General features: G+C 73.4%; 221 protein-coding genes and 4 pseudogenes (2 of these 225 running past the window's edge). 119 read left to right on the forward strand and 106 right to left on the reverse strand.

Features of this window, described 5'->3' with window-relative positions; translation table 11 throughout:
• Nucleotides 1-114 carry the end of an alanine--tRNA ligase-related protein gene (locus V6U79_RS04075; RefSeq protein WP_334613538.1) on the forward strand. It extends 1059 nt beyond the left edge of the window, so only the last 114 of its 1173 coding nucleotides appear in the window; its start codon lies beyond the left edge, outside the window; its stop codon occupies nt 112-114.
• 112 nt (nt 115-226) lie between these two features.
• Here the strand turns inward: V6U79_RS04075 and V6U79_RS04080 are convergent, their stop codons facing one another.
• The 5 genes from V6U79_RS04080 to V6U79_RS04100 are packed head-to-tail and all read right to left on the reverse strand — an operon-like array spanning nt 227 to nt 3626.
• Nucleotides 227-841 carry a phosphatase PAP2 family protein gene (locus tag V6U79_RS04080; protein WP_334524173.1) on the reverse strand — a complete coding sequence of 205 codons (615 nt, stop codon included), beginning with the start codon at nt 839-841 and terminating at the stop codon, nt 227-229.
• Nucleotides 828-2126: an MAB_1171c family putative transporter gene (locus V6U79_RS04085; protein WP_334613539.1), complete on the reverse strand. Its 1299-nt coding sequence runs from the start codon at nt 2124-2126 to the stop codon at nt 828-830. Before V6U79_RS04085 ends, V6U79_RS04080 begins: the two co-directional genes overlap by 14 nt.
• Nucleotides 2123-2662 (reverse strand): M78 family metallopeptidase domain-containing protein, encoded by a 540-nt coding sequence (locus V6U79_RS04090; RefSeq protein ID WP_334524178.1) that lies wholly within the window; start codon nt 2660-2662, stop codon nt 2123-2125. Before V6U79_RS04090 ends, V6U79_RS04085 begins: the two co-directional genes overlap by 4 nt.
• A complete protein-coding gene (locus V6U79_RS04095) occupies nt 2659-3189 on the reverse strand; it encodes a hypothetical protein (protein ID WP_334613540.1) in 531 nt (176 codons plus the stop codon). Before V6U79_RS04095 ends, V6U79_RS04090 begins: the two co-directional genes overlap by 4 nt.
• A complete protein-coding gene (locus tag V6U79_RS04100) occupies nt 3186-3626 on the reverse strand; it encodes a hypothetical protein (RefSeq protein WP_334524183.1) in 441 nt (146 codons plus the stop codon). The genes V6U79_RS04095 and V6U79_RS04100 overlap by 4 nt, the downstream gene beginning before the upstream one ends.
• Before the next feature lie 375 nt (nt 3627-4001).
• Here V6U79_RS04100 and V6U79_RS04105 point away from each other — a divergent pair, with 375 nt between their 5' ends.
• Genes V6U79_RS04105 through V6U79_RS04115 form a run of 3 tightly spaced genes read left to right on the forward strand, consistent with a single transcriptional unit; the run spans nt 4002 to nt 7732 of the window.
• Nucleotides 4002-5504, forward strand: a complete 1503-nt coding sequence (locus tag V6U79_RS04105; protein WP_334613541.1) for an ATP-binding protein — start codon at nt 4002-4004, stop codon at nt 5502-5504.
• Nucleotides 5505-5525: 21 nt separating this feature from the next.
• Entirely contained in the window at nt 5526-7334 is a 1809-nt protein-coding gene (locus V6U79_RS04110) for an acyl-CoA dehydrogenase (protein ID WP_334613542.1), read from the forward strand.
• A 47-nt stretch (nt 7335-7381) separates the two neighbouring features.
• On the forward strand, nt 7382-7732 hold the full coding sequence (locus tag V6U79_RS04115) for a hypothetical protein (RefSeq protein ID WP_334524189.1): 351 nt from the start codon (nt 7382-7384) through the stop codon (nt 7730-7732).
• A gap of 6 nt (nt 7733-7738) precedes the next feature.
• Here V6U79_RS04115 and V6U79_RS04120 read toward each other — a convergent pair whose 3' ends face one another.
• The 4 genes from V6U79_RS04120 to V6U79_RS04135 form a co-directional block, all read right to left on the reverse strand.
• Nucleotides 7739-9418, reverse strand: a complete 1680-nt coding sequence (locus V6U79_RS04120) for a long-chain-fatty-acid--CoA ligase (RefSeq protein ID WP_334613543.1) — start codon at nt 9416-9418, stop codon at nt 7739-7741.
• A gap of 172 nt (nt 9419-9590) precedes the next feature.
• Entirely contained in the window at nt 9591-9770 is a 180-nt protein-coding gene (locus V6U79_RS04125; RefSeq protein WP_334613544.1) for a hypothetical protein, read from the reverse strand.
• 81 nt (nt 9771-9851) lie between these two features.
• Nucleotides 9852-10562 carry a polyamine aminopropyltransferase gene (locus V6U79_RS04130; protein WP_334524193.1) on the reverse strand — a complete coding sequence of 237 codons (711 nt, stop codon included), beginning with the start codon at nt 10560-10562 and terminating at the stop codon, nt 9852-9854.
• Nucleotides 10563-10670: 108 nt separating this feature from the next.
• Nucleotides 10671-11273: a class I SAM-dependent methyltransferase gene (locus tag V6U79_RS04135; protein ID WP_334524195.1), complete on the reverse strand. Its 603-nt coding sequence runs from the start codon at nt 11271-11273 to the stop codon at nt 10671-10673.
• Between the two features lie 155 nt (nt 11274-11428).
• Here V6U79_RS04135 and eccB point away from each other — a divergent pair, with 155 nt between their 5' ends.
• The gene (gene eccB, locus V6U79_RS04140; RefSeq protein WP_334613546.1) at nt 11429-12820 is read left to right on the forward strand and encodes a type VII secretion protein EccB; all 1392 of its coding nucleotides are present in this window, start codon (nt 11429-11431) and stop codon (nt 12818-12820) included.
• Between the two features lie 53 nt (nt 12821-12873).
• Here the strand turns inward: eccB and V6U79_RS04145 are convergent, their stop codons facing one another.
• From V6U79_RS04145 to V6U79_RS04160, 4 genes are all read right to left on the reverse strand, one after another.
• Nucleotides 12874-13479: a class I SAM-dependent methyltransferase gene (locus V6U79_RS04145; RefSeq protein WP_334524200.1), complete on the reverse strand. Its 606-nt coding sequence runs from the start codon at nt 13477-13479 to the stop codon at nt 12874-12876.
• 100 nt (nt 13480-13579) lie between these two features.
• Nucleotides 13580-14446 (reverse strand): carbohydrate ABC transporter permease, encoded by an 867-nt coding sequence (locus V6U79_RS04150; protein WP_334613548.1) that lies wholly within the window; start codon nt 14444-14446, stop codon nt 13580-13582.
• A complete protein-coding gene (locus V6U79_RS04155; protein WP_334613550.1) occupies nt 14446-15405 on the reverse strand; it encodes a carbohydrate ABC transporter permease in 960 nt (319 codons plus the stop codon). The genes V6U79_RS04150 and V6U79_RS04155 overlap by 1 nt, the downstream gene beginning before the upstream one ends.
• Nucleotides 15402-16796 carry an ABC transporter substrate-binding protein gene (locus V6U79_RS04160; RefSeq protein WP_334613551.1) on the reverse strand — a complete coding sequence of 465 codons (1395 nt, stop codon included), beginning with the start codon at nt 16794-16796 and terminating at the stop codon, nt 15402-15404. Before V6U79_RS04160 ends, V6U79_RS04155 begins: the two co-directional genes overlap by 4 nt.
• Before the next feature lie 117 nt (nt 16797-16913).
• Here V6U79_RS04160 and V6U79_RS04165 point away from each other — a divergent pair, with 117 nt between their 5' ends.
• The 3 genes from V6U79_RS04165 to V6U79_RS04175 are packed head-to-tail and all read left to right on the forward strand — an operon-like array spanning nt 16914 to nt 20145.
• Nucleotides 16914-17951 (forward strand): zinc-binding dehydrogenase, encoded by a 1038-nt coding sequence (locus V6U79_RS04165; RefSeq protein WP_334524210.1) that lies wholly within the window; start codon nt 16914-16916, stop codon nt 17949-17951.
• Entirely contained in the window at nt 17951-18769 is an 819-nt protein-coding gene (locus V6U79_RS04170) for a sugar phosphate isomerase/epimerase family protein (protein ID WP_334524213.1), read from the forward strand. Before V6U79_RS04165 ends, V6U79_RS04170 begins: the two co-directional genes overlap by 1 nt.
• A gap of 38 nt (nt 18770-18807) precedes the next feature.
• The gene (locus V6U79_RS04175; RefSeq protein WP_334613834.1) at nt 18808-20145 is read left to right on the forward strand and encodes an MGH1-like glycoside hydrolase domain-containing protein; all 1338 of its coding nucleotides are present in this window, start codon (nt 18808-18810) and stop codon (nt 20143-20145) included.
• 43 nt (nt 20146-20188) lie between these two features.
• On the opposite strand, the gene V6U79_RS04180 is transcribed toward V6U79_RS04175, so the two are convergent.
• The 4 genes from V6U79_RS04180 to V6U79_RS04195 form a co-directional block, all read right to left on the reverse strand.
• Nucleotides 20189-20593 (reverse strand): arsenate reductase ArsC, encoded by a 405-nt coding sequence (locus tag V6U79_RS04180; RefSeq protein WP_334613552.1) that lies wholly within the window; start codon nt 20591-20593, stop codon nt 20189-20191.
• Nucleotides 20594-20626: 33 nt separating this feature from the next.
• Nucleotides 20627-21370, reverse strand: a complete 744-nt coding sequence (locus V6U79_RS04185; RefSeq protein WP_334524219.1) for an aquaporin — start codon at nt 21368-21370, stop codon at nt 20627-20629.
• A 77-nt stretch (nt 21371-21447) separates the two neighbouring features.
• Entirely contained in the window at nt 21448-22131 is a 684-nt protein-coding gene (locus V6U79_RS04190; RefSeq protein ID WP_334613554.1) for an arsenate reductase/protein-tyrosine-phosphatase family protein, read from the reverse strand.
• Between the two features lie 33 nt (nt 22132-22164).
• The gene (locus V6U79_RS04195; protein ID WP_334524224.1) at nt 22165-22548 is read right to left on the reverse strand and encodes an ArsR/SmtB family transcription factor; all 384 of its coding nucleotides are present in this window, start codon (nt 22546-22548) and stop codon (nt 22165-22167) included.
• A 115-nt stretch (nt 22549-22663) separates the two neighbouring features.
• On the opposite strand from V6U79_RS04195, the gene V6U79_RS04200 reads away from it, so the two are divergent.
• From V6U79_RS04200 to V6U79_RS04220, 5 genes and pseudogenes are all read left to right on the forward strand, one after another.
• The gene (locus V6U79_RS04200) at nt 22664-23161 is read left to right on the forward strand and encodes a GNAT family N-acetyltransferase (protein WP_334524226.1); all 498 of its coding nucleotides are present in this window, start codon (nt 22664-22666) and stop codon (nt 23159-23161) included.
• Nucleotides 23162-23235: 74 nt separating this feature from the next.
• Nucleotides 23236-24654 (forward strand): FAD-dependent oxidoreductase, encoded by a 1419-nt coding sequence (locus tag V6U79_RS04205; RefSeq protein WP_334524228.1) that lies wholly within the window; start codon nt 23236-23238, stop codon nt 24652-24654.
• Nucleotides 24655-24800: 146 nt separating this feature from the next.
• Nucleotides 24801-25673 (forward strand): annotated as a pseudogene (locus tag V6U79_RS04210) (MFS transporter); the annotation flags it as partial.
• Nucleotides 25674-25991: 318 nt separating this feature from the next.
• The gene (locus tag V6U79_RS04215; protein WP_334524231.1) at nt 25992-26390 is read left to right on the forward strand and encodes an NUDIX hydrolase; all 399 of its coding nucleotides are present in this window, start codon (nt 25992-25994) and stop codon (nt 26388-26390) included.
• A gap of 168 nt (nt 26391-26558) precedes the next feature.
• Nucleotides 26559-26981, forward strand: coding sequence for a DUF2267 domain-containing protein (locus V6U79_RS04220; RefSeq protein WP_334524234.1), 423 nt, complete (start codon nt 26559-26561; stop codon nt 26979-26981).
• A 1-nt stretch (nt 26982) separates the two neighbouring features.
• Here V6U79_RS04220 and V6U79_RS04225 read toward each other — a convergent pair whose 3' ends face one another.
• The 3 genes from V6U79_RS04225 to V6U79_RS04235 form a co-directional block, all read right to left on the reverse strand.
• Entirely contained in the window at nt 26983-28224 is a 1242-nt protein-coding gene (locus V6U79_RS04225; RefSeq protein WP_334613555.1) for a hypothetical protein, read from the reverse strand.
• A gap of 41 nt (nt 28225-28265) precedes the next feature.
• The gene (locus V6U79_RS04230) at nt 28266-28781 is read right to left on the reverse strand and encodes an NUDIX hydrolase (RefSeq protein WP_334524240.1); all 516 of its coding nucleotides are present in this window, start codon (nt 28779-28781) and stop codon (nt 28266-28268) included.
• Between the two features lie 231 nt (nt 28782-29012).
• The gene (locus V6U79_RS04235; RefSeq protein ID WP_334613556.1) at nt 29013-29615 is read right to left on the reverse strand and encodes a DUF4291 domain-containing protein; all 603 of its coding nucleotides are present in this window, start codon (nt 29613-29615) and stop codon (nt 29013-29015) included.
• Nucleotides 29616-29708: 93 nt separating this feature from the next.
• Between V6U79_RS04235 and V6U79_RS04240 the strand changes: the two genes are divergently transcribed.
• A complete protein-coding gene (locus V6U79_RS04240; protein WP_334613557.1) occupies nt 29709-30203 on the forward strand; it encodes a type II toxin-antitoxin system PemK/MazF family toxin in 495 nt (164 codons plus the stop codon).
• A gap of 25 nt (nt 30204-30228) precedes the next feature.
• Here V6U79_RS04240 and V6U79_RS04245 read toward each other — a convergent pair whose 3' ends face one another.
• Entirely contained in the window at nt 30229-30879 is a 651-nt protein-coding gene (locus V6U79_RS04245; protein ID WP_334524249.1) for a GGDEF domain-containing protein, read from the reverse strand.
• Nucleotides 30880-31146: 267 nt separating this feature from the next.
• Between V6U79_RS04245 and V6U79_RS04250 the strand changes: the two genes are divergently transcribed.
• The 6 genes from V6U79_RS04250 (at nt 31147) to V6U79_RS04275 (ending at nt 36412) form a co-directional block, all read left to right on the forward strand.
• A complete protein-coding gene (locus tag V6U79_RS04250) occupies nt 31147-31386 on the forward strand; it encodes a DUF397 domain-containing protein (RefSeq protein ID WP_334524252.1) in 240 nt (79 codons plus the stop codon).
• A 135-nt stretch (nt 31387-31521) separates the two neighbouring features.
• Nucleotides 31522-32403, forward strand: coding sequence for a Sco1979 family transcriptional regulator (locus V6U79_RS04255; protein ID WP_503629757.1), 882 nt, complete (start codon nt 31522-31524; stop codon nt 32401-32403).
• Nucleotides 32404-32500: 97 nt separating this feature from the next.
• The gene (locus tag V6U79_RS04260) at nt 32501-33361 is read left to right on the forward strand and encodes an SAM-dependent methyltransferase (RefSeq protein ID WP_334613558.1); all 861 of its coding nucleotides are present in this window, start codon (nt 32501-32503) and stop codon (nt 33359-33361) included.
• 173 nt (nt 33362-33534) lie between these two features.
• Nucleotides 33535-34590 (forward strand): LacI family DNA-binding transcriptional regulator, encoded by a 1056-nt coding sequence (locus tag V6U79_RS04265; RefSeq protein ID WP_334613559.1) that lies wholly within the window; start codon nt 33535-33537, stop codon nt 34588-34590.
• 2 nt (nt 34591-34592) lie between these two features.
• Nucleotides 34593-34796 (forward strand): hypothetical protein, encoded by a 204-nt coding sequence (locus V6U79_RS04270; RefSeq protein WP_334613561.1) that lies wholly within the window; start codon nt 34593-34595, stop codon nt 34794-34796.
• 125 nt (nt 34797-34921) lie between these two features.
• Nucleotides 34922-36412, forward strand: coding sequence for a protein kinase domain-containing protein (locus tag V6U79_RS04275; RefSeq protein ID WP_334613562.1), 1491 nt, complete (start codon nt 34922-34924; stop codon nt 36410-36412).
• A gap of 59 nt (nt 36413-36471) precedes the next feature.
• Here the strand turns inward: V6U79_RS04275 and V6U79_RS04280 are convergent, their stop codons facing one another.
• Nucleotides 36472-37116: a phosphotransferase gene (locus V6U79_RS04280; RefSeq protein ID WP_334613563.1), complete on the reverse strand. Its 645-nt coding sequence runs from the start codon at nt 37114-37116 to the stop codon at nt 36472-36474.
• 129 nt (nt 37117-37245) lie between these two features.
• Nucleotides 37246-37950 (reverse strand): carbon-nitrogen hydrolase family protein, encoded by a 705-nt coding sequence (locus tag V6U79_RS04285; RefSeq protein ID WP_334613564.1) that lies wholly within the window; start codon nt 37948-37950, stop codon nt 37246-37248.
• A gap of 90 nt (nt 37951-38040) precedes the next feature.
• Here V6U79_RS04285 and V6U79_RS04290 point away from each other — a divergent pair, with 90 nt between their 5' ends.
• The 5 genes from V6U79_RS04290 to V6U79_RS04310 all read left to right on the forward strand — a co-directional run bounded on the left by V6U79_RS04290 (nt 38041) and on the right by V6U79_RS04310 (nt 42836).
• Nucleotides 38041-38826: a DedA family protein gene (locus V6U79_RS04290; protein ID WP_334613565.1), complete on the forward strand. Its 786-nt coding sequence runs from the start codon at nt 38041-38043 to the stop codon at nt 38824-38826.
• 522 nt (nt 38827-39348) lie between these two features.
• Complete coding sequence (locus V6U79_RS04295; protein ID WP_334613566.1) at nt 39349-39954, forward strand: hypothetical protein; 606 nt, start codon at nt 39349-39351, stop codon at nt 39952-39954.
• 263 nt (nt 39955-40217) lie between these two features.
• Entirely contained in the window at nt 40218-41132 is a 915-nt protein-coding gene (locus V6U79_RS04300) for a hypothetical protein (protein ID WP_334613567.1), read from the forward strand.
• A gap of 25 nt (nt 41133-41157) precedes the next feature.
• Nucleotides 41158-42129 carry a pirin family protein gene (locus V6U79_RS04305; RefSeq protein WP_334613568.1) on the forward strand — a complete coding sequence of 324 codons (972 nt, stop codon included), beginning with the start codon at nt 41158-41160 and terminating at the stop codon, nt 42127-42129.
• 41 nt (nt 42130-42170) lie between these two features.
• Nucleotides 42171-42836: a hypothetical protein gene (locus V6U79_RS04310; protein ID WP_334525848.1), complete on the forward strand. Its 666-nt coding sequence runs from the start codon at nt 42171-42173 to the stop codon at nt 42834-42836.
• Nucleotides 42837-43157: 321 nt separating this feature from the next.
• Here V6U79_RS04310 and V6U79_RS04315 read toward each other — a convergent pair whose 3' ends face one another.
• Nucleotides 43158-43427, reverse strand: coding sequence for a DUF2795 domain-containing protein (locus V6U79_RS04315; protein WP_334613569.1), 270 nt, complete (start codon nt 43425-43427; stop codon nt 43158-43160).
• A gap of 153 nt (nt 43428-43580) precedes the next feature.
• On the opposite strand from V6U79_RS04315, the gene V6U79_RS04320 reads away from it, so the two are divergent.
• Nucleotides 43581-43994 carry a DUF2267 domain-containing protein gene (locus V6U79_RS04320; protein WP_334525852.1) on the forward strand — a complete coding sequence of 138 codons (414 nt, stop codon included), beginning with the start codon at nt 43581-43583 and terminating at the stop codon, nt 43992-43994.
• Nucleotides 43995-44004: 10 nt separating this feature from the next.
• Here the strand turns inward: V6U79_RS04320 and V6U79_RS04325 are convergent, their stop codons facing one another.
• Nucleotides 44005-45174, reverse strand: a complete 1170-nt coding sequence (locus tag V6U79_RS04325) for a CaiB/BaiF CoA transferase family protein (RefSeq protein WP_334525854.1) — start codon at nt 45172-45174, stop codon at nt 44005-44007.
• A 273-nt stretch (nt 45175-45447) separates the two neighbouring features.
• Here V6U79_RS04325 and V6U79_RS04330 point away from each other — a divergent pair, with 273 nt between their 5' ends.
• The 4 genes from V6U79_RS04330 to V6U79_RS04345 all read left to right on the forward strand — a co-directional run bounded on the left by V6U79_RS04330 (nt 45448) and on the right by V6U79_RS04345 (nt 48247).
• Nucleotides 45448-46464 (forward strand): TerC/Alx family metal homeostasis membrane protein, encoded by a 1017-nt coding sequence (locus V6U79_RS04330; protein WP_334613572.1) that lies wholly within the window; start codon nt 45448-45450, stop codon nt 46462-46464.
• Nucleotides 46465-46589: 125 nt separating this feature from the next.
• Entirely contained in the window at nt 46590-47180 is a 591-nt protein-coding gene (locus tag V6U79_RS04335; protein WP_334525859.1) for a sulfite oxidase-like oxidoreductase, read from the forward strand.
• Nucleotides 47181-47193: 13 nt separating this feature from the next.
• The gene (locus tag V6U79_RS04340; protein WP_334525862.1) at nt 47194-47943 is read left to right on the forward strand and encodes a ferredoxin reductase; all 750 of its coding nucleotides are present in this window, start codon (nt 47194-47196) and stop codon (nt 47941-47943) included.
• 16 nt (nt 47944-47959) lie between these two features.
• Nucleotides 47960-48247 (forward strand): DUF6510 family protein, encoded by a 288-nt coding sequence (locus V6U79_RS04345; RefSeq protein ID WP_334525865.1) that lies wholly within the window; start codon nt 47960-47962, stop codon nt 48245-48247.
• Between the two features lie 166 nt (nt 48248-48413).
• Here the strand turns inward: V6U79_RS04345 and V6U79_RS04350 are convergent, their stop codons facing one another.
• Together V6U79_RS04350 and V6U79_RS04355 are read right to left on the reverse strand one after the other, a co-directional pair.
• Nucleotides 48414-48575, reverse strand: a complete 162-nt coding sequence (locus V6U79_RS04350) for a hypothetical protein (protein ID WP_334525867.1) — start codon at nt 48573-48575, stop codon at nt 48414-48416.
• 99 nt (nt 48576-48674) lie between these two features.
• Nucleotides 48675-50117: a M20/M25/M40 family metallo-hydrolase gene (locus V6U79_RS04355; protein WP_334525870.1), complete on the reverse strand. Its 1443-nt coding sequence runs from the start codon at nt 50115-50117 to the stop codon at nt 48675-48677.
• A gap of 114 nt (nt 50118-50231) precedes the next feature.
• Between V6U79_RS04355 and V6U79_RS04360 the strand changes: the two genes are divergently transcribed.
• Entirely contained in the window at nt 50232-52385 is a 2154-nt protein-coding gene (locus tag V6U79_RS04360; protein ID WP_334525872.1) for an amylo-alpha-1,6-glucosidase, read from the forward strand.
• A 69-nt stretch (nt 52386-52454) separates the two neighbouring features.
• Nucleotides 52455-53756 (forward strand): NAD(P)/FAD-dependent oxidoreductase, encoded by a 1302-nt coding sequence (locus tag V6U79_RS04365; protein ID WP_334525874.1) that lies wholly within the window; start codon nt 52455-52457, stop codon nt 53754-53756.
• 65 nt (nt 53757-53821) lie between these two features.
• On the opposite strand, the gene V6U79_RS04370 is transcribed toward V6U79_RS04365, so the two are convergent.
• Nucleotides 53822-54610, reverse strand: coding sequence for a spermidine synthase (locus V6U79_RS04370; RefSeq protein ID WP_334613573.1), 789 nt, complete (start codon nt 54608-54610; stop codon nt 53822-53824).
• A 73-nt stretch (nt 54611-54683) separates the two neighbouring features.
• A complete protein-coding gene (locus V6U79_RS04375) occupies nt 54684-55661 on the reverse strand; it encodes a DUF2267 domain-containing protein (RefSeq protein WP_334525880.1) in 978 nt (325 codons plus the stop codon).
• A gap of 187 nt (nt 55662-55848) precedes the next feature.
• Here V6U79_RS04375 and V6U79_RS04380 point away from each other — a divergent pair, with 187 nt between their 5' ends.
• The gene (locus V6U79_RS04380) at nt 55849-56163 is read left to right on the forward strand and encodes a hypothetical protein (protein WP_334525883.1); all 315 of its coding nucleotides are present in this window, start codon (nt 55849-55851) and stop codon (nt 56161-56163) included.
• 98 nt (nt 56164-56261) lie between these two features.
• Here the strand turns inward: V6U79_RS04380 and V6U79_RS04385 are convergent, their stop codons facing one another.
• Nucleotides 56262-56606: an STAS domain-containing protein gene (locus V6U79_RS04385; protein ID WP_334525886.1), complete on the reverse strand. Its 345-nt coding sequence runs from the start codon at nt 56604-56606 to the stop codon at nt 56262-56264.
• A gap of 43 nt (nt 56607-56649) precedes the next feature.
• Entirely contained in the window at nt 56650-57009 is a 360-nt protein-coding gene (locus tag V6U79_RS04390) for an STAS domain-containing protein (RefSeq protein ID WP_334613574.1), read from the reverse strand.
• A gap of 235 nt (nt 57010-57244) precedes the next feature.
• Between V6U79_RS04390 and V6U79_RS04395 the strand changes: the two genes are divergently transcribed.
• The 5 genes from V6U79_RS04395 (at nt 57245) to V6U79_RS04415 (ending at nt 61689) form a co-directional block, all read left to right on the forward strand.
• Nucleotides 57245-59035 carry a PP2C family protein-serine/threonine phosphatase gene (locus tag V6U79_RS04395; protein ID WP_442933742.1) on the forward strand — a complete coding sequence of 597 codons (1791 nt, stop codon included), beginning with the start codon at nt 57245-57247 and terminating at the stop codon, nt 59033-59035.
• A complete protein-coding gene (locus V6U79_RS04400) occupies nt 59032-60081 on the forward strand; it encodes a cobalamin B12-binding domain-containing protein (RefSeq protein ID WP_334613575.1) in 1050 nt (349 codons plus the stop codon). Before V6U79_RS04395 ends, V6U79_RS04400 begins: the two co-directional genes overlap by 4 nt.
• 87 nt (nt 60082-60168) lie before the next feature.
• Nucleotides 60169-60516 carry an STAS domain-containing protein gene (locus V6U79_RS04405; RefSeq protein ID WP_334525898.1) on the forward strand — a complete coding sequence of 116 codons (348 nt, stop codon included), beginning with the start codon at nt 60169-60171 and terminating at the stop codon, nt 60514-60516.
• 72 nt (nt 60517-60588) lie between these two features.
• The gene (locus V6U79_RS04410) at nt 60589-61035 is read left to right on the forward strand and encodes a response regulator (protein WP_334525901.1); all 447 of its coding nucleotides are present in this window, start codon (nt 60589-60591) and stop codon (nt 61033-61035) included.
• Between the two features lie 108 nt (nt 61036-61143).
• Nucleotides 61144-61689 (forward strand): ATPase, encoded by a 546-nt coding sequence (locus V6U79_RS04415; RefSeq protein ID WP_334525904.1) that lies wholly within the window; start codon nt 61144-61146, stop codon nt 61687-61689.
• A gap of 13 nt (nt 61690-61702) precedes the next feature.
• Here V6U79_RS04415 and V6U79_RS04420 read toward each other — a convergent pair whose 3' ends face one another.
• Complete coding sequence (locus V6U79_RS04420) at nt 61703-62539, reverse strand: hypothetical protein (RefSeq protein ID WP_334613576.1); 837 nt, start codon at nt 62537-62539, stop codon at nt 61703-61705.
• A gap of 323 nt (nt 62540-62862) precedes the next feature.
• On the opposite strand from V6U79_RS04420, the gene V6U79_RS04425 reads away from it, so the two are divergent.
• The gene (locus V6U79_RS04425; RefSeq protein ID WP_334613578.1) at nt 62863-63813 is read left to right on the forward strand and encodes an endonuclease/exonuclease/phosphatase family protein; all 951 of its coding nucleotides are present in this window, start codon (nt 62863-62865) and stop codon (nt 63811-63813) included.
• Nucleotides 63814-63822: 9 nt separating this feature from the next.
• On the opposite strand, the gene V6U79_RS04430 is transcribed toward V6U79_RS04425, so the two are convergent.
• Together V6U79_RS04430 and V6U79_RS04435 are read right to left on the reverse strand one after the other, a co-directional pair.
• On the reverse strand, nt 63823-64248 hold the full coding sequence (locus V6U79_RS04430; protein WP_334525912.1) for an OsmC family protein: 426 nt from the start codon (nt 64246-64248) through the stop codon (nt 63823-63825).
• 59 nt (nt 64249-64307) lie between these two features.
• Nucleotides 64308-65258, reverse strand: a complete 951-nt coding sequence (locus V6U79_RS04435; RefSeq protein ID WP_334525915.1) for a serine/threonine-protein kinase — start codon at nt 65256-65258, stop codon at nt 64308-64310.
• A gap of 188 nt (nt 65259-65446) precedes the next feature.
• Here V6U79_RS04435 and V6U79_RS04440 point away from each other — a divergent pair, with 188 nt between their 5' ends.
• From V6U79_RS04440 to V6U79_RS04455, 4 genes are all read left to right on the forward strand, one after another.
• On the forward strand, nt 65447-65680 hold the full coding sequence (locus tag V6U79_RS04440; RefSeq protein ID WP_334525918.1) for a DUF8847 domain-containing protein: 234 nt from the start codon (nt 65447-65449) through the stop codon (nt 65678-65680).
• Nucleotides 65681-65762: 82 nt separating this feature from the next.
• On the forward strand, nt 65763-66509 hold the full coding sequence (locus V6U79_RS04445) for a response regulator transcription factor (protein ID WP_334525921.1): 747 nt from the start codon (nt 65763-65765) through the stop codon (nt 66507-66509).
• The gene (locus V6U79_RS04450; RefSeq protein ID WP_334613580.1) at nt 66487-67992 is read left to right on the forward strand and encodes a sensor histidine kinase; all 1506 of its coding nucleotides are present in this window, start codon (nt 66487-66489) and stop codon (nt 67990-67992) included. The genes V6U79_RS04445 and V6U79_RS04450 overlap by 23 nt, the downstream gene beginning before the upstream one ends.
• A gap of 36 nt (nt 67993-68028) precedes the next feature.
• Entirely contained in the window at nt 68029-68709 is a 681-nt protein-coding gene (locus tag V6U79_RS04455; RefSeq protein WP_334525928.1) for a helix-turn-helix domain-containing protein, read from the forward strand.
• A gap of 550 nt (nt 68710-69259) precedes the next feature.
• On the opposite strand, the gene V6U79_RS04460 is transcribed toward V6U79_RS04455, so the two are convergent.
• Complete coding sequence (locus V6U79_RS04460; protein ID WP_334613581.1) at nt 69260-69658, reverse strand: VOC family protein; 399 nt, start codon at nt 69656-69658, stop codon at nt 69260-69262.
• Nucleotides 69659-69851: 193 nt separating this feature from the next.
• Between V6U79_RS04460 and V6U79_RS04465 the strand changes: the two genes are divergently transcribed.
• From V6U79_RS04465 to V6U79_RS04480, 4 genes are all read left to right on the forward strand, one after another.
• The gene (locus V6U79_RS04465) at nt 69852-70046 is read left to right on the forward strand and encodes a hypothetical protein (RefSeq protein ID WP_334613858.1); all 195 of its coding nucleotides are present in this window, start codon (nt 69852-69854) and stop codon (nt 70044-70046) included.
• Nucleotides 70047-70063: 17 nt separating this feature from the next.
• Nucleotides 70064-71485 carry a class I SAM-dependent methyltransferase gene (locus V6U79_RS04470; RefSeq protein WP_334613582.1) on the forward strand — a complete coding sequence of 474 codons (1422 nt, stop codon included), beginning with the start codon at nt 70064-70066 and terminating at the stop codon, nt 71483-71485.
• Nucleotides 71478-73523 (forward strand): sulfatase-like hydrolase/transferase, encoded by a 2046-nt coding sequence (locus V6U79_RS04475; RefSeq protein ID WP_442933743.1) that lies wholly within the window; start codon nt 71478-71480, stop codon nt 73521-73523. The genes V6U79_RS04470 and V6U79_RS04475 overlap by 8 nt, the downstream gene beginning before the upstream one ends.
• A gap of 230 nt (nt 73524-73753) precedes the next feature.
• Nucleotides 73754-75037, forward strand: a complete 1284-nt coding sequence (locus V6U79_RS04480; RefSeq protein ID WP_334525938.1) for a citrate synthase — start codon at nt 73754-73756, stop codon at nt 75035-75037.
• Nucleotides 75038-75193: 156 nt separating this feature from the next.
• On the opposite strand, the gene V6U79_RS04485 is transcribed toward V6U79_RS04480, so the two are convergent.
• The gene (locus V6U79_RS04485) at nt 75194-76600 is read right to left on the reverse strand and encodes a glycosyltransferase family 4 protein (protein WP_334613583.1); all 1407 of its coding nucleotides are present in this window, start codon (nt 76598-76600) and stop codon (nt 75194-75196) included.
• Nucleotides 76601-76916: 316 nt separating this feature from the next.
• Here V6U79_RS04485 and glgX point away from each other — a divergent pair, with 316 nt between their 5' ends.
• Genes glgX through treZ form a run of 3 tightly spaced genes read left to right on the forward strand, consistent with a single transcriptional unit; the run spans nt 76917 to nt 83103 of the window.
• A complete protein-coding gene (glgX, locus tag V6U79_RS04490) occupies nt 76917-79034 on the forward strand; it encodes a glycogen debranching protein GlgX (RefSeq protein ID WP_334525944.1) in 2118 nt (705 codons plus the stop codon).
• Nucleotides 79035-79036: 2 nt separating this feature from the next.
• Nucleotides 79037-81373, forward strand: a complete 2337-nt coding sequence (gene treY / locus V6U79_RS04495; RefSeq protein WP_334613584.1) for a malto-oligosyltrehalose synthase — start codon at nt 79037-79039, stop codon at nt 81371-81373.
• The gene (treZ, locus tag V6U79_RS04500) at nt 81370-83103 is read left to right on the forward strand and encodes a malto-oligosyltrehalose trehalohydrolase (RefSeq protein ID WP_334613586.1); all 1734 of its coding nucleotides are present in this window, start codon (nt 81370-81372) and stop codon (nt 83101-83103) included. Before treY ends, treZ begins: the two co-directional genes overlap by 4 nt.
• Nucleotides 83104-83206: 103 nt before the next feature.
• Here the strand turns inward: treZ and V6U79_RS04505 are convergent, their stop codons facing one another.
• Nucleotides 83207-83710: an NUDIX domain-containing protein gene (locus V6U79_RS04505; RefSeq protein ID WP_334525953.1), complete on the reverse strand. Its 504-nt coding sequence runs from the start codon at nt 83708-83710 to the stop codon at nt 83207-83209.
• Nucleotides 83711-83750: 40 nt separating this feature from the next.
• On the reverse strand, nt 83751-85109 hold the full coding sequence (locus V6U79_RS04510) for an NsdA family TPR-like regulatory protein (RefSeq protein ID WP_334525956.1): 1359 nt from the start codon (nt 85107-85109) through the stop codon (nt 83751-83753).
• A 206-nt stretch (nt 85110-85315) separates the two neighbouring features.
• Between V6U79_RS04510 and V6U79_RS04515 the strand changes: the two genes are divergently transcribed.
• Together V6U79_RS04515 and V6U79_RS04520 are read left to right on the forward strand one after the other, a co-directional pair.
• Nucleotides 85316-85480: a hypothetical protein gene (locus V6U79_RS04515; protein WP_334525959.1), complete on the forward strand. Its 165-nt coding sequence runs from the start codon at nt 85316-85318 to the stop codon at nt 85478-85480.
• A complete protein-coding gene (locus V6U79_RS04520) occupies nt 85470-86624 on the forward strand; it encodes a helix-turn-helix domain-containing protein (RefSeq protein WP_334525962.1) in 1155 nt (384 codons plus the stop codon). Before V6U79_RS04515 ends, V6U79_RS04520 begins: the two co-directional genes overlap by 11 nt.
• An 88-nt stretch (nt 86625-86712) precedes the next feature.
• Here the strand turns inward: V6U79_RS04520 and V6U79_RS04525 are convergent, their stop codons facing one another.
• From V6U79_RS04525 to V6U79_RS04545, 5 genes are all read right to left on the reverse strand, one after another.
• A complete protein-coding gene (locus tag V6U79_RS04525) occupies nt 86713-87465 on the reverse strand; it encodes a hypothetical protein (protein ID WP_334613587.1) in 753 nt (250 codons plus the stop codon).
• 197 nt (nt 87466-87662) lie between these two features.
• Complete coding sequence (locus V6U79_RS04530) at nt 87663-88130, reverse strand: peptidase inhibitor family I36 protein (protein ID WP_334613588.1); 468 nt, start codon at nt 88128-88130, stop codon at nt 87663-87665.
• A gap of 281 nt (nt 88131-88411) precedes the next feature.
• Nucleotides 88412-89392: an ArsR/SmtB family transcription factor gene (locus V6U79_RS04535; RefSeq protein ID WP_334525968.1), complete on the reverse strand. Its 981-nt coding sequence runs from the start codon at nt 89390-89392 to the stop codon at nt 88412-88414.
• Nucleotides 89393-89654: 262 nt separating this feature from the next.
• Entirely contained in the window at nt 89655-90029 is a 375-nt protein-coding gene (locus V6U79_RS04540) for a VOC family protein (protein WP_334613589.1), read from the reverse strand.
• A 377-nt stretch (nt 90030-90406) separates the two neighbouring features.
• Nucleotides 90407-91471, reverse strand: a complete 1065-nt coding sequence (locus V6U79_RS04545) for a saccharopine dehydrogenase family protein (protein ID WP_334525974.1) — start codon at nt 91469-91471, stop codon at nt 90407-90409.
• 96 nt (nt 91472-91567) lie between these two features.
• Here V6U79_RS04545 and V6U79_RS04550 point away from each other — a divergent pair, with 96 nt between their 5' ends.
• The 5 genes from V6U79_RS04550 (at nt 91568) to V6U79_RS04570 (ending at nt 94077) form a co-directional block, all read left to right on the forward strand.
• Nucleotides 91568-92524, forward strand: a complete 957-nt coding sequence (locus tag V6U79_RS04550; RefSeq protein WP_334525977.1) for a helix-turn-helix domain-containing protein — start codon at nt 91568-91570, stop codon at nt 92522-92524.
• Nucleotides 92525-92567: 43 nt separating this feature from the next.
• Complete coding sequence (locus tag V6U79_RS04555; RefSeq protein ID WP_334525980.1) at nt 92568-92708, forward strand: hypothetical protein; 141 nt, start codon at nt 92568-92570, stop codon at nt 92706-92708.
• Between the two features lie 28 nt (nt 92709-92736).
• Nucleotides 92737-93186, forward strand: coding sequence for a helix-turn-helix transcriptional regulator (locus tag V6U79_RS04560; protein WP_334525983.1), 450 nt, complete (start codon nt 92737-92739; stop codon nt 93184-93186).
• A 5-nt stretch (nt 93187-93191) separates the two neighbouring features.
• Nucleotides 93192-93602 (forward strand): VOC family protein, encoded by a 411-nt coding sequence (locus V6U79_RS04565; protein ID WP_334525986.1) that lies wholly within the window; start codon nt 93192-93194, stop codon nt 93600-93602.
• Between the two features lie 250 nt (nt 93603-93852).
• Nucleotides 93853-94077 (forward strand): hypothetical protein, encoded by a 225-nt coding sequence (locus V6U79_RS04570; protein WP_334525989.1) that lies wholly within the window; start codon nt 93853-93855, stop codon nt 94075-94077.
• 214 nt (nt 94078-94291) lie between these two features.
• Here V6U79_RS04570 and V6U79_RS04575 read toward each other — a convergent pair whose 3' ends face one another.
• Nucleotides 94292-94930 (reverse strand): SAM-dependent methyltransferase, encoded by a 639-nt coding sequence (locus tag V6U79_RS04575; protein WP_334613838.1) that lies wholly within the window; start codon nt 94928-94930, stop codon nt 94292-94294.
• A gap of 159 nt (nt 94931-95089) precedes the next feature.
• Nucleotides 95090-95253, reverse strand: a pseudogene (locus V6U79_RS04580) (ABC transporter ATP-binding protein); the annotation flags it as partial.
• Nucleotides 95254-95619: 366 nt separating this feature from the next.
• Here V6U79_RS04580 and V6U79_RS04585 point away from each other — a divergent pair.
• From V6U79_RS04585 to V6U79_RS04595, 3 genes are read left to right on the forward strand one after another with little or no spacing between them, the layout of a single operon-like run.
• Nucleotides 95620-96015: a GntR family transcriptional regulator gene (locus V6U79_RS04585; RefSeq protein ID WP_334613590.1), complete on the forward strand. Its 396-nt coding sequence runs from the start codon at nt 95620-95622 to the stop codon at nt 96013-96015.
• Nucleotides 96012-96911 carry an ABC transporter ATP-binding protein gene (locus V6U79_RS04590; RefSeq protein ID WP_334613592.1) on the forward strand — a complete coding sequence of 300 codons (900 nt, stop codon included), beginning with the start codon at nt 96012-96014 and terminating at the stop codon, nt 96909-96911. Before V6U79_RS04585 ends, V6U79_RS04590 begins: the two co-directional genes overlap by 4 nt.
• On the forward strand, nt 96908-97885 hold the full coding sequence (locus V6U79_RS04595; RefSeq protein ID WP_334613594.1) for an ABC-2 membrane transporter-related protein: 978 nt from the start codon (nt 96908-96910) through the stop codon (nt 97883-97885). Before V6U79_RS04590 ends, V6U79_RS04595 begins: the two co-directional genes overlap by 4 nt.
• Nucleotides 97886-98011: 126 nt before the next feature.
• Here the strand turns inward: V6U79_RS04595 and V6U79_RS04600 are convergent, their stop codons facing one another.
• From V6U79_RS04600 to V6U79_RS04610, 3 genes are all read right to left on the reverse strand, one after another.
• Nucleotides 98012-98392: an integrase core domain-containing protein gene (locus tag V6U79_RS04600; protein ID WP_334526002.1), complete on the reverse strand. Its 381-nt coding sequence runs from the start codon at nt 98390-98392 to the stop codon at nt 98012-98014.
• Nucleotides 98353-99027 (reverse strand): hypothetical protein, encoded by a 675-nt coding sequence (locus V6U79_RS04605; protein ID WP_334526005.1) that lies wholly within the window; start codon nt 99025-99027, stop codon nt 98353-98355. The genes V6U79_RS04600 and V6U79_RS04605 overlap by 40 nt, the downstream gene beginning before the upstream one ends.
• A gap of 211 nt (nt 99028-99238) precedes the next feature.
• Nucleotides 99239-102427: a S8 family peptidase gene (locus V6U79_RS04610; RefSeq protein WP_334526008.1), complete on the reverse strand. Its 3189-nt coding sequence runs from the start codon at nt 102425-102427 to the stop codon at nt 99239-99241.
• Between the two features lie 217 nt (nt 102428-102644).
• Between V6U79_RS04610 and V6U79_RS04615 the strand changes: the two genes are divergently transcribed.
• Nucleotides 102645-103148, forward strand: a complete 504-nt coding sequence (locus V6U79_RS04615; protein ID WP_334526011.1) for a SigE family RNA polymerase sigma factor — start codon at nt 102645-102647, stop codon at nt 103146-103148.
• Nucleotides 103141-103848, forward strand: a complete 708-nt coding sequence (locus V6U79_RS04620) for a hypothetical protein (protein ID WP_334526014.1) — start codon at nt 103141-103143, stop codon at nt 103846-103848. The genes V6U79_RS04615 and V6U79_RS04620 overlap by 8 nt, the downstream gene beginning before the upstream one ends.
• Here the strand turns inward: V6U79_RS04620 and V6U79_RS04625 are convergent.
• From V6U79_RS04625 to V6U79_RS04640, 4 genes are all read right to left on the reverse strand, one after another.
• On the reverse strand, nt 103845-104021 hold the full coding sequence (locus tag V6U79_RS04625) for a hypothetical protein (RefSeq protein WP_334526016.1): 177 nt from the start codon (nt 104019-104021) through the stop codon (nt 103845-103847). The genes V6U79_RS04620 and V6U79_RS04625 overlap by 4 nt on opposite strands.
• Nucleotides 104018-104239: a helix-turn-helix domain-containing protein gene (locus V6U79_RS04630; protein WP_334526018.1), complete on the reverse strand. Its 222-nt coding sequence runs from the start codon at nt 104237-104239 to the stop codon at nt 104018-104020. Before V6U79_RS04630 ends, V6U79_RS04625 begins: the two co-directional genes overlap by 4 nt.
• Nucleotides 104239-104673, reverse strand: coding sequence for a DUF2975 domain-containing protein (locus tag V6U79_RS04635; protein ID WP_334526020.1), 435 nt, complete (start codon nt 104671-104673; stop codon nt 104239-104241). The genes V6U79_RS04630 and V6U79_RS04635 overlap by 1 nt, the downstream gene beginning before the upstream one ends.
• Before the next feature lie 244 nt (nt 104674-104917).
• Entirely contained in the window at nt 104918-105193 is a 276-nt protein-coding gene (locus V6U79_RS04640) for an ArsR/SmtB family transcription factor (protein ID WP_334526022.1), read from the reverse strand.
• Between the two features lie 239 nt (nt 105194-105432).
• Here V6U79_RS04640 and V6U79_RS04645 point away from each other — a divergent pair, with 239 nt between their 5' ends.
• On the forward strand, nt 105433-105687 hold the full coding sequence (locus V6U79_RS04645) for a hypothetical protein (protein ID WP_334526024.1): 255 nt from the start codon (nt 105433-105435) through the stop codon (nt 105685-105687).
• Between the two features lie 70 nt (nt 105688-105757).
• On the opposite strand, the gene wrbA is transcribed toward V6U79_RS04645, so the two are convergent.
• Together wrbA and V6U79_RS04655 are read right to left on the reverse strand one after the other, a co-directional pair.
• Entirely contained in the window at nt 105758-106357 is a 600-nt protein-coding gene (gene wrbA / locus V6U79_RS04650) for an NAD(P)H:quinone oxidoreductase (protein ID WP_334526026.1), read from the reverse strand.
• A gap of 478 nt (nt 106358-106835) precedes the next feature.
• The gene (locus V6U79_RS04655; RefSeq protein WP_334526028.1) at nt 106836-108314 is read right to left on the reverse strand and encodes a glutamate-cysteine ligase family protein; all 1479 of its coding nucleotides are present in this window, start codon (nt 108312-108314) and stop codon (nt 106836-106838) included.
• Nucleotides 108315-108475: 161 nt separating this feature from the next.
• On the opposite strand from V6U79_RS04655, the gene V6U79_RS04660 reads away from it, so the two are divergent.
• Nucleotides 108476-108814, forward strand: a complete 339-nt coding sequence (locus tag V6U79_RS04660) for a DUF3817 domain-containing protein (RefSeq protein WP_334526030.1) — start codon at nt 108476-108478, stop codon at nt 108812-108814.
• 19 nt (nt 108815-108833) lie between these two features.
• On the opposite strand, the gene V6U79_RS04665 is transcribed toward V6U79_RS04660, so the two are convergent.
• Together V6U79_RS04665 and V6U79_RS04670 are read right to left on the reverse strand one after the other, a co-directional pair.
• Nucleotides 108834-109694 carry an alpha/beta fold hydrolase gene (locus V6U79_RS04665; protein WP_334613595.1) on the reverse strand — a complete coding sequence of 287 codons (861 nt, stop codon included), beginning with the start codon at nt 109692-109694 and terminating at the stop codon, nt 108834-108836.
• A 37-nt stretch (nt 109695-109731) separates the two neighbouring features.
• Nucleotides 109732-110280, reverse strand: coding sequence for a hypothetical protein (locus V6U79_RS04670; protein ID WP_334613839.1), 549 nt, complete (start codon nt 110278-110280; stop codon nt 109732-109734).
• 145 nt (nt 110281-110425) lie between these two features.
• Between V6U79_RS04670 and V6U79_RS04675 the strand changes: the two genes are divergently transcribed.
• From V6U79_RS04675 to V6U79_RS04685, 3 genes are read left to right on the forward strand one after another with little or no spacing between them, the layout of a single operon-like run.
• Nucleotides 110426-111544 carry a baeRF2 domain-containing protein gene (locus tag V6U79_RS04675; protein ID WP_334526037.1) on the forward strand — a complete coding sequence of 373 codons (1119 nt, stop codon included), beginning with the start codon at nt 110426-110428 and terminating at the stop codon, nt 111542-111544.
• On the forward strand, nt 111537-113300 hold the full coding sequence (locus V6U79_RS04680) for a thiamine pyrophosphate-binding protein (RefSeq protein WP_334526040.1): 1764 nt from the start codon (nt 111537-111539) through the stop codon (nt 113298-113300). The genes V6U79_RS04675 and V6U79_RS04680 overlap by 8 nt, the downstream gene beginning before the upstream one ends.
• A 51-nt stretch (nt 113301-113351) precedes the next feature.
• Nucleotides 113352-114404 (forward strand): iron-containing redox enzyme family protein, encoded by a 1053-nt coding sequence (locus tag V6U79_RS04685; RefSeq protein ID WP_334526042.1) that lies wholly within the window; start codon nt 113352-113354, stop codon nt 114402-114404.
• Between the two features lie 171 nt (nt 114405-114575).
• On the opposite strand, the gene V6U79_RS04690 is transcribed toward V6U79_RS04685, so the two are convergent.
• Nucleotides 114576-114806, reverse strand: coding sequence for a CDGSH iron-sulfur domain-containing protein (locus V6U79_RS04690; protein ID WP_334526045.1), 231 nt, complete (start codon nt 114804-114806; stop codon nt 114576-114578).
• Between the two features lie 205 nt (nt 114807-115011).
• Between V6U79_RS04690 and V6U79_RS04695 the strand changes: the two genes are divergently transcribed.
• Nucleotides 115012-116424 carry a hypothetical protein gene (locus tag V6U79_RS04695; protein WP_442933321.1) on the forward strand — a complete coding sequence of 471 codons (1413 nt, stop codon included), beginning with the start codon at nt 115012-115014 and terminating at the stop codon, nt 116422-116424.
• A 277-nt stretch (nt 116425-116701) separates the two neighbouring features.
• The gene (locus V6U79_RS04700) at nt 116702-117841 is read left to right on the forward strand and encodes a SigB/SigF/SigG family RNA polymerase sigma factor (RefSeq protein WP_334526048.1); all 1140 of its coding nucleotides are present in this window, start codon (nt 116702-116704) and stop codon (nt 117839-117841) included.
• A 202-nt stretch (nt 117842-118043) separates the two neighbouring features.
• On the opposite strand, the gene V6U79_RS04705 is transcribed toward V6U79_RS04700, so the two are convergent.
• From V6U79_RS04705 to V6U79_RS04720, 4 genes are all read right to left on the reverse strand, one after another.
• Nucleotides 118044-118787, reverse strand: a complete 744-nt coding sequence (locus tag V6U79_RS04705; protein WP_334526050.1) for an ATP-binding protein — start codon at nt 118785-118787, stop codon at nt 118044-118046.
• Between the two features lie 91 nt (nt 118788-118878).
• A complete protein-coding gene (locus V6U79_RS04710; RefSeq protein ID WP_334526052.1) occupies nt 118879-119343 on the reverse strand; it encodes a DUF4383 domain-containing protein in 465 nt (154 codons plus the stop codon).
• A gap of 100 nt (nt 119344-119443) precedes the next feature.
• Nucleotides 119444-120601, reverse strand: coding sequence for a glycosyltransferase (locus V6U79_RS04715; RefSeq protein WP_334526054.1), 1158 nt, complete (start codon nt 120599-120601; stop codon nt 119444-119446).
• A 106-nt stretch (nt 120602-120707) separates the two neighbouring features.
• Nucleotides 120708-121721, reverse strand: coding sequence for a glucosyl-3-phosphoglycerate synthase (locus tag V6U79_RS04720; RefSeq protein WP_334526057.1), 1014 nt, complete (start codon nt 121719-121721; stop codon nt 120708-120710).
• Between the two features lie 218 nt (nt 121722-121939).
• On the opposite strand from V6U79_RS04720, the gene V6U79_RS04725 reads away from it, so the two are divergent.
• The 7 genes from V6U79_RS04725 (at nt 121940) to V6U79_RS04755 (ending at nt 130649) form a co-directional block, all read left to right on the forward strand.
• Nucleotides 121940-122953: a Gfo/Idh/MocA family protein gene (locus tag V6U79_RS04725; RefSeq protein WP_334526059.1), complete on the forward strand. Its 1014-nt coding sequence runs from the start codon at nt 121940-121942 to the stop codon at nt 122951-122953.
• Entirely contained in the window at nt 122946-124034 is a 1089-nt protein-coding gene (locus V6U79_RS04730; RefSeq protein ID WP_334526061.1) for a zinc-dependent alcohol dehydrogenase, read from the forward strand. The genes V6U79_RS04725 and V6U79_RS04730 overlap by 8 nt, the downstream gene beginning before the upstream one ends.
• 65 nt (nt 124035-124099) lie before the next feature.
• Entirely contained in the window at nt 124100-125929 is a 1830-nt protein-coding gene (locus V6U79_RS04735; RefSeq protein WP_334613596.1) for an ABC transporter ATP-binding protein, read from the forward strand.
• A gap of 108 nt (nt 125930-126037) precedes the next feature.
• Nucleotides 126038-128329 carry an accessory Sec system translocase SecA2 gene (gene secA2 / locus V6U79_RS04740; RefSeq protein ID WP_334613598.1) on the forward strand — a complete coding sequence of 764 codons (2292 nt, stop codon included), beginning with the start codon at nt 126038-126040 and terminating at the stop codon, nt 128327-128329.
• 178 nt (nt 128330-128507) lie between these two features.
• Nucleotides 128508-129248: a GAF and ANTAR domain-containing protein gene (locus tag V6U79_RS04745; RefSeq protein WP_334526070.1), complete on the forward strand. Its 741-nt coding sequence runs from the start codon at nt 128508-128510 to the stop codon at nt 129246-129248.
• A 73-nt stretch (nt 129249-129321) separates the two neighbouring features.
• Nucleotides 129322-129828: a DUF2231 domain-containing protein gene (locus V6U79_RS04750; RefSeq protein ID WP_334526073.1), complete on the forward strand. Its 507-nt coding sequence runs from the start codon at nt 129322-129324 to the stop codon at nt 129826-129828.
• Nucleotides 129829-129890: 62 nt separating this feature from the next.
• Nucleotides 129891-130649 carry a class I SAM-dependent methyltransferase gene (locus tag V6U79_RS04755; protein ID WP_334613600.1) on the forward strand — a complete coding sequence of 253 codons (759 nt, stop codon included), beginning with the start codon at nt 129891-129893 and terminating at the stop codon, nt 130647-130649.
• A 210-nt stretch (nt 130650-130859) separates the two neighbouring features.
• Here V6U79_RS04755 and V6U79_RS04760 read toward each other — a convergent pair whose 3' ends face one another.
• On the reverse strand, nt 130860-131789 hold the full coding sequence (locus V6U79_RS04760; protein ID WP_442933746.1) for a DUF3500 domain-containing protein: 930 nt from the start codon (nt 131787-131789) through the stop codon (nt 130860-130862).
• A gap of 235 nt (nt 131790-132024) precedes the next feature.
• Between V6U79_RS04760 and V6U79_RS04765 the strand changes: the two genes are divergently transcribed.
• From V6U79_RS04765 to V6U79_RS04800, 8 genes are all read left to right on the forward strand, one after another.
• Complete coding sequence (locus V6U79_RS04765; protein ID WP_334526122.1) at nt 132025-132402, forward strand: cupin domain-containing protein; 378 nt, start codon at nt 132025-132027, stop codon at nt 132400-132402.
• 261 nt (nt 132403-132663) lie between these two features.
• Nucleotides 132664-133155 (forward strand): rhodanese-like domain-containing protein, encoded by a 492-nt coding sequence (locus V6U79_RS04770; protein WP_334613602.1) that lies wholly within the window; start codon nt 132664-132666, stop codon nt 133153-133155.
• Nucleotides 133156-133294: 139 nt separating this feature from the next.
• A complete protein-coding gene (locus V6U79_RS04775; protein ID WP_334613840.1) occupies nt 133295-133777 on the forward strand; it encodes a winged helix-turn-helix domain-containing protein in 483 nt (160 codons plus the stop codon).
• Nucleotides 133778-134055: 278 nt separating this feature from the next.
• The gene (locus tag V6U79_RS04780; protein ID WP_334613604.1) at nt 134056-134664 is read left to right on the forward strand and encodes a winged helix-turn-helix domain-containing protein; all 609 of its coding nucleotides are present in this window, start codon (nt 134056-134058) and stop codon (nt 134662-134664) included.
• Between the two features lie 68 nt (nt 134665-134732).
• The gene (locus tag V6U79_RS04785) at nt 134733-135452 is read left to right on the forward strand and encodes a nucleoside/nucleotide kinase family protein (protein WP_334613606.1); all 720 of its coding nucleotides are present in this window, start codon (nt 134733-134735) and stop codon (nt 135450-135452) included.
• A 117-nt stretch (nt 135453-135569) separates the two neighbouring features.
• On the forward strand, nt 135570-135968 hold the full coding sequence (locus V6U79_RS04790; RefSeq protein WP_334526090.1) for a TraR/DksA family transcriptional regulator: 399 nt from the start codon (nt 135570-135572) through the stop codon (nt 135966-135968).
• A 51-nt stretch (nt 135969-136019) separates the two neighbouring features.
• On the forward strand, nt 136020-136889 hold the full coding sequence (locus V6U79_RS04795; RefSeq protein ID WP_334526093.1) for a DUF72 domain-containing protein: 870 nt from the start codon (nt 136020-136022) through the stop codon (nt 136887-136889).
• A 302-nt stretch (nt 136890-137191) separates the two neighbouring features.
• On the forward strand, nt 137192-137620 hold the full coding sequence (locus tag V6U79_RS04800; protein ID WP_334526096.1) for a DUF2267 domain-containing protein: 429 nt from the start codon (nt 137192-137194) through the stop codon (nt 137618-137620).
• Between the two features lie 94 nt (nt 137621-137714).
• On the opposite strand, the gene V6U79_RS04805 is transcribed toward V6U79_RS04800, so the two are convergent.
• Together V6U79_RS04805 and V6U79_RS04810 are read right to left on the reverse strand one after the other, a co-directional pair.
• Nucleotides 137715-138464 (reverse strand): DUF72 domain-containing protein, encoded by a 750-nt coding sequence (locus V6U79_RS04805; RefSeq protein WP_334613608.1) that lies wholly within the window; start codon nt 138462-138464, stop codon nt 137715-137717.
• Nucleotides 138465-138474: 10 nt separating this feature from the next.
• Nucleotides 138475-139218, reverse strand: a complete 744-nt coding sequence (locus V6U79_RS04810; protein ID WP_334526102.1) for a PIG-L deacetylase family protein — start codon at nt 139216-139218, stop codon at nt 138475-138477.
• Nucleotides 139219-139405: 187 nt separating this feature from the next.
• Between V6U79_RS04810 and V6U79_RS04815 the strand changes: the two genes are divergently transcribed.
• The 3 genes from V6U79_RS04815 (at nt 139406) to V6U79_RS04825 (ending at nt 142543) form a co-directional block, all read left to right on the forward strand.
• The gene (locus tag V6U79_RS04815) at nt 139406-140827 is read left to right on the forward strand and encodes an endo-1,4-beta-xylanase (RefSeq protein ID WP_334526105.1); all 1422 of its coding nucleotides are present in this window, start codon (nt 139406-139408) and stop codon (nt 140825-140827) included.
• 138 nt (nt 140828-140965) lie between these two features.
• Nucleotides 140966-141268, forward strand: a complete 303-nt coding sequence (locus tag V6U79_RS04820) for a hypothetical protein (protein WP_334526108.1) — start codon at nt 140966-140968, stop codon at nt 141266-141268.
• 9 nt (nt 141269-141277) lie between these two features.
• A complete protein-coding gene (locus V6U79_RS04825) occupies nt 141278-142543 on the forward strand; it encodes a cupin domain-containing protein (protein ID WP_334613609.1) in 1266 nt (421 codons plus the stop codon).
• Nucleotides 142544-142580: 37 nt separating this feature from the next.
• On the opposite strand, the gene V6U79_RS04830 is transcribed toward V6U79_RS04825, so the two are convergent.
• From V6U79_RS04830 to V6U79_RS04850, 5 genes are all read right to left on the reverse strand, one after another.
• Nucleotides 142581-143240, reverse strand: coding sequence for a hypothetical protein (locus tag V6U79_RS04830; protein ID WP_334530278.1), 660 nt, complete (start codon nt 143238-143240; stop codon nt 142581-142583).
• Nucleotides 143237-145921 (reverse strand): FtsK/SpoIIIE domain-containing protein, encoded by a 2685-nt coding sequence (locus V6U79_RS04835; RefSeq protein WP_334530281.1) that lies wholly within the window; start codon nt 145919-145921, stop codon nt 143237-143239. Before V6U79_RS04835 ends, V6U79_RS04830 begins: the two co-directional genes overlap by 4 nt.
• On the reverse strand, nt 145914-146831 hold the full coding sequence (locus V6U79_RS04840; RefSeq protein ID WP_334613611.1) for a hypothetical protein: 918 nt from the start codon (nt 146829-146831) through the stop codon (nt 145914-145916). The genes V6U79_RS04835 and V6U79_RS04840 overlap by 8 nt, the downstream gene beginning before the upstream one ends.
• 9 nt (nt 146832-146840) lie before the next feature.
• Nucleotides 146841-147101, reverse strand: a complete 261-nt coding sequence (locus V6U79_RS04845; RefSeq protein ID WP_334530286.1) for a hypothetical protein — start codon at nt 147099-147101, stop codon at nt 146841-146843.
• Nucleotides 147102-147301: 200 nt separating this feature from the next.
• The gene (locus V6U79_RS04850; protein ID WP_334530289.1) at nt 147302-147697 is read right to left on the reverse strand and encodes a PIN domain-containing protein; all 396 of its coding nucleotides are present in this window, start codon (nt 147695-147697) and stop codon (nt 147302-147304) included.
• Between the two features lie 121 nt (nt 147698-147818).
• On the opposite strand from V6U79_RS04850, the gene V6U79_RS04855 reads away from it, so the two are divergent.
• From V6U79_RS04855 to V6U79_RS04865, 3 genes are read left to right on the forward strand one after another with little or no spacing between them, the layout of a single operon-like run.
• Nucleotides 147819-150371 (forward strand): ATP-dependent Clp protease ATP-binding subunit, encoded by a 2553-nt coding sequence (locus tag V6U79_RS04855; RefSeq protein ID WP_334530292.1) that lies wholly within the window; start codon nt 147819-147821, stop codon nt 150369-150371.
• Between the two features lie 14 nt (nt 150372-150385).
• Nucleotides 150386-150550, forward strand: coding sequence for a hypothetical protein (locus tag V6U79_RS04860; protein WP_334530295.1), 165 nt, complete (start codon nt 150386-150388; stop codon nt 150548-150550).
• On the forward strand, nt 150550-150900 hold the full coding sequence (locus tag V6U79_RS04865) for a DUF3140 domain-containing protein (protein ID WP_334530297.1): 351 nt from the start codon (nt 150550-150552) through the stop codon (nt 150898-150900). The genes V6U79_RS04860 and V6U79_RS04865 overlap by 1 nt, the downstream gene beginning before the upstream one ends.
• A gap of 67 nt (nt 150901-150967) precedes the next feature.
• Here the strand turns inward: V6U79_RS04865 and V6U79_RS04870 are convergent, their stop codons facing one another.
• From V6U79_RS04870 to V6U79_RS04910, 9 genes are all read right to left on the reverse strand, one after another.
• Nucleotides 150968-151213, reverse strand: a complete 246-nt coding sequence (locus V6U79_RS04870; protein WP_334530299.1) for a hypothetical protein — start codon at nt 151211-151213, stop codon at nt 150968-150970.
• A gap of 67 nt (nt 151214-151280) precedes the next feature.
• A complete protein-coding gene (locus V6U79_RS04875; protein WP_334613612.1) occupies nt 151281-154838 on the reverse strand; it encodes a ThuA domain-containing protein in 3558 nt (1185 codons plus the stop codon).
• Between the two features lie 286 nt (nt 154839-155124).
• Nucleotides 155125-155994 carry a sugar phosphate isomerase/epimerase family protein gene (locus tag V6U79_RS04880; protein ID WP_334530305.1) on the reverse strand — a complete coding sequence of 290 codons (870 nt, stop codon included), beginning with the start codon at nt 155992-155994 and terminating at the stop codon, nt 155125-155127.
• Between the two features lie 98 nt (nt 155995-156092).
• Nucleotides 156093-157283: an ABC transporter substrate-binding protein gene (locus V6U79_RS04885; protein WP_334530307.1), complete on the reverse strand. Its 1191-nt coding sequence runs from the start codon at nt 157281-157283 to the stop codon at nt 156093-156095.
• Between the two features lie 34 nt (nt 157284-157317).
• Nucleotides 157318-158322: an ABC transporter permease gene (locus tag V6U79_RS04890; protein ID WP_334530309.1), complete on the reverse strand. Its 1005-nt coding sequence runs from the start codon at nt 158320-158322 to the stop codon at nt 157318-157320.
• Nucleotides 158322-159329, reverse strand: coding sequence for an ABC transporter permease (locus V6U79_RS04895; protein WP_334530311.1), 1008 nt, complete (start codon nt 159327-159329; stop codon nt 158322-158324). Before V6U79_RS04895 ends, V6U79_RS04890 begins: the two co-directional genes overlap by 1 nt.
• Nucleotides 159326-160867: a sugar ABC transporter ATP-binding protein gene (locus tag V6U79_RS04900; RefSeq protein WP_334613614.1), complete on the reverse strand. Its 1542-nt coding sequence runs from the start codon at nt 160865-160867 to the stop codon at nt 159326-159328. Before V6U79_RS04900 ends, V6U79_RS04895 begins: the two co-directional genes overlap by 4 nt.
• 234 nt (nt 160868-161101) lie before the next feature.
• Nucleotides 161102-162073 carry a LysR family transcriptional regulator gene (locus V6U79_RS04905; RefSeq protein WP_334530317.1) on the reverse strand — a complete coding sequence of 324 codons (972 nt, stop codon included), beginning with the start codon at nt 162071-162073 and terminating at the stop codon, nt 161102-161104.
• Between the two features lie 75 nt (nt 162074-162148).
• A complete protein-coding gene (locus tag V6U79_RS04910; RefSeq protein WP_334613615.1) occupies nt 162149-162766 on the reverse strand; it encodes a hemerythrin domain-containing protein in 618 nt (205 codons plus the stop codon).
• Nucleotides 162767-162957: 191 nt separating this feature from the next.
• On the opposite strand from V6U79_RS04910, the gene V6U79_RS04915 reads away from it, so the two are divergent.
• The gene (locus V6U79_RS04915; RefSeq protein ID WP_334613616.1) at nt 162958-164286 is read left to right on the forward strand and encodes a M20/M25/M40 family metallo-hydrolase; all 1329 of its coding nucleotides are present in this window, start codon (nt 162958-162960) and stop codon (nt 164284-164286) included.
• A 47-nt stretch (nt 164287-164333) separates the two neighbouring features.
• Nucleotides 164334-164996 (forward strand): hypothetical protein, encoded by a 663-nt coding sequence (locus V6U79_RS04920; RefSeq protein ID WP_334613617.1) that lies wholly within the window; start codon nt 164334-164336, stop codon nt 164994-164996.
• Nucleotides 164997-165085: 89 nt separating this feature from the next.
• On the opposite strand, the gene V6U79_RS04925 is transcribed toward V6U79_RS04920, so the two are convergent.
• Entirely contained in the window at nt 165086-165277 is a 192-nt protein-coding gene (locus V6U79_RS04925) for a DUF5703 family protein (RefSeq protein WP_088646215.1), read from the reverse strand.
• A 174-nt stretch (nt 165278-165451) separates the two neighbouring features.
• Between V6U79_RS04925 and V6U79_RS04930 the strand changes: the two genes are divergently transcribed.
• The gene (locus V6U79_RS04930; RefSeq protein ID WP_334613618.1) at nt 165452-166375 is read left to right on the forward strand and encodes a hypothetical protein; all 924 of its coding nucleotides are present in this window, start codon (nt 165452-165454) and stop codon (nt 166373-166375) included.
• A 31-nt stretch (nt 166376-166406) separates the two neighbouring features.
• Here V6U79_RS04930 and V6U79_RS04935 read toward each other — a convergent pair whose 3' ends face one another.
• Nucleotides 166407-167378: an aldo/keto reductase gene (locus V6U79_RS04935; protein WP_334530336.1), complete on the reverse strand. Its 972-nt coding sequence runs from the start codon at nt 167376-167378 to the stop codon at nt 166407-166409.
• Nucleotides 167379-167541: 163 nt separating this feature from the next.
• On the opposite strand from V6U79_RS04935, the gene V6U79_RS04940 reads away from it, so the two are divergent.
• The 6 genes from V6U79_RS04940 (at nt 167542) to mshC (ending at nt 173017) form a co-directional block, all read left to right on the forward strand.
• The gene (locus V6U79_RS04940; protein ID WP_334530339.1) at nt 167542-168594 is read left to right on the forward strand and encodes an LLM class F420-dependent oxidoreductase; all 1053 of its coding nucleotides are present in this window, start codon (nt 167542-167544) and stop codon (nt 168592-168594) included.
• Nucleotides 168591-169427: an undecaprenyl-diphosphate phosphatase gene (locus tag V6U79_RS04945; protein WP_334530341.1), complete on the forward strand. Its 837-nt coding sequence runs from the start codon at nt 168591-168593 to the stop codon at nt 169425-169427. Before V6U79_RS04940 ends, V6U79_RS04945 begins: the two co-directional genes overlap by 4 nt.
• Nucleotides 169428-169497: 70 nt before the next feature.
• On the forward strand, nt 169498-170211 hold the full coding sequence (locus tag V6U79_RS04950) for a histidine phosphatase family protein (protein WP_334530344.1): 714 nt from the start codon (nt 169498-169500) through the stop codon (nt 170209-170211).
• Between the two features lie 112 nt (nt 170212-170323).
• Nucleotides 170324-170899, forward strand: coding sequence for a DUF3090 domain-containing protein (locus V6U79_RS04955; RefSeq protein WP_334530347.1), 576 nt, complete (start codon nt 170324-170326; stop codon nt 170897-170899).
• The gene (locus V6U79_RS04960) at nt 170896-171711 is read left to right on the forward strand and encodes an SCO1664 family protein (RefSeq protein WP_334613619.1); all 816 of its coding nucleotides are present in this window, start codon (nt 170896-170898) and stop codon (nt 171709-171711) included. The genes V6U79_RS04955 and V6U79_RS04960 overlap by 4 nt, the downstream gene beginning before the upstream one ends.
• Nucleotides 171712-171778: 67 nt before the next feature.
• Complete coding sequence (gene mshC / locus V6U79_RS04965; RefSeq protein WP_334530353.1) at nt 171779-173017, forward strand: cysteine--1-D-myo-inosityl 2-amino-2-deoxy-alpha-D-glucopyranoside ligase; 1239 nt, start codon at nt 171779-171781, stop codon at nt 173015-173017.
• A gap of 242 nt (nt 173018-173259) precedes the next feature.
• On the opposite strand, the gene V6U79_RS04970 is transcribed toward mshC, so the two are convergent.
• Nucleotides 173260-174051 carry a GntR family transcriptional regulator gene (locus V6U79_RS04970; protein ID WP_334530356.1) on the reverse strand — a complete coding sequence of 264 codons (792 nt, stop codon included), beginning with the start codon at nt 174049-174051 and terminating at the stop codon, nt 173260-173262.
• A 396-nt stretch (nt 174052-174447) separates the two neighbouring features.
• A complete protein-coding gene (locus tag V6U79_RS04975) occupies nt 174448-175317 on the reverse strand; it encodes a PAC2 family protein (RefSeq protein ID WP_334530359.1) in 870 nt (289 codons plus the stop codon).
• Between the two features lie 261 nt (nt 175318-175578).
• Here V6U79_RS04975 and metH point away from each other — a divergent pair, with 261 nt between their 5' ends.
• Entirely contained in the window at nt 175579-179094 is a 3516-nt protein-coding gene (gene metH, locus V6U79_RS04980) for a methionine synthase (protein WP_334530362.1), read from the forward strand.
• A 43-nt stretch (nt 179095-179137) separates the two neighbouring features.
• Here the strand turns inward: metH and V6U79_RS04985 are convergent, their stop codons facing one another.
• A complete protein-coding gene (locus tag V6U79_RS04985; RefSeq protein WP_334530365.1) occupies nt 179138-179473 on the reverse strand; it encodes a tyrosine-type recombinase/integrase in 336 nt (111 codons plus the stop codon).
• Nucleotides 179474-179644: 171 nt separating this feature from the next.
• On the opposite strand from V6U79_RS04985, the gene V6U79_RS04990 reads away from it, so the two are divergent.
• A complete protein-coding gene (locus tag V6U79_RS04990) occupies nt 179645-180112 on the forward strand; it encodes a hypothetical protein (protein ID WP_334530368.1) in 468 nt (155 codons plus the stop codon).
• Nucleotides 180113-180120: 8 nt separating this feature from the next.
• Here V6U79_RS04990 and V6U79_RS04995 read toward each other — a convergent pair whose 3' ends face one another.
• The 4 genes from V6U79_RS04995 to V6U79_RS05005 form a co-directional block, all read right to left on the reverse strand.
• Complete coding sequence (locus V6U79_RS04995) at nt 180121-180624, reverse strand: hypothetical protein (RefSeq protein ID WP_334530370.1); 504 nt, start codon at nt 180622-180624, stop codon at nt 180121-180123.
• Nucleotides 180621-180953, reverse strand: coding sequence for a PadR family transcriptional regulator (locus V6U79_RS05000; RefSeq protein WP_334530373.1), 333 nt, complete (start codon nt 180951-180953; stop codon nt 180621-180623). The genes V6U79_RS04995 and V6U79_RS05000 overlap by 4 nt, the downstream gene beginning before the upstream one ends.
• Before the next feature lie 1234 nt (nt 180954-182187).
• Nucleotides 182188-182832, reverse strand: a complete 645-nt coding sequence (locus tag V6U79_RS29750; protein WP_442933363.1) for an SMI1/KNR4 family protein — start codon at nt 182830-182832, stop codon at nt 182188-182190.
• A 798-nt stretch (nt 182833-183630) separates the two neighbouring features.
• Nucleotides 183631-184953 carry an ankyrin repeat domain-containing protein gene (locus V6U79_RS05005; RefSeq protein ID WP_334530376.1) on the reverse strand — a complete coding sequence of 441 codons (1323 nt, stop codon included), beginning with the start codon at nt 184951-184953 and terminating at the stop codon, nt 183631-183633.
• A 297-nt stretch (nt 184954-185250) separates the two neighbouring features.
• Between V6U79_RS05005 and V6U79_RS05010 the strand changes: the two genes are divergently transcribed.
• On the forward strand, nt 185251-185421 hold the full coding sequence (locus V6U79_RS05010; protein WP_334530379.1) for a hypothetical protein: 171 nt from the start codon (nt 185251-185253) through the stop codon (nt 185419-185421).
• A gap of 130 nt (nt 185422-185551) precedes the next feature.
• Here V6U79_RS05010 and V6U79_RS29755 read toward each other — a convergent pair whose 3' ends face one another.
• Nucleotides 185552-185908 carry a barstar family protein gene (locus tag V6U79_RS29755; RefSeq protein WP_442933364.1) on the reverse strand — a complete coding sequence of 119 codons (357 nt, stop codon included), beginning with the start codon at nt 185906-185908 and terminating at the stop codon, nt 185552-185554.
• A gap of 248 nt (nt 185909-186156) precedes the next feature.
• Between V6U79_RS29755 and V6U79_RS05015 the strand changes: the two genes are divergently transcribed.
• From V6U79_RS05015 to V6U79_RS05025, 3 genes are all read left to right on the forward strand, one after another.
• The gene (locus V6U79_RS05015) at nt 186157-186489 is read left to right on the forward strand and encodes a hypothetical protein (protein ID WP_334530381.1); all 333 of its coding nucleotides are present in this window, start codon (nt 186157-186159) and stop codon (nt 186487-186489) included.
• Between the two features lie 196 nt (nt 186490-186685).
• Nucleotides 186686-186937 carry a hypothetical protein gene (locus V6U79_RS05020; RefSeq protein ID WP_334530384.1) on the forward strand — a complete coding sequence of 84 codons (252 nt, stop codon included), beginning with the start codon at nt 186686-186688 and terminating at the stop codon, nt 186935-186937.
• 505 nt (nt 186938-187442) lie between these two features.
• Nucleotides 187443-188540, forward strand: a complete 1098-nt coding sequence (locus tag V6U79_RS05025) for a glycosyltransferase (RefSeq protein WP_334530387.1) — start codon at nt 187443-187445, stop codon at nt 188538-188540.
• 40 nt (nt 188541-188580) lie between these two features.
• Here V6U79_RS05025 and V6U79_RS05030 read toward each other — a convergent pair whose 3' ends face one another.
• A complete protein-coding gene (locus V6U79_RS05030) occupies nt 188581-189285 on the reverse strand; it encodes a hypothetical protein (RefSeq protein WP_334530390.1) in 705 nt (234 codons plus the stop codon).
• A 135-nt stretch (nt 189286-189420) separates the two neighbouring features.
• Nucleotides 189421-189825 (reverse strand): RidA family protein, encoded by a 405-nt coding sequence (locus tag V6U79_RS05035; protein WP_334530393.1) that lies wholly within the window; start codon nt 189823-189825, stop codon nt 189421-189423.
• A 258-nt stretch (nt 189826-190083) separates the two neighbouring features.
• Here V6U79_RS05035 and V6U79_RS05040 point away from each other — a divergent pair, with 258 nt between their 5' ends.
• Complete coding sequence (locus tag V6U79_RS05040; RefSeq protein WP_334613620.1) at nt 190084-190446, forward strand: hypothetical protein; 363 nt, start codon at nt 190084-190086, stop codon at nt 190444-190446.
• On the opposite strand, the pseudogene V6U79_RS05045 reads toward V6U79_RS05040, so the two are convergent.
• The 3 genes and pseudogenes from V6U79_RS05045 to V6U79_RS05055 form a co-directional block, all read right to left on the reverse strand.
• Nucleotides 190384-190605 (reverse strand): annotated as a pseudogene (locus tag V6U79_RS05045) (transposase); the annotation flags it as partial. The gene V6U79_RS05040 and the pseudogene V6U79_RS05045 sit on opposite strands and share 63 nt — an antisense overlap.
• A gap of 20 nt (nt 190606-190625) precedes the next feature.
• Nucleotides 190626-191882 (reverse strand): MFS transporter, encoded by a 1257-nt coding sequence (locus V6U79_RS05050; protein ID WP_334530399.1) that lies wholly within the window; start codon nt 191880-191882, stop codon nt 190626-190628.
• Between the two features lies 1 nt (nt 191883).
• Nucleotides 191884-192468, reverse strand: a complete 585-nt coding sequence (locus V6U79_RS05055; RefSeq protein ID WP_334613621.1) for a winged helix-turn-helix domain-containing protein — start codon at nt 192466-192468, stop codon at nt 191884-191886.
• A 274-nt stretch (nt 192469-192742) separates the two neighbouring features.
• Here V6U79_RS05055 and V6U79_RS05060 point away from each other — a divergent pair.
• Nucleotides 192743-193374 (forward strand): annotated as a pseudogene (locus tag V6U79_RS05060) (ISL3 family transposase); the annotation flags it as partial.
• Nucleotides 193375-193508: 134 nt separating this feature from the next.
• On the opposite strand, the gene V6U79_RS05070 reads toward V6U79_RS05060, so the two are convergent.
• Nucleotides 193509-193982, reverse strand: coding sequence for a hypothetical protein (locus tag V6U79_RS05070; RefSeq protein WP_334530406.1), 474 nt, complete (start codon nt 193980-193982; stop codon nt 193509-193511).
• A gap of 492 nt (nt 193983-194474) precedes the next feature.
• Here V6U79_RS05070 and V6U79_RS05075 point away from each other — a divergent pair, with 492 nt between their 5' ends.
• Both V6U79_RS05075 and V6U79_RS05080 read left to right on the forward strand, forming a co-directional pair.
• The gene (locus V6U79_RS05075) at nt 194475-195473 is read left to right on the forward strand and encodes an RNA polymerase subunit sigma-70 (RefSeq protein WP_334613623.1); all 999 of its coding nucleotides are present in this window, start codon (nt 194475-194477) and stop codon (nt 195471-195473) included.
• A gap of 295 nt (nt 195474-195768) precedes the next feature.
• A complete protein-coding gene (locus V6U79_RS05080) occupies nt 195769-196227 on the forward strand; it encodes a DUF6069 family protein (protein ID WP_334613624.1) in 459 nt (152 codons plus the stop codon).
• A 240-nt stretch (nt 196228-196467) separates the two neighbouring features.
• On the opposite strand, the gene V6U79_RS05085 is transcribed toward V6U79_RS05080, so the two are convergent.
• Together V6U79_RS05085 and V6U79_RS05090 are read right to left on the reverse strand one after the other, a co-directional pair.
• Entirely contained in the window at nt 196468-199023 is a 2556-nt protein-coding gene (locus V6U79_RS05085; RefSeq protein WP_334613625.1) for a helix-turn-helix transcriptional regulator, read from the reverse strand.
• A gap of 5 nt (nt 199024-199028) precedes the next feature.
• Nucleotides 199029-200303 (reverse strand): Hsp70 family protein, encoded by a 1275-nt coding sequence (locus tag V6U79_RS05090; RefSeq protein WP_334613626.1) that lies wholly within the window; start codon nt 200301-200303, stop codon nt 199029-199031.
• A gap of 298 nt (nt 200304-200601) precedes the next feature.
• Between V6U79_RS05090 and V6U79_RS05095 the strand changes: the two genes are divergently transcribed.
• From V6U79_RS05095 to V6U79_RS05105, 3 genes are all read left to right on the forward strand, one after another.
• Nucleotides 200602-201504 (forward strand): IniB N-terminal domain-containing protein, encoded by a 903-nt coding sequence (locus V6U79_RS05095; protein WP_334613628.1) that lies wholly within the window; start codon nt 200602-200604, stop codon nt 201502-201504.
• 110 nt (nt 201505-201614) lie between these two features.
• A complete protein-coding gene (locus V6U79_RS05100) occupies nt 201615-203468 on the forward strand; it encodes a dynamin family protein (RefSeq protein ID WP_334613630.1) in 1854 nt (617 codons plus the stop codon).
• Nucleotides 203465-204934 carry a dynamin family protein gene (locus V6U79_RS05105; RefSeq protein ID WP_334613632.1) on the forward strand — a complete coding sequence of 490 codons (1470 nt, stop codon included), beginning with the start codon at nt 203465-203467 and terminating at the stop codon, nt 204932-204934. The genes V6U79_RS05100 and V6U79_RS05105 overlap by 4 nt, the downstream gene beginning before the upstream one ends.
• 94 nt (nt 204935-205028) lie before the next feature.
• Here the strand turns inward: V6U79_RS05105 and V6U79_RS05110 are convergent, their stop codons facing one another.
• Nucleotides 205029-205793, reverse strand: coding sequence for an inositol monophosphatase family protein (locus tag V6U79_RS05110; RefSeq protein ID WP_334613635.1), 765 nt, complete (start codon nt 205791-205793; stop codon nt 205029-205031).
• Between the two features lie 572 nt (nt 205794-206365).
• Here V6U79_RS05110 and V6U79_RS05115 point away from each other — a divergent pair.
• On the forward strand, nt 206366-207607 hold the full coding sequence (locus V6U79_RS05115; RefSeq protein ID WP_334613637.1) for a glycosyltransferase: 1242 nt from the start codon (nt 206366-206368) through the stop codon (nt 207605-207607).
• 46 nt (nt 207608-207653) lie between these two features.
• The gene (gene helR, locus V6U79_RS05120; protein WP_334613638.1) at nt 207654-209807 is read left to right on the forward strand and encodes an RNA polymerase recycling motor ATPase HelR; all 2154 of its coding nucleotides are present in this window, start codon (nt 207654-207656) and stop codon (nt 209805-209807) included.
• Between the two features lie 130 nt (nt 209808-209937).
• On the opposite strand, the gene V6U79_RS05125 is transcribed toward helR, so the two are convergent.
• The 3 genes from V6U79_RS05125 to V6U79_RS05135 are packed head-to-tail and all read right to left on the reverse strand — an operon-like array spanning nt 209938 to nt 212172.
• Nucleotides 209938-210684 carry an XRE family transcriptional regulator gene (locus tag V6U79_RS05125; protein ID WP_334613640.1) on the reverse strand — a complete coding sequence of 249 codons (747 nt, stop codon included), beginning with the start codon at nt 210682-210684 and terminating at the stop codon, nt 209938-209940.
• Between the two features lie 34 nt (nt 210685-210718).
• On the reverse strand, nt 210719-211102 hold the full coding sequence (locus V6U79_RS05130; protein WP_334613642.1) for a VOC family protein: 384 nt from the start codon (nt 211100-211102) through the stop codon (nt 210719-210721).
• A gap of 59 nt (nt 211103-211161) precedes the next feature.
• Complete coding sequence (locus V6U79_RS05135) at nt 211162-212172, reverse strand: sigma-70 family RNA polymerase sigma factor (RefSeq protein WP_442933747.1); 1011 nt, start codon at nt 212170-212172, stop codon at nt 211162-211164.
• Between the two features lie 130 nt (nt 212173-212302).
• On the opposite strand from V6U79_RS05135, the gene V6U79_RS05140 reads away from it, so the two are divergent.
• Both V6U79_RS05140 and V6U79_RS05145 read left to right on the forward strand, forming a co-directional pair.
• Nucleotides 212303-213136 (forward strand): alpha/beta fold hydrolase, encoded by an 834-nt coding sequence (locus tag V6U79_RS05140; RefSeq protein WP_334613646.1) that lies wholly within the window; start codon nt 212303-212305, stop codon nt 213134-213136.
• A 231-nt stretch (nt 213137-213367) separates the two neighbouring features.
• Nucleotides 213368-214540, forward strand: coding sequence for a hypothetical protein (locus V6U79_RS05145; RefSeq protein WP_334613648.1), 1173 nt, complete (start codon nt 213368-213370; stop codon nt 214538-214540).
• A gap of 7 nt (nt 214541-214547) precedes the next feature.
• Here the strand turns inward: V6U79_RS05145 and V6U79_RS05150 are convergent, their stop codons facing one another.
• Both V6U79_RS05150 and V6U79_RS05155 read right to left on the reverse strand, forming a co-directional pair.
• Nucleotides 214548-215774, reverse strand: a complete 1227-nt coding sequence (locus V6U79_RS05150; RefSeq protein WP_334613650.1) for an RNA polymerase sigma factor — start codon at nt 215772-215774, stop codon at nt 214548-214550.
• Nucleotides 215775-215785: 11 nt separating this feature from the next.
• On the reverse strand, nt 215786-216178 hold the full coding sequence (locus V6U79_RS05155; protein ID WP_334613842.1) for a YciI family protein: 393 nt from the start codon (nt 216176-216178) through the stop codon (nt 215786-215788).
• Nucleotides 216179-216404: 226 nt separating this feature from the next.
• On the opposite strand from V6U79_RS05155, the gene V6U79_RS05160 reads away from it, so the two are divergent.
• The 3 genes from V6U79_RS05160 to V6U79_RS05170 all read left to right on the forward strand — a co-directional run bounded on the left by V6U79_RS05160 (nt 216405) and on the right by V6U79_RS05170 (nt 218331).
• Nucleotides 216405-216617, forward strand: coding sequence for a hypothetical protein (locus V6U79_RS05160; RefSeq protein ID WP_334613652.1), 213 nt, complete (start codon nt 216405-216407; stop codon nt 216615-216617).
• Between the two features lie 181 nt (nt 216618-216798).
• Complete coding sequence (locus V6U79_RS05165; protein WP_334532439.1) at nt 216799-217554, forward strand: neutral zinc metallopeptidase; 756 nt, start codon at nt 216799-216801, stop codon at nt 217552-217554.
• 129 nt (nt 217555-217683) lie between these two features.
• On the forward strand, nt 217684-218331 hold the full coding sequence (locus tag V6U79_RS05170; RefSeq protein ID WP_334613843.1) for an HAD family hydrolase: 648 nt from the start codon (nt 217684-217686) through the stop codon (nt 218329-218331).
• 57 nt (nt 218332-218388) lie between these two features.
• Here the strand turns inward: V6U79_RS05170 and V6U79_RS05175 are convergent, their stop codons facing one another.
• From V6U79_RS05175 to V6U79_RS05190, 4 genes are all read right to left on the reverse strand, one after another.
• Nucleotides 218389-220938, reverse strand: coding sequence for an ABC transporter permease (locus V6U79_RS05175; protein ID WP_334613654.1), 2550 nt, complete (start codon nt 220936-220938; stop codon nt 218389-218391).
• On the reverse strand, nt 220938-221708 hold the full coding sequence (locus V6U79_RS05180; RefSeq protein ID WP_334532420.1) for an ABC transporter ATP-binding protein: 771 nt from the start codon (nt 221706-221708) through the stop codon (nt 220938-220940). The genes V6U79_RS05175 and V6U79_RS05180 overlap by 1 nt, the downstream gene beginning before the upstream one ends.
• A 345-nt stretch (nt 221709-222053) precedes the next feature.
• Nucleotides 222054-222749 carry a response regulator gene (locus V6U79_RS05185; RefSeq protein ID WP_334532417.1) on the reverse strand — a complete coding sequence of 232 codons (696 nt, stop codon included), beginning with the start codon at nt 222747-222749 and terminating at the stop codon, nt 222054-222056.
• A 288-nt stretch (nt 222750-223037) separates the two neighbouring features.
• A protein-coding gene (locus V6U79_RS05190; RefSeq protein ID WP_334613656.1) for a LysR family transcriptional regulator crosses the window boundary here: on the reverse strand, nt 223038-223583 show its 3' portion. It continues 345 nt past the right edge of the window; only the last 546 of its 891 coding nucleotides appear in the window; the start codon falls outside the window, past its right edge — the gene reads right to left on this strand; it ends in the stop codon at nt 223038-223040.

Consider the following 223583-nt stretch of genomic DNA (forward strand, 5'->3'; position numbering starts at 1 on the left):
GTGGACCGGCTCCGGTCCCGGGGGCCGTTGACCGGGGAGGACTACCGGTGGCTGCACGACACCCACGGGCTGCCCCGCGACCTCGTCGACGGCCCGCTGGCGGAGCGGGGGTGAGCCGCGGGCCGGCCGAGCCGACCGGCTCGGCCGGCCCGGGCGGTCCAGCCAGTCATGTCGACACCTCCGACGGCCGCAAGTCTGTCTCGCGCCAGGATCGGCAGGGCACGGCTCAGACCAGCAGCAAATACGTGGGCACCGCCACCAGCACCCCGGCGACGGCCCCGGCGAGCACCTGGCCGGTGCTGTGGTCGCCCAGCCGTACCCGGGACCAGCCGATCAGCGCCACCAGTCCGAAGGCCGGCAGCAGGGCCGGGCCGAAGAGGACCACCAGCACGGCGGTGGCCCCGGCCGAGACGGCGGCGTGCGCGCTGAGCTTCCAGATCTGGTTGACCGCGGTGACCACGAGCAGCACCGCGAACATCACCACCACCATCGCCACCAGTGGCCGGGGCGCCCCGAGCAGCACCAGCGCGGCGAGACCCGCCAGCACCGACAGCAGCCCGCCGATCAGCGGGCCACGCCGCTGTTCGCGTACCCCGATGTGGTGGTCGGTGAGCCGCCCGCGCCGCACCCCCCACCAGATGATCCCGTACGGCACGGCGGCGCTGAACAGCAGCGCCAGCAGCCCCCAGCCGAGGCCGGCCGCCCAGCGCGGCGCGGTGGCGTGCACCGCGACGACCAGCGGCATCATCGCCGCCCACACCGCCGGCGCGAACACCTCGGTCACCGTCCGCGCCACACTCGGGGTCGCCGGCGCGACCGCCTCGGTATCACCGGACACCATGCTGTTCCTCCACGTTCCGCTCTTCCGTCACGTCCCGCCCCGCGATCCCCTCGGGCGACGACGCGCGCGCCCGCTGCCGGGTGACCTGCCGGTGGGCGCGGGCCACCGCGATGAGCCAGGCGACCTGCCCGGCGGCCTCCTCACCGGAACCGTCGGCGGGGCCGGCGGGCAGGTCGGGCAGTTCGTCGTGGTCCCCCGTCGGGGGCGCCCCGGCGGCGCGTGCGTCCAAAGCGGCGGCCAGCACCGTCGCCTCCACCGTGGCGGCCAGTCGGTCACCGGTCAACCCGGCCCGCCGGCCGGCGTCGCGCGCCGCGGTGAGGACCGCGGCCGACATCCAGGGACGCAGGGTGGCGTACCCGTCGAGGATCTCCACGGTGGCCCGGACGCGGCGCAGGTACGGATCGCGCAGCACCGCCACCAGCCCGGCGAGGCCGCGTGGCTCGGGCAGTAGGGCGATCTCCGGCAGCACCCGGTGCACGGCGACCTGCAACGGGCGCAGCCGGTGGTGGTCGGCGACCGCCCGGGCCCGACCCCAGACCCGGTCCAGCCGCAGCAGCGGCCCCCACGAGGGCAACGTCGACCCGATCAGGATCAGCAGGATGGAGACGGTGAAGGTGAACACCACCACCGCGTCGGAGATCAGCCCGGAGTCGGGCCAGAGCGCGCCGGCGGCGATCGCGGCCAGCTTCGCCACCACGTAGAGCAGGCCCCAGGCGGCGCCGGCCATGATCATCCGCAGACCGGCCCGGAGCAGCGGCCGGCCGGCCTCCCGGGCGTAACGGCCGGCCAGCACCGCCACCTGCGTCACCGACCAGCCGAGATGGCCGAGATAGACGAAGAGGAACGGGGCGTCGAACGGTTCGCCGTAGTAGCGGCCGCTGACCACCCGCGGGTCGTCCAGGTCGGCCCCGGCCGGGGTCAGCGCGAAGAGCACCGCGATGGCGGCGACGCACACCGTCAGCGCGACCGTCCGCCGGCGCATCTGCCGCCGGACGCGCTCGTCGTTTCCGGTCATGTGCAGCAGGAACGCCTGCGCGGCGGTGGCGGAGACCAGGGTCAGGCAGTTGGCGAGCGCCCGACCCAGGTCCAGCACCCCGATCGCCCGGTCCAGAGCCGGCATGAACGGCTGGATGGTCAGCGACACTGTGACGCCGACCAGCGCCAGGCACAGCGCGCGCAGCGGCCGGTAGTGCGGTGCCCGGGCCAGGTCGCGCAGCTTGTAGAGGCTCATCAGCCAGCAGACCAGCGTCACGCCGATCATCAGGTTGCGGACGATGCTGATCATCGGTGGCGGCGTCGTTCGAGGGTGGCGGCGAGACGGGCGGCGATCGCGGGGTCGCCGGTGTCGCTGACCGGGATCTCCGACCAGCCCTCCGCCCGCTGCACGGCGAGGGTGCCGAACAGCTCCGCCCGCCGCTCCTGCGGCAGCGCGTACGAGCTGCGGGCCAGCCCGGTCGGGGTGGGGCCGCCGGTCAGCGCGGTGGCCACCTGTTCCAGCTCCGACGGCGCGGAGGCGTCGTCGAAGAGGGCGTGCCCGTACTCGTGGCCGATGATGAGGCGCTGCCGCACCGGGCTGGCGTTGGCGGCGTAGAAGATGTAGTCGGCGAACTCACCGGCCACCCAGAGCCCGTGCGGGGCCAGGGCCGGCAGGTCCCGCGGGATCAGGTGCACCGGCCGGCCCCGGCGACGCTCGACCCGCTCGTGCAGTTGGGCGAAGGTGAAGGCCTCCGGCAGGCCCAGCGCGTCCAGGGCCTGCTCGGACTGCAGGCGCAGCTGCCGCAGCTGATCGTCGCCGCCGGCCGGTCGTCGTCGGCCGATCATCGGGCCGACGCCGGACGGGAGGCCGGCAGCCCGCGCGCGGCGAGCGACTGGACGCGGGTGGCGAAGAGCTCGGCCTGGCGTTCCTGCTCGACCGTGCAGGTCAGCCGGGTGAGCTGGCCGCGCAGCCGGTCGAGCGTCCCGGGGCCGAGGAAGTCGGCGAGCGGGCCGGCCACCGTGGGCAGCCCCTGGTGGCCCAGCAGCATGTGGCCGACGCCGTGCAGGACGAGGTGGTCGCGGTGCGCACCGGACCGGGTGCGGCCCACCACGATGTGGTCGGCGTCCGCGCCCCGGCACCAGATCGCGCGTGGCTCCGGCAGTCGGGTCGGCGCGACGGTGACCACCAGCCGGCGTCCGCGCGAGCGGGCCAGCTGCGCCACGAACCGGCGCAGGTCGAACGGGCGCGGCAGGGCGATCCCGTCCAGCAGGTGGTCGTGCGCGTCGGCCCGGCCCGCCGGGTCCGGCGGCAGCCACCAGCGGCGCAGCCGCGCGCAGGCGCCGGTGACCGGCCGGTCCGCGACGACGCTCACCGGTGCTCCACCCGGCGGCGGGCCCGGGCGGCGGCCTCCAGGCGCTCCACCTGCTCGATCATCGCCACCACGGCGGCGTGCCCCTCGGGGGAGAGCCGGGCGTCGGCCAGCCGCATCGCCACCTGCTTGATGTGCGGATTGGCCAGGGCGTGCGCCAGGTCCCGCCCACCCTCGGCGTCGTCCTGGCCGGAGGCGAAGTAGCTGGACGGCTGGCCGAAGAACGCGGCGATGGCGTCCACCACGGACTGTCTGGGGTCCGGCGCCCGCCCCTGACGCAGGTTGCTCAGGTGGGTGTGCGAGATGCGACAGCCACGCCGGGTCAACTCCTGGGCGACGTGGCGGACGCTGTAGGGCCGTCCCCGCCCGTCGGTGACGGTGCGGAACAGCTGGTCGAGACGGGCGGCGAAGGAGTCGGGCGGAACGCTCGCCTGAGGCATGGACTCCTCCGCAGATGGTTGGCCGTGACCGGCGTCCAGCGGTGCGACCGTTTGTTGACGCCGCTACCGCGAGTATGTATAGCATTACGAGCCCTGGCATTGGGAGTGGACACTCCAGTCCACATGTGGCATCGCCGAATGCCAGGTGGTGTCCTCGGAAGGTTCGACGGGAGTGCGCAGCGATGCGCCATCGGGGGTCCGTCGGAATCGCGGCGAGGACGCGTACGGGCCGGCGCGAGCCGACCCGCTGGGGGTGCGGCACGCCGACCGATCGGCGTGCCGCACCCCTTTTCCGCAGCTCGCGGGCGCTGGCAGCGGGCGCGTACGGGTGTCAGACTTGCCACCGGGCACCGAAGCGGCGAGGGACGTGGGCGCATGACGGGACACGGGAACGCACTCCGGCCGGACACCGACACCGCGGACCTCCTCGGTGCCCGGGTCACCCTGGTCGACCCGGCCGGGCTGCTGGCGGCCGCCGCCGCCGGACCGGTGGAGCTGCTGGCCGGCGCGGCCTTCCCCACGCCGGTACGCCGGGTCCGCTTCACCGTCCGCACCGAGACCCGCGACGGTCGGGCGGTGCACCGCTTCGACGCGTGCCTGCGGGCCGGGCTGCCCAGCACCGCCGTCGGGTTGCTCGCCCTCGGCCTCGGCGGGCCGGCCGGGCTGCTGCTGGCCCACCGGCTCGCCGCCGGTGACCCGGTGGCCGGCCGGGTGGTCGCCGGCGTCGGACGGGTCGCCACCGAGGCGTCCCGACGGCTCGGGCTGCGCCCGTCCGGCACCCCGCCGGCCGAGCCGCCCCGGGACGCGGCCGGCGCGGCGGCGCTGCACGCCGCGGAGGCGCTGGGGCTGCACCCCCGCATCGAGCACGAGGCCACCTCCGGCGGTCGGACGGCCACCGTACGCGGGGTCGTGTCCAGTGCGGACGTCACGCCGGCACACCTGCGGGCGATGGTCGCGGTCGTCCTGCAGGCCGTCCGCGAGCTGGCCGGCGACACCCCCGAACCCCGGGTGCTGGCCGGGCGGGCGTACACCGTGGGGCGTCGGCCGGAGACGGTCGCGCCGCCGCCGGTCGCCGCGGCGGTGACCCTCGACCAGGTCGGGGGCCTCGACGAGGTGGTGGCCCGGTTCCGGGAGATCGCGGTGTCGTTCCGGCACCCGCAGGTGATGGCCCGCTGGGGCGCCCGCCGCCCGCAGGGCATCCTGATGTACGGCCCGCCGGGCACCGGCAAGACCATGCTCGCCCGGGCCCTGGCCAACGAGATCGGCGCCGACTTCCGGGAGATCCGCACCCCGGAGATCCTCGACAAGTACCTCGGCGGCTCCGAACGCAACATCAAGCAGATCTTCCGCGAGGCCCGGGGCTACCGGCGGCCCACCGTCATGCTCTTCGACGAGTTCGACAGCATCATCAGCTACGTCGGCGCCGGCGGGGACGCCGCCAGCCAGGCGGTCAACGCCGTCGCCGGCATCTTCAAGCAGGAGATGAACACCCTCATCGAGGCCAACCCGGACGTCATCGTGGTGGCCACCACCAACTTCCCGCAGCGGGTCGACGCCTCACTGACCCGGTCCGGGCGCTTCGACGTCAAGCTGGCCATCCCGCTGCCCGACGAGACCGGACGCGCCGAGATCATCACCAAGATGGTCCGTGAGCTGATCGACCGGCACGAGCGGCCCGGCTTCCGGATGTTCGCCGACGACGTCGACCCGGGTGGTCTGGCCGCCCTGACCCCGGGGCTGTCCGGCGCGGACATCCGTGAGGTGCTGCGCCGGGTGCAACTCGCCAAGGCGATGCGCGAGGCGTCGGAGGGTGCGCCGGCCGGCCCGATCAGCCAGGATGACCTCCGGGAGGCCGTCGCCGGGCTGCGCCGCGGCTGACGGCCCGTCGGAAGGAGACCCGTGTCGCCCACCCTGCTGTCCCGCCGTGACCTGAAGTTCCTGCTCTACGAGTGGCTGGACGCGCCCCGGCTGACCGAACGATCCCGCTACGCCGAGCACTCCCGGGAAACCTTCGACGACGTGCTCGACCTCGCCGAGCGGGTCGCGACCGACCACTTCGCCCCGCACAACCGGGCCGCCGACACCAGCGAGCCCACCGTCTCCGGCGGCCGGGTACGGATGATTCCGCAGGTCAAGGCCGCGCTGGACGTCTTCGCCGACACCGGGCTGCTCGCCGCCAGCCTGGACGCCTCCGTCGGCGGGATGCAGCTGCCGCACGTCGTCTCCGCCGCCGCCTTCGCCCACTTCCAGGCGGCCAACGTCGGGACGTCGGCGTACCCGTTCCTCACCCTCGGCAACGCCAACCTGCTGCTCGCCCACGGCAGCGCCGCGCAGATCGACACCTTCGTCCGGCCCATGGTGCAGGGCCGGTTCTTCGGCACGATGTGCCTGTCCGAGCCGCAGGCCGGCAGCTCGCTGGCCGACATCACCACCCGGGCCGAGCCGCAGGACGACGGGACCTACCGGCTCTTCGGCACCAAGATGTGGATCTCCGGTGGGGACCACGAGCTGGCCGAGAACATCGTCCACCTGGTGCTGGCCCGGATCCCCGACGGCCCCGCCGGAGTGAAGGGCATCTCGCTGTTCATCGTGCCGAAGCTGCTGGTCGAGGCCGACGGCGCGCTCGGCGCCCGCAACGACGTCGTGCTGGTCGGCCTCAACCACAAGATGGGCTACCGGGGCACCACCAACACCCTGCTCAACTTCGGCGAGGGGGTGCACCGGCCGGACGGCCGGGCCGGCGCGGTCGGCTACCTGGTGGGCGAGCCGCACCAGGGGCTGGCGCAGATGTTCCACATGATGAACGAGGCGCGCATCGGCGTGGGGGCCGGCGCCACCGCGCTCGGTTACACCGGCTACCTGAAGTCCCTGGCGTACGCGCGGCAGCGCCCGCAGGGCCGGCCGGTCGCCGACAAGGACCCGACGGCGCCGCAGGTGCCGATCGTGACCCACCCCGACGTACGCCGGATGCTGTTGGCCCAGAAGAGCTACGTGGAAGGCGCCCTGGCCCTGGTGCTCTACTGCGGACGCCTCCTCGACGAGGAGCGGACCGCCCCGGACCCGGCGGACCGGGAACGGGCGCACCTGCTGCTGGACATGCTCACCCCGATCGCGAAGAGCTGGCCGTCGCAGTGGTGTCTGGCCGCCAACGACCTGGCCATCCAGGTGCACGGCGGCTACGGCTACACCCGCGACTACGACGTCGAGCAGCACTGGCGGGACAACCGGCTCAACCCCATCCACGAGGGCACCCACGGCATCCAGGCGCTCGACCTGCTGGGCCGCAAGGTCACCATGAGCGGCGGGGCCGGGCTGGCGCTGCTGTTGGAGACGATCGGCGCGACGGTCAGCCGCGGCTGGAAGGCCGACGGCGAAGCCGCCGCGCTGGCCGCGCAGCTGCGCGGGGCGACGGACCGGATCGCCGCCACCACCCGCCGGCTCTGGGCCACCGGCGACCCGTCGCTGGCCCTGGCCAACGCCAGCGCCTACCTGGAGGCGGTCGGCCACGTGGTGATCGCCTGGATGTGGCTGGAGCAGCTGCTGGTCGTCGAGGCGGCGACCGGTGACGCCGACGCCGCCTTCTACGCCGGCAAGCGGCAGGCCGCGCGCTACTTCTTCCGGTACGAGCTGCCGCGCACCACGGCGTGGTTCGACCTGCTGGACAGCCTGGACCGGACCACCCTGGAGATGCGCGACGACTGGTTCTGAGCAGCGTGGGCCGAGCCGGTTGCGCCGGCCACCTATCGTTGTCGGGCATGGAAGCGGGCGAAGCGGCGCACCCGGTCGCCGACGAGCGGCTGGCGACGTTGCGCCGGTGGTGGCGGTTGCCGGCCCCGGTCCGCCGGGAGGTCGTCACGCTGAGCCGGGCCCGGCGGCACCACCCGGACGACGAGGTCGCCTGGGTCGCGTGGCGGTGGGCGCAGGTGGTGCTGCCGCCGGGCGCCCCGGAACCGGGTCGGGCCCGCAACGTCGCCAGCGCGTTCGGCTTCTGGATCGCGCTGCTGGTCGGGCTCCTGGGCGACGACCCGACGGACCCGCCCGCGCCGCACTGGCTGGACCGCCGTCGGGCCCGGCGGCTCCTGCGGGTGGGACCCCCGGTCCGCTGACGACGCTCAGCCCTCGGCGAGCAGCCGGTCGCGGACCTGGCGACGCAGCACCTTCCCGATCGGCGAGCGGGGCAGTTCGTCGACCACGACCACCCGCCGCGGCACCTTGTAGCCGGTGAGGTGGTGGCGGCAGCTGCTCCGGATGTCGTCGGGCTCGGCGTCGGCCCCTTCGTCCAGCTCGACCGCGGCGACGACGTCCTCACCGCCGTGCTCGCCGGGCAGACCGACCGCGGCGGCCTCCCGCACCCCGGGGACCCGGCGCAGCGCCTCCTCCACCTCCGACGGGTAGACGTTGAACCCGCCGGCGATGATCATCTCCTTGATCCGGTCGACCACGGTGACGAAACCGTCGGAGTCCATCACCACCACGTCCCCGCTGCGCACCCAGCCGTCCGGCAGCAGGGTCGCCGCGGTCTCCTTCGGACGGTTCCAGTAACCGGAGAAGACCTGCGGCCCCCGCACCAGCAACTCGCCGGGCTCACCCGTCGGGCGGACCCGGGCCGGGTCCTCGGGGTCGACGACCCGGACCTCGGTGGAGGGGAAGGGCAGCCCGACCGTGCCCGGCCGGCGGGCGGGAGAGATCGGGTTGGCGAGCGCCACCGGGGAGGTCTCGGTCATGCCGTACCCCTCGACCAGCAGGCCGCCGGTGACCGACTCCCACAGCTCGACCGTGGCCGGCGGCAGGGCCATCGCGCCGGACAGGGCGTACCGGATGGGGCTGAGGTCCACGCCGCGTTCGCGGGCGGCGGTGGCGAGCTTCTCGTAGATGGGTGGCACCGCCGGCAGGAACGTCGGCGGGCGGCGGCCGATCGCGGCGAGGACCTTGTCGAGGTCGAACTTGGGGAAGAGCACCAGGGTGGCGCCGACGCTCACCGAGAAGGTCAGGCAGAGCGTCAGGCCGTAGGCGTGGAACAGCGGCAGGACGGCGTAGAAGGTCTCCTCGCCGTCGCGCAGCCAGGGCACCCAGGCGCGACCCTGCGCGGCGTTGGCCCGCAGGTTGCGGTGGGTCAGGATCGCGCCCTTCGGGGCGCCGGTGGTGCCGCCGGTGTACTGCAGCAGCGCGGTGTCGTCCGGGCCGGGCGCCGGGTGGTCGGCGGCGAGCGGGCCGGCCGCCAGCAGCGAGTCCCAGCTCATCGCCCCCGGTGCCGGTCCGGTCATCGCCGCGCGGTGGGCGCGCGCCTTCGGCGTGGGCAGCCGCAGCGCCCAGCGCTTGAGCCGGGGCAGCGCCCGGGTGAGGTCCACCGCCACCACGGTCTCCACCGCGCCGGCCTCCCGGACCTGCGACGCCATCTTGTCCCACGCCACCGCCAGCCGGGCGCCGTGGTCGGTGAGCTGGCGGGAGAGCTCGTCCGGGGTGTAGCGCGGGTTGTGCTCGACCACCACCGCGCCGAGGCGCAGCGCGGCGTAGAAGGCGACCACGTGCTGCGGGCAGTTCGGCAGCACCAGCGCCACCCGCTCGCCCGCGCCCACGCCGAGGCGGCGCAGCCCCTCCGCCACCCGCGCCACCTGGGCGTCCAGTTCGGCGTACGTGGTGGTCGCGCCGAAGAAGTCCAGCGCGACCCGGGGGCCGAACCGGCGGGCCGCCTCGCGGAGCAGGTCGACCAGCGAGTCGTCGGGGACGGTGATGGTGGCCGGCACGTCCGGCGGGTAGCTGCGCAGCCAGGGCCGCTCGGCGGTCAGGTCCATCGGGTCCCTCCTCGCTGGTCACGCTGGCGCGGCGGGCGCACGCGACGCCGGCGCAGCCCGTGACCAGCCTAATTACAGGTCGGTAACCTACGGGCCCGTACGCGGTGTCCGCACCCGGTCCAGCGCACCGCGGTGTTGTCCGGGGCCGGACGGGCCGGACTTCGAGGCCGGCCTAGCGGCGGCTGGGGGGCTGGCGCCGGGCCGCCCGGCGGCCCTGAAGGAAGCCCAGGACGGCGACCGCGACCAGCGCGATCCCCCCGATGATCACCAGCCAGCGGGCCGCTTCGAGGAGCAGGCCGAGCAGGAGGAGCGCGCCGCCGGCGATGCCGACGATCCAGAGCACCGCCCGCATGTTCGCCTCCCCGACGTCGGTTCCCGCCCGGGTCTTCCCGCTCCGGCCGGGGCCATGCCCACCGGGGTGGGGCGTCCGGCCTCAGCGGTGCGCGACGTAGACGGTGTTGGCCGACTCGCCCCCGGTGAACGGGTTGGCGAAGCGCACCACGTGCGCCTCGGACGTCGGAAACACCTCGGCGAGCGCCGCGCCGAAGTCGGCGTCCGGCGGGTCGTCCGACCAGAGCGCGAAGACCCCTTCCGGGTGCAGCAGGCCGGCGAGCCGGCGCAGGCCGTCCGGGGTGTAGAAGGGGGCGTGGCTCGGGTGCAGCACGTTGCGCGGGGAGTGGTCGACGTCCAGCAGCACCGCGTGGAAGCGGCGGTCGGGCCGCTCCGGGTCGAGGTCACCGGCGGCGACGGCGGCGAAGAAGTCGGCCCGGACGAACCGGGTACGCGGGTCGGCGGCCAGCCCGGCGGCGAAGGGGAGCAGTTGCCGACGGTGCCAGTCGATCACGTCCTCGATCGCCTCGACGACCACCAGCGAACCGACCCGGGCGTCCTCCAGCGCCGTCCGGGCGGTGTAGCCGAGGCCGAGACCGCCGACCACCACGTCGAGGTCGTCGCCGGTCAGCGGCGCCAGGCCCAACCGGGCCAGCTCGATCTCCGCGACCGGGAAGAGGCTGGACATCAGGAACTCGTCGTCGAGCTTGACCTCGTACACGTCGACGTCGAGCGCCGGGTCGCGGCGCCGGCGCAGGCTGATGGCGCCGATCGGGGTCTCCCGCCAGGCCAGTTCCTCGAATCGCAAGCCCATCCGGCCGCCTCTCTGCCGTCGCCGTCCGTGCGGATGCTACCGGCCGGGCCGACCGGGGCCACCGCCGCGACCGGCCCGGGGCCAGGTCATCGCCGTCGGGCCACCGGCTCACCCGGGTCGACGGGCGACCACCACCGTGTCCAGGGCGTCGACCGTGCCGCCCGCCACGGCCACCGGCCGGCGGGCCGTCTCCGCCCGGTCCACCCGCAGCCCGGTGAGGCCGGCGACCACCGCCTCCGGGGTGAGCAGGATCGCCGGGTCGCGGGGGCCGCCCGTCCCGGCGTCGAGGTTGGCCCGGTCGTGTCCGACGACCACCGCCGTGCCGCCCGGCCGCAGCGCCCGGCGGGTGCCGGCCAGCACCGTGGCCAGGTCGGCCGGGGGCAGGTGCAGGTAGGCGACGACCACCAGGTCGTAGCGGTCGGGCTCGGGGGCGGTCGCGGTGACGTCGGCGACCTGCCAGCGCACTGGTACGCCCCGCCGCCCCGCCAGCTGCCGCCCGCGTTCCACCGCGACCGGCGAGAAGTCCACGGCGGTGACCCGCCAGCCCCGTTCGGCCAGCCACACCGCGTTGCGCCCCTCGCCCGCGGCGAGGTCCAGCGCGTCGCCCGGGGACAGATCGGCGGCCGCCGCCACCACGAAACGGTTCGGCTCCGCCGTCCACACCAGCTCGGCCGAGCCGGCGTAGCGGGCGTCCCAGTCGTCGCTGTCCACCGACCGGTTATACGCGACGGGGCCGGTGGTGGGGGAGCCGATGGCGGCGGTGGCAGGGAGCCGCGTCCCGCCGCCCGTGGGCACGGCGACGCTGGGTCAACGAGACATCGACGGAACGCATATCCTGTGCCCGGGAAATCGCCGGAAGGGACACCATGCCGTCGCGGCAGGACCAGCTCCACTCGTACCAGTTCACCGTCCAACGGGCGGTCGCCGCCCTGGTGATGCGGGAGACCGACCCGGCGCAGTCGCCGTTCCGCCGGCTCGCCGGCGCCGGCCTGGCCAGCGTCCTGGTGGCGGCGATCGGGCTCGGCGGCTTCGCCCTCTACGGGCTCTTCGCCGGCGGCGGCACGAAATGGCGCGACACCGGCGCGGTGATCGTGGAGAAGGAGTCCGGCGCCCGGTTCGTCTACCGGGACGACAAGCTGCACCCGGTGCTCAACTACGCCTCGGCGCTGCTCATCGTCGGGGCGGACAGCGCCCGGACGGTGCTGGTGTCCCGCCGTTCCATCGAGGGGGTGCCGCGGGGCCTGCCGCTGGGCATCGCCGACGCGCCGGATTCGCTGCCCGCGCCGGGCCGGCTCTCCACCGCGCCGTGGACGGTCTGCTCGGTGACGGCGACCGAGGCCGACCGCCCGGCACCCCGCTCGGCGCTGCTCATCGGCCGGGACGCCGGCGGCGGGCGGCCGCTCGGCGCGGAGGGGATGCTGGTCCGGTCTCCGGACGGCACCCTGCACCTGCTCTGGCAGCAGCGGCGCTACCTGCTGCGCGACACCAGCCGGGTGCTGGCGGCGCTGGCCGCGACCCGCGAGCGGGCCGTGCCGGTGGCGCCGGCCCTGCTGAACACCCTGCCCGCCGGCGCCGATCTGAGCCCGCCCGCCCTGGCCGGCCTGGGGGAGCCCTCGGCGCAGGTCTCCGGCGCCAGGGTCGGCGACGTGCACCTGGTCCGCAACTCCGGCGGCGGCCGGCAGTACGCGGTCGCCGCCCGCGACGGCCTCGCCGGCATCACCGAGTTGCAGGCGGCCCTGCTGATGGCCCGGACCGGGCAGGGCGAGCCGACGCCGATCACCCTGGGTCGGTTCGCCGCGCTGCCGAAGCTGCCGGACCTGGTGCCGAGCGGTCCGACCGCCCCACCGCCCTCCCCGCCCCGGCTGGCCGCGTTCGACGGCGGCGGGCTCTGCACCCGGGTCGGCGACGACGGTGCGGTGCGGGACGTCCGGGTCGGCGCCGCGGTGCCGGATCTGACCGCCGCCGGCCGCACCGTCGCCTCCGCCGGCCGGGGCGGGGTGCTCGCCGACCACGTGGTGGTCGAACCGGGCCGGGGCGTGGTGGTCGAGTCCGTCGCCTCACCCGGGGCCACCGGCGGCGCCGTCTCCGTCGTCACCGACCTGGGTCGGCGGTACGTCCTGGCCGGCGGCGACGTGCTCGGCATGCTCGGCTACCGGAACGTGCGGCCGATGCGGCTTCCCGCCGCCCTGGTGAGCCTGGTGCCCGCCGGCAGCGCCCTCGACCCGGCCGCCGCCCGGGCCGTCGCCGCCCCGGCCTGACCAGCGGGCGGCCACCGCGGCGAGCCGGTCCGGGGCCGCCCGGCGCGGTGCGGTCAGTCGGCCGGGCGGCGCAGCACGGTGACCGCGAAGTCCGCGTTCTCCCGCCAGGGCCGCAGGTCCCAGGTGGCGAAGCGGTGCTCGCGGCGCAGGCCGGCGGCGACGGCGTCGCCGTCGAAGTCCTCGATCCGGTAGCCTCGGTCGAGGCCGAAGCCGACCAGCACCACGCCGTCGGGGCGCAGGTGGGCGGCGACCTGGGCGAGCACGGCGGCTTCGGTGCCGGGGGCGACGAAGGCCATCACGTTGCCGGCCACCACGGCCGCGTCGAAGGGTTCCGGCTCGCCCGCCGCGGCCAGGTCCAGCTCGGCGAGGTCGCCGACCAGCCAGCGTGGCCCGGGATGGTCGGCCCGGGCGGCCTCGACCAGCGCCGGATCGGCGTCGACTCCGACCACCTGGTGGCCGCGGGCGGCGAGCGCCGCCCCGACCCGGCCGGTGCCGCAGCCCGCGTCGAGGATCCGTGAGCCCGGCGGCACCATGGCGTCGACCAGCCGGGCCTCGCCGGCGAGGTCCACCCCCTCGGCGGCGAGTGTGCGGAAGCGGTCGATGTACCACTGCGAGTGCCCGGGACCGGTCTCGGTCGCCCAGCGGGTCGGGTTGGCCATGCCGCCACGGTAACCGGCCCGCCGGCGCCCCACGCGCCGCTGGGGGCATGGGGGACCGCCGTCACGGTCCGGGGCGGCGGTGACCGCCGCCCCGGACCGGTCAGCCCTTCTCGGCGCCCGCGGTGAGGCCCTCGGTGAGCAGCCGTTCGCTGGCGAAGAAGAGCAGCACGATGGGCAGGGTGAGGATCACCGAGCCGGCCATCAGCACGGTCTTGGGCACCTCCACCCCGTCGGCGAGCAGCGACAGCCCCAGCGAGACGGTCCACCGGTTGGGCTTGTCGACCAGGAAGAGCAGGGCGAAGAGGAACTCGTTCCAGGCGATCATGAAGTCGTAGAGCGCGACCGCCATGATCGACGGGGCGGCCAGGGGGAGGCTGACCCGGCGGATGATGCCGAGCCGGCCGGCCCCGTCGATGGCCGCGGACTCCTCCAGGCTGATCGGGATGGTCTCGAAGTAGTTCCTCAGCATGTAGACCGAGACCGGCAGGGTCTGCGAGATGTAGACCAGCACCAGTCCGAACAGCGACCCGCGCAGTCCGGCCCGGGTGAAGACCACGAAGAGCGGGATCGCGATGACGATCGACGGGAACAGGTAGACCGCCAGGAACAGCACGTTGACCTGCCGGCGGCCGAAGAACCGCAGCCGGGAGACCGCGTACGCGCCGGGGATGGCGACGATCAGCGTCAGCGCCGTGGCCGCCACCGCGACCAGGCCGCTGTTGCGGATGAAGGTGAGGAAACCCTGGCCGCCGTCGTCGACGGACCTGAGGACCTCGGTGTACGTGTCGACGGTGAACTCGCTCAGCGGCACCCAGAGCGAGCCCGGGTCGAGGAGCAGCCGCTCGATCGGGCGCACCGATAGCACCAGCATGTACCAGAAGGGCAGCACGGTGACGAGCAGGAACGCCGCGACCACCAGCCGGCGCACCCATCGCAGCGAGACGGTTTCGATCTGGTCGCGGTCCATCACCCCTCCTGCCGCGCGGTGAAGAAGCGCAGGTAGATCGCGACGAAGACGATCAGCACCACGGCCAGCACGACCGCCTGCGCCGACGCCGCGCCGATGTCGGTCCGGGCGGTGAGGAACTGGTATACCCGGACGCTGACCACCTCCGTCCCGGCCGAACCGCCGGTGAGCAGATAGACGTCGTCGAACTTGTTGAAGGTCATGATGAACCGCAGCACCGCGAGCAGGGCGATCACCGGGAGCAGTTGGGGCAGCAGGATGTGCCGGAACCGTTGGGTCGGGGTGGCGCCGTCCACCCGGGCCGCCTCCTCCAACTCCCCGGGAACGGCCTGGAGCCGGGCGAGCAGGAACAGGAAGGCGAACGGGAAGTACCGCCACGCCTCGAACGCGATCACCGTGGTCAGCGCGGTCGAGTCCTGGGTAAGGAACGGGATCGGCGCGTCCCAGCCGAGGAACCGCTGGCCCCAGTCGTTGACGATGCCCAACTGCGGGTCGAGCATCACCTGCCAGACGAACGCCACCGCCACCACCGGCGCCACGTACGGCAGCAGCATCGACGCGCGGACCAGGGTGCGGCCCTTGAACGGCCGGCGGACGGCCAACGCCGCCGCCAGGCCCAGCGCGATCGAGCCGCCGGTGCCGCCCAGGCTGTAGAGGACGGTGGTCCAGAGCGTGTCGGCGAAGCCGGGAGTGTTCAGCACCCGCTCGAAGTTGTCCAGCGTCAGCTCACCGAAGAGCCCGGTCTTGCGCAGGGTGGCCAGGCGTACCCGTTGGAAGGCCAGCACCACGGTCCAGACGATCGGGATGCCGATCACCGCGACCACGACGAGCAGCGTCGGCGCGACCAGCGCGAGCCCGGCGCGGGACTCCCGCCGGCGCAGGGTGAGCGGGCGTCGGCGGCCGGGGCCGGACCGCTCCCGGGTGGGGGAGCGGCCGGCCTCCGGCGGTGCCGTGGTCAATTGACGCCCGCCTTGATGGCCTCCACGTCCTTCTTGGCCCGGGCGGCGGCCGCGCCCGCGTCGGTCTTGCCACCGACGACGTCCGCGAGGGCCTTGGGTACGGGCAGTTCGCCGAGGATCGCGCCGACCAGCTTGCCCTGGCCCTGGGTCAGGCCCCAGCGCTGGAAGGTGTCCGGGCTCTTGCGCAGGTTGGCCAGCACCTCGTCGCCGTACACCTCGGAGAGTGGCTTCTTCGCGTCCACCCCGGCCTGGCTGGTGTTCCAGGCGGTGAGGAACTTCTCCTTCTCCTCGGCGGTGCCCTTGCGGACCGGGAAGCGCCCCTCGGGGGACATCCCGAACCAGCGGGGGTAGCCGTCGGAGAGCATGAACTCGACGAAGGAGCGCGCCGGGTCGGTGACGGCGCCGTCGAGCACCGCCCAGGAGCTGATCTCGCCGTACTGGGCGGGCTCGGCGCCGTTCGGGCCCTTGATGGCGGTGACGAAGCCGCTGTGCTCCTCGAGGAAGCTGGGGTCCCGCTGGCACTGCGGGCAGGTCGGCTTGGCATCGTTACGCAGCCCGGCCAGCTCGTCGAGGATGAACGGCGACCAGATCAGCATGGCCGCCTTGCCGGCGAAGTAGGTGGCCCGCGTGGTGTCCACGTCCTGCGCGCCCTTGACCGAGTAGTTCCTCATCAGGTCGCCATAGAAGCGGAACGCCTCGACGCACTCGGGGGAGTCGAGCTTGACGGCGCCGGAGTCGTCCGTGAGCTGGCAGTTGTTGGCCAGGGCCAGGTGCTCGAAGGTCTGCTGGGTGAATACGTCGCCGGGAGCCGTGGCGGCCGTGATGCCGGCGACGCCGTTGCGGTTGAGGGTCCGCGCGGCGTTGGTGATCTTTTCGTACGTGTCCGGAACCGGCAGGCCGGCGGCGTCGAAGAGATCCTTGCGGTAGACCAGCAGCTGCCCCCACCCGTCGCTGGGGACGGAGAGCTGCTTGCCGTTGTCGGAGGTGAGTTCGAGAGCGCGCGGCGAGAAGGTGTCCCGTCCCAGCTTGTCGACGATCTCCTTGTTGGCGTCGGGGTGCAGCAGCTCGTTGCCGGCGAGGGTGCGGATGCCGGCGAGCGACACCGACCCGACCACGTCGGGCAGCTCCCCGGCAGCGGCGCTGGAGGCGATCAGGGAGGGGAACTGGTCCTCGTTGACGGTGACCAGGTTGACCTTGACCCCGGTCTTGGCGGTGTAGTCGGCGACGATCGCCTTGGTGGCGGCGACCCGGTCGGCCACATCCTCCAAGCTCCACACGGTTATCTCTGAACTGTCGCTTTTCGAACCGTCGTCGCTGCAGGCCAGCAGGCTCGCCCCGGTTACTGCCATGATCAGGGTGGCGGCCAGCATCCGCATCGGAGGGGATGACATCGGTGGCACTCCTCTCGAAGAGGTACATGAGGGATTCAACGTGCTGGATTGATCAATTACAAGACATATAACGATTTTTTGTTAAGATTGAGCCCGGTACGCCCCGGGAGTGACGTCATGGGCAACTGGGTTGTCTCTCTGGCCGGGCCGCGGCGCGTCAGCCTCGAGCCCTGCCCCTCCGATCCGCTCGGCCCCGGGCAGGTCCGCGTCCGCACCTGCTACTCCGGCATCTCCGCCGGCACCGAGCTCACCCTCTACCGGGGCAGCAATCCCCGGCTCAGCAAGGACTGGGACGACGTCACCCGGATGTTCGTCCCCCGCCACACCCCCGTGCCGTACCCGCTGGTCGGCTTCGGCTACGAGGAGGTCGGCGAGATCGTCGAGGTCGCCCCGGACGTCGCCGACCGACATCCCGGCCAGCTCGTCTGGGGCATCTGGGGCCACCGCGCCGAAGCGGTCGTGCCCGCCGCCGGGGTCACCCCGCTCGCCCCCGGCCTCGACCCGCTCGCCGGCGTCTTCGCCCGCCCCGGGGCCATCGCGCTGACCGCCGTCCTCTCCGGCGACCTGCACCTCGGCGACTGGGTCGGGATCTTCGGACAGGGCGTCATCGGCCTGCTCGCCACCCGGCTCGCGGTCCTCTCCGGGGCCCGGGTGGTCGCCGTCGACCGGGTGCCCACCCGGCTGGAGACGGCCGCGCGGCTCGGCGCCCGGCTCACCGTCGACGCCGGCGTCGAGTCCGCCGCCACCGTGCTGCGCGAGGTCACCGACGGCCGGGGCGCCGACGTCTGCCTGGAGCTGTCCGGGGCCTACCCGGCGCTGCACGAGGCGATCCGGGCCACCACCCACGCCGGGCGCGTCGTGGCGGCCGGCTTCTACCAGGGCCAGGCCGACGCGCTCGGCCTCGGCGAGGAGTTCCACCACAACCGGATCCAACTGGTGGCGGCCCAGGTCTCCGGGCCCGCCCCGGCACCCGGCCTGGCCGGCCGGTGGTCCGGTGCCCGTATCGCCCACACCTTCATGGACCTGGTGGCCGAGGGCAGCGTCGACCCGCTGCCGCTGGTGAGCCACGTCGTGGACGCCCGCGCGGTGGCCGACGCGCTTGCGTTGCTCGACCGCGGTGCCGATGACGTTCTCCAAGTCGTGCTGAGGTTCTGATGTCGATCCCGATCGCCTGCCAGGAGCAGCTGCTCCCCGGCACCAACCTGTCCCAGAAGTTCGCCCTCGCCCGCTCGCTGGGCTTCGACGGCATCGAGCTGCGCGGCCGGGGTGACCTGGCCTTCGCCCGGCGGCTGCCGGAGCTGCGCCGGGCCCGCGCCGAGGGGGTGGTCATGCCGACGGTCTGCGTGGAGATGGACCACTTCATCGGCGACTTCGATCCGGAACGCTCCCGCGACGCGGTGGCGAACCTGCGGTGCCAGTTGTCGGTGATCGCCGAGCTCGGCGGGATCGGCGCGATGACCCCGGCGGCGTGGGGGATGTTCTCCCGCCGGCTGCCGCCGTTCGAGCCACCCCGGTCGCCCGCGGGTGACCGGCAGGTGCTCGTCGACGCCCTGGGCGCCCTCGGCGAGCACGCCCGGGCCGAGGGCGTCACCCTCTATCTGGAGCCGCTCAACCGGTACGAGGACCACATGGTCAACCGGCTCGACGACGCGGTGGCGCTCTGCGCGGCGGTGGGCCTGCCCTCCGTCCGGGTGGTCGCCGACACCTTCCACATGAACATCGAGGAGGACGACGTGCACGGCGCGCTGCGCGCCGCCGCGCCGTACCTGGGGCACGTGCAGGTCAGCGACTCCAACCGGTGCCAGCCGGGAGCCGGGCACCTGGACTGGCCCGCGCTGCTGCGTACCCTGCTCGACCTCCGCTATCGGGGCTGGCTGGCCCTGGAGTGCCGGCTGCGGGGCGACCCGGTCCGCGCGCTCCAGCAGGCGGCCACCGTGCTGCGGCACGCCCAGCCCCGGCGGGCGGCGGCGTGAGCGCCGGAACGGCCGGAGCCCCCGGTGCCGGGCCGGGCGTGGCCGCCTCCGCCGGGTCCGGACCCGCCGCCCCGACCCACGCCGAGCTGCGCCGGCTCGCCGTCGCCACCCTCGACGGCAACTGGGAGCACGACCACACGGTGCCGTCGCGCACCCTCTACCCGCACCAGTGGAGCTGGGACTCCGCGTTCATCGCCGTGGGGCTGGTCCACGTCCGCCCCGACCGTGCCTGGCGGGAGCTGCGGACCCTCTTCGCCGCGCAGTGGACCGACGGGCGGGTGCCGCACATCGTGTTCAACCCGGCGCTGCGGGTCGGCTCGTACTTCCCGGGGCCGGAGTTCTGGAACTCGGCCGCCGCCGACGGCGCCCCCGCCGCCGCCACCTCCGGCCTCGTCCAGCCGCCGGTGCACGCTCTCGCGGCCTGGCTGGCGCACCGGCGCGCCCCCTCCGAGGAGTCGGCGCGGGCGTTGCGCCGGCTCTATCCGCGGCTGGTCGCCCAGCAGCGTTACCTGACCGTCCATCGGGACGTGGGCGGCGCCGGGCTCGCCTGCATCGTGCACCCGTGGGAGTCGGGCGTCGACAACAGCCCCGCCTGGGACGCGCCGATGGCCGCCGTGCCCGCCGACGTGGCCGTGATGCGCGCGTACCGTCGGCACGACACCACGTACGCGGACGCCGCGCACCGCCCCACGGACCTGGACTACGCGCGGTACGTGGCGATCGTCGCCGCCTACCGGGAGGCCGGCTACCGCGACGACGGCCTGGCCGGTCGGCACCCGTTCCTGGTGGAGTGCCCGCTGGTGAGCGCGGCGCTGGGCGCCGCCGAGCACGCCCTCGCCCGGATCGCCCCGGTGGTCGGCGCGGACCCGGGCCCGCACCGGGACCGGGCCGCCCGGATCACCGAGGCCCTGGTCGAGCGGCTGTACGACCCGGTCACCGGCACCTTCCACCCGCGTGACCTGCGCACCGACCGGTTGATCCCGGCGCGGACGGCGCTCGGGCTGATGCCCCTGATCCTGCCCGACCTGCCCGCCCGGCAGGTGGCGGCGGTGGTGACCGAGGCGTGCTCGGCGCGGTTCGGGCTGTCGGCGCGGATGGACCGGCCGCTGCCCAGCCACGACCGGACCGCCCCGGACTTCGAGCCGCTGCGGTACTGGCGCGGCCCGAGCTGGATGAACCTGAACTGGCTGCTCTGGCGTGGGCTGCGCAGCCACGGCCGACCCGACCTGGCGGCCGGGCTGCGCCAGTCCATGCTGGACCTGGTGGCCACCGCCGGCTGCCACGAGTACTTCCACCCCGACACCCGGGCCGGGCTCGGCTCACCGGCCTTCAGTTGGACCGCCTCGTTGCTCCTGGACGTCCTCGCCGAGAGCTGACCCCGGCCCCGTGCCGCACCGCCGCGACTCCCGGTGCGGCCGGTCAGGCCGGGCGCAGTTCGCGCAGCAGGCGTTCCACCCGGGCGCGGATGTCGTCCCGGATCGGTCGGACCGCCTCGACGCCCTTGCCGGCCGGGTCTTCAAGCTTCCAGTCCTCGTAGCGCTTGCCGGGGAAGACCGGGCAGGCGTCGCCGCAGCCCATCGTGACGATGACGTCGGAGGACTCGGCGGTGGCGTACTCCAGCAGCTTCGGGGTCTGGTCGCTGATGTCGATGCCGACCTCGCGCATGGCGGCCACGGCGGCCGGGTTGACCGTCTCGGCGGGCGCGGAGCCGGCGGAGCGGACCTCGACGGTGTCGCCGGCGAGGTGGCGCAGCCAGCCGGCGGCCATCTGGGACCGGCCCGCGTTGTGCACGCAGACGAACAGGACGCTGGGCTTGTCGCTCATGAGGTGCCTCTCGGGTACGGGTCGGTGGTGCGGTCAGGATCGGGGATCACGGGCCAGGTCGTCGTCGGCGGGGACCACGACCTGGCCCGCGGCGTCGCCGGCGTCGGGGTAGAGCGCGGCCAGCAGGCCGACGCCGACGACCAGCCCGATCACCTGGGCGACGACGAAGCCCGCGACGGAGCCGGGCGCGATGCCGGCGAAGGTGTCGGTGAACGCCCGGCCGACCGTCACCGCGGGATTCGCGAACGACGTCGACGAGGTGAACCAGTACGCGGCGCCGATGTAGGCGCCGACGGCGGCGGGCGCGACCGAGGCGCGACCGGACCGGGCGAGGGCGAAGATCAGCAGGATCAGGCCGGCGGTGGCGACGACCTCACCGAGCCAGAGGTGCCCTCCCGCGCGCTCCCTGCCGGAGAACTCCACGGCCGGCAGGTCGAACATCAGGTTCGCCAGGACCGCCCCGGCGATCGCCCCGGCGACCTGCGCCAGCGTGTAGCCGCCCAAATCCCGGCCGGTCAGGCCGGTGCCCGAGCGGCGGCCGAGGAACCAGTCCGCCGCGGAGACGACCGGGTTGAAGTGGGCGCCGGAGACCGGACCGAAGATCAGGATGAGGGCACCGAGAGCGAACGCGGTGGCGACCGAGTTCTCCAGCAGTTGGAGCCCGACGTCGTCGGGGGAGAGGGTGGCGGCCATGACGCCGGAGCCCACCACGGCGGTGACCAGCAGGGCGGTGCCGGTGAACTCGGCCAGCAGGCGCCGCCGGAGTGCGATGGTCATCGGTCTGTTCTCTCCCATGGGTGTGCCGTCCCGGGCCGGGTGTGCGCCGGGGTGTGGGGTGACGTGGTCTTGCGGAGCTACGGGCGGGCGTCGATGACGGCGGGGGCGAGCCGGTCGATCCGGTCGGCGAGGTCGGCGTAGGCCGCCTCGAACGCCGCGTCGGTGTCGGCCCGCACCGGGTCGGGCACCGACCAGTGCAGCCGGGGTCGCACCGGACCGGTGAGGTCCTCGTGGGCGTTGTCGCAGACGGCGATGACCAGGTCCTCGTCGCGAACCACGGCGGAGACGTGGGCGGTGCCGGCGGGGTCGAGGGCCAGGCCGTGCCGGTGGGCCACCGCCACCGCGCGGGGGTGCACCCGGGCGGCCGGCTTGGTGCCGGCGGAGGCGGCGGCGCTGCGGGTGCGGCGCTTCCACAGCGCCGCGGCGAGCTGGGAGCGGGCGGAGTTGTGGGTGCAGACGAAGACCACCCGGCCCACTCCGGGCAGCGGTGGCGGGGTCAGCGCGGCGAGGGCCTCCGGTCGCAGCCGCAGGTAGGTGCGCCGCCGGTCGCCCTCCGAGCGGCCGCGGACGACGAGACCGGCCTCGGTGAGCACCTTGACGTGGTGGGCGACCAGGTTGGTCGGCAGGTCGAGAGTGCGTGCGATCTCCCCGGGGGAGGCGTCGCCGAGGATGAGCGCGTCCACGATCGCCAGCCGCGCGGGGTCGCCCAGGGCGGCGTGGATCCGGGCGCGCCCGGCCAGGGAACCAGACTCAGCGTTCATTGAGTCAACTATCGTTGAGTGAAACCCGGAACGTCAAGTGCGCAGGTCAGCGGGGGGTTCGACCGTGAGCAGCGCGGCGAGCCGGCGCAGGAGGGCGGGCCGCGCGCGGTAGTAGACCCAGGTCCCGCGCCGCTCCGCGTCCACCAGGCCGGCCTCCCGCAGCGTCCTGAGGTGGTGGGAGATGGTCGGCCCGGTGAGGTCGAAGGCGGGGGTCAGGTCGCAGACGCACACCTCGCCGCCCTCGGCGGAGGCGATCATCGACATCAGCTGCAAGCGGACGGGATCCCCCAGCGCCTTGAGTGCGGGTGCGAGCACGGCCGCGGTCTCGGCCGGCACCCGGCGCTGCGTCAGTGGAGCGCAGCAGGGCACGTCGGCGGTGAGCGCGACGAGGGGGGCGGGCGTCGCCTGCTTCGACATGTCTCTAGGTTGACATCCATCTAATCAATGTGCAAACGTCTGATTCGATGGACGTCGAGACAACCGCCTCGTCGTCGCCCCGGGCGCGCCGCCCCCCGACCGAACGGAGTGGCTGATGGTCGAATTCACCGTCCGCCCGATGGTCCCCGACGACGCCGAACAGGTGCTGGCGATCTACCAGGCCGGGCTCGACGGGGGCGACGCGAGCTTCGAGACCACCGCGCCCACCTGGGCGGCGTTCGACGCCGGCCGGCTTCCCGCACACCGCCTCGTGGCCGTCGAAGGCGACCACACCGTGCGCGGCTGGGCGGCGGTCTCGCCGACCTCCGCCCGGGCGGTCTACGCCGGCGTGGTGGAGCACTCCGTCTACGTCGACCCGGCCGCCCGGGGACGCGGCGTGGCGGGACTGCTGCTCGACGCGCTGATCGCCTCCACCGAGGCGGCCGGGATCTGGACCATCCAGTCCGGCGTCTTCCCGGAGAACACCGCCAGCCTCACGCTGCACCGGCGGGCCGGATTCCGGGTCATCGGCGTACGCGAGCGGATCGGCCGCCACCACGGCCGCTGGCGCGACGTGGTGCTGCTGGAGCGCCGCAGTCCCGTCGTCTCCTGACCCGCCCCGGTCCCGCCGGCCGGGCCGATTCCGCCCCGTTGATTCGATCGTTGTCAAGACAAAGGAGTTCCGGAATGACCGTCCTGGACGAACTGCCCGTCGTGGTGATCGGCGCCGGCCCCGTGGGGCTGGCCGCCGCCGCGCACCTGCACGAGCGCGGCCTGCCCTTCACCGTCCTCGAATCCGGCGACACCGCCGGCGCCGCGGTCCGGCAGTGGGGGCACGTACGGGTCTTCTCACCGTGGCGGTACGACATCGACCCCGCCGCCCGCCGGCTGCTCGACCAGGCCGGCTGGGCGGCCCCCGACCTCGACGCGCTGCCCACCGGCGCCGAGCTCGCCGCCGACTACCTCCAGCCCCTGGCCGAGCTGCCGCAGCTCAAGCCGCACCTGCGCTACGGCGCCCGGGTGATCGCCATCAGCCGCCTCGGCCTCGACCGGCTGCGCACCGCCGGACGCGACCGCACCCCGTTCCTGATCCGGCTCGCCGACGGCGACGAACTGCTCGCCCGGGCCGTCGTCGACGCCTCCGGCACCTGGGGCCGCCCCAACGTGCTCGGCGCCGCCGGACTGCCCGCCCACGGCGAGAGCGACGCCGCCGCGTACCTCGAGCACGCGCTGCCGGACGTGCTCGGCGCCGACCGGGACCGCTTCGCCGGCCGGCACACCCTGGTGGTGGGCGCCGGTCACTCCGCCGCCAACACCCTGCTCTCGCTGGCCGAACTGGCCGCCGCCGCCCCCGGCACCGAGGTGACCTGGGCGATCAGGTCCGCCTCGCCGACCCGTACCTACGGCGGCGGTGAGGCCGACGCCCTGCCGGCCCGCGGCGCCCTCGGTTCCCGGCTCCGCGCGCACGTGGACACGGGTCGGATCCGGCTGCTCACCGGCTTCTCCGTGCACGCCCTCACCCCCGTCGACGGTCGGGTCGCCGTCGTCGTCCGGCACGCCGACGGCAGCCAGGAGTCGGTCACGGCGGACCGCGTCGTCGCCGCCACCGGTTTCCGGCCGGACCACTCGATCGCCGCGGAGCTGCGCCTCGACCTGGACCCGGTGCTGGGGGCGACCCGCGCCCTCGCCCCGTTGATCGACCCGAACGAGCACTCCTGCGGCACCGTCCCCCCGCACGGGGTGGACGAGCTCGCCCACCCGGAGGTCGGCTACTACGCGGTCGGGATGAAGAGCTACGGCCGGGCGCCGACGTTCCTCATGGCCACCGGCTACGAGCAGGTCCGCTCCGTGGTCGCCGCCCTGGCCGGCGACTGGGAGGCCGCCCGCGACGTCCGGCTCGAACTGCCCGAGACCGGCGTGTGCAACAGCGACCCCGACGACTCGGCCACCGGGGAGAGCTGCTGCGGGACCGCCCCGGCCACCGCGCCGGCCGCCCGGGGGCTGGCCACCGGCGTCGCCGGCGGGCTGCTGTCCGCGCCGCTGAACCTGGTCAGCCTCGACGCCGCCCCCGCAGACGGTCAGGCCGGTGGCTGCTGCGGCAGCTGATGCCGACCAGCGCCGGCACGGTGCCCGCCGACCCCCGGGCCGGCGGGCACCACGCCCGCGGCCGGCGCCTCGTCGCCGCCCTCGCCGTCACCCAGACCGTCGGCTACGGCACCCTCTACTACGCCTACGCCGTACTGCTGCAGCCGATGGCCGCGACGCTCGACGCCTCCACCACCGCCGTCACCGGCGCGCTCACCGCCTCCGTCCTGGCCGGCGCGCTCATGGCCGTACCCGTCGGGCGGTGGCTCGACCGCCACGGCGGCCGTCTTCTGATGACCACCGGTTCGCTCGCCGCCACGGGTCTGCTGCTCGCCTGGTCCCGGGTCGACACCGTTGGGCAGCTGTACGCGGTGATGGTCGGCCTCGGTGTCACCGGCGCGATGGTCCTCTACGAACCCGCCTTCGCCGTGATCGTCACCTGGTTCAGCCCCGAACGGCGGGCCCGCGCCCTGCTCGTGGTCACCATCGTCGCCGGCTTCGCCAGCACGATCTTCCTGCCGCTGACCGGCCTGCTGGTGGAGCGGCTCGACTGGCGCGCCGCCCTGGTCGTCCTCGCCGCCGTCCACGGCCTGGTCACCGTCCCCCTGCACGCCCTGCTCGTCCGCCGGCCACCGACGCCGCCGGCGGCCCCGGCCCGGCTGCGGCCGGACCGCGACCGGCGGAAGGCCGCCGCCCGGGCCGCCGCCCGCGACGCCCGGTTCTGGCTGCTCACCCTCACCTTCGTCGCCCACGGCGCGGCCACCAGCACCATGACCGTGCACCTGGTCGGCTATCTCACCAGCCGGGGCCACCCCGGCACCTTCGCCGCCACGGCCGCCGGGCTGCTCGGCGTGCTCTCGGTGACCGGCCGGCTGGTCCTCACCGGGGCTCGCCGCCGGTGGGCGGTGACTACGATCGTGGCGGTCATCTTCGCCGTCCAGGCCACCGCCGTCCTCGCCCTGCCCTGGCTGGCCGGTTCCCGTGTCGGGGCGGTCGTCGGCGTCGTCGGCTTCGGACTCGGGTTCGGCGTCGCCAGCCTCGCCACCCCCGCACTCCTCATCGAGCGGTACGGCACCACCGCGTACGGCCGCATCGCCGGCCGCCTCGCCGCTCCCGTCACCGCCGTCAAGGCCGGCGCGCCCCTGGCCGCCGCGACCGTCCTGCACTCCGGCGGCGGCTACCCGCTGCTGCTGGCGGCCGTCGCCGGGTGCTGCGCCCTCGCCGCCGGTGGGATGCTCCTCCGGACCGGACCCGTGCCCGCCCCCGCCCGGCTGACGCCGCAGCCCCGCCGTCGGCCCGTGCCGTCGGCCGCCCCCGTACGCCCTACAGTGAAGGCCCCTCCGAGCCCGAGGAGCACCGTGGCCACCATCGACAAGATCGCGTGGATCCGGATCGAGGGCGGGCGGATCCTCAGCACCCGCTCGCGGGGCCGGGACGTCTGGTACCTCCCCGGAGGCAAGCGGGAGCCCGGCGAGAGCGACCTGGACACGCTCGCCCGGGAGATCGCCGAGGAGCTGCGGGTGGTGATCGCGCCGGAGACGGCCGTCCACGTCGGGACCTTCGCGGCGCAGGCGCACGGCCACCCGGACGGCGTGCTGGTGCGGATGACCTGCTACACCGCCGACCATCGGGGCGTGCCCCGACCCGACCACGAGATCGAGGAGGTGGCCTGGCTCGGCTACGCCGACCGGGACCGGGTCTCCCCGGTCGACCAGATCATCTTCGACCACCTGCGGCGACGGTCCCTGCTGACCTGAGCCGGTGCGACGCGGACGGCCGGCGCCCGCCGGCCCCGGTCGGCCGCCCGCCGGTCAAGAGCGGCCGGCGCCCGCCGGTGGTCGCCCGTGCCGGTCGTTTGTGCCCGCGCGGAGCGGGTAACCGCGCGGCGGCGTCCGGCCGGGGTGGCCGGGGCCGGAGGAGGACCGGTGCGCTTTCCGCTCTTCGTCGACGCCGTCGCCCGCCGGGCGGAGCTGCCGCGGGACACGGCCGCCTCGATCGCCCGGGCCGTGCTGGTGACGGTGGCGGAACGGGTCAACGCCGACGAGGCCGACCACCTCTCCGCCCAGCTCCCCGACGAACTGGGCGCCTACCTGACCGGCCCGCCGGCCCCGCCGCCGGACGCCCGCCCGGCCGGTCCCGGCACCGCCGCGGCGTACGGGCCGGTGGAGTTCGTGCACCGCGTGGCCGCCCGGGCCGGCGTCGATCCGGCCGTCGCCCAGGTCGGCGTACGGGCGGTCTTCGCCACCCTCCGGGAGGCGGTCACCGTCGGCGAGTTCGAGGACCTGGTGGCGCAGCTGCCGGGTCGGCTCGGCAGCGACCTCGACCCGCCGCCCGGCACGGTCTACTGAGTCACCACGTCTCGGGCGGGTCGGCCAGGTCGGCCGCCGACGGCTCCTCCGGTTCGGCCACCCAGGCGGAGAAGACGGGCACCCCGTGCCACGGCCCGATCCGGTCGCCCCGGCGGTCGGTCGCCAGCGCGACCACCGCGTACGGGTGACCGAAGCGCAGCTCGGCGGTCCGGGCGACCCCCATCGGCGGCAGGCTGGTCAGCGCGAACGCGCCGGTCACCGCGGCCGCCTCGAAGCCGTACCGGCCGTACCGGGCCGCCGCCGCCTGGCGGGCCTCGACGCCCAGCTCCCGCCCGAGCAGGCCGGCCACCGTCCGAGCCACCGCCGGGAAGCCGAGCGCGGGTGCGCTCAGGTCGTGTTCGTCCCGCGCCGACCAGCAGGGCAGCACCGCACTGTGCCGTTCCTCCCGGCCGTCCGGGGCGTTGGTGCGGACCGGCTCCTCGCGCAGCGACCAGAGCGGGCCGTCGCCGAGCGGCAGGTCGAACAGGCTACGCCGGCCGGCCGGCGCCCCGTCGACCGCCGTCGCGCCCACCTCGTACGCGGCGGTGAGCACGTCGACCGGCGGCACCCCCGGGTCGGCGGCGACCGACACCACCACCAGTCCCGCGCCACCGGATTCGAGCGGCCGGGCGCCCGCGCGGTGCACCGCGACGTCGCCCGCCGCGCCCGTCGTGGCGATCCAGGCCCGGTGACCGGCCGCCGGGGTACGCAGCACCCGGCCCAGCCCGGCCCAGGCGCTCCCCGCGCCCAGCGCCGCACCGGGCACCAGGTCGAAGGGCTCGGCCCAGGAGATCCGGGTGGCCAGGGCGCTGGCCAGCGCCAGCACCACCTGCGGCGTCAGGGTCAACGGGAACCGCTCGACCAGCCCCAGGGTGTGCTCGCGGGCCCAGGCGTCCAGCCCCGCCTGGTCCGGCAGCGGGCCGGTCCGCGTCGACCGGGGCAGGCCCCGCCGCCAGTCGTCCAGCTGGCCGGTCTCCTGACCGGGCCGGTGCCAGACGGCGGTGGCGGACGGCACCAGCGGGTGCGGCTGCTCCAGCAGCGCGGCCGCCGTCGCCGCGGCCGAGTCGGCGTCCATGCCGAGAGCGTCGTCGAGTTCCTTCCGGACGGGACCGGTGGCGGCCGGCGCGGTAAGCGCCAGCAGCAGCCAGGCCCCGAGCGGGGAGGCGACGTGGTGCCGGTCGCCGATGTCGGCGTGCAGCCGGGCGGCGTAGCGGGCCAGCGGGGCGGACGGGATCGTGGTCATGCTCTCCACTGTGCCCACCGCGGACCCGCTCGGCACCCCGGTCAGGACCAGAGTTCGAATTCCTCGTCGATCTCCTCGCCGGCCAGGAAGCGGGTCAGCAGCGCCGGCAACCGACCCGGGTAGAAGCGCTCGGCGCTCGTCACCACCTCCTCGACCGGCCACCAGCGGAACCCGAAGTAGTCCTCCACCTCGTAGTCCAGCCGCTCGGCGCCGTCGACGTCCGGGCCGGGGACGTCGAGCCGTACCGTCATCACCACCTCGTCCTGGAGGTGGCGCAGCTGCCGGTGGACGAAGCTGGCCCGCCGCCGCCAGGACGGCGGGCCGAGCCGGGCGGCGGTGACCGCGATGCCGGTCTCCTCGCGCAGCTCCCGCACCGCCGTCTCGGCGTAGCTCTCCCCGGGGTCCATCCCGCCGCCCGGCAGCTCCCACCAGGTGCCCAGCCGAGGGTGGTCGGGGTCGCGGGTGTGGAACAGCAGGATCCGGCCGTCCCGGTCGCGCACCACCAGCCGGACGGCGGTGCGCTCGATGAGCGGCAGGTCCCTCGGCAGCTCGATCACGTGTCTCCTTCGGGTGGCCCACCGCGCCGTCGGTGGTGGGCGGGCTCGGCGATGCCGGCCGGGCTGCCCGGCGGAGACCGCCGGGGCCATTCTCGCGCGTCCGGTGGGCCGTCGTCCCGGCTCGCCCGGACGCGGACGCCGACCCCCTGATCGGCCGAGCCGCCGTGGACGGGCCCGGGCTGATCTGCGCACCACGTCCGGCGCGGCCACCGGTGGCGGCGACGCGTGCGGTCAGTCCGTGTCGGCGCCGACCGCGGCGGCCAGGGCGGGTGACAGCGGGTAGGGCCGCTCCGGCGGCAGCGCCGCCGCCGCGCCGTCATCGTCCCCGGCGTCGAGCAGGGCGCGGATCTCCCGCGCCCTGGCGGTGACGTCGGTCAGGCCCACCAGCCACTCGTCGACGTACCGGTCGGCCGCCGCGCCGGAGAGGCCGAGCTGCAGCGACCGGTACGGCAGCGGAGCCAGCCGCAGTGACCGCTCGGGGTCCCACTGCACCCGCACGTCGCTGCCCCGCAGACGGCGGGCCCAGTCGGCGCGGTCGGTGTGCCACCGGGGCTCGTAACCGCTCAGGCAGGCCCGGCCGAGCGCCCACTCCAGGCCGGGCCGGGTCATCTCGACCGCCAGCACCCGCTCCTGGCCGGGCTTGGTGGCCCAGCCGCTGCGGTACATCATCCACCGGAAGGACGGCTTGATCCAGGTCATCCGCCCCCGGCGGAACGGCGGCACGAAGCGGCCGGCGGCCACCGCGGCCTCCGCGATCTCCGGCGGGTACGCCTGGTACACGGTGACGGTCCCGGCGGTGTAGTGGGCCCAGACCTGCCGTGGGGGAACGCTCACCCCGGGATCTTCACCGTGCCGGCCGGGCGGCGTCCACCGGATTCGGTCCACCGCGCGGGGCGTCGTGGCACCCGGTGCGGCTAGGCTGCCGCCGTGGCAGGTCTGTTGAGAAACGTCGCCGCCCGGCTCGGCCGGGTCACCGGGACGGTGGCCGCGCCGGCCCGCACCGGCGGCCCGATCCCGGCCCAGGTGGCCCGGCGGCGCCAGGTCGGCGCGCTGCAGCGCCGGGAGTTGACCTACGCCCCGGAGCTGGACGGCCAGGCCGACCCGGGCGAGATCGTGTGGACCTGGGTGCCGTACGAGGACGACCCCCGGCAGGGCAAGGACCGGCCGGTGCTGGTGGTCGGCCGGCACAGCCGGACCCTGTTCGGCCTGATGCTCTCCAGCCAGAGCGAGCGCGACGGGCAGCGGCACTGGTTGGCGCTCGGGCCGGGGGAGTGGGACCGGGACAACCGTCCCAGCTGGGTGCGGCTCGACCGGGTGCTCACGATGCGGGAGGACAGCATCCGGCGCGAGGGCGCGGTGCTGGACCGGGGTCGCTTCGACCGGATCGGCCGGGCGCTGCGCGCCGGCTACGGCTGGCGCTGACCCGGCCCGGCGACGGCCGGCGTGGTCAGCACTCGGCGAGGTGCGCCGAGTCGCGCAGTTGACGGGGTGACCGGCGGGCGGTGACGCCCTTCGCCCGGTACATCGCCGCGTCCGCCCGGCACAGCGCCTCGGTGAGCTGGGTCGGCCCGGTGACCGGGGCGAGCCCGACGGAGGCGGTGACCCGGATGCTGCGCCCACCCAGCGGGATCGGTGCGGCCATCGACTCGCAGAGCCGCCGGGTGGCGTGCTCGATCCAGCGCCGGTCGACCGCCGGGCTGGCGAGCAGACCGGCGAACTCGTCGCCGCCGAGGCGGGCGACCGGGTTGTCCCCGGCGAACGCGGCCAGCCGCTGGGCGACGCTGATCAGCACCTGGTCGCCGGCGGCGTGCCCGTAGCGGTCGTTGACCTGCTTGAAGTCGTTGAGGTCGAGCACCACGGCGATCAGCGGCCGGCCGCCCGGGTCGGTGAGCAGGGCGGCGGCCAGCCGGTAGAAGGCCCGGCGGTTGGGCAGCCCGGTGAGCGGGTCGTGGCTGGCGGCGTGCCGCTCGGCGGCCAGCTCGGCCTGCAGCTGCTCGATCTCCGCCTCGGCGCGCAGGGCGCGCTGGCGCAGCTGCCACACCGAGACGAGCGCCCCCGCCGCGGAGAGGCCGGATGCGACGGTCAACGGATCCGGCACGAGCCCTCCCTCGCGGCGTCGGTGGACGGCCGGAGCGGTGGTCGGCCGATGCGCGCGGTGCCGTGCCGTCGTTTCCACAGGTGGCCGGCCCGGGCAGGGTCACCCACAGTGAACGGATGGGCACCGCGCACGTGGGCTATCATGCTCGCTGTCCGATGCAGATGCAATAGCAGATGCACGTGCAGACGGCCCGTGCGGACGTCGCGACCACCCCGCCACACCCCTCCCTCACGCGACACCCGGACGGCTCTTCACAGAAAGACGCCCATGCGACAGCCTCAGAACGGCGTTCCCGCCACCCAGCTGCCCCCGTTGCGGTGGCAGAAGAGCCGGCGGAGCAATCCCAGCGGCAACTGCGTCGAGCTGGCGGAACTCCCCGGCGGGGCCGGCATCGCGGTACGCAACTCGCGCCACCCGGAGGGGCCGGCGCTGATCTACACGGTGGACGAGATCGCGGCCTTCGTCCTCGGCGCCCGGGACGGGGACTTCGACCACCTGATCAACTGACCTCGATCCCGTCGGCGGGACTCCCCGTCCGTCCGGATGAGTTCTTCTCACCGTCGGTCCATGGCATGCTTACACGTTGGTCGAGGTGGGGCGCCCGACCAGGGGCGAGTGGCACGCGGAGGGCGGCACGTGACGATGGTTTCCGCCGAGGGCGGTCCGGCCACCGGGCCGACCGTCCTGCGCATGCTGCTCGGCTCCCAGCTGCGCCGGCTCCGGGAGGCCAGCGGGGTCAGCCGCGAGGGCGCCGGCTGGGAGATCCGCGCCTCCGAGTCGAAGATCAGCCGGATGGAGCTGGGCCGGGTCGGCTTCAAGGAGCGCGACGTCGCCGACCTGCTCACCCTCTACGGCGTCACCGCCGCCGACGAGCGGGAGGCGCTGCTCAAGCTGGCCCGGGACGCCAACAGCCCGGGCTGGTGGCACCGCTACGGCGACGTGCTGCCCAGCTGGTTCCAGTCCTACCTGGGCCTGGAGGCCGCCGCCGCGCTCATCCGCACCTACGAGGTGCAGTTCGTCCCCGGCCTGCTGCAGACCCCCGGGTACGCCCGCGCGGTCGTCCTGCTGGGCCACCGCAACGCCCCGACCGAGGAGGTCGATCGCCGGGTCGAGCTGCGGATGCACCGCCAGCAGCTGCTGCGCCGCGCGGAGCCGCCGCAGCTGTGGGCGGTGGTCGACGAGGCCGCCCTGCGCCGACCGATCGGCGGAGCCGAGGTGATGCGTGGCCAGCTCGACGCCCTGGTGGAGGCGACCCGCTCGCCGCACGTGCGGCTGCAGATCATCCCGTTCGACGCCGGTGGCCACGCCGCTGCCGGCGGCGCCTTCACGATCCTGCGTTTCGGCGACGACGACCTGCCGGACATCGTCTACATCGAACAGCTCACCAGCGCGCTCTACCTCGACAAGCGGGAGGACCTCGACTACTACGCGGTGGCGATGGAACGCCTCTGCGTCGAGGCCGCTCCGCCGGAGCGTACGCCCGAGATCCTCACCCGGTTGCGCGACGAGCTCTACCCGGGGTGACCGGTCGCCGGGGCGACGGACGGGCCCCGACTGCCTCTACGATGGTCCGCGATCGGTGAAAGTGGACGGACGCCATCGCGGCGATGGCGCGGACGTCATGGAGGCGACTGTGACCAGCGATGCCCCGGGCACCACGACGGGAACCGCCCACCCCAGCGACCGGATCGACACCTCGGTCGCCCACCCGGCCCGGCGGTACAACTACTGGCTCGGCGGCAAGGACAACTTCCAGGCCGACCGGGATTCCGGCGACGAGATGGCCGCGCACTTCCCGACCATCCGCACGAGCGCCCTGGAGAACCGTCGCTTCCTCCAGCGCGCGGTCGGCTACCTGGCCCGCGAGGCGGGCATCCGGCAGTTCCTCGACATCGGCACCGGCATCCCGACGGCGAACAACACCCACGAGGTGGCCCAGTCGATCGCCCCCGAGGCCCGGGTGGTCTATGTCGACAACGATCCGATCGTGCTCGCCCACGCCCGGGCGCTGCTGACCAGCTCCGCCGAGGGCGCCACCGCCTACATCGACGCCGACCTGCGCGAGCCGGAGAAGATCCTCAACCACCCCGACCTGCTGCGCACCATCGACCTGTCCCGGCCGGTGGCGCTGATGCTGGTGGCGATCCTGCACTTCGTCCCCGACGGCGACGACCCGTACGCGGTGGTGCGCCGGTTGCTGGAGGCGCTGCCGCCGGGCAGCTACCTGGCCGCCTCGCACGCCACCCACGACTACCTGCCCCCGGAGGTCGCCGAGGCGGCCAGGGCGGCGGCCCGGGGCGGCGGCCCGCACGGGGTCATCAACCTGCGCAGCCTGGACGAGTTCACCCGGTTCTTCGACGGCCTGGAGCTGGTCGAGCCGGGGATCGGCTCGGTCGCCGAGTGGCGGGCCGAGCAGGAGCCGCAGCCGCGTCCCTCGGTGGTCGAGGTGAGCATGTACGGCGGGGTGGCCCGCAAGTCCTGACGCGCGGATCCCGGGACGATCCCGGGCCACCGCCTCGTCCTTTGTGAAGCAGCGGCGTCGGCCGAAGGCCGACGCCGCTGCGCGCTGTGGGTCCATTGTCGATTGACTGTCGCCGACCGGTCGGGGTAGTCTCTGGATCGATCCAGACTGAATCGATCCAGAAGGGCCGCCGGGTGACCTCGAAGCCGACCTTGCAGGACGTCGCGACCGCGGCGGGCGTCTCCCGCAGCACCGTCTCCAACGCGTACAGCCGCCCCGACCAGCTCTCCGCAGCCCTGCGCACCCGCATCCTCGACACCGCCCGGCAGCTCGGCTACCCCGGCCCCAACCCGACCGCCCGGTCACTGCGCCGCGGCGTCGCCGGCGCGATCGGGGTGCTCTTCACCTCCCAGCTGTCGTACGCCTTCACCGACCCGTTCGCCGTCCGCTTCCTGGCCGGCGCCGCCGGCGCGGCCGAACGGCGCGGCACCAGCCTGCTGCTCGTGCCGCTGCCCACCGACACGACGCAGGCCCGGGCGGCCGTGGAGAACGCCGCGGTCGACGGCTTCTGCGTCTACTGCGCCGCCGACGAGAGCTGGGCCCTGGACGTCCTCCGCGCCCGGGGGCTGCCGTTCGTCACCACCGCGCCCCGCGACGACGCCGGCGCCGACCCGTACGTCGGCATCGACGAGCGGGCCGCCGCCCGCTCCGTCGCCGACCACGTGGCGGCCCTCGGCCACCGGCGGGTGGCGCTGCTCGCCGAGAGCATCCTGCCCGGCGCGCCGCCGGGTCCGCTGCGGCTCGCCGAGGTCGGCGACGTGCCGCACCCCACCACCCGGGGCCGCCTCGCCGGTTTCGCCGACGCGCTGGCCGCCGTCGGGGTCGCCTGGACCGACCTCACCCTGCTCAACGCCACCGACAACAGCCGCGCCGCCGGCGCGACCGCGGTCGCCGGCACGAGCACCGGTGACGACCCGCCGACGGCGCTGCTGGCCTGCTCCGACGTGCTGGCGCTCGGCGTCCTCGACGCGCTCGGCGAACGGGCAGCGACGGTCTCGGTCACCGGCTTCGACGACGTCGCCGACGCCGCCGCGGCCGGCCTCACCACCGTCCGGCAGCCCGCCGAGGAGAAGGGCCGGATCGCCACCGAACTGCTGCTCGACCCGCCCCCCGAGCCCGCCGCCAGGCACGTCCTGCTCCCCACCGAGCTCGTCGTCCGCACCTCCACCCGCCCCGTCCCGAGGAGTTGACCATGGAACAGCCCACCGGCCTCACCCTCGCCCTCGACGCGGTCAACCGCCACGTCAACTCGGCCCGCCCGGACGCGCCCGTACGGCCCGAACGGCCCCAACGACGCCGGCTCGCCCCCGCCCGGCTGGCCGCCGCCGGGGCGCTGCGCCGGCTGGCCGACCTGATGGAGCCCGCGCCCGTACCCGCGCCGCCCTGCCGCCCCTGAACACCCGCCCGGGTGGTCGGCGCCACCCGGGCGGGTGACCCGTACCGGGCGTCGCGCACCAGCGGGGACGCAACCGGACACCGCGGTTGGTGCCCGGCCGGCCCGACCAGGCAGACTGAACCACCATGTCGTCGTTCACGCCCACGCTACGGCTGCACGATCGGTACGTCCTGCGCGCGCGCATCGGCCTCGGCGGGATGTCCGAGGTGTGGCGCGCCGACGACGAGGTGCTGCACCGCTCCGTCGCGATCAAGGCGCTCGCGGGGCAGCTCGCCACCGACCCGGAGCTGCGCGCCACCATCCAGCGCGAGGCGCGAGCCGCGGCGCGGCTCACCCACCCGCACGTCACCCAGGTGTACGACTACGGCGAGGCGGCCCTGCCCGGCGGCGCCGTCGTGCCGTACCTGGTGATGGAGCTGGTCGAGGGGCACAGCCTCGCCGACCGGCTCACCGCGGGTCCGCTGCCGTGGCCGGAGGCGGTCCGTACCGCCGGCCAGATCGCGGCCGCCCTGGCCGCCGCGCACCGCATCGGCGTGGTCCACCGCGACATCAAGCCCGGCAACGTCATGCTCACCGAGACCGGCGCCAAGGTGCTCGACTTCGGCATCGCCGCCCTCGCCGGGCCGCGCGCCGCGGGGACCGCCGAGCCGCTGATGGGCACCCCCGCCTACTTCGCGCCCGAACGGATGACCCCCGGCCCGCCCCACCCGGCCAGCGACGTGTACGCCCTCGGCGCGCTGCTCTACCGCGCCCTCACCGGGCGGGCGCCGCTGCCCGTGCAGACCTGGGAGGACGCGCTGGAGGTGCATGCCCGGCGTACCCCGGTGCCGCCGCTGCGGATCACCGGACTGCCCGCCGACGTCGCCGACCTCACCATGGCCTGCCTCGCCACCGACCCCGACCGCCGGCCCACCGCCGCGCAGCTCGCCGACCGGTTCGGCGCCGGTCGCCCCGCCGAACCGCCCACCAGCCTGCTGCCCACGGTGTCGGCGCCGGCGCACCCGCCCACCCTGATCGACCGCGCCCCGGCCACCGCCCGCGCGGCCGTCGGCGTCGCCGGGCCGGGTCATCCGCCCATCGACCGGACCCCGGCGCCGGCCCGTCCGGGCCGCCCGGAACCCCGCCGGGCGCTGGGTGTCCTCGTCGCCGCCGGCCTGGCGCTGCTGGCCGGACTGGTCGGCGTGCTCGTCCTCGACGACGACCCGGACCGGCGCACCCCGGCCGCCCCGGTCACCGCCGCGCCCCCGCAGGACGAGCCGGTCGCCACCGAGCCCACCCCGGCGGCGGAGCCGACCACGGCCGCACCGCCGTCCCGGGACGACCGCCCGCAGCCCCGGACCGCGCGGGAACTCGCCGCGGAGTTCGCGGCCGTGCTGGACCGGGCCGAGGCGTCCGGCGACGCCGACCCGAAGACCGTCGAGGAGCTGCGGAAGAAGCTGGCGGAGCTGGCCGAGGCGAAGCCCAAGGACCGGGGCAAACGCCTACGGGACCTGGCCGGCAAGATCCAGGAGGCGGTCGAACGGGACCGGATCAGCGACGAGACCGTCATCGAGCTGGGACGCCTGCTCGCCACCTGGCCGCGGCAACGCGGCGGCGGCGGCGATGACGACGACTGACCCGCTCGGCGAAGCTCGACCGGGCACCCGTTAGCGTCACAGCCGGACCGGCCGGCCGGTCACCGGCCGGCCGACACGACCAGGGCCGCGGCCCGCGCCAACAGGTCGGCGTCCAGCATCCCGCTCGCGGCGCGCCGGGCCACCGCCTCGTCCAGCAGCAGCGGTGGACCGCTCTCGGCGAGGAACGCCCCCAGCAGTTGCCCGGCCGGGCCGGCCAGCGGCAGGTCCGGGTCCACGGCGGTCTCCGCGATGATCAGCGCGGTCGTGGTCCGGTCCAGCTCCGGCGGACCTTCCGTGGTGTTGCGCCAGTCGACGACGTACGGGCCGTCGGCGGTCAGCATGACGTTGTCGCAGTGCAGGTCCAGGTGCAGGATGCCGACGGCCGGGTCGGCGGAGCGCCGCGTCGGCAGGGCGTGCAGCCGGCGGTGCAGCTCGGCGAGGGTCCGCGCGACGGACCGGAGGTCGACCAGGCCGGCGACGAACGCCGCCGTCAGCGTCGGCCCGGACAACCGGGCCATCTCCAGCTCGGGTCCGTCGGCCCGGAACACCTCGGGCACCGGGTAGCCCTGCCCGCGCAGGTACGTCATGACCTCCGCCTCGACCCGGACGTCACCGCCCTCGCGGTACCGGCGCAACACCCGGTCGGCGTCAATGGCGTACACGTCGGCCTCGCGACCGGAAGCGAGCGGGACGGTGGCGGTCACCCGCCCCACCGTAGCGGCCGGCCGCCCGAGCGGTGGCCCCACCGACCCCGGCCGCCCGGATCGCCTGTGACCGCCCCCCAGGGTGGGCGTCGCTGCCAGTTCTCCGCCGGGGTCGTCGGCGCGCCCCCGTCAGCGGAGCGTGGCGCGGCCGACCTCGCCGGGGCCGGCGCCGGTCCGCAGCACCGGCGTGCCGTCCGGCCGCCACACGCCGGAGCCGCCCGCCGTCTGCGGGTACCGGCTGCCCGACGGCCCGGCGAAGCTCGCCGTGGCCACCCAGACGCCGTGGTCGGCGGCGACCCGGCGGGCCCGCGCCTCCGGCACCGCCGCGTCCGTCGGCGCCTCCAGCACCCCGGCCGCGTACACGTCGACGCCGAGCGCCATGGTGCGCCTCGCGTGCTCCCGCACGCCGGTGTCCCTGCAGACCGCCAGGCCCAGCCGCCAGCCGTCGACCGCCACCACGGCCGGACCACCGCCCGCCACGAACCGCCGCGGCTCCACCCCACCCAGGAACATCTTCCGGTACGCCACCCGCACGCCGGCGCCGTCGACCGCCAGCACCCCGATGTACGCCGATCCCGCGCCGTCGCCGACCGGCGCACCCGCCAGCGCCAGCGCGCCGGTGTCCGCGCACGCCTCGACCAGCGGCGCGAGCCGCGCGTCGGCGACGTCGAGGCTCGGGGCGTCCAGGTCGTACCCGGTCAGCGACAGCTCGGGAAAGAGCACCACCCGGGCGTCGGCGGCGCGGACGGCCGCCGCGTGCGCCGCCACGTTGGCCGCCACCTCGTGCGGGACGCAGAGCGGCTGGGCGACGGCGAGCGTCAGCGGCGTACGCACAAGGGGCCTTCCTTCCTCCCGGCTGCCGGTGCTCGGAAGCATATGGGCGGATCCGTGGTCGATCCGCCCGACGCCTCGTAGTTTTGTCGCATGATCAGAAGCTCTCTGGCCGCCGATCTCCCCACCCTGGTGTCCGCTGCCGAACCCTCCGCGGAGGGCCCGGTCGGGTACGTCACCGGGCTGGTGGAGCGGCTCGGCGGCCCCGGCGCCGGGCTGGCCGTGGCGCTGGAGAACCTCTTCCCGCCGATCCCCAGCGAGGTGATCCTGCCGCTGGCCGGCTTCACCGCGGCCCAGGGCCGGATCAGCCTGATCGGGGCGATCCTCTGGACCACGCTGGGCTCGGTGGTCGGCGCCTGGCTGCTCTACGGCATCGGCGCCGCCCTCGGCCGCGACCGGATGCGCGCCATCGTGGCCCGGTTGCCGCTGGTGAAGCTCGACGACGTCGACCGGACCGAGGCGTGGTTCCTCAAGCACGGCGTCAAGGCGGTGTTCTTCGGCCGGATGATCCCGATCTTCCGCAGCCTGATCTCCATCCCCGCCGGCGTGGAACGGATGCCGGTCGGCACGTTCCTGCTGTACACCACGCTGGGGAGCCTGATCTGGAACACCACGTTCGTGATGGCCGGTTATCTGCTGGGCGAGAACTGGCACGTCGTCGAGGCGTACGTGGGGTCGTTCCAGAAGGTCGTCATCGCCGCCTGCGTGGCCGCCGCCGGCTGGTTCCTGTTCTCCCGGGTTCGCCGCGCCCGCCAGGCCCGCGCCACCGCCGCCTCCGACGATCTGGAGCCGGCGGCGGTTTCCACCGGGTACGACGAGAACCGGGTGTACCGGGGGACGGTCTACCGCGGGGGCTCCTGGGGCCGCGACACCGACTAGCGCCAGTGGTGGGCGCGGTTCGGCCGCGGTGTCCGATTCCGGGGCGTGACGGTTGTGCCCTGGTGTCGGGATCAGCCCCTACCGAGTGGTGTGCGGTGGCCGACGGCAAGCCTCAGGCTGGAATCGTGGCGGGGCCGGGGTCGTTACATCTCCTGTACGACCGCAGCAGCGGTGACTTGCGCTGCCGCCCGATGGACCCGCCCCTGGCGGAATGACCCTGGGCACCTCGTCGTTACATCCCCTGGACGATCGCACGAGCAGCCCCGCCCCTTGGCGGAATGACGGCAGGCCGGTGGTCGTTACATCCCCCGGCCCGGTCTCACGAGCGAGAGCCTCCGCCGCCTCGGCGGAATGATGGCCGGCCGGTAGTCGTTACACACAGTCCCGGCGACGCAAGCCCCGCTTGTGAAGCCGCCGATCGAAGACTTTTCCTTTGGATTCCTTGAGCGCCTGATCGTGGTGCTTGCGCGTGTCCCGACCCCCATTGGGACACGTCGCCAACCCCCGGATGGAGCTTCTCTGATGAACACGAACATTCTGCGTAAGAGCATGCTGAGCATCGCTGGTCTGGCCTTCGCCGGTGGCGTGTTCGCCGGCCCGGCGACCGAGGCTCACGCCGCCCCGACGGTGGAGGCGAAGGCTGTCGCGGTGGCCGTGCAGGCCGACAAGGCCGACAGGGCCGACAAGGGCAGCAAGCTGATCCCGCACGGTGTGCAGGGCAAGCAGTCGCGCATCGACCTGAACGCCGAGCAGACCAAGAATGTCAAGGCCATCATCGCCGCGACGAAGAAGGCCGACATGGACGAGCGCGCCGCCGTGGTGGCGATCGCGACCGCGCTGCAGGAGTCGAAGCTGGAGAACCTGGGTCACCTGGGTGAGCGCAACGACCACGACTCGCAGGGCCTGTTCCAGCAGCGCCCCTCCAGCGGTTGGGGCACGGTCGAGCAGATCACCGACCCCGAGTACTCGACCCTCGCCTTCCTCAAGGGCCTCAAGCAGGTCGACGGGTGGCAGGACATGCCGCTGACCGAGGCCGCCCAGACCGTCCAGGTCTCGGCCTACCCCTTCCACTACGCACAGTGGGAGCAGCAGGCCGCCGACCTCGTCGCCAAGCACTGGAACAACTGACCCACGAACCACCGACCGCTGGCCGGCACCCCTCGGGGTGCCGGCCAGCGGCATTTCCACCCACAGCGTGAAGAGTTGTCGTCGCCAGGGCGACAACACCTCTTCACAACCCCCGAACCCCCCCCGGTGATCATGAAGTTGTTGGCAGAAACGGAGATCCATACCGCCGACAACTTCATGATCACCGAGGTGAGGAGGGGGCGGGTGATCCGTTCGGGGGGCGGGTCCGTACTGCTTCCCGGGGACCGTGGGAGGGGAGCGTCATGGCCGGGGTGGAGCCGACGGTGCGGGAGAACGGCGACGGGAAACGACCCGCGCCGGTGGTCGAGGTGACGGGGGAGCCCTCGGTGACCGGCCGGACGGCGGCGTACCCGTCGTCCCGGCGGCGGACGATCCGGCTGCTCGTCGCGGCCGCCGTCCTGGTGGTGGCCCTCGGCGCGGTGGCCGTGGTCGTCACGCTGGCCAACCCGGACCGGCTCGGGGTGGCGTTCTCCGGCGGACGGGAAGCGGCGCCGCCGGTGACGGTCGCCGCCGAGCCGGGCGACGCCGGCGCCACCGAGGCAGCCGCCGAGCGGACCCGGACGGCCCCGGTGCAGGGCCGCCGCCGGGCCACCTTCGAACTGGCCGACGGGCTGGCCGCCTTCCGGCTGCGGACCGAGGACCTGGGCGATGAGCTGTACCGGATCGGCAGCCCGGCCGGCGCCGGTGTCGTCCCCCGGCCGGAGGTGCTCGGCGACCGGGTGCGGTTGCGCGTCGAGGAGAGCGGCCGGGGCGGGCCCGGCGCGGTCGACGTGGTGCTCAATTCGCGGCTCGTCTGGCGGCTCCGCCTGGTCGGCGGGGTCAGCGAACACCAGCTCGACCTGACCGGCGCCCGGCTGGCCGGGGTGGAACTGCTCGGGGGCGCCGCCCGGGTCGACCTCCGGCTGCCGGAGGTGGCCGGCGCGCTGACCGTCCGGATGTCCGGCGGGGTCAACCAGTTCACCGTGCGGGTGCCCGGCGCCGCGCCCGTGCGGATCCGCGCCGCGTCCGGCGCCGGCACCGTCACGCTGTACGGCGATCGGCGTGCCGGGGTCGCCGCGGGCGAGACGATCAGCTCGCCCGGCTGGGACCGGTCCCCCGAACGGGTCTACGTCGACCTGGTCGCGGGAGTGAACACGATCACGGTGGGTGAGGACTGAGAGAGTCCGGCATAGAGTCGGGACCGTGGAGCGTACCGAATCATTGCCCGCGCAGACCCGACCACCCGGCGTGGCGCCGGTCGACCCGGGCAGCGTGCTGCTGCTCGGACACGACGTGCCGTTGGGTCGCTACACCACCGTGCGCCGGCTGCTGCCGCAGCGCCAGCGGCGGATGGTGGGCGCGTGGTGCTTCGTGGACCACTTCGGCCCGGACGACGTCGCGGCGCGTCCGGGCATGGAGGTGCCGCCGCATCCGCACAGCGGCCTGCAGACGGTCACCTGGCTGATCGAGGGTGAGATCGTGCACCGGGACAGCCTCGGCAACGTCCAGCCGATCCGCCCCGGCCAGCTCAACGTGATGACCTCCGGGCAGGGCATCGCGCACTCCGAGCGGTCGCCCGCCACGCACCCGCCGGTGATGCACGGCGTGCAGCTCTGGGTGGCGCTGCCGGACCCGGCGCGGGCCGGCGCGGCCGACTTCGCCCACCACGCCGAGCTGCCCCGCTGGACTGACGGCGACTGGGATCTCACCCTGCTCGTCGGTGAGCTGGCCGGCGAGCGCTCGCCGGCCGTCGTGCACACCCCGCTGCTCGGCGCGCAGCTGGAGGCCCGCGGGTCCGCGCCGGCGACCCTGTCCCTGCGGCCGGACTTCGAGTACGGACTGCTGGCCATGTCCGGCGCCGCGCAGGTCGACGGCCTGGCGTTGAACCCCGGCGCGCTGCTCTACCTGGGCGTCGGCCGGGACCGGCTGGAGGTGACCGCCGAACCGGGGAGCCGGTTGCTGCTGCTGGGCGGCGCGCCCTTCGAGGAGCCCCTGGTCATGTGGTGGAACTTCGTCGGCCGCTCGCACGAGGAGGTGGCCACCGCCCGGGAGGACTGGATGGCCGGGCGCCGGTTCGGCGTGGTCGCCGACGACGCCGCCCCGCCGCTGCCCGCTCCGGAGATGCCCACCACCCGGTTGAAGGCCCGCGACCGGCGCGGTGACGTGCGCGGCTGAGGAGCAGGCGTGTCCGCCGTGCGGGCGGGTAGACGCGCGGCATGACGCGCAGTGTGATCTCCCGTACCGAGGACCGGAAACGTCTGGTGCGCCGGCTCGCCGGCGACGGCCGTGGCTTCGCCGAGCAGTACGGCTTCCGGGTGACCAACAACCCGTCCAGCCTGTTCCAGCTGCTCTGCCTCGCGGTGCTGCTGAACCGCCGCGGTGACTTCCGGCGCGCCCTGGACAGCGCGCACGCCCTGCCCGACAACGGTTGGGACAGCGCCGCGCGGCTGGCCCGTTCGCTGCACGCCGACCGGGTGCGGGTGCTGCGCGAGGCCGGCCAGCGCGGGGACGTCGACGCGCTGGCCAACCAGCTGGGCGACCTGGCCCGCACCGTGGTGGAGCGGTACCGGGGCGACCTGCGGCGGCTGCGCGCGTCGGCCGGCCACGACGCGGGCCGCGAGCGGGCGCTGCTCACCGAGCTGCCCGCGGTGGACGACCAGGTGGTGGACCTGTTCCTGCGGGAGGCCCAGGCGTTGTGGCGGGAGGTCGCGCCGGTGGCCGACCGGCGGGCGTTGACCGCGGCGCGGCGGCTCGGCCTGGGGCGCTCCGCGACGGACCTGGCCGAGCTGGCCGGCAGCGGCGAGTCGGAGCGGCTGGCCTGGCTGGTCGGGGCGCTCGCCCGGGTCGACCTGGAGCAGCGGTACGCCGAAGTGACAACCTGACCAGAGGTGCCCTGCCCCACAGTCCGGCGAAAATCAGCCGTACGGATGATGTCGTGTCGTAGGATCTTCGTGGAAGCGATGCCCACCCGGTTCGGGTGGACATCCACCCTCCTGGCGGTCGCGACCCGGTTCGGGCGTGCACTCCCGCCAGTTTCAGGTACGCGTGGCGTCCCCGGTCGCGGTTCGTGACTTGGGGCGCCACGCCTGTTTCCGGCCGTCCTGCGATGGGTGCCCCGAAATAGGCGGCCCACGGCCCGCCACGCGCTGATGCCGGCCCCGCGGTGGCGGGACCGGCATCGGGCTGACGCCTCGCCGGCGCGCTCAGATGCGGCGCAGGTGCTGCGAGACCCGCCGGTGCGGCTCCCGGGCCTGCGCGGCCCGCTGGGACGGCCCGACCTCCGGGGCAGCCTCGATGGCGGCGGAGCGGGCCACCTGGTTGCCGTTGGCGTAGTCGACCGGCGGCAGCGCGCGCAACGCCCGGAGCACGTCCGGCGGAGCGCCCTCCCGTTCGGCCTCCCGTACCACGTCGTCCTTCTCCGCCGGGTAGTCCAGGCTGGACAGGTACTGCAGGACGTCGGTGTAACTCGCCATGGCGTGGGCTCCCTACCGCCTCGATCCGGACACGACCGGCGGCGGTTACCCGTCCCCCCGGCGCTCACGCGCCGCCCCGGACGGATTTCCGCACCGTTTCCGCCGCCCGAGCGCGGGTACCCGAGCCGTCCGACGTCGATGGGGGGAACGCCGATGAACTACGACACCTTCGTCGACCAGGTCGCCCGGCGGACCCAGGTCGACTCCGAGCGCGCGGTGCAGCTGACCCACGCGATCCTGGAGACCCTCGCGGAGCGGCTGACCGGGGGCGAGGCGCTGGACCTCGCCGCCCAACTGCCCGCCCCGCTGCAGATGGTGCTCAAGCCCAGCCCGCGCACCGAGTCGGCGGACCGGTTCGGTTCGGCCGAGTTCCTCGCCCGGGTCGGCCGGCGGGCCGGCGTGGACGAGCCGGCCGCGCGCGAGGCGGTACGGGCGGTCTTCACCACGCTGCGCGAGGCGCTCACCGGCGGCGAGTTCGACGACATGGCGACCCAGCTGCCCCGCGACTACCGGAAACTGGTGGAACCGGCCCTCGCCCCCGGCGCGGCGGTGCTGCGTCGCGGCTGACCGGCGCCGCTCACGCCACCGCGCCCCCGGCGCGCAGCTCGGCGATCCGGTCGGCGTCGAAGCCCGCCTCGGCCAGCAGCTCGTCGGTGTGCGCGCCGGGCTGCGGCGGCGGTCGGCGCACCGACGTCGGCGTCGCCGAGAAGCGGGGCGCCGGCGCGGGCTGGACCACTCCGTCGGGGCTGACGAAGGTGCCGCGGGCCGCCAGGTGCGGGTGCTCCGGGGCCTCCCGCCAGTCGAGCACCGGCGCCACGCAGGCGTCCGAGGTCGCGAGCAGGTCCGCCCACTCGTCCCGGGTGCGGGTACGGAACAGCCGGGCCCACGCCTCGCGCAGCGCCGGCCAGTTCCCCGGGTCGGTCCGGTCGAGCGCCTCGTCGCCGGCGAGCGGGAAACCGGTGAGCCGGACCAGTTCGTCGTAGAAGCGGGGTTCCAGCGCGCCGACGGCGAGGTGTCGCCCGTCGGCGCACTCGTAGGTGTCGTAGAACGGCGCGCCCCCGTCGAGCAGGTTGACCCCGCGCGGGTCCTGCCACATGCCGAGCCGGCGCAGCGCGTGGATCTGGGTGCTGAGCACCGACACACCGTCCACGATGGCCGCGTCGACGACCTGGCCGGGCGCGCCGGCGCGGACGGCGTACAGGGCGGCGACGACGCCGAGGGCCAGCATCATCCCGCCGCCGCCGAAGTCGCCCAGCAGGTTCATCGGCGGCACGGGACGCTCACCGGGCCGGCCGATGCCGTGCAGCGCCCCGGTCAACGCCAGGTAGTCGATGTCGTGACCGGCGGTCGCCGCCAGCGGCCCCTCCTGCCCCCAGCCGGTCATCCGCCCGTACACCAGCCGTGGGTTGACCGCCAGGCAGTCCTCCGGGCCGAGACCGAGCCGTTCGGTGACCCCGGGCCGGTAGCCCTCGATGAGCGCGTCGGCGTCCCGGACCAGCGCCCGCACCACCTCCCGGCCGGCGGCCGACTTCAGGTCCACGGCGACCGACCGGCGGTTGCGGTTGAGCAGGTCCTCCGGCGGACTGCCGAAGGCGGCCGGCGTGGTGCGATCCACCCGGACCACGTCGGCGCCCAGGTCGGCCAGCATCATCGCGGCGAACGGCCCCGGACCGATGCCGGCCAGCTCGATCACCCGGACGCCGGTGAGGGGGCCGACCCCGGCGGGGACGGGTGCGTCTTCGGTCATCGGGCCACGATAGGCGCAGCACCTCCACCGCGTCGCCCCCCGCCGACCGTCGGGGACCCGTACGCAGCTGTTGACCAGGGCAACCAGCTGACCAGGGGCCGGTGTGGCCCACTTGGCGGGGGACTGCGCCTGGCCTAACCTTGACCCGCGAGGGGAGTACTTCCCACGAACCATTCCGGTCAGTACGGCGTGCCCCGGGCGCGCCTCGGGTGGTTGCCCACCGATCGTGGGTGAAGGAGACCTCGAACATGGCACTGTGTTCGAGGAGGCTCCATGAACGATCTGTCGTACCTGGCTGCCGATCTCCAGTCGGTGGGCACGCCCGCCCTGTGGACGGTCACCATCGCCGGTGTGCTCGCCCTGCTGGTGCTGGACTTCCTGGTCACCCGCCGCCCGCACGAGGTCTCGCTCCGGGAGGCCCTGGGCTGGTCGGCGTTCTACATCGCACTTCCGCTGGCCTTCGGCGCCTGGATCTGGTCCCGCTTCAGCTCCCAGCAGGGCGTGGAGTACCTCACCGGTTACCTGGTCGAGAAGTCGCTCTCGGTCGACAACCTCTTCGTCTTCATGCTGCTGCTGGCCGCCTTCGCGGTGCCCGCCGCGCTCGCCCAGCGGGTGCTGCTCTACGGCATCGCCGGCGCGCTGGTGCTGCGCGCGGTCTTCATCGCCCTCGGCGCCGCGGCCCTGGAAACCCTCGACTTCGCCTTCCTGCTCTTCGCCGTCATCCTGATCGTCACCGCGGTCAAGCTGCTGCGCGACGCCCTCTCCGGGCACGAGCAGGAGGTCGACATCAACAAGATGCGGTCGGTGCGGCTGCTGCGCAGGTTCATGCCGGTCGTGGACGACTACCACGGCACCCGGATGACCGTCCGGCAGGACGGCCGCCGCGCGCTCACCCCGTTCGCCCTGGTCGTGGTCGCGGTGCTCGCCACCGACGTCGTCTTCGCCGTCGACTCGGTGCCCGCCGTCTACGGCATCACCGAGGACCCGTACCTGGTCTTCGCCACCAACGCGTTCGCGCTGCTGGGCCTGCGCGCGCTCTACTTCGTGCTGCACGCCGCGCTCAGCCGGCTGGTGCACCTCAGCTACGGCCTCGCCGCCATCCTCGCCTTCATCGGCGTCAAGCTGGGGCTGCACTGGGCGCACGGCATCTGGAAGGGCGTGCCGGAGATCCCCACCCTGGCCTCGCTGGGCGTCATCATCGGTGTCCTGGTGGTCGTCACCATCACCAGCCTGCGCGCCACCCGGGACCGCACTCCCGGCGAGCACGAAATGGTCGCCGACCACCGCTGACCGCGTACGGAAGGGCCCCCGGCGAACCGGGGGCCCTTCCCCGCACTCCGACCCCTCCCGCGCCCGCTGCGGGCGAACCGCGTCGCGCCCCCACCCGGAGGTGGTACGACTGACGGGTGGGAATCGTGTCACCAGGTTTTCAGGGCCGCCGCCGCGCGACCGACTCGGCGCTGCCGCCGGGTCAGTACCTGGCCGAGGACTTCCCGGTGCTCTCCGCCGGGCCGACGCCGAGGGTTCCGCTGGACACCTGGGAGTTCGTCCTCGCCACCGAGACCGGCACCGAGTACCGCTGGACCTGGGACGAGCTGCAGGGCCTGCCGCAGGAGACGCCGACCGTGGACATCCACTGCGTCACCCACTGGTCCAAGCTCGGCACCAACTGGGCCGGCGTCTCGCTGGACGTCCTGCTCGACGGCATCGACACCGCGGCGGACTACGCGCTGGTCCACTCGTACGGCGGTTACACCACGAACCTGCCCCTGGACGACCTGCGCGGCGGTCGTGCCTGGGTGGCGCACACCTACGACGACGAGCCGCTGGCCGCTGAACACGGCGGACCGGCCCGGCTGCTCGTACCGCACCTGTACTTCTGGAAGTCGGCGAAGTGGGTGCGCGGCATCCGGCTGAACGTGGTCGACGAGCCCGGTTTCTGGGAGACCGCCGGCTATCACGACTACGGCGACCCGTGGCGCGAGCAGCGCTACGCGGGCGACTGAGGTGGCCAGGCCGGTGACCGCCGCCCGGGTGGGCGCGCCGCTGACGTGGCGGCTGGCCCGGCTGGTGGAACGCCGGGTGGAGACCCCGTCCGCGCAGACGCTGGTCCTCGACGTGCCGGGATGGCCGGGGCACCTTCCGGGGCAGCACCTCGACGTCCGGCTCACTGCCGAGGACGGCTACCAGGCCGTCCGGTCGTACTCACTGGCCGAGCCGGCCGACGGGGAGCGCGTCGCGCTCACCGTGCAGCGGGTGGCCGACGGGGAGGTGTCGCCGTATCTCCTCGACGGCTACGGCGAGGGCGACCCGGTGGAGGTGCGCGGCCCGGCCGGCGGCTGGTTCGTCTGGCGGCCGGAGCAGGCCGATCCGGTGCTGCTGATCGGCGGCGGGTCCGGGGTGGTGCCGCTGATGGCCATGATCCGCGCCCGCCGGAAGGCCGGCAGCCGGACGCCGTTCCGGCTGATCTACTCCGTCCGGACCCCGACCGACGTCATCTACGCCGACGAGCTGCGTCGTCGCACCCGCGACGACTTCGGTCTGGACGTCGCGTACGTCTACACCCGCCAGGCCCCCGACGGGTGGCGGGGCGAGCCGCACCGGCTTGGCCTGGCCGACGTCAACACCCACGGCTGGCCGCCCGACCTGGAACCGCTCTGCTACGTCTGCGGCCCCACCGGTTTCGTGGAGACGGTGGCGGACCTGCTGGTGGGCCTGGGCCACCAGCCCCGACGGGTGCGAACCGAACGGTTCGGCCCCACCGGTTGACCCGCGAGGAGACCCGATGACCGACATGTCCTACCTGGACGGAAACATGCTCGACGGCCCGTTGCGCGAGTTGTTCGCCGTCGACCTGAGCCCCGCCACCGGCCGCTGCGAGTCCTGCGGGCGGGTGGGCCCGGTGGCCGGGCTGCACGTCTTCTCCCACGCGCCGGGGCTGGTGGGCCGCTGCCCGTCCTGCGAACAGGTGATGCTGCGGTTGGTCCGCGCGCCCGACCGGGCCTGGCTGGACCTGCGCGGCTCCACCTTCCTCCAGGTGCCGATGCCGCTGGACGAGCCGTACGCCCGCTGAGCCGTCCCGGCGGGTGGCCCGCAAGCTGGGCTTCCGGCAGGAGGGGTACTCCCCGGACTACCTGTTCATCGACGGCGCCTGGCGCGACCACGAACGCTGGGCGATCGTGGCACCCGCGCCGGAGTGAGGACGGTGGCGGTCGGACGTGGCCGCCACCGTCGCCCGCTCATCGTCCGGGACGGCGCGTCTCGGCACGTTGCACGCCCAGCCGCTCGAAGCGTCCCTGCTTCTGTTCGACGCGCCGGCGCTGCCGGGGCGTGAGCTGCTTACGGCCACTCTGCCGCAGGTAGATCGGCTGCCGCTGGTCGTTGGACATCGGCATGCTCATCCCGTCGCTCCCCTCGGGCTGGATGGCGGTGGACACCACGCTGCCCCGGCGTCGGGTGAGGCGGCCCCACCCGGGGCGGGTGACCCGGGTCGGCGCGGGTCAACTGCCCGGCCTCGGGAACGCGACGGGGGAGCGGTGACCGTCCCGGTCGACCGCCCGGACGCCGAAGAAGACGTTGTCCTTGGACAGGTCGACGGTCGCCTCGGTGACGTCGCCGACCGGGATCACCCGCTGCCACTCGGCGGCGGTGGTCTCCCGCCACAGCACCTCGTAGCCGGCCAGGTCCGGCTCGTCGCCGCGCTGCCAGCGCAGCGTGGTGTCGTTGGTGAGGTTGGTGGTCACGATGGTCGCGCCCTTCGGGGTGCCCGGGCCCTGGGCCAGCGACCAGAGCACCGCGCCGTTGACCCGGGTCACCCGGGCGATGTAGGCGAAGTCGCAGAACTCCGGCAGGTCGCCGTACTGGACCCCGTCGACCACCCGGACGTCCTGGTGCTGGTGGGCGAAGTCCTCGTTCGGTTCGGTGAACCGCCCGGCCGGCCAGCCCTCGCGCAGGAACGGGATGTGGTCGCTGCCGCGCAGGTAGCGGTCCCGCCGGTAGACGACCCGCACCCGCATCCCGGTGGCGCCGTTCTCGGCCACGTCGGTGACGAACCGGGCCAGCTGTCGGGACGGGGAGTCGTTCTCGCCGCCCACCGACTGCCGGGTGGTCGCCTCGGCGGGGGTCTCGGCCGTCGGCACCCCCTCGGCGAAGAGCCGCACGCGGTACGGGTCGCGCGTGCCGTCGTCGGCGGTGCTGGAGCCGATGATGTCGTCGCTGAACATGCCCTGCACGTCGACCCCGGCGGCCTTGAGCTGCCTGGCCAGGTACGTCGAGCCGTACAGGCCCTGCTCCTCGCCGGCGACGGCGGCCAGGACGACCGTCGCCTCGCTGCGCCGGGTGGCCAGCACCCGGGCCAGCTCCATCACCAGCGCCACCCCGGAGGCGTCGTCGTCCGCCCCGGGCGCGTCGCTGACCGCGTCCAGCACGTCGGTGGCGCGGGAGTCGTAGTGGCCGGTCACCACGTACACCCGGTTCGGGGCGACGTCGCCACGGAGGGTGGCCACCACGTTGGTGATCCGGGTGGCGACCGGGATCCGGGGCGCCGGCTCCTGCACGTACGACTGGAGCTCGACGGTCATCCGGCCGCCGGAGGCGGCGGCGTACCCGGAGAGCTGCGCGAAGATCCAGTCCCGGGCGGCGCCGATGCCCCGCACCGGGTCGTCCTGGCTGGACAGGGTGTGCCGGGTGCCGAACGCGGCGAGCCGGCGCACGGTGGCCTCGATCCGGGCGGCGTCGACCTCCCGCAGCAGCGTGCGCAGCTCGCGGTCCGGGGCCTGGGGTCGGGCGGGCCGGCCCGGCCCGGGCGGGCCGGCGTCTGCGTCCGCGGCGGCCGGTCCCGGGGCCAGGGGTACGGCCACGGTGGCGGCGGTCGCGACGGCGGAGGCGGACAGGAAGGTGCGGCGGGTGGACCTGGTGGGTCGGTCGCTCTCGTGTTCTCCCATGACGGCATCCTCACCACCTTCAACGTCGGTTGTCCATATCCATGATGATGGATCGGGTTGTTCACCCGCGGCGGGTGATGCCCGGACCGCCCGGGCGTGCCTACGGTGGGTGACATGGCTTCCGCCCGCCCGACGCCTGCCGATCCCATGCCCGATCTGCGCGTCTCGCGGCAGAGCGGTGACCAGCGGGCGGTTCCGCCCGAACTCGGCCCGAACTCGCTCGCGGTGCTCAGCGGCCCCACCTTCATGTACTCCGACCAGGCCGGGAACGTGCCGGCCGGCGGCATCGGCGGCCTGGTCCACCTGGACACCCGGCTGCTCAGCGGGTGGGAGCTCACGCTCAACGGGGGCCGGCTGCTGGTGCTGCGCTCGGAGACCCTGGACCACTTCTCGGCGCAGTTCGTGCTCACCAACCCCGCCCTGCCCGGGCTGCCGGCGGACAACGTGACCGTGCGGCGGCTGCGCTACGTCGGCGACGCCTTCCGGGAGCGGGTGGAGCTGTTCTCGTTCCGCAGCGACGAACCGGTCCGGTTCGAGCTGCGGCTGGCCGTCGCCGCCGACTTCGCCGACCTGTTCGAGGTGAAGTCCGGCGTGCGTGACCGGTCGGCGCAGATCGTCCGTCGGCACGCGCCGGACGGCAGCGAGCTGCACTTCTCCTACCGGCCGGAGGGGTTCTCCGCCGAGACGCAGGTGCGCTGCTCGGTCCCGGCGGACCGGATCGAGGGCGACGACCTGGTCTGGGAGGTGGAGCTCGCGCCCCGCGAGGGATGGCAGGTCGACCTCGAGGTGCCGCTGCCGCCGGGGCCGGGCGTGGTCGAGCCGGTCCGGGGCGACATCGCCCAGGTGATCCACGGCGGCCTGGACGACCCGAGCCGCCGCTGGATCGCCGACCGGGCCCGACTGCACAGCGAGAACCCGATCCTGGAACGGGCCACCGACCGGTCCCGCCTCGACCTGGCGGCGCTCCGGCTGGAGATGGAGGTCCGGGGGCAGCGGGTCACCCTGCCCGGCGCCGGGCTGCCCTGGTTCCTCACCATCTTCGGCCGGGACACCCTGATCACCGCCTACCAGACCCTGGTGGCCGGGCCGGCCCTGGCCCGCGGCACGCTGCTCGCCCTGGCCCGGTTGCAGGGCCGCCGGTGCGACGACTTCACCGACGAGGAGCCCGGCAAGATCCTGCACGAGGTCCGCAGCGGTGAACTCACCCGGACCGGACAGAAGCCGTACAACCCGAACTACGGCACCGCCGACGCCACCCAGCTCTGGCTGATCCTGCTCTCCGAGTACTGGCGGTGGACGCGCGACGACGACACGGTGCGGCTGCTGCGCGACAACGCGCTGGCCGCGCTGGGGTGGATGGACGACTACGGCGACCGGGACGGCGACGGCTACGTCGAGTACGCCACCCGCTCGCCGGAGGGGCTCGGCAACCAGTGCTGGCGGGACTCACCCGACGGCGTCTGCTTCGCCGACGGGCGGATACCGGTGCTGCCGATCGCCACCAGCGAGATCCAGGGCTACACCTACGACGCGAAACTGCGGCTCGCCGAACTCGCCGACGGACCGCTGGACGACCCGGCCCTGGCCGAGCGGCTGCGCGCGGACGCCGCCCGGCTGTACGAGCGGTTCAACCGCGACTACTGGCTCGACGAGCGCGGCGGATTCTACGTGGTCGGCCTGGACGGCGACAAGAACCCGATCGACTCCAAGACCTCCAACATGGGACACCTGCTGTGGAGCGGCATCGTCCCGCCCGAGCGGGCCGAGCGGGTGGCGCGCCAACTGCTGCACCCGGACATGTTCTCCGGCTGGGGCATCCGGACCCTGTCCCGGGAGGAGCGGCCCTACAACGCCCTCGGCTACCACCTGGGCACGGTCTGGCCGCACGACAGCTCCCTGGCCGTGCTCGGGCTGGTCCGCTACGGCTACCGCGCCGAGGCCAACCGGGTCACCCTGGGGCTGCTCGACGCCGCCGCGCAGTTCGGTCACCGGCTGCCCGAGGCGCTCGGCGGATACGACCGGAGCCGGACCCGGTTCGCGGTGCCCTACCCGACCGCGTGCAGCCCCCAGGCCTGGGCCAGCGGCGCCCCGCTCGCCCTGACCCGGGCCCTGCTGAACCTGAACCCCGGTGACACCGAACTGGTCATCGACCCGGACATCCCGCCCGAGATCGGCCGGATCACCGCCGAGCGGGTCCGCGCCTTCGGCCGTCGCTGGAAGCTGGAGGCGGTGGGGCGCAGCGGGCACGTCCGGCTCGAAGAGGACTGACCGGACGAGCCGGCGGCGGGCGGCGGGCCGGCACGTTTGTCGGGCGGGTCGACGGGAACGGCAGCGGGCATGACGAAACCTCGGGTGGTGATCGTGGGAGCCGGGTTCGCCGGTTACCACGCGGCGAAGACGTTGAGCCGGTTGGCCCGCGACCGGGCCGAGATCGTGGTGCTGAACTCCACCGACTACTTCCTCTACCTGCCGCTGCTGCCCGAGGTGGCCGCCGGCGTGGTGGAACCGACCCGGCTCTCGGTGCCGCTGACCGGCACCCTCGACGGGGTGCGGGTGATCGTCGGCGAGGCCGACCGGGTCGACCTGCAGAACCGCTGGGTCGGCTTCACCCAACCGGAGGGCGACCGGGGCAAGCTCGCCTACGACCGGCTGGTCCTCAGCGTCGGCAGCGTCAACAAGCTGCTGCCCATCCCCGGGGTGACCGAGTACGCGCACGGCTTCCGCGGCCTGCCCGAGGCCGTCTACCTGCACGACCACGTGATCCGCCAGATCGAGCTGGCCGAGCAGGCCGAGGACCCGGCCGAGCAGCAGGCCCGGTCCACCTTCGTGGTGGTGGGCGCCGGCTACACCGGCACCGAGGTCGCCGCCATCGGGCAGCTCTTCACCGACGCCCTGCACGCCCAGCGGCCCCGGCTGAACATCCGCCCGCGCTGGCTGCTGCTGGACGTGGCCTCCCGCGTCCTGCCGGAGATGGACCGGCGGATGTCGCAGACCGCCGACCGGGTGCTGCGTCGGCGCGGCGTCGACGTGCGGTTGGGCACCTCGGTCGCCGAGGCCACCGCCGACGGGGTGCGGCTCACCGACGGCGACTACGTCCCCACCTGCACCCTGGTCTGGTGCGTGGGGGTACGCCCCGACCCGTTCGTCGCCGAGCTGGGCCTGCGTACCGAGCGGGGCCGTCTGGTGGTCGACGAGTACCTCACCGTTCCCGGCTTCCCCGAGGTGTACGCCTGCGGCGACGCCGCCGCCGTGCCGGACCTGACCCGGCCCGGGGAGATCTGCGCGATGACCGCGCAGCACGCGCAGCGGCAGGGCAAGCTCGCCGCGCAGAACATCGCCGCCTCCTACGGGCAGGGGCGGCGCAAGCCGTACAAGCACCACGACCTGGGCTGGGTGGTCGACCTGGGTGGCAAGGACGCCGCCGCGAACCCGCTGAAGGTGCCGCTGGCCGGGCTGCCGGCCAAGGCCGTCACCCGCGGCTACCACCTGCTGGCGATGCCCGGCAACCGGGCCCGGGTGGGCGCCGACTGGATTCTCGACGCCGCGCTGCCCCGCTCGGCGACCCAGCTCGGGCTGGTCCCCGCCAACGCGGTGCCGCTGGAGAGCAAGTCGCCGGAGGTGCCGATCCGCCGGTCGTGACGGGACCCCCACGCCGCTGCCCGCCCTTGCGGGCAGCGGCGGCGGCCCCGTGCCGAGGCGGACGGTCAGCCGAGGGTGGCGTCGGTGGCCGGTCGCGCCCCACCCACGAAGGCGTCCAGCGCCGGGCCGTGCAGCACGCCGCCCGGCGTCGGGTCGGCGGCCACCCGGGCGACCAGCCGGCGCACCGGCAGCCGCCCCGGCCGGAGCGCGGCGGCCAGCACCACGTTGCCGTAGCGGCGGCCCCGCAGCATCCGACGGTCGGCCACCAGGCAGACGTCGGCGAAGACGGCCCGGAGCGTGGCCACCTGCACCCGGGTGAAGACCAACGGCGGCAGGTCGGTGACGTTGACCAGGTACAGGCCGTCCGGGCGCAGGGTCCGGGCCACCTCGGTGACGAACTCCACGCCCGCCACGTGCCCCGGCATCCGGGCCGCCCGGTAGACGTCGGCGAGCACCAGGTCGTACCCGCCGGAGGGCGCGGCGGTCACCGCGTCCCGCGCGTCGGCGACCTCGACCCGCACCTGCGCGGGGAGGGGCGGCAGCTCCCGGGCCACCAGATCGACCACCGCGGCGTCCCGCTCGATGACCCGCTGCCCGGAACCGGGGCGGGTCGCCGCGACGTACCGGGGCAGGGTCAGCGCGCCTCCGCCCAGGTGCAGCAGCTCGCACGGCCGCCCCGTCGGCGCCGCCAGGTCGACCAGGGCCGCCATCCGGCGGACGTACTCGAAGTGCAGGTACCGGGGGTCGGCGACGTCCACGTACGACTGGGCGACGCCGCCCGCGAGCAGCGTCCGACCGCTCCGCCGGGCCGGGTCGACGACCAGTTCCAGCCGGTCGTCGGCGGCGCTGTCCATGCCGGCACGCTAACCGACGCCCCGACCACGCCGGGTCGGCGGGCGCACCGCCCGCCGACCCGACCGGTACGGCTCAGCCGCCGGCCATCCCCGCGCCGGCCTCCTCGATCGCGTCGTCGACCCGGTGGGCCAGGTCCACGTCGACCGCGGTGACCGCGTCGGCCCGCCGGCTGCGCACGGTCAGCACCGCGCTGTCCGGGTCGGGGCGACCGATCTGCGGCCCCCGACCGACCTCCTCGCGGAGCAGGTCGAGCCGGTCGAGCACCCGGTTCAGGTTGCTCGGGGGCAGCTCGATGGTCCGCACCAGTGACCGTCGGTCGCTGGACCAGTACGGCAGGTCGTCCAGCGCGTCCCGCAGCTCCTGCTCGGTCAGCGGAGCGGTCGCGCTGCGCGGCCCTACCAGGCCGCCGCCGGGCGCCGACGGCACGAGCAGGTCGCGCAACCCGTCCGGCACGTCCAGCGACTCGATCAGCTCGCCGTCGTGGTCGGCCAGCGCGGCGAGGGTCGCCTCGGCCTGGTAGCGGGCCTGTTCCGGGGTGAGGTTGCTGATCCGGCCGACCTCGGCGAGGAAGCCCGGCAGATCCCGGTGCCGTTCGATGCCGTCGACCGGGACCACGTCGTGCAGCTTCACCGGCACCGCCTCGAGCAGCCGTTGGCGCTCTCCCTCGTCCAGCGCCCAGGCCAGCGCGAGGACGGTCGCCTCCGCGGCCACCTTGGCCGTGGAGAAGTCGACCCCGGCCCGGCGGCCGACGTCGTCGACCAGGGCGCGGTAGCTCATGCGCTGCCCGGTCGGCGCCTCCGGACCCGGATCCGGCAGGGGCCGGGGGGCGGTGGCCACGGCCCTCGACGGCGGCGCCGGGCCGCCCATCGCCGGGTCCGGCTTGTGCCGCCCGGCGGCCGGGGGACCGGCGCGGCGTCCCCGGTCCAGGCTGCTGAGCTGCTTGGAGGCGCTCAGCGAGAGGCCCGCCTCGCTCGGCCGCGTTCCCTGCTCGCGAGCCTGGCGGGCCAGGGTCCGCCGGCGCTGGTTGTCGCCCTCCATCTGCTTGCGCATGGTGCGCACCTCGCTCCCTCGTCGTGGGCACCTCTTCGGCGGTCGCGTTCCCGCCCCCCGTGGGGAGGTAACCGGCCGGAGCCGGCCGCCGAGATCACTCCCGGCGGGTGAGGACCGCTCACCCGAACGCGCCGCACGATCGGGTCGGACCGGAATTCTTCCGAGGCACGCGGAAGGGAAGGTCGTCATGAAGAGGATCGTCGAGATCGTCCCGGCCCGTCCGGGCTGGTACGCCCGGTGGCAGGTCGCCCCGCAGGAGACCCGGTGCTACCCGGTGAGCCTCTGGGCGCTGGTCGAGGAGGCCGACGGCGCGAGCCGCGAGGTGGTCGGGGTGGACTGCGCCGGACAGTGGCCGGGAGCGGACGACAACGAGGCGGGTGGGGAGTTCGTCCGCTACCTGTTCCAGACGCCCGATTCCGGCGCCCCGGACGACGCCGAACCGCCGTCACCGGCCGACCTGCGCGCGACCGGGCCCCGGCTGCAACCGGTCGTGGCCACCTAGACCCTCCTCCCGGCCCCCGACCCCTGGTCCCAGGGTCGGGGGCCACCCCGTCGGGTGGCTCAGGCCGGCCGCGTTGGCGTCGGCGCCAGCGGGGTGGCTCAGCCGGTGGCGCGAGCGTCCTCGGCGCCGGCGCGGCCGACGGCGAGCAGTTCGGCCAGCCCGGTGCGGTCCAGCATCTGTTGCAGGTGCGGGTTGACGCCGGTCAACCGGACCGGGCCGATCCCGGCCCGGCTGATCACCACGAAGGCGCTCAGCCCGGACGAGTCGCACAGCCCGACGCCGCCCAGGTCGATCTCCAGCTCCTGGTAGCCGTCCGCCCGGGCCTGCACGGCGGCCGCGACCAGCTCCGGCGCGGTGTCGAAGTCGAGCTCACCGGTCAGCCGAAGCCGGGCGCGCCCGGCGTCGAGCCGGGTCACCTCGATGATCAGCAGCTGGGAGGGCATGGGTACATGTTTCCAGCCCGGCGCGGCGGGGACACCTCGGGGTTCAGGCGGAGGCGGCCGGCCGGACGGCATCCGCCCCGGGGTGACCGGAGTGCCGGCGGGGCGGCGGACGGTCGAGCAGACCGATGACCCCGGTCATGTCGAGGATGGTGTCCAGGAACCGCGGCGTGGAGCGCAGCCGGATGGCGGTGCCGGTCTGCTGCCCCTCACGCCAGGCGTGCACGATCACGGACAGGCCGGTGCTGTCGATGAAGAGCAGCTCGGCGAAGTCCAGCACGATGACCGGGGGACGCTCGGCCAGCGCCCGGTCGACCTCGTCGCGCAGCGGACCCGAGGTGGTGAACGCGAGGTCGCCGCCGACGAAGATGACCGGCGTCGCCGGGTCCGACCGATCGACGGCCATGCTCAGCGGATTCAGCTCCGGCTTCCTCCCGTGAGGCACCACGATCACGCCTTTCCGCAGGGCTGCCGGTCGGGCAGGGACTTTTCGGGATCGTAACAACCCCCACCGCAACCCGCTCGGGGCGCGAGGACGGTCACCGGTCCGGGCGTGGGGTGGCGGTACCGGCACACCGGCGTAGGGTGGGGCGAAGGGATTGGAACACAGCGACCGTTTCCGCCGCAGCGCGGGTGTCGACATGAGGAGTGGGGCTCAGCTGGTGACTGCCGCCGACGTCAGGGGATCGGACCCGGGCGACGGACGGATCTCCACCCCGAGTGCCGCACGAGTTCCGGCGTGGTCGTCCGACGCCGCCGGCCGGCCCTCCGCCGCGCTGCCGCCACTGGCCCCCGACCAAGGTCGCCCCGAGCCCGACTGGTCGGAGGTCGTCGAACACTTCCGTGAGGGCCTGGTCGTCTGCGACGCCGACGGCGTCGTACGTCACCTCAGCCCGGTCGCCGAGCGGCTGCTACCCGAGGTGGTGCCCGGCCGGCCCCTCGCCGCGGCGGGCATCGGCGAGCTGGCCGCCGACGGCGACTCCGCCGGGTTCAGCCACCGCGGCCGCCGGCTGCGGGTCCGCCGCGTCCCGCTCTCCGGCGCCCGCAGCTGCCGCTACGTCGAGGACGTCACCGACAGCGTCAGCGGCGCCGACGCGCTGCTCGCCGAGCGGGCCCGCTCGGCCTTCCTCGCGGTCGTCGGCGAGAAGCTCGGCAACCCGCTGCACCCCGACCGGGCCGCCGCCGCGGTGGTCCGCCTGGCCGTCCCCACCCTGGCCGAGGTCGCGGTCCTGGTGCTCGCCCCCCGTTCCGGCCGGGCCCGCTGGTGGCGGGCCACCCGCGCCGACGACGATGCGCCCGCGGTGGACAGCGGGATGCTCTCCGCGACGGCGCTGCCCTCGGCGATCGCCGAGGGGCTCTCCGGCGCCGAGCCGCACGCGGTGGACTGGCTGGTCGAGCAGGCCGTGGAGGCCGGCTGGCTGCCCGGGCTGGGGAGCCACGAGATCACCGCCCGGGTGGTGCCGCTGCCCGGCCGGGACACCCCGGCCGGTGTGCTGCTGGTCGCCCGGCGCTCCACCCGCTGGTACGACTCCCACGACGTCGACCTGGTGCGGGCCTTCGCCGCCCGGGCCGGCGCGGCGCTCACCACCGCCATGCTCTACCGGGACCAGGCCGAGGTGGCCGACACCCTCCAGGCGAGCCTGCTGCCGGTCGAGCCGGTGACGGTCTCCGGCGTCCAGTGGGGTACGGCGTACCGGCCGGCGCAGGCGAGCCTGCGCATCGGCGGCGACTTCTACGGCTCGCACCGGCTGCCCGACGGCGGATCGGTGTTCTTCCTCGGTGACGTCTCCGGCAAGGGCGTGGAGGCGGCGGTCTTCACCGGGCAGTTGCGCCAGTGCCTGCAGGCGCTGCACCGGGTGGAGTCGCACCCCGCGCGCCTGCTCAAGCTCCTCAACGACGCCCTGTTGGAGACCACCCAGGCGCACGGCCAGGGCCGCTTCGCCACCATGGTGCTCGGCGTGGTGCGCCCGCAGCGCGACGGCGGCCTGACCCTGACCATGGCCGGCGGCGGTCACCTGCCGCCGCTGGTGCTGCGCAACTCCGGCGAGGTCGAGACGGTGCCGCTGAGCGGCATGCTGATCGGCGTGGTGCCGGACCCGCGGATCGGCGAGGCGACGGTACGCCTCGCACCGGGCGAGACCTGCCTGCTCTACAGCGACGGGGTGACCGAGGCGCGGGGCGGCCGGCGCGGCGACGAGCAGTTCGGCCCCGAACGGCTGGTCCACGCGGTCACCGATTGCCACCGGGTGCCAGCGCCGGCCCTGGCCGAGCGGGTCGAGCAGGTCACCTGCGACTGGCTCGCCCAGGGCGACCACGACGACATCGCGGTGCTCGCCTTGCGGGCCACCGGCCACGGCGGTCGTCCGCCGCGACACCTGCACGCCGTGCCCACCCCGGGTCGGCCGGCTGAGGAGACGGAGATCCGATCGTGACCGCCCCGACCACCGAGACCGACGCGGCCCAGGCGTACCACGCCTTCCTGGCGGCCCTGGCCGACGCCGACGAGTACGCGGCCGTCGACGTCGCCGTCCGGCTGCTCGACGCCGGTGTGCCGGCGGAGCGGGTGCTGCTCGACCTGGTGGCGCCGGCGCAGACCGAGGTGGGCGAGCGGTGGGCGCGCAACGAGTGGAGCGTCGCCCAGGAGCACGCCGCGACGCACATCAGCGAGCGGGTGGTGGCGGCCGTCGCCGCGCACGTCAACCCGCGGCCCACCCGCGGGCGGGTGGTGGTGGCCTGCATGGACGGCGAGTGGCACGCCCTGCCGCCCCGACTGGTGGCCGAGGTGCTGCGGCTGCGCGGGTGGCAGGTGACCTTCCTCGGGGCGAGCGTGCCCGCCGCCCATCTGGTGTCGTACCTGCACCGGCACGACGCGCACGCGGTCGCGCTGGCCTGCGCGCTGCCGATGCGGCTGCCGCACGCGCACCGCATGATCGAGGCCTGCCGCCGCTCCGACGTACCCGTGGTCGTGGGGGGTCGCGGGTTCGGCGTCGACGGCCGGTGGGCGCGCCGGCTCGGGGTGGCCTGGGCGCCGAACGCCCCCGCCGCAGCCGACCTGGTCGCCGACGAGCGGGCGTTGCGCCGGGTCCGGCCGGCGGACCTGCCGCACCTGGCCGACGACGAGTACGCCAGCCTGGTCAAGCGGCGCGGCGAGCTGATCGACTCCGCCCTGGCGGACCTGCGGGAGCGGGTGCCGGCGGTCAACGACTACACCCCGGCGCAGCTCGACTCCACCGTCAGCGACCTCGGTTACATCGTGGATTTCCTCGCCGCCGCGCTCTACGTCGACGACAGCTCCCTGTTCACCGAGTTCGTCGGGTGGCTGGCGGCCATCCTGACCAGTCGTGGGGTGCCCGCGGTCGCGGTCGGCCGGAGCCTGGGCCACTATCATCAGGTGCTGCGCGACTTTCCCCGCGCGGCGCGGTTCCTGGCGGACGGCGAAGCTGAGGTCGCGGGCCTGCGCCGCGACGTCCACCGCTGATCCCCGGGGCGCGCTCCCCGATCCACCCCCTGCGTATACTTGCACCACTGCAAGGATCGGCCCTGCGGTGGAGCGGGAGGGACGACGTTGACGTTCACCGTCACGCAGGCCGAGCGGGCCGACGGCGGGGTGTGCCTGCTGCTCGCCGGCGAGTTGGACCTGAACACCGCCGGGCGGCTCAACGACGAGATCGACCGGCTCGCCGCCGATGGTGTGCGACGCCTGCTGCTGGACCTCAGCGACCTGACCTTCTGCGACTCGACCGGCATCGCGGCGTTCGTCCGCGGGGACAACCGGGCCGCCGCCGATGGCGGGTGGCTGCGGGTGACCGGCGCGACCGGTCGGGTGGACCGGGTCCTCCAGGTCACCGGGCTGGCCGACGTGCTGATCTACCAACCGGACCACGCCGACCCGGCATCGTCGTCCGGTCGTTGATCGACTAGATTTCCCCGCCAACGGGTGACCGCGCGGTCCACCCTTCGCCGACACGAGGCAGGATTAATCCCCATGGGTCAAGGCACGCCGAACCCCGTCCGCATCCTGGTGGTGGACGACGACCCGGGCGACGTCCTGATGATCGAGGAGGCGCTCGCGGACTCCGAGATCGACAAGGTCATCGACGTGGTCAGCGACGGCCAGGAGGCGATGGAGTTCCTGCGCCGGGTGGGCCGGCACACCGAGGCCCGGCGACCCGACGTGATCCTGCTCGACCTGAACATGCCCCGGATGGACGGCCGTCAGGTGCTCGGCGAGGTCAAGCAGGACGAGGACCTGCGTACGATCCCGATCGTCGTGCTGACCACCTCGAACGCCGACACCGACATCGTCGGCAGCTACACCCTCCAGGCCAACGCGTACGTGACCAAGCCGATCGACCTGGACGACTTCAACGACGTGGTGCGCCGCATCGACGAGTTCTTCGGCCGCGTGGTGGTGCTGCCCAAGCGCACCTGAGCCGTCGCCTCAGTTGCTGAACATTTTTCCCGAAGCTCCTCGACGGCGGTCGGCAGCCGCGAGGATCGAGTTGGGGAAAGACGTACCAGCTGCCTGGGGGGCGACAGTATGAGGTTCTCCGTCGTTGAAACCGGCTACGACCAGCGGCAGGTGGATTCCTGCCTCGACGAGCTCGGTGTCCGACTGACCCGGTTGGCGCGGCGCGCGGAGATCGCCGCCGGCGCCGGCCGGGACTGGGACCAGATCCGGCAGGAGGCCAGCGTGCTCCGCGGCCTGGTGGACCGGCAGGGCGCGCCGGTCGACGGTGACGACGCCGCCGCCCGGGCGGCGCAGACCGAACGGGAGGCGGCGAAACTCCTCGCCCAGGCCCGCGGTGAGCTGGAAGCGGCGCGCGAGGAGGCCCGCCTGGTCCGTGAGCGGGTGTACGCGGAGGCCGTCCGCGCCCGCCGTGAGTTCGAGGCGACGCTGCACGAGCGGCGGCGCCGGGAGGCCCGGGTGGACCAGATCCTCGCCGGGGCGGCCGACGGGGCGGTGGCGGTGGACACCCCCACCGCGGCGGCCGCGGCGCCCGGCGGGGTCCCGGCGACGCGGGTCGCGGCCGGCGCCGACGAGGTGGCGGTCGAGCGGCCGGAGCCGGGCACCCGGGTGGCCTGAGCCGGCGGCCGGCTCAGCGCAACGCCTCGACCACCCGGGTGGCGCGCGCCTCGTGCTTGGCGTACGCGCCGGGGTAGGCGGAGATCTGCACCGCCTGGGCGGCTTCGGTGACGCTGAGTCGCTGCCAGCCGGGGATCTCGGCGAGCGCGGCGTAGAACACCCGGGCGGCGTACGCCGGGCGCATCAGCTGCGCCACCGTGCCCCAACCGCTGCTCGGCCGCTGCTGGAACAGTCCGAGCGAGTCGTGGTCGGCGCCGCTGCCCTGGTGCGGGTGGTCGGACGACTCGGGCAGCACGTCGCTGGCGAGGTTGTGCAGGTTGCTCTCCTGCATCGCGGTGGCCACGGCGACCACCAGGCCGCGCTTCGGCATGCCCAGGTCGCCACCGACGTCGACGATCACCTTGGCGTTGTCCATCTGGGTCTGGGTGAGGCCGGCGACCGGTCGGGGCCGCGCCGGCCGGCGGGGCGGCTTCCGGGTGGCGGACGGGCTCGGGCTGGCGGTGGGTACGGGGGACACCGGCACGGCCAGCGGCGACGCGCCCCGGTCCAGGGCACGCGAGGCGCGCTGCTCCGCCGTGGCCCGGTCGGCCAGGGCCTCGCCGACCGGCTCGGCGCGCTGTCCCACCCCCGCCTGCGCGCCGGCGACCGCCACCAGGCCCAGGCAGCAGCTCACGCCGCAGGCCAGGGCGACCCGCGCCGGGGTCGAGGCCAGCCGGGCGCGGCGGGCGCGCCGGGGTGGCTCCGGGGCGCGGTGCCGGCCGATCCGCCGTTCGCCCGATGCCGCATCGGCCGGACGGGCGGCCGCGTGGGCGGGGGTCAGCTGCTGTTCGGGGGAGTTGTCGGGATGCACCCGCCGAGGCTAGAAAGCTTCCCGCTCGTTGCCATCGGGGTGATTGGTGGCATGCGCCACAATCTGCCCGGATCGGCGCGGCCATATCCCCCCGACATATGATCAAAGGGATTGTCCTCGCTATTACTTTTTTTGCCTTTATATCCTTTTTGGTGGAACGAATGAGACGGGGCGCCGCGCTTCGTTGGGAGAGGTGGCACCTCCACCGATCGGTGGAGCGCCGGTGGCCGTACCGCCGAGGGGTTCCCCGTCCGGGCGGCGGACGACCATGGTGGATCGCGCCCCGGGCGCCCACCACCCAGCGGCTCGGTACGATGCGGACGGTGACCGAGATCATGACCGACGAGCCCGCCCGCGCCGACGCGGGCCGCTCCGGTGACCGGCGCGGACTGGTCGTCGTCCTGCTCGCCGTGCTCCTCGCGCTGCTGCTGGTCGGTCACCGCGTCATACCGAACGTGCACGGCCTGGGCAGCCTCGTGGACAGCGCCAGCCCGCTGCTCGGCCTCGGCGTGCCGCTGCTCGCCCTCGCCGCGCTGCTGCGCCGCTCCCGGCGCGCGCTGCTGGCCGTCCTGCTGCCTACCATCGCGTGGGGCCTGCTCCACGGCGGCGCCTGGCTCCCCCCGGCCACCGGCGGGGGCCCCACCGGAATCCGCGTGGCCAGCCAGAACCTGCGCGCCGGCAACCCCGACCCGGGCGCCACCCTGACCCCCCTGGTGGAAGCCGGCGCCGACCTCATCGGCTTGCAGGAGGTCGACGGTGGCGGTCCCGCCGCCCCCGGGCTGCGCGAGCGCTACCCGCACCGCGCCGCGGTCTCCACCGTCGCGCTCTGGAGCCGGTACCCGATCCGGGACTCCACCGGTGTGGACACCGGTCTCGGCTGGACCAGGGCGCTGCGGGCCGTCGTCGCCACCCCGCGCGGAGACCTGGTGGTCTACGTCGCCCACCTCGGCTCGGCCCGGGCGGGGGACACCGCCACCCGCGACGACAGCCTGCGCTCGCTGGCCCGCACGGTCCGCGCCGACCGCGCCGACCGGCTGGTGGTCCTCGGCGACCTCAACACCGCCACCACCGACCGGGTCTTCCGCCCGCTCACCGACCTGCTGCGTGACGCGCAGGCCGATGCCGGCCAGGGCTTCGGTTTCACCTGGCCCTCCCCGGTGCCGCTGACCCGGCCGGACCACGTCCTCTACCGGGGGCTCACCCCGACCACCGCCGGGGTGCTGCGCACCCCGGACAGCGACCACCGTGCGGTGACCGCCGGTTTCCGCTGGTAGGCGGCAAGGTCAGCGCCGACCGTTCTCCGCCGGGGTGACCGTCAGCCGGTGCCGGCTGGCGTCGCCGCTGGAGAAGGGCCAGAGCCGGTCGGCGTGCTCCACCAGGTCGGCCAGCTGTTCCCGGCTCAGCCCCGCGGAGGAGATGGACGCGTGCACGTCGGCCCGGTAGCGGCCGTCCTCGTCCCGGCCCAACCTCGCCTCGGCGGTCACCTGCACCGTGTGCGCCTCATCGGTGATCTCCCCGGCCGCCTCGACCGCCGCGTGGTGCAGGCAGGAGGCGAAGGCGGCGGCGAGCAGTTGCTCCGGCCTGAGCCCGGTGCAGTGTGGCGCCAACGGAGACGCCAGCGCGGTGGACAGGCCACCGTCCTTGGTGCGTACGTGACCGCCGGCAGCGGTCGCGGTGGCCTCTTTCAGCCAGGAACTCGGATCCGGCATCGCGTTCCTCCCGTCACTCACCGGCTGGCGTTCCCGACCTCGACCGGGTGAAACGCCGGTCAGGCCGGGCCGGCGCGGGACCAGTCGTCCAGGGCGACCGCCTCCGTCACCTCGGTGGCGGCCCGTTCGGTCCACAGCGAGGTTGGTGCGCTGCGCTGCCGGGGCACCGACGCCAGCATCGGGACGTACACCCGGGCGTCGACCGCCTCGGCGAGCAGCAGCGCGGCCATCAGGCTGGTCGGCCGGCGCAGCGGGTCCTCGTCCAGGCAGCGGTGGCACAGGTCGGCCACCTCCGGCGGCAGCCCGTCGACCGGCGGCAGCGGCTCCGGGGTCACCCGCCGGCGGGCACCCACCAGCTGGGTGGCGGTGGTCCCGGCCGCGTACGGCAGCCGCCCGGTGAGGCAGTAGTAGAGGAGCACGCCGAGGGCGTACATGTCGGCGGCCGGGGTGGCCGGCTGCCGGTCGAACTGCTCCGGGGCCAGGTACGCCGGGGTGCCCAGCACCATCCCCTCGGGGCTGTGGTCGGGCGCGCCGGCCGGAGTCGCGATGCCGAAGTCCAGCACCTTCACCCCGGACGGGGTCAGCATGACGTTGGCCGGCTTGACGTCGCGATGCACGATGCCGTGCGCGTGGGCGGCGGCCAGCGCCGCCGCCACCTCGGCGCAGACCCGTACCCCGATCCGCCAGTCGAGCGGCCCGGCCCGCAGGTGCTCGGCGAGCGTCTCGCCCTCGGCCAGCTCCATCACGATGTACGGCGCCTCGCGTCCGGGCAACGTGGACGCGGTGCCGAAGTCGTGCACGCTGGCCACGTTGGGGTGCACCAGCCGGGCGGCGGAGCGCGCCTCGGTGCGGATCCGCTCCACCGAGGTCTCCTCGCCCTGGTTCCCCGGGGACATCAGCTTCACCGCGACCGGCCGGTCCAGCACCACGTCGTGCGCGCGCCACACCTCCGACATGCCGCCCATGCCGATGCGCTGCTCGAGCTCGTACCGCCCGGCCAGCGTCCTCATCGACCCGCTCCCGTCCATGTCGTCGGCGTCGCCCGGTGTGCCACGGGCGCCTTCGACGCGGTACCCGGCCTCCGATCAGGGCAAACCGGAGCGGTCGACGCGGGGCGGGCCCGAGGTGCGGTAACTTGCCAGCCAGGACGTCCGGTCGGCCCCGCACCGGCGGGACAGCGGCGAGGAGGGGCACGGGGATGGCCGAGGTGACCGTACGCTTCGTCGGCGGGCCCGCCGACGACCTGGTCCGGGCGGTGCCGGCCGACCCCGACGGCGACCCGCCCGCGCACTGGGTGATGCGCCATCCCGACGGCGGCGCGCCGCCCGGTGGGGCCGGGCCGGACCACCTCTACGCCCGGGACCGCCGGGACGGCACCGGGGTGTGGACCATGCGCTTCGTGCGCACCTACCCGCTGGGAGCCGGCGAGTAGCCCGACCGGTCCCTCCGTCGCCCACAGCTGGTACACAGGAGGCGCACAGACAGGCGACAGTGAGCAGGCCCACGATGGGGGCATGGTGACCGACGGGCAGACCATGCAGAACCGGATCGAGCTGCGCCGTCCGGACGGCGGGCCCGTCCGGGTGCTCGTGGTCGACGACGAGCCGACGCTGACCGACCTGCTCTCCATGGCGCTGCGCTACGAGGGCTGGCAGGTGCGCAGCGCGGGCAGCGGGATGGCGGCGCTGAGCGCCGCCCGGCAGCTCCAGCCGGACGTGGTGGTGCTCGACGTGATGCTGCCCGACCTGGACGGCTTCCAGGTGCTGCGCCGGCTGCGCGAGCAGGCCCCGACGGTGCCGGTGCTCTTCCTGACCGCCCGGGACGCCGTCGAGGAGCGCATCGCCGGGCTGACCGTCGGCGGCGACGACTACGTCACCAAGCCGTTCAGCCTGGAGGAGGTCATCGCCCGGCTGCGCGCCCTGCTGCGCCGCTCCGGCTTCGCGGTGGCCACCCGGGAGGACGCGGTGCTCACCGTCGGCGACCTCAGCCTGGACGAGGAGAGCCACGAGGTGCGCCGCGGCAGCGAGCTGATCACCCTCACCGCGACCGAGTTCGAGCTGCTGCGTTACCTGATGCGCAACCCGCGCCGGGTGCTGAGCAAGGCGCAGATCCTCGACCGGGTCTGGAACTACGACTTCGGCGGGCAGGCCAACGTGGTCGAGCTCTACATCTCGTACCTGCGCAAGAAGATCGACGCGGGACGGGCGCCGATGATCCACACGCTGCGTGGGGCCGGCTATGTCCTCAAGCCGGCGGACTGACGCCGGCCGGCTGCGGTCCTGGCTGGCCCGCCGGTCGCTGCGCACCCGGCTGGTCGCCGCGGTGGTGGCGCTGCTCGCCCTGGTCAGCATCGCCATCGGCGGCCTGACCACGGTGGCGCTGCGCCACTTCCTCATCGCCCAGATCGACAACCAGCTCACCCTCGGCGGTCGCCGGCAGGGCGACCCGCCGCCCTGGTACCGGCAGTTCGCCGAGCGGCAGTGGACCGACGACCGGTGGGCGCCGGAACCCCCGCCCGGCTTCCCGCCGGACTCGATCGCCGCGATGACTGCCGACGGCGAGGTCGTCTCCGCGCGGATCCGCAGCACCACCGGCCCCGCGGAGGCGCTGCCGGTGGGCGACCTGGCCGAACTGACCCGGCTGCCCACCGACGGCCGGCCGCGCGGCGTCGACCTCGGCGACCGGGGCGACTACCGCGCGGTGGCCCGGCAGATGGGCGACGGACAGGTCCTCGTCGTCGCGATCCCTCTCGCCGGGGTGCAGCAGACGGTCTGGTGGATGATCGCCGCCCAGGCCGGCGTCGCCACCGCCGGCCTGCTCGTCGCCGGCGGCCTGGGCGCGCTGATCGTCCGGGCCACCCTGCGCCCGCTGAACCGGGTCGCCGCCACCGCCGTCCGGGTCGCCGAGCTCCCGCTGGACCGGGGCGAGGTGGCCCTGTCGGTGCGGGTGCCGGCGGGGGACACCGACCCCCGCACCGAGGTCGGCCAGGTGGGGGCGGCGCTCAACCGGATGCTGGGCCACGTCGCCGCCGCGCTCGCCGCCCGGCAGGCCAGCGAGACCCGGGTACGCCAGTTCGTCGCCGACGCCAGCCACGAGCTGCGCACCCCGCTGGCGGCGATCCGCGGCTACGCCGAGGTGGCCCGACGCGGCCGGGACCGGGTGCCGCCGGACGTGGCGCACGCGCTGCGCCGGGTCGAGGCGGCGAGCACCCGGATGACCAGCCTCGTCGACGACCTGCTGCTGCTCGCCCGGCTCGACTCCGGCCGGCCGCTCGTGGCAGAGCCGGTCGACCTCACCGCGTTGGTCATCGACGCGGTCAGCGACGCCCACGTCGCCGGCCCCGAGCACCGGTGGCAGCTCGACCTGCCCGACGAGGCGCTCGACGTGCCCGGCGACGCCGTCCGGCTGCACCAGGTGGTGGCGAACCTGCTGACCAACGCGCGGGTGCACACCCCGCCCGGCACGACGGTGACCACCCGCCTGGCCCGGGCGCCCGGCGGGGTGGAGATCAGCGTGACCGACGACGGCCCTGGCGTCCCACCGGAGTTGCAGGGCGAGGTCTTCGAACGGTTCGCCCGGGGGGACAGCTCGCGCTCGCGGGAACACGGCAGCACCGGCCTCGGCCTGGCCATCGTCGCGGCGGTGGTGGAGGCCCACCACGGCGCCGTGCGGGTGGAGAGCCGGCCCGGCCGCACCGTGTTCACCGTGCGGCTGCCGGATCCCCCAGCGCAGGCACGGCCGTGAGGGGTGAAGGTCGCCGGGCGTGGCAGGCTGGGCGGCGTGTACCGGGAACGTCGCGCCGCCCTGCCGGGCGCCGTGCTCTGGACCAGCGTCAGCACCGGCGGGCCGGTCCGGGTGCTTCCCGACGGCTGCCTGGACCTGCTCTGGTCCAGCCGGTCCGGGCTGCTGGTGGCCGGACCGGACCGCACCGCCCACGTGAGCGCCGGCACGCCGGGGGAGCGGTGGCTGGGGCTGCGGCTGCCGCCGGGGACCGGCCCGGCGGTCTTCGGGGTACCCGCCGGGGAGCTGCGGGACCGCCGGATCCCGCTGGACGCGCTCTGGGGCCGGGCCGCCGACGAGGTCGCCGAGCGACTGGGTGACCGCCCGACCGCCGGGGCGTTGGAGGCGGTCGCCGCCGCCCGGCTCAGCGCCGCCGGCGGCCCCGACCCGCTCGGGTCGCGGGTCGCCGCGCTCCTCGACGCCGGCGTCTCCGTCACCGCGACCGCCGCCGAGGTCGGCCTCGGCCCGCGCGCCCTGCACCGGCGCAGCCTGGCCCTCTTCGGGTACGGCCCGAAGACCCTCGCCCGGATCCTGCGGATGCGGCGCGCGGTCGCCCTCGCCCGGGCCGGGGTCCCGCTGGCCGAGGCGGCCGCCCGCAGCGGCTACGCCGACCAGGCGCACCTGACCCGTGACGTCCGCGAGCTGGCCGGGGTGCCGCCGAGCAAACTGCTGGCCGGCTGACCCCCCGGCGGTGCGGGCCGGCCGATCCGCTGGCGGGGTGGTGCGGGCCGGCCGATCCGCTGGCTGGGTGCCGGCCGGCTGACCCGTCGGCGGGGTGCCTGCCTGCCGGCCCTGGCGTCACCGGTCGTCCCGGCGATCTGATCCACGGTGCTGCGCTCCGGGGCGGATACCTGTTGTGGACGCTTTAGAGCTGATGACGTAGACGAATCACGGGCCTGCCGGACCGTCGGCAAGGCGGGCCCACCCCAACCGGGGCGCGGAGACCGACGGATGAGTCATCTACGTCATCAGCTCTAAAGGCCGAACACCGGACGACCGCACCCTCCGCCCGCGCTGCCCGGCGGAGACCGCACCGGCGTCCTGCAGCGTCCATTCGGCGCCCCTGCCCGGCCGCGCCCGTCCGGGTGCCGCCTGCCTGGCAACGCCTGCCTGGCAGGCCCGCTTGGGGCTGCAGGCCGGACACCGCCTGTCCGGTGCGGGGCGGGCAGGGTCGGCCGCAGGCGACCCCGCCGCCGCGCCGCGCCGCGCCCCCGGCCACCGTGACCGGCCGTCACCCGGCGTCGAGGGGGGCGTACAGGTCGACGCCGTTGCCGTCGGGGTCGTGCAGCACCGCGTAGCGCTGCCCCCAGAAGGCGTCCCACGGCGGCAGCTCGCCGTGGAAGCCGGCCCCGGTCAGCTCGGCCCAGGTCCGGTCCACCTCGGCCGGGTCCGCGCAGCGGAAGGCGAGACCGGTCCGGGGGCTGCCGGTCGGTGCCGTCCAGTGCGGGTGGAAGGTGCGGATCATCGCCACGTCGTCCCAGGCCAGCCGGAGGCCCCCGGGCAGGGTGACCTCCACGTGGGCCTCGGAGTCGGCCTCGGCCGGGATGTCCAGCCCGAGGCGGCGGTAGAAGTCGAGGCTGCGGGCCATGTCGGTGACCGCGATGCCGATGAGGTCGAAGCGAGGTGCCATGGCGTCACGGTAGGCGGCCCGGGCGGACCGGTCTTGAACGGAACGGACGTAGGCCGCAGTCGCCGTGTGGGCCGCACGGTCAGCCCCGGCGGCGTACGGTGTCAAAGGAACAAGTCCGGCTTAACGGGTCGAAAGCCGCATAAGGGTCCCCGTTTCACGGCCGGTCGACGACGGCGAGGGAAGGGAGCGGTCGGTGATGCACCTGGCCTACCTGGACGCGGGATCCGGCAGCCTGATCGTGCAGGCGGTGGTCGGTGGGGCCGCGGGAGCGGCGGTCGCCGCCAAGCTCTACTGGCGTCGCCTCGTCACCCGGTTCCGCCGGCAGCCCAGCGACCCGGTCGGGGCCGCGCCGGGCGGCCAGCAGCAGCGCCAGTCCGCCGACACCTGATCCGGCGCAGACCGCCGATGACGACCTCCGACGCCCGGCTCCGGGCCGAGCCCGGCTCCTTCCGTGACCCGGCCAACCGGGTCTTCCACGCTGGCGACCAGGTGTTGCGCGGGCTCGGCCGGCAGGCCGCCGCCGACTGGCGGGCCCTGTCCGCCGCCGACTTCTTCACCGCCCTGCTGGCCGAGGGAAAGGTCTGCGGCACCACGCCGGTCGACCCGGCCACGCTGCCCGACACCGGCTGGACCACCGTGCTGCGCCACGAACGCATCCCGTTCGTCTCCCACCCGTACGAGTGGTCCTTCACCATGCTGCAAGACGCGGCGCTGCTGCACCTGGAGATCCTGCGCCGGGCGCTGCCCGCCGGCTTCACCCTGAAGGACGGTTCGGCGTACAACCTCCAGTGGCGGGGCGCCGGCCCGGTCTTCATCGACGTCGGCTCCTTCGAGCCGGCGCGCGACGGCGAACCCTGGGCCGGGTACCGCCAGTTCTGCCAGACCCTGCTCTATCCGCTGCTCCTCCAGGCCCACCTGGGCCTGGACTTCCAGCCCTGGCTGCGGGCCCGGGTCGACGGCATCGAGCCCGACCAGATGCGCCGGCTCTTCGGCGGTACCCGCCGGCTGCTGCCCGGAGTCCTCACCCACGTGCACCTGCACGGCGCCATGCAGGCCCGCAACGCCCGGTCCAGCACGGCCGACGTGCGGGCCCAACTGCGGGCCGCCGGCTACTCCCGGGACCTGGCCCTGGCCACCGTACGGGGCATCGAGAAGCTGGTGCGGCGGCTGGACCGGCGCGCCGACGGCAGCCACTGGGTGGACTACCAGCGCACCTGCGGCTACACCGCGCAGGACCGGGCGGAGAAGGAACGGTTCGTCGAGGCGGCGCTGGCCGTCGCCGGGACGCCCCGGCTCGTGCTCGACCTCGGCGCCAACGACGGCCGGTACGCCCGCATCGCCGCCCGGCACGCCGCGCAGGTGGTCGCCGTCGAGCAGGACCCGGCCGTGGTGGACACCCTCTACCGGGCGCTGCGCGACGCCGGGGAACGGCGGATCCTGCCGCTGGTGATGGACCTCGCCGACCCGTCGCCCGGCGGCGGCTGGCGGGGCGTCGAACGGGCCAGCTTCGCCGCCCGGGCCCGGGCCGACGTGGTGCTCGCCCTCGCCGTGGTGCACCACCTGGCCATCGGGTGCAACGTGCCGCTGCCGGCGGTGCTCGACCAGCTCGTCGCGTACGCCCGGCCGGGCGGGCGGCTGGTGGTGGAGTTCGTCCACCCGGAGGACGCCATGGCGCGGCGGCTGCTGGCGAACAAGCCGGACGGGCTCTTCCCCCGCTACCGCCGAGAGGAGTTCGAGCGGCTGCTGGCGGCGCGCTGCCGGATCGACCGTCGCACCGACCTGCCGTCGGGCACCCGCACGCTGTACGAGGCGGTGGTGGGTGGCTGAACGCACCCGCACACCCCCACCGCAGCTGCGTCAGCAGGCCCCGGCCCCCGTACCGCGCGCCGAGCGCCACGCCGAGCTGCGCCGGCTGCTGGAGGTGGCCGCGCTGGTCGGACTGGTGGTCACCCAACCGCTGCTCGACGTGCTCGGACGCAGCCCGGACTTCTTCCTCTTCCACCGGGCCGGCGCCGGGGAGATCCTGCTGCTGGTGGCGATGATCGCGGTCCTGCCCACGCTGGCCGTCACCCTGCTCGGCCTGGCCACCCGGCTGGCCGGCCCCCGGGTCCGGGCGGCGACGCACACCGCCCTGCTCGGGCTGCTGCTGGCCGCGCTGGCCGTCCAGGTCGGCCGGCACACCACGCCGCTGCGGGGCGTACCCCTGCTGCTGGTCGCGGTCGTGGCGGGCGCGGCCGGTGCCGCCGCGCACCGGCGCTGGCCGGCCCTCGGCCGGGTGCTGCGGGTCGCCGCCGTCGGGCCGCCGGTCTTCGTCGTCCTCTTCCTGGTCGCCTCGCCCGCCTCGGCGGTGGTGCTGCCCCGCGCGGCCGGGGGCGCCGCCGGCGTGGCCGGGCCGGGGTCGCACCCGCCGGTGGTCATGGTCGTCCTGGACGAGCTGCCGCTGGTCTCCCTGCTCGGCCCGGACGGCCGGATCGACGCCACCCGCTACCCGCACTTCGCCGAGCTGGCCGCCGGCTCCACCTGGTACCGCAACGCCACCGGGGTGAGCGGCTGGACCCCGTACGCGCTGCCGGCGATGCTCACCGGCCGCTACCCGGCCAAGGCGTCCGCCCCGCACTACTCGCAGCATCCGGACAACCTCTTCACCGCCCTCGGCGGCCTGTACGACATCCGCGCCCAGGAGAGCATCACCCGGCTCTGCCCACCCAGCCGCTGCGACCAGCCGACCAGCCCGGAGCAGGGGCTCGGGGTGCTGGTGCGGGAGAGCGGCCGGCTGCTCGGCCAGCTGGCGGCCCCGGTGGAGAGCCGGATCGACCCGCAGCAGACGTACCGGGAGCGCACCCGCGCCGAGGTGGGCCTGGACGCCGCCGAGCCGGTCCCGGTCGACCCGAAGTTCCGCTGGGACAACCTCGAGGAGAACCAACCGGCCCGGTTCACCAGCTTCCTCGCCGGCCTGCGCCCGTCGGACCGACCCACGCTGCACTTCCTGCACCTGCTGATGCCGCACGCGCCCTGGGTCCACCTGCCCTCGGGCGCCCGCTACGTCGCGCCGGCCGACCTGCCCAACGACGGCCCCGGCTGGGTCGAGCTGGCCCGTGCCCGGCACCTCGCCCAACTGCGGTACACCGACCGGCTGGTCGGTGAGATGCTGCGGACCCTGCGCGCCACCGGCCTGTACGACGAATCCCTGATCCTGCTCACCGCCGACCACGGGGTCAGCTTCACCCGGGACTGGCAGGGCCGGGGCCGGGACGCGCTCACCCACGCCGCCGGCGAGGTGGCCTGGGTGCCGATGTTCGTCAAGGAGCCCGGGCAGCGCGCCGGCCGCACCGACGACCGCAACTGGGAGCACGTCGACCTGCTGCCCACCATCGCCGACGCGGTGCACGTCCGGATCCCCTGGGCGACCGACGGCCGCTCCGCCGCGCAGGCTCCCCGGCAACGGGCCGAGAAGACCTTCTTCGACCGGCCGGGCCAGCCACTGACCCTGCGCGGCGGGGTGCCGGCCCGCCCGCCGGATCCCGTCCCGCATCCGCTGGTCGGCACCGCCGTCGGCGACGTCCCCACCGGCGGCACCGCCCGGGTGGCGAACCTGGCCGCGTTCCGGGCCGTCGACCCGGCCACCGGCGACCTGCCGGCCCTGGTCTGGGGCACGGTGCCGGCGGAGGTGCCGGACGGCACCACGCTGGCGGTCGCGGTCAACGGCACGGTCGGCGCGGTCGTGCCGGTGGTGCCCCGGGACCGCGGGGGGCGCCGCTTCGCCGCCCTGCTCGCCGACGACCACCTGTTCCGCGCCGGCGCGAACCGGCTGGACCTCTACCGGGTCGCCACCGACGGCTCGCTGCGCCGCCTCGCGCTCGACTGACCCGGCGGCGGCCCCGCCGCCCCCTGCGGATGGGCGCGCTCCCAGCCCAAGCCCGGTATCGCGGCGTCGCCGGACGACCCTTCGCCGGACAGGGTTTCCGAGCCCTCGGGTCGGGAATCGGGTGACGCATACCTCACCGCCGAACCATGGGCGGCGGTATCCCCGACATCGCGATTACGGTAAAAGCGAAGGCAATTCAACGAAGATTCGCCGGCGAAGCGAGGAACCACATGACGGAAGTCAAGCTCGATCACCCCGGTGGGCAGCTTTCGATGCCGGTGCACGACGCGGTCGAAGGCCCCGCGGGCATCGGGGTGAGCAAGCTGCTGAAGGAAACCGGGATGACCACCTACGATCCCGGGTTCGTCAACACCGCGTCCTGTTCGTCCGAGATCACCTACATCGACGGCGACGCCGGCATCCTGCGGTACCGCGGCTACCCGATCGAGCAGCTGGCCGAGAAGTCCTCCTTCCTGGAGGTCTCCTACCTGCTCATCTACGGCGAGCTGCCCACCCAGCAGCAGCTGACCGAGTTCAGCGACCGGATCCGGCGGCACTCGCTGCTGCACGAGGAGATGCGTCGGTTCTTCGACGGCTTCCCGCGCGACGCGCACCCGATGGCGGTGCTCTCCTCGGCGGTCAGCGCCATCTCCACCTTCTACCAGGACAGCCTGGACCCGTTCGACTCCGACCACGTGGAGATGTCGACGATCCGGCTGATGGCGAAGGTCCCCACCATCGCCTCGTACGCCTACAAGAAGTCCATCGGGCAGCCGCTGCTGTACCCGGACAACTCGCTGGGGTACGTGGACAACTTCCTGCGGATGACCTTCGGCGTCCCGGCGGAGCCGTACGAGGTCGACCCGGTGATGTCGAAGGTGCTGGACATGCTCTTCGTCCTGCACGCCGACCACGAGCAGAACTGCTCGACCTCCACGGTGCGGCTGGTCGGCTCCAGCAACGCCAACCTCTTCGCCTCGGTCTCGGCCGGCGTGAACGCCCTCTTCGGTCCGCTGCACGGCGGCGCCAACCAGGCCGTGCTGGAGATGCTGGAGAAGATCAAGGCCGACGGCGGTGACGTCCGCTCCTTCGTCCGCAAGGTGAAGGACAAGCAGGACGGCGTGAAGCTGATGGGCTTCGGCCACCGGGTCTACAAGAACTACGACCCGCGCGCCGCCATCGTGAAGAAGGCCGCCCAGGACGTGCTCGGCCGGATGGCCAAGCCGGACCCGATGCTGGACATCGCGATGCAGCTGGAGGAGATCGCCCTCGCCGACGACTTCTTCGTCTCCCGCCGGCTCTACCCGAACGTGGACTTCTACACCGGCCTGATCTACAAGGCCATGGGCTTCCCGACCAAGATGTTCACGGTGCTCTTCGCGCTGGGTCGGCTCCCCGGCTGGATCGCCCAGTGGCGCGAGATGATCAACGACCCGGAGACCAAGATCGGCCGGCCGCGGCAGATCTACACCGGCGCCGCCGAGCGGGACTACCTCCCCGCCGACCAGCGCTGACCTCCCGGTCACCCCGCACGACGAAGGCCGCCGGCCCCCAGGAGGGGTCGGCGGCCTTTCCGCATCCCAGGCCCTTGCCGATCACGCAGTGGTGGTCCCGACGTGTCGGACGCGAAGGGACGAACCGCAGCTTCAAGGGGTGGTGAGCGGAGGGAGTCAGCGGAGGCCGACGGCGGCCAGGAGGTTGCCGGAGGGCAGGGCGGGAAGGGCCCGGCCCCGGGTCATCCGCTCCTCGGCTCGGGCGGCGGTGAAGGTGGCGTCACCGGCGATGGCGGCGGCGTACGCGGCGGCGGTGCGGGAGGCGATCGCCGCCCAGCCGTACCGCTCGTGGACCATGGTGCGGGCCCGGCGGGCGAGTGCCCGGGCGCGGTCCCGGTCCGACAGCAGGGCGTGCACCGCCTCGGTGAGGCCGTCCGGGTCCTGCGGGGCGAAGGTCATCCCGGTGACGCCCGGCTCCACGATCTCGGCGAGTCCGCCGGTGCGGGCCACGGCGAGCGGCGCGCCGGCCGCGGCGCCCTCCAGCGCCACCATGCCGAACGGCTCGTAGATGCTGGGCACCGCGAAGCAGTCGGAGGCGGCCATGACCGCCGGCAGGTCGGTGCCGCCGAGGAAGCCGGGCATGCTCACCGAGCCGCCCAGTCCGAGCCGGTGCACCTCGGCCTCCAGCGCCGACCGGTACGGCCCGTCGCCGACGATCACCGCGCGCAGCCCGGGGTGCCGCTCGCGCAGTCGGGGCAGGCCGGCGAGCAGGTGCTGCACGCCCTTCTCGTAGACCAGCCGGCCGGCGAACGTGACCAGCGGGCCGTCCCCGGCGAACCGGGCGCGGGCCGAGGCCACCACCGCGGCGGGCACCTTCCAGCGGTGCGGCTCGACGCCGTTGGGCACCACGTCGACCCGCGCGGCGGGCACCCCGAACAGCGCGCCCACCTCGTCGCGCATGTAGCCGGAGCAGACGATGACCCGGCCGGACTCGCCGGCGAGCCACTGCTCGACGCCGTGGATGGTCCGGTTCATCTCCTCGGGCAGCCAGCCCTGGTGGCGGCCGGCCTCGGTGGCGTGGATGGTGCTGACCAGCGGCACGTCCAGGTGCTCGCGCAGGGTCATCGCGGTGTGCGCGACCAGCCAGTCGTGGGCGTGGATGACGTCGTACGAGCCGGACTCGGCGGCGCGCAGGGCGGCCCGGGTCAGGGTGTGGTTGAAGGCCATCGTCCAGGCCAGCAACGAGTCGGTGGCCAGCGGGAAGGCGACCGGGTCCTCGGCGGCGCGGACGACGCGCACCCCGTCGGCGTACTCCTCCAGCGGGGCGCCCTCGGTGTGCCGGGTGACCACGGTGACCTCGTGGCCGGCGGCGGCGAGGGCGACGGACAGCGCGTGCACGTGCCGGCCGAGTCCGCCGACGAGCACCGGCGGGTACTCCCAGGAGAGCATCAGGATGCGGCGGGTCTGCGGGGGCACCCCGGCGCCGCCGCCCTGCTGCGGGACGTGGGGTCGGGAGGTGGGGGTGGGCCGGCAGTTCCGGTCCACGGCGCTCGGGATCTGCTCGCCGACCCGCAGGGTGGTCACATCTATCTCCGTCCATGCACGATGGGTCGCGCCGGCAGCGGTGGCGGCGAAAAGGTGGTGGTAGGGGCCGAGTGGCCGAGTGGACGCGCCCGCGCGGGTGCGTCCGCATCAAGGAAAGGGCATCGCGCGGCCCGGCGCATCTCGAAAACGCCTATCGTGACGGAGGACACCCAAAGGTTCACCCAAACTCAGTTGGGTGGATATCGGGTGTGGCCCGAACGGGTGGATTGGCCGCTGCGGGGACGGGGCATTAGCGGCGTGCGCATCGGCGGTCCGCCCGTCCGGTGCGCTCACGATCATGGGCCGAAGGAGCGACATGCAGGTCTGGCCGGGCGAGCGCTACCCCCTCGGCGCCACCTACGACGGGATGGGCACCAACTTCGCGATCTTCTCCGAGGTGGCCGAGAAGATCGAGCTCTGCCTCTTCGACGAGTGGGACACCGGCGCCGAGCGGCGCGTCGAGCTGCGCGAGGTGGACGCCTACGTCTGGCACGCCTACCTCCCCGGGATCGAGCCCGGCCAGCGGTACGGCTACCGGGTGCACGGCCCGTTCGACCCGGCCGGCGGGGTGCGCTGCAACCCGCACAAGCTGCTGCTCGACCCGTACGCCAAGGCGATCGACGGGGAGATCACCTGGGATCCGGCGGTCTACGACTACGTGCTGGGCGAGCCGGACCGGATGAGCGAGGCCGACTCGGCGCCGTTCATGCCCAAGTCGGTGGTGGTGAACCCGTACTTCGACTGGGGCAACGACCGGCCGCCGCGCACCCCCTACCACCACTCGGTGATCTACGAGGCGCACGTGCGCGGGTTGACCATGCGGCACCCGGACATCCCGGAGGAGCTGCGCGGCACCTACGCGGCCATCGCCTCCCCGGTGATGATCGACTACTTCAAGCGGCTGGGGATCACCGCGGTCGAGCTGATGCCGGTGCACGAGTTCGTGCACGACCACCGCCTGACCGACCTGGGGCTGCGCAACTACTGGGGCTACAACACCATCGGCTTCTTCGCCCCGCACCACGGCTACTCCGCGCTGGGCCGGCTCGGCCAGCAGGTGCAGGAGTTCCGCGGCATGGTCAAGGCGCTGCACGCCGCCGGCATCGAGGTCATCCTGGACGTGGTCTACAACCACACCGCCGAGGGCAACCACCTCGGGCCCTCGCTGAGCTTCAAGGGCGTCGACACCGCCAGCTACTACCGGCTCAGCGAGGACGACCGGCGCTACTTCGTCGACTACACCGGCACCGGCAACAGCCTCAACGTGCGCAGCCCGCACTCCCTGCAACTGATCATGGATTCGCTGCGGTACTGGGTCACCGAGATGCACGTCGACGGCTTCCGCTTCGACCTGGCCGCCACCCTGGCCCGGGAGTTCTACGAGGTCGACCGCCTCTCCACCTTCTTCGAGGTGGTCCAGCAGGACCCGGTGGTCAGCCAGGTCAAGCTGATCGCCGAGCCGTGGGACGTCGGCCCGGGCGGCTACCAGGTCGGCAACTTCCCGCCCCAGTGGACCGAGTGGAACGGCAAGTACCGCGACACCGTGCGGGACTTCTGGCGCGGTGAGCCGGCCACCCTGGCCGAGTTCGCCTCCCGGATCTCCGGCTCCGCCGACCTCTACCAGGACGACGGCCGCCGCCCCTTCCACAGCATCAACTTCGTCACCTGCCACGACGGGTTCACCCTCAACGACCTGGTGTCGTACAACGACAAGCACAACGAGGCCAACGGCGAGGAGAACCGGGACGGCGAGAACCACAACCGGTCCTGGAACTGCGGCGTGGAGGGGGAGAGCGACGACCCCGCGGTGCTGGCGCTGCGCGCCCGGCAGCGACGCAACTTCCTGGCCACCCTGGTGCTCTCCCAGGGCGTGCCGATGATCGGCCACGGCGACGAGCTGGGCCGCACCCAGCGGGGCAACAACAACGCCTACTGCCAGGACAACGAGGTGGCCTGGGTCGACTGGGAGCGGGCCGACCCCGAGCTGCTGGCCTTCGTCCAGCGGCTCACCGAGTTCCGCACCAACCACCAGGTGTTCCGGCGGCGGCGGTTCTTCACCGGCCTGCCGGTGGGCGGGCGCAGCGCCGAGGCGGGCCTGCCCGACCTGGCCTGGTACACCCCGGACGGCCGGGAGATGACCGGCGAGGACTGGGGCAACGACTTCGGTCGCTCGGTCGCGCTCTTCGTCAACGGCGACGGCATCCGCGAGCGCGGCCAGTACGGCCAGCGCCACCAGGACAGCTCCTTCCTGCTCTGCTTCAACGCCCACGACGCCCCGTTGGACTTCACCATGCCGGGCGAGGAGTTCGGGCAGCGTTGGGAGCTGGTCATCAGCACCGCGGAACCGGAACCGGAGAAGACCACCGTGGTCGAGGCGGGCAACGCCATCTGCGTGCCCGACCGCTCCCTGGTGGTCCTGGAGAGGACGGTCTGACCATGCCCGACACCCCTCGCCCCGACCCGCCGACGGCACCGACGACGCGGGTGGGCTCGACCTACCGCGTGCAGGTCCGCCCCGGCTTCGACCTCGACGCCACCGCCGACCTCGCCGGCTGGCTCGCCGACCTCGGCGTCACCCACCTCTACAGCGCGCCCCTGCTCACCGCCGCCCCCGGCTCCGCGCACGGCTACGACGTGGTCGACCACCGCGCGGTCAACCCGGAGCTGGGCGGCGAGGCGGGCCGGCAGCGGCTGGTCCGGGCGCTGCGCGCGGCCGGGCTCGGCCTGGTCGTGGACATCGTGCCCAACCACGCCGGGGTGGCCCAGCCGGCGGCGAACCCGGCCTGGTGGGACGTGCTGCGCCGGGGCCGCTCCTCGGCGTACGCCGACTGGTTCGACATCGACTGGGACCGCGGCCGGCTGCTGCTGCCGGTGCTCGCCGACAGCCCGGACGCCCTGGACGACCTGAAGCTGGTCGACGGGGAGCTGCGCTACCACGAGCACCGCTTCCCGATCGCCGACGGCACCGGCGACGGCGGTCCGCGCGAGGTGCACGACCGGCAGCACTACGAGCTGATCTCCTGGCGGCGCGGGGACAGCGAACTGACGTACCGCCGGTTCTTTGCCGTCTCCGACCTGGCCGGACTGCGGGTGGAGGACCCGGCGGTCTTCGACGCCACCCACGCGGAGGTCCTGCGATGGGTGGCGGCCGGCGAGGTCGACGGCATCCGGGTCGACCACCCCGACGGCCTGCGCGACCCGGCCGGCTACCTGGCCCGGTTGCGCGCCGCCGCTCCAGACGCCTGGCTGGTGGTGGAGAAGATCCTGGAGTACGGGGAGGAGCTGCCGGACTGGCCGGTCGACGGCACCACCGGCTACGAGGCCCTCGCCACGGTCTGCGGGCTCTTCGTCGACGGCCGCGCCGAGGGCGACTTCACCGCCCTGGACGCCCGACTGGTCGGGCGGCACACCTCGTGGGAGGACCTCACCCACGACACCAAGCTCGAAGCCGCCACCCGGCTGCTCGCCGCCGAGCTGACCCGGCTCGCCGCGCTCGTGCCGGAGCTGGACCAGCGAGCCACCCGGGAGGCGCTGGCCGAGCTGGCCGCCTGCTTCCCGGTCTACCGGGGCTACCCGCCGCACGGCGCCCGGCACCTCGCCGCCGCCCGCTCCGAGGCGGGCCGGCGCCGCCCCGACCTGACGGCCACCCTCGACGCGGTCACCGCCCGGCTGCGCGACCCGGAACACGAGCTGGCCCGGCGCTTCCCGCAGCTCTCCGGCGCGGTGATGGCCAAGGGGGTGGAGGACACCGCCTACTACCGGTGGAGCCGCTTCATCGGGTTGAACGAGGTCGGCGGCTCGCCCGCCCACTTCGGGGTGCCGCCGGCGGAGTTCCACCGCGCCGCCGCCGCCCGGCAGGTCCGCTGGCCGGCCGGCATGACCACCCTCTCCACCCACGACACCAAGCGCGGAGAGGACGTCCGCGCCCGGCTGGCCGTGCTCTCCGAGCTGCCCGACCGGTGGGCCGAGCGGGTGACGGACTGGATGGCCCGGGCACCGCTGGCCGACCCCGCCTTCGCCCACCTGCTATGGCAGACCGCCGTCGGCGCCTGGCCGATCGAGCGGGACCGGCTGCACGCGTACGTGGAGAAGGCGTCCCGGGAGGCGTCCGTCTCCACCAGCTGGGCCGACCCCGACCGGGGTTTCGAACGCGAGCTGCACGCCCTGGTCGACCGGATGTACGACGACTCCGACCTGCACGCCGAGATCACCGGGTTCGCCGAGGAGATCACCCCGGCCGGCTGGTCCAACTCGCTCGGGCAGAAGCTGGTCCAGCTCGCCATGCCCGGCGTGCCGGACACCTACCAGGGCACCGAGCTGTGGGAGAACAGCCTGGTCGACCCGGACAACCGCCGCCCGGTCGACTTCGCCGTACGCCGGGAACTGCTGGCCCGCCTCGACGGCGGCCACCGGCCGGCGGTCGCCGCCGACGGCGCGGCGAAGCTGCTGGTCGTCTCCCGGACGCTGCGGCTGCGCCGGGACCACCCGGAGCTTTTCACCACCTACCGGCCGGTGCCGGCGCACGGGCCCGCCGGGGCGCACGCGGTCGCCTTCGACCGGGGCGGCGCCGTCGCGGTGGCCACCCGGCTCCCGCTGCGGCTGGCCCGCGACGGAGGCTGGCGGCGGACGACTCTCTCGATTTCCGGCAACAGTGTTACGGACGTGTTCACCGGTCGGGTCTACAGTGGGTCTGAGCTGCTCCTTGATGATCTGTTGAGCACCTATCCCGTCGCCCTGCTGGCTCCCACCGACTCCGTGGAGGCTGCCGCATGACCGAGTTCACGGTGTGGGCGCCCGACGTCGCCCGGGTACGGCTGCGCCTGTCCGGCGCCGCCGACCACGAGATGCGGGCCGCCCCGGACGGCTGGTGGCGGGTCGAGGTCCCCGCCGCCGGCCCGGGCACCGACTACGCCTTCCTGCTCGACGACGACGACCGGGCGCTGCCCGACCCGCGGTCGGCCTGGCAACCTGCCGGGGTGCACGGCCCCAGCCGGGTCTACGACCACAGCGCCTACCGCTGGACCGACCAGGACTGGACCGGCCGGCAGCTGCCCGGCGGCGTCCTGTACGAGCTGCACATCGGCACGTTCACCCCGGAGGGCACCTTCGACGCGGCGATCGACCGCCTCGACCACCTGGTCGCCCTCGGTGTCGACTTCATCGAGCTGTTGCCGGTCAACGCCTTCAACGGCGAGTACAACTGGGGCTACGACGGCGTCTGCTGGTACGCCCCGCACCAGCCGTACGGGGGACCGGACGGCCTGAAACGCCTGGTGGACGCCGCCCACGCCAAGGGCCTGGGGGTGATCCTCGACGTCGTCTACAACCATTTCGGGCCCTCCGGGGCCTACGCGCCGATGTTCGCGCCGTATCTCAACGAGCAGAGCAACACCTGGGGCCGGACGGTCAACCTGGACGGCCCGCACTCCGACGGGGTGCGCCGCTACATCATCGACAGCGTGCTGATGTGGCTGCGCGACTACCACGTCGACGGGCTGCGGCTGGACGCCGTGCACGCGATGCCCGATTCCCGGGCCACCCACCTGCTGGAGCAGGTCGCGGAGGAGGTTGAGGCGCTCGCCACCCACCTCGGCCGGCCGCTGTCGCTGATCGCCGAGTCCGACCTCAACGACCCCAGGCTGATCACCCCCAGGGAGGCTGGCGGCTACGGGCTGCACGCCCAGTGGAACGACGACGCCCACCACGCGCTGCACACCCTGCTCACCGGGGAACGGCAGGGCTACTACGGCGACTTCGGTTCCCTCGAATGCCTGACCGACGTGCTGACCGGCGCGTTCTTCCACACCGGCACCTGGTCCAGCTTCCGTAACCGCAGCCACGGCCGGCCGGTGGACCGGCAGCGCACCTCGGGGCACCGGTTCGTGGCGTACCTGCAGAACCACGACCAGATCGGCAACCGGGCCACCGGGGACCGGATCTCCGCGTCGTTGTCGCCTTCGCTGCTCCGGGTGGGGGCGACGTTGCTGATGACCGCGCCGTTCACGCCGATGCTGTTCATGGGGGAGGAGTGGGCGGCCAGCACGCCGTGGCAGTTCTTCACCAGCCACCCCGAGCCCGAGCTGGCCACCGCCGTGGCCACCGGCCGCAAGCGGGAGTTCGCCGCCCACGGCTGGCCGGAGGGGGACGTCCCCGACCCGCAGGACCCGCAGACCTTCCTGCGCTCCCGGCTGGACTGGGCGGAGCTGGACAAACCCGAACACCGCGAGATGTACGAGTTCCACCGGCGGCTGATCGCGCTGCGAAAGTCGCGTCCTGACCTGTCGGACCCGCGGCTGCACGCGGTGAACGTGCAGCACGGGGACCAGTTCCTGGTGATGCGGCGGGGGGAGACCCTTGTGGTGGCGAACCTGGCCGGCAAGGGGCAGACGATCACGTTGCCGGGGGTGGTGCGCACCGTGCTGCTGGCCACCGGGCAGGGGGTCACGGTGATGCGGGACCGGGTGGAGCTCCCAGCGGAGACGGCGGCGGTCGTGGCGCTCTGAGTGTCGCGGTCGGTCTCTGCGAGCTATGGCCTGCGCATCCGGTATCAAGATCTAGGCCTGTCCCGCGTTCAAACTCTGCACTAGTTGAGCGAGCCGAACATCCCTACCGAGGCAGTGGGCTGTGCGTGGTAGCAGCGGACCCGCTGGCGAGGTAAATCGGGGTTCGTTGAGCGCGAGCGTGGATGGCCGAGTGGACGCGGGGAGCCACGTTGCCGGGAAGGCGTTCCTCGGCCTCCTTCGCCGAGAAGAAGGCGGCACTGTCCAGCTCCTGCTGAGTCAGGTTGAGGCCATCAAGGTCAACCATAGTCCCGCAGTCGAACGTGAAGCTGATGATTGCGCGAGGCCGCTGCCCGGAAGGCGGCGCCCAGTCCACGATGAGCAGGTCGCCCACCGTCACATAGACCCCCAGCTCCTCCCGGATCTCGCGGGCGCAGGCCTCATGCGGGTACTCGCCCTCGTCCACGTAGCCGCCGGGGAACGCCCAGTGGTCGCGGTATGTGGGCTTCACGAGCAGCACATTGCCGGCTGGGTCGGTGATGAAGGCCGCTGCGGCGGCGTAGAAGGATGACAGGTTGGCGTACCAGATGGCGGGCTCCGTCCAGGTCACCCAGGTGACGCTATCGGATGGGCCTCGATGCACCCTCGCGCTACGTGGCTGCTGGCACGGTCGAGAGGGCATACAGGACTTCGCTGACCTGCGGTAATGCCTGCTGTGGGCTGAGCATGGCGGTGAGTTCGCGGACGCGCTGTTCAACACGCGCAGAGTGAACGCCTACGGCGTGCCGCGCGAGCTTCCGGCCCCAGTCACAAGCGGCGTCGGTGTCCCCGGCGCGGGCATGGATCGTGGCGATCAGGGCGGTGTGAAGCGCACGCGTGCGGGCGTTTTGGCTGCTCAAAGTGATCGCGTCAGGAGCGTGGCGTAGGGCCTGCGTGTAGAGGTGCAGGTCGCCTAGGCACCTGAGTGCAGCCCCGGCGAGGTGGGCGGGACCGAAGTAGTTGACCCAGCGAGGGCCGACGCTCAAACCGGTCCGGTCGAGAGCCCGCTCAGCCTTGGCGAGTGCCACCTGGCAGGCACGTCGTTCGCCCGACTGTCCGTACGCGGTGGCGGCGGTGGTGTACAGCCGAGCGAGGACAGCGGCGGGTGCGCGGCCGGCGCCGTCGATGGCGGCCTCGGCAAGCCGGGCGGCATCCCGAGCGTGCCCCAGGTGCACAGCCTGCGCGGCGAGGTTGGCCAGCAGGTGGGCGCCGTGCAGGCGGTCGTCGGCGGCCTTGGCGAGCCGTAGGGCGACGGTCGTGTGGTGTTGGGCGGTGGCATGGTCACCTGCGTCGTAGGACATAAAGGCGAGCTGACCGGAGAGTGTCGCGGCTGCGCGCAAGAGGTCGCGCCCGACGACGTCGGTGTAGTTGCCGCGCAGCATGAGGGCGACCTGACGCACGAGGAAGTCGGCCATGAGCGCCCGGGTGTGTGGCGAACCACCGCCGTGACGTCGGTCGAGATCGGTGAAGTGGTCCGCGAGCGCGTACAGCGATTGGATGTCGCCGGTGGTGACAGGTTGCCGGCCGTTTCGGCTGACCGTCTTGTCGGGCAGGTCGTACCGCCAGCCGAGCGCCGCCTGTAGAGCCTTGCCGCTGTCGAACGTCCCGCTGACCGGTGGCCTGATGTGCTTGGCCAGCGTCGTCCAAAGTCGCTCGGCGGCGTCGATCGCCTGGCCAGCGGAGGCCGGGTAAATGCTTGTTCCGGTGCCCTCGCCTGCGCCGAATCCCAGCTCCAAGACGGCGACTGAGCGACCGAGCTTGCGGGCGAGTGTCTCGGCCATGGTGGCTTGGACATGCTCGGCGGGTCGGCGACCGCGCAGCCACCAGTAGACGCTGGCCGCGTCGTATCGCCAGGTGCCGTAGTTGCGGCCGGCGTGATTGAGCTGCCGGGCAAAGGCAGCGTGGGCGTTGCCGTAGCCGGCGGCGTGCAGCAGTGCTTCGAATGCCGCGTTCGTGACCGGCCGCGCCATGGTTATGCCTCCAGGCATCGATCGACTACCAACAGTCACGAGCCTATGGGTTCCGGGGGCGCTATGGGGACCCGCGCAACCCTGCGCAACCCGGGTCTGCGGCAGCGCAATCGGGCGCATCGCTCGCCATCTGGTCCGTCGATGGGCGGCCGGCTTCGCTGGTCTCAGGAGTCCTTGAGGCGGGGAAGACCGCACGGTTGACGGAGGTGAGGGTGCAAGGCGAGAAGTCGGAGAGCCGTGGCGAGCAGGTCGAGGCAGCCGAGCGGGAGGCGGCCAAACAGCGGCTGCTCGCGCAGGCCGAGGCGGAGCGCGTACCGGTGGAGGACACGACCCGCGCGGTCCCGGACCGGCGGTGGCGGCGTGACCGCTGACGAACCGATCGGGCGCACGCTGGCCCGCTGGCGGGTCCGGCGGCGGATGACCCAACAGGTACTCGCCGCCCGGCTCGGCAAGTCGAAGAGCTGGGTGGACAAGGTCGAGCGGGGCGTCCGCACGCTGGACCGGTACTCGGTCATCCAGGAGATCGCCGAGGTACTGCGGGTCGATCCGGCGGTGCTGCTCGGTCAGCGTGGCCCGTCACCGTCCCCGGCCGCCGGCACGCTGGACGGGGTGGACGAGATCCGCGCCGCCCTCGCCCGCTACGACACCCCGCAAGCCCCAGCTCAGGGGGCGGAGGCGCTGCGCCGGCACGTCGGGCACGCCTGGCTGACCTTCCAGCACGCGCACTACGCGCAGGTGGTGCGGGTGCTGCCCGGCCTGCTCGACGCCGTCCGGGCCACGGAGGCACCGGAGCTGCTGGTGCAGGCGTACCGGATCACCTCGTCGGTGCTCGTGAAGCTCGGCGAGGCCGACCTCGGATGGCTGGCCGCCGACCGGGCGATGGCCGTGGCGGGCGACGATCCGGTGCTGGCCGCGACGGCGGCCGTGTCGGTCGGGCAGGCGCTGCGCGCGTCGGGCCGGGACCGGCTGGCCCTCGCCGCGACGCTCGCCGCCGCGAGCCGGCTTGCGCCCACGGGGACGCCGGGGGAGTGGGCCGTCCGCGGGACGCTGCTGCTCCAGGCCGCCCTGGCCGCCGCCGGCTGCGGCGACACCGGCCGCGCCGAGGAGCTGACCGACCGGGCCGCCCGGATCGCCGCGCAGATCAGGGGGTACGACGACACGCACCGGACCGGTTTCGGGCCGGTCGCCGTGGACCTGGCTCGGGTGGTGGTGGCGGTCGAGTCAGGTGAGGCCGGCGAGGCGGTGCAGCGGCACGCGGCGGTGATTCGGCGGGAGGCGTGGCGACGGCTGTCGGCCGAGTATCGGGGCGCGTACCTGGTGGATGCCGCGCGGGCGTACCTCATGGTTGGTGACCTGCGCGGCGCCGCGCGGGCCCTGGTCGACGCGGACAGCATCGCGCCGGCGGAGGTCCGGTGCCGGCCGGCCGCCCGTACCGTGATCGCCGAGGTGGCCCGGGGGCATCCGGCGCCGGCCGGCGTGGCGCGACTGGCGACGCTGGTCGGCCTCACCCGCTGACCGGCCGGCCTTCACCCGGACGCGCGACCAACCCCGGCGTCGGCTCACCTTCTCGGGCATTCAACAGCGGCCGACAGCTGGCTGGCCCTCACATTGTCGCCAGAATTTGTCGGCCGTTGGCGAGCCGGGCGCTCTTGGCCTGCTCGTAGCGTTCGATGTCGGCGGAGCGGCTCGCGATGGTGCGTCGCTGGTGCTCCACCATCGCCGCCTGCCAGATCGTCACGAGACCCGTGCTGTCCTTGCACGCGACGTCGGCCACCGCGGTCCGGCGCTCCACGCCGCTGGGACGGTCGGTGCTCCACCGGGGATCGTCGTTGGCCTGCCAGGGGTCGGCGTAGGCGAACCCCTTGCCGGCCATGCACGTCGACCAGGCCCGGAACCCGGCCTGAACGCGCGGGTCCCGCTCTGCCTGATGGCCGGCCTGCAGGGCCATGTCGTACAGGAGCGTCTCGCCGATCGGTGGCGCGCCCTCGGCCAGGCGCCGGTTCGCCTCGCCGAGGCAGCCGCCCTCAGGGATTCGGCCGCCGGCCGGCTCCGGTCCGCCGGCCTCGAACCGGGTGCCGGTAAGCGCCACCGCCGTCTCTTCCGGAGGCGGTGGACCCTTGTCCTCAGCCGGGTCACCGCCGGGTGCGGCGTGGTAACCGAGGCGCTGCGCCTGGTCGTGCTCCACCAGTCCGTACAACCCGTCCCGCGCGGCAGCCGGGTCGGTGTGGTGCGGTTCCGGCGGCCGGTAGGTGATGCCGAGCCGGCGCATGCAGGCCACGACCAGCTTCGCCTCGGCCCGCTGGAGAAGCAGGTCCTCGTCCCCGGACGGAAACAGCCGGTCCAACGGAAGGCTCATGGTCGACACCGGCGATGGCCCAGCGGGCCGCGGCGCAGGACCGCTCGTGTCGCAGGCGGTCCCGGCGCCGGCAGTCAGGCAGGCCAGCACGAGGGCCGCGAATTGCCTACGCATCGTGGGCATGGAAACCTCGCTCAGGGTGGAGGGGCCCGCGTTGCCTACTACCTCACGGCCGACGCGAGCCCCTCGACGCGGTCCTACGGCCGGCAACGGGTTTGCGGTTGGCCGGCCCAGACGAAGCAGAACGAGCTGAACCGGTCGTTCCAGTTGTTCCCGTTCTGGTCCCGGTCCAGCGTGAGATTCAGGGCCTCGTCCGACTGACCGCTGTTGGCCTTCTGACGCCAGAAGTAGAGGCCCCGGAAGTTCTCGTGCTCGAAGAGGCGGACGGCATTCACCGGATCGTAGTTACGCAGCGAGCTGACGTTGTCCTGCAGCGAGCAGTCCGACGTACAGGCAGCCACGAACGACCATTGCCTGAAGTCCGCAGTGGTCGCGGCGGTGTCGTAGCGACCGCCGCGTAGGTCGTTGTTCTGCCACATGCACAGTTCGCCGCTCTCGCACACGCCGTTGCGCGACGTCGCCGCCTGGGCCGGGCCGGCTACGACCAGGAGCCCGCCGGCCGCCAGCGCCAACGCACCGAAGAACGCCAGGATTTGTCGCTTCATGAGTCTCCTTAGCCTAGGGATCTTTCTGCCGGAGCTGAGTGATGAGGTGTTGGTGACACCGGTGTGGATGAGGTCAGTCAATCCTGGTGCGAAGATTCAGCGAAACTATTCGAACCAGTTCGAATCGACCCGATACCTGTCCCGAACGAAGTCGCTTACGGCACGCACGGCGACGTCCACGATCCGCACACGGCGAGGCCCGTGCGGCAGGGCAGGCGGTGGCGGATCGAACTGCGTGGCGGATCTGCTCGGGTACGGCTGGTGGAGCGCGTTCAGTGGATCTACGATCCGGCGGTGTCCGCCAGCGTGGTGCCTCGCGTTGTGCGTTGGTACAGAACGTGGCGGCCGTCCCGGTGCCTGCTGACGAGCCGGGCGCGGTGCAACGCACCGAGATGGTAGGAGACCGTGCTGGCCGCCACGCCGTGCCGGGTCGCCAACTCTGCGGTCGAGCGGGCGACCGCGAGGTCCGTGAGCAGTGCGGCGCGCACGGCGCCGACCACTTCGGTGAGTGCCACCGGACCACGGCGGCGGCGGTTCCCGACCCGGCTGGGCGGGTAGTAGATGGTGGCGGGCAGCGCATCGTCGACCTGGAACATGAGAGTTGGCCAGGTCAGGACGGTGGCCGCGAGCACGAGGTCGTGATCGGTGAGGTCGACCACGCGGTCATGAGGTGTGTCGATGATCAGCGAATCGCCGGTCCAGTCGAGCCGTGGATGGAGCCGGCTGAGTACCTTGCCGATGCCGTTCCCGGCGATGGCCGTGGATCGTGTGCCGATCTCGGTGTCAATGACTGCCTGAAGCGCTGGCCAGTCGTCGTGCAATGTCTCCCGCCAGAAATGTGCGACACCGGCGGCGAGCCGCTGCTGCAGTCGCCCCGCTTCGGCGAGCCTTCGGATACGGTCAGGCACCGGTCGGCCCCGATGTGACTCCGTGGTGGACAACACCTGGGTGTCGACGGCGTCCTGTGCAGCCGATTCGATCTCGGCGAGCTGGGCGTCCATGATCTCCTGCCACGAACCGAGCCGCGGTTTCGGCGTCAGGAGATCGGGGATGTACCCGGTTCCCTCAGGTGACAGCAGATCGGCGACCAACGACACGTCGGGATGTCGCAGAGCCCCTCGTGCGGCCGGGCCCGGATCACCGAACACCGCGTGTCGGCGGGTCTTCGCGGCGAGGGCCAGCCACGCCATGGCCTCCATGGCCGGTGAAGCCGACCATCGGGTTCTGGCCAGCGTCTGCACGCCGAGTCGCAGAGTGATCATTCGACACTTCACCCGGTCCTCAGTGGATTCAAACTCTCTGGAGTCGTTTCATCACAGCATGGCAGCGGCGCGCATGGGTCCTGGTGGACGCGAACAAGTCACGCCGGCCGAGGTCCGGTGCCGGCTGGAGACCCGTACCGTGATCGTCGAGGTCGCCCGGGACACCCGGCGCCGGCCGGTGATCGGTCGGCAGGGCCGGTCCCGGCGAGGCGTTCCCCGCCGAGAGCGGCCCCGCCCCGCGCGTCGTCGGCGCTCGGTCCGGCTACAGGTACGGCCGCGTGATGATCTCGATGGCGTGCCCCGCCGGGTCGAAGAAGTAGAACCCGCGCCCGCCGTGCTCGGTGTTGGTCTCCCCGGGGCGCTTCATCTGCGGGTCGGCCCAGTAGGTGATGCCTCGCTCCTCGATACGCGCCAGGCACCGCGCGAACAGCTCATCGTCGACGAGGAACGCGTAGTGCTGCATCTGGATGTCCACCGGCGGCTCGGCGAACTGGAGCAGCACACCTTCGTCGAGCAGGACGTTGGCGAACGGCCCCCACGATGGTGCCGCCGGCAACTCGAACAGCTCCCGGTAGAACGCGGCCGACGCGCTCCTGTCCTTCGTGGCGATGATCGTGTGGTTGAACGTGACTGCCATGCGTACCGTCTCTCGGTGGATCCGAAGACCCGACCGGAAGCCCGCGGCGTCCACCAGCCGCACCGATGACAAAGCCCCGGAGGCGCCGACGCCCCGGACTCCGCGCGAGACACACGTACGTCGTGTTGATCTCGGCGTGGCGGCTGAAGTAGCCACAACCTCCGGGGGGGTAGGCCCATCTGGGGCGTGACGAGATGCTAACACGGCAGGTGTTCTCATCGATGCCTGACCAAGCTGGTCGGTGTCGGCCCCTGGGACGCGCGGGTCATTCGAAGAACTTGATGCTGAATCCAAGGTCGGGCGGCGGGTGGCCGCCCGACTGCTCATGTCATCGATCAATGTCGAAGCTCTGCGCAGGGCTCGGATGAGAAAAACTGTCAATGGGCCGGTGCCGGCGGGTTGACGGCGGTCGCCACGCCGGACGGGGACCTGGTGTTCAGGTGTGCGGAAAGTGCGCGGAGGAAGTCGGGTGCGTCGAACATCTTGCCGGCGGAGGCGACCCCGCTCGTCCTCGTCCGGCCGGCGAGAATGCGACGGACCGCCTCGACCGCCAGAGGCGCGCTGACGGCGTAGATGTCCTGGCCGCTGGCGACGACGCGCCGTCGCGTGTCGCCGCAGCGCACGACGACGTCGACGGTGAACGTCTGCGCCGACCGACCGAGCGCGTCGACCGCGGTCGGTGCGCCCGCAGCGGCCAGGTCCGTGGCCGCGTCGGTGGTCATGTACGTGCGTACCTCGGGGATGGACAGGTGGCTGGGGACGGTGACGACGTCAGCCATGGTGAACTCGCCGAGGACCCTGCGGCGGCCCACCGGGGCGGGAAAGTCCCAGTCCAGGGTCGGCAGGTCGCCCTCGGCGACGTAGTACTCCAGTCGGCCACCGGTGTAGCGGACCCGGCGACCGTCGCGCCGCTCGCGGGAAACGGTCCCCGACGCGAGGGTCCCGGCCGTGGGGTGCCAGCTGCTCAATCCGTACGCGACGTGCGCCTCGTCGGCCGCCGTCCAGTCGCCCATCGCCGTCGTGACCAGCAGGTCGCCGAGCCCGCCGAAGAACGCCATCGCCGGGACGACCGCGACGCCCGCGGCCTCGGCGCGGTCGGCGAAGTGGGTGAACGTGTCGAGGTTGGCCTCGATTTCGGCGGCCACGTCGACGTACGGGATCCCGGCGCGCAGGGCGGCCTCGATGATCGGGGCTGCGGTGGAGGCGAACGGGCCGGCGCTGTTGACGACCGCGGCGGCGCCCTGCAACGCCTGGTCGAGCGAGGCCGGATCGTCGACCGATGTCACCAGGTGTTCGAGCCCCGGATGCGACGCCGCCAGCGCCCGGAGCTTCTCCGCGTCGCGACCGAGCAGCAGCGGGACGAACCCGCGAGCGCGTAGCTCCGTCACCACGAACCGTCCGGTGTGTCCGTACGCACCGAACACCGCCACACTCTGACCCATCTGCGTACTCCCTCGAAAGATCGACTACGAGGAGCTTCCACCAGCGGCCGGCACCGGACCAGTGTCGGGAACGCCATGCCCCGTACAGTTTCGGACATGGCCACCGTCGCGATCGCCGCCACCGACGGCATGCTGCACTTCGAACTGGCCATGGCGTGCGAGATCTTCGTCCGCGACCCCTCCGGCCTGGCGGACCCGTGGTACGACGTCGCGGTCCACGGACCGGGCCCGGTCCGGATCGGCAGGTTCCGGATGGAGCCGGACGGCGGGTTGGACCGGCTCGCCCACGCCGACACCGTGATCGTCCCTGCCGTCGAGGACATCGACGCGGAGCTGCCGCCCGACCTGCTCGACGCCGTCCGAGCGGCCCACCAGGCGGGCGCTCGGCTGGTCTCGCTGTGCACCGGTGCGTTCGTGCTGGCCGCCGCCGGGGTGCTGGACGGGCTGCGCGCGACCACCCACTGGGCCCACACCGAGGCGCTGGCCGACCGCTATCCCCGGGTGCGGGTCGACGCGGACGTGCTCTACGTCGACAACGGCACCGTGCTCGCCTCCGCCGGCAAGGCCGCCGCGATCGACCTGTGCCTGCACCTGATCCGCCGCGACCACGGCTCGACGGTCGCCAACGCCGTCGCCCGCCGCCTGGTGGTGCCACCGCACCGCGCCGGCGGCCAGGCCCAGTACGTCACCACCCCGGTGCCCGCCCGCGACGACCATCCCCTCGCCGACCTGTTTCCCTGGGTGATGGAACGGCTGGACCGGCCGCTGACCGTCGAGGATCTGGCCCGGCAGGCGAACATGAGCTCGCGCAACCTGGCCCGCCACTTCCGGTCGGCCACCGGCACCACTCCGTTGCAGTGGCTGTCGACGCAGCGGATCCGCCGGGCCCAGGAGCTGCTGGAGAAGACCGACGACAGCGTCGACGTCATCGCCGAGGCGGCGGGCATGGGCACGGCCACGACGTTGCGGCGACACTTCAACCGCACCGTCGGCGTACCTCCGGACGCCTACCGTCGCACCTTCCGCAGCGCCTGGCCCTCGTCGCAACGGTGATCACCATCGATGGCGCGGTTCACCGCGGCACCCGACCATGCGGGTGGCGAACCTTGCCGGCAAGGGGCAGACGATCATCGTCGGGGTGGTGCGGAACGTACTGCTGGCCACCGCGCAGGGAATCACCGTGATGCGGGACCGGGTGGAGCTGCCGGGGGAGACCGCGGCGATCGTGGCGCTCTGAGCGCTCGCTCCCGACGTACGATGCGCGGGTGAGCAGCAGACCCGCCGCGGCGCAGCACCTGCGCGACCTCGCGCGGCTGCGCCGCGTCCGGGACCGGATCGACCGGGAGTACGCGCAGCCGCTGGACGTCGAGGCGCTGGCCCGCGGCGCGAACATGTCGGCCGGGCACCTCAGCCGGGAGTTCCGGCGCGCCTACGGCGAGTCGCCGTACTCCTATCTGATGACGCGGCGCATCGAGCGCGCGATGACGCTGCTGCGGCGGGGCGACCTCGGCGTCACCGAGGTCTGCTTCGCCGTCGGCTGCGCGTCGCTGGGCACCTTCAGCACCCGCTTCACCGAGCTGGTCGGCATGCCGCCCAGCACCTACCGGCGGGAGGCGGCCCGCGCGACGGCGGGGATGCCGGCGTGCGTGGCGAAACAGGTGACCAGACCGGTCAGGAATCGAGAAGCGCCGGCCGTCGGGCCGCACCTAGCCTGACTGGCATGAACCTCACCATTCACACCAGCTTCCTCCCGCACGTCGACCCGGACGCCTCCCTGGCCTTCTACCGCGACGTCCTCGGCTTCGAGGTCCGCAACGACGTCGGACACGGGACGATGCGCTGGATCACCGTCGGCCCCGCCGGCCAGCCCGACACGTCCATCCTCCTGGCGCCGCCGGCCGCCGACCCGGGCGTCACCGAGGACGAGCGCCGCATGATCGCCGAGATGATGGCCAAGGGCACCTACGGCTGGATCCTGCTGGCCACCCCCGACCTCGACGGCACCTTCGAGAAGTTGCAGGCCGGCGACGCCGAGGTCGTCCAGGAGCCGATCGAGCAGCCGTACGGCATCCGCGACTGCGCCTTCCGCGACCCCGCCGGCAACCTGATCCGTATCCAGGAACTGCGCTGAGCCGTCCGGCTCAGGACGGTACGACGGCTCCCTGTTCGAGCCCGCACGACGACGGCGGTGGCAGCCTCCTGGTTGTCACCGTCGCCGACTCCGGTCGCCACCATCGCGACACCTGCGTCGACTCACCTGCACCGTATTCGGCGCGGCTGTCCTTCCCACGGCACGGCGAGGCGCTGGTGCCCGTCGACTCCCACGTCCCACCCTGCAGGCCGCCGAGGCCCGGGTTGCTCGTCTTCGAGGAGAGGTCCCAATGAACTGGAACAAGACGATTCGGCAGACCCACCGCTGGCTGTCCCTCGCCTTCACGCTGACCGTGATCATCTGTTTCGTCGCCCTGAGCGGAGCCCTGCCCGCCTGGGTGTTCTACCTGCCGCTGCTCCCGCTCGCCGTGCTGCTCTTCACCGGCCTGTGCATGTTCTTCCAGCCGTACGTCGCCAGGCGGCGCGGCGGGCGGCGCGTCGCTGCCGAGGCATGACCTGAGGGTGCTGCCGGGATCGCGGCCAGTCGGCGCTTGACGGGCCAGGCCGCCACGACCGATCCGGGGTGGCGGTGGTGACGGAAGCCTTGCCCCAAATCACCGATGCTGGTTCCGAGCCGGGGGAGCGGTGAGCGGGCGTGCTCCGGTTAGCGTGCGGAGGTGACTTTGATGCCCAAATCGTTGGTGTCACTCCGATGCAGCGCATCACCCGTCAGCGCAGGAACGTAAAGATCGTCCCGGTGGCGTTCACGGGCTGCGGCGTGCCTTCGAACAGGTGAACGCCGACAGAGAATCGCACGTCGTCCGGAGCGTGGAACTCCACCTCCGCGAAGCCTGCGTCCCGAAGCCACCCCCGCACGGTTGGCGTCAGGTCCGGTGCCCGTCGTGTCCTGGTCCAGATCACCGTGGCGCCCGCTGCGCACAGCTGGGGCAGGGCAGCAATCGATCGCTTCACGTCGGCGTCGGAAATGTTGCCGAAGACCCCGACCATGAGCACCAGATCGGCCGGAACCGCACCGACGTACGAAGAGAGCTGGCCCGCGTCTGCCTGCTTGATGACGAGATTGGAGAGCCCGGCCTGGTCGGCGGCGGCTTGAGCGGCGGCCACGTTGCCCGCGTCGTACTCGAGCAGGGTGCCGTGTAGCCGACGAGCATCAGCCCTTGAGGCGAGAACACCGATCAGGTCGTGGCCCTGCCCGGCGCACGCGCTCACCACAGTCAGCCCCTCGCCCGAACGGTGATCAAGCCACGAGGCGATGTGCTGCTGCACCAGCCGCAGGCGACGCGACAGCGGGGAAGTCTCATCGGCATAGGGTTCGTGCCACGCCTGCCAGTGAGTCTGGGCGGTCATCTGAATCATCTTCCCAGAGCGCAGCGGAGACGGATGCCCCGTTCGGGGATACAGACAGAGCGCAGGCCGCCGTAGTTGGGCTGGGCGACGCCGGGGAATCGGCGAATGGTGCGGCGGCCGGGGTGGCGGCGACTGCCGGCCGAGTACCGGGCGGCGAAAGCCCTGTAGGGCGACGGCCTCGACCCCTTCGGCCTTGAAGATGAGGACCAGCCCGTCACAGACGATGTGGCCGCGCAGCCGGTCGGCGCCACCCGCCCGGGCGGCGGCCCGCAGGCGGCGCGTTCCTGTAGGGCGGTGAGTTCAGGTGCGTCCACGCCCGCCACGATACGAAGGTTCCTGGTTTCCGGCGGCCTGTCCTTGGTCACCGGGGCCACGGTCAACAACTACGTCTTCCCGGCCGAGAGCACCCCCTGGGCCCGGCAGTGGAGCAAGTTCCATCCCGCCACGCCACCGAGGACGGCCATACCGATACGTGCCCCAGCCGCGGTCCACGCGGCCAGCTGCCTCATCGCGTACATCGCCGGTCCGTTGTCACTGTCGCCGCCGCGCCCCGACCGCGCGGGTACCCCGCCGGCGGTCGGGGCAGGCGTGCGCCCGGATCCGGTGCCGCGGTCGTGCGGGCGCGTCGGCTCTCTTGACCGCCAACGTGCTGCTTTACTAAGGTACTAGGAAAGCAGTAAGGGGCTACCGTGTTCGTCTTCCGGCTCGACACCCACTCCGGCGTGCCGCCGTACCTGCAACTCGTCCAGCAGGTCCGCCAGGCGGTGCTGCTGGGCTTTCTCCAACCCGGCGACCGCCTCCCGCTCATCCGCGAGGTGGTCGAGGACCTGGCGATCAATCCGAACACCGTCGCCAAGGCGTACCGGCAGATGGAGCAGGAGAACCTGGTCACCGGCCGGCCCGGCCAGGGCACGTTCGTCAATGAACAGCAGTCGGCCGCGATGTCGGCATCGACGTACACGTCGCTGCGCCGCGGCCTGGCGACCTGGCTGCGCCGCGCCTACGCGGCCGGCCTCGACGAGCAGGCGGTCAACGCGCTTTTTACTTCCGTCCACCAGCAGACGAGGAATGAGGAAGTGGCGTGACAGCGACCGAGTTCGCGCTGCGCACCGACGGTGTGGGCAAGCGGTACCGGAGGGGCTGGGCGCTGCGCGACTGCACCCTGGCCCTGCCGGCGGGCGGCGTGATCGCCCTGGTCGGGCCGAACGGTGCGGGCAAGACCACGCTGCTGCGCCTGGTCGTCGGGTTGCTGGCACCGAGCACCGGCACGGTGGAGGTCCTCGGCCACGACGTCACCGCCAGCACCCCGCAGGCTCTGTCCCGGGTCGGGTTCCTGGCCCAGGACCACCCGCTGTACAAGCGCTTCACCGTCGCCGAGATGCTCCGCTTCGGCCGGGCCTGCAACCTGCGGTTCGACCAGGGGCTGGCCGAGCGCCGGTTGGCGAAGATGGGCATCCCGCTCGACCGCAGGGCCGGTACGCTCTCCGGCGGGCAGCAGGCCCAGGTCGCGTTGGCTCTGGCCCTGGCGAAGCGGCCGGACCTGCTCGTCCTCGACGAGCCGGTGGCCAGCCTCGACCCGCTGGCCCGGCACGAGTTCCTGCAGGTCCTCATGGGCGCGGTGGCCGAAGGCGGGGTGACCGTCCTGTTCTCGTCCCACGTCGTGCACGAGCTGGAGCGCGTCTGCGACCACCTGGTCGTGCTCAACCACGGCCGGGTCACGCTCGCCGGTGACATCGACACCCTCCTCGCCGAGCACCGGCTGCTCGTCGGCCCGCGCACGGCCACCGACCTCGACCGGGCCGGCGCCGTCGTGGAGGCCGTCCACAGCGACCGGCACACGACCCTGCTGGTACGCGACGGCGCGATCCCGGCCGCGCCTGGGTGGCAGGCCCAGCCGGTCGCGCTGGAGGACCTGGTGCTGGCGTACCTGCGCCGGCCGTCCGAGCCGAGCGCCGCGGTCACGTCGGGGGTGGCGGCATGACGTGGTTGATCTGGCGCCAGCACCGGACCGAGGTCTGCGTCCTGGGTCTGCTTGTCGGCATGTTCGGCATTGCCCTGCTCGTGCTCGGGACGCAGGCCCACGACCTGTTCCCCGGCGGTCCCGCCCGGTGTGCGGGGGAGGCCGGTATCAACGAGGCCTGCGCGGCCTCCTTCCGCCGGCTCGACGAGGAGTACGGGTACGTCGAGAACCTCCTGGCGGGCTTCTATCTGGTCCCCGTCGTCATCGGTGCGTTCCTCGGTGCGCCGCTGCTCGCGCGCGAACTGGAGGACGGCACCTGGCAGCTCGCCTGGACGCAGGCCGTGCCGCGGATGCGCTGGCTGGCGGCCAAGCTCGCGGCACTGGCCGGCGTCACCGTCACGCTCACCGGGATGTTCACCGCGGTGCTCACCTGGTTCCGTCAGCCATTCGACGCGTGGGAAGGGCGGTTCCAGTACGACGCCTTCGACCTGGAGGGACTTGTTCCGGTGGCGTACGCGCTGTTCGCGTTCGGCGTCGCCACCGCCGCCGGGGCGATCCTGCGGCGCAGCCTGCCCGCGTTCGGCGTCGCGTTCGGGGCGTTCCTCGCCGCCCGGATGGCGGTGGCGCTGTTGGCCCGTCCCGCGTACGCCACGCCGCTCACCACCATGGAGCCGGTCCCCGTCGGCGGCTCGAGGGACCAGGCGGGGCACCGGCCCGTGTCCAGCTTCGCTGACTGGATGATCGAACACGGCTACGCAGACGCCACCGGGCGCAGGCTGAGCTGGACCGAGTACTACGAGCTGGAGGGCGCCGCCAACCGGGCCGGCACCAACCTCAACCAGTTCCTGCACGCGCGGGGCATCCAGCAGTTCGGGGTCTACCACCCGGCCGACCGGTTCTGGACGTTCCAGCTCATCGAGGCGGCCCTGTTCGTCGCCGTCGCGGCGGTCCTGATCGGTGTGGTGGTGTGGCGGGTACGGCGCCGTATGATCTAGTGCCCTGACCACAATCGTTCACGGTGTTGGTTGACACGCTGTTCGGCTTGTCGGCCGGGCGGCGTGTCGACGTTCACGCTGTGTGGATGGCAGAGCTGGGATTCCCTCGGGGGTGTGGACACCGGGTTATGCCGCGATCGGTAGCAGCGTAGTGGGTTCGAGGGTTCGTTCGTACTCGGCGGGGCTGCGGTAGCCGAGGGCGGAGTGGCGACGGCGGTGGTTGTAGAAGGCGATCCAGCGGAAGATGTCGCGTCGGGCGTCGGCCTCGCTGTTCCAGCGTCGATGGTCGACGGCGAGTTCGCGTTTGAGGGTGGCGAAGAACGCCTCCGCGAGGGCGTTGTCGAACGATGAGCCGATGCGGCCCCTGGAGCGGCGTACGCCGTGGCGGTGGCAGGCGCCGGCGAAACCGGCGCTGCCGTACTGGGCGCCGCGGTCGCTGAAGCGGGAGGCCGCCCGTACGGGTACGCCTACGTGCAGATTGAGGAACCAGTCGTAGCCGAGGGCCAAACGCTCTCCTCTGACTCTCTCCCTACTACTAGGAACTCGACATCGGAGACGATGAACTCGCCGTACTCAAGTAGCTCACCAAGCGCGATCAGGCGTTCGTACTGGCCCCGTTCCAACGGCCAACGGCGCTGTCCTGCGATACGCAGGCTCCAGCGGAGGGCAAGATCCGGGGAGCAGGCTCGGACGCATCGGTGGAGAGCCTCCGCCACCGCGCGACCTGGGTCCATCGGCTCCGGTAAGGACGCCGTCATGGCGGTTATCTCGGCATCGACTGCGTCGGTCAGATCCGGCGCCAGCTCTGGCTGTGGATCCGGCGCACCGTAGGTGTTGAGCCACCAGTCGCAGGCTTCGCTGATCCTGTCGAGCCAGGCAGACCCGGACGGCCAGGCGCCGTCCGGGCCGAACCGAAAGTTGCCGCCGGTGCCTGCGGCCCACAACGTCTCGATCTCTTCCGTAGTCAGCCTTGACCGCATCAACGAGGCGTCGCTCCGGAGCTCCTCGACCACGCTTGGATCCGTCTCCGGGCCGAGCAGCCGGCCGACGAGTTCTTCGGCCGACCCCTCATAGCCCCAGTCCTGGTGGAACCGGCCGGCGAAGTCGGTCAGACCGAAGTCGAAGCTTGAGATGTGGCGCAATGTGCTCCTCGACCAGGTAGAGGGGTAGGCCACGTAGGTGTTGGTGGCCGCCCGGGTGAGACGCCGATGATTCCGTCCATTGGACATGAAGAACGGGCGCGGCAGAGACCCGCACCGGGATTCTCACGGGCCAGCTGACCGAGCCCGGCTGGCGGGCGTAACAGTCCGGGGGCGGCGGCACGCGGCCGCCGCCCCCGGACCGGGCAGTGGGTCAGGCGATCCGGTAGGCCCGCTGGATCGTCTGCGTCACCGTGTTGCCGGCGGTGTCGGTGGCCGTCAGGCGCAGCGACACGAAGCCGGGCTGCCGCGGGTGGGTGATGCGGGCGACGCCCCGGGTGACCGGCAACGCCGCCCACGTCCGGCCGTCGTCGAAGGACGCGGAGACGCCGAGCGTGCGGTTCGGCGCGGCCGTCGAGCCCGCGTGCCGGTCGAGTGCCACCGGGATGGTCATCGTCCGGCCCGCCCGGGCCGTGTTGGTGTCGTCGAGTACGGGCGTCGGCCGGGCCGTCGTCAGGGGCAGCCGCTGCGGCGTCGACGTGTGCGCCGAGGTGAAGGTCCAGGCCACCGAGACCGACGTCGACAGGGTGTCCGGGGCGCCGCGGGTGGCGGTCGCCTCCAGGGTGTAGGTGGCCTTGCCGGCCGGCACCTGGAACTCGGCGAACGGGCCGTCGGCGGTGGCGATCTCCTCACCGTCGCGCGACAACCGGAGGCGGATCGGCACGTCGTAGCGGCTGCCGGGGCGGCCGGTCGCGTCGCCGAACAGGGGCGGCTCGACGACGATGAAGTCGCCGTCGCGGCCCGCGTACCCCAGCGACGCCAGGGCCGGGGCCCCGTTCATGGTGGGCCCGAAGGGCGCCGCGTTCCAGGTCTGGGTGTACGTCCGGCCCGGCTGGAAGGTGGACTCCTGCGTGGTGAGGTTCTCGCCCTCCAGGAAGGTGGACGTCCAGACGAGTCCACCGTCGGTGTTGTAGTACTCGGTGGCGCGGAACGGCAGGTCGATCGACGTGTTCGAACCGATCGGGCCGCCGGCGGGGGAGGCCGCCCGGTGGAAGCGGACCGCGGTCGCGGCGGTCGACTGGCTCCGGTAGGTCGCCTTGACGGTGGCGAGGTTCTCCGCTGAGAGCTTCCTGGTCAGGCCCGTGAACATGTCGCCCTGGCGGACATACGCCAGGTCGTAGGTGTAGGGGCTGTTGCGGAAGGTCCGATCGGGGCCGGGGCGGGCGAGCCCGATGCCCAGCATCGAGGTGAACTCGGGGGCCGCGACGGCGGGCCCGATCCGGCCGAAGAAGACGTCCGCGAACGACGCCCCGCTGAGCCCCACCCCGGGGTAGCGGATGCCGTCGTCCCAGTTCGCGGTCACGTTGATCGCCAGCGGCGCGGCGTCCGGCTGGGGCACGGTCAGCGAGACCGGTCGGGCCGTACGGGCGTCCAGCGCCTGGGTGAGCGGGCCGCGCACGTCCAGCACCGGCTGCGCGAGCAGGGTGGAGGCGGTGCCCTCGTGGATGGTGCTGTACAGCGCGTAGCGGCCCTTGGGCAGCCGCATCGTGCCGCCGCCCGGCTGCCCGGCCAGCTTGGTGAACTCGCCGGTGCTGAGGTCCGCCGCCGTGGTCTCGTACTCGGTGGCCGGTGCGCCGTCGCGCCCGGTGTGGTCGAGCCGGACGTCGTAGCTCTCGATCTCCCGGTTGAGCGCGAACGGCGTCCGTACCCGCAGGTCCCCGGCGCCGGTGGCGGTCAGCGCGCCGTGGTAGACGCCGTCGGCGGCCTCCACCCGGGTGTCCACGGTGATCGTCGCCTCGGCGTGGCCGCCGGCCGGCACCACCAGCGTGGTCGGGCTGACGGTGATCATGCCGGCCGGGGTCGGGCCGACGGCCAGCGACAGGGTGACCGGCGTGGTGCCGGTGTTGCGGTAGCCGACGACCCGCGTGATCGGGGCGTCGTCGGCGTGCGGCCAGCGCTGCACCGGGAAGTCGATGACGGCGGTGTCGGAGACGACCGGCTGGGCGACCGCGCGGCCGATGTCCAGCCGGCCCGCGCCCTGCTCGTAGCGGCTGGCGTCGCCGGCCGGCTCGGCCGAGTTCATCAGGGCGGCCTTGAGCTGCCGGCCGGACCAGTCCGGGTGCTGGCCGGCGAGGATCGCGGCCGAGCCCGCCACGTGCGGGGTCGCCATCGACGTGCCGGACAGGGTGGCGTAACCGCCGCCGGGGGCGGCCGCCTCGATGTCGACGCCCGGCGCGCTGATCTCGGGCTTGATGTGGTTGTCGCCGACGCGGGGACCCCGGCTGGAGAAGTACGCCCGCTGGTCGTCGGCGTCGACGGCGGCGACGGCGAGGGCGTCGTCCGCGGAGGCCGGTGAGGAGACCGACTTCGGCTTGCCCTCGTTGCCGGCGGCGGCCACGAAGAGCGTGCCGTAGCGGTGACTCAGGTCCTGGACGGCGGTCTCCAGCGGGTCCAGAACCGGCGTGTCGACGCCGCCCACGCTCATGTTGACCACCCGAGCCCGCGACGCGGCCCACTCCATCCCGGTGATGATGTCCGAGTCCAGGCAGTCGTAGGTGGCGCAGACCTTGCCGACGACCAGCTTCGCGCCCGGCGCCACGCCGCGGTTCCGGCCGCCGGAGGCGGCGCCGCTGCCCATGATGGTCGACGCCACGTGGGTGCCGTGGCCGACGTCGTCCCCGGGATTGTCGCCGCCGGTGAAGTCCCGGACCTCGGTCAGGTGCCCGGCGAAGTCGGGGTGGCCGGCGTCGATCCCGGTGTCCAGCACGCCGACCGTGACGCCGCTGCCGTCGAAGCCGGCCTGCCAGGCCGCCGGGGCGCCGATGTGCGGCACGCTGTGCTCCAGGGCGACCCGGCGCTTGCCGTCCAGCCACACCCGGGTGACCCCGGCGGCGAGCGTGCGCTGCGACGGCGTACCCCGGGTCAGGGACGCCCAGAGCGCGGCCCGGTCGTCCCGGCCCGCCCGCACGGCCAGCGCGTCGGCGGCGGGCAGGTCGGCCCGCACCCGGGCGGCGTCGTCGGCGGCGGACCGCGCCCGCGCCGGCTTGTCCTTCGGGTACGCGACCAGCAGCGGCAGCTCCGCCGTCCGGTCGTCGTAGCCGAACTCGCCGAGCGTGGTGAGGTCGAACAGCCGCCGGTCGAGTCGCCCGTCGCGCAGCAGCGGCACCGCGTCGACCGGGACCACGTACCGGTGGCCCCCCTCCTGGCTGGTCACGAACCGCATGCCGGCCCGTCCCGGTCCCCGCTGGATGTCCAGGTGACCGCCGGCGTCGAGCGACACCCGATCCCCGGTGACCAACGTGAAGGTGCCGCGGGGTCCGGTGACCCCCCTCGCCTCCGGCCGCTCCTGCGCGTCCGCCGGGGGAGCGGTCAGGCCGGCCACCGTCAGCGCGGTCGTGAGCACACCGGCTGTCAGGGCGCGTCGTTGCCGTCGTCGCACATCGTCCTCTCCGCCACGGGCCTTTCCCGGGACGGCACGATGACGCCTGGACCGGTCGGCCGGTTGATCATCCGATGTGTGACGGTGCTCACATTTGTGCCCGCGCGGCTGCGTTCGGGGTTCCCCGCCGGGTTGCATGCGGCGGTGATCACGGGACGAGGCGTCGGGGGACAGTGGTCAGATGCGTGACGCCGAAGAGTTCGACGCGTTCTACGCGGCCTGCGCGGGCCGGATCGTGGGTCACGTCTACGCGCTGACCGGCAACCGCAGCGAGGCCGAGGATGCGGTCGCCGAGGCCTTCACCCGGGCCTGGCAGCGCTGGGCGACGGTGCGGGAGGCGGACAGCCCGGAGGCGTGGGTCCGCCGGGTCGCCTCCCGCGCGGCGGTGAGCAGTTGGCGCAAGACCTTCAACCGGGTCCGGGCCCACCGTCGGGCCGCCGCCGTCGACCAGAGCGTGCCCGGACTCAACGAGGATCACGTCGCCCTGTTGCAGGCGCTGCAACAACTCAGTGCCAACCAGCGCCGTGCCGTCGTGCTGCACCACCTGAACGATCTCAGCGTCGCCGAGGTCGCGGCCGAGATGCAGGTGCCCGTCGGGACCGTCAAGTCGTACCTCGCCCGGGGCCGCCGAGCGATGGCCGGGATGCTCACCGAGGCACACCAGGAAAGGGCCTCCCATGGTTGATCCGCACGACCACCTCACGGCGATCGCCGACCGGGTCCAGCGAGTCACGACGCTGCCCGCGGCGCAGACGTTGCGCCGCCGCGGCGACCAGCGTCGGCGCCGTCGGGCGGCCGGCTACGGCCTGGCGCTGTCCGTGCTGCTCCTGGCCGCTGCCACCACCCTGCTGCCGGGGCGGGACCAGGCCGCGCCGCCGGACCGTACGGTCGAGCCGGCCGGCCCGGTCCCGCCGCCGGTCGTCGCCGCCCCGACCGCCTCGGCGGGACCGGAAGAGATCCTCGCCGGCCGGCGGCAGGTGCTGATCGTGGTGCCCGGCATGGGCGGGGCGGCGTTGGCGATCGGCCCGGACGACGACCGGGTGCGGGCCACCACCGAGCGGGGCGTCGACGACCGGGCGCTGTGGGTGCTGCGCCCCGAGGGGGACCGGTTCCGCATCGTGCTGGCCACGCCGGGTGGCACCGGGGAAGCCTGCATGACCGTCGTGCACGACGCCGCGCCGGGCAGCGTACGCGGCCGGGCCTGTGACCCGGCCGCGCAGACGCAGCTCTTCACGATCGAGCGGGTCGCCGACGGGAGCTGGTCGATCTTCCACGGCCGGCGCTACGTGCAGGTCGTCGACGGCACCAACGCCCTCGTCCCCGACCTGCCCGAGGCGCTCACCACCACGTACGAGTTCCAGGACCGGGGGCCCGCCGGGGCCTAACCGACCCGCTTCCGGCCGCGTCGGGCCAGCCGTACGCCGAACCCCACCACGGCGATGACGAGCAGGCCGCCCAGCAACTGGAGGCCCGGCGAGTCGTCGGCCTCCCCGTACACGACGGCGGCGACGCCGAGTGCGACGGCGAGGACGGCGACCAGGGCGAGCAGGTACTTCATCGGGTTTCTCCTTCTTCGTCGACCCATTCGAGGAGGTCGCCGGGCTGGCAGTCGAGCACCCGGCACATGGCTTCCAGGGTGCTGAAGCGCACGGCCTTGGCCCGGCCGTTCTTCAGCACCGCGACGTTGGCCGGGGTGAGGCCGACCCGTTCGGCGAACTCGCCCACGCTCATCTTGCGTTTGGCCAGCTGCACGTCGATGCGCACGACGATGGGCATCAGATCACCGCTTCCATGTCGGTGCGCAGCGTGGTGGCCTGGCGCAGCAGCGCGCGCATGACCACCATCAGCAGCCCCAGCACGGTGACGCCGATCGTCATGAGGAACAGCAACAGCGGGAGCCCGGGGTCGTTCGCGTTGAACCCGACGTAGAGGAAGACCCCCACGAGCACCACCCAGGCCGCGGCGATGGCCCACACGATCGCGTCCACCCAGGCCAGGGCGGCCGGGGTGAAGATGCGGTCGTTCTTGACCAGGGTGAGCAGCTTCCAGGTGGCCACGATCACCACCTGGACGCAGAGCACCCAGAACACCGTCACGGCGGTGGCCGGCCAGCGCAGGTACGCCATGTCCGGCGACTCCCGGGCCATGTGGGCGAACTGGCCGGGCAACGACATGGTCTGGAACAGGACGAGCACCCCGAACAACAGCACGAGGAAGATCCTGAGGGCGGTTACCGCCCGATGAGCCGTAAGCATGCATCGACTATCACTCGTTACCTATCGAAAGTCAATAGGCGCTGGGTGGACTGCCCGTCCGGATGACGCGCGTCTCGGCTGAACCGGCAGGGGTCGGCCTGCGGCGGAATGGGGCGTGCGGTTGGCGTCGTGCGTCCGGTGTGCCTCGCCGGCCTGGCGAGCGGCAGTCAGTGAGCGGTGCCGTGTCCGGTGCGGCTGATCAGCAGCAGGTCGCCAGATAGGACCGCAGATCCGCGAGGGCGGCGAGGGCGCCGTCGCGGTCGGCTCGGTAGAACACCGTCTTGCCGTCCCGCCGCGGGGTGACGACACCGCCGCGGCGCAGCAGCATCAACTGCTGCGACGCCGTGGCCTGGCTGATGCCGATCCGCTCGGCCACCTCACCCACGGACATCTCGGCGCCACGCGCGAACAGCATCATGATCCGCTGCCGGGTAGGGCTGCCGAGGGCCTTGAGGAACTCCTGCTCAGCGCACACGCCCGGGTGACGCTGGCGACCCGCGCGCCGGGTCCGGTTCCTGCCGCAGCGCATCCGAGGCCGGGACCTGCACCACTGGCTGCGCGTCACCGGCGGTGACCGGCTACCGCGCGCGGTCGTCACCCGGCTCGTCCGGCATGCCACGGTGCTGGACACCGGCCGCTACCGCGACGCCATCGCCGCAGGCGAGCTTCCCCGGCGGCAGATGTTCCTCCGCTTCACCGCGGACGGCGTCGGGCGTGCCCCGGCAGGTGGGCGGCATCTCCACCACCCACCCCGGCCTGGTCTACCTGGGGCTGGAATTCCAGCGTTCCTTCGCCTCGAACACCCTGCGCGGCGTGGGACGCGACGCCGCGCACGTCATGGCCGCCCTCGCCGCGCGCGTGGACCGGCGTCCACGCTTCGTCCGTCGGGTGCGTCCCACTGCATCCGGTGCCCAGCGGTCGACGTCGCCCCGGCGGACGGATGGAGCCACGGACGGTGCCGGTGGGTGACGGCGATGGGGAGCGACGCCTCGCCGTCCTCCGCGGAGGCGATCATCGACATCAGTGCCGTTGTCAGGGGTCAGCGTCTGCCGGCGTAGCGGACCACCCGCTGCGCCATGTGATCGAGGGCGGCGAACTGCACCTGGGTCAGCGGGTCGGTGTTGTTGCCGCCCGTGCCGTGCGAGACCCCGTAGGGGTTTCCGTCGGCGAACTTCAACGGGTCGGTGTAGCCGGGCGGCACGATGACGCCGCCGAAGTGATAGATGGTGTTGTAGAGCGCCAGCAACGTCGCCTCCTGGCCGCCGTGGGCCGTCTGCGCGGCCGTGAAGCCCGCGTACACCTTGTCGGCCAGCAGACCCTGCACCCACTGCGGGCCAAGCGTGTCGAGGAATTGTTTGAGCTGGCTGGAGACGTTGCCGTAGCGGACCGGGGTGCCGAACAGCACGGCATCAGCCCAGACGACGTCATCCGCGGTGGCCTTCGGCTCGTTCTTGGTCCGGTCGAAGTGTTGGCTCCATGCCGCGTTGGAGGCGATGGCCTCCTCGGGAGCGAGCTCGGGACACTGCCGAAGGCGGACCTCAGCGCCGGCCTTCTGCCCCGCTTCGGCCAGGCGCTCGGCCATCGCATGGACGGTCCCGGTAGCCGAGTAGTAGATGACGGAGAGCTTGACGCTGGTCATGGCATTTTCTCCTGGTGTGGCTGCCACCCGCAGGGCAGCTGGTTGGCTCAGCGAGTCCCAGCGTATGCGCCTTTCGCGGCGCTTAGCGACGATTTCACCGCATCCTCCTTGATCGGAAATGACGGCGCACGGCCTCGGCCGGATGACTCCGTCGCACCCATCGGAAGACGGGATCGTGGTCGGCTGCACGAGGCGCGGTCAGGCGGGTGTGACGGGTCGGCCAGCGGGTCAGGCCGGCGTCCAGATGTCGCCGTGCGCGGCGACCAGCGCGTTCGCCGCGGCGCGGCAGGACGCGACGAACGAGTGCACCAGCGGCGAGGTCTCGTCCGTCCGCCAGGCCACCGTCATCCGGACGCTGAGCCCAGCGGTCGCTCCGGGTGTCCGGCAGATCGTCGACGCGGAGGGCGCCCGCCGCGGCTGAGCCCCGGACCGAGCGCGGCGACCGCGTTGCCGGGAGCGGCAGCGCGGGGCACCGGGGTCAGGGGATCGGCCACTCGTGGACCGGTCGGTTGCTGTGCATCAGGTCCACGTAGTGGCGGACCACCTCGCGCAGCGCCGCCGGCCGGTCCAGGTGGTCGGCGGACTCCAGCCGGTGCAGCGTCTCCACCTGCCAGGTGGCGCCGTTGCGGCCGGTCAGACAGCGCTGCTCGATGATGGCGAGCAGCCGGTCCCGTTCGGCCGGGTCGAGCCCCCAGCGGTCCAGCCCGTGGTACGCCAGCGGCAGCAGCCGCCGCAGCACCAGCTCGGTGACCGGCAGGTAGCCCAGGCCGGGCCAGAAGACCTGCGCGTCGATGCCGTGCCGGGCGCAGTTGGTGAAGTTCTCCTCGGCGGCGCTGAACGACATCTGCGACCACAGCGGCCGGTCCGACTCGGCGAGGGCCCGGACCAGCCCGAAGTAGAACGCGCCGTTGGCGACGGTGTCCAGCACCGTCGGGCCGGCCGGCAGTACCCGGTTCTCCACCCGCAGGTGCGGCCGGCCCTTGAGCACGTCGTACACCGGCCGGTTCCAGCGGTAGATGGTGCCGTTGTGCAACCGCAGCTCGGCGAGCTTGGGAACGCCCCCCTCGGCCAGCGCCTTGGCCGGGTCCTCCTGGTCGCAGACCGGCAGCAGCGCCGGGAAGTAGCGGACGTTCTCCTCGAACAGGTCGAAGACGTTGGTGATCCAGCGTTCGCCGAACCAGACGCGGGGGCGTACCCCCTGGGCCTTGATCTCCTCCGGGCGGGTGTCGGTGGCCTGCTGGAACAGCGGGATGCGGGTCTCCCGCCACAGCTCCCGACCGAACAGCAGCGGGGAGTTGGCGCCCAGGGCCACCTGGATGCCGGCGACGGTCTGGGCGGCGTTCCAGTAGTCGGCGAACTGGGCCGGGCTGACCTGGAGGTGAAACTGGGTGCTGGTGCAGGCCGCCTCCGGGGTGATGGTGTCCGCGGTGACCGCCAGCCGCTCCACCCCGCTGATGGCGATCGGCAGGTCCTCCCCACGGGCGGCGAAGATCTGCTCGTTGAGCAGCGCGTAGCGCGGGTTGGCCGAGAGCGTCCGCGCGGTCAGGTGCTCCGGGCGCAGGGTGGGCAGGATGCCGATCATGACCATGTGCGCGCCGACCGTGCGGGCCTTCTCCTCGGCGGCGTTCAGGCTGGCCCGGACGTGCTCCTCGAACTGCGCGGTGCCGGTCCCGGCGAGCCGGCGGGGCGCCACGTTGATCTCCACGTTGAACTGGCCCAGCTCGGTCTGGAAGGCCGGGTCGGCGATGGCGGCCAGCACGTCGGCGTTGCGCATCGCCGGCATGGACTCCTCGTCGACCAGGTTCAGCTCGATCTCCAGGCCGGTCATCGGCCGCTCGACGTCGAAGCGCGACTCGCGCAGCATCTCGGCGAAGACGTCCAGGCAGCTGCGGACCTTCTCGCGGTAGCGGGCCCGGTCCTCCCGACTGAACGTGCGTACGCCGACGTCCTCGCCCATGGTCACCACCCTGTCACCGTTGGTCCCCCTAACCTCGCATGCGACAGCGGGGCGGGGAAGACCCGAAGGGCTCTTTACGTACCCATCCTGGCCCGGGTGATCCCCGTCGCGCCGTACGTCGTGCCGGCCTCTGCGGGCGACCGGCTCGTTACCATGGCCGGATGCGTGAGAAGACGACCCGGTTGTTCGTGGCGGCGGCGATCGCCGAGGCGTGCTCCTGGCTGGCCCTGCTGGCCGGGATGGCGGTCAAGTACGGCCCGCCGGCCAACGAGATCGGGGTGCAGATCTTCGGGCCGGTGCACGGCGCGCTCTTCGTCGCGTACGGACTGCTGGTGCTGGCGGTCGCCCGGCTGCACCGCTGGGGCCTCGGGACGACCTTCGTCGCGCTGGTCTGCGCGGTCCCGCCCTTCGCCACCCTGATCTTCGAGCGCTGGGCCCGCCGCCGCGGCCTGCTGCGCACCGCCGCCGAGCCGACCCGCCCGCTGACGTCGGTCGGCTGACCCGCCCGCCGGTCGGCGCTCACCCGGCCAGGAACGCGGCCAGCTCCGCCGCCAACCGCTCCGGCGCCTCCTCGGCCATGTGGTGCCCCGAGTCGATCGACGCGGCCCGCAGGTCGGGCGCCCACCGCCGCCAGATCGCCACCGGGTCCCCGTACAGCGCGACCATGTCGTCCCGCTCGGACCAGCAGAACAGCGTCGGACAGCCGATCCGCCGCCCGGCGGCCCGGTCGGCGTCGTCGGCCGCCCGGTCCGGGCCGAGTCCCGCCCGGTAGTCCTCGCACATCGCGTGCACGGTGGCCGGGTCGTGGATCGCCCGCCGGTAGTCGGCGTACGCCTCCTCGCCCATCCGCTCCGGCGAGCCGCCGTACCAGGCGTCCGGGTCGGCGTTGATCACCCGTTCGGCGGGCTTGTCGAGCTGGCCGAGGAAGAACCAGTGCCACCACGCCGCGGCGAACCGGGCGTCGCAGCGCGCCAGGGCCTCGCCGATCGGCACCCCGTCGAGCACCGCGAGCCGGCTCACCCGCTCCGGGTGGTCCAGCGCCGTCCGCATCGCCACGTAGCAGCCGCGGTCGTGACCCACCACCGCCGCGCGCCGGTGGCCCAGCACGTCGAGCAGGCCGACCACGTCGGCCGCCATCGCCCGCTTCGCGTACCCGGAGTGGTCGTCGCCGCCGGGCGGCTTGGACGACCCGCCGTACCCGCGCAGGTCCGGGCAGATCACCGTGTGCCGGTCGGCGAGCAGCGGCGCGACCCGGTGCCAGGTCGCGTGGGTACGGGGATGCCCGTGCAGCAGCACCACCGGTGGACCGGACCCGCCGTGCCGCATCCGCAGCCGGACCGGGCCGACGTCGATCTCCTCGAGGGTGAATCCGGGGAACATCACTGCCCGGTGCCCGCCCGGACGGCGGCGGAAACCGTCAGCCGGTGACGAACGACCAGACGGCGATCCCGGCGACCAGCACCGCGCCGAGCACCGCCTGGAGCAGCAGCGGCGGCCCGAGGTGCGACCAGACCGTGGCGGTACGCGGGGTGAGCAGCTGCCCGGTGGTGACGTTGACGATCCGCTCCACCCGGGGCGGCAGGTCCTGGTCGGGCTGCGGGCGCAGGGTCAGCTGCACGTGGTCGGCGGGGTGCAGGGCGCTCTGCGGCAGGTGGCCGTGCAGCTCCACCTCGTAGATCAGGCCGGTGCCGTCGCGTACCCGCAACGGGGTGACCAGGAACTCCGGCCCCTTCTTGAGGTCCTTCCAGCTCCGGCGCGCGCCGCCGCCCCCGGTGGAGAGCAGGGTGCGTACCAGCAGCATCAGCAGCCCCACCACGCTCGCCGCGGTCAGCACCGCGACCAGGACCGGCTGCCCCACCTTGATCTCCCGGGGGTAGCCCTCCAACAGCCGCACCACCCGCCCGGTGAGGATCCGCTGGGTCGGGCGTACCACGCGGATGTGCAGGTCGCTGTCCATGTTCACCACCGAGAGTCCGGATGCGTGCACAGATGGTATCGGCACCCCGGGTCGAACGGCGTGAATGAACCGACGTCACGCTCGACCGTCGACGGAGGTGACATCCCGGGTGGCGCGGGTAAGCGGGCGGCCGAGCTGGAAAGGGGTCACGAGCATGCAGCTGTCCTTCCTGCGTCCGCTCTACGACCGTCCCGGGCCGTGGTGCTCGGTCTACCTGGACGCCTCCCGGGACACCCACGACGCGCACCCGCAGGTCGACCTGCGCTGGCGGGCCCTCAAGGGGCACCTGCTGGCGCAGGGCGCCGACGCGGTGACCATCGAGGCGGTCGAGCGGGTGGTGCGCGGCCACGACCCGATGCCCGGGGATTACGGCGTGGCCGTCTTCGCCACCCAGGGACGGGTGGTGCTCACCGAGTACCTCACCGCTCCGCCGCTCAAGGACCTCGCCGTCTGGTCCTCCCTGCCGCACACCATGCCGCTGGTCGCCCAGCGGGGGGAGCAGGTCGCCTGGGTGCGGGTGCTGGCCGACCGCACCGGCGCCGACGCGATGGCGGTGAGTGCCGGCGGTGTGCCGCGCCGGGCCCACATCCAGGGGCGGGAGAACCACCAGCTGCGCCGGGTGCAACCGGGGGGCTGGTCCCAGTCCCGCTACCAGCGCTCGGCGGTCGAGGCCTGGCACCACAACGCGGGCGACACCGTGGCGGCGACCGTCCAACTGGCCGAGAACGTCGGCGCCGACGTGCTCGTGGTGGCCGGCGACGTCCGGGCCACCGGAATGATCGCCGCCCAGCTCCCACCTCGCTGGCAGGACATGGTGGTGCGTACCGACGCCGGCGCGCGCGGCGGCGGCGCCGACCTGACCGCGATGGACGACATCACCGTGCAGACCATCGCCGAGGTGGCCGAGCAGCGGGTCGCCACCACGCTGGACCGCTTCGGCATGCAGGAGGACGTCGGGGAGGGACTGGACGCCGTCGTCGCCGCCCTGCAACGCAACCAGGTCGACAACATGCTCATCGTGGACGACCCGTCGGCCACCGGGCGGCTCTGGATCGGCCCCCGGGCCACCGACATCGCCACCGGGCCGGAGCAGCTCCCCGCGGTCGGCGAGCCGCAGCAGGTACGCGCCGACGCGGCGCTGCTGCGCGCCCTGGTCGGCACGGACGCCGAGCTGACCGTCCTCGGGCGCGACGAGGCGCCCGACCTCACCGACGGCGTCGGCGCGGTGCTGCGCTACGTCGACGCCGGCACCCCGGGGCGCGGCAATGGCTGAGCGGACGGTAGCGGACCTGGTGGTGGACCGGCTCCGGGCCTGGCGGGTGCCGCGCGCCTTCGGCTGCCCGGGGGAGGCGATCACCCCGCTGCTGCGGGCGTTGGACGGCGCCGGAGGGGACCCCGAGTTCGTCCCGGCCCGCCACGAGGAGACGGCCGCCTTCATGGCCACCGGCCACGCCAAGTTCACCGGCGGGATCGGGGTCTGCCTGGCCACCCAGGGCCCCAGCGCGGTGCACCTGCTCAACGGCCTGTACGACGCCAAGCTGGACAGCAAGCCGGTGGTGGCGATCGTGGGCGAGGACATCACCGGTCCGCTCGGCGGCGCGCACGAGGAGATCGGGCTGAGTCGGCTCTTCGGCGACGTGTGCAACCAGTTCGTCCGGTACGGGCGGGCGCCGGGCCAGGTGCCCGTCCTGCTCGACCAGGCGTTCCGGACCGCCGCGGCCACCCGCAGCCCGACCTGCGTGGTGCTGCCCCGGGAGTTGCAGCTGGCCGGCGTACCCGACCTCCAGGAGCACCGCGCCGGCGTGCTCACCGCGACGCCCGGCGAGCCGCTGGCCCGGGTGCTGCCGCACGACGCCGACCTGGACGCGGCGGCGTCGCTGCTGACCATCGGTCAGCGGGTGGCGATCCTGGTGGGTCAGGGTGGCCGGGGCGCCGAGGACGAGATCGTCGCGCTCGCCGACCGGCTCGGCGCCGGCGTGGCCACCTCGCTGCTCGGCAAGCCGGTGCTGGACGAGCGGCTGCCCTTCCACACCGGCGTGCTCGGCGAGGTCGGCACCACCGCCGCCGCGCAGCTGATGGGCGGGGCGGACACCCTGCTGCTGATCGGCACCAACAACCCGTGGACGGAATGGTTCCCGATGCCCGGGCAGGCCCGTACCGTGCAGATCGACATCGACGGGCGGCGGATCGGCACCCACTACCCGGTGGACGTGCCGCTGGTGGGCGACGCCGGCGAGACGCTGCGCGCGCTGCTGAGCCGGGTGCGCGACGAGCCCAACCGGTCGTGGCGGGCGACGGTCGAGGGCTCCGTGGACCGGTGGCGGCAGGAGGCCGCCGACCGGGCCGGCGCGGCCGCCGAGCCGGTCAACCCGCAACTGGTGCTCCACGAGCTGTCCACCCGGCTGCCGCGCCGGGGCGCGGTCGCCGTCGACGTCGGCTCGGTCATCTACTGGTACGCCCGGCATCTGGAGCTGCCGCCCGGGGTGAACGCGCAGCTCTGCGGCACCCTCGGCTCGATGGGCTGCGCGCTGCCGTACGCGGTCGCCGCGAAGCTGGCCCGCCCGGACGAGCCGGTCGTGGCGCTGCTGGGGGACGGGGCGATGCAGCTCAACGGCCTCGCCGAGCTGATCACGGTGGCCCACCGGTGGCGGGAGTGGACCGACCCGCGGCTGGTGGTGCTGGTGCTCAACAACCGCGACCAGTCCGGCATGGCCGGCGGCCGGCACCTGCCCGGGGCCACCGGCGGGCGGCGACCGGACGTGCCGTACGCCGGCTGGGCCCGGCTGCTCGGCCTGCACGGGGTCCGGGTGGACCGGCCGGAGCTGGTCGGCGCGGCCTGGGACGAGGCCTTCGCCGCGGACCGCCCGTGTGTGCTGGAGGCGGTGGTGGACCCGGCCGTGCCGCTGCACCCGCCGGAGCCGGCCCTGGCCGACCTGCGTGGGCTCTTCGCCGACGGGGACGCCGCCCGCCGGGTTCGCGAACAGGTGCTGGACGCGCAGGTCGGCGTGGAGGCGGAGGACCTCGTTTAGTCGATCCCCGGGAGGGCACTTCCTCCGAGTTCCGTCACCACTGGAGGTTCCATGTCCGATCCGGTCGACCGCCGTCACGGCCCCGCGCCGCTGCCGATGCCCCGCGGCCCGGTCTCCGCCGCCGTGCTGGACGCGCTGCGGCAACCGCCCCACGACCTGCCCGCGGGTCTCGGGGCGGGGTTCGACGCGGACGACCCGATCGGTGACGAGGACCTCCAGCTGACCCTCTTCCTCTGCTACGAGCTGCACTACCGGGGCTGGGAGGGCGTCGACGAGGACTGGGAGTGGCAGCCGTCGCTGCTGGCCCTGCGGGCCGAGGCGGAGCGTCACTTCGAGACGGCGGTGCGCCGGCTGGTGGGTCCGCTGCCGGCGGCGCTGCCCGATGGGGTGCCGCAGGCGCTGGCGGGGGTGGTGGCCGCCGACGACGGGCCGTCGCTCGCCGGTGCCCTGCAGCGCTCGGCGACCCTGGAACAGTTCCGCGAGTTCGTCGCGCACCGCTCGATCTACCACCTGCGTGAGGCCGACGCGCACACCTGGGCGCTGCCCCGGCTCGGCGGCGCGGCGAAGGCCGCGCTGGTGGAAATCCAGATGGACGAGTACGGCAACGGCCGGCTGGAGCGGATGCACGCCGAGCTGTTCCGGCTCACCCTCGACCGGCTCGGCCTGGACACCGGGTACGCCGCCCACCTGGACCGGGTGCCGGCGATCACCCTGGCCACCAACAACCTGATCTCCCTGTTCGGGCTGCACCGCCGGTTGCGCGGCGCGCTCGTGGGTCACCTGGCCGCCTTCGAGATGACCTCCTCGCTGCCCAACCGCCGGTACGGCAACGGGCTGCGCCGCCTCGGCCTGGACGAGCTGGCCACCCGCTTCTACGACGAGCACGTGGAGGCCGACGCGGTGCACGAGCAGATCGCCGCGTACGACCTCTGCGGCGGCCTGGTCCGCGCCGAACCGGCGCTCGCCGAGGACGTGCTCCTGGGCGCCGCCGCCGCGCTGGCGGTGGACCGGCTCTTCGCCGCGCACCTGCTGGACAGCTGGGCCGCCGGCGGGTCATCGCTGCGCCCCGCGCCGGACGCGGCGTCCGTCGCCGTCGCGGCCTGAGAGAGTCTCGGTGTGATCTTCGCGTCGGCGGTCGCGGCGCCAGGTCGTGCGTGTCACAACACAGGACGCGCTCACCGGGGTGTCCGGTACCCGGTGCGATCACGCGGCGCGGCCTGATTCGGGCGCCGTGGGCGCGGGAGCGTGACGCAGCCGCCGCGCCCGGGGTGCGCCTCAGCCTTCCCGGTCCGTGCCGGCGCGGAAGTTGACCGCCTTGTGGGTGCCGTCGCAGAACGGCTTCAGCGCCGACTTGCCGCACCGGCACAGCGCCACCGTCCCCCGCCGGGCGTCGATGGTCCGTCCCTCGGGGGTGACCAGGGCGAAATCGCCCCGCACCAGCAGTGGACCGTCCTGGTAAGGGGTGATCGTGGCCGCCGCGTCGGCGGAGGGGTGCTCGGCGCTCATGCGTCCCGATGTGCCCGTGCCGGCACCGTCGAAACGCGGTCGTGGCAGCCGGTCCACGGTGGGCGGTCCCGGTGCCCGATCACCCCGACCGGCGTACCGCCACCGCCCCGGCGATTGCGCCCGCCCGGTGGTGGATGCCCCGTTTAGACCCCAGAGGGACGGGAAGCCGGGCCGCGTGGTGAGCGACAGAGGCAAGGTGGGGCCGGTGCCCAAGGTGCAGGCGGGGCTGACGGCCGACGGCGCCGGCCTGGCCGGGGACCGGGTGGTGGCGGTGGGGAGCACCGCCCGGGTGCTGGTGGCCGCGGCGGCGCGGGCGCTGCGCGGCGCGGACTGCGCCGACGTCGGGCAGCCCACCGCGCTGTCCCGGTTCACCCCGGCCCCCGAGTCGGTGCGCCGCGCGGCCGCAGCGCGGGCGGCCGGACGGGTGGCGCTCACCCCGGCGCAGACCGCGGAGGTCGACGCGGAGCGGGTGGCCCGGTGGATCGTCGACCAGTATCCCCGGCGCCGTTACCCGGGGGTGGTGCTGGGTTCTCCGCACGCGTCGGCGGTGCACCTGGCGGTGGCGCTGGGCGTCCCGTGGCTGCCCGCCGCCTTCGAGATGGCCGTGCACTGGACGCACGGTTCGGTGGACCGGCCCCGGGCCGCCCTCGACCACGGCGCCGGCCTGGCCGCCGGGCTGGTCGCCGCGAACCCGGGCCTGCACGTACGCCAGGTGCACTGCCCGGCCAGCCGGGGCGCGGTGGCCGGGCAGACCGTGTCGCTGACCGCCCGCTGGCGGACGCTGCCGCTGGCGTACGCGCGGTTCCTGGCCGACCGGCTGGAGCCCGGGGCGTCGCTGCTGCTGGTCCGCGACGGCCGCAGCTGGCCGGTGCTGGACCCGGGGCAGGGGCACAGCTTCCAGCTCGGCTGCCCGGCCAGCGGCCTGGATCCGGTGGACTTCCATCCGGATTCGCACGCGCTGCGCCAGCTGCTCCGCGCGGTCGGCGGGGACCGGGCGCTCTGGGAGCCGCCGGAGGTCTCCGCCGCTGGTGAGCAGAGCGAGCAGGGGGTGGAGGAGGGCTTCGAGACGGTCGCCCGACAATGGGCGCAGCCCCGCGGTCACGCCCTGCACCAGGTGTTCTTCCCTCAGCCGGCGGCGTTGAGCGCGGCCACGGCCGACCTGTACCGGCGCTGGCTGCGGCGGGCCGGCAAGACCGGTGACCGGCTGGTGGTGGAGTGCGGCCGGCTGCTCGACCCGTGGCAGGTGGTCCGGGCCGGGTTGGTGCCGTACTGGTGCGAGAACGCGACCCGCCGCAGCGTCGAGGGGGCGGAGTGGTGGCTCGCCGGCAGCGAGCCGTTCAGCTCGGTGGACGTGCTGCCCGAGTCGCCCGGGCTGCGCTCGCCGGCCCTGGCGGGGCTGCCGCAGTGGCTCGCGGTGGCGGCCTTCGGGCGGCGGCGCCGGGCACTGGACCGGACCGCGGCGCGCGGGTACCCGGTCTCCCCGGTGCCCACCCGCCGGGCCACCGAGGTGCTTCGCTGCCAGCCGTACGACCTGCCGACGCCGCCCCCGTTGGCCTTCGCGGACGCTCTCGACGGGCTGCGTGAGGCGGGTGCCCCGCTGGGGCTGACCCTGTCCTGACCAGCCAGGAAAGGGATGTCGGGTGCCGCCGCGCCGGCCCGGCGGACCCAGCGTACCGAAACATCCTCGCGAACCCGGGGTCCCGTGATTGAGTACCTGGGGAGCGGGAACACCGCTCGCTGCGACGGCCTGATCACGCCGTGTGGCGGGTGGTCGTTCGCTCCCGCGCGCCCGGTGACACCGGGCGTGGCGTGACCCAACTTCCGGCCCGGTGCGTGGCCCGACCACGCGCGACCGGTTCCTATCCGGGCGGGGGACCTTCCTGAGGGAGGCGCGGATGTTCGGACAGACCACCACAACCACACCACCGCCGACTGAACGCGGCCTGGAGGACCTGGACGCGGCGGCGATCGCGTACGCCGCGCGGATCGCCGGGCTGCCACCCGAGCGGCGGCAGGAGGCGCGGGACGACCTCGTGCGCTTCGCGCTGCCCTTCGCCGGGCGGCTGGCCCGCCGCTACCGGGGGCGGGGTGAGCCGCTGGAGGATCTGGAGCAGGTGGCGCGGCTCGGCCTGGTCAACGCCGTCGACCGGTACGACCCGGAGCGGGGGTCGTTCACCGCGTACGCGGCGATCACCATCGTGGGGGAGATCAAGCGGCACTTCCGCGACCGCACCTGGGGGGTGCACGTGCCCCGCCGGCTGCGCGACCTGATCCTGGAGGTCGGGCAGGCCACGGCGGCGTTGACCAGCGAGCTGTCCCGGGCGCCGAGCGTGGCCGAGCTGGCCGCGCGGTTGGAGACCCCGGAGGAGGAGATCCTGGCGGCGCTGGAGTCGGCCGCCGGGTACAGCCCGGCGTCGCTCAACGCCCCGGTGGGCGGGGAGAGCTCGGCCGAGTTCGGCGACCTGGTCGGCGAGTCGGACAACGCCCTCGAATCGGTCGACGACCGGGTGACGGTCAGTGGGCTGCTGCACCGGCTGCCCTGGCGGGAGCGGCGCATCCTGGCCATGCGCTTCTACGGCAACCAGACCCAGGCGGAGATCGCCGCCCGGTTCGGCATCTCCCAGATGCACGTCTCCCGGCTGCTCTCCCGGGCGTTGACCTGGCTGCGCCAGGCGATGCTCGCCGACGCGCCGCCACCCTGGCAGAACGGCGCCGCCGAGTCGGAGACCGGCCGCAACCGGATCGCGCTCAAGCGCACCGGAGACCGGGTGCTGGTGGAGATCGGCGGCGAGATCGACCGGGACGGCGCCGACCAGCTGCGCAAGGTGATGCTGGAGGCGGTGACCGGCCAGCCCCGCGAGGTGGTGGTGGACCTGGACGGCGCGGGCGGGGTCGACGCCGGCGGCATCGCCGCGCTGATGGCGGGCCGGGACGCGGCCGAACGCACCGGCGTCCCGCTGCGCCTCACCCGGGTACGTCCGGCGGTACGTCGTTCCCTGACCGCCGCCGGCCTGCCCGCCACCGTCGAGGCCTGAACCCCACCCCACCCGCCCTGGTGGCGGTGGGAGAGGAGCGGCGCGCACCCGGGGGACCGCGTGTTCGGTCGGACGAGACGACGACGTGGGGCCGGCGCCCGTTGGGGGCCGGCCTTACGTCGCGTGTGGAGGCTTGCTGTTCTCCCGCTGCGCGGATGGCGCACCGGCCCGGCGAACCAGCCGGAGCAGCAGGGCGGTTCGATCAGGCTGCTGCCGGTCGGTTCGCCGGCAGGACGGCCCAGACCACCTTTCCGTCGCCGTGCGGGTGGCTGCCCCAGCGCTGGGTCATCTCCCGTACCAGCATGAGTCCCCGGCCGCCCTCGGCGTACCGGTCCGCGCTGTCGGCCCGGGCCGCCGTACGGCTGCCGTCGGCCACCGCCACGTGCAGGTAGGGCCGGCGCAGGGTCAGCGTCACCTGCATCGGGGTGTGCGCGTGCCGGACGACGTTGCCGACCAGTTCGCTGAGCACCAGCGACGCGGGCCCCACCAGCTCGGGCAGGTTCCACCGGCCGCAGGCGTCGCCGACCAGCTCCCGGGCCCGCCGGCAGGCGCCGGCGACCGGATCTAGCCGGGCCCGCAGCCGCGGCGAGGCCGCCGCCCCGGCGGCCCGGGTGGCCTCGGCGCAGGTCCGGCGGACCGGCACCACCCGGCAGGCGGTGGACTCGGCGAGCCAGGCGGCGGCGTCGGGCGGGGCGGAGCAGAGCACCACCGGCACGGACGGCCAGTCGGCGGCCTGCCGGGCGGTGGCCGCGAAGACGGACAGGGCGAGCGGATCCACGACGGTGACGCCGCCGAGGTCGACCACGAGCGCGTCCGGCTGGCTGCCGAGACAGTGGTCCAGCACCGTGTACACCGAACGCATGGTGCCCAGGTCGAGCGCGCCACGCAGCCCGACGACGGTCACACCGGACTCGTCGCGGACCTCGCAGGTGATCCGGCTCGCCATGGGGCCCCTCGCTTCCACTGGATGCTCAGGACCCTCGAACTACCCGTCGACTTGCGGGGCGAAACCGGACCGACCGGGTGATCCGCCCAGCTCAGCCGCGCCGGCCGGCGCGCCGGGTGACCAGCCCGAGGCCGATCATGGCCAGCCCCAGGCCCAGGTGCAGCCAGTCGTCCGCCCGGTTGACCGGCAGGAAGTTCCCCGCGCTGGCGTGGTCGACGGCGATCCCGTAGAGCCACAGCACGAGATAGACCGCGCCGCCGCCGATGAGGAAGGCCCGCGCCCCGGCGACGGTCCGGGCCAGCGCCAGACCGGCCACCCCGAAGGCCAGGTGCACGAGGTTGTGCAGCACGGAGACCTGGAACACCCCGAACAGCCGGGCCCCGGACCGGTGCCCGGCCAGCCGCAGGTCGGCGTAGTCGCTGGTGATCCCCGGCAGGAAGCCGAGCGCGCCGACGAGCAGGAAGACCACGGCCGCGGTCGCCGCGGCCCGGCGCACCGGGGCCCGGCCGTCGGCCGGGTTCCGCCGGGCTCGGGCGTGGGCCATCGGACCGGCCATCGCGGACTCCCTCCGTCGCGCCGCCGACTTCCCTGCCCCGGAACGGACAAACCCGGGCCCGGACCGCGACGGTCCGGGCCCGGGTCGGGCAGGGCGCGGGTCAGGCGACCTGCAACTGGGGTACCCGGGCACCCTGCCGGACCCGCTCGTAGAGCCCGACGTACTTCTCGGCCATCACCGCCGGGGTGAACCGGCCCGCGGCCTCCCGCCGGCACTCGTCCGGGTCGAGCAGGCTCGCGGCCAGCAGCAGCTCGCCCAGCTCGTCCTCGTCGGTGGTGAGCAGCCCGGTGCGCCCGTGCTCGATCAGCTCGGGCAGGCAGCCGCGGCTGGTCGCCACCACCGGCGTGCCGAGCGCGAGCGACTCCACCACCGCGGTGCCACCCGGCTCCTCCCAGCGCAACGGGAAGAGCGAGGCCTTCGCCCCGGCCAGCAGGTCGTCACGCTCCCGGCCGGCCACCGTGCCGACCCAGCGGACCAGGTCACCGTCGACGTGTGGGGCCACCTCGTCGTAGAAGAACCGCACGTCCGGGTTCTGCCGGGCCTCGTCCCCGGCCGCGGCCAGGTCCGCCGGCCGGTGGTACGGCCCGACCGGGCCGGCCAGCACCAGCGGGGCCCCCACCCGCTGCGCCAGCCGGGCGCCCACGTCCTGCCCCTTGCCGGGGTTGATCCGGCCGAGAATGATCGTGTAGTCGCCCTTCTCGGGCCGGGGGGCGCGGTCCGCGCCGACGGCGAGCGGGGTGGACAGGTGCACGTGTCCGACCGAGTGCTCCCGCAGCGCGCGGGGGGCGCGGGCGAGCTGCGAGGCGGAGACGCCGTTGACCCGGACCCGGTCCCCGCCGTCGAGGTTGCCGTAGAGCTCGGGGTGCTTGGCCAGGTCCCAGTGCAGCGTGTGCAGGGCGGGGGGAGCGTCGGGGCCCATCGCGGCCATGGTGGCCAGGCCGACGGCCTCCACGTGGTCGTGCACCAGGTCGATGTCGTCGCGGGCGTGCAGCCGCCGGACCACCCCTTGGAGGTGGGCCTGGGAGATCCCGCAGACCTGGTTGTACGGACGTTGCAGCGCGTGGAACTGCCCGTCGGGGAAGACGGAGACCTTCTCGTCCACCGCGAGGGTGCTGGAGTCGACCGAGGCGAGCACCACCCGCACGCCGAGGCGGCGCAGCTCCGGCACCAGGGTGGCGATGACGTTCTCGATGCCCCCGTAGCCGGGAGGCGGTACGGACAGCCACGGGCCGGCGTTCATCAGGACGGTGAGACTCATGGCGCTGGTTTCCTTCCCTCGGCGGGGCCCCCGTCGGCCGCCCGCGCTCGACCACCGACCGGCCCGGCAGGCCGTCCGTACCGCACCGGTCGGTCCGACCGGTGCCTCACGCCGCGACCCGGCGGCGCGGCACCCGGTGGCGCAACTGCGCCAGCGGCGGGCGCTCCTGCACCGAGACGTCGTTGACCACGATCTCCCGGTCCAGGTTGGGCAGCGCCTCCGAGCCGCCCCGGCGGAACTGGGTCAGCAGGGCGGCGGGCAGCGCGTTCGGGTTGGCCCAGCCGCGTCGCTGCAACCGTGACCAGGCGGTGTGCATGATCTGCGCCGACATCCGGCCCAGCGCCGCGGTGTCCTGGTGGCGGTGCTTGCGCTCACCCAGGTCCACCTGCGCCAGGGCGTCGAGCCCGACCAACTCCAGCAGGTCGATCAGCATCGCCGTCTCGACCCCGTAGCCGGAGACGAACGGCACCTGCTCCAGCACCTCCCGACGCCCGGCGTACTCGCCGGCGAGCGGCTGCACGAAGCCGGCCAGCTCCGGCCAGAAGAGGTTCAGCAGCGGCCGGGCCATCAGCTCCGTCACCCGGCCACCGCCGTCGGCCTCGACGCTGGTCGCGCCGACCAGGGGGCGGTGGTAGAAGCCCTTGACGAAGTCGACCGACGGGTCGGTCAACAGCGGGCCGATCAGCCCGGTCACGAAGTGTGGCCGGAACTCCCGCAGGTCGGCGTCGATGAAGGCGACCACGTCGCCCTCGGCGGCGGCGAGCCCGGCCCAGAGCGCGTCGCCCTTCCCGGTGAGCTGGGGCAGCCCTCGGGTCATCTCGTCCTGGCTGACCACCTCCGCGCCCGCGTTCCGGGCCACCTGCGCGGTGCGGTCGCTCGACCGGGAGTCGACCACGATGAGCTCGTCGACCAGGGCGACCCGGTCCATCAGATGTTCCCGGATCGTCGACACGATGGCGCCGACGGTGGTCTCCTCGTTGCGGGCGGGCAGCACGACGCTCACCCGGCTGTCACCCTTGGCCCGCATCAGCCGACGTGCCGGCCAGTCCTCGGCGGACGTGGTCCGATACGTGGCCCATGCCTCCACGACGGGTGAGACGATCGATTCTGTATCCCGCACTGGCACACCCCCAGATCGTGGCGGAAAAAGCGAAGTTGGTTTTCCCATCTCCGCCCGCGCGCTAACCGGATCATGCCTAACAGCTTGATCACGAAGATCGCACGGAGTGGTTCCCGAAAGGTGAACGTCTGATTGCGGGCCCGACGGGTTTCGGCTTTGTCCGCTGCGGGGAGTGCTTTCCCCGCTGGTCGTGAAAGAGCGTCGAGAGGGTCTGTGGAATGCGCACGTGCCGGGTGGGACTGGTAGGGGCCGGTGGGGTGGCTCAGCGCCATGCCCGCGTGTTGAGCGGTTTCGAGGATGTGGAGCTGCTCGGGGTGACCGATGTGGCCCGGGACGCGGCGGCGGAGCTGGCCGGTGCGTACGGCGGCCGCACCTTCGTCGACGTGGGGGAGTTGCTGGCCGCCGGGCCGGACGCGGTGTACGTCTGTGTGCCGCCGTTCGCGCACGGCCCGGTCGAGGAGGCGGTGATCGCCGCCGGGGTGCCGATGTTCGTCGAGAAGCCGGTGGCGGTCGACCTGGACACCGCCGAGCGGATCGCCGCGCTCGTCGAGGAGAAGCGGCTGCTCACCGCCGTCGGGCACCACTGGCGCTACCTGCACGTGGTGGACCAGGCCCGGCAGCTGCTCGCCGACCGTCCGGTCCGGATGGTCAACGGGGCCTGGCTGGACAAGGTCCCGCCGGTGGCCTGGTGGGCGGTGCGCGAGCGCTCCGGCGGCCCGGTCGTCGAGCAGGCCGCGCACGTGCTGGACCTGGTCCGCGCGCTGGTCGGCGAGGCGGTCGAGGTCACCGCGTACGGCGACGGCAGCCCGCCGCCGGTCGACGGCGCCGACATCGACTCGGTGACCGCGGCGACGCTGCGTTTCGCCGGCGGCGCGGTCGGCACCCTCGCCGCGGCGTGCGTGCTCGGCTGGAAGCACCGGGCGGGAGTGGAGATCCTCGCCGACGGGCTGGCGCTGTCGCTGGCCGAGGACGGCCTGGTGATCCGCGACGCCGACGGGGAGCGCCGGTTGGAGTCCGACCCGGACGGTGCCCGAGTGGCCGTCGACCGCGCCTTCATCGACGCGGTGACCGGCGTCGGCGACGACGTGCGGGTGCCGTACGCCGAGGCGCTGCGCACCCAGCGGCTGGCCCTGGCGGTCGCCGAGTCGGCCCGCACCGGGCGCAGCGTGACCCTGCCGACCGGGCCGGCCGCCGCGCCGCTGCCCGAGGTGGGGGTGAGCGTCGATGCGTGACAAGGTCGTGGTGGTCAGCGCGCCCGGGCGGGTCGAGCTGGTCGAGCAGGACGCCGCCGAGCTGCGCGAGGGCACCTTCCGGGTCCGGACGCTCTACAGCGGGGTCTCCGCCGGCACCGAGCTGAGCTTCGTCAAGGGCACCAACCCTTACCTCAACGTGACCTGGAACCCGGACCTGGGACTCTTCCAGCCCGGAGAGGCGAGCACGCCGTACCCGGTCACCCGGCTGGGCTACATGCAGGTGGGCCGGGTGGTGGAGAGCCGCACCCCGGCGATCGCCGTGGGCACGGTCGGGGCCATGACGTACGGCCACCGCAGCGGTCACGTCGCCGACCCGGTCGCCGAGCGCTTCGTCCCGCTGCCCGACGACCTCGACCCGATGCTCGGCGTCTACGTCGCGCACATGGGTCCGATCTGCGCCAACGGGCTGCTGCACGCCGCCGCCGACCTGTGCGGCACCGACGTGCGTTCGCTCGGTGACGGCGTGCGCGGCCGACGGGTCGCGGTGGTCGGCAGCGGAGTGGTCGCCCTGCTCACCGCCCTGTTCGCCAAGCGGCACGGCGCCGCCTCCGTGGTGGTGCTCGACCCGACCCCGGCGCGGCGGCAGGTCGCCGAGGCGCTCGGCCTGGAGACCCTGGACCCCGAGGCCGACGACCCGGCCGTGGTGCTGAAGACCCGCTGGAACCACTCCGCGGGCGACCGGGGCGCCGACGTGGTCTTCCAGTGCCGCGGCCAGGCCTGGGCGATGCAGCTGGCGCTGCGCCTGCTGCGCCCCCAGGGCGTCGTGATCGACCTGGCCTTCTACCAGGACGGCGCGGACGCGGTCCGGTTCGGCGAGGAGTTCCACCACAACGGGCTCAGCCTGCGCTGCGCCCAGATCGGCCGGGTGCCGCGCGGGCTCGCCCCGACCTGGGACCGGGAGCGGCTCTCCGCCGAGACCATCGAACTGCTGCGGCAGTACGGGGACCTGATCCGCAAGCACCTGGTCTCGGCGGTGGTGCCGTTGGAGGAGGCGCCGGCGCTGCTGACCGACCTGGCCCAGCGCCGCCGGCAGGAGCTCCAGGTGGTGCTGACCGGCTGAGCCGCCCGGCGCGGATCGGCGGCCGGGCGGCGGGCGGCTGGGCGGGGGCGGCTACCGTTTCGCCCATGACCACCGCAGCCGCCCGCGGGCCGGAGCCCGGCGTCGTCGACCCGGACCCGGTCGCCTCCGCGCCCGGTGCGCCCGTGCGCGGGGCGGGTCCCGCCCGCCCGGCCGGCCTCGCCGCCCTGCTGCCCTACCTGCGCGCCCACCGCGGCACCCTCGCCGTGGTGGGCGCGCTGTCGCTGGCCGGCGCCGGGGCCTCGCTGGCCCAGCCGCTGCTCACCCGCGCGGTGCTCGACGGTCTCACCACCGATCGGTCGGTCACCGGCCTGGTGTCGGTGCTGGTCGCCCTGGTGGTGCTCGGGGCCGCCCTCGGCGGGCTGCGGGACTACCTGCTGCAACGGACCGCCGAGGGGGTCGTCCTGGGCACCCGCCGGCGGCTCGCGGCGCACCTGCTGCGGCTGCCGGTCGCCGAGTACGACCGTCGCCGCACCGGCGACCTGCTCTCCCGGGTCGGCGCCGACACCACCCTGCTGCGGGCGGTGGTCACCTCCGGCCTCTTCGAGACCGTCACCGGGGCGGTGATGGTGGTCGGCGCCGCCACCGCGATGGCCCTGCTCGACCCGGTGCTGTTCGGGGTCACCCTGCTCGGGGTCGCCGCGGGCGTCGGCTTCGCGGTCACCGTGGCCCGCCGGGTGCGCCGGCTCTCCCGCGCCGCCCAGGAACGGGTCGGCGAGATGACCTCCGCCGTGGAGCGGTCCATCTCCGGGGCCCGGACCATCCGGGCCGCCCGCGCGGAGCACCGCGAGGCCGCCGTCGTCTCCGCCAGCGCCGAGTCGGCGTACGCGGCCGGGCTGCGGGTGGCCCGGGTGCAGGCGGTCGTCGGCCCGGTCAGCGCGGTCACCATCCAGGGCGCGTTCCTGCTGGTCCTGGGCCTGGGCGGGGCGCGGGTGGCCGCCGGGGCGATCAGCGTCGGCGACCTGGTGGCCTTCGTGATGTTCCTGTTCTTCCTGGTCCTGCCGCTCGGGCAGGCGGTGCACGCCTACACCCAGCTCCAGACCGGGCTCGGCGCCCTGCAACGGATCGAGGAGATGCTCGACGTACCCGTGGAGGGCGCCGACGACCGGGCGACGGGCCCGGCGGCGCTCCCGCCCGCCGGGCGTCCCGCGCGGATCGAGTTCGACCGGGTCGGGTTCGGCTACCCGGGTGGCCCGCCGGTGCTGCACGAGGTGAGCTTCACCGTGCCGGCCGGCACCCGCACCGCGCTGGTCGGCCCCTCCGGCGCCGGCAAGTCGACCCTGCTCGCGCTGGTCGAGCGCTTCTACGAGGTGACCGCGGGCGCGGTGCGCCTGGACGGCGTCGACCTGCGGGACCTGCCCCGCGAGGCGCTGCGCGCCCGGCTCGGCTACGTCGAGCAGGAGGCCCCGGTGCTGGCCGGCACGCTGCGCGAGAACCTGCTCATCGGCGCGCCGGAGGCCACCGACGCCGCCCTGCTCACCGCCCTGGACCAGGTCAACCTCGGCCACCTCGTCGAGCGGACCGCGGACGGGCTGGACGTGCAGGTGGGCGAGGGTGGGGTGCTGCTCTCCGGGGGCGAGCGGCAGCGGCTGGCGATCGCCCGGGCGCTGCTCGCCGGGCCGCCGGTGCTGCTGCTCGACGAGCCCACCAGCAACCTCGACGCGCGCAACGAGGCGGCCCTGCGCCGGGCCATCGACGCGGTGGCGGTGCGGCGGACCCTGGTGATCGTCGCCCACCGGCTCGCCACGGTCGTCGACGCCGACCAGATCGTGGTGCTCGACGGGGGCCGGGTCGTCGCCGTCGGCAGCCACCACGAATTGACCGCGACCAGTCCGCTCTACCGTGAGCTGGCCGCCCACCAGCTGCTGGTGAGCTGACCGCCACGACCCACCGAGCTGCCCGTACGCGGGACCGGCGGGACACCCGGGACGCCCCGGACGAGCCGGGCAGCGATTGCCGGCCCGGTTCGCGTACCGTTGCCGCTCATGGGTGTGTCGCAACGGTTGAAGAGCAGGTTCCGGCGGTTCCTCCAGCGCCCGGGGACGACGGTCGACCTGGCCCCGCTGGAGAAGCTGCTGCCGCGGATCGCCGCGCGCGAGGAGGAGCTGTCCGCGCTCGACGACGCGGAGCTCACCGAGGCCGCCGGGGCCGCCTCGGAGTACGTCGAGATCTGCGCGATCGGTCGGGAGGCCGCCCGTCGCGGGCTGGACCAGCGACCGTACGACGTCCAGCTCCTCGGCGCGATGTCGCTGCTCTCCGGCAAGGTCGCCGAGATGGCCACCGGTGAGGGCAAGACCCTCACCGCTGCCGTCGCCGCCTACGGGCACGTCCGGCTGGGCAACGGCCCGGTGCACGTGCTCACCGTCAACGACTACCTGGCCCGCCGGGACGCCGAGTGGATGGCCCCGGTCTACCGGCTGCTCGGGCTCAGCGTCGGCTGGGTCAACGAGGCGTCCACCCCGCAGGAGCGGCGGGCCGCGTACGCCTGCGACGTCACCTACGTCTCGGTCAGCGAGGCCGGCTTCGACTTCCTCCGCGACCAGCTCGTCACCGACCTCGCCGACCGGGTCCAGCCGCCGCTGAAGACCGCGATCGTGGACGAGGCGGACTCCATCCTGATCGACGAGGCCCGGGTGCCGATGGTCCTCGCGGGCGCGGTCGCCGGCGAGCAGGACCCGGTGCACGCGGCCGCCGCGCTGGTGCGCGGCCTGCGCCGGGGCCGGCACTACACGGTCGCCGAGGACGGTCGCAGCGTCGCGTTCACCGCCGCCGGCCTGGCCACCGTCGAGGCGAAGCTCGGCGGCATCGACCTGTACGACACCGAGCACGTCGGACAGCTCTCGGCGGTCAACGTGGCGCTGCACGCCCACGCCCTGCTGCACCGCGACGTCGACTACATCGTCCGGGACGGCTCGGTGGAGCTGATCGACGAGATGCGCGGCCGGGTGGCCCAGCGCCGGCGCTGGCCGGACGGACTCCAGGCGGCGGTGGAGGCGAAGGAGGGCGTGGACGCCACCGCGGAGGGCGAGGTGCTGGGCACCATCGCCGTGCAGGCGTACGTGGCGCTCTACCCGACGGTCTGCGGGATGACCGCGACCGCGGTGCTCGTCGGCGACCAGCTGCGGGAGTTCTTCGACCTCGAGGTGGCGGTGATCCCACCGAACACCCCCTGCGTCCGCCAGGACGAGCCGGACCGGATCTACGCGACCCGGGCGGAGAAGGAGGAGGCGCTGATCGACGAGATCAGGCGCTGCCACACCGCCGGCCGGCCGGTGCTGGTCGGCACCCTGGACGTCAAGGAGTCCGAGGGGCTGGCCGCCGGGCTGCACGCCGCCGGGGTGCCCTGCGTGGTGCTCAACGCCAAGAACGACGACGAGGAGGCGGCGATCATCGCCGAGGCCGGCGCGTACGGCGCGGTCACCGTCTCCACACAGATGGCCGGCCGGGGCGTGGACATCCGGCTCGGCGGCAGCGACCAGGCCGACCAGGAGCGGGTCGCCGAGCTGGGCGGCCTGTACGTGATCGGCAGCGGCCGGCACGACAGCCGCCGGGTCGACGACCAGCTGCGGGGCCGGGCCGGCCGGCAGGGCGACCCGGGCGGGTCGGTCTTCATGGTCAGCCTGGAGGACGACCTCGTGGCCCGGCACGCCGGCGACGCCATCCCGGCCTCGCCGCGGATGAACGCCGACGGCCTGGTCACCGATGAGCAGGTGGACTACGCGGTGGAGCACGCGCAGCGGGTCGCCGAGGGGGTCAACCACGAGATCCACCGCAACACCTGGCGGTACAGCGTGGTGATCGAGCAGCAGCGCAAGGCCCTCGCCGAGCGCCGGGAGCGGCTGCTCACCACCGACGTCGCCGCCCTGATGCTGCTGGACCGGGTGCCGGAGAAGGCCGGTGAGATGGACGAGGACCTGCTGGCCCGGGTGGCCCGGTCGATCGCCCTCTACCACCTGGACCGGCTCTGGGCCGAGCACCTGGCCGAGCTGTCGGAGGTCCGCGAGGGCGTGCACCTGCGGGCGCTGGGCCGCCTCGACCCGCTGGACGAGTTCCACCGGGCCGCGGTGCCGGCGTTCAACAACCTGATCCCCGAGATCGAGACGCGGACGATCGCGACGTTCGAGGAGACGGAGTTCGACGCCGACTGGGAGCCGGACGCCGCGAAGCTGGTCCGGCCGACCGCCACCTGGACGTACCTGGTGCACGACAACCCGTTCGGCTCGGAGCTGGACCGGCTGATCGCCTCGGTCGGCCGGCGGCTCTCCGCCGCGCGCTGAGTGTCCCCGGGGGTCCCTTTCGGCGCGGACCGGCGCCGGAAGGGACCCCTTTGCGCGGTTTCGATCCTGGTTTGCGAGGGTAGTAGCCCGGGGCTCATGAGGCAGGGAGATCACAGACGATGACACAGGCGATGGCGCCGGCCGGAGGCACCGGTCGGTGGGCGGGGGCCGTGGCCCGGTGAACCTGGACACGCGGGAGCCCATGATCGACACCCTTGGCGTACTGGAGACCGCCGGCCTGTTGCGGGAGCTGACCGCCGGCCTGATCGCGGTCGACGACTTCGACGAGGCGCTGAGCCAGTTGGTCCGGATCGCCCGGGACGCCGTCCCCGAGGTGACCTGGTGCGGGTTCACGGCCCTGCGGGCCGGGGAGCCGGCCGGCGTGGCCGCCTCCGACTCCCGGCTGGCGGAGCTGGACGACCTGCGGCACGGCCCCGACTCGCCGGCGATGAGCGCCATCCGCCGCCGCGAGATGATCATCGCGCAGGATCTGGCCGCCGACGGGCGGTGGCCCGGCTGGACGGCCCGGGCCCGTGGGCTCGGGGTGCACGGGGTGATCTCGGCCCCGCTCGACGTGGACGAGCAGGTGATCGGCGCGATCAACCTGTACGCCGACTCGCCCGGGGCGCTTTCCACCCGGCACCAGCTCACCGCGATGCTCCTCGCCGAGCACGCGGGCCTGCTGCTGGCCGCGGTGCGCGACCGGGCGAAGCAGGCCGCCCAGGCGGGGGAGCTGGACGGCTCGCTGCTCGGCGAGGGGGTGGTCGGGCAGGCGATCGGCGTGATCATGACCCAGCGCGGCTGCCCGGCGCCGGAGGCCCTGGCGGTGCTCCGCAGCGCCGCGTCCTCGCTCGACATCCCGCTGCGGGAGGTGGCCGAGCGGCTGGTCCGTACGGTCTCCCGGCCCCGGGAGGGCTGAGCGCGCCGTTTCGTCCCGGTGGCGGCCGGGTAGCACCCTGGGTTCGTGAGTTGTCCGATCCTGGGGAGGACCGATGGAGAGCCGGCTGCGCGTGCAGGGCAATCCGATCCAACCGATGCTGGTGACGTTCCCGTTCGGGCTCTTCGTCAGCGCGACCGTCTTCGACCTCGCCGACGTCGTCGGCGGGCCGGCCTTCCTCGGTGAGGTGGGCTACTGGACGACGGTCGCCGCGCTGGTCGCCGCGGCGCTCGCCGCCGTCGCCGGCATGGTCGACCTGTGGGACGTCCGGCCCGGCCGGGGCCGCCGCACCATGGTCACCTTCAACCTGGTCAACGCGGCGACAGCGGCGCTGTTCCTGCTGACCTGCCTGATCCGGGCGGACGCGCCGCAGCGCGGCGCCACCGTGGTGCTGCTCGCCACCGAGCTGGTCGCCCTGGCGGTCGGCGCGGTCGGGGTCCGGCTCGGCGCCCGGCTGATGCGCCAGTTCGACGTCGCGCGCCGGGAGCCGAGCGGCTTCGAGGCCCTCGACGGGGTACCGGCCGGCGGCGCCACCGTCGAGATCGTCCGCCCGCGCGCCTGACCGCCCGGCCGGCCCGCCGGAATCCGGTTGTCCGCCGGCTGCCGGGCGGCCACCCTGGCCGGATGACCGAGCATCGCTTCGCCGACCTGGTCGCCGAGGCGGCCGCCGCGTCCGTGGCCGGCTGGGACTTCTCCTGGCTGGACGGCCGGGCCACCGAGGAACGCCCGCCGTGGAGCTATGCCCGACTGGTGGGGGCCCGGATGGCGAAGGTCTCCGCCGCGCTGGACCTCGACACCGGCGGGGGCGAGGTGCTCGCCGAGGTGCCGCAGGCGCCGCCGTTGCTGGTCGCCACCGAGGCGTGGCCACCGAACGTCGAGGTCGCCCGGCGTACGCTGCGCCGGCTCGGCGCCACCGTGGTGCGGGCCGGCACGGAGCCGGTCCTGCCGTTCCGCGACGGCTCCTTCGATCTGGTCACCAGCCGGCACCCGGTCGTGACGTGGTGGGACGAGATCGCCCGGTTGCTGCGGCCCGGCGGGACGTACCTTTCCCAGCAGATCGGGCCCGGCACCCTGCGCGAGCTCAGCGAGGCGATCCTCGGCCCGCTGCCGGCCCCGGACACCCGCCACCCCGGTCAGGCCGTCGCCGCCGCCCGGACCGCCGGCCTGACCGTGGTACGGCTCGAGGAGGCCACCCTGCGTACGGTCTTCCACGACATCGGCGCGGTGGTCTGGTTCCTGCGCAAGGTCGTCTGGACGGTGCCCGGCTTCGACGTGGACCGGTACCGGCCGCAGCTCGAACGGCTGGACGGGCGGATCCGCGCCGAGGGCGCGTTCGTCGCCCACGCCCGACGCTTCCTGATCGAGGCGGCTCGACCGGCCTGACCGGCCCGGCCGCCCCGCGGGTCGGGCCGGTGCGCCGCCGGCACCGCCCGACTGGTCGGACCGGTCGGACCGCCTGGGCCGCCGCATGACGGATTCGAGCGCGATACCTCAGAGGCATCTTGATGCCTGAGAGGTATCGCGCTCATCGGAGAAAGGTCTCGGACGACCGTCACGCTCCGCCACCCGCCGCGCCGCGCTCTCGCCGCCGGGTCAGCGGTGGGCGTGGGCGTGGGCGTGGTGGGCGGCGAGCACGTCGGCGCCGAAGTCGCTGGCCGGGCGGCGCAGCACGGTGTGCGCGTGGTTACCGTCGTCGGTGGTGTTGTCGTACTCGATGAGCAGGTCGTCGCCCTGGACGCGGTAGTAGTGCCGGGCGCCCGGCCGGGTCGACCCGGCCCACGCGAAGTGCAGTTCGCCGCCGGCGAGCCGGGCCGCCTGCTGGGTGGCCAGTGCGATGGGGAGCCGGTCCAGGTAGAGAGCCACCAACTGGTCCAGCAGCGCCCGGCCGGTGGGGCCGAGCCGGCCGCCGGGCACCCCCAGCGGAGTGAGCGGCGCCTCCACCGAGGTTCGGGTGGCGCTGATGATGTCCGCCGGGGCCTGGGCCGCGATGATCGCCGCCTCCCGCCCGGCCGGCCCGATCGCGTCCAGCAGCTCGCGGGCCAGGTCCTCCTCCACGCCCAGCGGCCGGGAGACCGGCCGACCGGCGTGCCGCACGGTGGCCGGGTTGGCGCCGAGGAAGACCGGGGCGGGGGAGACCTCGTCGTCGACCACGGTCATGCTCACCGACAGGTGGTGGCCCTCGACGCGCCACGCCCAGCGGTCGTCGCGGGCCGGGTCGCCGAAGACCGCCACCCAGTAGTCGCCGCTGTGCCGGCCGCGCCGCCAGCCCTCCGCCCTGTCCAGCACCTCCTCCAGCGCCATCACCGTCATGGCCTGGGCATACGCCGCGGGGCTGAGCGCGGTGGCCAGCAGCCGGTGCGCGGCCTTGCGCCCGGTGGTGTCCAGGTCGGCCAGGCAGACGCCGGGCCGGGGGCGGGGACGGTACTCCAGCCAGCGGCGGTCCTCGTCGTCGAAGGCGCGGCTGGCGGCGGCGCGGGCCGGGGCGTCGAGCGCGGCCAGCAGCGCGCCGGCGGCGGTGCGCATCCGCTCGGGTACGGGATCGTCCACCGTCCCTGTATACCGGTTGGACGCCGGGCCCGCCGGCATTGCGGTCAGCGGGAGGTCGGCAGGGCGATTCCTCCGTCGGGCCGGCGCAGGCCAGGTCGAACAACCGGTGGGTGAAGGCCAGCGTCTCGGCGTCCGGGTCGTCGGCCACCCGTCCAGGCTGGTACGCCGCCGTCGGCGCCGGACTGGTAGCTTGCCAGCCCACGACGGGAGGATCATGGACGAGGTGTACGTCGGCAACGCCGGTGTGGACGGTGCGACCAACGCCGGCTGGCTGCTCGGGCACTTCATGCCCGCCGGCGACCCGCGGCACAGCACCGAGGTCGAGGTGAAGTGGGGCGTGCACCCGCCGGGGGAGGCCCGGTCGACGTGGGCGACCGGGGAGCAGCGGACCGCGCTGCTGGTGCTGGTGAGCGGCCGGTTCCGGGTGGAGTTCCGGGACCGCACGGTGGTCCTCGGCACGCCGGGCGACTACGTGGTGTGGGGGCGCGGGGCGGACCACTCCTGGTACGCCGAGCGCGAGTCGGTGGTGCTCACCGTGCGCTGGCCCTCGGTGCCGGGCTACCGGGTGGGGCCGCCGGTGCTGCGCTGACGGTGCCCCGGTCGGTCGCCGCGGTCCCAGCATTCAGTAATGCCTAGTAAACCTATAGGCTTTGGCGCCTATAGTGGTCTCCGGACGCACACCACGGGAGACCGCCATGACCGACCTGCTCGCCGTCGCCAGCCGGTACGCCGACCCGGCCGGCTGGGCCGTGCCGCTGCGGGCCATGCGGGTGGCCGAGGCCGGGGTCGCCTGGTGACGTCGCGACCGCCCCGCACCACGTCCCGGCAAGCCCATGGAAGGACCGCGAGGATGCCGCAGCACACCACCGGTACCGACAGCCCGCCCACGCCGCCACCGGGCTCCCGGGGCATCGACGAGCTCCTCGCCGACGCCCGGGCGCGGCTGCGCCGGCTCGACCCGGAGCAGGCGCACCTGGCGTACCGCGGCGGCGCCCTGCTGGTCGACATCCGCCCCGCCGCCCAGCGGGGCGCGCACGGCACCGTGCCGGGCGCCCTGGTGATCGAGCGCAACGTGCTGGAATGGCGGCTCGACCCGCGCTGTCCGGCCCGGCTGCCCGAGGCGGTCGACTACCACCGGTCGGTGGTGGTGATCTGCCAGGAGGGCTACACCTCCTCGCTCGCCGCCGCCGCGCTCCAGGACCTCGGCCTGCGCCGGGCCACCGACGTCGTCGGCGGCTTCGTCGCCTGGCGGATCGCCGGCCTGCCCACGCTGGGCCCGACCCCGCCGCGCCGCTCCTCGTCCACCGCGCCCCCGGTGACCGCCGGGCCGGCGCCGCACTGACCGCCGCGCTCCCGCCAAGGCGCGGACGCCACCGCCGACCCAGGAGGCTCCAATGTCCGTCGTGGCCATCTCCGCCCGCCCGCACCCGCCGGGCCGTCCCGACCGGGTGCCGCCGGCCCGGCCCCGGTCGGCGCCGACGCTGACCATCACCCTCGACCTGAGCGCCGGGCCGCTGACCCCCCGGCTGGCCCGCCTGGTCGACCTGCTCGGTGACCTGGCCGAGGCGGGGGAGGGGGTGGTCCGCTTGGCCGAACCCGCCGCCGCCCGGACCCTGCCGGGCCCGCGCCCCGCGCCGGTGGCCCCGGACGACGACGACCCGGACGCCCTGCGCATCCTCGCCGGCTCGCGGACGGTCCGGCGGGGTGGGCGGGAGATCGCGCTGACCCGCATCGAGTTCGACCTGCTGGTCTTCCTGGCCGAGCACCCGCACCGGGTGTTCACCCGGCTGCAACTGCTCGCCGCCGTCTGGGGCTACCAGCACGCGGTGGCCCGGACCGTGGACGTGCACGTGCGCCGGCTGCGCGCCAAGCTCGGCGTCGACACTCCGCTGGTGACCACCGTCCACGGCGTCGGCTACCGCCTCGCCGACGAGGCCCGGTTGTGCATCGACAGGCTTCGCTGACCGGGGGCGACCTGCGGCGTACTCGCTCCCACCGGGCGGGTGCGCCCCGGCGTGTCGGCCGCCCCGGTCGGCCCGGGGTACCCCCAGTAATCGGGCATCCGGGCGACTCTGCTGTAATCATGTCGCTCGTACGCAGAGCGAGGGTTCGGCTGCGATGTGTTCGTCAATTGTCACATTCATGCAACGCGGCCGCCCCTTGACCCTCGCTCAGGTGCCGGGAAGCATCGATGAAGCGGCGTCCCGGGCCGTGGGATTACCCGGACCAGCCAAGGAGGACCATGTCGGTCAGCCCCGCCTCGTCGCGCGCCGGATGGCATACGTCCCAGCCCGCAGTCCCCGGTCGTCCCCCTGGTGGCCAGCGCCGTCCGGCCAACACCGCCGCGCCCGTGCTCACCGTGACCCTCTCCATTCCGCTGGCCTGTGAGGAGTCGCTCACCCCGCCGGCCCGTCGCCTGCTCGAGGCCGCCCGCGAGATGCTGGAACGCGGTGAGGGTGTCATCGCCACCAGCGCCGTCCCCGCCGAGCGCCGCCCCGAGTCGACGCCCGCCGGCCGGTCCCCGGGCCGATCGCTCGCCCCGACCATCCCGGCCCTGCACATCCTCGCCTCCTCCCGTTCGGTGTTACGGGACGGTGAACCGCTGCCGCTGACCCGGCTGGAGTTCGACCTGTTGCTGCACCTGGTCGCCCACCCGCGCCGGGTCTTCACCCGGCTCCAGCTGCTCAACGCGGTCTGGGGCTACGAGCACGCCGGGGTCCGCACCGTCGACGTGCACGTGCGCCGGCTGCGCGGCAAGGTCGGCGTGGACGTCCCCCTGGTCACCACGGTCTACGGCGTGGGCTACCGGCTCGCCGACGACGCCCGGGTCACCATCGACCGCGCCGGCTGACCGGACCCCCGCGCCACCGGGCCGGAGACCACCGGCGGCCCGCCGGCGGTCCGGGGCACCATGGTCGGATGCGCGTCCGACCCATCTCGCCCGAACGACTCGTCGCCGAGCTGACCGAGCGCCTCCTCACGGCCGCGTCCGACCCGGCCCCGGCGGTCGTCGGCGGCCCCGCGCCGACCGGCGGGAGCGGGGCGCCGGCCCGGCTGCGGGTCGCCGTCGACGGCGCGCCGGCCGCCGCTCCCGAACGACTTGCCGCCGCGCTGGTCGACCCGCTGCGCGCGCTCGGCCGCCCGGTGCTGCACGTGCGCGCCGAGGATTTCCTGCGCCCGGCCTCGATCCGGTTCGAGCAGGGGCGGACCAACCCGGACGCGTACTACGAGAGCTGGACCGACGAGGCCGGACTGCGCCGGGAGGTGCTCGACCCGGCCGGCGCGGCCGGCTCCGGACGGGTGCTCCCCTCCCTCTGGGACGCGGCCACCGACCGCGCCAGCCGCGCCGGGTACGTCCCGTTGCCGCCCGGCGCCGTCCTGCTCGTCAGCGGGGCGTTGCTGCTCGGCGGGGGCCTGCCCTTCGACGTCACCGTGCACCTGGCGCTCTCGCCGGCCGCGCTGGCCCGGCGCACCGACCCGCGGCAGCGGTGGACCCTGCCCGCCTTCGCCCGGTACGCCGACGAGGTCGACCCGGCCTCCTTCGCCGACGTCGTGATCCGCGCCGACGACCCCCGCCACCCGGCGCTGGTCGAGCCGGATCCATCGGCCGGACCGGGGCCGGAAAATTCGTCGGTTTGATCCACTGGGGAGGTGGGTAATCGCCCGGCTCACAGAGCACGGGTGATCTCACCCGTGCGGACCGTTTCCGGGGCACCCGGCCACGGACAGCCGAAGTCCCACGAAAGGCAGGCAGAGATGCTCGTCCACGACACGGTCGGTACGGGCCGATCCCAGGCGGAGATCGACCAGATCCGGCTCTCGCTGCAGGCCCGCTACGACGAGCTGTCCGCGGAGTACGAGCAGGCCGTCCAGCAGAGCCAGGTGCTGCGGCTGGTGGAGGTCGGCGACACCGCCGGCGACGACCAGGCCGACAGCGGCACCAAGACGGCCGAGCGGGACACCGCCCAGTCCCTGCTCCGGACGATCCTCGACCGGCGGACCCAGTTCGAGCGCGCCCTGTCCCGGCTCGAGGAGGGCACCTACGGCTTCTGCGAGGGGTGCTCCGCGCCGATCCCCGTGGAGCGGCTGGAGATCTTCCCGTCCGCCACCGCCTGCGTCACCTGCAAGCAGACCCGCGAGCGGCGAGCCGCCTGACCGGCGCCCCGCACGGTTGCCGACCCGGTCCGGGCGCGGTGGACTCTCCCCATGGGTGACATCCTCGTGGGCACCGCGTCCTGGACCGACCGGACCCTGCTCGACTCGGGCTGGTACCCGCAGACCGCCGACACCCCGGAGAAACGGCTGGCCCACTACGCCCGCCAGTTTCCGCTGGTCGAGGTGGACGCCACCTACTACTCCCCGCCGGCCGAGCGGACCGCCCGGCTCTGGGGGGAGCGCACCCCGCCGGGCTTCACCTTCAACGTCAAGGCGTTCAGCCTGCTGACCGGGCACCCGACCCGGGTCTCCGCGCTCTACAAGGACCTGCGGCCCGACACGGAGAAGAAGAACATCTACCCCGACGACCTGCCCGCGCAGGCGTACGAGGAGGTGTGGACCCGGTTCCTCTCCGCGCTCGACCCGCTGGTGGCGGCGGGCAAGCTCGGCGCGCTGCTGTTCCAGTTCCCGCCCTGGTTCACCATCAAGCGGGAGAACAAGCAGTACCTGCTGGAGGTGGAGCGCCGCTGCCGGCCGCTGCGGCCGGTCTTCGAATTCCGGCACGCCTCCTGGTTCGACGGCGCCAACGCCGACGAGACCCTGGCCTTCCTGCGCGAGCACCGGCTCGCGTACGTCTGCGTGGACATGCCGCAGGGGCACCGCTCCTCCGTACCCCCGGTGCTGGCCGCCACGGCGGACCTCGCCGTGGTGCGCTTCCACGGCCACAGCGACAAGTGGACCAGCAAGGACATCCACGAGAAGTTCGGCTACCGCTACTCCGACCGGGAGCTGCGGGACTGGGCGCCCAGGCTGCGCGAGCTGGCCGACTCCGCCGAGCGGACCCACGTGCTGATGAACAACTGCTACCGGGACTACGCGCAGACCAACGCCGCCACCCTGACCGGCCTGCTCGACGCCTGACCGCCTTCACCCGGGTCGGGCGAGGCCGGCTCACCCCGCCGCGACGCAGCATGGACACCGCCGGTCGCCGACGCGGCCCGGCGACGTCCGAGAAGGTACGGAGGTGACCGCTATGGCGGTTCGGGTGGTGGCGGATCCACGTCGTGGCGCCGTGCTGCACGTGGTCGGTGGGCGCGAGGACGTCCGACGACCGGCGCCGGCCGCGCGGGGCGACAGTCCGCTACGGCACTGGCGGGGTCCGTCGGGGCCGCCGCGGCGTGACGACGACCGACGGTGGGAGAGCGACACACGGGGGTGGGCAGATGGCTGAGCAGTTGGTTTCCGCGTTCGAATCCTCGCTGGACAAGACGAACCTGATCCTCAAGGACATCGAGCAGGCGTACGGCTGGCCCAAGGAGCAGCGCAACCAGTCGTACGCGGCGCTGCGCACGGTGCTGCACCTGCTGCGGGACCGGATGCCGGTGCAGGAGAGCGTGGAGTTCTCCCAGCAGCTGCCGGTGCTGTTGCGCGGGATCTACTTCGACGGCTGGCAGCCGCAGGACGTCCCGATCAAGCTCAACCGGAACGACTTCCTCTACGAGGTCCGCCAGGGCTTCCCGTACGACGTGGAGGGCGGCCCCGAGCGGGTCACGCAGGTGGTGCTCGACACCCTGCGCGCGCACGTCACCCAGGGCGAGTGGGCGGACGTCAAGTCCAACATGCCCGGCGACATGCAGCGGATGATCCCCTGACCGGGGGAACGACGGCCCGTCCCACCCACCGGTGGGGCGGGCCGTCGGCCGGTTCGGGCACCGGATCGGGCCCTCGCTGCGGCGGCCGGCACGCTCAGGTCGCACGGCTGACCGTCCGGCCCGCCCGGCGGGCCAGCCCGGCGAAGGCCACCGCGTCGACCACGGCCGCCCCACCCGGGTCGTTGTTGAAGTAGACGTACACCGGCTCGGAGTCGGTGAAGGCCGCGGAGAGCCGGCGCACCCAGGAGGCCAGCGCCGTTCGGCCGTAGCGGGGCCAGGGGCGGGCCCGCCCCTCGTGCAGCCGCAGGTAGCCGAAGTCGGTGGTCCGCCACAGCGGGGCCACCGGCCGGCCGAGCCGGTCGGCCCAGACCAGCGCGGCCCGCCGCCGCTCCAGCACCCGGCGGACCTCCGGGCTCCACCAGGACTCGTGTCGGGGCTCCACCGCCACCCGCACCTCGGCGGGGAAGAGGCGCAACGTGGCGTCCAGCGCCGCCGGGTCGGCCGGCAGGTTGGGTGGGAGCTGCACCAGCACCGGGCCGAGCCGGTCGCCGAGCGCGGTGGCCCGGCCGAGGAAGCGGGCCACCGGCTCCGCCGGCTCGCGCAGCCGTTTGATGTGGGTCAGGTAGCGGCTCATCTTCACCGCCACGCAGAAGTCCGGCGGGGTGCGGGCCCGCCAGGCGGCGAAGGTGTCCCGCTCCGGCAGCCGGTAGAAGGCGTTGTTGACCTCCACGGTGGCGAACCGGGTGGCGAAGTGTTCCAGCCAGAGCCGCTGCGGCAGCTTCGGCGGGTAGAACCGGTCCCGCCAGTCGCGGTACTGCCAGCCGGAGGTGCCGAGCAGGATCATCGCGACCGCCCTACTGCAGGTCGAGCGGGAAGACCTCGAAGGCGGCGCCGTACCGCACGCCGAGCCGGGTGCCCACCGGGCGGCTGATGCCCTCCAGGAACTCCTCCGGGTCGAAACTCCCGTCGCCCAGTCCCCGCAGGTACGCGTCGTGCGCGCGCAACGAGGCGAGCCCGGCGGCGAAGGTGGCCGTCACGTCCACCCCGTGCCGCGCCAGCGGCGAGGCGGCGGCCCAGACCTCGCGTACCCCGTTCCACCGCTCGACCCCGTCGGTGAGCTGCTCCGGGAAGATCCACCGGTTGCCGGCGTCGCGCGCCGCGTCGAGGGTGGCTCGGCCGACGGCGATGTGGTCGGCCTGGTTGAGCGCGTACTCCCCGTCCCAGGTGTCCCGGAAGTTGGTGGTGAGCACGATGTCCGGCCGGTGCCGGCGGATCACCTCGGTGATCGCCCGCCGCAGCGGCACGCCGTACTCCAGCAGCCCGTCGGGGAGGCCGAGGAAGTCCACGGTCGGTACCCCGACCGCGGCGGCGGAGGCGCGCTGCTCCTCCTCCCGCACCACCCGGGCCCGGTCGGGGGTCATCCCGTCGATGCCCGCCTCGCCGCTGGTCACCAGGCAGTAGACGACCTCTCTGCCCTGCCCGGTCCAGCGGGCCACGGCGGCGGCGGCGCCGAACTCCAAATCGTCGGGGTGGGCCACCACGGCGAGCGCCCGCCGCCAGTCCTCCGGCAGCGGCGTCAGCGGCTGCGGCTGCGCCATGGTGACCTCCCGACCGTCGGCCCGGTCTCCATCCTGGCACCACCGCACCGTTCGTGCCGGCCCGGCGTGGCGGCGCCCGGTGGGTTGACGGGGTGGCCCGCCGCTGAGACGATGCCGGGAGCGCTCCCATCGACGTCCTCGACGACCGTCGCCGTCCCCGGCGCCCGCCACGAAGGACAGGGAACGCATGCCCATCCACCCCCACCGCCCCGGCCGCGCCCGCTCGGCGCTGCTCGCCACCGTGCTCGCCGCCACCACCGTCCTCGCCGCCGGCGTCGCCGTCGGCCGCCCCGGCCCGGCGGCCGCCGCCACCGGCCTGAAGACCCTCGCCGCCGCCCACGGGCGGGACGTCGGCTTCGCCCTCGCCGTCGACCGGCTCGGCGAGTCGGCGTACCGGACCGTGGCCGACAACGAGTTCAACCTGGTCGTGGCCGAGAACGTTATGAAGTGGCACTCCGTCGAACCCGTCCAGGGGCAGTTCCGCTGGACCGACTCCGACCAGGTGGCCGACTACGCCGCCACCACCGACAAGAAGCTGTACGGCCACACCCTGCTCTGGCACCAGGCGCTGCCCGACTGGGTGGGCACGCTCCCCGCCGACCAGCTCCGCGCCGCCATGCGCCACCACATCACCACGGTGGTCACCCGGTACCGGGGGCGGGTCGCCGCCTGGGACGTCGTCAACGAGGCGTTCTCCGACAACGGCGACGGCTCGCGCCGCGGCGACTCCGTCTTCCAGCGCAAGCTCGGCGACGGCTATGTCGCCGACGCGCTCACCACCGCCCGCGCCGCCGACCCCGACGTCGCGCTCTGCCTCAACGACTACGGCATCGAGGGGCGGGGCGCCAAGAGCAACGCCCTGTACGACCTGGTGAAGAGCCTGAAGGCCAGCGGCGTGCCGCTCGACTGCGTCGGCTTCCAGGCCCACCTGGTGCTCGGCCAGGTCCCCGGCGACCTCCAGACCAACCTGCAACGCTTCGCCGACCTCGGGGTCGACGTGCGGATCACCGAACTGGACGTCCGGATGCCGCTGCCCGCGGACGCGACCCGGCTGGCCCAGCAGGCCGCCGACTACCGCCGGGTCTGGCAGGCCTGCCTGGCGGTGACCCGCTGCCGGGGCGTCACCACCTGGGGCCTGACCGACCGCTACTCGTGGATCCCCGAGTTCTTCCCCGGCCAGGGCGCGGCGCTGATGTTCGACGAGAACTACGCGCCCAAACCGGCCTACCGGGCCGTCGCCGAGGCGCTCGGCGCGACCACCCCGCCCGGCACGCCCGGCCCCACGCCGCCGACCGGCTGCACCGTCGACTACCTGCCCAACTCGTGGAACACCGGCTTCACCGCCGAGGTCCGGGTCCGCAACGACGCCGCGACCGCGGTCAGCGGCTGGACCGTCGGCTTCGCCCTCACCGCCGGACAGCGGGTGACCAACGGCTGGAACGCCACGGTCACCCAGACCGGGACGCAGGTCACCGCCCGCAACGCCGGCTGGAACGCCACCATCCCCGCCGGCGGCACGGTCGGCTTCGGCTTCCAGGGCACCCACGGCGGGACCAACCCGTCGCCCGGCGCCTTCACCCTCAACGGCGTCACCTGTCGCAACGGCTGACTCCGGGCGGGCCCGGCGAACCGTCCGTGCCGCCGGGCCACGCCGTCTACCGTGTGGTTAGAGAAGATCGTGTGGGGTACCACCCGCTGCACGACGGACCCCGACCTACGGCGGGGGCGCACACCCGAGGGAGCACCCATGGCACTCAACGACGACGACATGCAGACCACCGGCGGCGGTGGCCTGGAAGGCCCGGCCGACGGTGGCGCGACCCCGGGTCACCAGGACGGTGGCGCCGACGGTGGCGCGGAGGGTCCGGCCGACGGTGGTGCGACCCCGGGTCACCAGGACGGTGGCGCCGACGGTGGCGCGGAGGGTCCGGCCGACGGTGGTGCGACCCCGGGTCACCAGGACGGTGGCGCCGACGGTGGCGCGGAGGGTCCGGCCGACGGCGGTGCGACCCCCGGCCACGCCGACGGTGGCGCCGACGGCAGCGCCTGACGGACCGGGGTGACGATCATCGACCCGCCGGGCGGCCACGGCTGCCCGGCGGTGCCGTCCGCCACCGAGGCGCTGGCCCGCTGCGTCAGCGTCGAGCCGGCCAAGTTCGCCGCCGCCTACTGGGGAAAGGCGCCGCTGCTCTCCCGCGCCGACGAGCTGCCCAACCCGGCCGGCTTCACCGACCTGCTCAGCCCCGCCGACGCCGACGAGCTGCTCAGCCGGCGCGGTCTGCGTACCCCCTTCCTGCGCGTCGCCAAGGACGGCCAGCTCGTGCCGGCGGCGCGCTTCACCGGCGGTGGCGGCGCCGGCGCCGAGATCGGCGACCAGGTCCTCGACGAGAAGGTGCTGGAGCTGTACGCCTCCGGCGCCACCCTGGTGCTCCAGGGCCTGCACCGCACCTGGCCCGCCCTGGTCGACCTCGCCCGTGACCTCGGCGCCGCCCTCGGGCAACCGTTGCAGGTCAACGCCTACCTGACCCCCGCCGGCAGTCAGGGCTTCGCCACCCACTACGACACCCACGACGTCTTCGTCCTGCAGGTCGACGGCCGCAAGCACTGGCGGATCCACCCGCCGTTGCTGCCCGACCCGCTGGAGCGGCAGCCCTGGGGCGGGCGGGCCGACGAGGTCTCCGCCACCGCCCAGGGCCCGGCCGCGCTCGACGTGGTGCTCGCCCCGGGTGACGCGCTCTACCTGCCGCGCGGCTGGCTGCACAGCGCCCAGGCGCAGGAGTCCAGCTCGCTGCACCTGACCGTCGGCATCCGCGCGCTGACCCGCTACGCGCTGGTCGAGGAGCTGCTCGCCCTGGCCGCCGAGGATCCCCGGCTGCGCGCCGGGCTGCCCTTCGGCACCGACGTCGCCGACCCGGAGGCCATCGAACCCGAGCTCACCGAGACCGTCGAGGCGTTGCGCGACTGGCTGCTGCGGGCCGACCCGGCGGCCGTCGCCGCCCGGCTGCGCGCCCGCGCCTGGCCGGCCGCCCGGCCGGCGCCGATCCGGCCGCTCGCCCAGGCCGCCGCGCTCGCCACGCTCGACGCCGACGCCCACATCGCCCCCCGCGGCGGGCTGCGCTGGCAGCTCACCGCCACCGGCGACCGGGTCGCGCTGCGCCTGACCGACCGGACGATCACCCTGCCCGCGACCTGCGAAGCGGCGCTGCGCGCCCTGCTCACCGGCGCGGTGACCCGGGTCGGCGACCTGCCCGGCCTCGACGACGACGCCGACCGGCTGGTCCTCGCCCGCCGGCTGCTCCGCGAGGCCGTCGCCGTCCCCGCCTGACCGCCGCGGTCCCGGCCGCGCCGGGGCCGGCGGACGGTCAGCGGCTCAGCACCAGCAGCGCCACCGTCGTCGCCACCCCGGCGACCAGCACGACCGCCATCGGCCGTGGGCCGAGCAGGGCGTGCCGCCGGTCCGCCAGCCGCTTCGCCGGGGCCAGGCCGGCCACCGGGCCGAGCAGCGTGACCACCAGGGCCAGCACCGGCATCCCCACCGCCAGGTCACCGCCGTACCGCTGGCCGAACACCCGGGCGCCGGCGCCGAGGGCGTACGCGACCAGCGCGCCCGCCACGCCGCAGAGCGCCAGCAGCGGGTTCACCGCCGCCGGCAGCTCACCGCGCTGCCCGGTGCGCTCCAGCAGCTCGCGCACCCCGCGCAGCAGCGGCACCGGGTCGTCGGCCGTGCCCCGGGCCGGCCCCGGCGGGTCGCCCAGACCCCGGGCGCCCATCCGGGAGCGCAGCTCCGCCCAGAGGTGCCCCACCTCGGCGTCGACCCGCTCCAGCAGTGACCGGGCCGCCGCCACCTCCTCCTCGGCGGCCCGCAACTGCGCGGCCGCCTCGGCTACCGCGCGTCGCGCGGCGGCGCACTGCTGGTCGTGCCAGTCGCGTGCCTCGGCGCGCTGGGCGGCCACCCGGCCGGTCAGGTCGGCGAGGCGGCGGACGTGGGCGGCGTAGGTGTCACTGGTGACCGGTTCGTTCATCGGGACGGACCATAAGGGATGATCACCTGTCCGGTGCGGTGCACCGCGCGGTCGAAGAAGAGCCCCCGCCACGGCCGGGGATACCAGTCCGGGCCGCCGGTGCCCGGGTAGAGCGACGAGCCCAGCTCCCCGCCCTGCACGTCCAGGGCCACCCAGGCGCCGATCTGGTCGGTCCGCGACGCCGGCCCACCCAGGTCCACCCGCATCCGGGCCACCCCACGCCACCAGGCCAGCACATGGGTACGCCGCTCCGGCCCGTCGTGCAGGATCCGGCGCAGCTGCTCCAGCCCGCTGCGCCCGCCCGCCCGCCCCGCCAGCGCGCCCGCCGCCGCGTCCACGGCGAACAGCAGCAGGTAGTGCGGGGTGGCCGGGGTACCGGGCCGGTCCAACGCCTCGGCCGTCTCCGCCATCAGCTCCGGCACCGTCTCCTCGTCGTACCAGGCGGCGTCGTCGGCCAGGTCCTCGTAGAGGGCGCGGGCCGCCGGGTCGGCGTCCGGGTCCAGGCAGGCGATGGAGAACCGGGCGGTGCCCGGCCGGTGCTGCCGGGCCAGGGAACGGGCCGCCGCGTCGAGCACCGCGCACGCCTCGTCCACCCGGGTGCCCAGCACCGCCAGGTTGCGCCCGGGCGCCCGGGGCAGCCGCAGCGTCGCCGAACGGGACTGCACGTCGATGATCTCGCCGAGCAGGGCGACCGGACCACGCTGCGGGGTGTCACCGCCGGCCGGGGTGAGCGCCCGGAAGTCCGGCGCGTCGGCCAGCCGGGGGACCGCGTCGCCGTCGAAGAGCCGGGCCGGCGCGGCGTCCTGCGGGCGCATCCGCCACAGCCGGTGCTGCAGCTCGCTCCAGGTCTCCCAGTCACTGGCCGACGGGATCCGGGCCACCTGGTTGCCCTCGGTCATCCCGGACTCGGCGTTGACCACCGCGTGGTGCCGGGGCAGCGCCTGCGCGGCGTCGTTCCGCTCGGCCAGGATGCGCAGCGCCTTGGGCAGCGCGATGCGCAGGGTGAACTGGGCGACCAGCGCCGGGCGCCCCCACAGCGCCTCGATGCCGCGCACGTCCTGCGAGGCGAGCACCAGGTGGATGCCCTGCGAGCGGCCCCGCCGGGCCAGGTCCTCCAGCAGGTCCGCGGCCTCCCGGGCCACCACGTCCCGGCCGGCCAGCAGCGCCTGGAACTCGTCCACCACCGCCACGATGCGGGGCCAGTGCCCGGTCGGGTCCACCGCCCGCAGCTCGGCGAGCTTGGTGACCTCGTGCTTCTTCGCGGCGTCGGCGCGCCGGCGCAGCTCCTCGGCGAGGAAGCGCAGCAGCGCCAGCCCGAACTCCCGGTCGGTGTTGACGTTGATCCCGACCAGTCGCATGTGCGGCAGCCAGCTCGGGTCACGCCGCCCCTTGGCGAACCGGGCGAAGGACACCCCCTCCTTGAAGTCGAGCAGGTAGAACTCCAGCTCGGTGGGGGAGTAGCGGGACGCCAGCGCGCCGATCCAGGCGAAGATCAGGTTGGTCTTCCCGGTGCCCGACGGGCCGCCGATCAGCGCGTGCGGTGGGTAGTCGCCGAGGGTGAGCAGCACCGGCCGGCCGTGCGGGCCCTCGCCGATCGGCGTGGTCAGCCCGTGCGCCGAGTCCTCCTTCCACATCTGCTCCGGCGGGGGCAGCAGGTCGGTGAAGGGCGCCGGCGGCGGGCCCGCGTTGACCCGGGTGGCGATCTCCCGGCAGGTCTCGGTGACCAGCGCGGCCGGCGGCGGCGGGTCGAGGCGTACCGGCAGGCCGGGCGGGGCGCCGACGCGGGTGTCACCCGGCGCGGCGACGATCCGGGTGACGGTCGGGTCCTCCGCCAGCGGGATGCCCCGGACCACCAGGTGCACCCCGCAGGCGGCCCCGGTGCGGACCACCCGGTCCAGCTGGCCGCGCTCGTGCCGGGACAGCTCGTCCCCGCCGAGCAGCACCGCCACCCGCCACGGCTCGGGCCGCCGGCCGGTCGCCGCGGCCAGCTCCTGCAGCGAGGCGTACTCCCCGGCGAGCACGGTCTCGTTGATCCGGCGGATCTGCTCCACCAGGTCGTCGAGGAGCCGGCCCAGCCCGCCGGGGCCGACGAAGGTGAGCAGCCCGGCGGTGCCCAGCGGGGCGAACCCGGCCAGGCCGCCGCCGAGGTGCTCCGGGTCGTAGCCGTACAGCCGGACCGCGCCCGGGTCGGCCCGGCCGACGCCGCGCAGCAGCAGCGCCGACACCACCGCGTCGCAGCCGGACCGGTCGTCGCCGGTCAGCTGCACGTGCCCGGCGTCCAGCAGCGGCACCAGCGCCGGCACCGGCTCCGCGCCCGTGATCCGCAGGGTGCCGACGCGGACCGGACCGACCGGCTCGCCGCGGCCGGCCGGCGCCGCGTGCCAGGTGTCCCAGCCGGCGGAGGCCGCGCCGGGCGCCTCGCGCAGCGCGGCGGCGGCGGCCCGGCGGGCCAGCTCCGCGATCCGGGCGGCGTGCCGGTCGTCGATCTCGGCCAGCCGGCGGTCGCGTTCCCCGGCGACCCGTTGCGGTACGCCGGCGGCGGCCCGCCGTACCCGGGCCTGCCGCTCCCGCGCGGCGGTCAGCTCCGCCTCCGCCGTCGCCAGCCGGGCGCGGGTGGCGCCGAGCGCCTCGGAGAGCATCCCGCGCACCCGCGACACCAGCTGGTTGCGCAGGTCAGCCACGGTGTCCGCCCTCGGCGCGGCCGGCCGTGCCCCGGTCCGCAGCGGACCCCGGGTCGTCGCCGCCGCGGGGCAGGTCGCGGCCCAGCCGGGCCAGCAGCACCCCGGTCACCACGCCCGCGGTGACCGCCGGGTCGGCGGCGTGTGGCTGCCCGCCCTCGTCCCGGCGCGGCGGAGGCATCCGGCACACCCGGGTGAGCAGGGTGTCCAGCACCGGCGGGGGAAGCCCGGGCAGCAGGTCGCGGACCCGGCCGTCCAGCTCGCGCCGGAGCCGGCCCAGGTCGTCCGCGCGGGGCGGATGCCCGAGCAGCTCACCGGCGAGGTCGCGCAGCAGCGGCGGGGCCACCGCGGCCAGCCCGAGGCCGACGTCGGCGTGCGCCCGGCGCAGCTCCCGGTGCAGCCGGTCCCGGTCGCCGGAGCGGACCCCGGTGACCACCCGGCGCAGCAGCTCGCGGGAGTCGGCGACCCGCTCGTCCGGCTCGTCCGGTGGCCCCTCCCGACCGCCGGTCAGCTCCGCCACCCGCACCGACCACCACCGTTTCACCGTCGGGTCGGCGTGCCGCCCGGCCGTCGGGGCGGCCTCCGGCACGGCCTGCTCACGCGGCGCGTCGTGCCGCGGCCCGCCGGGGGTCGCCGCCCGGGGTGGCGGCGCGCCGTCGGGGGCCAGCCCGATCGCCGCGAGGTACGCCGAGAGCTGCTCCTGCGCCACCCGCAGCGCGTGCCCGGCGGACTCGGCGTGCTCGGTGGCGGCGGAGAGCTCGGGCACCCCCATCGGGTTCGCCGACTCCTGCCGTACCCAGCGCAGCCGTTCGGTGGCCTGGCCGAACTTCTCCAGGGCCAGGGCGAGCTGGGCGAGGGGGAGCTCCTCGGCGGCGGCGCGCACCTGCGCCCCCACGTCCTCGATGATGGACACGGCGGCCGGCTACAGCGTCGCGACGTAGAGCTGCGCCTGCTCCACCGCGACCAGGGTCGCGGCGAGGCACTCCTCGAGCTCCTGGCCGGCCTGGGTCAGCGAGGCCTGCGCGGCCTCGACGGTCTCGTGCCCGCTGCCCTCCAGCGCCCCGGCGAGGGTCTGCTGCGCCTCGGAGAGCTTCTCTCCGGCGGCCTGCACCGCGCTCTGCCCGTCACCGATCTGTTGGAGGGCGACATCGATGGCTGCCTTCAGCTCGGCGACGCTCGCCACGGTGACCTCCTGGGGGCGGGGAGATCTCCATTACAACCCATACCCGTCGGGGAGAGAACACGCCCCCTGTCGGTGCCCGTGCCCGGATGTCCGGTTGCCGCCCTGACGTGCGCGGAGACCCCCTCGCTGCCGGTCGCCCGGTCCCGTCCGGGGACCGCCCGGTCCCGTCCACGGGCCCGTCCCGGGGCGGTGGGGGCGCCTCAGGTGGCTCCGGTGGTGTGGGCGCGCAGCCAGGTGGGGCCCTGGACCTCGGCGCCGAGAGCCGTCACCCGGGTACGTAGTTCGCGGTCGGCGGTCACCACCAGCCGGCGCCGGTCCGGGGCGTCGCGGACCAGCGCGACGATGGTGTCGTCGCCCGAGCCCGGCGCCGCCACGGTGCGCACCTCGGGCCGGCCGGGCACGTCCCGGGCCGCCCCCTCCACCACCAGCAGCACCTCGGCCGGGCCCGGCAGCTCCGGCGGCAGCCCGCGGGCGGCCAGCGGGACGAGCCTGTCGCGTAGCCGGGCGGCGGCGCCGGCCCGGTCGCGCCACCAGCCGTCCGGTCGGGAACCGACCACGTTGGCGCCGTCGACGATGAGCAGCGGGCGGGATTCCATGCCCCCAGCCTGCCACCCGGCCGCGTTTGTCGGGCCGGCCGCCGGGTAGCCACCGGCGACCGTGCCGCGCCGCAGTGTCGCCACCGGCGGCCGTGCCGCGCCCCGACTGCGGAGGACAGACATGATGGGACCCGGTGACTTCGGCTCCGACCCGTGGGACGAGTTCCTGGCCCGGTACTTCGGCCGGGGTGAGGGCGGACGCCGACCGGCCCACCGGGTCGACATCACGCGGCTGATGACCGCCGACGCCCGGGAGATGCTGGCCGACGCGGCCCGCCGGGCCGCCCAGAAGCACAGCAACGACCTCGACACCGACCACCTGCTCTGGGCGGCGTTGCAGCGCGAGCCGCTGCGCGACCTGGTACGCCGGGCCGGGGCCGACCCGGACGCCCTGGTCAACGCCCTCGGCGGGCGGGGCGACGGGGCGCCCCAGGGTGAGGTGCCGCCGAACCTGTCGCTCACCCCGGCGGCGAAGCGGGCCCTGCTCGACGCCCACCAGCTGTCCCGGGCGATGGGGGCGAACTACATCGGCCCCGAGCACATCCTGATGGCGTTGCCGCTCAACCCGGAGTCTCCGGCCGGGCGGATGCTCGCCGCCGGCCGGATCCAGCCGGAGTCGTTGCAGGCGGCCAGCGCGGAGCGCGGCCCGATGCCCGGCCCGAAGCCGGACCGCGGCACCCCCACCCTCGACCAGTACGGCCAGGACCTCACCGACCTGGCCGCGGCCGACCAGATCGACCCGGTGATCGGCCGCGCCGACGAGATCGAACAGGCGGTGGAGATCCTCTCCCGCCGGACCAAGAACAACCCGGTGCTCATCGGCGAGGCCGGCGTCGGCAAGACCGCCATCGTGGAGGGGCTGGCCGAACGGATCTGCGACGGCGACGTGCCGCAGACCCTGCTCGGCAAGCGGGTGGTGCAACTCGACCTCGCCGGCCTGGTCGCCGGCACCCGCTACCGGGGCGACTTCGAGGAACGCCTGAAGAAGGTGATCGAGGAGATCCGGGCGCACCGGGACGAGCTGATCATCTTCCTGGACGAGATCCACACCCTGGTCGGCGCCGGCGGCGCGGGCAGCGAGGGCGGCATGGACGCCTCCAACATGCTCAAGCCCGCCCTGGCCCGCGGCGAGCTGCGGGTGATCGGCGCGACCACGCTCGACGAGTACCGCAAGAGCATCGAGAAGGACGCCGCGCTGGCCCGCCGGTTCCAGCCGGTGCTGGTGCCCGAGCCGAGCGTCGAGGACACCGTGACCATCCTGCGCGGGCTGCGCGACCGGTACGAGGCGCACCACCAGGTCCGCTTCACCGACGAGGCGCTGGTCGCCGCCGCCGAGCTCTCCGACCGGTACGTCACCGACCGCTTCCTGCCGGACAAGGCGATCGACCTGATCGACCAGGCCGGCGCCCGGGTCCGGCTGCGCACCCGCACCCCCGCCGCCGACGTGCGGGAGCTGGAGCAGCAGCTCGACGAGGTACGCCGGGACAAGGAGCAGGCCGTCGCCGACGAGCAGTACGAGCGCGCCTCCGCGCTGCGCGACCGGCTGTCCGAGCTGGAGGAGCAGGTCCGCCGCGCGCACGGCGACGACGGCCCGAACCAGGTGCCCTCGGTCGGCCCGCAGGAGATCGCCGAGGTGGTCTCCCGGGCCACCGGCATCCCGGTCAGCCAGCTCACCGAGGAGGAGCGCGACCGGCTGCTGCGCCTGGAGGCCCAGCTGCACGCGAAGGTGGTCGGCCAGGACGACGCGGTCACCGCGATCGCCGAGGCGGTACGCCGCTCGCGTACCGGCCTGGCCGACCCGAACCGGCCGATGGGCAGCTTCCTCTTCCTCGGCCCCACAGGCGTCGGCAAGACCGAGCTGGCCCGGGCCCTGGCCGAGGCGCTCTTCGGCGAGTCCGACCGGATGATCCGGGTGGACATGAGCGAGTTCCAGGAGCGGCACACCGTGGCTCGGCTGGTCGGGGCGCCCCCCGGCTACGTCGGCTACGAGGAGGCCGGCCAGCTCACCGAGGCGGTGCGCCGCCGCCCGTACGCGGTGGTGCTGCTCGACGAGATCGAGAAGGCCCACCCGGACGTGTTCAACATCCTGCTCCAGGTGCTCGACGACGGCCGGCTCACCGACAGCCAGGGCCGGACCGTCAACTTCAAGAACACCGTACTGATCATGACGAGCAACCTCGGCTCGGAGCTGATCACCGGCAGCCAGCGCAGCGTCGGTTTCGGCGTCGGCGAATCCGGCGACCAGCGGGAGTCCGACGAGCTGCGCGAGCGGCTGATGCGCCGGCTCCAGGAGAACTTCCGCCCGGAGTTCCTCAACCGGATCGACGAGACGATCATCTTCCGCCGGCTGGAGGCCACCCAGCTGCGCCAGATCACCGAGCTGCTGCTGGAGGAGACCCGCCGCCGGTTGCACGCCCAGGACATCCAGATCGAATTCACCACGGCCGGCGTGGACTGGCTCGCCGAGCACGGCTACCAGCCGGAGTTCGGGGCGCGCCCGTTGCGCCGGACGATCCAGCGGGAGGTGGACAACCGGCTCTCCCGGATGCTGCTGGAGAACCAGATCTCACCCGGCCAGAAGGTCACCGTCGACGCGCGGGACGGGCAGCTCGCCTTCGACGTGGCCGCCGGTGAACCGGGCTACACCCCGGCCACCACGTCCCATCCCCGATGAGCCGGAGGGCGGACATGACCGAACCGGAGGAGACCGAGGAGAACGCCGAACGCAGCGAACGGATCGTCGCCCCGCCGACGGCGAACCCGGCCCGGGTGAAGGTGCCGCCGGAGGGCCTGAAGCAGCAGACCGACGACGGGGACCCGGGTCGGCCCGGGTCGCCGGAAGAGGAGGCGTGATGGCACGCGAGCAGCGAATCGACCCCGAGGTCGAGGTGATCTGGGACGACTTCCACGCCGAGGTGAACGTCCCCTCCGAGCAGCTGCGGCAGTGGCTGCTGACCCGGGGCTCCGGTGAGGAGGCGTTCGGCCCGAACCCGGACATGGACCTGCCGGAGCCGGGCCGGCAGATCCTGCGGGTGCTGAGCAAGCGCAAGGTGGACCTCACCCCGGAGGACATCGAGGTGATGCGGGAGGCGATCGACCGGATCCGGTCCCTGTCAGCGGAGAAGCCACGCCGGGGCAATGCCGACGACGAGTGGCGGCACTCCCTGCTCGATCTGGGCCACGACGTCCTCGTCGAACGCTGAGCCCGCCGCCGGAGACCACGAGGGTGCCGTCACGCAGGACCGTGACGGCACCCTCGTGGTCTCTCGGTCATCGGCCCTGGTCGGACTCCAGGCTGCCGATGGTGAGGCCGGCGGCGTCCGCGGCGGCCTCCCGGTTGGCGCGGGTCCGCTCCTCGCGGGTGACGAGGTTGACGTACTCGGCGATGTCCGCGGGGTCGGGGACCTGGGGCAGGCGACGCAGGAAGGTCTCCACGTCGTGGGCGGCGGCGGTGTGCGCGGAGGCCGCCTGCCGGAGGATCTCCCGGTCGTCGGCGGCGGGGTAGAGGTCGGTCATGTCCGCCAGATACCCGGCCGGCGACGGTTCGCACCGCCACCGGCCGGGCATTACCGGCCGAGGTGGGTCAGCCGGCCACGGTGAGCCGCCACCGCTGGTTGGCCGCGCCGCCGCAGCTCCACTGGATCAGCAGCGCCCCGTCGGCGGTGGAGTTGCCGTTGACGTCGAGGCAGAGCCCGCTGTGCCGGGCCTTCAGCTCGTACACCCCGGTGGTGGTGGTCGCGACGGCCTGCCACTGCTGGCTGGTGGCCGTGCCGCAGGTCTGCTGGACCACCTGGGCCCCGCCGGCGGTCGAACCGCCGGCCACCGCCAGGCACTTGCCGCTGTGCACGGCCCGCAGCGTGACCGCGCCGCCGCCGGCGTCCACCGCCTGCCACTTCTGGTTGGCGCCGCCCGTGGCCGTCCACTGGTGCACGACGGCTCCGTCAGCGGTGGACACCCCGTTGACGTCGGCGAGCTTGCCGCTGTGCTGGGCGGTCAGCGTGTACGTCTTCCCGGCGATCCCGGTCGGAGTGGTGCCGACCCCGGCCCCGCCGAAGGTCATCGAGTCCAGGTCGAAGGAGTTGTTCTGGCTGGACTTGAAGACCAGGTAGAGCTTGTGCGTGCCGGTCAGCGCCGCCACGTTCACCGCCGGTTGCTGCTGGTAGCTGTCCCAGCCGCCGGTGTTCGGCACCGCCTGGGTGGCGAGCAGTTGCCCGGTCGGCGAGTCGGCCCGCAGCTCGATCGTCCCGCCCCCGTACGGCGAGGAGACGCGGAAGCTGACGGTGTTGATCCCCTGCACGCTCATCGGGTCGAACATGATCCAGTCGCCGTTGCTGATGTCGCCGATGCGCTTGCCGCTCTCCGCGCCGGCCTGGTCGATCACCCGGATCCCGGACTGGCTGGTGAAGAACTCGGCCTGCTTGTGCTTGGGTTGCAGGATCGCCTTGCCATAGCCGGTGAGCGCGGCTACTCCGTTCGCGCCCTTGTCCTGGTAGCGGGCGTTGAGGACGTAGAACAGGTTCGCCCCGTCGGGGTGGCCGCCGAGCAGTTCGGTGGCGATCGTCCCGGAGCAGCCCGGGTAGTCGGTGGTGCCGTGCTCGTGGTCGTCGTGCCCGAGCGCCGGGTTGACCAGCACCTTCGTGCAGTCGATCGTCCCGTCCTCGGGGTCGGTCACGGTGACCGTGTAGGCGACCTGCTGGCCGAAGTCGAGCATCCCCCCGTTGGGCGGACCGGTGATGGTCACCGTCGGGGCGGTGTTGCCCACGGTGATCGGGACGTTGGCGAAGGAGCTGCGCCCGGTGTTGTCCCGGACCGTCAGCTTGGCGGTGAAGTTGCCGTTGGTGGTGTAGGTGTGCGAGGGGTTCGCCGCGGTCGAGTCGGTGCTGCCGTTGCCGTCGAAGTCCCAGGCGTAGCTGATGGTGTTGCCCGGGTCCGGGTCGGCGGAGCCGGCGCTGGAGAACTGCACGTTCAGCGGCGCGGTGCCGTTGGTGGGGGTTCCGCTCGCCTTCGCCACCGGTGCCCGCCCGCCCCGGACGTAGTCGATGCGGTAGAGGCCGGAGTCGTTGTTGCCGCCGCCGAAGTTGGAGCCCCACTCCAGCAGGTAGAGCGAGCCGTCGGGGCCGAACCGCAGGTCCATCGGCTTGACGAAGTTCCCGCCGGGCAGGAACGGGTTGATCTTCACCAGGCCGCCGGCGTTGTCGAAGTGGATCTCCTTGAGGTAGTTGCGGGACCACTCGTAGAAGAAGTGCACCCGGTCGTAGTAGGCGGGGAACTTCGTCGGCGACGGGTTGGCCGCGTCGTACCGGTAGATCGGTCCGCCCATCGGCGCCGATCCGCCGGAGCCCAGCTCCGGGAACTGCGCGGAGGTGCCGTAGCCGTACCAGATCTGCGGCTGCACCAGCGGCGGCAGCGTGGTCAGGCCGGTGTTGTTGGGGGAGTTGTTCACGGGGTTGGCGCAGTCGAACTTCGCCCCGACCACCCCGGTGTCCGGGTTGTACGGAGCGTAAGGCTGGTTGTCGCCGTGGCAGAACGGCCAGCCGAAGTTGCCGGCCTGCTTGATGACGTTCAGCTCCACCAGGCCCTCCGGGCCCCGGTTGGTGGTCGGCCCGCCCCGGTCGGGGCCGTAGTCGGCGAGGTTGACCCAGCCGTTGACCGGGTCGACGGAGAAGCGGAACGGGTTGCGGAAGCCCATCGCGTAGATCTCCGGCCGGGTCTTCGCCGTGCCGGGGGCGAAGAGGTTCCCGCTCGGCACGGTGTACGTCCCGTTCGACTCCGGGTGGATGCGCAGCAGCTTGCCCCGCAGGTCGTTGGTGTTGCCGGCGGAGCGGGCCGCGTCCAGGAAGCTCTTGCCGGGCCGCCAGTCCAGCGGCGCGTACCCCTGCCAGGCCGGGTCGTAGTTGGGCGGGCTGTCGTCGCCGGTGGACAGGTAGAGGTTGCCGCCCGGGCCGAAGGCGAGGTAGCCGCCGGTGTGGCCGGGCTCGGGGTGGGTCCGGTCCCGGTAGGCCGGAACGTCGAGCAGCACCTTCTCGCTGGCGAGGTCGAGGCTGTCACCGGTGATCGTGAACCGGGACAGCCGGTTGATGTCGGTCGCGCTGGCCTGCGGCGAGTAGTAGAGGTAGATCCACTTGTTGGTACCGAAGTTGGGGTCGAGCGCCAGCCCGACCAGGCCGTCCTCGCCGCCGGTGTAGACCGGCAGGGTGCCGGCGGTGACGGTGGCGCCGGTGGCCGGCTTGACGATCTTCACCTGGCCGCCGCGCTGGACGTAGAAGACCCGGCCGTCGGCGGCCACGTCGACGGCCATCGGGTCGACGGTGTTCTGGTCCAGCGACACCTTCTCGAAGTTGCCCCACACCGTGCCGCCGCAGTCGCCGGCGGCCACTCCGGCGGCCCACTGCACCCCGCCGAGGACGTGCTGGCGGAAGAACGGCTCGGTGTAGGCGCCCTTGGGGTGGCCCATCGCGGTGGTCCAGACCCGGGCGGCGCCCACCTCGCGGCACCAGGAGATCGGGTGGTCCGCGCCCATCGCCCGGCTGCCCGGGTTGTACGTCCGCTCGTCGGCGGTGACCAGCACGTGCACGTCACCCCGGGGGTTGGCGTCGAAGTTGTACCACTCCTCGCTGCGCTGCCACCGGTCGGGCAGTCCACTGGTGGAGGGGTGCGCCTTGTCGGCGACGTGCGCGGTGCCCGGCAGTACGCCGGGGGAGTGCTCGGGCATGTGCGCGCCGGCGTTGACCAGGTCGTCCCACCAGGGGAAGGAGCTCTCGATGCCCATGTCGGTGGCGTTGTGGATGGCGGCGACGCCGCCCCCGCCGGCGACGTAGTTCTGCAGGGCCTGGCGCTGGGCGTCGTTGTCCCACACCATGCCGGAGGTCTGGAACATCACGACCACGTCGAAGGTCGCCAGGTTGGCCGGGTTGAAGACGGTGGAGTCCTCCGAGTGCACCACGGTGAACCCGTGCTGGGCGGCGAGCTCGTTGAACATGGCGATGCCGTCGGGGATGGAGTCGTGCCGGTAACCGGCCGTCTCGGTGAACAGCAACGCCCGGAACGGCGCCGCGGCGGCCGTGGCCGGGCCGGCCGGCGCGACGAACAGGGACAGCAGCAGTGCGTACAGGGCGCCCAGGATGAGGTGTCGGCGGCGCATGCCGTCTCCTTTCGGGGATCACGGTGCCGGGTCCCGCCCGGGCGATCGCCGGGCGGAGGGCTGCGACGCGCCGCCGAATGGGGTCACCCCCGCGCTCGCCGGTGCCGCCGGCCGCACCGGCCGTCGTCACCTCCTGCTCTGCGGTCACCGTGCGCCTTAAATTGACGTCAGTCAACGCGTATTTCAGCAATAGTGAAATCACCGCAAATATGCGTGGAAATGCCGATCGGGCGCGCACGACCGACCGTCGGGGCCGCGCCCCGACGGTTCTCGGCCGCCCGTTCGGTCAACCGGCCGTGGGCACCGCCGGCCGGCCGAGCAGCGCCCGCAGGAACGCCAGACCGGCCGTCGCCAGCTGGTCCTGGGTCGGCGCCAGCGGACGCCAGATCGCCGCCGCCGTGGCGATCGTGCGATTCTCCGCGGTGAACGACTCGATGCAGAGCGGGCCCGCGTAGCCCACGTCGTGCAGGGCGTCGACAATGCCCGTCCAGTCGAGGTGGTCGTTGCCCGGCGCGCCACGGTCGTTGGCGCAGACCTGGACGTGGGCCAGTCGCGGACCGGCCGTGCGGATCGCGGTCGGGATGTCCCGTTCCTCGATGTTCATGTGGAAGGTGTCCAGGGCGATGCCGGCCCCGGGGATGCCGTCGACCACCTCCAGGGTCTGTTCGGCGGTGTTGAGCAGACTGGTCTCGAACCGGTTCAGCGGCTCCACCGCCAGCGTGACGCCCTGCCCGGCGGCCTCTTCCGCCAGCGGCCGCAGGCGGTCGCGCAGCCGTCGCACGGTCGCCGCCCGCTCGTCCGCGTCGAGCCGCCACGTCCGGCCGACCGGCGCGTAGATCGGGCCGGCCACCACGCGGGAGCCGACCCGCGCCGCCGCCCGCACGCAGTAGCGCAGGTAGTCGCCGGTGCGCCGGACCACGTCCTCGTCGTCGACGACCAGGTCACGCTCGGGCGACATGGCCGCGCACACCGTCGCGGTCAGCCCCAGGTCGTCCAGGAGAGCCGCGGTGGTGTCCGGGTCCCAGTCGCCCGGGTTCTCGATGGGCAGCTCGATGGTGTCGAAGCCCCAGCCGCGGATCCGCGGGGCCAGCTCGGCCAGCCGGGCGTCGGTCAGCGGGGAGACCCAGATCCAGGTGTTGGCGCCGAGGTGATGCACACCGCGCTCCTAACAGCTCGTCGGTGCGTACCCCGGCGGGATTGCCGGGGCCGGGTCGCCCGTGCGGGACCGGCCGGGCCGGTCCCGCACCGGGCGGGCTACTGGTTGCCGCCCCACTCCTGCGGGAAGCCGGGCATCTTCTCGCAGCCGCAGAGCGCGTAGTGCAGCGGCGGCAGTTGCGGCAGCACGTACTGCCCGAGGTTGTCCTGGGTGATGGTCGGCTGGGGGAGCACCCACTCCTTGGGCACCTGCTTGCCGGCGAGGATGTCCAGGGCCGCCTGGATCGGGGTACGCCACTGGTAGGTCGGGTAGGTCGGGGCGATCGCGGTCAGCTTCCTCTCCTGCCACAGCCGCAGGAAGTCCTGCTGGTCCTCGCCGGTGATCACCGGTGCCGGCTGGCCGGCGTCCTCGAACGCCTCGACCGCCGCGACCGAGGTGGCCCCGGCGTCCATCCAGACGCCGTCGATGCTGCCGTAGCGCTCCAGGTAGTCGTTGACGATGGTCTTCACCTTGGCCGCGTCACCGTCGGTGAACTCGACCCCGACCACGTTCACGTCCGCCTTGTCGAAGACCACCTTCGCCGCCGACCAGCGGGTCTCCAGCACGTCCACGCCGGGCAGGATGCGCAGGGCGAGGATCCGGCCGTTCTTCTTGACCTTGTCGGTCAGGAACTCGGCGGCGGTGGCCCCGAAGGCGTACCCGCCGATCGGGTGGATGAAGGTCACCGGGCAGTCGGTGTTGACGCCCCGGTCGAAGATGATCACCGGCAGGCCGGCCTGGCACGCCTTCTCGACCGCGGGGGTGAGCGCGGCGGTGGTGTTCGGCGAGACGATCAGCGCGCTGCACCTGCGGCTCGCCAGCAGGCCGTCGATGTCGCTGATCTGCTTGTCGTCCTTGCCCTCGGCGTCGACCGCGGTCAGCGCGGCGATCTCGGGGTGCTGCTTCGCCTCGGCCTGCATGGTGGTCCAGCCGACCACCCGCCACGGGTTGTTCACCCCGGCGTTGGAGAAGCAGATGGTGTGCTTGCCGGACCTCTTGAACTTCGCGGTGTCGGTGAGCTGCGGGTTGATGGCCTGCAACCAGGGCTTGTCGGTCGGCCCGGTCGGGGTGGTGGCCCGCTGGGCGATCTGCTCGTCGTAGTCGGCCTGGACGAAGAACGACGACTGCTGCCCGGTGCCGCTGCCGGCCGGGCCCTCGTCGTCCTCCGGCGCGGTCGAGGTGCAACCGGCGGCGGCGACGAGGACGGCGACGCCACCGACGGCCAGCCGGGTCCGTATTGGAGGTCTCATGGGCTTCTCCTCACGACGGTTCTCGGGCGCGGCGTCAGCCGGACCGGCGCAGCCGGTGTGCGGCGTACGCGGCCGCGCCGATGATGATCAGGCCCTGCACCGCGTCGCGTAGCGACTTGGCCAGGCCCAGGAGGTTGAGCAGGGTGAACACCGATTGCAGGGTGAGCGCGCCGGCGAGGGCGGCGCCGACGCTGCCGCGACCCCCGCCCAGCACCGCGCCGCCGAGCACGACGGCGGCGATGGCCTGGAACTCGTAACCCACGCCGGCCTCGGCGGTGACCCCGGTGAAGCCGCCGAGCAGGATCCCCGCGACCACGGCGGCGAGACCGGAGATGACGAACGCGACCGTCCGTACCCGACGGACGTCCACCCCGGACAGGGCGGCGGCGCGCGGATTGCCGCCGGCGGCGTAGACCTGGTGGCCGAAGCGGCTGTGCGACAGCAGCAGCCACAGCCCGACGCCCACGGCGACCAGGATCAGCACCGCGTACGGCAGCTGGCCCAGCCCGGGCAGCTCGATGCCGAAGCGGCCGAACTGCCGGAAGTTGTCGGCCAGCGACCCGCGCGGGGCGCCGCCCGACCAGAGGAAGACCGCGCCGTTGAGCACCAGCAGCATGCCCAGCGTGGCGATGAAGGACGGCACCCGCAGCCGGGTGGTGACCAGGCCGTTGACCAGGCCGACCCCGGCGCCCGCGGCGAGCAGCAGCGGGATCAGCCACCAGGTGGCGGCCGGATCGCCGTCGGAGAGCCGAGCGGCCACCACCACCACGGCGGTGACCAATGCGCCGACCGAGAGGTCGAACTCGCCGGCGATGATGACGAAGACCTGCCCGGCGGCGAGCACCGCCAGCGGCGCGCAGCGGCGCAGGAAGGCCAGGAACGGGCCCGGTTCGACGAACGTCGGGTTGCGCCAGGCGATCAGCACGATCACCACGGCGAGTACCAGCCAGATCGGCGGGACCGCGCGCAGCAGGCGCCGGGCCCGCGCGCCGGCGCGCTCCGCGGCGGGCCCGGGCGGCGGGGCCACGGTGGCGGTCATCAGAAGCTCCCCTCGCTGCGCCGGCTGCGCGCCGCGTAGAGCGCCACCGCGCCGACGATGATCACGCCTCGGATCAGGGTCTTGAGGAAGGCGTTCACCTCGAACTCGTTGAAGACCTGGTCGATGACGGCCAGGATCAGCACCCCGGCGAGGGTGCCGGCCACGCTGCCCCGCCCACCGGCCAGCGCGGTCCCGCCGACCACGGCGGCGGCGATCGACTCCAGGTCGTACCCGCCGTCCGGGCCGACCCAGGGCGCGCCGGAGCGCAGCCGGCTGACCAGGAACAGCCCGGTCAGCACGGCGGTCAGGCTGCACAGCACGTGCGCGGTGACGACCACCCGGTCGGTACGGACCCCGGACAGCCGAGCCGCCTCGGCGCTGCCGCCCACGGCGTAGAGGTGGTAGCCGAAGCGGGTGCGGCGCAGCAGGTACCAGGCGAGGGCGACCACCGCCAGCAGCAGGAGCACCGCGACCGGCACCGGCCCGAGCGCCTGGTAGCCCAGCCCCTGGAACTGTCGGGGCACCGCGCCGGTGAAGTTGGTGAAGAGCGCGTTGAGGATGCCGCTCATCACCAGCGAGGTGCCCAGGGTGGCGATGAACGCGTTGACCCGCAGGCCGGTGACGATCAGCCCGTTGACCAGCCCCACCACGACGCCCAGCACCAGGGTGACGGCGACGCCGAGGGCCATCCGGTCCGGGTCGCCCTGCATCACGAAGGACGCGCCGACCGCGGTGACGCTGACCATGTACGCCACCGACAGGTCCAGCGAGCCGCCGATCAGCACGATCGTCTGGCCGACCGCGACCAGCCCCAGCGCCACCGACCGGACCGCCATGTTCTGCAGGTTCTCCACCGTCATGAACTGGCCGCCGTTGAGCTCCACCAGCAGCCAGGCCACCGCGAAGACCCCACCGAAGACCAGCCAGACCGGCGCGCTGGAGGCGGCGGCGGTGTCCAGGGGCAGACCGACCCGGGCGGGTCGCCGGGCCGTCGTCGAGGCGGTCACGCGGCACCGCCCGCACCGGTCGCGCCCACCGCGGCGGCCCGGCGGTCGGGCTCACCGGTGGCCAGCAGCATGATCTCCGCCTCGCTCGCGCCGGCCGGCAGTTCACCGGCGACGGTGCCCTCGCGCAGCACCACGATCCGGTCGGCCATCCCGATCACCTCGGGCAGTTCCGAGGAGATCATCAGGATCGCGGTGCCGGCGTCGGCCAGTTCGCGCATCAGCTCGTGGATGCTGGCCTTCGCACCCACGTCGACGCCCCGGGTCGGCTCGTCGAAGATCAGCACCCGGGCGCCGGTGGCCAGCCACCGGGCGAGCACCACCTTCTGCTGGTTGCCGCCGGACAGGTAGCGGACCTCCCGGGCGGTGGAGCCCCGCAGCCCCACCCGGTCGAGCAGGTCACCGAGCCCGACCCGGCGCACCGCCCGGCGTCCCAGCGCGCGGACGGCGAGCAGGCTGTTGTCGCGTACCGACAGTTGCAGCACCAGCCCCTCGGTCTTGCGGTCCTCGGTGAGCAGGCCGACGCCGCTGCGGATGGCGTGCCGGACCGAGCGCAGCCGGCGTACCCGCCCGTCCAGCTCGACGCTGCCGCTGGTCATCCGGGTCGCGCCGAAGAGCAGGCGGGCCAGTTCGGTGCGGCCCGACCCGGCCAGCCCGGCGAGCCCGGTGATCTCGCCGGCGCGCAGGTCGAGGTCGATGTCGTGCAGCGGCCCGGCGCCGGCCCCGCGCAGGGCGAGCCGGACCGGCCCGATCCGCTCGGGCGCGGCCCGGGGCGGGTAGTAGTGGTCCAGCTCCCGTCCGACCATCAGGTGCACCAGCGCCCGGGTGTCCACCTCGGAGGTGCGTACGGTGGCCACCCGCCGGCCGTCCTTGAGCACGGTGATCCGGTCGGTGAGGTCGAAGATCTCCTTGAGCCGGTGGGAGATGTAGAGGACGGTCAACCCGTCGGCGCGCAGCCGGCGGATCCGCTCGAACAGGGTGTCCACCTCGTGCGGGGAGAGCGCCGCGGTCGGCTCGTCGAGCACCAGCAGCCGCGGCGCGTAGGAGAGCGCCCGGGCGATCTCCACCAGTTGCTGCTGCGCCACGGGCAGCCGGCCGACCAGGGCCCGCGGCGAGATGAGGTCGTCGGCGCGCAGCGTGGCCAGCAGCCGGGTGGCGGCCCGGTCCATCGCCGTCCGGTCCACGGTGAACCGGCGGCGGGGCTCGCGGCCGAGGAAGATGTTCTCCGCCACCGTCCGGTCGGGCAGCAGGTTGAGTTCCTGGTGCACGATGCTCACCCCGGCGGCCAGGGCCTGGCGGGGGTGGTGGAACCGCACCGGTGTGCCGTCCAGTTCGATCCGCCCGGCGTCCGGCTGGTGCACCCCGACGAGGATCTTCATCAGGGTCGACTTCCCGGCGCCGTTCTCGCCCATCACGGCGTGGATCTCGCCGGGGAAGCACTCCAGTCGCACGTCGTTGAGGACCGGTACGCCGAAGAAGCTCTTGCTGATGCCGTGCATGCCGAGCAGGGCCGGGCCTCGCGCTCCGTTGTCATCCGTCATCCACGTCACCTCGGGGGGATCGACGACCGTGACATCGAACATAGGGAGACGTGAACGCCGTGTAAAGCAAAAGTTAGGCCCGAACACTCAATACTTTTGCAGTCCTAGTCGAAAGTACGGCTCGGTCGAGAGAAAGAAATCCGGGTTCGTCCACGCTGGACCGGCTATGCGGCCGCCGGGGCAACCCGGAACACCCGCCGCGCCCGCGCCGGGCCGACGGCCGTCGCGTTCGGGTCAGACGCCGGTCGGTTGCCGAACCCCGAACGCCGGGTTGCGCAACAGCCAGGCCAGATAGGTCGGATGCGCCGCCAGCGAGTCCGTGTACGCCGCCAGCGCCGTCTCCAGCACCAGCTCGGCGACCCGGGCGGCGGCGGAGTCGGGGTGCCAGCCCAGCAGCAGCCGCCAGCGCAGCGGCGTGCCGGCCAGCCGGCGGGTGACCAGGCCCGTCACCGGGCGGAAGGTGGCCTGGCACAGCGCCACCGCCTCCCCGGCGTCGACCAGGTCCACACAGCCCCGCACGTCCGTCTCGTACACCTTGCGGGGGGTGAAGCCGGCGCGCGCGCAGGCGGCGGCGAAGCAGTCGCCGAAGCAACCGTCGCCGGGCGCGGCCACCCACTGCTCGCGACGCAGCTCGGCCAGGCCCACCTCCTCGCGGTGGGCCATCGGGTGGGCCGCCGGCAGCAGCACCAGCACCGGGTCGACCGCCACCTCCCGCCAGCAGAGCCCGAACTCCGCCGATCCGGTGGCGTCGCCGCAGACCCCGGTGAGGGCGAAGTCGAGCCGGCCGCCGGCGACCAGCGCGCCCAGCTCGTCGGCGGACCAGGAGGCGAACGTGGTGATCTGGGCCTGCGGCTGCTCGGCGGCGAGCCGGTGCACCAGCCGGCCGAGGATCGGGCTGTTCACCCCGCCGAACCGGTACCGGCCCAGGGTGTCGTCCGCCCCGGCCAGCCGGGCCGCCTCGTCCTGCAGGCCCTTCATCGCCGGCAGCAGCACCCGGGCGCGGGCGAGCACCAGCTCACCGAGGGCCGTCGGCCGGGCGCCCCGGCGGTCCCGTTCGAACAACGGACCGCCCAGCGTTCGCTCGATGCGCTGCAGCTGAGCGGTCAGGGCCGGCTGGGCCAACCCGAGGGTCGACGCCGCCTTGGTCACGCTCCCCGTCTCGGCGATCGCGCAGACCACCCGCAGGTGCCGCAGCTCCAGGTTCATACCGTGACGGTAGGACCACCCGGGACCCGGCGGAAGGCCCCGAACGGATCGGCGTACGACGATGTCTTGCTCCGCTCAGTCGCCCGGCTGCCGCTTCAGGTCCGCCAGGTACGTCCGCCGGCCGGTCACCGCGTCGCGCACCTTGTCCACCACACCCACCGCCGGCTCGACGATCCGGTTCCACGGCGGGGTGGCCGGGGTGGCCGGGTGCGGCCGGGTCGGCGCCGCCTCCTCGGCGATCTCCCACCGGTTGCCCAGCCGGATCAGCTCGGCGTCGCTGGCCACCTCGCGCAGCGGGGTGATCAGCGCGGACACCGCCGCGACGTGCCGGCGTACCCGATCGGCGACCTCGGCCAGCGTCTCCTCGTCCGGACCGGTCAGCGACTTGAGCGCGGTGAGCAGGGCGGCGTCGGTCTCGATCACCCGGTCCACCCGGTCGGTCTCCTCCGGCAGCGCGGCCCGGGCCGCGGGGAGCAGGTACTGCTCCTCGGCGGAGAGGTGCCGGGACACCGCGGCGGTGAGCACCTCCACCACCGCCCGGCGTCGCTCGGCGGGCAGGTCCGGGTCGGTGGCCTGGTCGGCGAGGCCGAGCAGTTGGCGGTGCTCGGCGTCGGCGATGTCGGCCATGCTGCGGCCGCCGGGCCGGTAGGCGTCGTCGGCGGTGGGCGGCAGCGGCGGCAGCGGGACGGTCATGGTGCCCTCCTCGACGGGCGGCCGTAGCGGGGGTCGACGGCCGGGGACCAGGGCGGTGCGGGGACGCCAGCGCGGTACCCGTACCCGAAGATCACGAAACTCCGGCGGCGGGCGACCGGCGGGCGCACCCCGCCGGACCCGCGCGCCGGGCGGGCCGCCGCCGCGGCGCCGCCGGCTGGTAGAAAGAGGCGGTGACGAGCGACCACGCCTCCGCCCGGCCCGACCCCACCGACGAGGTCGTGGAGCTCTGCCGCGACCTGCTCCGGATCGACACCACCAACACCGGCGACAACGCCACCAGCGCCGGGGAGCGCCGCGCGGCGGAGTACGTCGGGGAGAAGCTCGCCGAGGTCGGCGTCGAGTCGACGCTGCTGGAGTCCGTGCCCGGCCGGGCCAACCTGGTCGCCCGGATCCCGGGCGCCGACCCGGGGCGGGGCGCGCTGCTGGTGCACGGCCACCTGGACGTGGTCCCGGCCGACGCGGACGAGTGGTCGGTGCACCCGTTCTCCGGCGAGCTGCGCGACGGCTACCTCTGGGGCCGGGGCGCCATCGACATGAAGGACTTCGACGCGATGGTGCTGGCCGTGGTGCGGCACTGGCAGCGCACCGGCGTCCGCCCGCCGCGTGACATCGTGCTGGCGTACACCGCCGACGAGGAGGCCGGCAGCGACTACGGCGCGCACTTCCTCGTCCAGCGGCACCGGGAGCTGTTCGACGGTTGCACCGAGGCGATCGGCGAGGTGGGCGGCTTCTCCTACTCGATCAACGAGAGCCAGCGGCTCTACCTGATCGAGACGGCCGAGAAGGGCCTGGACTGGTTGCGGCTGCACGCCAAGGGCCGCCCCGGGCACGGCTCGTTCATCCACGACGACAACGCGGTGACCGCGCTCGCCGAGGCGGTCGCCCGGATCGGCCGGCACCGCTTCCCGATCACCGTCACCCCGACCGTGCGGGCCTTCCTCGAGGAGGTCTCCGACGTGCTCGGCGTGGAGCTGGACCCGGACGATCCGGAGACGGCGATCGCCAAGCTCGGCCCGATCGCCAACATCATCGGCGCCACCATCCGCAGCACCGCCAACCCGACCCGGCTGGCCGCCGGCTACAAGGACAACGTCATCCCCGGCCGGGCCACCGCCACCATCGACTGCCGCAGCCTGCCGGGGCAGTCGGAGATGCTGGAGCGGCAGCTGCGCGAGCTGGTCGGCCCGGACATCGAGATCGAGTACATCCAGCGTCAGCCGGCCCTGGAGACCACCTTCGACGGTGACCTGGTCGACGCGATGTCGGCGGCGCTGCGCGCGGAGGACCCGGGCGCCCGGCCGGTGCCGTACATGCTCTCCGGCGGCACCGACGCCAAGGCCTTCTCCCAGCTCGGCATCCGCTGCTTCGGCTTCGCCCCGCTGCGGCTGCCGGCCGACCTCAACTTCTCCGCCCTGTTCCACGGCATCGACGAGCGGGTGCCGGTCGACGGACTACAGTTCGGCGTGCGGGTCCTCGACCGGTTCCTGCGCGACTGCTGACGGCGCCGGCGCGGACCCACCCTCCCCATCGCGAAAGGGAATTCCTCATGACCGACCAGCACGGTGAGCTGGACGTCGCCCTGGAGCGGGTGATCGACGCGGCCCGGGCCCACCTGGCTGCGGTGCGCGCCGCCCAGGGCCGGATCGACGACGACGACGTCTGGCAGGCGTACGTCGCGTTGAACAACGCCTCGTACGCCTACGACGAGCAGTTGCTGGACGCGTTCGGTGAGGTCACCCCGTGGGACGTCGAGTCGATCGACCCCGACGAGGCCGACGAGCGCTTCGGCGGGGTCGAGGACGTGGAGGCCACCGACCCGCACCCGAGCGTCATCTCGGTGCGCCAGCGCCGCGACTACCGGGTGCCCAGCGTCTCGGCGCTGATCCGGGTCGCCGAGGTGGCCCGGCGCGAGGGCACCCCGGAGGAGGACGAGCCGGCCCCGGTCGAGGGCGTCGGCGAGGCGGTGCTGGAGCTGCTGCAGAGCGGCGACGGCTCGCTGAGCGCGCTGGACGTGCCGGAGCTGGAGCCGCTGGACGGCGTGGTGATGGTCAGCGAGGTGGGCACGCCCGTCGACCTGGAGTCCTTCGACGACGACGATCCGGTCGGCCCGTTCCAGCCGGCCGCCGACGACCGCCTCGTCGGTCGGCTCGACGAGCACCCGTTCCTCGACGTCGACGTCGAGCACGACCACGCCGGGCACCAGCACTAGGCCGCGTCACCCCGGGGCCCGACCGTCCGGCCGGGCCCCGGGGCCGCCGGCTCGTTCCCGGGTACGCCGCGCGGCGTACCCGGTCGCCGTCAGTAGGACAGGCCCGGCTGCGGCTGGTTCACCCGACGGCGGCGCAGCACCACCTTGCGCGTGCCGTCCCGGAACAGCTGCACCCGGGCCAGTTCCCAGCCGGAGAACTCCGCCTGGATCGCCAGCTGCGCCGCGGCGGTCAACCGGTCGACGTTCGGCGGCAGCCGCAGCGGCGCGTATTCGTAGTCCATGGACCTATGCTGCCCAGCCCGGACGCGCCGCGCCACCCTCCGGCGGGTGACCCGTGCCGCTGTCCCCGCCGGGACTGTCGGCGTCCCGGGCGGGACGCCGGGTTTCCGCCCGGTCGGCCACAATGTGCCCCGGACGACCGCCCCCCGGCGGTCGACGACGGGGGAGGTACGCCGGTGCCCGGAGCGTGGGACCAGATCAGCCGGTTGACCGCGACCGCGGCGCAGCGGGCGCGCACCGTCCGCGACCGGGCCCGCGAGCTGCGCGAGGAGTTCCGCACCAGCGACGAGCCGGAGCGGCTGCTGGTGGCGCCGCTGGTCCCCGGGCAGGAGGTCCGGTACGTCGGGTTGACCGGGATCAGGACCCATGAACTCCACCGGCTGGGCGCGCAGTTCGCCGACCGGATGGGCGACGAGTTGGCGGAGGTGATGGACCCGCGGACGCTGTTCGGTCTGCTCCAGATCGCCAACCCGGTCGTCTGGGTCGACGCAGTGATCGCCCCGGTCCGGATGGCCGCGCAGGCGCTGATGCTGCCCGCCAACGCCGCCGCCGCGGCCACCCTCCCGGCGCTGCCCGGTTCCGGTCCCGACGAGCCCGCCGCGGCCGGTGCCGGCCCGGACCCGGCCGCCCCGCCGCGCCGGCCGGTGCCGCTCACCCCGGAGCAGGAGGCGTTCCGGGCGGCGTTCCGGCTCAGCCGCTACCGCCCGCTGGCCGACCAGCTCGCCGAGATCGCCTACCGGCGGCGGTACGTCTTCAGCGGCGAGCTGGCCAGTCTCGCCGGCAGCCTGCTGCTCTGCCTGGAGCGCTACACGGGCACCCCGCTCGCGGTCACCGACACCCACCTGCACCTGCTGCGGATGGGGATGCGCCCGGACGCGGAGAAGCCGGACCACCGGCGCCCCCGGCTGCTGTGGAGCGTGGACCGGCGCCGGATCGTCCGGATCGACTGCCACTACGGCGCCACCCGGATGATCCAGTTCCCGACCACCGTCGTCTTCGACGACGGCTCCTGGATCCGGGTGCTCAACCCGGCGCACCGGGAGGACCAGAACCGGTTCGTCGCCGCGGTGCGCGGCATCCCCGGGGACCGTCGGGGCTGACCGGGCCGGCCGGTCGTCGACGCGGGGTGGGTCAGCCTTCCCGCTCGGGATAGCCCACCGGCACCGCCGAGACGTCCTCCAGCGCGGTGGTGATCTCCTCCGGCAGGGTCATCCGCTCCACCTGGAGCGCGCCGAGCAGCTGCCCCACGGTGCGGGCGCCCAGGATCGGCGCGGTCACCCCGGGCCGGTCCCGGATCCAGGTCAGCGCCACCTCGAGCGGGGAGACGCCCAGCCCGCCGGCGGCGATGGCCACCGCCTCGACGATGCTGGAACAGCGCGGCTCCAGGTAGGTGGCGACGAACCGTTCGAAGTGCGCGGAGGCGGCGCGCGAGTCCGCCGGCCGGCCGTGCCGGTACTTCCCGGTCAGCACCCCCCGCCCCAACGGGGACCAGGGCAGCACGCCCAGCCCGAGCGCCGCGCAGGCCGGCAGCACCTCCCGCTCCACGCCCCGCTCCAGCAGCGAGTACTCCACCTGCGCGGCGACCACCGGGGCCCGTCCCGGCCAGGCCGCCTGCCAGGCCGCCGCCCGGGCGGTCTGCCAGCCGGAGAAGTTCGACACCCCGACGTAGCGGACCCGGCCGCTGGACACCGCGTGGTCCAGCGCCGCCAGGGTCTCCTCCAGCGGGGTGTCCGGGTCGTACCCGTGCACCTGCCACAGGTCGACGTGGTCGGTGCCGAGCCGGCGCAGCGAGGCGTCCAGGGTGCGCAGCAGGTGCCCGCGCGAGCCGTCCCGGCGCCGGCCGCTGCCCGGTCGCAGCCCCGCCTTGGTGGCGATCAGCACGTCGTCGCGGGGCACCAGGGTGCCCAGCAGCGAGCCGAGCACCGACTCTGCGTCGCCGTCGCCGAAGACGTCGGCGGTGTCGACCAGGTTGCCGCCCGCGTCGAGGAAGCTCTTCAACTGGGCGGCCGCGTCGTCGGCGTCGGTGTCCCGGCCCCAGGTCATGGTGCCGAGCGCGAGCCGGGAAACCGCCAGCCCGCTTCGGCCGAGCGGTCGCTGCTGCATGAATGAACCTTATTTCGAACCCGCCGTCACCGATATCCTCGCTCCCGTCAAGTTCCCGTCCCCCTCCCGCCTGGCGCGAGGCGGGCGGGGTGAGCCGGTGATCGGCTCCACCGCCGCCATTGCGTACCCTGATGCGACCTGTGGTGCGGATGGGGAGGATCCAGTGCGACTAGGGCTCAGTCTCGGATACCAGACGGCGTGGAGCACACCCGCCGACCACCTGGCGCTTGCCCAGGAGGCGGACCGGCTCGGCTACTCGGTGGTGTGGGCGGCGGAGGCCTACGGCTCCGACTCGCCCAGCATGCTGGCCTGGATGGCCGGGCAGACCGAACGGATCGACATCGGTGCCGCGGTGATGCAGATCCCCGCCCGCACCCCGGCGATGACCGCGATGACGGCGGCCACCATCGACGCCCTCTCCGGTGGCCGGTTCCGGCTCGGCCTCGGCGTCTCCGGCCCGCAGGTCTCCGAGGGCTGGCACGGGGTCCGGTTCGCCAAGCCGCTCGCCCGCACCCGCGAGTACGTCGACATCGTCAAGCTGGCGGTGGCCCGCAAGGAGGTCGCGTACGACGGCGAGCACTACACGCTGCCGCTGCCCGACGGCCCCGGCAAGGCGCTGCGGCTGGGCTTCCACCCGCCCCGCGAGCACATCCCGATCTACCTGGCCGCCGTCGGCCCGAAGAACCTGGAGCTGGCCGGCGAGATCGCCGACGGCTGGCTGGCCGTCTTCTACGCCCCGGAGTTCGCCGAGGAGCAGCTCGCCTCGGTGCGCGCCGGTCGGGCCCGGGCCGGCAAGGAGCTGGCCGGCTTCGACGTGGTCCCCTCCGTGCCGGTGGTGGTCGGCGACGACGTCGCCACCTGCGCCGAGCTGGTCCGCTGGTACGCCGCGCTCTACGTCGGCGGCATGGGCAGCCGGCAGCAGAACTTCTACAACCAGCTCGCCACCCGGATGGGCTACGGCGACGCCGCCCGTGAGGTGCAGGACCTCTACCTGGCCAAGCGGCAGCGCGACGCCGCGGCGGCGGTGCCGATGGAGTTCATCGACCGCACCTCGCTGCTGGGCCCGAAGGAGCGCATCGCCGAGCGACTGCGGGAGTACGCCGCCGCCGGCGTGACCACCCTGTCCGTGACCCTCTTCGTCGCCGACCGGGACAGCGGCGTGCAGACCCTGCGGACGGTCGCCGAGGCGCTCGACCTCTCCGGGGTCGGCGAGTGACCTGGATCGAAGCCATCGTCCTGGGCGTCGTCCAGGGGCTCACCGAGTTCCTTCCGGTCAGTTCGTCGGGGCACCTGCGGATCACCTCGGCGATCTTCTTCGACCGGGACGCCGGCGCCTCGTTCACGGCGGTGACCCAGCTGGGCACCGAGGCGGCGGTGCTCATCTACTTCGCCAAGGACATCTGGCGGATCACCCGTACCTGGCTGCTGGGCCTGCGGGACCGCTCGGTGCGGTCCAGCCTCGACTACCGGATGGGCTGGTACGTCATCGTCGGCTCGATCCCCATCGGGCTCTTCGGCTTCCTGTTCAAGGACCAGATCCGCACCGCGGGTCGCAACCTGTGGGTGGTCTCCACCACACTGATCGTCTTCGCCTTCGTGCTGGCCTTCGCCGAGTACTGGGGTCGGCAGACCCGCACCCTGGAGAACTTCCGGATGCGCGACGGCATCGTGATGGGCTTCGCCCAGGCGATGGCCCTGGTCCCCGGGGTGTCCCGCTCCGGCGGCACGCTCACCGCCGGCCTGCTGCTCAACCTGACCCGGGAGGCGGCGGCGCGGTACTCGTTCCTGCTGGCCATCCCGGCGGTGGTGATGTCCGGCATCTTCAGCGTCGGTGACGTGTTCGAGCCGGCGGCGCCGGGCACCTCGGTGCCCAGCGTGGCGCAGATGATCGTGGCCACGGTGATCGCCTTCGCCATCGGCTACGCGGCCATCGCCTGGCTGCTGCGCTACGTCGCGCACCACACCCTGTACGTCTTCGTGCTCTACCGGGTGGCGCTCGGCACCCTGGTGCTGGCGCTGCTGCTGACCGGCACGATCAGCGCCACCTGAGCGGTACGACCAGGCCGGCCCCCGACACCCCCGGTGCCGGGGGCCGGTGTGCGTCCGGCCTGCCCCTAGGGTGGTGTCCGTGGCGACCCTTCTGCTTCTGCGACACGGCCGGACGACGGCGAACGCCGACGGGGGGCTGGCCGGCCGCCAGCCGGTCGAGCTGGACGACACCGGCCGGGCCCAGGCGACCGCGGTCGGCGAGCGGCTGCGCGCGGTGCCGCTGGCCGCGGTGGTCAGCAGTCCGCTGATCCGCTGCCGGCAGACCCTCCAGCTGGCTCTGCCCGGCGTCGAACCGGTCCTCGAGGAGGGGCTGATCGAGTGCGGCTACGGCAGCTGGGAGGGGCAGCCGCTGAAGAAGCTGGCCAAGGAGCCGCTCTGGCCGGTGGTGCAGCAGCACCCCAGCGCCGCGGTCTTTCCCGAGGGGGAGGCGATGGCGGCCATGGCGGCGCGGGCGGTCGCCGCGGTCCGCTCCTGGGACGCCCGGGTCACCGCCGAGCACGGCCCCGAGGCGGTCTGGCTGGCGTGCAGCCACGGCGATGTGATCAAGGCCATCGTCGCGGACGCGCTCGGCGTACACCTGGATCTCTTCCAGCGCATCGTCGCGGACCCGGCGTCGGTCACCGCGATCCGCTACACCCCGTTGCGCCCTTTCCTCATCCGGCTCAACGACACCGGGGGCGACCTGGTCGGCCTGGTGCCGCCGATGCGCAAGCGGCGCCGCCGGGCGACCGGCGCGGCCGATTCCGACGCCGCGGTCGGCGGTGGCGCGGGCGCGACCCGGTGAGTCGGCGTCGCCACGCCGGGCGGGGGCGGCGCGGGTCCCGGCGTTTCGCCCTCGGCTTATTCGGCGTCGGTGCGGTGCGCGACGCTTCCACGGGCCGGATAGGGTCGTGGGTATGACCCACCAGGTGCACGCCTTCGAGCCGCCGGAGCGGTTCGTCGCCGGGACCGTCGGGCCACCGGGGGAGCGGACGTTCTTCCTCCAGGCGCGCGGCGGCGGCCGGCTGGTCAGCGTCGCGCTGGAGAAGGTGCAGGTGTCGCTGCTCGCCGAGAAGCTGGAGGAGCTGCTCACCGAGGCGCAGCGCCGGTTCGGCGTCGACCTGCCGGAGCCGCCCGCCGCCGTCGGCGACAACGACCCGCTGGACACTCCGGTGGACGAGGAGTTCCGGGTCGGCACCCTCGGGCTGGCCTTCGACGTCGACACCGCCACGGTGGTGATCGAGGCGATCGCCGCCGGTGAGGCGGAGGTCGAGGTCGAGCTGGACGACGACGAGGACGACGAGGACGACGACGAGGAGCCGGACGAGGACCTCGACCGGCTCCGGGTGCGGCTGACCCCCGAGGCGACCCGCGAGTTCATCGAGCGGGCCAAGCGGGTGGTCAACGCCGGGCGGCCCCCGTGCCCGCTCTGCGGCCAGCCGCTCGACCCCGCCGGCCACCTCTGTCCCCGGCACAACGGCTACCACCGGTGACCTCGTCGGAGTTGCAGCGCCGGGACGGCAGCGCCGCGCTCCGGCTGTTGCGCGACGGTGAGCTCACCCTGGAGGGGCGGCTGGTCGACGCCTCCAACACCACCCTGCGCGGGATCCTGACCCTGGACGACGCGTCGGCCCGGTGCGTCTACAAGCCGGTGCGCGGCGAACGCCCGCTCTGGGACTTCCCCGACGGCACCCTCGCCGGCCGGGAGGTCGCCGCCTATCTCGTCTCGCGGGCCACCGGGTGGGACCTGGTGCCGCCGACCGTGCTGCGCGACGGCCCGTTCGGCCCGGGCTCCTGCCAGCTCTGGATCGACGAGCCGTCCGACGCCGAGCCGCTGGTCGGGTTCGTGCCCGACCAGGAGGTGCCGCCGCGCTGGTTCCCGGTCGCCGCGGCCCGCGACGACGACGGCGCCGCGTACGCCCTGGCGCACGCCGACGACCCGCGGCTGGCCCGGCTGGCCGTCCTCGACGCGGTGCTCAACAACGCCGACCGCAAGGGCGGGCATGTGCTGGTGGGGCCGGACGACCGCCTCTACGGCGTGGACCACGGCGTCTGCTTCCACGTGGAGGAGAAGCTGCGGACGGTCCTCTGGGGCTGGGCGGGCCGCCGGCTGCCGCCGGACGCGGTGGAGATGCTCGACGCGCTCGCCGGTCAGCTCACCGGGGAGTTGGGCGCGGAGCTGGCCGAGCACCTGACGATCGGCGAGATCGCCGAGCTGGCCGCCCGGGTGGACCGGCTGCGCGCCACCGGCAGCTACCCGCTGCCGCCGCAGGAGTGGCCGGCGATGCCCTGGCCGCCCATGTGAGCCGTTGTCATGTTGATCACCCGGGAGGCGGCTCCCGGCGGCCTGACGGCTCGTTAGGCTGGCGGTCATGGAGTCTTGGGCGGGACATGAGGTGCCACGGCTGCCGGGCGACGGGGTGCCTCTGAGGTTGTACGACTCGGCGCGGCGTGGCGCCCACCCCAGCCGGCCGGAGAGCACGGCGAGCATGTACGTCTGCGGCATCACCCCGTACGACGCCACCCACCTGGGCCACGCCGCCACCATGATCACGTTCGACCTGGTGCAGCGGATGTGGCGCGACGCGGGGATCACCGTGCGTTACGTGCAGAACGTCACCGACATCGACGACCCGCTGCTGGAGCGGGCCGCGCGCGACGGCGAGGACTGGAAGGTCCTGGCCATGCGCGAGACCGCGCTGTTCCGGGAGGACATGGAGGCGCTGCGGATGATCCCGCCGGCGCACTACGTGGGCGCGGTGGAGTCGATCCCGGACATCGCCGAGAAGGTCCTCGTCCTGCTCAAGGACGGCGCCGCGTACCGCCTCGACGACGGCACCGGTGACGTCTACTTCGACACCGCCGCCGCGCCGCAGTTCGGCTACGAGTCCCACCTGACCCGCGAGCAGATGCTGGAGATCTTCCCGGAGCGCGGTGGCGACCCGGACCGGGCCGGCAAGCGCGACCCGCTGGACCCGCTGCTGTGGCGGGGCGCCCGCGAGGGCGAACCCTCCTGGCCGGGCGGCGAGCTGGGCGCCGGCCGCCCCGGCTGGCACATCGAGTGCGCGGTGATCGCGCTGAACCTGCTCGGCGACCGGATCGACGTGCAGGGCGGCGGCAACGACCTGCTCTTCCCGCACCACGAGTACTCCGCCGCGCACGCCGAGCGGCTGACCGGTCAGGCCCCCTTCGCCGACCACTACGTGCACGCCGGCATGATCGGCCTGAACGGCGAGAAGATGTCGAAGTCCAAGGGCAACCTGGTCTTCGTGTCCCGGCTGCGGGCCGACCAGGTCGACCCGATGGCCGTCCGGCTCGGGCTGATGGCCGACCACTACCGCGGCGACCGCACCTGGACCGACGAACTGCTCGCCGCGGCGCAGGAGCGCCTGGCCCGCTGGCGCCGGGCCGCCGCGGCCCCCGCCGGGCCGTCCGGGGCGGAGCTGCTTGCCGGGGTACGCGACCGGCTCGCCGACGACCTGGACACCCCGGGCGCCCTCGCCGTGGTCGACGCCTGGGTCGACCGGGTCCTCGCCGGTGGTGGTGACGACCCGGGCGCTCCCGCGCTCTTCGCCGACACCGTGGACGCGCTCCTCGGCATCCGCCTCTGAGCCCGCCCGGCAGCGCCTGAGGCGGTGTCGCCGCCCAACCGGCGCGACCCGGGTGGCCCCCGGACGCGCATGATCGGGTTGCGTTCGCCGACACCGGGCACGGCGTGTCGGGTCGGAAAATGCGACCCGATCATGGAGTTGGGGTGGCGGCCGGGTCGCCGCGCTGGTCGGGGAGGCGGGCGCCACCGGTCTCGGCGGGGCGGTGCGGGGCATGGTCTCGGCCGCCGGTGCGGCGGCGTGGGTCAGCCGAGGACGAGGCCGGGGTCGGGGTCCGCCTCCGGGGCCGGGGCGGGGATCCGGTACTCCTCGGTGAGGGTGGTCATCGGTCCGGGCCAGGTGGCCTGGGCGACCTCGATGGGCTTGTGCGCCGCGTCGTAGGCGACGTGCAGCAGGTGCAGCACGGGGGTGTCCGGCCGGATCTGGAGGGTCTCCGCCTCCTCCCGACTGGGCTGTCGGGCGCTGATCGTGTCGGTGGCGGAGACGTACCGGCGGCCGGTGGCCTCCTCGGCCTCCTGGTAGAGCGGGCGGCCGAACGCCTCGGCCCGCTCCAGCGAGGTGCCGGCGGTGTCGGCGGGCAGGAACCAGGAGGCGCCCACCTCGACCGGGGAGTCCTCGGTGCGGACCAGGTGGCGGCGGCAGAGCAGCTCGGTGCCGTCGGTGACGCCGAACGCGTCGGCCACCTCCGGCGGGGCGGGGGAGCGGCCGACGGAGACCAGTTGCTGCCGGTACCGGGCGGCGAGGTCGGTGTGGTAGCCGCGGAAGCCGCCGTAGCGGCCCCGGGCGAGCCGGTTGAGCCGGCGCCGGGTGCCCCGGACGTACGTACCGGAACCGGGTTTGGTGATCAGGATGCCCTCGACCCGTAGCTGGTCGACGGCGCGCTGCACGGTCTGCTTAGCCACCCCGAACATCTCGGCGATGGCCGGGATGGAGGGCAGCCGCTCGCCGGGCGCCCAGTCGCCGCGGCGCACCTGCGCCTTGAGCTGCGCGGCGATCTGCCGGTGCGGGAACTCGGCGGCCCCGGGGTTGATCTGCATGCGGCACCCTCCCATCAGCTAGGTTCCTAGGATGCCCCAGGTGGTGTGTCGGGCGCCACCCCGACACGGAGTTCCGCTGATCGGTGGCGGCGCACAGTCGCCGATCCGGACCGCGAGCGCGTCGAGCAGCTGCCCGAGGCCGAACTCGAAGGGCCGGTCTGTCCGCGGCGATCATGCTGGTGAACACGCTGCTGGCGGCCGGACGCCTCGGCGTGATCTACGGCGAGGTGGTCGCGGTGGCGGCGCTGCCGACCTTCGCCTCGAGCCTCGGCGCGGCCGGCCGGATGGCACGGATCCCGGCGTCACCGCGGTGGGGCACTGAAGCGGTGGTCACTGCTCCCGACACTCGGCGGGAGCAGCGACCACGCGGTGCTCAGTCCGTGGCGGGCGGCCGGGTCACCAGGAGCCGGCGGTGGGGCCGGCGGAGCCGCCCCGACGGCGCAGGTACTTCTCGAACTCCTGGGCGATCTCGTCGCCGGTGAGGGGGGTGATGCCGGCGTCGCCGACCCGTTCCTCCAGCTCGCGGACGTACTCGCCGAGCTCGGCGTCCTGCTCGGCGGCGCCGCGCACCCGCTGCTCCCACTCGGCGGCCTCCTCGGCCAGGTCGGCCATCGGCACCGGCAGGTCGAGCACCTCCTCGACCCGGTGCAGCAGCGCCAGGGTGGCCTTGGGGCAGGGCGGGTTGTTGGCGTAGTGCGGCACGTGCACCCAGAACGAGACGGCGTCGACCTCCGCGCGGGTGCAGGCGTCCTGGAGCACCCCGACGATGCCGGTCGGGCCGTCGTAGCGGGTGGGGGTGAGCTGGTAGCGGCGGGCGGCCTCGGCGTCGGAGGCGCTTCCGCTGATCGGCAACGGCCGGGTGTACGGGACGTCGGCGAGCAGCGCGCCGAGCAGCACCACCCGCTCCACCTCGAGGCTGTGGCAGATCTCCAGCACCTGCTCACAGAAGGTGCGCCAGCGCATGCTGGGTTCGATGCCGCGGATCAGCACCACGTCCCGCTCGGTGCCCTCGGGGCTGGCCACCATGAACTTCGTGGTGGGCCATTCGATCCGGCGGGTCTCACCGTCGGCCATGGTAATGGTGGGTCGGCTCACCTGGAAGTCGTAGAAGTCCTCCGGGTCCAGTTCGGTCACCGGGCGGGCCTGCCAGACCTGCTCCAGGTGCTCCACGGCGGCGGTGGAGGCGTCCGCGGCGTCGTTCCAGCCCTCGAAGGCGGCGATCGCCACCGGGGACCGCAGCACCGGCAGGCCGTCGAACTCGGTCACGCCGTCACCTCACCCTGCTCGTCGGGGACGGTGCCGGGGCCGCGCCCCATGAGCCGCCCACCGGGCACGGTGGCGTTGCTGTAGTCCTTCACGTCCGTCAGCCTACGTGGCGGGGCGGGATGCGGCCCGTCGGCCGCGCCGGTCGGGCCCGCCGGCGGGGCGTCGTACCGCGCTGAACCGGACAGCGTGATCCGCCTGACAGAATGTGGGAAGCGGCGCGGCCGGGGATCGGTCGGGACGCGGCCGCACTAACCTGAACGCGTGCGGACCTCTTTGCTCGATGCGCTGGCCGACCGGATCCTGATCGCCGACGGCGCGATGGGGACGATGCTGCATGCCGCCGACCTGACCCTCGACGACTACGAGGGCCTCGAGGGCTGCAGCGAAATCCTCAACGTCAGCCGCCCGGACGTGGTGCGCGGCGTGCACGAGGCGTACCTGGCCGCGGGGGCGGACTGCGTCGAGACGAACACCTTCGGCGCCAACCTGCCCAACCTCTCCGAGTACGACATCCCGGCACGGATCCGGGAGCTCTCCGAGGCCGGCGCGCGGCTGGCCCGGGCGGCCGCCGACGCGTACGCCACCGCGGAGCGGCCACGCTACGTGCTCGGCTCGATGGGGCCGGGCACCAAGCTGCCCACCCTGGGCCACGCCGCGTACGCGTCGCTGCGGGACGCGTACCGGGAGAACGCCGCCGGGCTGGTCGCCGGCGGGTCCGACGCGCTGATCATCGAGACCTCGCAGGACCTGCTCCAGGTCAAGGCGGCGGTGGTCGGGTCGAAGCGGGCGATGGCCGAGCTGGGGCTCAGCGTCCCGATCATCTGCCAGGTCGCCGTGGAGACCACCGGCACGATGCTGCTGGGCAGCGAGATCGGCGCGGCGCTGACCGCGATCGAGCCGCTCGGGGTGGACCTGATCGGGCTGAACTGCTCGACCGGCCCGGCGGAGATGGGCGAGCACCTGCGCTACCTGTCCAAGCACTCGCGGATCCCGGTGTCGGTGATGCCGAACGCCGGCCTGCCCGTGCTGACCAAGGACGGGGCGTACTTCCCGCTCACCCCGGTCGAGTTGGCCGACGCCCTGGAGCGGTTCGTCGCCGAGTACGGCGTCTCCCTGGTGGGCGGCTGCTGCGGCACCACCCCGGAGCACATCCGGGTGCTGGTCGAGCGGCTGGGGGGCGTCGCCCCGGTGGCCCGCGAGCCGCAGCCCGAGCCCGGGGTCTCCTCGATCTACCACCACGTGCCGTTCGCGCAGGACGCCAGCGTGCTGATGGTGGGGGAGCGCACCAACGCCAACGGCTCCAAGGCGTTCCGCGAGGCGATGCTCGCCGCGGACTGGCAGGCCTGTGTGGAGGTCGCCCGGAGCCAGGCCCGGGACGGCTCGCACCTGCTGGATCTCTGCGTCGACTACGTCGGCCGGGACGGCACGCGGGACATGCGGGAGCTGGCCGGCCGGTTCGCCACCGCCTCGACCCTGCCGATCATGCTGGACTCCACCGAGCCGGCGGTGATCGAGGCCGGGCTGGAGATGCTCGGCGGCCGGTGCGTGGTCAACTCGGTGAACTTCGAGGACGGCGACGGCCCCGACTCCCGCTACGCCCGGGTCATGCCGATCGTCGCCGAGCACGGCGCGGCCGTGGTGGCGCTGCTCATCGACGAGGAGGGGCAGGCCCGCACGAAGGAGTGGAAGGTCCGGGTGGCCAGCCGGCTGATCGAGGACCTGACCGACCGGTGGGGGTTGCGCCGCGCCGACATCCTCATCGACGCGCTGACCTTCCCGATCGCCACCGGTCAGGAGGAGACCCGCCGCGACGGACTGGAGACGATCGAGGCGATCCGGGAGATCGCCGCCCGCTACCCGGGGGTCAACTTCACCCTGGGCATCTCCAACGTCTCCTTCGGACTCAACCCGGCCGCGCGGCAGGTGCTCAACTCGGTCTTCCTGCACGAGTGCGTGCGGGCGGGGCTGACCTCGGCGATCGTGCACGCCAGCAAGATCCTGCCGATGGCGAAGATCCCCGACGAGCAGCGGGAGGTCGCCCTCGACCTGGTCTACGACCGCCGTCGCGAGGGGTACGACCCGGTGCAGCGTTTCATCGAGCTCTTCGAGGGTGTCGATGTCACCAGCGCCCGCGCCACCCGGGCTCAGGAGCTGGCGGGGCTGCCGTTGGACGAGCGGCTCAAGCGGCGGATCATCGACGGTGAGCGCAACGGCCTGGAGGCCGACCTGGACGCGGCGATGGCCGGCGGGCGGAACCCGCTGTCGATCATCAACGACATCCTGCTGGACGGGATGAAGGTGGTCGGGGAGCTGTTCGGTTCCGGGCAGATGCAGCTGCCGTTCGTGCTCCAGTCCGCCGAGGTGATGAAGACCGCGGTGGCGTACCTGGAGCCGCACATGGAGAAGGCCGACGACGGCGGCAAGGGCCGGATCGTGCTCGCCACGGTCAAGGGCGACGTGCACGACATCGGCAAGAACCTGGTCGACATCATCCTGTCCAACAACGGCTACGAGGTCGTCAACATCGGCATCAAGCAGCCGATCAGCGCGATCCTGGACGCCGCCGAGCAGCACCGGGCCGACGCGATCGGCATGTCCGGCCTGCTGGTCAAGAGCACGGTGATCATGAAGGAGAACCTCGCCGAGATGGCCTCGCGCGGCGTCGCCGAGCGCTGGCCGGTGCTGCTCGGCGGGGCGGCGCTGACCCGCGCGTACGTGGAGGACGACCTGCGGGCGATGTTCCCCGGCCAGGTGCACTACGCCCGGGACGCGTTCGAGGGACTCTCCCTGATGGACCGGGTGATGACCGCCAAGCGGGGTGGCGCTCCCGTGGTCGACCCGGAGCGGGAGGCGGCCCTGGCGGCGCGGCGGGCCCGCCGGGAGAAGCAGCGGGCGATGGTGGGGGAGGCCCTGCCCGAGCTGCACGACGCCTCGGTCCGCTCCGACGTCGCCGCCGACGTGGAGGTGCCCGCGCCGCCGTTCTTCGGTACCCGGGTGGTCAAGGGGGTGCCGCTGGCCGACTATGCGGCGCTGCTCGACGAGCGGGCCACCTTCCTGGGGCAGTGGGGGCTGCGCGGCGCCCGCGGCGGCACGGGACCGTCGTACGAGGAGCTGGTGGAGACCGAGGGACGGCCGCGGCTGCGCTACTGGCTGGACCGGCTGATCGCCGACAAGGTCCTCGAGGCGGCCGTCGTGTACGGCTACTTCCCCGCGTACGCCGAGGGCAACGACCTGGTGGTGCTGGACGAGAACGGCCACTCCGAGCGGGCCCGGTTCTCCTTCCCCCGGCAGCGCCAGGAGCGGCGGCTCTGCCTGGCCGACTTCTTCCGGCCCAAGGGTGAGCAGCTGGACGTGGTGGCGTTGCAGCTGGTCACCGTCGGGCAGCCGATCAGCGAGTACACCGCGAAGATGTTCGCCGCCAACGAGTACCGCGACTACCTGGAGGTGCACGGGCTCTCCGTGCAGCTCACCGAGGCCCTCGCCGAGTACTGGCACCGGCGGATCCGGGCGGAGCTGACCCTGCCGGGCGGCCGTACCGTCGCCGACGACGACCCGGCGGACCTGGCCGGTCTGCTGCGCACCGACTACCGGGGCTGCCGGTACGCGTTCGGCTACCCCGCCTGCCCGGACCTGGAGGACCGGGCGAAGATCGTGGAGCTGCTCGGCGCGGAGCGGATCGGGGTGCAGCTGTCGGAGGAGTTCCAGCTGGTGCCGGAGCAGGCCACCGACGCGATCGTGGTACACCACCCGGAGGCGAACTACTTCAACGCCAAATAGAATCAGTCGGCGGTAGATGGGCTCTGAGCTGCATGAACAGAGGTCACGCCCCGCCGCTTGGGCACACGGTGGGCACATGGGACGCCCGCGCGGCGCGGGCCTCCGCGAAGGTGTCGTCCACGTCTTGCGCAGACAGCTCCTCCTCGTCCGGCCACAACCCCGCGTAGAACTTCCACGTGGTTGTCGGGTCCGCGTGGCCGAGCCGTGCGGCCACCGTGTTTGCGCTACGCCCCTCGAAGATCAGTGCACTGGCATAGAAGTGCCGGAGGTCGTGCATCGTCGCCTCGCCGGGCAGCCCGGCGGCTTCCCGCGCCGGGTCCCACACGTACTTGTTGAACCGGTTCCTGTGCAGCGCCCGGCCATTGCCGTCGGTGAACATCAGTCGGGCCGACCGGGTGACCGGGCGCGGCCCGGTTGTGTCGAGCTGTCCGGCCGGGGAATCTCCCCCCGGGCGGGATACCCCTCTTCCGCCGGAGGGGCCGGGGGACTGGCCCCTCGCCCGAGGGCAGGGGGCTGCATGGCGTCGACATGGACCGGTACGGTGCCCGGCATGATCCGCACCCGCCGCCTACTCGCCGCCGCCCTGCTCCTAGCTCTGCCTGGCTGCGCCAGCGAGCCGCAGCCGACGAAGCCGCAGTACGTAACCACGCTCGACAGCGCCGCACCGGCCACCAGCGGCCCGCCCGTCGATGGCGGCACCTACGACAGCCCGCTCGTCCTGGTCGACGCGCTCCGCAAGGGCGGCATCGACTGCACCGGCTACTCGGCCATCGCCCAACCGAGGGGCGCAGTCGCCCGCGGCAACTGCCACGTCAACGGCGACGAGTACACCGTCGGCATCTACGCCTCGGCGGCGGACGCCAGGGCACAGCCAAACGCTATGGCGGAGTTGTTGAAGGGTGTGGCGCCGGTAGACCTGGTGCTAGGTCGGAACTGGACGGTGGGCTGCCCGGATCCGCAGGCGTGCCAGGCTGTGGCGTCGGTGCTGGGTGGCGAGGTGTTCCACGAGGACGCTTGACCCCGGTCTCAATACCGCCGCTTCGGCCGTACAGCGGCCCTGCAGCTCCTTCGGATGCTGGCGGTGACCGCGAACCGCAGTCCCGCCATCAGCGTTACACCGCCGGACACCACCAACGCCACGGTACCGACCGTGGCAGGCGGCCCAGACCAGGAGAGGGCTGCGAGACCCAACCCCGTTCCCGCAGCGATGTCGGAAATCGCATCGCCTACACGCGAATCTCGGACCGAGAGTTTGGTGCGCCGTCGTGCGTCAAGCAGCATTCTCGGCGCAGCGCGGCCCACGGCGCCAACGGTGAATTGGACAGCGGTAATCAGCTTGAGCAGCTTGCCGGGCCGCTCGTCGATGATCGCGCTCCACTCCTCCGCGTACCCGGCAGCGATGTCCGCATCCGGCGTCCAGCGGTAGGCAGCCCAGCGGACCAGCTTTCGTGCCGCCCATGGGGAGACGTCCGTCATCTCGTTGACGAGCAGCCCGAAGATGAAGCTCGCCAGGATCTCCCAGCCGTTCACGCCTCGCACCAGCCGAAGGCCAGGCGGGGACGGGTAGACGGCGCGGGCTTGGGTCGCCGCGCGGCGATCAGGTCCCGGGCGCTGGTCACCCCGTGCGGGGTGAGGCGGTAGTACCGGCGGCGGGGCTTGCCGGGCTCAGCGTCCTCTTCCCACCGAGAGGTCACCCACCTCGACTCGGCGAGCCGTTCGAGGATCCTGTAGATCGTCGGGCCTGACTTCCCGGTCGCCTTCATGATCGCCCAGCCGTGCAGCTCGTTGTCGTCTGCGTCGAGGAGGGCGGCAAGGACAGCCAGGAGTGGCCCGGTGACGCGCACAGGTCCGTCCGACATGGACTTAATGATAGTAGGTGAAATAAGAACGTCCAGTCGCCGCGCCGACCGGGGGCTACCCCGCACTCGGTGTCCGGCCGCGCGGATCTCCACCGGCACCCCTTGGGCTGGCCGCCGCTCTGCGATCTGGTTGTAGAACGGCCGCCACCCCGTCGCTCGAAATTGTTCAGGTACGTGTTGAGCGACGGGGCGACGGGGCGCGCAGCATGTCGACGAGGTTGGTGAAGTCCCTGCCGAGCGGCGTGAACGTCACGGCACCGGGGTTCTTGTTTGGTGATCTCTTCTTACCGGCAGCCGAATCGATGGTGGTGAGCGTTCCCTTCGATTGCGCGTTGACCCACCAGCGCCGACGAGGTCGCCCCGGAGTCTCCATCCTCCGGGGCGTCTTCATGTCCGCGCCGATTGGAGGTCACGGGTGTTGAAGTGGCTCACCGTCGATGAAATCCGGATCTTGTATCGGCGGCCGGTCGGGACGATTCATCGGTTGGCGTCGTCCGACCGATGGACCAAGGCAGATGACCGGCGGCCCGCGCTGTACCTGGCGAACGACGTCTAGGCGACCTTTGACCGGCTCGTCCGCCGCCGGGAGTCCGGAAGTCCGGGCGAACGGTCGATCGGCTCTCACGCGACTCCAGTGAGTGCCTTCCGGGTGTCCCAACCGGAGCCGCCGTGGGCACATCGTGGGCACAGTCCGCCGAGAAACGCCGTGAAGAAGTGTGAATTTACCGGTGGCTATATGGGCAGGTCCAAGGCGAGATCCGGCCGTTTCCGCAGGTAGCGGAACCGTCCGGATCTCTTCAACGCCAAGTAACGACGGCAGTGCCCTGACCTGCACCTCAGCTCTTCGGAGGGCCGCTGAGCCAAGATCATGTCGTCTCCAGGCCGTCGACGACATCCGGGCCGTCATTGGCGGCCTGGTCCTCGCCGAACGCGGAGCTGACCATGCCGAGGCTCGCGCGTCGGCTCCGAGCCAGTATGCAGGCGCGGAAGCAAGGCTTTGCGTATCTCGAAGAGGGCGCCGATCCCGCCAAGCTTTGAGCAGGGCTTACGGCCAAAACGGCCGGCCGCCGGCGATGTCGGGCTCCACTTGATGCGTTAGGGATTGGTATCAGTTGTTGGGTGACACGTCCGGCCGTTCAGAGGCTCTGCTCTCACGCGGCGTGAGCGGCGTGAACGTGCCGCTTTTGACCATTTTCGGTAAAGACGCTCCGCAGTGGCGACTCGCACGTTCCGGTTAGGAGTTGGGAGGCGCCCACCCGCCGAACCCCAGGTCGTCAGTGCGGTCGCTGCGGAGCATGTCGGTGTCGACGGCTTCCAGCTCGTCAGCGACATCTACCCACAGCTGCGTCACGGACTCCCACCGCGGTGTCGTGCCCTGGTGCTCCCGGGAGAACTCCACCAGGCATCCGTGAAGCGGACCCTCACGCAGGTCTATGAATACGCCGCCCCCCGCACCGTCACCAGCGATGGGCAGCCATCGGGGAAGCCAGTACAACTGGGGTTGGAGGATGCCCGCTGGCTGGGTGTTCTGGCCGGCCACGAATCGTGCCATCTCCTCCCGCGGCCCTGGCGGGTACGACTTCTGTTGGACCTCCAGGTGCATCCGCCATCGCTCCAGCGCGATGGACGTGGGGTATGGACTCGAGAAGTCAGGGATCAGACTTGCACTTGGTAGGCCGATGCCGTGCCGGACTCCGTTGGACAGCCCCCACCAGGCTCGAAGGTCGGCCGGGAGCGCCACACCAAGGGCGGTTGCAACAGTGTCGATCTCGGCTGCCGTTGCCGGCGGGTTCAGCTCCGTACGGAATCGGGGGGCAAACCGTGACAGCCAATCCTCGATTCGGTGCCACGCCCGCCCCACCTCAGTGTCGGTACCCATGCCGCGATCAAACCAGGCCGATCCGCCGAGGCATATGCCCCGTCACGTCGGGGCGGCCTGACAACTGCCTTATGCCCGCCTCCACCGGAAGCAACTCGCGTCCGCGCATCGGCGGGCAGGCAACCGCGAACAGCAGGGCCGTGGCAGGTGTCACCGAACGTGTCCGGCACGGTAAGGGCCGGTGTAACCCTTCAATTGAAGTCAGCCTGTAACGCGTCAACCGGAGTACGACAGCCGGCCGCCGGCGAAGTGGTTCCAAGTTTCTGTACGTCTTCAAGGCGGCCCTGGACGGGCCGCACGCGCCGCCGCCTGGGCGCGCGCCGGCCGCTGCCGCTGCCGCTCTGCGGCCGTCACGCCTGATGCCCGGCGGCTGGCGCGGAGAGCGGGGAGCCCGGGGGCCGCCGCAGCACGACAGACCCTTGACCAGTGGAGCGGTGGGCCGGCAGCCCGCCGGCCGCACGGCCGCGAGCCCGCGCGGCGTAGGGGAGCGGACACCGGCCGCGCCGGCGAGCTGGCGGCGGTCGCGGGGTGCGGCTACTGCGCCTCCGGCGGGGGCGCTCCGGCTCCAGGATGGCCGGGGCTCCGTCGGCGGGGCACGGTCCGTGGGTGGATGCGGTAAGCCATCCCGTCTGCCATCGACCCGGGCAAGCCGAGCAGACCACCGCCCGACCCGCCAGCGTCCGAACCTGCGTCAAGGTCCGCTTGACATGGCGGGCCGGGCGGCGGCCCGCTCCCCAGAAGGACGGGTCGACGGCAGACGGGATGGTGAGTTAGTGCGTCAGGTTCCACCTGAGCAGGTCAGCTCTTTCGCCGCTCGGCGGCACGATGTGCCAGGATTCGCTCTACTGAATCCACCCGCCGTCCAACCTGAGTCTCGTACCCCGCACCAGCGCCTATCTGCCGTAGCACTTGCAGACCGTGCGGGTCCTCGCGCAGAGCAAGACCGGCAGCAGCCTCAAGCCTCGCGTCCGGGTAGTCGTCGAACATGTGCGCGGCCATGAGGTTCCGAACCGCCGGGGTGTCGATGCCGGAGTCGGCCAGGGTGCCCAAGGCGTTCGACCGGGTCCGGCCGTCGATGTCCGACGCCAGCTCGATCAACGTCGCCACCACGTCCGGTGGAGTGGCGAACGGAATTAGCGGCGGGTCAGGACGGGGCGCCGCCTGCGGCGGCTCGCCGATAGCCACGACGAGTTCGCCGGCCACCCGGCGGCGGATCTCCGGGTCGGGGTGACGGGCGTGGGGCAGCAAATCGGTCAGGTCGCCACGCCGGGTGTACTCAGCGAACGCACCGATCACACTGTCGAGGGCGACCAGATCCTCCTCGGCGCGCAACCGTGGCCTGAGCACCTCCAGCGCCTCTGCCTTGAAGGGCCGCTCGTAAAAGCTCAGGTGGTGCAACACCTCGGTTGCGAACCTCCTCGTGTCGACCGACGGGTGCGCCACGAGGTTCGCGGCCCAGCCAAACGTCTCCTCCGGGTCCTGTTGGTCCGCTAGGGCTGTCTGAGATTGGCTCCAGTCGCAGGAGCGCGGGTCCGCGTAGAACAGGGCACGAGCCAACAGCTCATCAGGGGAGGCGGGTACGCCGAGTCGCCCTTCGAGATAGGTGACTATCGCCCGATGCGCTGTCTGCACTTCGGCACGCCGCCCGTCGGCGGGCATCACCCGGATCCGGGTTGTGTGCAGTCCCCAGTCGGTGACCGGGATCCGCTCACGCTCGACGACGGACTCGTCTTGGACCGCACCCAGACGGCGATGCAACTCCAGCACCGGGTCGACGTCCAGCCACGGCCGCGCGATGTCCAGGGCCTTGCGCACCGCGTCCTCCGGCAACTGCTTCCGCCACGGCACCAAGTTGCTGCTCAGTAGTTCCTGCAAGATCTCGCTCGCGCCGTGGTCAGCCGCCCAGGCGACCGGGTCGGTGCCATCCGCCCAAGCCCGGTTCGGGTCCACCCCCGCATTGAGCAAGCTTTCGACGACGTCGGTGTGGCCAGCAACCATCGCCGCACGGAGCAACGAACTGCCCTCGTCACCCGCGAGCACATCCGCCGACACCGGCCGCAACAACTCATCGACGGACTGCACATCACCGGCTTGCACCGACCTTAGGAGGCGAGCATCCACCCGGCCATTGTGCCCCGGTGGACGTCAGCGACCGATCGTGCCCGTGCTGTGCCCGATACAGGGGTCAGCAAGGGCCAGCGGCGGGCTTCGGGCAGCCCTACCGCTAACTCTCAGTGCCACTCAACCGGCCGCCACTGCTACCCCACGTGCAGATCAATCCGATTCCCAAGCTGATGCTCGGCACCTTCCAAACTGATGGTGGCTAGGGGAAGTCGCTAGGCTGACCAGCTCGGGTGACGGTTGGAAGGGGGAAGGTTGAGGCACGGCCAGCGCGACCGTAAGCGTTGGGAGCAGGTCGTGGAGCTCCTGGCCGTCATCATGCTGGCGATACCGACGAGCCTGATTCTGTTCTCCGCCGACCTGTTGTGGCGGGACGGCCTGGCGGCAGGCGTCCTGCTGCTGGCTACGTTCACGGTTCCACCGGGTCTGGCGCTCTGGCTGATCGAGCGTCGGGGCCGCCAGCGGTGAGTGACAACCTGGGTGACGACGGGAGCGGACGCTGCTGGACGAGCCAGGACGACGACGGACTGTTTCCGCAGGTCAGCCATGCTGTCAGCGCAGGTCACACACGCATGCTGGTTCTTTCACACCGAAAAGGTCACAGCAGCTCGAACTCAAACCGTTCCTCCTGGCCAAGCTCCTGGTCCTTGGCTTGAACGGCTCGCAGGAGACTGCAGATCTTCCCAAATCTCTTCGCTCCGAGGTTCCTTTTACTGACCTGCCAGTGGGCCCAGCCCACTCGGACGGGACGAGGGACATCCATGCTCAACCGATCCCACAGGGCATCTAGGTTCGAACCGTAGTAAGGCCCGAGGTCGAGAGCCCGGCCCAGGAGTCGATGAGGGTCGCCCTCGGTCCGTACCTCCCGGCCATCGATTTGGACGAGCACTCGCCTCTCCTCGCATGTGGATGCTCGGGAGACACCGTAAGCGGTCAGGGCGACGGTGGCAGTCACCGGCGTCGTTTGGGTTGACGATGGCCCCGGCAGTGCGATCAGCGCGACAGCTTTAGGCCGATTCCCGCTGGCTGTCTTGCCGTGCCCGTCACGTGCCCGCTACGTCGGTCAGCAAGGGGCAGCAAGAGAGTACGCCGCCGGATCATCAACGGACGGAGGCGACGAGTGGCGCTTCCAACCAGCGCGGCCGGGATGGTCTACCGGCAGATCCAGGCACCTTCCAAACTGACGGTGCAGCCTAGCGTCGGATGAGAAAGGGCGATATGGAGCTCGCGCGGCACGACCAGGAGGCGACCGAGGCTGCCGTCGCGTACCTACTGACGGAATCCCTGCTGATGATCCGTTACCTAGCAGCAGCTGACGGGGATCGGACGGTGCCGGTTAACCGCCGCCAGGAGCAGGTGCACGCGCTCGCGGACCTCTGCCATAACCTCCCGGCCTGGCTCGACCCGACGCGCCGCGAACGCATCCATGAGGGGATCGCCTTCATGTGGCGCACCGCCTCGCCAGCGAAACGCAAATGGGTTCGGCAATGCTGGGACGCGATCAACTACGACTACCGCTGGCTTCTGAGTGACTAACTGAAAGATCGGCTCGTGCCGTCCCGGGGCCGTGTAGGCCGCCACGGGGCCGCAGAGGGCGACCAACGACGACCAACAGCAACCGAAGGAACAGCAGGTCAGCCCCCATGCATGGGCGGCTGACCTGGTGGGCGACGGCCGAGTCGACCTGTACGCCGGATTCTGGTCTGGACGAGCGGCTGGCTACCGTCTGGGCATGCCCGAGGGCCATTTTGCGATCAAGCTAAGCCACGACCAGGCGCTGGTGCTATCAGACTGGCTTGATCGCGTGATCGGGACGGCGGCGTTCGATCGCCTGGTTGACGACCCTGCCGTCTGGTCTGCGTTGTACAGCATCAGCGGTCCCTTGGAGACCTCGCTGCCTGAGCTGTTCATGCCGGACTACAAGGCGCGGTTGGAAGCGGCTCGGGAACGCCTCCGGGGGAGCGAGCCGGCCCGTGACGGGTGAGTGACGACGGGAGCGGACGCGGCTGGACGGGCCAGGATGATGACGGACTGTTTCCGCAGGTCGGGCATGCTGACAGCGCAGGTCACACATGCGCGCTGGTTTTTTCACGCCGAAGAGGTCGGCTGCCAGCTGCCAGATTCAGCACCAAGATCATGCCGTCAGTAGGCCGTCTAACGTAGGCCGGTGGTGGCAACTGATGACCAACCATGACTAGTCCCGGTCCAGGTCAGAGCGTGTCTCGTCCAATTCGGATGCCTATGCCCGGCAGGGGCATCAATACAACGCCAAATAATCGGGGGAGGTGCCCTGAACCGCACCATCACCCCGGCGAGGGCCGCTGGACCGTGATCATGTCGTTGCCGGCGCTCGGGCCGTCGTGGGCGGCCTGGACTTCACCGAACGCCTTGTCGACGGCCCGGCGGATACGGTCCGCCGGCGCCGGAGCTGCTCGAGCCGCTGCCCGATCTCAGCGACCTCCTGGTCAGGCAGTGCTATAAAGCGGCTCATGCGCATCGTGTTCGTCGCCGCGCCGCTGCAAGGCCATGTCCTGCCGCTGATCCCGCTCGCCGCGGCGTGTCGCGACGCCGGCCACGACGTGATCGTGGCCAGCGGCGGCTTCCCACCCGACGTACTCGGCCTGCGCACTGCCGACATCGGAGCCTCTTTCAGCCTGCCGCGGAGCGCGATCCGGGTGGCCCTACGTCATCCGCGCATCGCTCGCGCCGAGATGCGTGGCACCGCCGGCCTCGCCATGGTCGGCCAACTCTTCGGCCGCGCCAACCTGGCTCTGGTCGGCCCGCTGTTGGCCTTGGCCGAGCGAGAACGTCCTGACCTGATCGTCTACGAGTCGCTGGGCGAGGCCGGCGCCATCGTGGCCGGATGCCTGTCCATCCCGTCGGTGCTCCAGGAGACCACGCTGTGGCCGGCCACCGACCTCTTCGGGGCAGTGACGACCAGCAGGGCCCTGGCCCGGCAGAGTATCCCCGCCCCTGAGCTGACCATCGCCGTCACGCCGCCGAGCCTGCGCGGCGGCGCCCCTGGGGTGGGAGCGATTGCGATGCGACCGGTCCCGTTCTCCGGCGGCGGCTCGGTCCCGGACTGGCTGCTTGCGACCGGCGACCGGCCCCGTGTCCTGGTCAGCCGCAGCACCCTCAAGGGCCCCAACGACGGCGACCCCGGCCCCGCGATCATCACCGCGGCCGCACAGGTGGACGCCGAGTTCGTTCTGGTCCGCCCGGCGGCCACCCGCAGCCTGCCGTCCAACGTGCGGGCAGTCGACCGCGTACCCCTGAACGAAGTGCTTCCGCACGCCGCGGCCTTCATCCATCACTCCGGCGCGGGCAGCGTGCTGGGCGGCCTGGCCGTGGGCGTGCCCCAGCTGACCACTCCCGGAGCGGGCGACCGTAGGTACAACGCCGAACTGCTGGCGAAGCGCGGTGCCGGCCTGGCCGTCGAGGCGAAGGCCATCACCGCAGCCGACCTGACCCGGCTGCTGACCGACGACGCGCTGCGAATCGCAGCTCAGGAGGTTGCGGCGGAAATCGCTGCGATGCCTGCCCCGGCCGCAGTGGTTGCCTCGCTGGAAAGGCTCGCCAGCGGCTGACAACCCGGGTAACCCGCGGACCGAAACAGCCGATGGTCACTCATCTCGGAGTACGACAGGCCGGCGGTAGTTTGAGCCGCCGGCGGGTCGCGTGGATGATTTCGATGACGCGCTGCCGCAGAGTTGGCGGGTCGTTGGCGAGGTCAGCTAGGTGACCTGCGCGCTGGGCGAGGTCATGTGCCCAGTTCGGGTCCAGGTTGCCGACGGTGATGCGGTGGAATGCCTGTCGTGCGGCGTCGAGGTCGCCGGCCAAAGTTGCTGCGATCCCGGTGTGGTAGGCGTGCCACCAGGACGATTCGTCGCGCCCGGTCTTGCGGGATGCCAGTTGTCGAGCGGTGGCTGCGGGGTCGGGGTACTGGGCCCGCAGTTCCTCGACTCGTTGTGCGGCAATGCCGGCGAGCGTGTCCGTGTCGCGGGTGAATTGCTGGGCGTTGACGAAGTCGAGGAAGCTTGTCCATCCGGTCTCCCCGATCGGAGGCTGTGCGACGAAGGCAGCGTCGTTGCGCCAGTAGATGCGGCCGCCGTCGTCGAATGACCAGTGGTCGCGTTCGTGCCACAGCCACATCGCGCCGACGTTGAGGTAGGTGCCGTCCGAACGGGAAGGCGGGAACTCGACGACGATCAGCCACCAGCCTCGGTCATCGAACCAGACGCGTGATCCGCCTTTCCGATGCAGTCCGAGCGGCTGCAGATACTGTCGTGCCGCCGCTGCGACCAGCCGAGTCGTTGCGGCGCTGTCTGGCATCCGAGGAGTATGGCATCGGCCGCCGAGCCGGTGGAGGGGTCGTTGTCCGCCTCGCCTGCCGATCGTCGTCTGCCGTGGTGGTTGCCAGGTTGAGCTACCGGGAGTCCCCGGAGGGACCTCCCCGACAGGCGCGGGTCAGGAGCCGATGTCCAGGCGAACGACGGCCCCGATCTCAACGAGTTGGGCTGGTAGGGCCAGTTCCACCACGCCACTGGCAGTGCTGGTCGGGCGGTGGTCCCCGAAGTAGCGTGCGTGTGCCGCAGCCGCTGCGTTGAAGTGTTCGCGCAGGCCCACGACGAGGAGGGTGGTCTCCACCACCTGGCGTCGGGAAGCGTCGAAATGCGCCAGCACCTTGTCCAGGTTTTCGAACGTCGCCTCCATCTGGGCGTCGAAGTCGCCCTCCCCCACGAAGTTTCCCTCGGCGTCGTGCGCGACCTGCCCCGAGATGTAGATCGTCTCTCCGACCTGCATTGCCTGGCTGTATCCGAACAGGCTTTCCCAGGGAACGTTGTGATTGAAAGACTTCACCGTGGTACTCAAGGGTCCTCCGTCTGAGATTCGGCTACTTCTGTGGGAGAGCCGGGTTGGTCCCCGTGCTCAAGTCAAGCGACCATGACGCGGGATACGGCTGCATTCACACATGGTCGGTCTTCCTCGGAAAGGATCCACGATTCTTCTGCGGCTATTGGGAGCCTGCATTCGCTCTCGACGTCCCGAGGTCCTGAGCCCCTGCGCGGCAGGCAGCGGTCTTTCTTGGCAGCCTACTTGACGCAGTGGTATGAGACGCCGAGATGGCGAATGATCCCGTCGCGCAAGAGGGCCGAGCGTTTGAGGAAGGAGCTGGATGGAGTGCCGCCTGAGCTGCGCAACCACCTGCTCGCCCAGGCCGTCGTCGGGCCGTCAAGGGTGCCCGGGGCATCGGTCGCGCGGATGCTCTCTTCTTTGTTGCTCGATTCAATGGTGCTGATCCTGGTGGTGACCATGGTGATCCGTCTGTCCTGCCAGTTCCAGGTGTGCCACAACGACCCCCTGGGGCCGTGCCTCAACGCCCATACGCGCGCGGCTGCCGAGGTGCTCCTGCTCGGTCATGACGGCTCTTCAGAGTTGGGCGGGGTTGAGGTATCCGCGGTGGCGTCGGGTGGTGGCGGTGCGGGTGCGTAGGCATTGGCTTTCGGGGTTGCGGAAGCCGTAGGTGTCGCGGGCGACGGTCTTGATCACGCGGTTGGTTCCTTCGGAACCGGCGTTGGTGATCCCGGTGGCCAGGAATGCGTAGATGTGCGGCGACCAGGTTTCGATGGTGGGGGCGAGCCGGTGGAGTTCGGCTTTCGATCGAGAGCGGTCTACCCAATGTCGACGGTGGAGCGCTGTCGCAGGGCCGAGCGCTGCCGCAGGACGGAGCGCAGGCCCACGTAGGCGACCGCGCCGGCGGCCAGGTAGAGCGCGGCCTGCACGTTGAGGACGAGTACGACGCTGAGCGCGTCGCCGAGCAGGCCGGCGGCTGCCATGCCCAGCCCCTGTGATGCGTTGTAGATCGCGTAGTAGCCGCCGAAGGCTCGGCCCAGGTCGGTGTCGGGCACGCTTTGTTGGATTTGCGCGAAGGCTCCGCTGTTGTAGGCGATGCCCGGCGCGCCGACCAGGATGAACAGCAGGATGTACCACTCGGGCTGACGGGTGACCGCCGGTCCGTTCCAGATGACGAGGCTGATCAGGGCGAACGTGGTGGCGCCGAGGCTCATCAGCAGCCGGGGACTGAGCCGCGCGCCCAGTATGCCGACAATGAGCCCGCCCGCCACGCCGCCGATCGCCTGCACGCCCCGCAGCACACCGGTGAGCGTGCCGTCAGCGTGCAGCGCGCGGCTGACGAAGACCACGAAGAGCACCACGAACAGGCCCTGCGCGATGCCGCCCAGCGCCACGCTCAGGAACGTCACGCGCACGCTGCGGTTGCGCAGCATCGCCGCGAGGCCGGACCGCCAGGCGGTGAAGAACGACGACGTACGCTCCCGCGTCGCCGACGGGGTGGCGTCGTGGTGCGCGGCCCGGCGGGCGACTGCGATCAGCGCCGCCGCGACCACGAAGGCCACGGCGGCGCCGATCGCCAGGTAACGGGTGCCCTCGCGGGTGATCGCAAACCCGCCGAGCGAGCTGCCGATGAGCCGCCCTACGCTCATATTGAGCGCCACCATGCTGTTAGCGCGCACCAGGTGTGCGGCCTCGACGATGCCTGGCAACGCGGCGTTGCGGGCGGAGTCGAACGTTTGCGTCAGCACCGCCTGGGCCCCGGCGACCAGCGAGATGATCCACAGATGATGCTCAGGTTGACCGAGCAGGGGGATCACCGCCGCAGCCTGCAGCACGGCGACGCAGGTCATGAGCCGGAATCTGTCGAAGCGGTCGGCCAGGGCACCGGCGAACGATCCCAGCGTGATGCCGCACAGCAGCTCGACGAGGAAGACGGCGGAGGTGATGAACGCCGAGCCAGTCACCCCGAACACATAGATCGGCAGCCCGGTGAGCAGCAGCCAACTCGCCATGCTTGAGGAGAGCCCGGCAACCAGGATCAGAACGAATCCACGGTGACGCAGCAGCGTGAACATCTCAGATGAACTCAGGCGTGGGGTATGCCTGCAGACAGAGACTGACCGGCCGGGCTTCCCCGGGGGGCGCGTTGCGCATCGGACGCAGATAGGGCCGGATGACGGCGTCCAGGGTCAGCGTCAGGTGCCGCAGCTCCTCGGGGGTGACCGAGAGCGTGTAGTTGTGGAAGGTCGAACTCTCCCGCCACTCGTCCGTCAGCTTGTGCTGCTGGTGCTGGTAGCGCTGCAGCGCCCGGAAGACCTCCTCAAGCTCGAGCGCGGTCAGCGCCTCGTTGACCTGCTGCCCGTCGACATCACCCGGCTCGGGCAGGAATTCGAACCCGACTGAGGCGGCACGCCAGGGCCGATCACGCCGGTTGGCCCCCTCGGCGGGAACCCGTTCGATGAGGCCGTGACGGCCGAGCTGATGCAGGTGATAGCTGCAGTTCGACCCGGTGTCGCCGAGAGCCTCAGCGCACTGCGCGGCGGTTCTCGGGCCGGCGGCCAGCAGGTAGCGCAGCAGCCGCAGGCGCAGCGGATGCGCGAGAGCGCGCAGTTTGGTCGCGTCCTGCACGCGCACCCGGCGTTCCGGCTCACTCAGCTCCATCGGCACTCCTCAACGAAAGACCTCTTTCGTTTGTACGCCTATAGGACCGTTCTTCGCAATGACTGCTTCGCTTGGGTCCCGCCTCATCGGACTTTCCGAGGAATGAGCAGGGTTCGCGCGGGGAGCCGACTCAGATGGCGGGGCCCGCAGCTCGGTAATGATCATCTGAGTGTCGAGTTCGGATGATCACAGGTGAAGAGCTGCGAGCATGGTCAACGATGCAACCCATCTGTTGGGGCTGGATGGCCTGGTGGTGGAGCGGGTCGAGTTGGACGCCGAGGACATGTGCACCGTTTTCCAAGGCCGCGATCCGGCGGGTCCTGCCGCATGCGCTGCTTGTCGTGGACCACTTCCACATCGTGCAACTGGCTAACCGGGCCGTCACCGAGGTCCGCCGCCGAGTCACCCTGACCCAGCGCGGACGCCGTGGCCGCGGCATCGACCCGGAATGGCGGATGCGTAACCGGCTAACCTGCTCGGCTGCGCGCGTGCCCGGCAAGCACGTCGACCGCCTGGTCGACACCCTTGAGGCACTGCCCGCCACGATCGGCGCCCCGATCCTCGCCGCGTGGAACGCCAAGGAAGACCTGCTCGACCTGCTCGTGACCGCCCGCACCCAACCCGACCGGGAACACGTCCACCGATTACTACGTCGCTTCTACACCTGCTGCGCCGCCAGCGACCTCCCCGAGCTGCACCGGCTCGCCACCACCATCGAAACCTGATGGCCGCAGATCCACGCATTCCTGCGTACCGGGATCACCAACTCCGGGATCGGAAGGCACCAACCGCGTCATCAAGACCGTCGCCCGCGACGCCTACGGCTTCCGCAACCCGGAAAACCAACGCCTACGCACCCGCACCGCCACCAACCGACGCCACCGCGGACACCTCAACCCCGCTTAATTCGAAGAGCCGTCATGACGCTCGTAGGACGAACCAGGAGTGCCCCGGCCAGGCCGACGAGCGGGGCGTCCGGTATACCGATGCGTCACCAGGTCCCGGGACCGGACAGCCGGCTGGCAGCGAAGTGGACGCTCCTATTTCTTGCGAATGGTCGCGGTGAACCGATCGTGCCCGGGTGAGTAGATGACCAAGGTGTGCTCCGGGCTGTTCTCCGGTGTCAGGCGCACCGGCTTCCCGAGCTGGCGTCCGAGGCTGCGCATGAAGCAGCACAAGAGGTCCAGCTGGTTCTGGCCCTGTAGCTCCGTGCGGTCGAAGTCGAACTCGACCTCGTCCTCGCTGAAGAAGTGGGTGTTGACCATCAACTGGGGTGCCGGCCAGATGTGCATGGTGACGGCCGCCTCGCAGCGGTGGGCGAAGATGTCGGCGGCCCGCTGGGGTAGTGGCAGGGACTGGCCTTCGACCGTGTAGTCGAACCGCCATCCCTGGGACCTCACGAGGTCGATCACCCGCTGCCAGTCGGTCTCGTCTGCGTCGAGCACGTAGGCGTCGAGCAAGGAGCCGTCGGGCTCGAACCATTCGGCGACATCGTTCCAGGTCAGATCGTGCACCTGGACATGATCGTCTTTACCGAGGCTTCAGCCACGCTCGAGCCGGGTGGCCGGGCGAGAGCAGTCGGTAGGCGTCTCGGGCGGTGTAGCGCCTCAGGCAGCGCATGATCACAGTCCGGACGAAGATCGGGCCTGGCGTGTCCGCCGATCCGGTAACACAGCAGCGCGGGGTTCGAATCCCTTCGGGCGCCATCTCCCCAGGTGAGCCGGGTCTCGGCTCCAAGATCAAGCCTTTCCTTTTCGGTGGACCTCGTGCCGTGCCCGTGCGTCCACGCCCGCCGCGTCCTCGTGAACCAGGCGACCCCGGCACACGGCCAGTCGCGCACCCGCGCCGACTCCGGCGGACCCGCGCCCTCCTCGCCGTACCGCGCGTCGTGCTCCACCACCGGATCCGTCACGGGATCAGCCATGCCGACCGACCCTGGTGATGAGTTGTCGCGCCCGCAGCCGTCACACCTACGACGGGACACGACGAGGCGGAAGGATGACGTGATGAGTGCGGACACGCGGCTGGAGGAGCTGGGCGTGAGCGGGCTGGGCGAGATCGACGAGCCGGCGTTCTCGGGGCTGGCGGAGCGGCACCGGCGGGAGCTGCATGTGCACTGCTACCGGATGCTGGGGTCGTTCGAGGACGCCGAGGACACCGTGCAGGAGACGTTCCTCCGTGCCTGGCGGCGGCGGGAGACCTTCGAGGGGCGGTCGACGTTCCGGGCCTGGCTGTACCGGATCGCCACCAACGCCTGCCTGGACCTGCTCGCCAAGTGCCGCCCGGAGCCCGCGACCGGCGGCGAGGTGCTGTGGCTGCAGCCCTACCCGGACCGGCTGCTCGACGAGCTGCGCGCGGGCGACGCGGACGAGCCGGAGACCGTCGCCGTCGCGCGGGAGACGATCGAGCTGGCGTACCTGGTCGCGGTCCAGCACCTCGCGCCGCGCCCGCGGGCCGTGCTGATCCTGCGGGACGTGCTCGGCTGGCCGGCGAAGGAGGTCGCGGAGCTCCTCGGGGACTCCGTCAACTCCGTGAACAGCGCGCTGCAGCGGGCCCGCGCCGGTATGCGGGAGCACCTGCCCGCCGAGCGGCAGGACTGGACCGGCGGCGCGGAGGACGCCGGGACGCGCGAGCTGGTGCGCCGCTATACCGACGCCAGCGTGGCCACGGACATCGACGTCCTCGCTGGCATGTTGCGGGACGACGTCCGCTGCTCGATGCCGCCCACGCCGGGCCGGTACGTCGGCCGCGACGCGGTGGTGAACAGCTGGGTCGAGGATGGATTCGAGGGCATGAAGGGCCTGCGGGGGGTCCCCACCTCCGTGAACCGGCAGCCCGCCGTCGCCTTCTACCACTGGCGGAAGCGGGAGGGCGCGTACCTGCCGCTGACGATCGACGTCCTGCGCATCAGCGGCGGGGCGATCACCGAGATCGTCACCTTCCACGACGACCAGTTCCTGCGGCTCGGCCTGCCGGAGCGCCTGCCTGCGGACGGCACGGAGTAGTCCCGGTGCGGACGCTCGCGCTGCGCGGCGGCGCGCGGGTCGCGGTGATCGCGGCCCAGTGGTGCGACGCGTTCGGCGTCGTCACCCGCGGGCGGGTGCAGCTGGAGCTGCGCGACGGCGAGCCCGGGCCGGTCCTCGGACGCGACGCCGGGTTCTGGCACCGCGCACTGGCGTCCGGGCACTGCGGAATCCCGGCCGTCGCACGGCGCGGGTGCGCATCGTCATACCCGGGGCCAGGACCGTCAAATGCCAGTCGACACACCCCTACGCCAGTTGCCGATCGATGGAGGATGACATGAACAGCAGAAATGACACCGGGGTCGTCGCAGAGCCGGCATCGGGCCGGCCCAGCCACACCCACCGGCTCCGCGGGCTCGCCGGCACCGGCTTCATTGCCACGCTCGCGGCGATGGTGGCCACCACCGTCGCCGCCGCCCTTGCCCGGGCCGCTGGCGTCGACTTCGAGGTTCCCGATGGTGGTGGTGAGACCATCCCGTTGGCCGGGTTCGCCGTGGTGACCGGCTTCTTCTCGGTCGTGGGCATCGCGATCGCCGTCGCTCTTCTTCGTTGGAGCGCCCGCCCCGCGGAGCGATTCGTGTGGACGGCACTGTCGCTGACCGCGGTCTCGTTGATCCCGCCCCTCCTCGCCGGGGCGAACACCGCCACCGCCACCGCCCTCCTCGGGCTGCACCTCCTCCCTACGGCGGTGATGATCCCCACCCTGGCGCGGAGCCTCCGCACCCGGACCGATTGACGATCCCGCGACGGAACAACGGCGCGACGTCCGGCTCGAGCCGCGCCAGGCCGCGCTCGCCGCCGAGCCCTGGCACCTGCGCCTGCGAGAGGCGGCCACGCCGTAGGGGAGGGCGCCCCCGATCCAGACGACGTGAAGATCAGCGACGGGCACTGAAGCGGCGGCGATCCCGGGGAGGATCGCGACGACCGGCCCGGCCACACCACGACGCGGCCCGTGCACACCGTTGAGGTTCGGTGGTCACCGGTGCGGGTCGGGGGCGGATCTTCCCGGCCGAGGCTGCTCGGCCACGTGCGACCGATCGGCCAGGATGGTCCGCAGCAGGGCCAGCAGCTCGGCCCGGTTGGCGCAGTCGAGCCGGGCGCGCATCCGCGCGACGTGGTGCTCCACGGTCTTGGCCGAGATGAAGAGCCGGTCGCCGATCTCCCGGTAGGTCAGGCCGGCCAGCACCAGCTCGGCCACCTGCCGCTCCCGGTCGCTGAGCCGGGGCGGGGCAGGGCGGGTGGCGGTGTCGGCGGGCCGCTGCCCGTCCCCGGCTCCCGCCGGTCGGCCGTGCAGCGTCCGGGCACAGTCCAGCAGCATCGTCATCGCGCGGCGGTCGGCGGTGCGGATCGCCGCCTGCCCGGCGAGCCGGGCGCCGTCCCAGCCGAACCCGATGTCGTGCAGCCCACGGGCGGCGGCTTCCACCCGGACCGGGTCGACGACGCCGCGGAGCACCTCGACCCAGCTGGCGGCGGCGGCGGCGACCACGGCGGCGTACCGGTTGTGGTCGGCGGCGGCGAGCACGGCGGCCACGTGGTCGTCGGCGGCCGCCGGCTGCTCGGTGAGGATCGCCGCGTGCAGCCCGCTCCAGTGCAGTGGCACGCTCCACAGCGGTGGGTCACCGAGTCGGGCCAGCAGCGACTGTGCCTCCCGCAGGTACGGCTCCAGCCGGTTGAGGTCACCCAGTCGGGCGCCCGCGATGGCCAACTCGCCCAGCGGCAGCAGCGTGAACAGATCGACGGGGTGGCGGACGACGGCCTCCAGCGCGTGCCCCCATCCGCGCTGCAGCGCCCCGATGTCGCTGTTGCGTCGGGCGATTCCCAGCTCGAGCGCGCAGGCGAAGAGCAGGTCCCGCGACTCGAGCGGCCCGCCGCCGGCCACCGTCGCCAGTTGGCTGGCTGCGATGTCGGTGTGGCCCCGGACCATCGCGATCCAGGCCCGTAACAGCGTGTGGCGGGCGGCCATCAGGGGACCGCCCGTGCCGCTGGCCGTGGCCCGGTCGAGCACCCGCTCGGCGATGTCCAGCTCGCCGCAGTGCAGCCCGGTCAACGCGGCGAGCGCGGCCGGGCTGTCCGGCAGGAGCACGGACCGGCCGGCCGGTTCCAGCAGCGCGGCCGCCTGCACGAGGGTGGAGAGCGCGGCGGTCGGTGGGCCGGTGAGGCTGTCGCGTACCCCGGCCGCCATCAGCCGGGCGGCGCTGGCGTGCAGGGTGGGTGGCCCATCGGCGCGCTCGTCCCCGGGCGGGTCCGCCACGTCGGCCGGGCGTCCGGCGGCGAGCGTGCCGACGGCGGCGAAGGCCCGCGCCGAGGTGATGCCCGACCACCGGTACAGCTCGACGCTGCGATCGACCTGACCGCGGTGCGCCAGCGCCGTCGCGGCGACCGTCGCCGCCTCCGCCCGGTCGGCCGGGGCGGCGGTGGTCAGTAGCCGGTCCGCCAGCCGCAGGGCGGTGTCCAGGTCGCCGGCGAGGGCCGCGGCGACGGCCTGCCGGGTGGCGGCGGGTCGACCGGCGGCGGTGGCCGCTGCGAACAGCTCCGCCGACAGTGCGGGTTCGCCGGCCAGTGCCTCCTCAGCCGCGGCCTCCAGCGCGGTCGCCGGGCAGTCGACGGCCACTCCGGCCGCGAGCATCGAGCGGACCAGGGGGAGCAGCGGCCCTCCACCGGCGAGCTGCAGTTCGGTGAGCCGGCGCCACACCGCGGTGCGGTCGACGGCCGGGCTCAGCGTGGTGACCGCCTGCCGGACGATCGGGGCGAGTCGGCCGTCCGCGCCGAGCAGCCCGGCCGCCCGGGTGGCGGCGATCAGCTCGTCCACCTCACCCTGCTCCCGCTCGAGCAACGCCCCGAGCAGGTCGACCGGGAGCGGTACGCCGGCGGCGAGGGCCAGCAGGAGCCGCCGGACGTCCGGGGCCAGGTTCTCCAGGTCGGGTCCGAACTGGAGGACGGCCTGCCGGGGCGGCTCGGCCGGCCCGCCCGGCGGGGTCTCCTGCCCGCGCAGGCCGCGGGCCAGCCGCTCGACGTCACGGGGAACGCCGGCGCTCTGGTGGTGCACGAAGTCGACCAGGTCGCGTCGCCGGGCGATCTCCGGATCCGTGCTCAGGTAGGCGGCGGTCTGTTCCCGGTTGAACGGGGTGAGCAGCAGCAGGTGCCCGTCCCGCCGGAACGCCTGGGCGAGGTCGACCAGCGCCGCGGGCCGGGGCCACGGCCGGTAGCCGACGGCGAGGCGGTGCTGGCGGCCGGCCACCAGGCCGCACAGCACTCGGAGCCGGGCCTGGTCGAGCAGGTGGGCGTCGTCGATCACCAGCACGGCGTCCGGGTCGACCGCCTCCGGCCGGTCGGGGGCGCTCTCCAGCACGGTGCTCCCCGCCCGCCGGTAGATCCGGGCCAGTTCCTGGAGGTACGCGCTGCGGCCGTGACCGTCCGGTCCGGTCACCGCCAGCGCGAGCGGCGCGCTCGGATCCCGCTCCACCGTGTGGAGCAGGGCCTGCGGCCCCGGGTCCAGCACCAGCCGGTACGCGGTGACACTGCTCATGCTCATCACGGTCATCCTTCGCGTCCCCGGCTGCGGACCAGCACCAGGCGGGGTGGTTTCGGTAGTTCCAGTGGGGTGATCCGGACCGGGGGGCGCGGTGGTGGTTCGCCGCGCGCCGCGAGGTCGTGGCCGGGTCCCCGCCGCGCGGGGACGGCCGCCGCGGCGGCCCGTCGGCCCGCGCTGCCCGGGGCGGGCCCGGGATCCGGCGCCGGCCGGCTCCGCCGCGGCGAGACCACCTGGCAGGCGGCCAGCGCCGCGCCGGTGGCCGCGGTCAGCTGCGGGTCGGGCTCCACCTCGACCGGCACGGCGAGAGCCGCGGTGAGCAGCTCCACGACCAGAGGGATGCGGGTGGAGCCACCGGTCAGCAGGACCCCGTCGAGCTGCGCCGGTGCCAGCCCGGCGGAGTGCACGGTCCGGGTCAGCAGGTCGACGGTGACCCGCAGGGCCGGCCGGATCATGTCCTCGAGGCGTACCCGGCTCACCGGCACCCGGACCGGCCCGGTCGGCAGGGTCAGCAGCACATCCGTCTCCGTGCCCACGGTCAGTTCGCGCTTGGCCCGCTCGCACTCGGGCAGCAGCCCGCGCAGCGTGGCCTGCGTCTCCCGCGGCCCCAACGCGGCCAGTTCCCGGGACAGCGCGGTACGCACGTGCTCGGCCAGCGCCTCGTCGACGTCGGCCCCGCCCATCCAGTCCAGCCCCTGGGGGACGCCGAAGGTCTCGTACGTGCCGCGCGGGGTACGGCGGACCAGGGCCGCCTCGAAGGTGTTGCCGCCCAGCGCGTAGACGGCCGCCGTGCTGCCCGGGAAGCCGCGCGCCGCGTGACTCTCGGCCACCGTGACCGGGCGGGGCAGCAGCGTCACGTTTCCGAGGCCGAACTGCCGCAGCGCGCCGTGCAGCAGCTCCCGCCGGTGCCGACCCCACCCCGCGGGGTGGCTGAGCACGACGGCCTGCGCAGGCTCGCCCTCCCGTTCCAGGACCCGTTGCACGACCCAGGTCGCGAGCGCCGCGGTCAGCTTCTGCGGCGGGAACGGCTGACCGTCGAGCAACAGGGGCACGTCGTCGCCGACCCGGCGGAGGAACCCGCGTGCGGTCCGGCTCCCGTTGCCGTCGGCGGGCTCACCGACCGCGAGCGTCCCGTCGGCTGCCAGGTGCAGCACGGACGGGACGGTCGCCGCCCCGCCGTCCAGCTCGACCACCTCGGGCCGCGCCCAGGTCGCCCCCCGTCGCCGCGCCACGCTGGCCGCGGTGTTGGTGCATCCGATGTCTATTCCCAGGACGTACGGCATTCGCATTCTTCCTTCACCGTGAGTGGCCGGCCGATGGCGACGGTGTCGGCACCATGGGGCGGCCCACCCCCGGCGAACCCCGTGGGCTCCTACTTTCGTACCAGAGATCACTCCGATGTCAGGACCCTAAATGTGGCCGCTCCAGGTCCCTCAATCCCCCTAACGCACGACCCGGCGGGCACCCTAATCCGACGCGGCCGAATGCGGGCCGAGCCCCGATGTCCGTGCCGCACCCCGGCCGTACCGTCATCTCGACGATCACGGTCGCTGAGGCCAACGCCCGAGGAGATACCGGCACATGGACCAGACCCTGCACGACTTCGTGCTCACCCTGCTGACCGACCCCAACGCCAAGTCGGCGTTCGACCTCGACCCGGAGGGCGCCCTTCAGGCCGCCGGGCTCACCGACATCACCGCCGCCGACGTGCAGGACGTGGTCCCGCTGGTCGTCGACTACGCCCCGGTGCACGGGCTCGCGCCGGTGGGCGCGGTGAGCGGACAGCTCGGGCTCGACCCGCTGCTGACCGACGCCACCGACGCGGCCGCCCTGCTGCAGAGCGTGCCGCAGGACATCACCGTCAGCAGCTCCTACTCCGGAGTGGACGTCAAGGCCGGCGCGCTGGGCGCCATCGCCGTCGACCCGACGAACGTCGCCGTCGGGGCGGCGGTGCTGCCCGGGATCGGCCTGGGCGTCGGGCCCAACGGTCTCGACACCGACATCTCCGGGGTGCACGACGTGGCACACACCCTCGACGCCGACGTGGTGGGCGCGGTGGACACCGTGGCTGACCCGGCGGTCGGCGACGTGGCCGGTACGGTCGGCAACCCGGACTACCTGCTCGACGCCACCGACGCCGGCCTGCTCGGCACCCCGGACGCCCTGCTCGACGGCACGCTCCCCGGCACCCAGGGCCAGATCGGCGGGCTCGTCGACTCGCTCGGCGTCAACGACACCGTCGGCTCGCTCGGCGTCGACGACACCCTGGGCTCGCTCGGCGTCCACGACGGCGGCGGCGTGGTCCCGCAGGTCGACGTGTCGTCCACGGTGGGCGGCGTGACGCACCAGGTGGACGGCGCGGTCACCGGCCTCACCGGGACGGTGGGCAACGTGACCGGCGGGGTGAACGACGGCGTCGACGTCCACGCCGAAGCCTCCGCGTCGGCGGGCGGCGGGCTGGGTCTCGGCGACGGTCTGTTCTGATCGGATCGGCAGGGAGAAGCCGGATCGCCGGTCGCGATCCGGCTTCTCCCTGCTCCGGCTCCATCCCGCCACTTGATAATTAATCCGGAATCAGCACACTTGGTGCCGTGATGGCGGGGATCTGGCTGGACGCGCTCGACGGGCTCGCCCGCACGTGCCGCGAACACGGGCGAGCGGACCTGCTGCAGACGGTCCGGCAGAAGCGGGCCCAGCTGCTCGACCCGCAGCTGCGCGTCCTGGTCGTCGGCGAACCGAAGCAGGGCAAGAGCCAGCTCGTCAACGCCATCGTGAACGCGCCGGTGTGTCCGGTCGGTGACGCCCGCACCACCGTCCTGCCGACCGTGGTGCGGCACGCCGAGGTCGCCTCGGCCGCGGTGGTGCAGGCGGCGTCCACCCCCGGGCAGCCGGCCGGCACCGCCGCCCCGGCGACCGTCGAGCGGACCCCGGTACCGCTGGACCAGATCGCGGCCGCGGTGGCCGGCACGCTCGGGCGTCGAGCCGGCGGCGCCCCGGCGTACGTCGAGGTCGGGCTGCCGCGCGCGCTGCTCGGTGGTGGGATCGTGCTGGTGGACACGCCCGGCAACGACGAGGTGGCCGCGCTCGGCGCCGGCGCCCCGGTCGCCGCGTTCCACCGTGCCGACACGGTGCTGCTCGTCACCGACTCGACCCGGGAACTCTCGGTCGCCGAGCTGAACATGCTGCTGCACATCACCCGTTCGCATCCGAACGTGGCCGTGGTGCAGACCAAGACCGACCTGGTGCCGGACTGGCGCACGGTCGCCGAGCGCAACCGGCAGCACCTCGCCGAGGCCGGCGTACCGGCGGCGCTGATCCCGGTCTCGTCGACGCTGCGGCTGCGCGCGGCGACCGCCGACGACCATCGGCTCAACGCCGAGTCGGGCTTCCCGCCGCTGATCGCCCGCCTTCAGGGTGACCTGACCCGCAAAGCCGACGTGCTGGCCCGGGCCTCGGTCGCCATGATCGCCCGCACCGTGGTGGAGCAGCTCGCCGCGCCGCTGCGTGCCGAGTTGGACAGCCAGGAGGCGGCGGAACAGTCCGGCCCGATCTCCCGGCTGCACGCCGCGCAGCGTGAGGTCGACGAGCTGCGCCGCTGCTCCACCCGATGGCAGAACACGCTCGCGGACGAGATGACCGACCTGCTGTCCGACATCGAGTACGACCTGCGCGACCGTACCCGGCAGATCCTGCGGATGGTTGACGAGGCGTTCGACACGGCCGACCCGCTGGTCGCCTGGGACACCTTTCAGGAGTGGCTGCAACGCAGCCTGGTCGACGCCGCGCAGGCCAACCACGAGTGGTTGGCCCAGCGCTGCGACTTCGTTGCCCGGCGGGTCGCCGGCAACTTCGCCCGGTACGGCTACGACGTGCTGCCGCCCTGGTCCATGACGGTGCCGGAGGATCTCGTCGACCGGGTGCCGGAGATCGAACGGCCCACCATCGACCGGTTCACCGCGAGCCAGAAGGTGTTCACCGGCATGAAGGGCTCCTACGGTGGCCTGCTGATGTTCGGCCTGGCCCTGACGCTGGCCGGCATGCCGATGATCAACCCGGTCTCGATCGGCGCGGGCGCGATCTTCGGCGGCAAGAGCATCCGGGACGAGAGCAGGCAGCTGCTGCGGCGCCGCCAGGCAACGGTCAAGACGGCGATCCAGCGGCACGTGGACGACTTCTTCGTCCGCACCACCAGGGACTGCCGGGACACCGCCCGGCAGGTGCAGCGGATGCTGCGGGACCACTTCACCGCGCTGACCGAGGAGTTGCAGGAGGCCATCGTCCAGTCCTTCCGTACCGCGAAGCAGGCCGCCGACACCGACGCGGCCGCCCGCGACCAGCGCCAGCGTGAGATCCGGCTGAAGATGAGCCGGTTGGCCGCGGTCTACGAGCAGGCCCAGCAGTTGACCGCCGCCCGGCCCGCCCCGGCGCCGCTGGAGCCCCGGGCATGACGGTCGGCCTGCGGCTGGACGAGGCGGTGTGGGGACTGCTGCACCAGGCCCTCCAGCTCTACCGGGACAACCCCGGGGCGACCCGTCGCCTCCGGCAGCAGGTGGCCCGGCTGGAGCAACCGCTGCGGGTCGCGATCGTCGGCCCGTGGCGGTCCGGCAAGTCGACCCTGCTCAACGCGATCATGGGCGAGGAGGTCGCGCCGGTCGACGGCCCGGACGGCAGTGGCATCTTCACCTGGTACGAGGACGGCCCGCAGCCGCGCGCCACCGCCTACTCGACCAGCCAACCCCCGCAGGAGTTGGCGGTGCTCAGGTCGGCCACCGGCATGCGGGTGGACCTCGTCGGCTGGCGGGCGGGCGAGCTGCGCGACATCGCGGTGCAGTGGCCGACCCGCGCGCTGCGGCAGGTGACCCTGGTCGACACGCCCGCGATCAACGGCGTCGACGAGCACGGCCGGGCACCGGTGATGGACCGGGTGCTGCGCGACGCGGACGCGGTGCTGTACCTGACTCGCGACGCTCGCGGCAGCGACCTGCGGGTGCTGGAGTCCAGCCGGGACAGTCAGGTCGGGCAGGCCGCCCCGGTGAATGTGATCCTGGTGCTGGCCCGGGCCGACGAGACCGGCGGCGGACGGATCGACGCGCTGCTCACCGCCCGCCAGCTCGCCCGACAGCAGTACCGCGACCCCCGGGTGAGCGCGCTCTGCGTGACCACGGTGGCGTGCAGTGGACTACTCGGCCTGGCCGGTCGGGTGCTCAGCGAGTCGGACTTCGCCGTGCTCGCGCAGTTGGCCCGGGTGTCCCGGGAGGAACTGGAGGCGCACCTGCTCTCCGCCGACCGTTTCGTCCGCGGTGAGCTGCCGGTACCGCTGGCGGCCGAGGTGCGCGCCGCGCTGGTGGACCGGCTCGGCCTCATCGGGGTCCGGCTGGCCGCCACCCTCGTGCGCACCGGCTGCGACAGCCGGGGCAAGCTCGCCGCCGAACTCATTCGCCGTAGCGGCCTGACCGAGCTGCGCGAGTCGATGAACCGCTTCTTCGTCGACCGACGGGAGACCCTCAAGGCCCGCGCGGCACTGGCCGCGGTGGAGGCGCTACTGAGGGCCGAACCCGTTCCGGGCGGCGGCGAGCTGCTCAGCGGCATGGAGCAGATCCTCGCCGGCGCCCACGAGTTCCGGGAGCTGCGCCTGCTGGCGGCGTTGCGGGCCAGCAGGCTGGGATTCGACGCCGAACTGGCCGCGGAGGCGCGGCGCCTGGCCGGCGGTGACGGGGTCGGCCTGGCCGACCGACTCGGCGCTGAGCACGACGCGAGCGTGCAGCGGCTCTGGGAACTCGCCTCCGAGGCGCAGTGGCGGTGGCTGAACCGCGCGGAGGACCCGCTGCTCCGGCTGGCCCAGCGGCGCGGCGCGCAGGTCGTCGTCCGCAGTTGCGAGGGGATGCTGGCCGAGCTGGCGGCGGGCGGCCGGTGAGCTGTCCCGCCACCTGACGCCGCGAGCCCGGGGTGTACGTCGGCGGGTGCCTCCGCGTCGACTGTCACCGCCGGAGGTCGCTCGGTCCCGGCGGTCAGGGGCGCGCCGGGTAGTGAAGCGCGGTGAGCAACTGACTGTGCAGGTTGGCGTTGGAGTACAGGCCACCGCCTTGATCGCCGGCATGTCCTCCGGTGCGATCGGTGAAACGGCCGCCCGCTTCCTCGACGAGAAGAATCCACGGCGCGTGATCCCAGATGTGGTAGCGCTCGACCAGGAAGGCATCGATTTCGCCACGAACAAGCTCGACGAGCGGGAGGGGGCTTGCCGGTGCGCGGGCCACACCCGGTGGGAGACGGGCTCTGGACGCGTCGTCCAGAGCGTCGAGCTGAGCATCGGCCAACATCGAAGTGGTGCTGACGTGAAGGCGCTTCGGCTCGCCCTGCTCGCGCGGCCACGACGACTCGAAGGAACCGCCGCCTCGGGTCGCCCACCAGCAGCGGCGCAGCGCAGGGGCGGTGACGATCGCGAGCTCAGTGCTCCCGGCAACCTCCAGCGCGAGGTGAACTCGCCAGTTCGGGTCACGCCGACTGAAGAACGACGTGCCGTCGATCGGATCGATGATCCAGACCCGGTCGGAGTCACCGAGTTGACCAAGTTCCTCGCCGAGGAGCGCATCTTCTGGCCTCGCCGCGGACAACGTCTCGCGAAGCAGTCGCTCGACTGCCCGGTCGGCTTCCGTGACTGGTGTGCCGTCGGCCTTCAGGGTTGCCGAGACGCCGGACTCGAAGTGAGCGAGCGCGAGGTCCGCCGCCAGATCCGACGTGTCGAACGCGAGTTGTAGATCATCAGCGCTGTTCACCACCGACGACGCTATCAGCCCAGGCCGCCCGCCCCCAATGTGCCGTTGGAGGAGAGCGCAGACGTTGCGGCATCAGCTCGACAGCGAGGGACCAGATCGGGTGTGCTCCGCACGAATCACCGCAGCGGTCGCCGCCGATCGAGGGACTGTTCTGCGCGCTCCCTCAGTTCCATGGTTCGAGGTGAGGGTTCTCGCCGAGCATTCCCGCGCTTTGCCGGCACAGATCCTCGCCGAACATCTGGTTGCCGCGGGAATCGTGCCCCAGGCTCCGTCGGCGCACGCCGCGATGGCCCGGTACGTCGGCCCGCCCTCGCCGGACCTGCCGCCCGATCTCCGTGGTCAGGCGCAGTCCCCGCCTCCAGCACCCAGGCGATCCCAGGCCGGGAGGGGTGTCGTGGCGCGTCGCCACTTCGCGGGGGAGTTGTCCGTGCAGCGGACAAGAAAAATGGAAAGAGAGCGCGCTCTTCTTTCCATTTTCAGAATATAGCGTACCGGGGGACTTGCCGCAAGACCGGGGTCATGCCGCAGAATCACCGGCCGAGGCCAGGGCCTGCGGAAATGGAAGGCGCGAAATGCGAGTGTTGTTGTCGACGTATGGGTCACGCGGGGACGTCGAACCATTGGTGGGACTCGCGGTGCGGTTGCGGGCGCTCGGTGTGGAGGCACGGGTGTGCGCGCCGCCGGACGAGGAGTTCGCCGAGCGGCTGGCCGGGGTCGGCGTGCCGCTGGTGCCGTTCGGCCCGTCGGCGCGCGCCGTGACGACCGCGACGACGCCGCCGTCGTCGGCGGATCTGCCCCGACGCGCGGCCGAGTTGATCGCCGCCCAGTTCGCCGCCGTCACCGCGGCGGCCGAGGGATGTGACGCGCTGGTGGCGACCGGCTTGATGCCGGCCGCGGCGGGTGCGCGGTCGGTGGCCGAGAGACTGGGCATCCGCTACCTGTACGCGACCTTCCAGCAGCTCACCCTGCCGTCGCCGCACCGCCCGCCGCTGGCGTACGCGGGGCGGCCGTTCCCGCCGGAGGTGACCGACAACCGGGTGCTGTGGGAGTTGGACGCCGAGAGCATCGATGCGCTGTTCGGTGCGGCGCTCAACACCAACCGGGCGTCGATCGGCCTGCCCCCGGTCGACGACGTTCGCGACTACGTCATCGGCGACCGGCCGTGGCTGGCCACGGACCCGATCCTGGACCCGTGGCAGGAGACGCCGGACCTCGACGTCGTGCAGACCGGCACGTGGATGCTGCCCGACAAGCGCCCACTGCCGGCCGAGTTGGTGGCGTTCCTGGACGCCGGCGCACCACCGGTGTACGTGGGCTTCGGCAGCATGCCGATGCGGGCGTCGACCGACGCCGCCCGGTTGGCCGTCGAGGCGATCCGGGCGCAGGGCCGCCGCGTCCTCGTCGGGCGCGGCTGGGCCGACCTGGCCCTGATCGACTCCCGGGACGACTGCTTCGCCGTCGGCGAGGTCAACCAGCAGGCACTGTTCGGTCGGGTGGCCGCCGTCGTGCACCACGGCGGCGCGGGTACGACGACGACGGCCGCCCGGGCCGGTGCGCCTCAGGTGGTGGTACCCCAGATGGCGGACCAGCCGTACTGGGCCGGCCGGGTGGCCGACCTGGGCATCGGCGCGGCACACGACGGCCCGACTCCGACGTTCGGGTCCCTGTCGGCCGCGCTCAGGACGGCCCTGACCCCCGAGACCCGCGCACGAGCGACCGCCATGGCCGGCACGATCCGCACCGACGGAGCGACGGTGGCGGCGCTGCTGCTGATCGAGGCGGTCAGCGCGGACAGGCCGCCGGTGTCGGCGTGAACCAGTCGGCGAGCCATGCCAGCGACCTCAGATCGGAACGGATGAAGTGAACTCTCTCGATCCCCGGTTCTTCGACCTTCCCGACCGCCTTTCCCCCAAGGCCGACCCGGCGCTGATCGCCGGCGACGAGCAGCACTTCGCGGCCATCGCCGAGAGCCTCGAGCAGTTGTCCGTCGACCTGACCGACCGTCTCGACGCCGCGCGCAGGGCACCCGGCGGCAAAGGCCGCCAGGCGGTGGACCGGGACATGGAGGTCCGCCGGCTCACCGCGCGCCTGGGCGTACTACGTCGCTTCGGGGTGGACCTGTGCCTCGGCCGCATGGTCGGCGCGGACAACGCCGAGCCCGTGTACGTCGGACGGCGTGGCCTCACCGACAGCGCGGGGCGTCGGCTGTTGCTCGACTGGCGTTCCCCGGCGGCTGAGCCGTTCTTCGGTGCGACCCACGCCAACCCGATGGGTCTGGCGAGTCGCCGCAGGTATCGCTGGACCCGCGGCCGGATCAGCGACTACTGGGACGAGGTGTTCACCTCGGACGGGTGGGAGGGGCACGCCGCGCTCGACGACCAGTCCGCCTTCATCGCCAGCCTGGGCGGCAGCCGGTCGAACCGGATGCGCGACGTGCTCGGCACCATCCAGGCCGACCAGGACGCCATCATCCGGGCGGGATCGCGCGGCGCTCTCGTCGTCGACGGCGGTCCGGGTACGGGGAAGACCGTCGTCGCCCTGCACCGCACCGCCTACCTCCTCTACGCCGACCCGCGCCTCGGCCACCGCCGGGGCGGCGTGCTGTTCGTCGGCCCGCACCAGCCCTACCTGGCCTACGTCGCCGACGTCCTCCCCAGCCTCGGCGAGGACGACGTGCAGATCTGCACCCTGCGGGACCTCGTCGCGGAGGGAGCCGCGGCAGCGGCCGAGACCGACCCGGAGGTGGCCCGTCTGAAGTCGTCCGCGGACCTGGTGAAGGCGATCGAGGCGGCCGTCAGGTTCTACGAGGAGCCGCCGGCCAAGGGGATGACGGTCACGACCGGCGAGTCCGACATCTGGCTGAGCGCCGACGACTGGGCCGAGGCGTTCGAGGCGGCCGGACCCGGTACCCCACACAACGAGGCGCGCGACGAGATCTGGGAGGAACTGCTGACGATCCTGCTGGAGAAGTACGACGGCGATGAGCCGGAAGACCTGGTCCGCAGGTCGCTGCTGCGCAACAGGGAACTGCGCACGGCCGTCAACCGCGCCTGGCCGCTGCTCGAAGCGACCGACCTCGTCGCAGACCTGTGGTCGGTGCCCGCCTACCTGCGCAGGTGCGCTCCCTGGCTCAGCCCCGACGAGGTTCGCAGGTTGCAGCGGGCGGACGCCCAGGCCTGGACGGTGTCCGACCTGCCGCTGCTGGACGCGGCACGCCAGCGTCTCGGCGACCCGGAGGCGTCAGGGCGCAACCGCCGGCACGACGCCGCTGTCGCCGTCGAGCGGGAGCGCATGGCCACGGTCGTCGACGAGCTGATCGAGGCCCACGCCTATGACGACGGTGAAGGCGTGCTGTCGAGCCTGCGCCAACTGGATCTCCAGGACGCCCTGGTCGACGAGTCCGCGCTGCCCAGCGCCGAGCCGGACCTGCTCGCCGGCCCGTTCGCGCACATCGTCGTGGACGAGGCGCAGGAACTGACCGACGCGGAGTGGCAGATGTTGCTGCTGCGCTGCCCGTCCCGGAGCTTCACCATCGTCGGGGACCGCGCCCAGGCCCGGCACGGGTTCACCGAGTCGTGGCAGGAACGGCTCGGACGGCTCGGGCTCGACCGGATCGAACTGGCCCGCCTGAGCATCAACTACCGGACGCCGATGCAGGTCATGGCGGAGGCCGAGCCGGTCATCCGGGCCGTGCTCCCGGACGCCAACGTGCCGACCTCCATCCGCAGCGGCGACCTCCCCGTCGTACACGGCTCTGCCGCTGATCTGGGCGCGATCCTCGACACCTGGCTCGCCGCGCACGCCGACGGGATCGCCTGCGTCATCGGCGACCCCACGTTCCGGGCGACGTCCCGGGTCCGGTCGTTGACCCCGGAGCTGGCCAAGGGGCTCGAGTTCGACCTGGTCGTCCTCGTCGATCCCGAGGCGTTCGGCGAGGGCATCGAAGGAGCGGTCGACCGCTATGTCGCGATGACCCGGGCGACCCAGCAACTCGTCATCCTCACCAGCTCCTGACAACGCGATCGCAGCCCGACGATCATGAAGACCGGGGATCGGCGTGCTCTGGACGGGAGGGATCACCAGGGGCCCTGGAGCGCTGGCTGGCTGCGCTGCCCCGCCGGTGAGCAACCCGCCGCTGCGGGGGTCACGGCTCCAACATGGACCGGGCCCGGTCGCGGACCTGCCGTACCTGAGCGGCGGTGAGCCGTCGGACGTCCCAGATCAGCTCGGCCACGTCTGCTGCGCCCGGGGCCACCGGTGGGGCGTCGGCCGGCAGCACGACGCCCGTCAGGGCCGCCAGCTCCCCGGCGGGGACGGCCAGCAGGGTCGCCAGGGCCACCAGCCGCTCCGGGGACAACGCGCTGCGGCCGTGGCCGACCTGGCCGATCGTCGCCGCGGACAGGTACAGGGGGGTGAGCGTGGCCAGGCTCTGCACCGAACCCACCCAGTTCAGGTTCCGGTTGTGCAGCATGCGGACGACCATGGCACCGGCGCTCGGCGGGTACCGCGCGTGCGGCTTCGGTGGCGGCACGGGGGTGGTGCGGCGCTGCTGCGGCAGCGAGTGGACGAGGCGGCGCAGCCGGTGTCTCCGCTCGGGCGGCAGGCGGATGGCGTACCCGACCAGCGTGGCGACCATCGCGCCGGCCTCCGCGTCCAGCGGGGCCAGGTCCTCCGGCACCGTTCGCCCGGCGACCACGAACAGGTCGGCGGTGTGCAGGCCGAGCGCGGGTGCCAGCCGGCGGAGCAGCGACGGGCCCGGCGCGGCACCGTCGAGGACCGCCTCGATCTCGCGGTGCGCAACGGCGGCCGCCCGGGACAGGGCGGCGAAGTCCACCTTCCGGTACGTCAGCAGCCGGGTCAACGACACGTGGAAGGGCGGCTGCCCGGTCATGCCACCGGCCCCGGGCGTACGTCGGAGCGGAGCGTCACTGCCAGGTCCTGGCGTGGGCGGCGAAGACGTCCGGGGCGCTCTCCACCGGCAGGACGCAGACCAGGTGCCCACCCGGCGCCCGCAGCACCCGGAGCTCCTGCCACCGGGTGACCTCGGTGGCGCCGAGTGCGAGCAGGCGCGCGGTCTCGGCCTCGACGTCGTCGGTCTCGATGTCGATGTGCATGCGGGGTGCGCCATCGTCGATCGCCTGCACGGCGAGGTCCAGGTCGGGCAGCGCCTCGTGCAGGTTGACGAACTGCGGCTCGGTGGGCAGCGGCCGGGCCGGTGCGCCGAGCGCCGCCGACCAGAAGGCGACCGCCTGGTCGGCCTCGTCGCGGGGCGTGTCGATCAGGATCGCGTACACGCGGCTTCGGTGCATGCGCCGCAGGGTACCGGTCCCGGAACCGACCGTGGGGCGCCCGACGCCGCGCCCGGCTCTCAGGGTCGCTGGTGCGCGGCCGGCAGCGACGCCGGTAGTCCGAACGCGGCGACCTGCGCCGGGTCCAGGAAGGACGTGATCTCCGCGATCCGCTCGCCGCGCAGGGTCAGCACGTCGACCGACCACAGGTCGTGCGGCCCGACCGCCCCGGGTCGCAGGTAGGAGGCGACCGCCACCTGCCCGTTGGCGCTGGTCGGCAGGTGCCGCCAGCTGCCGCAGCGGGCCAGCGGCACCTCGCGGGCGAAGTCGGTGACCGCGGCGATGCCCCGGTACCAGTGTGGAATCGGCGGCATCGACCAGGTGACGTCCTCGGTCAGCAGCGCCACCAGGGCCTCGGCGTCGCCGTTCTCGAAGGCGGTCGTGTACCCGGTGACGATGGCCCGGAGCCGGGCGTCGTCGAGCGCCCGCAGGGTCCGCTGCTGGCTGATCGCGGGCACCCGGTCCGCGACGAGGCGACGCGCCCGGGCCAGCGCCGAGTGCACCGACGCCACCGAGGTGCGCATCACGGCCGCGACCTCGGCGGCGGTGAAGCCGAGCACCTCGACGAGCAGCAACGCCGCCCGCTGGTTGCCGGGCAGGTGTTGCAGCGCGGCGACGAAGGCCAGCTCGACGGCTTCGCGCTGCTCGAACCGTGCCTCCGGGGCGGCCGGACCGCCGGCGAGCCCGGCGTCCGGGTAGGGGCCCAGCCAGGCGACGTCGCCGGCGGGGGCGTTGTCCAGCACGGCGTGCTCGCTGGCCGGGCCGAGGTCGACGGGCAGCGCCCGGCGGCCCCGACCGGCGATCACGTCCAGGCAGGTACGGGTGGCGATCGTGTACAGCCACGAGCGCAGCGAGCTGCGGCCCTCGAAGCGGGGCAGCCCCCGCCAGGCTCGCAGCATCGCCTCCTGGAGGGCGTCGTCGGCGTCGTGGGTGGAGCCCAGCATCCGGTAGCAGTGTGCGTGCAGTTCCCGCCGCAGCGGCGCCACCAGGGCGGTGAACGCGGCGTCGTCACCGGCACGGGCCCGCGCCAGGTCACCTACGATGGCGCTCCGCGACGGGGACGGCTGGCTGCTCGCGAAAAGTGCGCTCACCGCGACGATTCTGCCCCACCACCGCGGTCTCCTTGATGACCGTGCACGCCCCGAACCCGGGAGGACCCGCATGAACAGCACATCCACCGCGCCCGTCACGGTCGGAACCCTGGAGGTTCCGGACGGGCGGCTGCACTACGAGGTACGCGGGCAGGGGCCGCTCGTGGCGCTGGTCGCCGCCCCGATGGACGCGGCGTCGTTCGCGCCGTTGGCCGACCTGATGGCCACCGACCACACCGTGCTCACCACCGATCCGCGCGGCATCAACCGCAGCCGGCTGCACGACCCGCACCGGGACTCCACCCCGCGGCTGCGCGCCGACGACGTCGTCCGGCTCATCGCCCACCTCGACGCCGGCCCGGCCGTCGTCCTGGGCTCCAGCGGCGGCGCGTGCACCGTCCTCGCCCTGGCGCAGGAGCACGCCGAGCGGGTGAACAGGGTGATCGCCCACGAACCGCCGCTGCTGCGGCTGCTCGAGGACCGCGAGGAGCTCATGGCCCGGGAGGAGGACATGATCGCCACGTATCTGGCCGGTGACCGGCTGGGCGCCGGGCGGAAGTTCCTCGCCACCGCGAACATCGAACTGCCGGAGGAGGTCGTCCAGGCGATGTGGGGCGGGGAACCCGAAGCGCAGGTCGCCGCCGACGAGCACTTCCAGTACGCCCACATGATCCGGGGGACCACCGGGTTCCAGCCGGACGTGGCCGCGTTGCGCGACGGCCCGACCCGGGTCGTCGTCGGCATCGGGGAGGAGTCGACCGGCCAGGTCTGCGACCGGGCGTCGCGGGCCCTCGCCGCCGCGCTCGGCGTCGCGCCGGCGATGTTCCCCGGCGGGCACATCGGCTTCGTCGAGGACCCGCAGCGGTTCGCCACCCGGCTCCGGGAGGTCCTCGCCGAGGGCTGACGGCGGCGGCGCCCACCGTGGCCACCCGGTCCGGCCCCGCCGCGCGTGGTGCCGGCGGTGACCGCGGGACGGTCACGCCGACGGCGGCGGGTCCGGCCTGCCGCGCCGGGTGCCGGAAGGTCTCGGTTCGGCGCAGATCGCGCGGTGGGACGTCCTGCGGCGTTGACCCACCCGGACCGCCTCCGCTTCGCTGTGCGCGGGTGATCGACGCCCGGAACGGGGGGAACGGCGATGGAGTCGGCAACGCAGGGACCGGGGTCCGGGCGGGCGCTGGGTCGGGGATGGCTGGGGGTGCTGCTGGCCGGCGTGCTCGTCGGTGTCGCCGCCGCCGGCGGCGTGGGCTGGCGGGCGGCCACCGGAGAGTCCGGGGTGGACAGCGGACCGACCGCCCCCTCCGTAGCGCCACGGGACGTGCTGACCGGTCTGCCGGCCCAGGTGCGGGTGCCGGCCACCCCGGCCGACCTGCCGGCCGACCGGGCGGTCGGTCCCGCCGCCTTCCTGTACCACGTCGAGCGCTCCGGCGGGTCCGACGAGCCGACCGGCACCCTCGCGCAGCGCGACATCCACCTGGTCACCCGCTCCGGCGAGCAGTTCCGCGCCGGACGCACGCCCGCCACCCTCGGCCCGCGGCACCAGTCCCTCTCACCGGACGGGCGGTGGCTGGCCGTCCGCCGGGACGGCCAGTGGTGGCTCCGGGACCTGACCGGCAGCACCGAGCGGACCGTGCCGCCCGGGTACGAGGTCTGGGGGTGGTCGACCGACTCGGGCTCGGTGCTGATCGCCCAGCTGTCCCAGTCGGGCCGGGCCTTCGCGGTCCTCTCCACCGAGGACGGGTCGCTGCGCCGGCTGGACGTGCCGGCGACGCAGCTGACCGACGTGGTCACCCTCGTCGAGGGCCGACATCTCGTGCTGGTCGACCTGGAGCCGTTCACCGAGCGCGGCGCGGGGTCGCCGAAGCTGACCGTCCGGGTGTGGGACATGCAGACCGGCGCCACCCGCGACGTGCCGGTGCTCCGCCCGGGGCAGCTGCGTCCCGGTGAGACGTTCAACTCGTTCGTCCCGCTGCTGACCGGGGGCGGGGTTCCCGCCCGGGTCTGGGTGCAAATCGCCCGCCAGGACGCCTATCCCACCGGCGGGCCCGAAGGGCCGGTGGCGATCCCGGCGAGCGCGCTGGTCGGCGTGGACGTCCGATCCGGTGCGCCGGTGGGACGGGTCGAGCTGGCCGAGCCGAGGAAGGGGGCGGGCGAGGGGTACCTCGGGATCGTCGGCGGTGAGCTCGTCCTGGACCGGACCGCGCGGGGTCGCAGCGAACTGGTCGCCGTCGACCCGGTCAGCGGGGACCGCCGGGTGGTGACGGAGCTGCCGCACCTCGCCCGGGTGCTGGTCCCCGGCGAGCTGTGGTGACCTGACCTCAGTCGGGGCCGGGCAGCCGGGCGGCGCGGGCGTACAGGTAACGCTGCTGCGGCAGGTTCATCGACCGCTGCGCCGCCTGCTCGTACGCCGCCCGCGCCGCGGCCGGCTCGCCGGCGAACTCCAGCAGGTGCGCGCGGGCGGCGGGCAGCCGGGGACCGTCGGCGATGCGTGGGTCGGCGGCCAGCCCGTCGAGCAGCGCCAGCCCGGCCGGGGCGCCCCGGGCCATCGCCACGGCCACGGCGTGGTTGAGCGCCACCACCGGGTTGTCGGAGATGCGCATCAGCAACCCGTACAGCGCCTCGATCTGCGGCCAGTCGGTCTGCTCGACGTCGGCCGCCTCGTCGTGCACCGCGGCGATCGCGGCCTGGAGCTGGTACGGCCCGACGTCCCCGCGCGGCAGCACCGAGCTGACCAGCGCCACGCCCTCGGCGATCTGGTCGGCCCGCCAGCGGCTGCGGTCCTGCTCGGCCATCGGCACCAGCTCGCCGCCCGGCCCCACCCGCGCCGGACCGCGGGCGTCGGTGAGCAGCATCAACGCCAACAGCCCGGTCACCTCGGGGTCGTCGGGGAGCAGCCGGTGCAGCAGCCGGGTCAGCCGGATCGCCTCGGTGGTGAGGTCCACCCGACGCAGTCGTGGTCCGGCGGTGCTGGCGTACCCCTCGTTGAAGATCAGGTAGAGCACGTGCCGCACCGCGTCCAGGCGGGTGTGCCGGTCCGCGCCGGTGGGCGGGGCGAACGGCGCGCCGCTGTCCCGGATGCGCTGCTTGGCGCGGGTGATCCGCCGGGTCATGGTGGCCTCGGGCACCAGGAACGCCCGGGCCACCTCGGCGGTGCTCAACCCGCCGACCGCGCGAAGGGTCAGCGCGATCTGCGCCGCCGGTGGCAGCGCCGGGTGGCAGCAGAGAAAAAGCAGTACCAGGCTGTCGTCGTCCGGGTCGCGCCGGTCGGCCGGGGCGGCGAGCCACCCGTCGGCCGGGAGCGCGCGGGCCACCTCGTCCTCGCGGCGCCGGCGGGCCTGCTCGGCGCGGAGCAGGTCGGTGAGCCGCCGCGCGGCCACCGCGATCAGCCAGCCCCGCGGATGGTTCGGCAGGCCCTCGGCCGGCCAGCGCGTCGCGGCGGCCAGCAGCGCCTCCTGGACGGCGTCCTCGGCGCTGTCGAAGTGCCCGTAGCGGCGGACCACCGCCCCGAGGACCTGCGGCGCGAGGGTGCGCAGCAGGTCCTCCACGGCGGGCGGGGTCAGTGCAGGTCCTCGATGCCGTCGGCGACCGGGCGGACGTCCACGTAGGCACCCCCGGCGTCGGGGTCGACGAACCGCGCGGCGATCCGGGTGGCCCGGTCGAAGCTGTCGCAGTCGACGATCGTAAACCCGGCGAGCACCTCCTGCGTCTCCGGGTACGGCCCGTCGGTGACCACCGGCGCGCCCTGGCGCAGCCGGATGCGCCGGGCGTGCACCGGCGCGGTGAGCCCGTGGGCGTCGACCAGTTCGCCGGACTCGGCCAGCTCCTGGTGCACCGCCTCCATGTGGGCGTGCATCGCCGCGACCTGTTCCGGTGACATCGGCGGCGGGTCGTCGCCGGGGCGGCCGGCCATCGCGTCGTAGTCCCGCTGCGAGCCGTACAACATGATCATGTATTTCACGCCTGACTCCTCTCGGCCGGCCCGGACGGGCCGTGCACCGGGGACGTCGGAACCGGCGGGCCGATCCGGACCGGCGGCAGCCCGAGAATAGGTGACGCTGAGCGCGCCGTGCCGGAGGCGAGCCGCGTCGCGCTCCCGGTCGCCGCAGCCGGCCCCGGGCGGGCAACCCGGCGGCCGGGCCGGTCGCCCGGTGGCTCGTGGGTCCTACCGTGGGCGCATGACGACGATGTGGACGGTGCTGACGGCGTTCGCGCTGCTCGCGGTGGCGGCGTTCGGCTGGGTGCTCTGGCGGGACCGCGCCCGTCGGGCCGCCGGCGAGGCCCGTGCGGCCGACCGGGCCGCCCGCGCCGACCAGCAGCGGTACGAGACCGGCCGGCACGCCAGCCAGGGTGAGATCTGGCAGCGCGACGACCGGACCTCCCCCGGCTGACGATCGCCGCCCCGCCGTGGCAGGACCGGGCCACATCGGCCGGGCGGTCGTGCCGGTCCTGCTCCGGGGGGAGCCGACCGTCACGCGTTCGGTCATGGTCACGGCCGCCTCCGCCCGGCATGATCGACCCAGGGCCGGGGTACTGCGACCGGCATCGGCGCGACGCCTGGGGAGGGCAACCGTGACGCAACGCTCTGGTGGGCAGCCGCGCGGGCGGCTGGCCGCCGCGCTGGTGGCGCTCGTGGTGGCCGCCGGCTGCGCGGTCGGCGTGGGGGAGAGCGGGCCGCGGGATTCCGGCGAACCCGCCCCCGGCCAGCCCCGGTCGGCGGCCACGCCCGACCCGCGAACCACCCGGGCGGACGGCACCACCAGCATCGAGGAGTTCAAGGGCGACATCGCCGCCGCGGTCCGCATCGCGGAGGGCTACTGGGCGGCCCAGTTCAAGGCCTCGGGGCAGTCGTTCCGCCCGATCCGCCGGATCGTGCCCTACCAGCGGGAGGGCGAGGTCTCCTGCGCCGGGCAGCCGCTGCCCCGCAACAACGCCGTCTACTGCTCGCGAGGCGACTTCATCGCGTACGACGTCAGGTGGTCCGTCGCCGCGTTCCGGCAGGTGGGCGACGCGTTCGTGTTCTACCTGCTCGGTCACGAGTACGCCCACGGCATCCAGGCGCGGCTGAACATCCGCAGCGAGTTCACCATCCAGCAGGAGCTCCAGGCCGACTGCATGGCCGGGGCGTACCTCGGCGACTCGGTGCGCTCCAAGAACCTCACGCTGGACGAGGGCGACCTCGACGAGTTCCGGGAGGGACTGCTCGCCGTCGGCGACGACCCGGACCAGCCGTGGTTCGCGGAGGGGTCGCACGGCACCGCCGAGCAGCGCAGCGACTCGTTCTTCCGCGGCTACGAGAACTCCCTGGACGCCTGCGGCCTCGGCTGACCCCCGACCTTTGTTGACCTGCGTCACCGCCGGCCGGGCCGCAGCGGACCGACGCCCGGCCGGTTGGCAGGATCTACAGCCGTCGTCCGACGGATGGAGGATCCGCTGAGCAGCCCACACCCCGCCGCCGTGCTCTTCGACATGGACGGCACCCTGGTCGACAGCGAGAAGCTGTGGGACGTCGCGCTGCGCGAACTCGCGGCCGAGTACGGGGGCAGCCTCTCCGACCCGGCCCGTCGCGCGATGATCGGTACCAGCATGGCCGCCTCGATGCGGATCCTGCACGACGACCTCGGCCAGCCCGAGCGGGACCCGGCGGTCAGCGCCGCCTGGATCAACGCACGGATCCTGGAGCTGTTCCGCACCGGCCTGCGTTGGCGGCCCGGTGCGCTCGCCCTGCTCGGCGCGGTACGCGCCGCCGGCATCCCGACCGCCCTGGTCACCTCCAGCGGCCGGCCGCTGGTCGAGGTCGCCCTGGACACCCTCGGGCGGGACAGCTTCGACGCGGTGGTCTGCGGTGACGAGGTCGACGCCGCCAAGCCGCACCCCGAGCCGTACCTCACCGCGGCCCGACTGCTGGGCGTGCCGATCGGGCGGTGCGTGGCGATCGAGGACTCGCCGACCGGGGTGGCCAGCGCGCTCGCCGCCGGCGCGGCGGTGCTGGCGGTGCCGGCGGAGGTGCCGATCGCGCCGACGGACGGCGTGCACCAGGTGGAGAGCCTGACCGGGGCGGACCTGGAGCTGCTCGCGGCGCTGCTGGGTGAGCCGCCCGCCTGACCCGGACCTGACGAGGGGGCCCCGCCGGACACGGCGGGGCCCCCTCGTCTTCGTCGATCAGTCGTGGGCGATGGCGCCGAGCACGTTGATCCGGGCCGCCCGGATCGCGGGCAGCACCGCGGCGATCACGCCGATCACCGCCGCCAGCCCGAGGAAGAGCGCCATCTGGCCCCAGGGCAGGACCAGGTCGGTGATGCCCTCGTCCTTCAGCGCCCGGACCACCGCGGCGCCGAGGCCGGTGCCGACCACCACGCCGAGCAGGGCACCGAAGATCGAGATCACCACCGCCTCGACGGTGATCATCCGCATGGTCTGCGCCCGGCGCAGCCCGATCGCCCGCAGCAGGCCCAGCTCCCGGGTCCGCTCCAGCACCGACAGCGCCAGGGTGTTGATGATGCCGAGGACCGCGATCACGATGGCCAGCGCCAGCAGGATCTGGATCATCCGCAGCGGGGTGTCCAGCTGGCTGGTCTGCTGCTTGATGAACGCGGCCCGGTCGGCCACCGACACCTCGGGGCTGTCCGCGAGCAGCGTCTCCACCTTCGGCTGCACGTCGGCCACCCGGGCGCCCGGGGCCAGCTGCACGAAGCCCTGGATCGGCTGCGGGATGGCGAAGTCCCGCACCGCCTGCGCCGGCAGCACCACCGGGTTGGTCAGCTGCGAACTCTCGTAGATCCCGCTGACCGTGTACGTCCGGGCCGCACCCCGGGACAGCTGCACCGTCACCGGGGAGCCGACCGTGAGGTTGCGGGACTTCGCCGTGTCGGAGCTGAGCAGCATCTGCTCCGGCCCGAGCCGACTGATGTCACCGGCGGTGGCCTTCGCCCCGAAGATCCGCTCCAGCGCGGCCACGTTGCTCGACGCGGCCACCCAGGTCCGGTCGCCGTTGACCACCGCCATGTCGCCGTACTCGCCGTCGACCAGCTGGACGCCCGGAATGGCGGCGGCCCGCTCCAGCACCGTCGGATCGAAGCTCGGCGGCCGCGGCCCGGTCTGCGACCCGGCGATCACCAGCTCCGCCTTGATCCGGTCCTCGGCCAGGGCGCTGATGCTGCCCTTGGCCGAGTCGAGGATCACCGTCACGCCGGTGACCAGGGCGATGCCGACCATCAGCGCCGCCGCGGTGATCGCGGTACGACGCGGGTTGCGCCCGGAGTTGAGCCGGCCCAGCTTGCCCGGCACCGACCAGGCGAAGATCGACCCGAGCAGGGCGACCACCGGCCGGCTGATCAGCGGCGTCAGCAGCGCCACGCCGATGAAGGCGAAGAGCACCCCACCGAGGATGACCGCCAGGGTGCTGCCCCCGGCGTTGCCGCTGAGCCCGAGGAAGAGCAGCGTCCCGCCGATCGCGGTGACGATCCCACCGGCCACCGTCACCTTGGTCAGCGGCCGGTCCGGCGTGGCCACGTCCTGCATCGCCGCGATCGGCGGGATCCGCGACGCCCGCAGCGCCGGCAGCAGCGCCGCCACCACCGTGATGAGCAGACCCACCGCGAAGGCGCCGATCACCGCCGCCGGCGGCACGCCGATCCCGGCCAGGCTGAGCCCACCCGCCAGCTTCCCGAACAGGTACGCCAGCAGCGCGCCCACCCCGATCCCGGCGGCGAGCCCCAGCACGGAGGCGATCAGGCCCACCATCACGGCCTCCAGCACCACCGAGCCGATGATCTGCCGGCCGCTGGCCCCGATGGCCCGCATCAGGGCCAGCTCCCGGGTGCGCTGGGCGACGATGATCGAGAAGGTGTTGAGGATCAGGAAGGTCCCCACCAGCAGCGCCACCGCGGCGAAGCCCAGCAGGACCTTGTTGAAGAAGGAGAGCCCCTCCTTCAGGCCCGCCGAGGCTTCCGCGGAGAGCTGCTCGCCGGTCTTGACCTCGTAGTCCGCGCCGAGCGCCCGGGCGATGTCGTCGCGGAGCCGCTCGTCGGTCACCCCGTCGGCGGTCTTGACCGTGATGCTGTTGAAGACGTCCCGCTCCCCGAGCATCAACTGCTGCGCCACGCCGGTGGTGAAGGCGACCTCGTTGACCCCGCCGATGGAATCCCGGTCACCGCTGTAACCGAAGACCCCCACCAGGGTGAACTCCTTCTTCGGCTGCAGGGTCAGCACACCGACCCGGTCGCCGACCTTGACCTTCGCGGCCTGCGCCAACGACGCGTTGACCACGATCTCGTCGTCGGCCTGCGGCCCCCGGCCCTCGCGGAGCCGGACCAGGTCGCTCTCGCCGAGCCAGTTCTCACCCAGCTGCGGCGGGCCGAACGAGGTGACCACCTTGCCGTTGCTGCCGATCAGCCGCGCGCCGTCGGTGGCGACGACCCCGGTGACCTCGGTGGCCCCGGGCACGGCGCGGACCTTCTCCAGCGTCGCGGCGGGAATCGGCACCGCCACCTGCTCGCCCTCGGCCTCGCTCAGCGCGACCTTCGGCTTGCCGGCCACGTTGACGTCGATGCCCTCGTACGCGTCGGCGAAGACCGCGTCGAACGACCGCCCCAGGGTGTCGGTGAGCACGAAGGCGCCGGAGACGAACATGACCCCCAGCACCACGGCCAGGCCGGAGAGGATCAGGCGCACCTTGCGCGCCAGCAGACTCTTCAGTGTTGCCCGGAACATCAGTTGCCCACCTCGGCGGCGGGCGTGTCCAGCTTCTTCATGGTGTCCAGCACCGTGTCGGCGGTCGGCTCGATCAGCTCCGAGACGATCTGCCCGTCGGCGAGGAAGATGACCCGGTCGGCGTACGCGGCGGCGGTCGGGTCGTGGGTGACCATGACGATCGTCTGGCCGTGCTCGCGCACCGAGTTGCGCAGGAAGTTCAGCACCTCTGCGCCGGAGCGGGAGTCCAGGTTGCCGGTCGGCTCGTCGGCGAAGATCACCTCGGGGCGGGCGACCAGGGCCCGCGCGCAGGCGACCCGCTGCTGCTGGCCGCCGGAGAGCTGGGCCGGGCGGTGGCCCAGCCGGTCCCGCAGCCCCACCGTGTCGATCACCGTGTCGTACCAGGCCGGGTCGGGCTTGCGACCGGCGATCGACAGCGGCAGGAGGATGTTCTCCTGCGCGGTCAGCGTGGGCAGCAGGTTGAACTGCTGGAAGATGAAGCCCACCTTGTCCCGGCGCAGCTTCGTCAGGCCCGAGTCGCCGAGCCCGGTCACCGTGGTGTCGCCGATCGCGACGGTGCCCCGGGTGACCGAGTCCAACCCCGCCAGGCAGTGCATCAGCGTCGACTTGCCCGAGCCCGACGGGCCCATGATCGCGGTGAACCGGCCCCGTTCGAACTCCGCGCTGACCCCCCGCAGCGCCGAGACCTGGGCCTCGCCGCTGCCGTACACCTTCCACACGTCGTTCGCCCGGGCCGCGGCCTGCGCCTGCCGGCCTACCGTCGCGGTCAATTCATCTACCTCTTCCGTCTGACTACGTATCCCCATCGCCCCCGCTGGTCGGTGGGGCTGATCCCAATCCTCTGTGCCGTCCGGGCGGGATCCGTCCGACTCCGGGCGGAGACGGGGCGGATTTCCCGCTGCGGGTCGGCCCGGAGCCGGGCTCAGGGTTGTCCCTGAGCCGGCGACCCGTCGACCGTGTTTCCAGGCCCCGGGACGACGTCGGAGCCGACGCTAGGACCTCACGCCACGTGATGGTCAACCGCGCCGCACCGTCTCCGGTCACGGTAGGTCACCACGGCAACGGCGCCGCCGTCCCGCCGGCGACCCCTCGGGTACGGCCCGGGACGCGCCGCCTCACACCTTCGGACGGACCAGGCCGGACTCGTAGGCCAGCACCACCGCCTGCACCCGGTCGCGCAGCCTCAGCTTGGTCAGGACGTGCCCGACGTGCGTCTTGATGGTGGTCTCGCTGACCGACAACTCGGCGGCGATCTCCGCGTTCGACAGGCCGCGGGCGACCTGCACGAGCACCTCCCGCTCCCGCTCGGTCAGCGCGCTCAACGCCTTCGGCGGGGTGGCCGCGGGATCGGGAAGCATCTCGGCGAAGCGGTCCAGCAGCCGCCGGAGGATCCGCGGCGCGACCACCGCCTCACCGGCGGCGACCGTGCGGATCGCGGTGACCAGGTCCTCCGCCGGCACGTCCTTGGACAGGAAGCCGCTGGCCCCGGCGCGCAGCGCCCCCACCACGTACTCGTCGAGGTCGAAGGTGGTGAGGATGAGCACCCGGACGGGCAGCCGGGCGGCCACGATCGCCCGGGTGGCCGCCACCCCGTCCATGCGGGGCATCCGGATGTCCATCAGCACCACGTCCGGCAGCAGCCGGCGGGCCAGCTCCACCGCCTCCTGGCCGTCCCCGGCCTCCGCCACGATGTCCAGGTCCTCCTCGGTGCCTAGCACCATCCGGAAGCCGGTACGCAGCAACGGCTGGTCGTCGACGAGCAGGATCCGCACCGGCCGCACGGGCCGCACCGCCGCCGCGCCGTCGCTCATCTGGTCTCCCTGTCGTGCTGGCCCGCCCGGATCGGCGGGGCCCGCCGCCCGGTCACCCGGACACCGCCCCGACCGGCTCCACCGAGATCCTCGCGTACACCCGGAAGTCGCCGCCGGGGCGCGGCCCGATCCGTAGGGTCCCACCGTAGAGGCCCACCCGTTCCCGCATACCGACCAGCCCGTGCCCGATCCGGTCGGGCCCCGGCCCCGGACCGCGCCCGGTGTCCGTGACCTCACCGCCAGGACGCCGGACTCCGTGCCGATCCGGACCAGCGCCGGGCGGTGGATTCAAGTGTCAAGAAGCGCACGGTCGTGGGCGGCTTGAGCGAGCGCGGCGATCAGGGCCGTGTGTGCGGCTGTACGCCACACCAGAGCCCAGGAACAGGTCGGGGCATCACGTACCGGTAGGTAGGTGATACCCGGCCAGGGGTAGTACCGGGAGGCTTCCACCTGTACCGGTTGCACCACGGCGCCGGCCGCCACGACGGTGAGGACCTCCTGCCAGGTGCTGACTGCGGGTCCGCGCCGCACCTCCCGGCCGGCCGGTGTGTGAAACGGCACGATCGCCTCCTCCCAGTACCGCGGAATGGGGGTGGCGGGGTGGGCGACGAGGTAGTCGCCCAGGTCCTCCATGGTGGCCTCGCCTCGACGGGCGAGCGGATGGCTGTCGGCGACCATGAACATGATCGGGTCCGCGCGCAGGACCGGTCCGACGGTCAGGTCCGGTTCGTTGACCGGCGTCCACAGCAGCGCGACGTCGACCTGGCCGGTGCGTAACGGAGTGAACGGGTCAGCGACGTGCACTTCGCGAAACCGCAGTTCGCAGCGCGGGTG

It is taken from the genome of Micromonospora psammae, assembly GCF_036902725.1.
Classification (GTDB): domain Bacteria; phylum Actinomycetota; class Actinomycetes; order Mycobacteriales; family Micromonosporaceae; genus Micromonospora.

Coding starts and splice junctions, on each gene's coding strand:
- V6U79_RS04080 (WP_334524173.1), bottom strand. CDS start 841: ATGGTGTCCGGTGATACCGAGGCGGTCGCGCCGGCGACCCCGAGTGTG.
- V6U79_RS04085 (WP_334613539.1), bottom strand. CDS start 2,126: ATGATCAGCATCGTCCGCAACCTGATGATCGGCGTGACGCTGGTCTGC.
- V6U79_RS04090 (WP_334524178.1), bottom strand. CDS start 2,662: ATGATCGGCCGACGACGACCGGCCGGCGGCGACGATCAGCTGCGGCAG.
- V6U79_RS04100 (WP_334524183.1), bottom strand. CDS start 3,626: ATGCCTCAGGCGAGCGTTCCGCCCGACTCCTTCGCCGCCCGTCTCGAC.
- V6U79_RS04105 (WP_334613541.1), top strand. CDS start 4,002: ATGACGGGACACGGGAACGCACTCCGGCCGGACACCGACACCGCGGAC.
- V6U79_RS04115 (WP_334524189.1), top strand. CDS start 7,382: ATGGAAGCGGGCGAAGCGGCGCACCCGGTCGCCGACGAGCGGCTGGCG.
- V6U79_RS04120 (WP_334613543.1), bottom strand. CDS start 9,418: ATGGACCTGACCGCCGAGCGGCCCTGGCTGCGCAGCTACCCGCCGGAC.
- V6U79_RS04125 (WP_334613544.1), bottom strand. CDS start 9,770: ATGCGGGCGGTGCTCTGGATCGTCGGCATCGCCGGCGGCGCGCTCCTC.
- V6U79_RS04130 (WP_334524193.1), bottom strand. CDS start 10,562: ATGGGCTTGCGATTCGAGGAACTGGCCTGGCGGGAGACCCCGATCGGC.
- eccB (WP_334613546.1), top strand. CDS start 11,429: ATGCCGTCGCGGCAGGACCAGCTCCACTCGTACCAGTTCACCGTCCAA.
- V6U79_RS04145 (WP_334524200.1), bottom strand. CDS start 13,479: ATGGCCAACCCGACCCGCTGGGCGACCGAGACCGGTCCCGGGCACTCG.
- V6U79_RS04150 (WP_334613548.1), bottom strand. CDS start 14,446: ATGGACCGCGACCAGATCGAAACCGTCTCGCTGCGATGGGTGCGCCGG.
- V6U79_RS04160 (WP_334613551.1), bottom strand. CDS start 16,796: ATGTCATCCCCTCCGATGCGGATGCTGGCCGCCACCCTGATCATGGCA.
- V6U79_RS04165 (WP_334524210.1), top strand. CDS start 16,914: ATGGGCAACTGGGTTGTCTCTCTGGCCGGGCCGCGGCGCGTCAGCCTC.
- V6U79_RS04170 (WP_334524213.1), top strand. CDS start 17,951: ATGTCGATCCCGATCGCCTGCCAGGAGCAGCTGCTCCCCGGCACCAAC.
- V6U79_RS04180 (WP_334613552.1), bottom strand. CDS start 20,593: ATGAGCGACAAGCCCAGCGTCCTGTTCGTCTGCGTGCACAACGCGGGC.
- V6U79_RS04185 (WP_334524219.1), bottom strand. CDS start 21,370: ATGACCATCGCACTCCGGCGGCGCCTGCTGGCCGAGTTCACCGGCACC.
- V6U79_RS04190 (WP_334613554.1), bottom strand. CDS start 22,131: ATGAACGCTGAGTCTGGTTCCCTGGCCGGGCGCGCCCGGATCCACGCC.
- V6U79_RS04195 (WP_334524224.1), bottom strand. CDS start 22,548: ATGTCGAAGCAGGCGACGCCCGCCCCCCTCGTCGCGCTCACCGCCGAC.
- V6U79_RS04200 (WP_334524226.1), top strand. CDS start 22,664: ATGGTCGAATTCACCGTCCGCCCGATGGTCCCCGACGACGCCGAACAG.
- V6U79_RS04205 (WP_334524228.1), top strand. CDS start 23,236: ATGACCGTCCTGGACGAACTGCCCGTCGTGGTGATCGGCGCCGGCCCC.
- V6U79_RS04225 (WP_334613555.1), bottom strand. CDS start 28,224: ATGACCACGATCCCGTCCGCCCCGCTGGCCCGCTACGCCGCCCGGCTG.
- V6U79_RS04250 (WP_334524252.1), top strand. CDS start 31,147: ATGCGACAGCCTCAGAACGGCGTTCCCGCCACCCAGCTGCCCCCGTTG.
- V6U79_RS04255 (WP_503629757.1), top strand. CDS start 31,522: ATGGTTTCCGCCGAGGGCGGTCCGGCCACCGGGCCGACCGTCCTGCGC.
- V6U79_RS04260 (WP_334613558.1), top strand. CDS start 32,501: ATGGAGGCGACTGTGACCAGCGATGCCCCGGGCACCACGACGGGAACC.
- V6U79_RS04270 (WP_334613561.1), top strand. CDS start 34,593: ATGGAACAGCCCACCGGCCTCACCCTCGCCCTCGACGCGGTCAACCGC.
- V6U79_RS04275 (WP_334613562.1), top strand. CDS start 34,922: ATGTCGTCGTTCACGCCCACGCTACGGCTGCACGATCGGTACGTCCTG.
- V6U79_RS04290 (WP_334613565.1), top strand. CDS start 38,041: ATGATCAGAAGCTCTCTGGCCGCCGATCTCCCCACCCTGGTGTCCGCT.
- V6U79_RS04295 (WP_334613566.1), top strand. CDS start 39,349: ATGAACACGAACATTCTGCGTAAGAGCATGCTGAGCATCGCTGGTCTG.
- V6U79_RS04300 (WP_334613567.1), top strand. CDS start 40,218: ATGGCCGGGGTGGAGCCGACGGTGCGGGAGAACGGCGACGGGAAACGA.
- V6U79_RS04310 (WP_334525848.1), top strand. CDS start 42,171: ATGACGCGCAGTGTGATCTCCCGTACCGAGGACCGGAAACGTCTGGTG.
- V6U79_RS04315 (WP_334613569.1), bottom strand. CDS start 43,427: ATGGCGAGTTACACCGACGTCCTGCAGTACCTGTCCAGCCTGGACTAC.
- V6U79_RS04320 (WP_334525852.1), top strand. CDS start 43,581: ATGAACTACGACACCTTCGTCGACCAGGTCGCCCGGCGGACCCAGGTC.
- V6U79_RS04325 (WP_334525854.1), bottom strand. CDS start 45,174: ATGACCGAAGACGCACCCGTCCCCGCCGGGGTCGGCCCCCTCACCGGC.
- V6U79_RS04330 (WP_334613572.1), top strand. CDS start 45,448: ATGAACGATCTGTCGTACCTGGCTGCCGATCTCCAGTCGGTGGGCACG.
- V6U79_RS04345 (WP_334525865.1), top strand. CDS start 47,960: ATGACCGACATGTCCTACCTGGACGGAAACATGCTCGACGGCCCGTTG.
- V6U79_RS04350 (WP_334525867.1), bottom strand. CDS start 48,575: ATGAGCATGCCGATGTCCAACGACCAGCGGCAGCCGATCTACCTGCGG.
- V6U79_RS04355 (WP_334525870.1), bottom strand. CDS start 50,117: ATGGGAGAACACGAGAGCGACCGACCCACCAGGTCCACCCGCCGCACC.
- V6U79_RS04360 (WP_334525872.1), top strand. CDS start 50,232: ATGGCTTCCGCCCGCCCGACGCCTGCCGATCCCATGCCCGATCTGCGC.
- V6U79_RS04365 (WP_334525874.1), top strand. CDS start 52,455: ATGACGAAACCTCGGGTGGTGATCGTGGGAGCCGGGTTCGCCGGTTAC.
- V6U79_RS04370 (WP_334613573.1), bottom strand. CDS start 54,610: ATGGACAGCGCCGCCGACGACCGGCTGGAACTGGTCGTCGACCCGGCC.
- V6U79_RS04375 (WP_334525880.1), bottom strand. CDS start 55,661: ATGCGCAAGCAGATGGAGGGCGACAACCAGCGCCGGCGGACCCTGGCC.
- V6U79_RS04380 (WP_334525883.1), top strand. CDS start 55,849: ATGAAGAGGATCGTCGAGATCGTCCCGGCCCGTCCGGGCTGGTACGCC.
- V6U79_RS04385 (WP_334525886.1), bottom strand. CDS start 56,606: ATGCCCTCCCAGCTGCTGATCATCGAGGTGACCCGGCTCGACGCCGGG.
- V6U79_RS04390 (WP_334613574.1), bottom strand. CDS start 57,009: ATGGCCGTCGATCGGTCGGACCCGGCGACGCCGGTCATCTTCGTCGGC.
- V6U79_RS04395 (WP_442933742.1), top strand. CDS start 57,245: ATGAGGAGTGGGGCTCAGCTGGTGACTGCCGCCGACGTCAGGGGATCG.
- V6U79_RS04410 (WP_334525901.1), top strand. CDS start 60,589: ATGGGTCAAGGCACGCCGAACCCCGTCCGCATCCTGGTGGTGGACGAC.
- V6U79_RS04415 (WP_334525904.1), top strand. CDS start 61,144: ATGAGGTTCTCCGTCGTTGAAACCGGCTACGACCAGCGGCAGGTGGAT.
- V6U79_RS04430 (WP_334525912.1), bottom strand. CDS start 64,248: ATGCCGGATCCGAGTTCCTGGCTGAAAGAGGCCACCGCGACCGCTGCC.
- V6U79_RS04435 (WP_334525915.1), bottom strand. CDS start 65,258: ATGAGGACGCTGGCCGGGCGGTACGAGCTCGAGCAGCGCATCGGCATG.
- V6U79_RS04440 (WP_334525918.1), top strand. CDS start 65,447: ATGGCCGAGGTGACCGTACGCTTCGTCGGCGGGCCCGCCGACGACCTG.
- V6U79_RS04445 (WP_334525921.1), top strand. CDS start 65,763: ATGGTGACCGACGGGCAGACCATGCAGAACCGGATCGAGCTGCGCCGT.
- V6U79_RS04450 (WP_334613580.1), top strand. CDS start 66,487: ATGTCCTCAAGCCGGCGGACTGACGCCGGCCGGCTGCGGTCCTGGCTG.
- V6U79_RS04460 (WP_334613581.1), bottom strand. CDS start 69,658: ATGGCACCTCGCTTCGACCTCATCGGCATCGCGGTCACCGACATGGCC.
- V6U79_RS04470 (WP_334613582.1), top strand. CDS start 70,064: ATGACGACCTCCGACGCCCGGCTCCGGGCCGAGCCCGGCTCCTTCCGT.
- V6U79_RS04480 (WP_334525938.1), top strand. CDS start 73,754: ATGACGGAAGTCAAGCTCGATCACCCCGGTGGGCAGCTTTCGATGCCG.
- glgX (WP_334525944.1), top strand. CDS start 76,917: ATGCAGGTCTGGCCGGGCGAGCGCTACCCCCTCGGCGCCACCTACGAC.
- treY (WP_334613584.1), top strand. CDS start 79,037: ATGCCCGACACCCCTCGCCCCGACCCGCCGACGGCACCGACGACGCGG.
- treZ (WP_334613586.1), top strand. CDS start 81,370: ATGACCGAGTTCACGGTGTGGGCGCCCGACGTCGCCCGGGTACGGCTG.
- V6U79_RS04510 (WP_334525956.1), bottom strand. CDS start 85,109: ATGGCGCGGCCGGTCACGAACGCGGCATTCGAAGCACTGCTGCACGCC.
- V6U79_RS04525 (WP_334613587.1), bottom strand. CDS start 87,465: ATGAGCCTTCCGTTGGACCGGCTGTTTCCGTCCGGGGACGAGGACCTG.
- V6U79_RS04530 (WP_334613588.1), bottom strand. CDS start 88,130: ATGAAGCGACAAATCCTGGCGTTCTTCGGTGCGTTGGCGCTGGCGGCC.
- V6U79_RS04535 (WP_334525968.1), bottom strand. CDS start 89,392: ATGATCACTCTGCGACTCGGCGTGCAGACGCTGGCCAGAACCCGATGG.
- V6U79_RS04540 (WP_334613589.1), bottom strand. CDS start 90,029: ATGGCAGTCACGTTCAACCACACGATCATCGCCACGAAGGACAGGAGC.
- V6U79_RS04545 (WP_334525974.1), bottom strand. CDS start 91,471: ATGGGTCAGAGTGTGGCGGTGTTCGGTGCGTACGGACACACCGGACGG.
- V6U79_RS04550 (WP_334525977.1), top strand. CDS start 91,568: ATGGCCACCGTCGCGATCGCCGCCACCGACGGCATGCTGCACTTCGAA.
- V6U79_RS04565 (WP_334525986.1), top strand. CDS start 93,192: ATGAACCTCACCATTCACACCAGCTTCCTCCCGCACGTCGACCCGGAC.
- V6U79_RS04570 (WP_334525989.1), top strand. CDS start 93,853: ATGAACTGGAACAAGACGATTCGGCAGACCCACCGCTGGCTGTCCCTC.
- V6U79_RS04575 (WP_334613838.1), bottom strand. CDS start 94,930: ATGACCGCCCAGACTCACTGGCAGGCGTGGCACGAACCCTATGCCGAT.
- V6U79_RS04595 (WP_334613594.1), top strand. CDS start 96,908: ATGACGTGGTTGATCTGGCGCCAGCACCGGACCGAGGTCTGCGTCCTG.
- V6U79_RS04615 (WP_334526011.1), top strand. CDS start 102,645: ATGCGTGACGCCGAAGAGTTCGACGCGTTCTACGCGGCCTGCGCGGGC.
- V6U79_RS04620 (WP_334526014.1), top strand. CDS start 103,141: ATGGTTGATCCGCACGACCACCTCACGGCGATCGCCGACCGGGTCCAG.
- V6U79_RS04625 (WP_334526016.1), bottom strand. CDS start 104,021: ATGAAGTACCTGCTCGCCCTGGTCGCCGTCCTCGCCGTCGCACTCGGC.
- V6U79_RS04630 (WP_334526018.1), bottom strand. CDS start 104,239: ATGCCCATCGTCGTGCGCATCGACGTGCAGCTGGCCAAACGCAAGATG.
- wrbA (WP_334526026.1), bottom strand. CDS start 106,357: ATGACCAGCGTCAAGCTCTCCGTCATCTACTACTCGGCTACCGGGACC.
- V6U79_RS04655 (WP_334526028.1), bottom strand. CDS start 108,314: ATGGGCGAGGACGTCGGCGTACGCACGTTCAGTCGGGAGGACCGGGCC.
- V6U79_RS04660 (WP_334526030.1), top strand. CDS start 108,476: ATGCGTGAGAAGACGACCCGGTTGTTCGTGGCGGCGGCGATCGCCGAG.
- V6U79_RS04665 (WP_334613595.1), bottom strand. CDS start 109,694: ATGTTCCCCGGATTCACCCTCGAGGAGATCGACGTCGGCCCGGTCCGG.
- V6U79_RS04675 (WP_334526037.1), top strand. CDS start 110,426: ATGCAGCTGTCCTTCCTGCGTCCGCTCTACGACCGTCCCGGGCCGTGG.
- V6U79_RS04680 (WP_334526040.1), top strand. CDS start 111,537: ATGGCTGAGCGGACGGTAGCGGACCTGGTGGTGGACCGGCTCCGGGCC.
- V6U79_RS04685 (WP_334526042.1), top strand. CDS start 113,352: ATGTCCGATCCGGTCGACCGCCGTCACGGCCCCGCGCCGCTGCCGATG.
- V6U79_RS04690 (WP_334526045.1), bottom strand. CDS start 114,806: ATGAGCGCCGAGCACCCCTCCGCCGACGCGGCGGCCACGATCACCCCT.
- V6U79_RS04700 (WP_334526048.1), top strand. CDS start 116,702: ATGTTCGGACAGACCACCACAACCACACCACCGCCGACTGAACGCGGC.
- V6U79_RS04705 (WP_334526050.1), bottom strand. CDS start 118,787: ATGGCGAGCCGGATCACCTGCGAGGTCCGCGACGAGTCCGGTGTGACC.
- V6U79_RS04710 (WP_334526052.1), bottom strand. CDS start 119,343: ATGGCCGGTCCGATGGCCCACGCCCGAGCCCGGCGGAACCCGGCCGAC.
- V6U79_RS04715 (WP_334526054.1), bottom strand. CDS start 120,601: ATGAGTCTCACCGTCCTGATGAACGCCGGCCCGTGGCTGTCCGTACCG.
- V6U79_RS04725 (WP_334526059.1), top strand. CDS start 121,940: ATGCGCACGTGCCGGGTGGGACTGGTAGGGGCCGGTGGGGTGGCTCAG.
- V6U79_RS04730 (WP_334526061.1), top strand. CDS start 122,946: ATGCGTGACAAGGTCGTGGTGGTCAGCGCGCCCGGGCGGGTCGAGCTG.
- V6U79_RS04735 (WP_334613596.1), top strand. CDS start 124,100: ATGACCACCGCAGCCGCCCGCGGGCCGGAGCCCGGCGTCGTCGACCCG.
- secA2 (WP_334613598.1), top strand. CDS start 126,038: ATGGGTGTGTCGCAACGGTTGAAGAGCAGGTTCCGGCGGTTCCTCCAG.
- V6U79_RS04750 (WP_334526073.1), top strand. CDS start 129,322: ATGGAGAGCCGGCTGCGCGTGCAGGGCAATCCGATCCAACCGATGCTG.
- V6U79_RS04755 (WP_334613600.1), top strand. CDS start 129,891: ATGACCGAGCATCGCTTCGCCGACCTGGTCGCCGAGGCGGCCGCCGCG.
- V6U79_RS04760 (WP_442933746.1), bottom strand. CDS start 131,789: ATGCGCACCGCCGCCGGCGCGCTGCTGGCCGCGCTCGACGCCCCGGCC.
- V6U79_RS04770 (WP_334613602.1), top strand. CDS start 132,664: ATGCCGCAGCACACCACCGGTACCGACAGCCCGCCCACGCCGCCACCG.
- V6U79_RS04780 (WP_334613604.1), top strand. CDS start 134,056: ATGTCGGTCAGCCCCGCCTCGTCGCGCGCCGGATGGCATACGTCCCAG.
- V6U79_RS04785 (WP_334613606.1), top strand. CDS start 134,733: ATGCGCGTCCGACCCATCTCGCCCGAACGACTCGTCGCCGAGCTGACC.
- V6U79_RS04790 (WP_334526090.1), top strand. CDS start 135,570: ATGCTCGTCCACGACACGGTCGGTACGGGCCGATCCCAGGCGGAGATC.
- V6U79_RS04795 (WP_334526093.1), top strand. CDS start 136,020: ATGGGTGACATCCTCGTGGGCACCGCGTCCTGGACCGACCGGACCCTG.
- V6U79_RS04800 (WP_334526096.1), top strand. CDS start 137,192: ATGGCTGAGCAGTTGGTTTCCGCGTTCGAATCCTCGCTGGACAAGACG.
- V6U79_RS04805 (WP_334613608.1), bottom strand. CDS start 138,464: ATGATCCTGCTCGGCACCTCCGGCTGGCAGTACCGCGACTGGCGGGAC.
- V6U79_RS04810 (WP_334526102.1), bottom strand. CDS start 139,218: ATGGCGCAGCCGCAGCCGCTGACGCCGCTGCCGGAGGACTGGCGGCGG.
- V6U79_RS04815 (WP_334526105.1), top strand. CDS start 139,406: ATGCCCATCCACCCCCACCGCCCCGGCCGCGCCCGCTCGGCGCTGCTC.
- V6U79_RS04820 (WP_334526108.1), top strand. CDS start 140,966: ATGGCACTCAACGACGACGACATGCAGACCACCGGCGGCGGTGGCCTG.
- V6U79_RS04830 (WP_334530278.1), bottom strand. CDS start 143,240: ATGAACGAACCGGTCACCAGTGACACCTACGCCGCCCACGTCCGCCGC.
- V6U79_RS04850 (WP_334530289.1), bottom strand. CDS start 147,697: ATGGAATCCCGCCCGCTGCTCATCGTCGACGGCGCCAACGTGGTCGGT.
- V6U79_RS04855 (WP_334530292.1), top strand. CDS start 147,819: ATGATGGGACCCGGTGACTTCGGCTCCGACCCGTGGGACGAGTTCCTG.
- V6U79_RS04860 (WP_334530295.1), top strand. CDS start 150,386: ATGACCGAACCGGAGGAGACCGAGGAGAACGCCGAACGCAGCGAACGG.
- V6U79_RS04865 (WP_334530297.1), top strand. CDS start 150,550: ATGGCACGCGAGCAGCGAATCGACCCCGAGGTCGAGGTGATCTGGGAC.
- V6U79_RS04870 (WP_334530299.1), bottom strand. CDS start 151,213: ATGACCGACCTCTACCCCGCCGCCGACGACCGGGAGATCCTCCGGCAG.
- V6U79_RS04875 (WP_334613612.1), bottom strand. CDS start 154,838: ATGCGCCGCCGACACCTCATCCTGGGCGCCCTGTACGCACTGCTGCTG.
- V6U79_RS04885 (WP_334530307.1), bottom strand. CDS start 157,283: ATGAGACCTCCAATACGGACCCGGCTGGCCGTCGGTGGCGTCGCCGTC.
- V6U79_RS04890 (WP_334530309.1), bottom strand. CDS start 158,322: ATGACCGCCACCGTGGCCCCGCCGCCCGGGCCCGCCGCGGAGCGCGCC.
- V6U79_RS04900 (WP_334613614.1), bottom strand. CDS start 160,867: ATGACGGATGACAACGGAGCGCGAGGCCCGGCCCTGCTCGGCATGCAC.
- V6U79_RS04905 (WP_334530317.1), bottom strand. CDS start 162,073: ATGAACCTGGAGCTGCGGCACCTGCGGGTGGTCTGCGCGATCGCCGAG.
- V6U79_RS04910 (WP_334613615.1), bottom strand. CDS start 162,766: ATGACCGTCCCGCTGCCGCCGCTGCCGCCCACCGCCGACGACGCCTAC.
- V6U79_RS04920 (WP_334613617.1), top strand. CDS start 164,334: ATGACCGACCAGCACGGTGAGCTGGACGTCGCCCTGGAGCGGGTGATC.
- V6U79_RS04925 (WP_088646215.1), bottom strand. CDS start 165,277: ATGGACTACGAATACGCGCCGCTGCGGCTGCCGCCGAACGTCGACCGG.
- V6U79_RS04935 (WP_334530336.1), bottom strand. CDS start 167,378: ATGCAGCAGCGACCGCTCGGCCGAAGCGGGCTGGCGGTTTCCCGGCTC.
- V6U79_RS04955 (WP_334530347.1), top strand. CDS start 170,324: ATGACCCACCAGGTGCACGCCTTCGAGCCGCCGGAGCGGTTCGTCGCC.
- mshC (WP_334530353.1), top strand. CDS start 171,779: ATGGAGTCTTGGGCGGGACATGAGGTGCCACGGCTGCCGGGCGACGGG.
- V6U79_RS04970 (WP_334530356.1), bottom strand. CDS start 174,051: ATGCAGATCAACCCCGGGGCCGCCGAGTTCCCGCACCGGCAGATCGCC.
- V6U79_RS04985 (WP_334530365.1), bottom strand. CDS start 179,473: ATGTTCACCGACGGCAATGGCCGGGCGCTGCACAGGAACCGGTTCAAC.
- V6U79_RS04990 (WP_334530368.1), top strand. CDS start 179,645: ATGATCCGCACCCGCCGCCTACTCGCCGCCGCCCTGCTCCTAGCTCTG.
- V6U79_RS05000 (WP_334530373.1), bottom strand. CDS start 180,953: ATGTCGGACGGACCTGTGCGCGTCACCGGGCCACTCCTGGCTGTCCTT.
- V6U79_RS29750 (WP_442933363.1), bottom strand. CDS start 182,832: ATGGGTACCGACACTGAGGTGGGGCGGGCGTGGCACCGAATCGAGGAT.
- V6U79_RS05015 (WP_334530381.1), top strand. CDS start 186,157: ATGAGAAAGGGCGATATGGAGCTCGCGCGGCACGACCAGGAGGCGACC.
- V6U79_RS05020 (WP_334530384.1), top strand. CDS start 186,686: ATGCCCGAGGGCCATTTTGCGATCAAGCTAAGCCACGACCAGGCGCTG.
- V6U79_RS05025 (WP_334530387.1), top strand. CDS start 187,443: ATGCGCATCGTGTTCGTCGCCGCGCCGCTGCAAGGCCATGTCCTGCCG.
- V6U79_RS05030 (WP_334530390.1), bottom strand. CDS start 189,285: ATGCCAGACAGCGCCGCAACGACTCGGCTGGTCGCAGCGGCGGCACGA.
- V6U79_RS05040 (WP_334613620.1), top strand. CDS start 190,084: ATGATCCCGTCGCGCAAGAGGGCCGAGCGTTTGAGGAAGGAGCTGGAT.
- V6U79_RS05050 (WP_334530399.1), bottom strand. CDS start 191,882: ATGTTCACGCTGCTGCGTCACCGTGGATTCGTTCTGATCCTGGTTGCC.
- V6U79_RS05055 (WP_334613621.1), bottom strand. CDS start 192,468: ATGGAGCTGAGTGAGCCGGAACGCCGGGTGCGCGTGCAGGACGCGACC.
- V6U79_RS05075 (WP_334613623.1), top strand. CDS start 194,475: ATGAGTGCGGACACGCGGCTGGAGGAGCTGGGCGTGAGCGGGCTGGGC.
- V6U79_RS05080 (WP_334613624.1), top strand. CDS start 195,769: ATGAACAGCAGAAATGACACCGGGGTCGTCGCAGAGCCGGCATCGGGC.
- V6U79_RS05085 (WP_334613625.1), bottom strand. CDS start 199,023: ATGAGCATGAGCAGTGTCACCGCGTACCGGCTGGTGCTGGACCCGGGG.
- V6U79_RS05090 (WP_334613626.1), bottom strand. CDS start 200,303: ATGCCGTACGTCCTGGGAATAGACATCGGATGCACCAACACCGCGGCC.
- V6U79_RS05095 (WP_334613628.1), top strand. CDS start 200,602: ATGGACCAGACCCTGCACGACTTCGTGCTCACCCTGCTGACCGACCCC.
- V6U79_RS05100 (WP_334613630.1), top strand. CDS start 201,615: ATGGCGGGGATCTGGCTGGACGCGCTCGACGGGCTCGCCCGCACGTGC.
- V6U79_RS05105 (WP_334613632.1), top strand. CDS start 203,465: ATGACGGTCGGCCTGCGGCTGGACGAGGCGGTGTGGGGACTGCTGCAC.
- V6U79_RS05115 (WP_334613637.1), top strand. CDS start 206,366: ATGCGAGTGTTGTTGTCGACGTATGGGTCACGCGGGGACGTCGAACCA.
- V6U79_RS05125 (WP_334613640.1), bottom strand. CDS start 210,684: ATGACCGGGCAGCCGCCCTTCCACGTGTCGTTGACCCGGCTGCTGACG.
- V6U79_RS05130 (WP_334613642.1), bottom strand. CDS start 211,102: ATGCACCGAAGCCGCGTGTACGCGATCCTGATCGACACGCCCCGCGAC.
- V6U79_RS05140 (WP_334613646.1), top strand. CDS start 212,303: ATGAACAGCACATCCACCGCGCCCGTCACGGTCGGAACCCTGGAGGTT.
- V6U79_RS05145 (WP_334613648.1), top strand. CDS start 213,368: ATGGAGTCGGCAACGCAGGGACCGGGGTCCGGGCGGGCGCTGGGTCGG.
- V6U79_RS05155 (WP_334613842.1), bottom strand. CDS start 216,178: ATGATCATGTTGTACGGCTCGCAGCGGGACTACGACGCGATGGCCGGC.
- V6U79_RS05160 (WP_334613652.1), top strand. CDS start 216,405: ATGACGACGATGTGGACGGTGCTGACGGCGTTCGCGCTGCTCGCGGTG.
- V6U79_RS05175 (WP_334613654.1), bottom strand. CDS start 220,938: ATGTTCCGGGCAACACTGAAGAGTCTGCTGGCGCGCAAGGTGCGCCTG.
- V6U79_RS05185 (WP_334532417.1), bottom strand. CDS start 222,749: ATGAGCGACGGCGCGGCGGCGGTGCGGCCCGTGCGGCCGGTGCGGATC.